Raw genomic sequence first — 230,686 nt, 5'->3', positions numbered from 1 at the left:
GAAGGCGTCGGCGGTCGGCCCAGACCTGTGCTCCCGGCTCGATCCGGTTGTCGATCAGCACCTGGTGGCGGGTGGCCATGGGCTCGAGCATGGCGATGCACTGCTGCACCACGTCGGCCAGCGAGACGGCCTCATGCGCCACGGTGATGGCGCCCGCCTCGATCTGCTGCAGGTCGAGCACATCATTGACCAGTTCGCTCAGCAGCTCGGTGCTCAGCAGGATCTGGCGAAGGTAATCGGCGCTGTCCGGCGAGCTCGCGGCCAGTTCCCGGCGCTGCACCAGCAGTTGCGCAAAGCCCCGGATGGCGTTGAGGGGCGTGCGGACCTCGTGGCTCATGCGGGACAGGAACTCGCTCTTGGCCCGGTTGGCGGCCTCGGCGATCTGCTTGTCGCGCAGAGCGCGCTCGGCCTGCTTGAGCGTGCTGATGTCTGAGTGGGTGCCCACGATGCGGGTGGGCCGCCCGCCATCGGCGTGGTGCACGACCTTGCCGCGCGACAGGATCCAGATGTAGTGCCCGGCCTTGTGCCGCATGCGGAACTCGGCCTGGAAGATGCCCTGGCCGCTGTGGCAGTAGTCGATGAAGCTGGAGAACACGCGCCGACGGTCTTCGGGGTGGACGCGATCGACCCATTCGCCGGGCACATTGCTGACCTCGGTGTCTTCGAAGCCCAGCATGGATTTCCAGCGAGGCGCGAAGAACACCTCGGCACGGCCGATCTCCCAGTCCCACACCCCATCGCCCGCACCTTCGAGCGCGAACTTCCAGCGTTCTTCGCTCAGGGCCAGGGCTTCTTTTTGCGCCCGCAGGGTTTTCTGGTCGTGGTACGAGCGGGTGATGTCGGTCGAGAAATAGACCACGCTGCCATCGGGCAGGCGCACATCGCGGCACATGGCCACGGTATCGCCCACGTGGATCACGGCCGGGTCGGTGCGGTTGACCACGTTCATGCGCCACTGGAAGAAATCGTCTTCTCGGCCCACGCCATCGCGGTAGTGGCCTTCATCGATGCGCTGGCGCAGCAGGGCCGGCCAGGGTGGGGCGGTGCTGATGTCAGCGACCCCCACGCGGGCTCGCCAATGCTGGTTGGCATAGACGATGCGTCCTTGCGGGTTGGTGATCATCACGCCGGCATGGAAGGCATCGAAGGCCTGGCGGAGCAGCAGTTCGTCGTGGCGGGCCTGGGTGTCGAGCGCCAGCTGCTTGGTGACGTTGCGGCTGGCGCCCCGGTAGCCCTTGAACTCGCCCCGGCTGTCGAACACGGGCGTGCCGCTGATGCTGACGGCGATCCGCCCTCGGGGCGTGTCGCGCTCTGCGATCGCGTCGCTGAAGGGCTCGCGGCGCTGGCGAGCCAGCTGATAGCGTTCCCAGGAGGCGCGGGTGTCGTCCTGGCGGGGCGTGTAGAGATCACGGGCCACCAGGCCCACCTCGCTCATCGGGTCCAGGCCGGTGTGGCGGATGAGGCCCGAGGACACCCATTGGATGCGACCGTCCTTGTCGGTTTCCCAAAGCCAATCGGTGCCGGCCATGCTGGCGGTGCGCACGCGCGCCTCCTGGCGGCGAAAACGCAGTGAAGTCAGTTCGGCCTGGATGAGCGCCGATGCCGTGAGGGCGGCATCGCGCAGGGCGGCGCGTGCTTCCCGGTCGAGCTCTCTGGGTTCACGGTCCATCACGCAGACCGTGCCCAGCGGCATGCCTTCCACCACCACCGGCATGCCGGCGTAGAAGCGCCAGACGACATCGGGCTTGCCATCTGGCTCAGTGGCCACGTAGACATCGGAGTGCACCAGCGCGCGGTCACAGAAAGAGCCTTCACGGCCCAGATGCCGCTGCGCCAGCCCATGCCGGGCCAGGCTGAACAGGCGGTGGCTGTCGACCAGGTTGATGGCCGCCACGGGGCAGCCCGTCTGGCGGGCGGCCATGCGAGCCAGGGCGGTGAAGGCTGGCGATCCTTCGCTGTCGAGCAGGTGCGTGGCCTGCAGCAGCGCGAGCCGATCAGCTTCTGTGTGAGGGGGCGCGGCGGTGGACATGGACTGCAGCGTCGCGTCTAAAAAACTGACTCTAGCGCACAGAGATCAGCGGCCTTCGCGGGGTTTACCACTGGGGCATGGTGTCTGAAAAGCTCAGCACATCGAAGTGGATGCGCGTGGCCGTGGTGTCGTGGGGCGGCGAGCCCAGCGTGATGATGCCGCTGCCATGCAGGGTGCAGGTGCTGCGGCGCAGGGCCAGCACTTCCTGATCGTGGTCGAACTGGACGTAGGAGCCGTTGTAGCTGAGGTCGGTCAGGTAGAAGTGGCCGCTGTGGCCTTCGATGCGGGCATGCGAGCGCGATACGCGCGAATCACCGACGCAGAACGAGGCCTGCGGGCTGCGCCCCAGCACCACCGGCATGTTGGGGGATGCAAAAACGCGTTCCTGCTGCTGCCAGGTCAGACGGATGCCGTCGGGCAGATCGGTGCCCGGGGCCGACATCTCCAGCGTGGAGACGGTGTCGCCGAAGCGCACGCTTTCCATGCGCAGCACAGCCACCGGGTCGGCGCGGCCGCGCAGGTGCATGCGGTCCAGGCTGCGAAAGCGCTCCTGGTGGTCGGGCGTGAGCCGGGCGGTCAGCGGGCCGGTGGCCAGGGTCTCGTTGTCTCCGGCCAGGTCGAGCACGCGGGCGGCCACGTTGACGGCATCGCCAAAGCAATCGCCATCGACCTCGACGATCTCGCCCCAGGCCATGGCCACCTTCAGCTTGAGGGCAGGGGCCTTGGAGGGCAGGCCATCGGGCACGGGCGCGATGCGGTCCAGGGAGTCGTGCAGGCCGGCGGCCGCCTCGACGGCCCGTTCGGGATCGTCGAACACGGCCATCAGGCCATCGCCCAGGCTTTTGACGACCGAACCACCGCCTTTGGCGATGATCTGACCCAGCATGGCCACGCTGTGCGTGACCACGGTGGCGGCCTCGGTGTTGCCCAAGCGAAGGTAGAGCGCCGTGCTGCCGCGCAGGTCCGCGAACAGGACGACACGTTCTTTGGTGGTGCCCATGTGCCTATCTTCGCCTCAAGCGGGGCTCTTTGGCGTGAAAAAATACACGGGTTTGGGGGCTTAATGCGGGCACTGAAGGCCCCACCCGGGCTTGTGGCAAAGCTGGATCAGGCGGCGGACAGGCGCTCGGCGATGCGGATCATCTGCGGGCGCACGTGGTCCATCAAATGCTCCTTGGAGACGATGAAGGCCGGGCCACCGCAGTTCAGCGACATCAGCATGCGCGATTCGCGGGCATAGAAGGCCACGGCGATGGCGTTGACATCAGGCTGCCAGTCGCCGAAGGAGCAGCACACACCCAGGGTGCGGTGCTCTTCCATGGCGCGGTCGATGCCACGGCGCACATTGGGCCAGGCGTATTCGTCGTACTCGCGGGCGCGCTCCATGATCTCGTGGCGCTCGGCCTCGCCGCAGCGGGCCAGGTAGGCCCTGCCCATGGCCGTGGTGGCCAGCGGGATGCGCGAGCCCACATCCAGGCTCAAGGTCAGGGCGGCATCGCTGCGGCAGTTCTCGACATAGATCATGCTCAGGCGATCTCTCGACCCCAGGGACACCATGGTCTGCGACGAGTCGGCCAACTGCTGCATCAGCGGGCGGGCGATCTGGCGCACATCCATGCGCGAGAGCATCACACTGCCCAGCGACAGCGTGGCCGAGCCCAGGCGGTAGCGGCCCAGTTCCGGGTCGTGCTCCAGGTAGCCCAGCTTGGTCAGCGTGTAGGTCAGGCGCGAGATGGTGGATTTGGGCAGCCCGCAGCGCCGCGCCAGCTCCTGGTTGCCCAGCAGCTTGTCGCGCGAGCGGAAGCAGCTCAGCACCTCCAGCCCGCGCGCCAGCGCGGTCACGAAGTGGCGGTCTTCCTTGGTGTTGCTGGCACTGTCGGAATGGCCCGAGGACGATTCGGTCTCGTCGTCCAGCGCTTCTGCCAGGGCGATGGACTCAGGCGCTTGTGCGGTCATGGCGGTGTCGTTCATTGGATGCTCCCTGTATGGTGCCACGCGTGCGGGGCGCCGCCGGGCCGATCGTGGCCCTTGGCGGCCCCTGTTCAGGCGGGTTGGCCGCTGGATTCCGGCTCTTCCCGGGTGTCGCGCGCAAAGTACAAGTCGTGCAGCTTGGCCAGGTCCACCTGGTCGGCTGCCTGCTCGAAGATCACCTTGCCGCCGCGCATCAAGTACACACGGTCGGCCACCGAGAGGGCCATGCGCGTGTTCTGCTCCACCAGCAGCATGGTCACGCCCTGCTGCTTGAGCGACTTGATGATGGCGAAGATCTCCTGTGTCATCACCGGCGACAGGCCCAGCGAGGGCTCGTCGATCAGCAGCACGCGAGGCTCGGCCATCAGGCCGCGGCCCATGGCCAGCATCTGCGCCTCGCCGCCAGACAGGGCGCCGGCCATCTGGCGGCGGCGCTCCTTGAGCCTGGGGAACAGGCCGTAGATGCGTTCCATGTTGCTGGCCAGGCGCGGGCGGCGCGAGCCGGGAAAGGCACCCATGGCCAGGTTCTCTTCCACCGTCATGTCCTTGAAGATCATGCGGCCCTCGGGGATCATGGCCAGTCCCTGTTCCGGCAGGGACCAGGTGGGCTGGCGGGCGATGGACTGGCCGCCCAGGCGGATGTCGCCGCCGGTCACGGGCAGCAGGCCCATCACGGCGCGCAGCAGGGTGGTCTTGCCGGCGCCGTTGGGGCCTACGACCACGGTCAGGCTGCCGGGCTGCACCTTAAGCGACAGATCCCACAGCACGTTGATGGCGCCATAGCCGGTGCGCACGTTGTCGATGTCAAGCATGGGTGGTTTCTCCGGTGTAGCTGGCGATCACGTCGGGGTGGTCGAAGACCTCGCGCGGGGTGCCGTCGGCCAGCAGTGCGCCGAAGTTCAGCACCACCACGCGCTGGCACAGCGACGAGATGGTCTCGATGTCATGCTCCACGATCACGATGCCGATCTTGAACTGCTGGTGCAGATCGCGCAGCTTGCTCATGAACAGGCGCTTGCCGCTGGTTTCCAGGCCGGCCAGCACCTCGTCGAGCAGCAGCATCTTGGGTTCGGTGGCCAGGGCCTTGGCCACTTCCAGGCGCTTGAGCTCCTGCAGGGCCAGGTCGGTGGCGGCGTGGCGCTCGGCGGCATGGCCCAGTTCCAGGAAATCCAGGATCTCATCCACCCGGCGTTCGTTCACCTTGCCGGCGCCGAAGCGCTGGGCCACGATCAGGTTCTCGCGCACCGTCAGCTCGTGCATGGGCTGCGGGATCTGGAAGGTGCGGCCCAGGCCGATGCGGGCGCGGCGGTACAGCGGCTGGCGCACTATGTCCTCGCCGTTGAAGAGCACGCGGCCGCTGGTGGGACGCACCAGGCCCGAGATCACGTTGAACAGCGTGGTCTTGCCGGCGCCGTTGGGGCCGACCAGGCCGACGATCTGCTGGCCCTCGATGTTCAGGCTGACGTCGTTGACGGCGGTGAGCCCGCCGAAGCGGACGGTGACATGGTCAAGCTGCAGCATGCGCGGCTCCCTTTTGCTTGCGGCGCAGAGCGGGCAGCAGGCCGTCCGGTGCGAAGAGGATCATGGCGCCGAGCAGCACGCCCAGCACGATGTGGTGCCCGGTGGGCAGCCAGTTCTTGAACAGCAGTTGATCGACCATGTAGATGGCGATGGCGCCCAGGGCCGGGCCCCACACGGTGCGGTAGCCACCGAAGATGGCGGCCACGATGGGCAGCACGCTCCAGGAGCCGCTGAAGGCGTAGTCGGGCTCCAGGAAGTTGATGGTGTGCGCGTTGAAGGCGCCCATCACGCCGGTCATGAAGGCCGACACCAGCAGCATCAGCGACTTGAGCCCCGTGCTGTTGACACCGACCACGCGGGTGGCGTCTTCGCTGTCGTGCATGGCCCGCAGGGCGGTGCCATAGTGGCTGCGGCGGATGGCCGCGTACACGGCGACGAAGGCCAGCACCAGCAGCACCACCACGGCGTACTGGCCGATGCGGGCCGACAGGTCGATGCCGAAGATCGTGGGCAGCACCGGGATGGACGAGACGCCGCCGGCGCCGCCGGTGAAGTCCTTCCACTCGGTCACGATGATCTTGAAGATGTGGGCATAGGCCAGGATGGCCAGGGCGAAGTAGGGCCCCGACAGCCGCAGCGCCGGCATCATCAGCACGGCCGAGAGCATGCTGACCAGGCCCGCGATCGGCATCGCCACCAGCACGGGCAGGCCCGCCTTCATCGTCAGCAGAGCGGAGGCATAAGCGCCCACACCGAAGAAGGCGGCGTGCCCGAAACTCACCATGCCCCCCAGGTTGCCCAGCAGGGCCCAGGCCACGGCGATGCCGGACACGACCAGGCCGGCCACGATCAGGCTCATCACATAGTTGTTGCCGCCCCAGACCATGGGCACGACGACCAGCAGGGCGGCCAGCGCCGCCATCCAGACTTGGTTCTTCTTCATCGGATCAACCTCTGCGCTTGCTTGCGCCGAACAGCCCGTTGGGCATCACGAACAGCACCAGCAGGAACAACACCATGCCGGCCAGCTCCTGCAGGGCCGAGCTCAGCAGCGTCACGGTCAAAGCTTCGGTGAGGCCCAGCAGCAGGGCCGCCACCAGCACGCCGGGTACCGAGCCCACACCGGCCAGCACCGTGATGATGAAAGCCTTGATGGTGAGCGTGTGGCCCAGCGAAGGCTGGACCACGCTGCTGCAGTAGATGGCCACGCCCGCGAAGGCGGCCAGCGCGGCGGCCACCAGGAAGGACGTCAGCTCGGTGCGCATCGGTGAGATGCCCATCAGCTTGGCCGCATCGCGGTTGGACGACACGGCGCGCACGGCACGCCCGTACCAGCTGCGTGACAGCCACAAGCCCAGCACGATCACCAGCGCCAGGCTGATGACGAAGGCCCCGGTCTCGCTGACCATGCTGAACACCGGGCCGATCTGCACGGCATCCTGCAAGGAGGCGTTGGCGGTGGAGCGCACATCGCTGGACCAGATCAGCAGCACGGCATTGGTGAGGATGGTGCCGATGGCGAAGGTGAGCATCAGCGAGTTCAGCTCACGGTTGCGCTTGATGCGCCCCACCAGGAAGTACACCGCCGTGGCCACCGCACCCACCACCACCAGGGCGATGGGGATGGACCACAGCGGGTTGAGCTCGGTGCGGCTTTCGAAGGCATAGGCCACATAGGCACCCAGCAGCACCAGCTCGCCGTGGGCGAGGTTGATGATGCGCATCGTGCCGAAGGTGAGCGCCAGCCCGAGGCCGATCAGGGCATACACCCCGCCGACCAGCAGGCCCGAGTAGAGCGCTTGCAGAATCAGTTCCAGCATGGAGGACGTCCTAACTGCTTGTCAGCGGCTTACCAGGGCACGCCGGGGTAGACGATGTTGCCGGTGGCCTGGGCCTTGGGCGACACGATCACGACCTTGCCGTTCTGGTGCTGGCCCATGCGGTGCGTGAAGTTCAGGTTATCGCCATTGGCGTCGAAGGTGACGCGGCCGATCAGGGTGTCGCGGTTCGTCTTGCGAACCTCGTCGGCGATGCCACCCTTCTTGAGCGTGCCGGCATCGGCGGCGCGGGCGATGGCTTCGAACAGGATCTGGGCCTTCACGAAACCGAACTGCGACAGGTAGTCCACTTCCTTGTTGTACTTCTTCTGGTAGGTCTCGGCGAAGGCCTTGCCTTCAGCCGAGGTGTAGGCCACGGGGAAAGGCAGCATCGAGGTGCCGATCACGTTGGGCATCAGATCCGGGAAGTCCTTCCACATCTTGGAGGTGGCCAGCGACCACACGCCCACCACGGCCTTGACCTGGGGCTTGAGCACCTTGGCGGCGCGCAGGATGCCGATGTAGTCGTTCTCATAGCCGGACATGAACAGGATCTCTGGCTTGTCGCGCAGCTTGATCTTGTTGATGATGGGCTTGAAGTCGGTGATGGCCGGATCGAAGGCGTGCTCGGTCACCTTCACGCCTTTGGCGGACAGGGCCTTGTTCAGGTTGTGCGCCAGGTCGGTCGTGGCCTCCTTGGTGGAGTACACGATGGAGATGGACTTGACCTTGAGCTCGTCGGCCAGGGCCAGCACGGCCTTTTCGTAGCCGGCGGTGTTGTTGATGCGGAAGAAGGTCTTGAGGCCACGGCGCGACAGGCCGTCGTCCACGCCACCGGCCGTCACGTACACCAGGTTCTGCTTGGCAGCGGCCTCGGAGGCCGGGCCGATCAGGTTGGAGCCGAAGCCGCCCACGATGGCCACGGCGCCGTCGGACGCCAGCTTCTCCACGGCCGACACGGCCTTGGCGGGGTTGGACTCGTCGTCCACGGTGACCAGCTTGATCTTGTGCTTGCCGTTGCTCTTGTTGAAGATCTCCGCGGCGGTCTGGATGCCTTCGGTGAAGGCGGTGCCGGAGCGGGCCATCGCGCCCGTCATGGGCATCTGCAGGCCCACGGTGAATTCTTCGGCGCGGGCGCTTGTGCTGGCCGCGAACGTGCCAATGGTCAGTGAGGCCAGGGCGGCCAGGGCGCGCAGGTTCAGTGTCTTCATGGGATCAGTCTCCAGGGGTGGTAGGAGTGGGAGATTCAGCGGGAGTGCTTGAGCCGCTCGGCGGCCATGTCACGCATCGTCTTCTTGGCCAGCTTGCCGGTGGGCAAGGCAGGCAAGGGGGACATGACCACGATCTCGCTGGGCAGCTTGTACGGCGAGAGGTGTTCACGGAGATAGGCGGCGATCGCGTCGACATCGAGCGTGCGGCCGGGCACGGGCTCGACGAAGGCCACGACCTCCTCGTTGCCGGGCACAGTGCGACCGACCACGGCAGAGTGGGTGATGTCGGGGTGGGCGTTGAGCACCTGCTCGACCTCGACGGGGTAGACGTTGAAGCCGGAGCGGATGATCAGCTCCTTGGAGCGGCCCACGATGAACAGGCCGCCCTCATCGGCGAGGCGGGCCATGTCGCCGGTGTTGAGCCAGCCTTCGGGCGTGAGCACCTCGGCGGTCTGGGCCTTGGCCTTGTAGTAGCCCTTCATCACATTGGGCCCCTTGATCCACAGCTCACCCACCTCGCCAGCGGGCACGGGCTGGCCGGTGGCGGTGTCGAGCAGCTTGACCTCGATGCCCGGGATGGGCGGGCCGGCGGAGCAGTCCTTGCGGGGCGCATCCAGGCGGGTCTGCGCGATCGAGGGCGAGGCCTCGGTCATGCCGTAGCCGTTGTTCAAGGTCAGCTTGAAGGTGGCCTCGAAGCGGTCCTTGAGGGCCTGGTCCAGCGGGGCGCCGCCCGATTGCGCCACGCGCAGCGTGGGGGCCATGGGTATGCGGCCCGGTTCATGGCTCCAGTCCAGCAGCTTGGCGTACATGGCCGGCACGCCGTGCATCACGGTGATGCCGCCTTGGGCCAGTGCGTGCGCCAGGTGCTCCACGTCGAATCGTGGGGTGAGCACCAGCGAGGCACCCGAGCGCAGCGTGGCCAGCAGCACGGCCGTGAGTCCGTACACATGCGACAGCGGCAGCACGCCGTAGACCTTGTCGCTGGCGCGCAGGTGGCGCATCTGGCAGCTGTTGCGCGCGATGAAGAGCAGGTTGGCATGCGTGAGCATCACGCCCTTGGGGGCGCCAGACGTGCCCGAGGTGTAGATCAGCGCGGCCACCTGGTCTGCTGGATCCGTGGCGAGGCGCTCGGGCAGGGCCTGGATGTTCACGGGCGTCATGGCCACGGTGCCGAGGCGCCCGAGGTCACGTGAGGTGGCGTTCAGGCGCTCGGCATGCTGGGCTGCGCCGCTGGACGAAGCCGGGAACAGCACCACCAGGCGCGCCCCCGAGTGGTCGATCATGGTGTCGATCTCGCGGGCGGACAGGCGGGCGTTGACCATGCAGAACCAGGCGTCGAGCGCACTGCAGGCCAGGGCGAACACGGCGGTGGCCACATGGTTCTCGGCCACGAGCAGCACGCGGTCGCCGCCGCGCACACCGGTGTCGGCCAGCAGGTGGCGCACACGCTCGATCTCGCGCTCAAGCTCGCCATAGCTCAGGCTGAGGCGCTCATCGGCCAAGGCCGGTGCCTGGGGTGTGAGGGCGGCCCAGTGGCTGGCCAGTTGATGGACGCGGGCCGGGTTGGGCTGCGTGGCGAGTTCGGCGGGCGCTTGTGGCGCTGTGCCTTTGCGGTCTTGGTGTTCCATTAAGCAGAACTGAATATCAATCAGCAGAACAATTGGCCGGGATCATGTCATGCGATCTCTGGTGATTCAACCCTGAATTCCTAGGTGAAAACACTAGGAACTTGGGGGTGAAATGGCACTCGCATTCGGGTTGAATACCCACTCAGCCCGAACTCAGAATAATGTTCTGCCCAACAGAATAAGAACGTGGTGCATAGTTGCACCTTCCTTGACCTTTAAAGCATCTCAGACGGCTCCCGGAGCTTTTCATGCCTTCAGATACCACCGCTGTTTCCCAGCTCGCCGCTTCTGCCCCTGCCGCTTCCGGCTTCACCCGCATGGGTGTGGTCGGTACCGGCGTCATGGGCAAGGGCATCGCCCAGATTGCCGCGCAGGCGGGCCTGGAAGTCTTGTTGTTCGATGCCCGGCCCCAGGCTGCGCAGGATGCCGTGGCCGATCTCGGCCGCACGCTGGCGCGCCTAGCCGAGAAGGGCAAGCTCGGCCCTGAAGCCCTGGCGAAGGCGCAGGCCAAGCTGAAGGCCGTCGACACCGTTGAAGGGCTGGCCGCTTGCGACCTGGTTGTCGAGGCCATCGCTGAAAGCCTGGACGCCAAGCGCCAGCTGTTCACCCAGCTCGAGGGCCTGCTGTCCGACCAGGCCGTCCTGGCCACCAACACCTCATCCTTGTCGGTGACCTCCATCGCCGCGGGCCTGCGCCTGCCGCAGCGCGTGGCGGGTTTCCACTTCTTCAATCCCGTGCCCTTGATGAAGATCGTCGAGGTGATCGACGGTCTGCTGACCGAGCGCGCCGTGTCCGAGCGCCTGCTGGCCCTGGGCCGGGAGATGGGCCACACCGCGGTGCGTGCCCAGGACACCCCGGGCTTCATCGTCAACCACGCGGGCCGCGGCTATGGCACCGAAGCTCTGCGCCTGCTGGCCGAGGGTGTGGGCAGCATCGAGGACATCGACCGTGTGCTGCGCGAGACCGCGGGCTTTCGCCTGGGGCCGTTCGAGCTGATGGACCTGACCGGCCTGGACGTGTCGCATCCCGTGATGGAGTCGATCTACCACCAGTACTACGAAGAGCCGCGCTTCCGCCCGCAGCCGCTCACGCGCCAGATGCTCAGCGCCGGCGTGCTGGGCCGCAAGACCAGCCGCGGCTTCTACCGCTACGACGAAGGCCAGCAGGCCCGGTCGTCCGAAGCCCCCACGGGCGATGCACGCCCCGCCCGCGTGTGGGTGAGCCGAAAGCACCCTGAAGGACATGCGCGGGCGGTGGCCCTGCTGGAGCAGTTGGGCGCGACGATGGATGCGGCTGAGCGCCCCTACGCCGACAGCCTGTGCATCGTCACCCCGCTGGGTGAGGATGCCACCAGCCTGGCCGTGGCCGAGGGCCTGGACTCGGCGCGCACGGTCGCCCTGGACACCTTGTTCGACACCAGCCGCCGCCGCGTGCTGGCCGCCACACCGGTGACCGCCCTGGACGTGCGTGAGCAGGCTCGGGGCCTGTTCGGTGCCGATGGCGTGCCCGTGACCTTTCTGCTGGACAGCGCCGGCCTGGTGGCCGCCCGCGTGGTGGCCACCATCGTCAACATCGCCAGCGAGATGGCGCAGCACGGCGTGGCCGCCCCGGCCGACATTGACCGTGCCGTGCAACTGGGCCTGGGCTACCCCTGGGGCCCCTTGGCCTGGGGCGATCGCCTGGGCGCCAGCACCGTGCTGACCGTGCTGGAGCACCTGCAAGCCTCCACCGGCGACCCCCGCTACCGTCCCAGCCCCTGGCTGCGCCGCCGCGCCCAGCTTGGCTTGAGCCTGCTGACGCAGGATCTGTCGCGAGGCTGATCCAGCCACCTCGCAAGGCGCAGACGGAGCAAGACGCTCGGCCGTCGCACATGGAAGAGGGCGGCGAAGCCGCCCCTGTCGGCATGCAGCCAATGGTGGTGCGAAGCCACAGAGGGCAGGCCCTGAGGGCGCCTCTGTGGCGCCGAGGAGCGGAGCGCCGGCCTGGTGCCCGCCTTCGGCGGGCCGGGCTCGCTTGTTTGAGCCCGAAGGGCGAGTTTGCGAACCCGAAGGCTGGCGTGAGCACCGCAGGGGAGCCATCGCCAAAGGCGATGGCCGCCACAATTGAAGCCCTCGGGGCCTGCCCTCTGTGGCTTTGCTTGCGCCCACCTTCGCAAATAAAGACCACCCAAAACAAAAACGCCCGGCAAGCGCCAGGCGTTTTCAAGAGGGGTCAGAACCCGATCACAGGTTGTCCAGATACGTGCGCAATTTGTCCGAACGCGAAGGATGCTTCAGCTTGCGGATCGCCTTGGCTTCGATCTGACGGATCCGCTCACGCGTCACGTCGAACTGCTTGCCCACTTCTTCCAGCGTGTGGTCGGTGGACATCTCGATGCCGAAACGCATGCGCAGCACCTTGGCCTCGCGCGGTGTCAGCGAATCCAGGATGTCCTTGACCACGTCACGCAGGCCAGCCTGCATGGCCGCTTCGATGGGCGCCGTGTTGTTCGTGTCTTCGATGAAGTCGCCCAGGTGCGAATCGTCGTCGTCGCCGATGGGTGTTTCCATCGAGATCGGCTCCTTGGCGATCTTCATGATCTTGCGGATCTTGTCCTCCGGCATCTCCATCTTGGCGGCCAGCGTGGGAGCGTCCGGCTCGAAGCCGAACTCCTGCAAGTGCTGGCGCGAGATGCGGTTCATCTTGTTGATCGTCTCGATCATGTGAACCGGGATGCGGATGGTGCGGGCCTGGTCGGCGATCGAGCGCGTGATGGCCTGGCGGATCCACCAAGTAGCGTAGGTCGAGAACTTGTAGCCGCGACGGTATTCGAACTTGTCCACCGCCTTCATCAGGCCGATGTTGCCTTCCTGGATCAGGTCCAGGAACTGCAGGCCGCGGTTGGTGTACTTCTTCGCGATCGAGATCACCAGACGCAGGTTGGCCTCGATCATTTCCTTCTTGGCATCGCGCGAGGCCTTTTCACCCTCGTTCATGCGCTTGTTGATGCCCTTCAGATCATCGATGGGCACCACGGCCTTGGCCTGCAGGTCGATCAGCTTCTGCTGCAGTTCCTGGATGGCGGGCAGGCTGCGGGTCATCACGGCGCTGTAAGGCTTGCCGGCAGCGGCTTCCTTCTCCGACCACTTCAGGTTCAACACGTTGGGCGGGAAGGTCTTGATGAACTGGTCCTGCGGCATGCCGCACTTGTCCACCACGATCTTGCGCAGCTCGCGCTCGTAACGGCGCACGTCATCGACCTGCGAGCGCAGCACGTCGCACAGGCGCTCGATGGTCTTGACCGTGAAGCGGATGGTCATCAGGTCGTCGCTGATGCCTTGCTGGGCCTTGTTGTAAGAGGCCGACTTGTAGCCGTCCTTCTCGAAGGACTTGGCCATCTTCTCGAAATGCCCGCGCAGCGAGTCGAACTTGTCGAGCGCCACGTTCTTGAGCTCTTCGAGCTTCTTGGTCAGGGCCTTGGAGCCGCCCTGGCCATCGTCGTCGTCTTCTTCGTCGAACTCGTCGAAGTCTTCTTCGGCCACATAGTCGTCGGCTTCGCTTTCGGACACGAAACCATCGACCACCTCGGAGATGGTCATCTCACCGGCGCGGATCTTGTCGGCCAGCGACAGGATCTCGGCGATGGTGGTGGGCGAGGCCGAGATGGCCAGCATCATGGCCTGCAGGCCACCTTCGATGCGCTTGGCGATCTCGATTTCGCCTTCGCGGGTCAGCAGCTCGACCGAGCCCATTTCGCGCATGTACATGCGCACGGGGTCGGTGGTGCGGCCGAATTCGGAATCCACCGTGGACAGGGCCGCTTCGGCTTCTTCTTCCGCCTCTTCTTCCGTCGCGGTGCTGGTGGCCTGGTTGGTCAGCAGCAGCGTGGCGGCATCGGGGGCCTGCTCGTACACGGCCACGCCCATGTCGTTCAACATGGAGATGATGGCCTCGAGGATTTCGGCCTCGACGAGCTTTTCAGGCAAGTGGTCGTTGATCTCCTGGTGGGTCAGGAAACCACGGGTCTTGCCCATCTTGATGAGGGTCTTGAGCTCCTGGCGGCGCTTGTTGACTTCCTCTTCGGACAGGGCGGTGTCGTCGATGCCGAACTCGCGCATCAGCGCGCGCTCCTTGGCGCGCGACACCTTCATGCGCAAGGGCTTGGCCTTGGGCTTGTCTTCGGTGCTGCTGCCGCTGTCGTCGGCCTCGACCTCGATGGCTTCCACGTCGCCCTCGAGATCCGCCTCGACTTCGAGGTCTTCCTCGAACTTGGCCTTCTTGGCGTCCTTGGCAGGCGCGGCCACGGCGGCTTCCTTGGGCTTGCGGCCGCGCTTCTTGGGTTCGGCCGCGGTGTCGGCGGCTTTGGTGCTGGACGCGGCGGCCTTGCTGGCGGCCTTGACGGCAACCTTCTTGTTGTTCTCGGCGCTCACGTCAGCATCGTCCAAGGCAGTCTTCGCGGTCTTCTTCGCGGTCATGCAGATCCTTCGAAAGGGGTGGCAGTCTCTATGGGAACCCTCCATTATCCGTCAAGCGGCGAAGGGCGTCAAAAAAAGGCTTGGGGACAGTCGGGAACTACCCCGAAATGGGGCGCAAACGGCTGATCTCAAGCTTCAGTGCATTGGCTCGGCGAACCAGGTCCACCTTGCGGGTCTCGGCCGCTTCCGACAGCTCGCCGGATTGCAGCAGCAGGTCGAGCTCGTCGTTGAGCGCCTGCAGTTGAAGGGGCCTGATCAAGGCGATCAGCTCCTCCGCGGTTTCCTGTCCTTCTCCCACATCATGGAAATTCTCCAGCCGTTGGGCCAGCGCCGCCAGGGCGTCGTCGGCCGCTGGAGGGCTCCATGGGGCATCTGGCGCAGAGGGTGTGTCGCCAGAACCGTGTGCTTGGATCCGCAGCTGGGCAAGAAGTTCCGTGGCGTTCACGGGGCCCTGGTCGGCCACCAGGCGGTCCAGCCAGCTGAAGAAGGGGCCCAGGGGCACGGGCTGGTCGCACAGCAGGTCGTGCATTTCGGCTGGCAGTTGCTCCCACAGGTCGCTGCGGTGGGAGAGCAGCCAGGCGGCACGCTCCAGCGGGCGGGCGGCTTGAGGGGGCGGGCGCATGGCCGGGCGGCCCTGGCGTTCCCAGCCGTTGCCGTCTCGGCGCCAACGGCCCTTGCCGCCTTTACCGCCCTGGCCACCGCTTCGCCAGTCACCACCGCCGCTGCGTTGGCCGCGCGGGCGGCTGTCGTACGGCGGCTGGTAGTCGTCGTAGGACGAGCCCCCGCCTGCGTACGATGCGTAGTCTGATTCGTCGGGACCAGGAGGGGCATCGCCCTGGCCCTGGGCTGCATGGGAGGCGGTGCCGGCAGGGCGCCTGGCGCCTCGCGGGCCGTCGTCCTGGCCGTGCTGCGCCAGCCGGCGGCGCAGGTCGTCCGCGCTGGCGCGGGCATGGGTGGCCAGTTCGTCAACGATCTGGTCGCGCAGCCCGCCTTCGGGCAACTGCGCCAGCAGCGGGATCGCCTGGGCCAGCAGGCGCACGCGGCCCTCGGCGCTTTCCAGGTCGCAATCCTGTGCGGCGTGCAGGATCAGCTGGCGAGATAGGGGCACCGCCTGCTTCACGCAGGCCTCGAACGCTTCGGGCCCGTGCTCGCGGATGTAGCTGTCCGGGTCGTGCTCGGCGGGCAGGAACAGGAAGCTGATGCGGCGCGTGTCCGTGGCGTGGGGCAGCGAGGCCTCCAGCGCACGGCCCGCGGCGCGGCGCCCGGCAGCATCGCCGTCGAAGCTGAACACCACCTGCTCGGTGAAGCGGAACATCTTGTGCACGTGATCGGCCGTGCAGGCCGTGCCCAGCGTGGCCACGGCATTGGCAAAGCCCCATTGCGCCAGGGCCACCACGTCCATGTAGCCCTCGGTCACCAGCACGTAGCCCTTGTTGCGCAGGGCGGTGCGCGCCTCGTACAGGCCGTAAAGCTCGCGCCCCTTGATGAAGACAGGCGTTTCGGGCGAGTTCAGGTACTTGGGCTCACCCTTGTCCAGCACGCGCCCGCCGAAGCCGATCACCTCGCCCTGGACGGAGCGGATCGGGAACATGATTCGGTCGCGGAAGCGGTCGTAGCGGCGCGCCTCGGCCGCGTCGGCCACGTTCTGGTCCTCCGGCACGATCACCAGGCCGCTTTCCACCAGCAACGGGTCGTCATAGCGTGGGAAGACGCTGGCCAAGCCGCGCCAGCCATCGGGCGCGTACCCCAGGGCGAAGCGTGCGGCGATCTCGCCGGTCAGGCCGCGGCCCTTGAGGTAGCTCACGGCACGGGGGCTGGCCTTGAGCTGTTGGCGCCAGTGCTGCGTGGCCTTGCCCATCACGTCGGTCAGCGACTGCTGCTTCTCCTTCTGCTGCTTGGCCTTTTCGCGGTCTTCCGGGCGGGCGTCGTCCTCCGGCACGGGCATGCCCTGCATCTGGGCCAGGTCCTTCACCGCCTCGACGAAGCCCAGGCCGGCGTGCTCCATCAGGAAGCCGACGGCATTGCCGTGCACGCCGCAGCCGAAGCAGTGGTAGGTCTGCCGGCTGGGGCTGACGATGAAGCTGGGGGATTTCTCGCCGTGGAAGGGGCACAGGCCCTTGTAGTTGATCCCGGCCTTTTTGAGCGTGACATGGCGGCCGACGAGGTCGACGATGTCAGTGCGGGCCAGCAGGTCCTGGATGAACGACGAGGGGATCACGGGTGCAGCATACAAACAAAACAGCCCCGGGGGGCAGGCCGGGGCTGCTGGCGCGGCGACCCGTGTGGGTGGCCGCTGGGGTGGCGCGGTTTACTTGGAAAGGGCTTCCAGCGCGCGGGTGGTGATCTCGTCGACAGAACCGATGCCGCTGATCTTGCGGCAGCGCGGCGCGGCGGCATCGCCCGAGGCGGACCAGTCGCTGTAGTACTTGACGAGCGGGCGCGTCTGCTGGTGGTAGATCTCCAGGCGCTTGCGCACGGTCTCTTCCTTGTCGTCTTCGCGCTGGATCAGCTCTTCACCGGTGGCGTCGTCCTGGCCTTCCACCTTGGGTGGATTGTACTTGACGTGGTACGTGCGGCCCGAGGCCACGTGCACGCGGCGGCCGCTCATGCGCTCGATGATGGCCTCGTCGGGCACATCGATCTCGAGCACCAGGTCGAGCTTCACGCCGGCCGCCTTCATGGCGTCGGCCTGAGGGATGGTGCGGGGGAAGCCGTCGAACAGGAAACCGTTGGCGCAATCGGGCTGGGCGATGCGCTCCTTGACCAGGCCGATGATGATGTCATCGCTGACCAGTCCGCCAGCGTCCATCACCTTCTTGGCCGCCAGGCCCATTTCGGTGCCCGCCTTGACAGCGGCACGCAGCATGTCACCCGTGGAGATCTGGGGAATGCCGTACTTCTGGCAGAGAAACGCCGCTTGCGTGCCTTTGCCGGCGCCAGGTGCGCCCAACAGGATCAGTTTCATGTAGCTCCTCGGTAACCTATGGTTCTGGTCTGGCTTTTGACCATGATCTGAACCATGACAAGCGCGTGAGGATAGCACGCGCACCCCCATGATCAGCCAGGGTTGCCCCCGGTTGGTGCACACGGACAGCCCCTGGCGGCGCGGGCAGGGCGGTTGCACGAACCGCGCCAGTGGCCTGGGCCAAGGCGCATCTTATTCGACGGGTGTCAGGTGAACAGTTGGCGGACGCGGGCCAGGTCTTCGGGCGTGTCCACGCCGGTGCCGGGCGCGTGGGGCGTGACGTGCACCGCGATGCGGTGGCCATGCCACAGCACGCGCAGTTGTTCCAGGGATTCGACGGCCTCGAGCGGGCTGGCGCTCAGTTGCGGGAACTGGCGCAGGAAGCCCGCCCTGTAGCCATACAGGCCGATGTGGCGCAAAGGCTGTCCGGCGCCCGTGGCGGGCATGGCCGGCACGGGGGCGTCGCGCCACCACGGGATGGGCGCGCGCGAGAAATACAGCGCCCGTTGCTGTGCGTCGAGCACGACCTTGACCACGTTGGGGCTGGCGAAGTCGCCAGCCTGGTCGATGGGGTGCGCGGCCGTGCTCATCACGCAGTCGGTCTGCGAGGCCAGCAGCGCGGCGCAGGCGTCCACCAGGGTCGGGTCGATGAGGGGCTCGTCACCCTGCACGTTGACCACGATGTCGTCGTCGTGCAACTGCAGCAGGGCGCAGGCTTCGGCCAGCCGGTCTGAGCCCGTGGCGTGGTCCTGGCGGGTCAGCACGGCGCGCACGCCGTGCTGTTCGCAGGCATGGACGATTGACGGGTCATCGGCCGCGACCACCACCTGGGTGGCCTGGCTCTGCGCGGCGCGGCGCGCCACGCGCACGACCATGGGTTGGCCGGCGATGTCGGCCAGGGGCTTGTTGGGCAGGCGGCTGGAGGCCAGCCGCGCGGGGATCAGCACGGTGAAGGACATGGCGGCGGGCAGCGCGTGAGAGGCGTGGGATCAGTCGGTCTGGCCGGATGGCGCGGGCGGCAGGGCAACAGCGGGGGTGTTGTCTGCCGTGTCCAGCGAGAGCGCCTCGTTTTCCAGCATCACGGGGATGCCGTCGCGGATGGGGAAGGCCAGGCGATCAGCGGGGCAGACCAGCGATTGGCCTTGATCGCCACGTTGCAGGGGGCCTTTGCACACGGGGCAGACCAGCAGTTCGATGAGTCGGGTGTCCATGGCGTGAGCGTAACAGGGAGGAAGGGGGGAAGGACGCGGCGGCACGCATTTCTCAGCGTGCGCCAGCGGGTTTCACATGGGGGCGGCACCCTGCAGGACGCTGGCCCCGCCGGCCTGGGCGTGCAGGTGATCCAGGCGCTGGTCAAGTGCCTGCCAGAAGGCCTTGTCAGGCTGGAAGTCCAGGGCGGCCACCCACACCTGGGTCTGGGGCCGTTGCTGTTTGAGCCGTTCAGGGCTGAGCTTGACCGCATCCTTCTCCGTCAGCACCACATGCCGCACGGTGTCGGGCCAGGGCAGCGGGTCCAGCCGGTCATGGTCGGGCTGTGGACAGGGCGTGAAATGCAGGCCCAGGTGCTTGAGGGGCTTGAAGAAGCGCTGAGGCTGCGCGATGCCGGCCACGGCCCACAACTGCGCCGGCGTTGTCTGGCGCAGCACCTCGGGCACGCGGGGGCCCTGCGATGGCGGCGGGCTGCCGCTCCACCAGTCTTCCCAGGTCTGGAGCGGGGCGAGGGCCCTGAGCGCCATGTGGCCGCTCTGGCGGGTGCTCGGTTTGGCGGCGTTGTACAGCACCAGGGGGGGCTGCTCGCAACCCGGGCCGGGCGCCGAATCGATCGGCTCGCGCAGCAGGCCGGCCGGCAGCAGCCAGCCGTTGCCCTGGCCACGCTCGTCGAAGACCACGATTTCCACCTGCCGCCCCAATGCCCAGTGCTGCAGGCCGTCATCGCACACCAGGATGTCGATCTCCGGGTGGGCCTTGAGGAGGACCTGGCCGGCGTCGTAGCGGCGTGAGGCGATGCCCATGGGTGCGGCCGTGTGGCGCCAGATCAGCCAGCATTCGTCGCCCACCTGGCGGGCATCGAGCCCCTCTTCGGTGTTGGCGTCGAGCACGATGGGTTGCGGGCTGCCGCCGTGCCGGCCATAACCCCGCGACAGCACGCCGGGTTGCCAGCCTTGCGCCCGCAGGTGGCGCACCAGCGCCAGCACGGTGGGGGTCTTGCCAGCGCCGCCCACCACTCGGTTGCCGACGACGATCACGGGCACGGGCAGCGTGCGGGTGACCTTCCAGCCCCGCTGGTAGGCGATGCGGCGCAGGGTCAGCAGCCCTTTCGTCAGGGCATGCAAGGGCCACAGCAGGCGGGCCACTGGCCCCCGGCGCAGCCATTGGCGGGTGAGCCAGGCAGAAGCGGACATGTCGTGGCTCAGGCCTTGAAGGCGCGTGGCCTCAAGGCTCGCTGGCAGCGGCGGCGGTGTCGCCGGTGTGCTGCCCCTGCGTGGCGAAGGTGAGCTGGTGCAGGCCCACGCGGCGGGCCGCGTCCATCACGTTGATCACGCTCTGGTGGGTGGCGGCGGCGTCGGCATTGATGATGACGATGGTGTCCTTGGCGGTGCCAGCCTGGCGCGACAGGGCCGCGGCCAGCAATTCGACGCTGCGGCCCTCCACCTGCTGCGCGTTCACCAGGTAGCGCCCGTCGGCGCTGACGATGATGTTGAGCTCCTTGGGGCGGTTCTTGGCGGCCTGGGCATTGGCCGTGGGCAGGTTGATCTTCAGCTCGGTCAGCCGCGAGTACGTGGTGGTGAGCATCAGGAAGATCAGCACGACCAGCAGCACGTCGATGAAGGGGATCAGGTTGATCTCCGGCTCTTCGCTGCGGCGGTGGCGGAAGTTCATCGGCATCGCGGCGTCCTTGGCGTCAGTCGACGTGGCGTGGGGTGCGGGCGAGGCTCAACGGCGCGGGCCGGACACGCGCAGCAAGTGGGGCACCAGCCGTTCGGCGGCCAGTTCCATCTGCAGGGCGAAGCCATCGACGCGGCCGCGGAAGTGCCGGTAGGCGATCAGCGACGGGATGGCCACGATCAGGCCGAAGGCGGTGTTGTACAGGGCGATCGAAATGCCATGCGCGAGCTCTTGCGGGTTGCCGCCACTGCCGGAGGGGCCTGCACCGCTGGCGCCGAAGATCTCGATCATGCCGATGACGGTGCCCAGCAGGCCCAGCAGCGGCGCGGCCGCGGCGATGGTGCCCAGCGCGTTGAGGTTGCGCTCGAGCTGGTACATGGCCTGGCGACCGGCAGCCTCCAGGGCGCCGCGCACATGCTCTTCGCTGGGCCGTGGATCGGTGGCGGCCTGCAGGCCGTGCGCCAGCACCATGCCCAGCGCGGAGTTGTCGGACAGCTTGGTGATGGTGTCCTGCGAGGGCAGGGCGGCGCGGGTCACCGAGATGACTTCATCGACCAGGCGGGGCGGCGCGACGCGGGCCGTGCGCAGGCTCAGGAAGCGCTCGATGATCAGGGCCAGGGCCACGACGGAGCACAACAGCAGAGGAATGATCGGCCAGCCAGCGGCCTGTAAGATCGACAGCAAACGCGCTCTCCCGGGGTCGAGGCGGGCCGGCAAGCCGGTCCGCCATGGCGTGAAAAGGCGCATTATCGCGTCGAAACCACGAGGCTTTCCCGCCACGGTGTGCAGGTTGCGGCCCCCGAGCTTTCCCGTGGTAGGCGCTGTGTGCACTGCACAAGTCATCCACCGTTCCTGTGGATAACTTTGTGGGAAACCGGGGGCGAGTGCGCTGGCGCCCTGGGAAAATCAAGCCTTTCTTTAAATTGCTTAAAAAATAGGCGGCGATTTTCTCAACAAAATCAATCACTTATGACATTGTTAAGGCTCTGTGACAGGGCGGAGTGCCCGCCAGCCTGCATTCCAGGCTGCTGTGGACACCACAGCCCAGCATTGGCGCGGCCTGCAGCCCGGTTGGCCCGGAATGCGGGCTCTTTGCGGGGGCGGCCATGAGTGGCGAGGCCGATGACTGGGGCCTGCTGAAGCCCGCCCCTGCCGCCCGTGTCTGGGGTGTGGCCGCGCTGGTGCAGGCGGTCAGCGACACGCTGGCCGCACGCTACGGCACGGTGGTCGTCAAGGGCGAGATCAGCGGGTTCACGCGTGCCGCCAGCGGCCATGGCTACTTCACGCTGAAGGACGAGTGGGGGCAGGCTGGCTTGCGTTGCGCCATGTTCCGAAGGGCCTTGTCGCAGGTCGATTTCTCGCCGTCCGAAGGGCAACTGGTCGAAGCCCGCGGGCGCCTGTCGGTGTACGAGGCGCGGGGCGAGCTGCAGATGGTGGTCGAAGGGCTGCAGCGTGCGGGCGCCGGCGCCCTGTACGAACAGTTCCTGCGGCTCAAGGCCCGGCTCGAGGCCGAAGGCCTGTTCGACGACAGCCGCAAGCGGCCCATCCCGGCGTGCCCGCGCCGCATCGCGGTGGTGACTTCATTGGCTGCTGCTGCCTTGCGGGATGTGGTCACGGCGTTGCGCCGTCGTGTGCCGCACATCGAGGCCATCGTCGTGCCTTGTGCCGTGCAGGGTGCCGAGGCGCCCGCGCAGATCGTCGATGCACTGGCCCGCGTGGCCTGGCTCGACCGCGAGGGCCGTGCCCGCGGCCCGCAGGGGCAGGGCATCGACACGATCGTGCTGTGCCGCGGCGGCGGCTCGCTCGAAGACCTGTGGTCCTTCAATGACGAGCGCGTGGTGCGCGCGGTGGCCGCGAGCCCGGTGCCCGTGATCTGCGGCGTCGGCCATGAGACCGACATCACCCTGGCCGATCTGGCCGCCGACCTGCGGGCGCCCACGCCCACCGCCGCGGCCGAACTGGTCTCGTGTCCACAGGCCCAGTCGCTCTACGAGCTGGGGGCGCTGGCCGGCCGCATGCGCTGGCGCGTTCGACAGCGGCTCGAGCAACAGGCCCAGGGGATCGACCATCTGGCCTTGCGCCTCGCGCGGCCTGCGCAACTGGTAGGGCGCTACCAGCAGCGCCTGGCATCGCTGCAGGCCCGCCTGGATGGCAGCCTGCGCGAGCGCGTCGCATCGGCGCGACACCAGGTGGCGCCGTGGCCCGCGCGGCTCGACCGGGCCATGGTGCAACGTGTGGCGTGGATGCGTCAGCACCAGGAGCACCTCGGCATGCGCCTGGCGGCCCTCGATCCGCAGCGCGTGCTCGAGCGCGGTTATGCCTGGCTCGGCACCGCTGATGGCGAGCCCGTGACCAGCACGATGCAGGTGGCTGCGGGCCAATCGCTGAGCGTGCAGATGGCCGATGGGCGTCTGGCGGTGGAGGTGCGCGAGGTGGCGCGCGAGGCGGTGAATCGCTCGGATGAAGGCGCCGCCTAAGCCCGGACCCGCGTGTGAGGAATTAGCTCATGCGCTCATGTTCGAAGGGCTCGTGCCTACAATCGGGCCGATCCGTTTTCTTCCCCAACCATCGGAACAAGCACCATGGCACAACACACGCTTCCCCCCCTGCCGTTCGCGCAGGATGCGCTGGCCCCCCACATCTCGAAGGAGACCTTCGAGTACCACTACGGCAAGCACCACCAAGCCTACGTCACGAACCTCAACAACCTGATCCCGGGCACCGAGTTCGAGAACCTGCCCCTGGAAGAGATCATCAAGAAGTCCAGCGGCGGCATCTACAACAACGCCGCCCAGGTCTGGAACCACACCTTCTTCTGGAACTCGCTGACGCCCAATGGCGGCGGCGCGCCAACCGGCAAGCTGGCTGATGCCATCAACGCCAAGTGGGGCAGCTTCGATGCCTTCAAGGAGGCCTTCACCAAGTCGGCCGTGGGCAACTTCGGTTCGGGCTGGACCTGGCTGGTCAAGAAGCCCGATGGCTCGGTCGACATCGTCAACACGGGCGCCGCCGGCACCCCGCTGACCACCGCCGACACCGCGCTGCTGACCATCGATGTGTGGGAACACGCTTACTACATCGACTACCGCAACGCCCGCCCCAAGTTCGTGGAGACCTTCCTGAACAGCCTGGCCAACTGGGACTTCGCCGCGAAGAACTTCGGCTGAGCCCGGCCCGCTGAAAGCCTCAGGGCTTTGCAGATGGAAGCCGGGCACTGCCCGGCTTTTTTCATGACCGCAGGGTGAACATGTCCCTTTCAATGTCGCTGGTCTTTCATGAATTCAACACGTGCCGCATGGCAGGCTGTACGGATCGGTGATACAGTGGCTGCGGTTTTCACGACCCTTCCCGTCGCCCTTGCTGGAGATTCTTCAGAAGTCAGCAAGGCGGGTCGCAATCCGCCAACCGGTCAAGCCGTGTCGCGGAAGGTTTCTCAACCAGCCAATGCCCTGGGGTACCCGGGAGTGAGGTGAGCGAAATGATGCAGCAGTTCAGGTCGAACTCGTACCTGTTCGGGGGCAACGCCCCCTACGTCGAAGAGTTGTATGAGGCCTACCTCGACAACCCCGGTTCGGTGCCAGACAACTGGCGCGCCTACTTCGACGCCCTTCAGAACGTCCCCGCCGCCGATGGCACCGATCACCGCGATGTGGCCCATGCGCCCGTGGTTGAATCGTTCGCCCAGCGTGCCAAGGCCAACGCCTTCATGGTCAAGACCAGCAGCGCTGATCTGGCCGTGGCGCGCAAGCAGGTCCACGTTCAGTCGCTCATCGCCGCTTACCGTTTCCTCGGCTCCCGCTGGGCGGATCTCGATCCGCTCAAGCGCCAGGAGCGCCCCAAGATTCCCCAGCTCGAGCCCACGTTCTACGACCTGACCGAGTCCGACATGGACATCACGTTCAGTGCGACGAACACGTACTTCACGAAGGCCGAGCAGATGACCCTGCGCGAGATCGTGCAGGCCCTGCGTGAAACGTACTGCGGCAGCATCGGCGCCGAGTACATGCACATCACCGACCCCGACGAAAAGAAATGGTGGCAGGAGAAGCTCGAGAGCATCCGCTCCAAGCCCACGTTCAGCGTCGAGAAGAAGACCGCCATCCTCGAGCGCCTCACGGCCGCGGAAGGCCTCGAGCGCTTCCTGCACACCAAGTACGTCGGCCAGAAGCGCTTCTCGCTCGAAGGCGGCGAAAGCTTCATCGCCTCGATGGATGAGCTCATCCAGCGTGGTGGCGAAAAGGGCGTGCAGGAGATCGTGATCGGCATGGCCCACCGTGGCCGCCTGAACGTGCTGGTCAACACCCTGGGCAAGGAGCCGAAGGACCTGTTCCAGGAGTTCGAGCACACCGCGCCCGAGAACCTGCCCTCCGGCGACGTGAAGTACCACCAGGGCTTCTCGAGCGACGTGACCACCGACGGCGGCCCCGTCCACCTGTCGCTGTCGTTCAACCCCTCGCACCTCGAGATCGTCAACCCGGTGATCGAAGGCTCGGTCAAGGCCCGCCTGGATCGCCGTGGCGACAAGGAAGGCGACCAGGTCCTGCCTGTGCAGGTGCACGGCGATGCCGCCTTCGCCGGCCAGGGCGTCGTGATGGAGACGCTGGCCCTGGCCCAGACCCGTGGTTACTACACGGGCGGTACGGTCCACATCGTCATCAACAACCAGATCGGCTTCACCACCTCCGATCCGCGCGACAGCCGCTCGACGCTGTACTGCACGGACGTGGTCAAGATGATCGAAGCGCCGGTGCTGCACGTCAACGGCGACGACGCCGAAGCCGTGGTGCTGTGCACGCAACTCGCGCTGGACTACCGCCAGGAGTTCAACAAGGACGTCGTCGTCGACATCGTCTGCTTCCGCAAGCTGGGCCACAACGAGCAGGACACGCCGTCCATGACCCAGCCGCTGATGTACAAGAAGATCGCGGCCCACCCCGGCACCCGCAAGGTGTACGCCGACCGCCTGGTGGCGGGCGGCACGCTGGCAGCGGAAGTGCCTGACCAGATGGTCAAGGACTACCGCGCCGCGATGGAAGCCGGCAAGCACACGGTCGATCCGGTGCTGACCAACTACAAGAGCAAGTACGCCGTCGACTGGACGCCCTACCTGGGCAAGAAGTGGACCGACAGCGCCGACACCGCGCTGCCGCTGGCCGAGTTCCGCCGTCTGGCCGAGCGCATCACGACCATCCCGCAGGATTTCAAGCCTCACCCGCTGGTGCAGAAGGTCGTCGATGACCGCGCCGCCATGGGCCGCGGCGACGTCAATGTCGACTGGGGCATGGGCGAGCACATGGCGTTCGCCTCGCTGGTGGCCTCGGGCTACCCGGTGCGTCTGTCCGGTGAAGACTGCGGCCGCGGCACCTTCACCCACCGCCATGCGGTGCTGCACGATCAGAACCGCGAGAAGTGGGACACCGGTACCTACATCCCGCTGCAGCACGTGGCCGACAACCAGGCACCGTTCGTCGTCATCGACTCCATCCTGTCGGAAGAGGCGGTGCTGGGCTTCGAATATGGCTATGCCAGCGCCGACCCCAACACCCTGGTGATCTGGGAAGCGCAGTTCGGCGACTTCGTCAACGGCGCCCAGGTGGTGATCGACCAGTTCATCGCTTCGGGCGAGGTGAAGTGGGGCCGCTCCAACGGCCTGACGCTGATGCTGCCGCACGGCTACGAAGGCCAGGGCCCCGAGCACAGCTCGGCCCGTCTGGAGCGCTTCATGCAGCTGGCCGCCGACAACAACATGCAGATCGTGCAGCCGACCTCGGCCAGCCAGATCTTCCATGTGCTGCGTCGCCAGATGGTGCGCATGTTCCGCAAGCCGCTGGTCATCATGACCCCCAAGTCGCTGCTGCGCAACAAGGACGCCACCTCGCCACTGAGCGAGTTCACGCGCGGTGAGTTCCGCACCGTGATCTCCGAGGTCGACGAGACCATCGACGCCTCCAAGGTGAAGCGCCTGGTGTGCTGCTCGGGCAAGGTCTACTACGACCTGGTCAAGAAGCGCGCCGAGAAGAAGGCCTTCGACACGGCCATCATCCGTGTGGAGCAGCTCTATCCGTTCCCGCACAAGGCGTTCTCGGCCGAGATCAAGAAGTACCCGAACCTGAGCGAGATGGTGTGGTGCCAGGACGAGCCCCAGAACCAGGGCGCCTGGTTCTTCGTGCAGCACTACATCCACGAGAACATGGCCGATGGCCAGAAGCTGGGCTACGCGGGGCGTCCCGCCTCTGCCTCGCCGGCCGTGGGTTACGCGCACTTGCACCAGGAGCAGCAGAAAGCCCTGCTGGACCAGGCGTTCGCCAAGCTCAAGGGCTTCGTCCTCACCAAATAACAGGTTTTGGCGATCACCGTGTGACGCCATCACCTGTCGGTCTGTGCCCGGCTCCATGACGAGCCGCCAGACCGGGTGAGGCGAGGCACGCGGAGGTCTCCCCCGGAGAACACATCATGGCAATCATCGAAGTCAAAGTCCCCCAGCTGTCCGAGTCCGTGGCGGAAGCCACCTTGCTGCAGTGGAAGAAGCGTCCCGGCGAAGCCGTGGCCGCCGATGAAATCATCATCGAGATCGAAACCGACAAGGTCGTGCTGGAGGTGCCCGCACCGGCCGCTGGCGTGATGGCCCAGCTCATCAAGAACGACGGCGACACCGTCGGCAGCGACGAAGTCATCGCCCGCATCGACACCGAAGGCCAGGAAGCTGTCAGCCCGCTGCCGGTCAAGGCCATCGAGGCCCCGACGCCCGCGCCAGCCGCCGCACCCGCACCCGCAGCGGCACCGGCCACCGGTGGCAGCAAGAGCGACGTCGCCATGCCGGCCGCCGCCAAGCTGCTGGCCGACAACAACCTGGGCACGGCCCAGGTGAGCGGCACCGGCAAGGACGGCCGCATCACCAAGGGTGACGTGCTGGCCACGCTGTCGTCTGGTGGCGCTGCGAAGCCGGCCGCTGCTGCAGCACCGGCCGCAGCCGCCATCCCCACCGGCGTGCCGACCACGTCGCTGCCTTCCGTGCAGGCCCCGCTGGGCGCGGCCAACCTGGCCGACCGCCCGGAGCAGCGCGTGCCCATGAGCCGCCTGCGCGCCCGCATCGCCGAGCGCCTGCTGCAATCGCAAGCGACCAACGCCATCCTGACCACGTTCAATGAAGTGAACATGGCCCCGGTGATGGAGATGCGCAAGAAGTTCCAGGAGAAGTTCGAGAAGGAGCACGGCGTCAAGCTGGGCTTCATGAGCTTCTTCGTGAAGGCGGCGGTGCATGCGCTCAAGAAGTTCCCGGTGATCAATGCCTCGATCGATGGCAACGACATCGTCTACCACGGCTACTTCGACATCGGCGTGGCCGTGGGCTCGCCCCGTGGCCTGGTGGTGCCGGTGCTGCGCAACGTGGACCAGATGACCTTCGCCGAGATCGAGAAGAAGATCGCCGAGTTCGGCGTGAAGGCCCGTGACGGCAAGCTGGGCCTCGAAGAGATGACCGGCGGCACCTTCTCCATCTCCAATGGCGGCGTGTTCGGCTCGATGCTGTCCACCCCGATCATCAACCCGCCTCAATCGGCCATCCTGGGCGTGCACGCCACCAAGGACCGCGCCGTGGTCGAGAACGGGCAGATCGTGATCCGCCCGATCAACTACCTGGCCATGTCCTACGACCACCGCATCATCGACGGCCGCGAAGCCGTGCTGGGCTTGGTCGCCATGAAGGAAGCGCTGGAAGACCCGGCCCGCCTGCTGTTCGACATCTGATCGGACCGCCGTACCTGTTGACCCCCGTTTGCACTGTTTTGCGGCCGGGCGGGCCTCACAAGGGCCTGCTCGGACCTGCAAAGCGGCTGCAAGCCTTTTTCTAGGAGTACGCCATGTCTCTTGCCGATGAACTCGAACGCCTGGCCGCGCTGCAAGAGCGCGGCGTGCTGAGCGCTGAAGAGTTCCAGCAGGCCAAGGCGCGCTTGATCGCCACAGCCCAGGCGCCGCACAGTGCGGCGCCCGGCGCGGTTCCGGAGCACGTGGGAGCTGCCGTGCAGCGCCTGCGCCGCTCCACGGAAGACCGCTGGCTGGGTGGCATCTGCGGCGGCATCGCGCGGCTCACGGGCATCGAGTCCTGGGTCTGGCGCCTGGCCTTCACGCTGCTGTTCCTGTTCTGGGGCGCGGGCCTCCTGATTTACGTTCTGCTGTGGATCTTCGTGCCTGAAGACGGCCAATGAGCACGCTGCTGAAGCCACGCCACCAACACTGACGCACACACCATGTCCAACCAACAATTCGACGTCATCGTCATTGGCGCGGGCCCCGGCGGCTACATCGCCGCCATCCGCGCCGCGCAACTGGGCTTCAAGGTCGCCTGCATCGACGAATGGAAGAACAGCAAGGGCGGCCCGGCCCCCGGCGGCACCTGCACCAACGTCGGCTGCATCCCGTCGAAGGCGCTGCTGCAATCGTCGGAGCATTACGACCACGCCAGCCACCACTTTGCCGAGCACGGCATCGGTGTGCAGGGTCTGAGCCTGGACATCGCCAAGATGATCGGCCGCAAGGACACGGTGGTCAAACAGAACAACGACGGCATCCTGTTTTTGTTCAAGAAGAACAAGGTGACCTTCTTCCACGGCCGTGGCGCGTTCACCAAGGCGGCCGATGGCGGTTACGAGATCGACGTGACTGGCGACAAGCCCGCCACGCTGGTCGGCAAGCACATCATCATCGCCACGGGCTCGAATGCCCGCGCGCTGCCCGGTGCGCCCTTTGATGAAAAGCAGATCCTGTCCAACGACGGCGCGCTGGCGATCGGCGAAGTGCCCAAGAAGCTGGGCGTGATCGGCTCGGGCGTGATCGGCCTGGAGATGGGCTCTGTGTGGCGCCGCCTGGGTGCCGAAGTCACCATCCTCGAAGCGCTGCCGACCTTCCTGGCCGCGGTGGACGAGCAGGTGGCCAAGGAAGCTCAGAAGGTGCTGACCAAGCAGGGCCTGAAGCTCCAGCTGGGCGTGAAGATCAGCGAGGTCAAGGCCGGCAAGAAGGGCGTGACCGTGAGCTACGCCGATGCGGCGGGCGCCGAGCAGAAGCTCGAGGTCGACAAGCTGATCATCTCGATCGGCCGGACGGCCAACACCAACGGCCTGAACGCCGAGGCCGTGGGCCTCAAGCTCGATGAACGCGGCGCCATCGTGGTGGACGACGACTGCAAGACCAACCTGTCCAATGTGTGGGCGATTGGCGATGTGGTGCGCGGCCCCATGCTGGCACACAAGGCAGAAGAAGAGGGTGTGGCGGTGGCCGAGCGCATCGCAGGCCAGCATGGCCACGTCAACTTCAACACGATTCCCTGGGTGATCTACACCAGCCCGGAGATCGCCTGGGTCGGCAAAACCGAGCAGGCGTTGAAAGCGGAGGGCCGGCCCTACAAGGCCGGTTCCTTCCCCTTCATTGCCAACGGGCGCGCACGTGCCCTGGGCGATACCACCGGCTTCGTGAAGTTCATCGCCGACGAAAAGACGGACGAGATCCTGGGGGTGCACATCATCGGCCCGATGGCCAGCGAGCTGATCTCCGAGGCCGTTGTGGCCATGGAGTTCAAGGCCAGCGCCGAAGACATCGCCCGCATCTGCCACGCCCACCCCAGCCTGAGCGAGGCCACCAAGGAAGCCGCGCTCGCGGTCGACAAGCGCACCTTAAACTTCTGATCTTCTCGCCCCGTGCTGGGCGAGCATCGCAAGGGGCGGCCTGGCTGCCCCTTTCTTTTGTGCCCTGCGTGCCGCGCCAGCCTTGACTGCCTGAACCTTCATGCCCGCCTACGACATCTCCGTCACCGAGCTCTACAAGAACAGCCTCGCGGAGCGTGGCTACAAGGCGGATGAGGCCCAGCTCAAGGGCATCGCGGCCCTGCAGCGCTGCCAGGACGAGTGGGCCGGCTACAAGGCTCAGCGCTCGAATGCGCTGACCAAGATGCTGCGCTACCCGCCCTTGCCCAAGGGCGTGTACATGTACGGCGGGGTGGGGCGCGGCAAGAGCTTCATCATGGAGTGCTTCTTCCAGGCCGTGCCGCTGGAGCGCAAGACACGCCTGCACTTCCACGAGTTCATGCGCGAGGTGCACCGCCAGCTGCATGAGCTCAAGGGCGTGGCCGATCCCCTGGAGGTGCTGGCCAAGCGCATGGCACGCCGGCACCGTCTGATCTGCTTCGACGAGTTCCACGTGGCCGACGTGACGGACGCGATGATCCTGCACCGCCTGCTGGACGCGATGTTCCGCCACCGCATGAGCATCGTCACCACCTCGAACTTCCACCCGGACGGGCTGTACCCCAACGGCCTGCACCGTGACCGCATCCTGCCGGCCATCGAGCTGCTCAAGAGCCACCTGGAGGTGGTCAACGTGGACAGTGGCACCGACTACCGCCGCCGCACGCTGGAGCTGGCCAACCTGTACCTGACGCCACTGGACGAGCACGCGCAGGCACGCATGACCGAGGTGTTCGACAAGCTGGCCGAAACCGCCGACCAGGATCCGTCCCTGAACATCGAGCACCGCGTGCTCAAGGCCCAGCGCCGTGCCGGCGGCGTGGTGTGGTTCGACTTCAACACCCTGTGTGGCGGCCCGCGCTCGCAGAACGACTACCTGGAGCTGGCCTCGCAGTTCCACACCATCCTGCTGAGCAATGTGCCGCAGATGCCGGTGCGCCTGGCCTCGGAGGCGCGGCGCTTCACCTGGCTGGTGGACGTGCTGTACGACCGGCGCTGCAAGCTGGTGATCTCGGCGGCGGTGCCACCCGAGCAGTTGTACCTGGAAGGCCCGCTGGCGCACGAGTTCCCGCGCACGGTCTCGCGCCTGAACGAGATGCAGTCCAAGGAATACCTGAGCGAAGAGCGCCGGGTGGTGGACACCTCGCTGACCTGAGCGAGCCAGCGAGATGGATCAGGCCGCGGCTTCGACCCGCACCAGCGCGACCGACAGGTTGTCGCCGCCACCCCGGGCACGGTGCCGTGCCTTGCTGACCAGCATTTCCGCGGCCTCGCGCGGCGGCAGGGTCTGCACGATGGCGCCCAGCTCGCGCGGGGTGAAGTAGTGCCACATCCCGTCGCTGCAGGCCATGAGCGTGTCGCCGATCTGCAGCTGGTCGATGTGGTGGCTGGCCAGCGGTGGATCGGCCTGGGTGCCGAGACAGCCCGTCAGCAGGTTGGACTGCGGGTGGGTGTTGGCCTCTTCCTCGGTGAGCTGGCCCTCGTTGATCAGGCGCTGGACGAAGGAATGATCCTGTGTGCGGAACACCACGTCCGAATCACGGAAGTGGTAGACCCGCGAATCGCCGGCATGCACCGTGGTGGCGCTGCGGTCGGGGTTCACGATGAAGGCGGCCAGCGTGCTGTGCGGCTCTTCCTCGAAGGCGATGGCCGTCAGCTTGATCATCAGGTGGGCCTCTTGCACCAACTGCTGCAGCAGGGACACCGAATCATCCTTGGCCGGGACGTAGCGCTCGAAAATCTGGCGAGCGGTGAGGATGACCTGATCGGCCGCCTTGCGGCCGCCGCTCTTGCCGCCCATGCCGTCGGCCACCACCCCCATGAGGCATCCGGAGACGCGGGGGTGGGGAAGAATTTCAACCTGATCTTGTTGATACAGCCGATCGCCCCGGTGCAGGCCGGTGGCCGCCACAAGACGATAGCTGGAAGCTGGGGTGCTCATGGGGAAAACTATAATGCGGTTTGGCCTTCTCTTTGCCGGCGGAGGGAGGCTGTATCCCCCTAGAGTGAGTCCCTCTGGTGGCTTCGATGGCCCTCTGGTGGTCTTTTGGCACCTCTGATGCAAGAAAACCTGCATTCTCCCCAACGTCTCCTGATCGAATTGCGCATCGAGCACGCCGATCTCAACAGCCTGATCGACCGGGCCGGTCAGCAGTTGCCGATCGACGAATTGGCCTTGCGGCGCCTCAAGAAACGGCGTTTGATGCTGCGTGACCAGATCGCCCAGCTGGAGATGATGCTCGATCCGAAAGAGCCGGCCTGAGGGCTTCTGGCATCGCCTTCTTCGGCACCTGGTGTGTCCGAAAAGTAAAGAATGCTTCCCGGATGGCTGAAAACCCTGTGTCGTTGTAATGAAGCGTCAGGCGGCCAGGGCTTCGAGCAATTCGGTTTCGAGCGCCAGCTGAACACGGTCCTGCCGCAAGGTGGGGCCGGTCAGCAAAAAGGTGTCTTCCACCCGCTCGCCCAGCGTGTCGATCTTGGCCAACTGCAGGCTGACCTGATGACGGGCCAGCACGCGCGCGATGCCGTAGAGCAACCCCGAGCGGTCGCTGGCCGACACCGACAGCAGCCAGCGCTGGCCGCGTTCATCGGGCCGCAGGCTGACGCGTGGCCGGATGGGGAAGGACTTGACCCGGCGCGACATGCGGCCCTTGATGGGCTCGTGCAGCGGCGCCTCTGAGGCCAGTGCTTCTGCCAGCTGGGTCTCGACCAGCGCGATCAGATCGCGGTAGTGCACGCCTTCGTGCCGCGCATTGGGGCCGGCGATGATCTGGAAGGTGTCGAGCGCATAACCGATGTTGGTGGTGTGCACGCGCGCGTCCTGGATGTTGAAGCCGGCGCGGTCGAAGTAGCCGCAGATGCGCGCGAACAGGTCGGCCTTGTCGGGCGAGTACACCAGCACCTGTAGGCCTTCGCCGACCGAGGACAGGCGTGCGCGCACCAGCGGCTGCGGCGTGTTCTCGTAGCGGGAGATGGAGCGTGCGTGCCAGGCGATGTCGGCCGGATCATGGCGCGCGAAGTAGCCCACGTCCAGCGTCTTCCACAGGGCCACCTCGATGCCATCGGGCAGCGAGCGCAGCGCCAGCGACCGACGGGCCTGCTGCTTGCGTGATTCGATCTCGGCGTCCATGTGCGGCCGTGCACCGCCCAGCGCGCGCAGCGTAAGCTTGTAGAGATCCTCCAGCAGCTTGCCTTTCCAGGCGTTCCAGACCTTGGGGCTGGTGCCGCGGATGTCGGCCACGGTGAGCAGGTACAGCGCGGTGAGCGTGCGCTCGTTGCCCACGCGGCGCGCGAAGGCCTGGATCACGTCGGGATCGGACAGATCCTCCTTCTGGGCCACGCGCGACATGGTCAGGTGCTCGGCCACCAGGTATTCGATCAGTTTGGCGTCATCGCCCGTGATGCCGTGGTCCTTGCAGAAGCGGCGCACTTCAACGGCGCCCAGCTCGGAGTGGTCGCCCCCGCGGCCCTTGGCCACGTCGTGGAACAGGGCGGCCACGTAGAGCAGCCAGGGCTTGTCCCACTCCGAGGCGAGCTGGGTGCAGAAGGGGTACTCGTGCGCGTGCTCGGGGATGAAGTAGCGGCGCACGTTGCGCACCACCATCAGGATGTGCTGATCCACCGTGTAGACGTGGAACAGGTCGTGCTGCATCTGGCCGACGATGCGGCGGAACACCCACAGGTAGCGGCCCAGCACGCTGGTCTGGTTCATCAGGCGCAGCACGCGGGTCTGGCCGTGCCGCTCCTTGAGGATGTCCATGAACGCGGCGTGATTGACCGGGTCATTGCGGAAGGCCGCATCCATCAGGCCGCGCGCGTTGTACAGGGCGCGCAGGGTGCGGGCCGACAGGCCCTTGACGGTGTCCTCGCGCTGCAGGACCAGGAAGGTGCGCAGGATGGCGTGGCGGTCGTTCTTGTAGACGTCGTCGCTGGCCACTTCGAGCAGGCCGCCGCGGTCGAGGAACTGCTCATCGATGGGACGCATGGGCGCATCCTGTGAGCCGTTGACGCGCTCCTCGATGTTGAGCATCAGGATCTGGTTGAGCTGCGTGACCGCCTTGGCCGCCCAGTAGTAGCGGCGCATCAGCACCTCGCTGGCGCGCAGGGCCGGCGTGTTCTGGTAGCCGAAGCTCTCGGCCACGGAGCTCTGCAGGTCGAACACCAGGCGGTCTTCGCGGCGGCCGGCGATCACGTGCAGCCGTGCCCGGATCAGTTTGAGCAGGCCTTCGTTGGCCTGCAGCTGGCGGGCCTCGAAGGCGGTGAGCAGGCCGTTGCGGGCCAGCGCCTGCCAGGTGCTGCCCAGCCCGGCGGCACGCGCCAGCCAGATCACCACCTGCAGGTCGCGCAGGCCGCCCGGGCTTTCCTTGCAGTTGGGCTCGAGCGCATAGGGTGTGTTCTCGTGCTTGTTGTGGCGCTGGCGCATCTCCAGCGTCTTGGCACGCACGAACGCGGCCACGTCCAGCTGGGCGGTCGTGGCCTTGGTCAGTTCACTGAAACGCGGGCGAGCGCCGCACAGCAGGCGGGCCTCCAGCAGGGCGGTCTGCACGGTGATGTCGCGGCCGGCTTCTTCCACGCATTCGTCCACGGTGCGCACGGACGAACCGATCTCCAGGCCGATGTCCCAGCAGGCGCTGATGAAGGTCTCGACCGCGGGGGTGATGCTGTCGTCTCCGGTGACGGAAGGCGACACGGGCATCAGCAGCAGCACGTCGATGTCGGAGTGCGGGAACAACTCGCCCCGGCCATAGCCCCCGACGGCCACCAGCGCAGCGCCCTTGGGCATGCCGCTGCCATCCCACAACTGGCCCAGGGTGCGGTCCACCAGGCGGGCCATGTGCGCGAGCAGATACCGGGCCGACGACGTGGTGGGCCGGCTCTCTGTGAACTGACGCAGCAGCTCGGCCTTGTCCGTTTTGAACTGCGATCGGATGGCGGCGATGTCCAGGGGCATGGCGTGGGCGCTGTACTGCGGGCGGGCGCGAGGCCTCGGGGCTGGTGGGTCAGGTCTTGGTGGCCGTGACGAAGTCAGGCAGCGGCGGGCTGCCGTCGGACAGGGTCAGCACCTCGTAGCCGGTTTCGGTGACCAGCACGGTGTGCTCCCATTGTGCGGACAGGGAGCGGTCCTTCGTGACGATGGTCCAGCCGTCGCCCAGGGCCTTGATGTCCTTCTTGCCGGCGTTGACCATGGGCTCGATCGTGAAGATCATGCCGGGCTTGAGTTCTTCCATGGTGCCCGGGCGGCCGTAGTGCAGCACCTGGGGCTCTTCATGGAACTTCTGGCCGATGCCGTGGCCGCAGAACTCGCGCACCACCGAAAAGCCCTGGTTCTCGACGAAGGTCTGGATGGCATGGCCGATGTCGCCCAGCCGGACGCCAGGCTTGACCTTGACGATGCCTTTCCACATGGCGTCGTAAGTGAGGGAGCACAGGCGCTTGGCCGCGATGGAGCCTTCGCCCACCACGAACATGCGGCTGGTGTCGCCGTGCCAGCCCTCCTTGATGACGGTGATGTCCAGGTTGACGATGTCGCCGCTCTTGAGGGCCCGGTCGTTGGGGATGCCGTGGCAGATCTGGTGGTTGACCGAGGCACAGATGGACTTGGGATAGGGCGTGTGGCCACCTGGCGCGTAGTTCAGGGGCGCAGGGATGGTGCCCTGCACCTGCACCATGTAGTCGTGGGCCAGCTTGTCCAGGGCCTCGGTGGTGACGCCGGGCACAACGTGGGGCGTCAGGTAGTCCAGCACCTCGGAGGCGAGGCGTCCGGCGATGCGCATGGCGTCGAGTTCGGCGCCTGTTTTGATCGTGATGCTCATGGGGGCATGATTATCCGGGTTTCGGGGGGCTCTTGCCGGGGGCTTGGGGGCTGTTTCCGGTCGGATTTCCAGGTGACCGGGAGGCTTTGTCCGCCATCGCCCGCACACGCGGGGGCCGGACAGCCACTTTCCGGCGCCCGAGCCCGGTAAAATCCCGCTTTTCCCCGACCGCCACCCCTGGCGCGTCCCGCCCCATGTCCGCACAAGGCCCACTTGCCGTGACCGACCGCACCTCCACACTGATGCACTTCGAGGGCGGCAACGCCCTGGCCCCTCACCAGGCGCAGGCGCTGCTGCCCCGGCTGCAGGCCATCAACCCCAAGATCGCCGGTGTGCACGCGCGCCACGTGCATTGGGTGCTTGCGGATCAGGCCCTGGGCCAGGCCGAGGTCGACAAGCTGGCCGCGCTGCTGACCTATGGTGATCCGTACGAAGGCGCGACCGAAGGCGAGCTGATCGTGGTGGCCCCCCGTCTGGGCACCGTGTCGCCCTGGGCTTCCAAGGCCACCGACATCGCCCACAACTGCGGCCTGCCCATCCGCCGCGTTGAACGCGTCACCGAGGTGCGCCTGACCCTCAAGGCCGGGCTGATCGGCACCTTGACCGGAGGCGCCAAGCCGCTGACCGCGCAGGAGCTGCAGGCCGCCGCCGCGCTGCTGCACGACCGCATGACCGAAAGCGTGCTGGCCAGCCGCGAAGAGGCCCGCCACCTGTTCGACGAGAAGCAGGGTGTGCCCATGGAGCGCGTGGACGTGCTGGGCCGGGGCCGCGCCGCGCTGGACGAGGCCAACATCACCTTTGGCTTGGCCTTGTCCGACGACGAGATCGAGTACCTGGTCAAGGCCTTCACGGGCCTCAAGCGCAACCCGACCGACGTCGAGCTGACGATGTTCGCGCAGGCCAACAGCGAGCACTGCCGCCACAAGATTTTCAACGCCGAGTTCACCATCGACGGCCAGCCGCAGGATCTGTCGATGTTCGGCATGATCCGCAACACCGAAAAGCTCAGCCCCCAGCACACCGTGGTGGCCTACAGCGACAACGCCTCGGTGATGGAAGGCCATGCCATCGAGCGCTGGGCGCCCACGGGCTTCACCAACGCGCCGGCCTATGGCCCGCGCGATGAAACCGCGCACGTGCTGATGAAGGTGGAGACGCACAACCACCCGACGGCGATTTCGCCCTTCCCGGGCGCATCGACCGGCTCGGGCGGTGAGATCCGCGACGAAGGCGCCACGGGCCGCGGTTCGCGCCCCAAGTCGGGCCTGACGGGCTTTTCGGTGTCCAACCTGCACCTGCCCGGTACGAGCGAGCCCTGGGAGGCCGCACCGGTCGGCAAGCCCGAGCACATCGCCAGCGCGCTGCAGATCATGATCGAAGGCCCGCTGGGCGGCGCCGCGTTCAACAACGAGTTCGGCCGCTCCAACCTGGCCGGCTACTTCCGTGTGTTCGAGCAGACGGTGGGCGAGGGCGCCGGCGCCATCCGCCGTGGCTACCACAAGCCCATCATGATCGCGGGCGGCATCGGCACCATCAGCAGCGACCAGACGCAGAAGATCAAGTTCGATGCCGGCACCTTGCTGATCCAGCTGGGCGGCCCGGGCATGCGCATCGGCATGGCTGGCGCGGCGGCCTCGTCCATGGCGGCAGGCACCAACTCGGCTGCCCTGGATTTCGATTCCGTGCAGCGCGGCAACCCCGAGATCCAGCGCCGTGCGCAGGAGGTGATCAACCACTGCTGGGGCCTGGGCCCGAACAACCCCATCCTGGCGATCCACGACGTGGGCGCCGGCGGCATCTCCAACGCCTTCCCCGAACTGGTCGATGGTGCGGGCAAGGGTGCCCGCTTCGACCTGAGCAAGGTGCCGCTGGAAGAAAGCGGCATGGCGCCCAAGGAAATCTGGTGCAACGAGAGCCAGGAGCGCTACGTGCTGGCCATCGCACCCAGCAGCCTGCCCATTTTCCAGGCCATGTGCGAGCGCGAGCGCTGCCCCTTCGGCGTGATCGGCGTGGCCACGGATGCAGCCGAGCTGATCCTGGCCGATGAGGCTCAACCGGCCGCCGACAAGCCCGTGGACATGCCCATGGACGTGCTGCTGGGCAAGCCGCCCAAGATGCACCGCGTGGTCGAGCGTGTGCAGTGGGATGGGGGCAAGGTCGACCTGACCGGCGTGCAGCTGGACAAGGTCGCCTTCGACGTGCTGCGCCACCCCACCGTGGCCAGCAAGCGCTTTCTCATCACCATCGGCGACCGCACCGTGGGTGGCCTGAACCACCGCGACCAGATGGTCGGCCCCTGGCAGGTGCCCGTGGCCGACGTGGCCGTGACCCTGGCGGACTACAAGGGCTTCGCCGGTGAGGCCATGTCCATGGGCGAGCGCACGCCGCTCGCCTCGGTCAACGCGCCGGCCTCGGGCCGCATGGCCGTGGGCGAGGCCATCACCAACCTGCTGGCCGCGCCCATCGAGCTGCCGCGCGTGAAGCTGTCGGCCAACTGGATGGCCGCCTGTGGCGAGCAGGGCGAGGACGCCGCGCTGTACGACACCGTCAAGGCCGTCGGCATGGAGCTGTGCCCGGCGCTGGGTATCTCGATCCCTGTGGGCAAGGATTCGCTGTCGATGCGCACCAAGTGGGCCGATGAGGGCGCGACCAAGCAGGTCACGGCGCCCGTGTCGCTGATCGTGACGGCCTTTGCATCCGTGGCCGATGTGCGCGGCACGCTGACACCGCAATTGGTCACCACCGAGAACGGCCAGGCACTGGACTCCACACTGATCCTGGTCGACCTGGGCGAAGGCCGAAACCGCATGGGCGGCTCGATGCTGGCCCAGGTGCTGGGCCAGTTCGGCAACGAAGTGCCCGATGTCGACAACCCCGAGGCATTGAAGTCTGCGGTGACCGCCGTGAACGCGCTGCGCGCCCAGGGCAAGCTGCTGGCCTACCATGACCGTGGTGACGGCGGCCTGTGGGCCAGCGTGGCCGAGATGGCCTTCGCGGGCCAGACCGGCGTCAGCCTGAACGTGGACATGCTGGTCACCGAAGGCGATGGCATCAGCGACAGCCGCGCCGAGATGGGCGATTCGAAGAACTGGGCCAGCCAGGTCAGCGAGCGCCGCAACGAGCTCACGCTCAAGGCGCTGTTCAATGAAGAGCTGGGCCTGGTGCTGCAGGTGCGCACCGCCGAGCGCGACAGCGTGCTGCAGACCTTGCGCGAGCACGGCCTGTCCCGCCACAGCCATGTGATCGGCAAGCCCAACACCAAGGGCGTGGTCGAGGTATGGCGCGACACCAAGGTGGTGTTCGGCGCGCCCCTGGAGCAACTGCACAAGACCTGGGACGAGGTCAGCTGGCGCATCGCGCAACTGCGCGACAACCCCGCCTGCGCCGACAGCGAGCACGAGCAGACCGGCAAGGTGGGCGACCCTGGCTTGCACCTGCACCTCACCTTCGACCCGAAGGACGACGTGTCCGCGCCCTTCATCGGCAAGGCACGGCCCAAGGTGGCCATCCTGCGTGAGCAGGGCGTCAACTCGCACATCGAGATGTCGTACGCCATGCACCTGGGTGGCTTCGAGACCTACGATGTGCACATGAGCGACCTGATAGGTGGCCGTGCGCGCCTGGACCAGTTCCAGGGCTTCATCGCCTGCGGCGGCTTCAGCTACGGCGACACGCTGGGTGCCGGCGAAGGCTGGGCCCGTTCGATCATGTTCAACCCTCAGCTGGCCGAGCAGTTCGCTGCCTTCTTCGGGCGCACGGACACCTTCGCCCTGGGCATCTGCAATGGTTGCCAGATGCTGGCGGCCTTGAGCCCCATCATCCCGGGTGCGCAGGACTGGCCCAAGTTCACGCACAACCAGAGCACGCGTTTCGAGGCGCGGCTGAGCCAGGTCGAGGTGCTGGACAGCCCGTCGATCTTCTTCCAGGGCATGGCCGGCAGCCGACTGCCGATCGCGGTGGCGCACGGCGAAGGCTTCGCCGATTTCTCTCAGCGGGGCAACGAAGGCGCCGTCAAGCGCGCGCTGCGCTTCGTGGACCACCACGGCGCCGTGACCGAGACCTATCCGTTCAACCCCAACGGCAGCCCGGACGGCCTGACGGCGGTGACCACGGCCGACGGCCGCTTCACGGCCATGATGCCGCACCCTGAGCGGGTGTTCCGCAACGTGCAGCTGAGCTGGACGAGTGGCGACAAGGCGGACCACAGCCCCTGGCTGCGCCTGTTCCGCAACGCGCGCAAGTGGGTGGGGTGATGCTTTTGGCGGGGTGAGCGCCTGCCCTGTCAGGGGGCGGCGCTCGGCTCCGTTGAAACCGGTGAGGCTGCAGGCGGCATGCCCAGCCTGAGCACGGCCGCCATGCGCTCGGCCGTCTCGCGGGATTGGGCACCTCCCTGCAGCACGGTGCCATCGTTCAGGCGGATGCGCAGTCTGCAAGCGGGGCTGCGTGCGCCCAGACGCCACTGCCCGGGCGTCTTCCCGGCCGTCAGCTCCACACTGCTCACATCGGTCCGGTGCCAGGCCCCGCGCGGCAGGGTCTGCTGCCCCTCGACACGGAAGGCCACCAGGCGGCGGTTGCTGAGCACCAGCCACAGGCCGCCTTCAGCGCCTTGCAGTTCGATGGTTTCGCGCACGTGTTCCTGCTCCAGCTGCACGGCCTGCCAGGCGGGGTTCTCATCCAGCCAGCGCAGGGCGCGCGCATTGGCAGCCTCTTCAGGTTGATGGGCAGGGCGGCTGCGCAGCAGCGTGCTGGCAAGCCCCAGCATCAACAGCAGCGAAAGTGCGCCACCTCCGGCCCATGCCCATTGCATGCGGCGCAGGCGCTCGCGGTCCTTGAAGCCCTGCTCCAGCCAGCGCTGCACCGCCATGTCGCCGAAATCGCCCAGGGCGCGGCGGTCCACATCGAAACGCAGCAGGCGCAACTCGAAGTTCTCCAGCACCAGCAGGGTTTCGCCGATCCAGGCCAGATCGCGGGGCTGGCCCTGCGGGCCGGCATCCTGGCCGATCTCCATGCCGTCGGCCCATTCGTAGGTGACCAGCCCTGTCCGGCTGCCCGGCTCCAGGCGGATCAGCGTGGCCACCGGGGCATGGATGTCGATGCCGGCGCGCGGGTGGTGCACGCCACGCACCGTGTGGCGCGTGGCGACCTTGGCCGACAGCTGGATGGTCTGTCGGGTGGCCAGGGAGCTGCCGCTCAGGCGCAGCAACTGGTGCTGGCTGGCATCGGCCACCCAGAGGTCGTCATCGTCCCACCAGACGCTGGTGGGCTGTGCCAGGGCTTTGGAGGCGCTGCGGGCCAGCAGCCTGCCCTGGGCGTCGAACAGCAGCACGGCCTGGGCGGCGGCATGGGCGAGGGCGATGCGCCCATCGGGGGCCACGGCCAGGTCAATGGCGCCGCTGTCCTGAGGCAGGTCTGAAGGCCACTGCAAGGCGATGCGCCGTTGCAGGCGGGCGGTGCTGGCGTCGAGCACGGCCACCTCCCGCGCCTTGGGCACCAGGGCATACAGCGATCGCTGGTCTGGGGCGGCGAGGCGCAGGGGCGCGGCGGACAGGCCGGTCTCGCGGATGGGCTGGCGGGATTTCAACCGGCCCTGCGCGTCCAGATGCCAGAGCTCCTGGTTGATGGCCAGCCAGACGGCACCATCGGGCAGGGCCGCGAGGGCGGTCAGGCCCGGCGCCTGGGCGCGTCGCCCATGGGTTTGCCAGGCCATCCAGGCGCACCCCAGCGCGATGGCCAGCAGGCACAGCACCCCGATGCCGCGCCAGGCGGGCCGGGCCGGCGGCGTGCTGCCTTGCGGACGGGGGGCGCGGGTCACTGAGGCTGCAGCGCCACCGTGAGTTCGGCGCCCGAGGCCAGCAGGTCGATCAGGCGGTCGATGTTGGGATGCTTGCCGGGGTGGGCGCGGGCGTCAAGCGTGTGCTCGGCGTAGATGTCCAGGCCTTCCTGGGCAGCGGCGGCATTGATGCGGCCATGGCGCTCGGCCAGCGCGGCGTACACGGCCAGCGAGCCGGCCTGGCCGGGCTTGTTTTCGATGGTGGCGACCACGGCACCTTGCGCATCGATCAGTTGCAGCGAGGCCAGGTGGGCCACGGGAGGCAGTTGCTTGAGGTTGTCTGAAAAGGCCATGAGGCAGGCATCTGAGGCTTTAAAAATCCTATTGTGCCGCAGTGCCCACCCTGGCCATCTCGGCCGCCCAGTCCAGGATCTCCAGACGGCCGTCGGCGTGTTCCACCAGGGCCGTGAGGCTCTCGACCCAATCGCCGTCATTGCAATAAAGGACGCCGCCGATGTCGCGCATCTCGGCATGGTGGATGTGCCCGCACACCACGCCCTGCGCGCCTCGCTTGCGGGTCTCCCGGGCCAGGGCTTCCTCGAAGTCGTTGACGTAGCTCACGGCGCGCTTGACCTTGAGCTTGAGGTAGCGTGAGAGCGACCAGTAGGGCAGGCCCATCCGTGCCCGCCAGGAGTTGAGGTGCCGGTTCAGGCGCAGCACGAACTCGTAGGCCGAATCACCCACATAGGCCAGCCAGCGCGCGCACTGGATCACGCCGTCGTACAGATCGCCATGCGTGACCCACAGCAGGCGGCCATCGGCGGTGGTGTGCAGCCACTCTTCGGCCACCTCGATGCCGCCGAAGTTGTGGTCCAGGTACTTGCGGCCGAACTCGTCGTGGTTGCCGGGGATGAAGATCACGCGGGTGCCCTTGCGGGCCTTGCGCAGCAGCTTCTGCACCACGTCGTTGTGCGTCTGTGGCCAGTACCAGGTGCGGCGTAGCTGCCAGCCGTCGATGATGTCGCCGACCAGGTAGAGGGTGTCGCACTCCACGTGCTTGAGGAAATCGAGCAGCGCACGGGCCTGGCAGCCGGGCGTGCCCAGGTGGACATCCGAGATCCACACCGTGCGCACCTGGCGTGCCCGTGGGGCCCCGGCATGGTCATCGTCGTGCGCTGCGCCATCGAGCGGCGGGCCAGCATGCCAGGGTGCTCCCAGGCTGGTGGGCGTGGCGGACCTGAAGGCCCGCATCAGCGGAGAGGTGGACCATGGGCGCATGCCTGCATGATGGTCGTCGCCCATGACGGAATTGCGACGCCACCATGACGTTGTGTTGACGGCTGTGCTGATCCGATGGGTGGAACTGGCGCCAGCCGCTTGCCCTGATCTCGTGAGATTCGACCGCCCGCATGCCCCTGGGGCCGCGAAACGGGCCGGTGTCCGCTACGCTCTGGGCATGCAAGCATTTTTCGGCCGGCGGTGGTCGCCGTCGGGCCTGGGCCCGGTGGGGCAGGGCGTGATGATGGCGGCCCTCGGGGCCATCGCGTTCTCGGGCAAGGCCATCGTGGCCAAGCTCATGTACAAGCTGGGCGCCGACGCGGTCTCTGCCGTGGGGCTGCGCATGGCCATGGCCTTTCCCTTGTTCCTGTGCATGGCCTGGTGGTCGGGGCGCGTGGCCGCGCCTGATGGGCGCTCTCCCAGGCCGCTGGGCGCGCGCGGATGGTGGCAGGTGGCCGGCCTGGGCTTCATGGGCTACTACCTGGCCAGCACGCTGGATTTCCTGGGCCTGCAGTACATCAGCGCCAGCCTGGAAAGGGCGATCCTCTACCTGAACCCCACCCTGGTGCTGCTCCTGTCGGCGCTGTGGTACCGCCAGCGTGTCAGCCCGGCGCAGATCCTGGCCGTGGGCCTGGCCTACGCGGGCGTGGCCGTGGTCTGGCTGCACGATTGGGATGCGGCCCAGCTGCTGTCCAGCCAGGCGGGCGCGGTGGGCGGCGCCGAGGCCATGCGGGCGGTGACGCTGGGCTCGGTGCTGGTCTTCGGCAGTGCGCTCAGCTACGCCATTTACCTGATGGGCAGCGGCCAGTTGGTGCAGACACTGGGCTCGCTGCGCCTGGTGGGGCATGCCTCCTGTGTGGCCTGTGTGCTGTGCCTGTTGCAATGGGGGCTGGTTGCATGGTGGACCGATGGCCGTCTGGGCGGGATCTCGGCGCTGCCTTGGCAGGCCTATGCGCTGTCGGTCCTGAATGCCGTGGCCTGCACGGTGCTGCCGGTGTGGCTGGTGATGCGGGGTGTGCAGTTGCTGGGTGCCTCGTTGGCTGCCCAGGTGGGCATGGTCGGGCCGTTGTCCACGATCTGGATGGCCGCCTGGTGGCTGTGTGAGCCGGTCACGGGGCGGCTGATGCTGGGCACTGCCGCCATCCTGGGCGGCATCGTGATCCTGACCAGGGCGGCCAGGGCCCCCTCAAAGGCTGATCCAACGCGGGCCACGCCCTGAGGCGCATCAAGCCGTGTCGGCACCCGCCTTCAGCAAGGCCTTGCGCAGGCAGTCAGCCTGGGCTGCGATGGACGCGGGCAAGGGCGTGTCACCCTTGAGCACCGCCTGGATGTAGGCCGCCGTGTGCGCGGCATCGCGGGATTCGGGCAAGGCGGGCAACTCGGTCAGCACGCCTTCAAGCGGTGCCCGGCTCAGGTCGGCATCGCGCTGCCCCTTGATGAAGACTTCGAAGCGCGGTTGGCGGCGGGCATCGGCCACGGGCTCGCCCTCGGTGCCCCGCATCAGCAGGGCCGTGGCGCCGGTATGGCCCAGGTAGCCCGTGAGCGAATGGGCGTATTCAGGGTGTGTGTGGTTGACCACGCGCACGCTGGGCACTTCGGCAGGCCAGGGCGCCAGCAGCTTGGCGATGGTGTGGCCGGGGTTGCGCAGGCCGATGGTCCAGCGCACCTCCAGCAGGCGGGCCAGCGAGGGGCTCAGGGTGGCGATGTCGATGAAGGCGGGGCGCCGTGCCTGCCAGGCCTGGTCCACCTCTTCGGCGGTGGACGCGAGCGGCAGGCCCAGGGCCTGGAAGACCTCCGCGGTGGTCACGCGGGTCGGGTCTTTCAACGGGCCATGCACCAGCACGGCCGTGCCGGTTCGCGCCAGCTCGCAGGCCAGCAACGCGGTCAGGTTGGGCAGCTTGCGCGCCCCGTTGTACGAGGGCAGCACGACCACCCCACCCGCTGGCGGTGTGGGCAGGGGCAGGCAGTGGGCGAGGGTGGATTGCACGAAGCCATCCAGCTCTTGCACGGTTTCACCCTTGATGCGCATGGCCAGCGCGAAGGCGCCGACCTCCAGGTCGGTCACGTGGCCGTCCAGGACCTGGTTCAGCAGGTCCCGGGCCTGGTCGGTGTCCAGGGGCCGGGCGCCGTCCTTGCCCCGACCGATCACCTTGATGTAGGCAGCGATGCTCATGCCGGCATTGTCGCAGCCCCGGCCATGGCCTGGTTCAGGCCATGGCGACGGGGTGCAGCTTGATCAGCTTGCGCAGCTCCGGCACACAGGATCCGCAGTTGGTGCCGCACTTGAGCTGGCCCTGCAACTGCGCCAGGCGTTCGTCGGCGCTGCCGGCACAGGTGCCCAGGGTCTCGACGATGGCAGGCTCGGTCACGTTGAAGCAGGTGCACACCTGGCGGCCCTTGCTCTGCACGGCCACGGGCGGCTTGGCTCCCGGCGACAGCAGGGCGCGGCCATAGGCATCGGCCACCAGTTCCTCCTGCAGCAGTGGCCTCACCCAGGCCTCGGCGCTCACGTCGCCTGCCAGCAGGAAAGCTTCCAGCTTGAGGCCTTCATCGGACCTGCGCAGGCGCATGGCGCGGTGCTGGCCCTGGTGACGGTCGTGGTAGCGCAGCACGTCCGGGCCGTCGACACTCAGCAGTTCTTCGAGTTGGCGCAGCACCGCGTCGCTGGCCGGCTCTGGGGCGGCCGCGCGGAACAGCACGCCGACCATGCCTCGCTCATGGGGTTCGCGGCCGAAGGGCACGCAACTGGCGAACGAGAAGTGGCCCATCAGCGGCTTGACGGCCTCGCGCACAGCCAGGGCGCGGTCTTCGGACATCCAGGCCACCCCCAGCAGGCGCCAGGGCAACTGCACGGCTTCGATGCCCACGGCGGCATTCTTGAGCTCGGGCTGCTTGGACTTGGGGCAGAACGCCGGCACCGTCAAGGCGTTCACGCCGGTCATCAGGCGGCCCTGGGCATCTCGGCCACTGAGGTACTCCTCACCCCAATGCATGGCGATGAAGGATTGCATCGGCGAGACCGCGTCGCTGGGCTGGGCGGGCAGCACCACGGCGCCCCGGCGGGAGGTCACACGCACCAGATCACCCGCGCCCAGGCCCAGGCGCTTCATGTCAACCGGGTTCAGGTCGATGCTGGGCTCGCTGACATGGCCGAACAGGCGGCCCAGCGTGCCGGTGCGGCTCATGCCGTGCCATTGGTCACGCAGCCGACCAGTGTTGAGCGCGAAGGGGTGGTGCTCATCGCAGGGTTCGGCCACGGCTTCGTAAGGCACGGCGGAAAAGCGCGCGCGCCCGTCGGGCGTGGGGAAGACGCCGTCTTCGTAGAGGCGCGCGCGGCCTTGCGCATGGCCTTGCGGCATCGGCCATTGCTGTGGTCCCTGGGTTTCGAGGATCTCGTAGCTCAGACCGGTGATGTCCAGGTCGCGTCCGCGTGTGGATTCACGGTGCTCGTTCCACACCGACTCGGGGCTGTCGTAGGGGAACAGCGTGTCCATGCCATGGCGCCAACCGGCCTGGCGTTCGGGCAGGCGTTGCTCCAGGCGCCGGCCCAGGTCGGCGAAGATGGACCAGTCATGCCTGGCCTGCCCCGGGGCCGGGATGGCGCTGCGAACACGGCTGATGCGCCGCTCGCTGTTGGTCACGGTGCCGTCCTTTTCGCCCCAGGTGGTGGCGGGCAGCAGGAGGTCGGCATAGGCGCAGGTGGCGGTGGTGGCGAAGGCTTCCTGCACCACCACCAGCTCGGCCGTCTCCAGCGCCTTGCGCACGGTGGCCTGGTCCGGCAGCGATTGGGCAGGGTTGGTGCAGGCGATCCACAGGGCCTTGATCTCACCGCGCGCGGCGGCCTCGAACATCTCCACCGCCGTCTTGCCAGGCTGGGCGGGCACGTCTGGCACGCCCCACAGTTTCGCCACTTCGGCACGGTGTTCGGCATTGCCGAGATCGCGGTGCGCGCTCAGCAGATTGGCCATGCCGCCCACTTCGCGGCCACCCATGGCATTGGGCTGGCCCGTCAGCGAGAAGGGGCCTGCCCCGGGCTTGCCGATCTGGCCGGTGGCCAGGTGCAGGTTGATCAGCGTGGCGTTCTTGTCGGTGCCGCGCGTGCTCTGGTTCAGCCCCTGGCAGTAGAGCGACAGCGTGGGTGTGTGCCCGCCGAACCAATGGGCCGCCTGCACCAGATCCGCCTGGGGGATGCCGCAGATGGCCGCCACGCTGGCCGGCGTGAAATCGGCCACCAGCCCGCGCAGCGCCTCGAAGCCCTGCGTGTGCTGCGCGATGTAGTCCATGTCGACCAGGCCTTCGGCCAGCATCACGTGCAGCATGCCGTGGAACAGGGCCACGTCGGTGCCCGGCCGGATCGGCAGGAACAGGTCGGCCATCTCGGCCGTCTCGGTCTTGCGTGGATCGGCCACGATCAGCTTCATCGCCGGGTTGGCCTGGCGCGCGTCTTCGATGCGGCGGAACAGAATGGGGTGGGCGTAAGCCGTGTTGGCACCGACGATGAACAGGGTCTGTGCGTGCTTGAAATCGTCGTAGCAGGCCGGTGGGGCATCCACGCCCAGCGTGGCCTTGTAGCCCGCCACGGCACTGCTCATGCACAGGCGCGAGTTGGTGTCCAGGTTGTTGGTGCCCACCAGGCCCTTCACGAGCTTGTTGAGCACATAGTAGTCCTCGGTGAGCAGCTGCCCCGAGCCATAAAAGCCGACCGCCTGCGGACCATGGCGCCGGATGATGTCGGCAAGCTGGTCTGCGGCATCGTCCAGGGCTTCGTCCCAGCCGATGGGCGCGGGCGTGTCGCCGCGCGCACGGCGTCGCTGGGGCGTCAACAGCCGCGTCTGCTCCTGCACGCTGGTGGCTGCCGTGAGGTGCAGGGTGCTGCCCTTGGTGCACAGCCGGCCGAAATTGGCCGGGTGGTCTGGGTCACCCTGGACATGGGTGATGCGTCCGGCGGTGGTTTCGATCAGCACGCCGCAGCCTGTGCCGCAGTAGGGGCAGGTGGCGCGGGTCGTCTTCGTGCCCGCTGTCACGATGGGAATGGTGGTGCTCATGGCGACCCTCAAGCCGTGGCCAGGGCCGTGGCGCCCTCGGAGGCCTCCTCGGGCTGTGCTTCGCCGAACATCAGGCGGTTGCGGCGTCCCTTGATGCAGGCGCCTTCGCGGATCAGCTGGAAGTAGTAGCTGCCATCGGCTGTGTCACCGTAGAGGCAGGCACCCACCAGCTTGTCGCCCTGGATCACCAGCTTCTTGTAGGCGCCGCCGAACGGGTCGGACAGCACGATCTCTTCGGTGCCTTCACCGCCCATGAAATTGCCGGCAGAGAACAGGTTGATGCCGGTGACCTTGAGCTTGGTCGACACCTGGGAGCCGGTGTAGCGGCCGATGCCGAACAGCGCCAGGTGGTTCGCGCAGACCTTGCCCTGCTCGAACAGGGGCGCCACCAGGCCATAGGCAATGCCGCGGTGCGCTGCGCATTCACCCACGGCATACACGCGCGGGTCGGTGACGGTTTGCATGGTGTCGCTGACCACGATGCCGCGGTTGCAATGCAGGCCGATCTGTTCGGCGAGCGTGGTGTTGGGCCGCACGCCCGCGGCCATCACGACCAGGTCGGCCAGCACCTCGGTGCCATTCTTGAACCGGACGGCCCGCACGCGCCCCTTGTCGTCGCTGACCAGCTCTTGCGTCTGCGCGCCGATGCGAAAGGCCAGGCCGCGCTCTTCGAGCGAACGCTGCAGCAGGCGCGCGGAGACTTCGTCGAGCTGGCGCTCCAGCAACCAGGGCGCGATGTGCACCACGGTGACCTTCATGCCGCGTTGTGCCAGGCCGTTGGCGGCCTCCAGGCCCAGCAGCCCGCCGCCGATCACCACCGCGTGGCGGTGGGTCTTGGCGGTCTCGATCATGTAGTTGGTGTCGGCGATGTCCCGGTAGGCGATCACGCCTTCCAGGTCCTTGCCCGGCACCGGCAGCACGAAAGGGTTGGAGCCGGTGGCCAGCAGCAGCCGGTCGTAAGTGGCCTCGGTGCCATCCTCGGCCACGACCACGCGGCGCGTGCGGTCCACGCGGACCACCTTCTTGTTGAGGTGCAGCGTGATGCCATGGTCGGCGTACCACTGCACGGGGTTCAGGATGATCTCGTCGATCGTCTGCTCGCCCGCCAGCACGGGCGAGAGCATGATCCGGTTGTAGTTGGGGTGCGGTTCGGCCCCGAAAACCGTGATCTCGTAGAGATCCGGCGCCACCTTCAACAGTTCTTCCAGCGTGCGGACGCCGGCCATGCCGTTGCCCACCATCACCAGTTTCATCTTCTTCATGCCCAGGGCTCCGTCAGCGGAATATAGAAATCGTTGTACCGCGCAAGAAGCAAGTTAGAGGCCAGCATTGCGGACACGCACCGTTTCGGGGCCAGGCACGCCCATAGAGGGAAGCGGCAGGCTTCTTGCGTCCGTGCCGGCCTGTTCATTGAGAAATGCACCCATGTTGTGCATTTCCAGCCGCTGAGGATTCGACAAGAATGAGTTTTGATCTGGACATCGGGCACGCCAGCGAGCGTGGCCCGCGCGAACGCCTGGAAGATTTCGCGGCAGTGGTGCGCCCACAGCCGGAGAACGAAGCGCAAGGCCTCATCGCGGCGCTGGCCGATGGCGTCAGCAGTGGCGGGGGTGGCCTGGAGGCCGCCCAGACCGCCGTGCTGTCCGTGACGGGCGACTACCACGCCACCCCCCGTACCTGGGACACCTCGGTGGCCCTGGACCGCCTGATCAGCACCTGCAACGGTTGGCTGGCCGACCAGAACCGCCGCCGCCAGCCTTTCAGGGATCAGCCGCTGGGCATGACGACCCTCACGGCGCTGGTGCTGCGCGGCCATGGCTACACCTTGGCCCACGTGGGTGACACGCGCGCCTGGTTGATCAGGGGCCAGGACTGCGCGCTCCTCACCCAGGACCACAGCATGGGGGGCGGCGAGTTTCAAAACGGGCTGACCCGTGCCGTCGGCATGGAGGATGCCGTGCGCGTCGACCACAGCGAGGGCGACGTGCAGATCGGCGATGTCTTCGTGCTCACGAGCGACGGCGTGCACGGGGTGCTCAAGCGTGCGCAGATCGCGGCACTGGCCAGCCAGGGCAGCGCGCAGGAGGCCAGCCAGGCGCTGGTGGCCAAGGCGCTGGCCGCAGGCACACGCGACAACGCGACCGCCCTGGTGATCCGGGTGCGCGGCCTGGCCGCCGCCCTGCTGGACGACGCGCAGCGGCGCGGTCGCCAGTTGCCTGTGCCGCAGCGACTCCACGATGGTGAGGTGCTGGACGACCTGGTGGTGTTGAACCATGTCGCCAGCAACGGAGTGCACCGCCTCTACAAGGTGCAGGACCGCCGCAACGGCGCAGTGCTGGCATTGAAGACGCTGCACGAGGGCAGGGCCGGCGACCCGGAGGAGCGGGCCATGCTGGCCCATGAGGCCTGGCTCAGTGCCCGGGTCACAGAGCGCGGCGCGCGAGGGCTGGTAAGGGCTGTGGAGAGGGATGCGCCCACGCATTTCTACGCCTTGTTCGAATGGGTGGAGGGGCAATCCCTGCACGACATGCTGCCCGCGCGGCGTTTCACCGTGGCCGAGGTGGTGGAGGGTGCCAGCGCGCTGTGCCGTGCTTTGGGGCGCCTGCACCAGCATGGGGTGATCCACCGTGATGTGAAGCCCGGCAACATCCATCTTGGTGCAGATGGGGTGTGGCGTCTGCTGGACCTCGGGGTGGCCCTGTCGGGGCAGGAGCCCAGGTCCCTGCGCGCGCTGCATGCCGGGACACCCAGCTACATCAACCCGGAGCAGTGGCTGGACGACCCGGAACTGGCGCAGGCCAATGCCCAGAGCGACCTCTTTGCGCTGGGTGTGACCTTGTACGAGTGGCTCACAGGCCGCCTGCCCTATGGTGAGATCGAACCGTACCAGACCGCCCGTTACCGGCGTGATCCGGAGGCCCCTTCGCGCCGCAGGCCGGATGTGCCGATCTGGCTCGACCACATCGTGCTCAAGGCGGTGGCCCGCGACCTTCGCCAGCGTTTTGAAACGGCCGAGGAGTTCCTGCTGGCCCTGGAGCGCGGCGCTTCCCGGCCGCTCAACAGCCTCGGCAACACACCCTTGATCGCACGCGATCCCCAGGCACTGTGGAAGGTGGCCCTGGCGGTGTCCGTGCTGCTGAACCTGTTGCTGCTGTACTGGCTGGCTTTCCTGCCCCGCTAGCGGCGGCGACGTGCCCTGGAGGAATCAGGCGCAAAAAAACCGGGCAGCCGAGGGAGCAGCCCGGTCCATCCCGCTGGTGGCGAGGATGCAGGACCGCTCTTGTGGGGCGGCCCGATTGCAACCGATGTGGGTGTTCAGTGCTCGCCGCGTGGGGCGGGCGTGATGCGGGAGCCTGTGGTTCTGCCGGCTTGGGTGGCGACGGGGGCGACACGGGCGCGCCCACCCTTCTCGGCCCATGTGCGCGTCCAGCGCAGCTGCATCACGCGCATCATCACCAGCACCGCCACGGCCAGCGCGGCGAAAGCCAGGAAGCCGTACAGATAGGAACCGAAGTACTGCTTGGACAGGCCCATGGCGTTGGGCACCAGCCCGCCGCCCAGCGCGCCGATCTCTCCAATCATCGAGCCCGCAACCGCCGTGGACGCAGGCCAGCGCAGGGGCACCAGCTGGAACAGCGCACCGTTGCCGGCCCCCAGGGCTGCAAAGCACAGCATGAACAGCAAGGTGGTGACCGCCAGGCTCGCGCTGGCGTTGCCGCAGGCCACCAGGGTGACCACCACGATCACCAGCACGCCGGTCAAGGTGTTGATGCCGCCCCACCGGTCGGATATCCACCCGCCGAAGATGCGCAGCGCCGCCCCCATGAAGGCCGCCAGCATGGTGAGCTGCCCTGCCTCGACCTTGCTCACGTGGAACTGGTCATAGTAGTAGCTGGGCAGGAAGGTGGTCAGGCCGATGAAGCCGCCGAAAGTGATGCCGTAGATCAGGCTGAAGGCCCAGCCGTCCTTCTCGAACAGACAGGCAATGTGTTCGCGGAAGCTGGCGTGCGCATCGACGTCGGGCGGCTCCTTGGCGAACACGACCATCACGATCATGGGCAGCGCGATGGCCAGCGCAGCCAGGCCATACACCGTCTGCCATCCGAAGGCTTGTGCCAGCGGCGGGGCAATCAGCACGGACACCGCCGTGCCGACGTTGCCGGCCCCGACCAGGCCCATGGCCAGGCCCTTGTGCCGCGGTGGAAACCAGCCGGATCCCAAAGAGAGCGCCACCCCGAAGCTGGCGCCTGCGATGCCCAGCAGCACGCCCATGGCCAGCAGGTCATTGAATGTCTTGACGGCAAAGTAGCCATACAGCATGGCCACGGCGATGAGCCCCATCTCGACCAGCGTGGCCTTCTTGCGGCCGATGTACTGCGCCAGCAGGCCCAGCGGGAAACGCATCAAGGCGCCGGCGAAGATGGGGATGGAGAGCATCAAGCCCTTCTGGGCCGGCGTGAGATTGAACTCTTCCGTGATGAACGGCGCCATGGCCCCGTTGAGCACCCAGATGCAGCAGGAGAAGGCGAAGTACAGGAAAGAAGCGAACAGGGTCGGGCCATGTCCTGACTTCAGGAAGGTCTTGAACGAACTCATCGTGATCCTCAGCGATCGAGGCGGTCACCCCCTTGTGGGGCGCCACCATGTTTTGTGTGCACCAAGGCATGCGAAAACCATGCCAATTCGGACGCCCCGGTTTGGGGCCGAGTCCGGGCGAGCCATCGGCCTCACATGGGTGCGGTACACCGCGCGGGATCGGGGACAATAGCGGCCTCTACAGGAGCACGCATGAGCATCAAGTCAGACCGCTGGATCCGCCGCATGGCCGAGAGCCAAGGCATGATCGAACCCTTCGAGCCCGGGCAGGTACGTCAGTCAGCCGATGGCAACAAGATCGTGAGCTACGGCACCAGCAGCTATGGCTACGACATCCGCTGCGCTGATGAATTCAAGATCTTCACGAACATCCATTCCACGGTGGTGGATCCGAAGAATTTCGACGAAAAGAGTTTTGTCGATTTCAAGGGCGATGTCTGCATCATCCCGCCCAACAGTTTCGCGCTCGCGCGCACCGTGGAATATTTCCGCATCCCGCGAAGTGTGCTGACCATCTGCCTGGGCAAGAGCACATATGCCCGCTGCGGCATCATCGTGAACGTGACGCCGTTCGAACCTGAATGGGAAGGCTACGTCACGCTGGAATTCAGCAACACCACGCCCCTGCCCGCCAAGATTTATGCCGGCGAAGGGTGCGCCCAGGTGCTGTTTTTCGAGAGTGATGAGGTCTGCGAAACCAGTTACCGCGACCGTGGCGGCAAGTACCAGGGCCAACGTGGCGTGACTTTGCCTAAAACATGAGCAGTCAACGTCGATAAACTGACAAAGGCACTCATTTCAATGATGTGAACATCCATCGAGTGCGGTAGGATTCAAGTTGGTGTTGAGTGCCTTCGGGCACGTTGATGATGTCCGGTAAATGGCAGGTTCCCGAGAGTTTTTTCGGTGCCGCAAGAACAAAAGCCAATATCCGGAATCAGACGCTGTGTGACCACACGGAAGCCGTTGCGGGCTTCAGGGAGGGGGTGGTCATGTATCAATGCTCTTGTAGTACCTTTTTTGTTGGGCCTTTCCCCCATGCGCCGACCCCTGCAATCTCCCGCGTTGATCAACGCGTTCTACGACAGCGTTCGTCCCGAACAACGCGAAACGGGCCAAGCCATCCAGAAGGCCATCCTGGCCACTGCGCCGCAGCTCCGCCCCGAAGTGAAGTGGGGCAACCTGGTCTTCACCAACGACGGCGACAACCTGCTGGCCCTGGTGCTGTTCAAGGCCAATGCCCACCTCCAGGTCTTCAATGGTGTGCTGCTGCTGGGCGATTTCCCGGAGCTGCAAGGCGCCGGCAAGGGTATGCGGCACGTCAAGTTCCGCTACCGCCAACCCATCGACGACAAGCTCGTGAGCGAGCTCACCCAGGCCAGCATCGACGCGTGGAGCCGTTCCCTGCGTTAAGGATTTGCACATTGCGGTGCACAGAACCGGGGCGGGCGTTCCTACAATAGGGCTGCTGCTTCAACCCGCATGGCCGTTCACATGTTCAACGCCGATCTCCATTGCCACTCCAGCGTGTCTGACGGCACCTTGACCCCGGAGCAGGTGGCGGAGCGCGCGCGCCGCAATGGGGTCGATCTCTGGGCCCTGACTGACCATGACGAGGTGGGTGGGCAGGCGCGCGCACGGGCTGCTGCTGCGGCCAATGGCATGGGCTACCTCACTGGCACCGAGATCTCCGTCACCTTCATCAACCAGACCGTGCACATCGTCGGGTTGGGGTTTGACGCGGACGACCTGGCGCTGGTGCAGGGCCTGGCCCACACGCGCGGTGGCCGCGAGCGCCGCGCCCGCGACATGGCGGCCGGCCTGGAGCGCGCGGGCATCGGCGGAGCCTATGAGGGAGCGCTCAAGTTCGTGGGCAACCCGGATCTGATCTCGCGCACCCACTTCGCCCGTTACCTGGTCGAGGCCGGCATCTGCAACGACACGCACGAAGTCTTCCGCCGCTACCTCACGGAGGGCAAGCCAGGCTATGTCGAGCACCGATGGGCCACGCTGTCCGATGCCTTGAGCTGGATCACAGGCGCCGGCGGCATCGCCGTCATCGCCCACCCGGGCCGTTATGCCTTCACCCCCAATGAAGAGTTCGCGCTGTTCACGGAGTTCAAGGCGCTGGGCGGGCAGGGCGTCGAGGTGGTGACGGGCAGCCACACGCCGGCCGAGTACCTGGAGTACGCGGGCATGGCGCAGGAGTTCGATCTGCTGGCATCGCGCGGGTCCGATTTCCACGATCCGGCAGAAAGCCACACAGACCTGGGCACCTTGCCCGGCCTGCCCGGCCACCTGAAGCCCGTGTGGGAAGCGCTGGAACACCGCATCCACCAGCCTTGATGCGGCAGGCCTGATACCCTCGGGCGATGGCCCAGTATTTCGAAGTCCACCCCCAGCATCCCCAGCCGCGCCTGCTCAAGCAGGCGGCGGCCATTCTGCAGCAAGGCGGCGTCGCGGCCGTGCCGACCGACTCCAGCTACGCCCTGGTCTGCCATCTCGATGACAAGACGGCGGTGGATGCCCTGCGCCGGATCCGTGCGGTCGATGAACGCCACCACCTGACCTTGCTGTGCCGCGACCTGTCCGAGTTGTCCAGCTACGCGCGCGTTGACAACCAGCAGTACCGGTTGCTCAAGATGGCCACGCCCGGCCCCTACACCTTCATCCTGGAGGCCACCAAGGAGGTGCCGCGCAGGGTGTCGCACCCCTCGCGTCGCACGATCGGCCTGCGCGTGCCCGACCACGTGGTCACCCAGGCCCTTCTGGAGCTGATGGGCCAGCCTCTGCTGGCCACCACGCTGATCCTGCCGGGGCAGACGCAAGCCCTCAACGACGCCCATGAGATCCGCGAGCAGTTGCAAAAGCAGGTGCAGGCGGTGGTGGATGCCGGCGCCTGCCCGATGGAGCCGACCTCGGTGATCGATCTGAGCGCGGGCGAGCCACGTGTGGTGCGGCAGGGGCGCGGTGATCTCGATGCCCTGGGCCTGGTGTTCGTGGCCGACGACGCGGCCTAGTTCTTCCGCCTTGCCGCGAGCGTGGTGGCCATCCAGTCGGCATCGAAGCCCAGGCGCCACTGGCCCCTTACATTCAGCAGTGGCACGCCTGGGGCGCCCTGAGCATCGAATAGGCGGCGGCAGGCGTCATGCTGCTCGATGTTGCATTCCCGCCAGGGAACGGCGTGCAGCTTGAACCAGGCGCGCGCCTTTGCGCAGTAGGGGCAGTCGGTGGTGGTGAGCATGAGGATGTCGCCAGCGCGGGCCTGTGCCTGCACGGTCTGGGTGGCCTGCGTCTGCCGCCACCAAGACCAGGTCTGGCTGCTGCCCCACACGACCGCCACGATCACCAGCAGGGACCGCCAGGACGCCTTGCGCGGGGGGCTGCGGTCCATGGCGTCAGGAGCCTCAGGCCGACGGAGGGGCCGATTTCTGGCCGATCTTGCTTTCCTGGCCTGCGATCAGCTTGCGGATGTTGGCCTCGTGGCGCCAGATCAGCAGCAGGCTCATGATCAGCACGCCCCAGGTCTGGTGCTGCCATCCGTGCAGCCAGAACTGGATGGCCGGGGCGGCCAGCGAGGCGCACAGCGCTGCCAGCGATGAATACCGGGTGATCACTGCCACACCCAGCCAGACCAGCAGCACCAGGCCGCCCAGGGCGGGATCGAAAGCCAGCAAGGCGCCTGCCGCGGTGGCCACGCCCTTGCCCCCTTCGAACCTGAAGAACACGGGCCACAGGTGGCCCAGGAAGGCACCCAGGCCCACCAGGGTGACGGTCAGGTCGTCCAGCCCCATCTGGCGGGCCACCAGCACCGGCACATAGGCCTTCAGGGCATCGAACAGCAGCGTCAGGATTGCGGCCCCTTTGTGGCCGGAGCGCAGCACATTGGTTGCCCCCGGGTTGCCCGACCCGTAGCTGCGCGGGTCGGCCAGGCCGAACAGGCGGCTCACGATCACCGCGAAAGAGAGCGAACCGATCAGGTAACCGACCACGGCGCCCAGGGAGGCGGTCAGGAGGGGGGCGTGAGCGAGCGAATCCATGGAAAGTGACGAAAGAGGCTTGCGAAGGGCAGGGCGAGGCGCAAGTGTAGGGCAAGGGCTGACAGCCCCATGCCCTCCGTGCCATGCCGCATGAACAAGATGGACGCGATCGATGGAGATGGCCAATGGCCCGGAGTTCCTCGGGTAAAGCCCGAACGTGGGCCATGGCGGGCCTGCCCGACAATACGCCGCATTGCAATGTGAGAGAGCAACGATGATTTCGTACGACCAATCGTCTGGTTCCCGCTGGGTCTGGCTCGTCGCCGGCGTGGCACTGCTGGGCTGCGCAACCGCGGCATGGTGGTGGTATGGCTCCAGCCAGTCCGCTGATCCCGCTGCGCCTTCCGAGGTGGCCAGCACGCCCGCCGCCGGCCCTGTCGTCAATCTGGCCACGCCGCCTGCAGAGGGCCCGGACGGCCGCCCGACGGATTTCACGCAGCAAGAGTGGAGCTCGCTCAAAGAGGCCGTGGGCAACAAGCCGGATGGCGCGAAGGAGCTCAAGCGCATCACGGCCTACCTGCGATACCAGCGCGGTTTCGAGCAATGGCAGGCACTGCAGGACACCTCCAAGACGGCCGAGCGCCACGCGCTGGCGCAGCAACTGCTCGACCAGTTGCCCGAGCGCCTGAGCAACATGGAGATGACCATGGGTGAATCCCTGCTGATCTGCGGGGTGTTGCTGACCGATCTGGAGCCCGACGAGAACTTGCGCACCCAGAAGATGGAAGGCTGCAAGACCAAGCTGGAGCAACTGGCCCCCAAACTCGACAGCGAGCAAGCCCTTCGCGACGCTGAGTGCCGCACGGAATTCCTGCGCCGCCAGGCGGCGATCGTGGCCGAATACCAGGCCCAGCCTGAAGCCCAGCGCAACCAGACCAAGTTCGAGCAGGACATCGAGGCCGCGCGTCGCTCCGTGTACGACAGCCCCACCTGCGGGCGTTGATCTGACGGGGCGTCGGTGGGGCAGGGCACGGGGGTCGATAGAATCGCCCCCATGCCCCTGTCACCTCAAGCGCAAACTTCCCCGTCGCCTTCGCCCTGGCCCCGTTGGCTGGGGCTGAGTGCATTGGCCCTGGCCGCCGGCCTGCTGCTGTGGTGGCACGCCCTGGTGCTGGCCCCCTTTGTGCTGAGCCTGGCATTGGCCTATGTGCTGGAGCCCGGCGTGTCTGCCCTGGCGCGCCGTGGGGTGCCCCGGGCAGCCGGGACCGCTCTGTGCTTGCTGGCCGCCATCCTCCTGGGGATGCTTCTGCTGCTGCTGCTGGTGCCCATCGTGGTCGATCTGGCGCCCATGCTCCGAGAACAATTGCCAGAAATCGCGGGCCGGCTTTGGCACGGTCTGGTGCCCTGGCTGGAGCAGATGGGCGTTCGGGTACCGCAGGAACTCAGCGATCTGCGCCCCTGGGTGGTCAAGCAGTTCAACACCAATGGCGAGCGCTGGGCCGGCACGCTGCTGAGTTCGTTGCGCATGGGCGGAGGCGTGCTGCTGACCATGTCAGGCCTGGCGGTGCTGGTGCCCGTGCTGGCCTTCTACTGGCTGGCAGACTGGCCCAACCTGATGGGCCGAGCCCGTTCCCTGGTGCCGCCCCTGTGGCGCCAGCCCATCGACGGGTTCATCGCCGAGGCCGATGAGGTGCTGGGCGGTTACCTGCGGGGGCAGATCATGGTGATGCTGATCCTGGCGGTGTACTACAGCGTGGGTCTGATGCTGTTCGGCTTCAACCTGGCCTTGCCGATCGGTGTCTTCACCGGCCTGGCGGTGTTCATTCCCTACCTGGGCTTTGGCCTGGGGCTGATCCTGGCCCTTTTCTCCGGCCTGCTGCAGTTTGCGGCCGACCCGGGCTCGGCCAGTTTGTGGTGGCCCCTGGTGGCCGTGGGCGTGGTGTACGGGCTGGGCCAGTTCATCGAGAGCTTCTTCCTCACACCGCGCCTGGTGGGCGAGCGCATCGGCCTGCACCCCGCCGGCGTGATCTTTGTGCTGATGCTGTTCGGGCAGTGGCTGGGCTTCGTCGGCATCCTGATGGCCTTGCCGGTCAGCGCCTTGCTGATGGTGGTGCTGCGCCGCCTGATGGTGCTTTACCGGCACAGCCGCCTGTTCCGCTCCGAGCCCAGCCGCGACGCCACGGAAGTGCTGCTGGAGGCCGATCCTGCCAAGCCGGGGGAGCAGCCCCTCGGGGAGCGCCCATGAGCCTGCTGGCCGAGCCGCCCGCCATGCTGTTGCCTCCTGCCTTGCCGTTGGGCCTGTCCATGCGCCAGTTGCCGCTGGACTTCGAGCCCATGGCCCCCGCCGGGCTGACGCAGTTCATTGCGCAGGGCAATGAAGAGGTGCTGGCCTGGCTGATGGCCTGGCCGGACAGTGCTCAGCCGGGCACGCCCACCTACCTCTGGGGGCCTCAGGGCTGCGGCAAGACCCACTTGTTGCGTGGCCTGGCCAGCCAGGCCCTGGGCGCGGGCTGGCATGTGCTGTGGTTGGGCCGGCAGGGTTTCCAATCCTGGGATGCTCCCCAGGAACAGGCCGGCACCCTGGTGCTGATGGACGATTGCGAATCCCTCGACGCGCCCCAGCAGCATTGGGCCTTCAATCTCTTCATTGAAAATGCCGCGGCCACGGCCCAACACGAGGCGGCTGGCGGCCAGGGCCCGTCAACCATGGCCATCGTCGCGGCAGGCCGCGTGCCCCCGGTGGACCTGCCCGTGCGCGACGACCTGCGCACCCGCTTGGGCTGGGGCCTGGTTTTTGCGTTGCAGGCGCTGGGCGAGGAGGGCGTCAAGCTCGTGCTCGAGCAGGAGTGCAAGCGCCGCGGCGTGCGCCTGGCCGAGGGCGTGCTGCCCTACCTGCTCACGCATTTCAGTCGCGATCTGGGCTTTTTGATGGATTTGCTGGAGCGGTTGGACCGCTTCGCGCTGGCGGAGCAGCGGCTCGTGACCGTGCCCTTGCTCAAACAAATGCTGGCGCAGGAGACCGAATGAACCTCTGCCTGTTTGATCTGGACCACACCCTGTTGCCACTGGACTCCGACCACGAGTTCGGCGAATTCCTCATCCGCGTCGGCCTGGCCGACCCGGTGACGCACCGGGCCCGCAATGACGCGTTCTACCAGCAGTACGTCGACGGCACGCTGGTGCTGGACGACTACATCGCCTTCACCACCAGTGTCTGGCGCGACCTGGAACCCGCCGAACAGCGGGCCCTGCAGGACCGTTTCATGGAAGAAGTGATCCGCCCGGCCCTGCAGCCGCAGGCGCTGGAACTGGTGCGCCAGCATCAGTCGCGCGGCGACCTGGTCGCCATCGTCACGGCCACCAATGAGTTCGTCACCCGGCCCATCGCCGACGCCTTCGGGGTGCCGGATCTGATCGCCGTGAAGCTGGTGCGCGACGCCCAGGGGCGTGTCACCGGCGAAATAGATGGCGTGCCGTCCTTCAGAGAAGGCAAAATCACACGGGTGGACGAATGGCTCGCGCAACGCGGCCAGTCCATTGCCGATTTCGAGCGCGTCAGCTTCTACAGCGATTCGCCCAACGACCTCCCCCTGCTGTACCGGGCCACGGATCCGGTGGCCACCAACCCGAGCCCTGCGCTGCAAGCTGAGGCACAAGCCCGTGGTTGGCGCCTGTTGTATCTTTTTTCATGATCAAAAGTCTGATTGACAAAATCCTGCGCAAGGCGCCCGCCAAGCCGCGTGCCTCGTCCGCTGGCAAGGCCGGCGCCAAACCACGCATCCCCACCGGCAAGCGCGTCGACGTCCCCCAGAGCGAGCACGGCATCGACGTGGCCCTGGTGGACGAGCGAGCCATCAAGGTCGTCAAGACACTGCAGGACGCAGGCTATGAGGCCTACATCGTCGGCGGGGCTGTGCGCGACATGCTGCTGGGCCTGCGCCCCAAGGATTTCGACGTGGCCACCAACGCCACGCCCGAGCAGGTCAAGGGCCTGTTCCGGCGCGCCTTCATCATCGGCCGGCGCTTTCGCATCGTGCACGTGGTCTACGGCCGCGGGCGCGAGCATGAGGTGATCGAGGTCTCGACCTTCCGGGCCTACCTTGACGCCATGGACGCCGAGCAGGTGGCGGGCAACGAGAAGACCTCCAAGAAGGAGCTGGCCGACAAGTCCCACGTGGTGGACGCCAGCGGCCGCGTGCTGCGCGACAACGTCTGGGGCCCGCAGGACCAGGACGCCGCGCGCCGCGACTTCACCATCAACGCCATGTACTACGACCCGAGCACGGGCGTGGTGGTGGACTACCACGGTGGCATCAAGGACGCCAAGAAGCGCCTGCTGCGCATGATCGGCGTGCCCGATGTGCGCTACCGCGAAGACCCGGTGCGCATCATCCGCGTGGTGCGCTTCGCGGCCAAGCTGGGCTTCGAGATCGAGCCCAAGACGCGCGAGCCCCTGCAGGCCATGGCCAAGCTGCTGGCCAATGTGCCGCAGTCCCGCCTGTTCGACGAGATGATCAAGCTGCTGCAGACCGGCCATGCCCGCGCCTCGCTCGACGAGCTGCGCAAGCAGGGCCTGGACCGCGGTGTCTTCCCCGTGCTGGATGCGGTGTTCGACAGCTCACGCCAGCACCACCCTGATCGTGCCCGCTTCATCGACCTGGCCCTGGCCGACACCGACCGCCGCGTGGGTGAAGACAAGCCCGTGGCGCCCAGCTTCCTGCTGGCCTGCCTGCTGTGGCACGACGTGCTGGACCAGTGGAAGCGCAACCTGGCCCAGGGCGAGCACACCTTCCCGGCGCTGCAGCAGGCCACGGACGCCGTGTTCGATGCCCGCATCGGCGACATCTCCGGCCGCGGCAAGCTGGCAGCCGACATGCGCGAGATCTGGACCATGCAGCCGCGCTTCGAGCGCCGCATCGGCAGCGCGCCGCTGTCGTTGGTCGAGCAGCCCCGTTTCCGCGCCGGATTCGACTTCCTGCGACTGCGTGCCCAGGTGGGTGAGGTCGATGCCGAGCTGGCCGACTGGTGGGAAGGCTTCTCGCTGGGTGACCACCATGAGCGCCGCCACCTGATGGAGGTGGCCCGCGAGCAGGAGATCGCCAAGCGCCAGAACCGTGGCCACGGTGGCCAGGACGGCGAACCCGGCCCCGCAGGTGGCGATGCGCCGGCCAAGAAGCGCCGACGTCGCCGCCGCAAGCCGGCGGGCGAGGGCGGCGGCAGCGCCGGTCCGTCAGACGAATGAGCGCGAGCCTGCCCAGTTTCCGGGCCTACGTGGGGCTGGGTGGCAACCTGGGCGATGTGCGGGCCACCTTCCAGGATGCGCTGGCCCGCCTGGCCGACACGCCTGGCATCGCGGTGGAGACGATGTCATCGCTGTACCGCACCCGCCCGGTGGACGCCACCGGCCCTGATTTCCTCAACGCCGTCGTGGCCTTGCAGGTTGCTCTGGGGCCGCGTGAGCTGCTGGGGGTGCTGCAGGGCATCGAGCTGGCGCACCACCGCGAGCGCCCCTACCGCAATGCCCCCCGCACCTTGGACCTGGACCTGCTGTGGTTCGGCGGCGTGGTGCTGGACCGCCCGGAACTGACCCTGCCGCACCCACGCATGCATGAGCGCGCCTTCGTGCTGGCCCCTTTGGCCGAACTCATGGCGCAACGGCCTGCCGCTGCGCTGGCCGAAGGGCAAAACCCTGTCTTGCCCGCGGCCAAGGACATCGAGGCATATTCGAAAAACCAGGGTATCGAACGTTTGAACGGATCGAATCCCTGATTGGGCTGGAATTTTCAGCAAATTCGCAGTAGAATCGCGGGCTCTATTGGTGGGGCTGCTTGATTCGAGCAATTTCGGATCATGTTTTGAGGCCATGCTTTGCAAAGAAGTCCACCAGCAGTGCTGCTTGATGCAGATCGTGCACACCCCATTGGGCAACCCGTTTCTCTCTGCTTAACCGGAGGCGGAAACCGGGAACGGGCCCGGCCCGGAGGCCTGTGCGATTGATTCTGGCGGTGTTGCTGGCGGCCATGGTCCCAGCCCCGTGAGTGCATTCATCCTGAAAGTGATTCCGTAATGACGACCATCCGTGTCAAAGAGAACGAGCCGTTCGACGTCGCCCTGCGCCGCTTCAAGCGCACCATCGAAAAGCTGGGCCTGCTGACCGAACTGCGCGCCCGCGAGTTCTACGAAAAGCCCACCGCTGAGCGCAAGCGCAAGAAGGCTGCCGCCGTCAAGCGCCACTACAAGCGCGTGCGCAGCATGCAGCTGCCCAAGAAGCTGTACTGATTCGCATCAGTCGCTTCTGCGGTCACAATGCGCCTTCACCGGCGCGCTGACTTGCCGACAAGCCCGCGCGGGGACGCCCATGCGGGCTTTTGCTTTTTCGGAAGAAGAAACACACCATGAGTCTGAAAGAACGCATCACTGAAGACATGAAGACGGCCATGCGCGCCAAGGACGCCGAGCGCCTGGGCACCATCCGCATGCTGCTGGCCGCCATGAAGCAAAAGGAAGTCGACGAGCGCGTAGAGCTGGACGACACCTTGATCGTGGCCATCGTCGACAAGCTGATCAAGCAGCGCAAGGATGCGGCCCAGCAGTACGAGGCTGGTGCCCGTCAGGATCTGGCCGACAAGGAAAAATCCGAGATCGTGGTGCTGGAGGCCTACCTGCCCAAGCGCCTGAGCGCAGAGGAAACCGCTGCGGCGGTCAAAGCCATCGTGATCGAACTGGGTGCTTCGGGCCCCGGCGACATGGGCAAGGTCATGGGCGTGGTCAAGCAGCGCCTGGCCGGTCAGGCCGACATGGGCCAGGTGTCGGCCGCCGTCAAGGCCGCATTGGCCGGTTAAGCCAGGAGCACATCGTCATGAACCAATCCGTGTCCGTGCAGCCGATCGCTGAAGACGTGTATGCCGCGCCGCAACTGTCGCCGGAGGCCATGGCCTCTGCGGCCGAGGCCGGCTTCAAGGCCGTGATCAACAACCGCCCCGATCTCGAGGGCGGCCCCGATCAGCCCAGCAGTGCCGACATCGAGGCCGCCGCCAAGGCCGCCGGCCTGCAGTACGCCTACCTGCCGGTGCAGGGCGGCTACCAGTCGCCCGAAGAGATCGCACAGTGCGCGGCGCTGCTCAAGGCGCTGCCCCGCCCGCTGCTGATGTTCTGCCGCAGCGGCGCCCGCTCGACCAGGCTCTATCAACAGGCCACCGCCCTCGACGAGTGACATGCGCGCCTACATCCGCCTGATGGATGGGGTGTCGCACTGGCTGGGCGTGCTGGCGGCCTGGGCGCTGCTGGCCGCCTGTGTGATCAGTGGTGGCAACGCCGTGATCCGCTATTGCTTCAACCTTGGCTCCAACGCCTGGCTCGAGGCGCAGTGGTACCTGTTCGCACTGGCGGTGTTCGCCGGCGCCCCCCTGCTGCTCAAGCTCAACGAGCATGTGCGCGTTGACGTGGTCTATGGTGGGCGCTCCGCACGCACCAAGGCCTGGATCGACGCGTTGGGGCTGGTGTTCGTGCTGCTGCCCGTGTGCGCTGTCGTGATCCACCTGTCCTTGCCGTTCGTGGCGGATTCGTGGCACCAGCAGGAGCATTCGCCCAGCGCGGGCGGGCTGTTGCGCTGGCCTGCCAAGGCCTTGATCCCGGCGGGTTTCGCCGTGCTGGCCCTGCAAGGCCTGTCCGAGTTCTTCAAGCGGGTGAACTACCTGCGCGGCCAGTCGGACATGAACGCGCAGTACGAAAGGCCCTTGCAGTGATCGCGCTGGAACTGATGGCGCCGCTGATGTTCGCGGGCCTGATCATCGTGATGCTGATGGGCTTCCCGGTGGCCTTCTCGCTGGCCGGACTGGGCCTGGGCTTCGGTTACTTCGCGGTGTCGCAGGGCTTCTTTCCGGAAGCCTTCATGGGCAACCTGCCGCTCAAGCTCTTCGGCATCGTCTCCAACGAGCTGCTGCTGGCCATCCCTTTCTTCACCTTCATGGGCGCGGTGCTGGAGCGCTGCGGCCTGGCCGAAGATCTGCTCGAAGGCACAGGCCAGCTGTTCGGCGGCGTGCCCGGCGGCTTGGGCTTTGCCGTGATCGTGGTGGGCGCCGTGCTGGGCGCGATCACGGGCACGGTGGCCGCCAGTGTGATCGCCATGGGCGTGATCTCGCTGCCCGTGATGATGCGCTACGGCTACGACGCGCGCTATGCCACCGGCGTGATCGCCGCCTCGGGCACCATCACTCAGTTGATCCCGCCGTCCCTGGTGCTGGTGGTGCTGGCCGACCAGCTCGGCCGCTCCGTGGGCGACATGTACCTGGGCGCCATCGGCCCTTCGCTGATGCAGACGGCCATCTTCCTGCTGTTCACGCTGGCGGTGGCCGTGTTGCGGCCGCAATGGGTGCCACCTTTGCCCCCAGAGGCGCGCACCTTGCGCGGCGCCGCGCTCATCAAGCGCGTGCTGTGGGGCATGCTGCCCTCCATCGTGCTGATCTTCCTGGTGCTGGGCACGCTGTTCACGGGCATCGCCACGCCGACGGAGGCCGGGGCCCTGGGGGCGCTGGGCGCGGTGGCGCTGGCCGGCCTGCACCGCCGCCTGAGCCTGCAACTGCTGTGGCAGGCCATGGATTCGACCGTGCGCGTCACCGCCATGGTGATCTTCATCCTGCTGGGCTCCAGCGTGTTCTCGCTGGTGTTCCAGGGCGTGGATGGCAATGTGTGGATCGAGCACCTCCTGGCCGATCTGCCGGGCGGCCCGATCGGCTTCCTGATCGCGGTGAACATCTTTGTGTTCTTCCTGGCGTTCTTCCTCGATTTCTTCGAGATCGCCTTCATCATCGTTCCGCTGCTGGCCCCGGTGGCCCAGAAGCTGGGCATCGATCTGGTGTGGTTCGGCGTGCTGCTGTGCGTGAACATGCAGACCAGCTTCATGCACCCGCCCTTCGGCTTCGCGCTGTTCTATCTGCGCGGCGTGGCCGATCAGGTGCACAAGAACGGCGCCATCACCAAGCCCGTCGCCTCACGGGACATCTACCTGGGCGCGATGCCCTGGGTGGGGATGCAACTGGTGCTGGTGGCCATCGTGATCTTCTGGCCCGAGTCGGTCACCTACTGGCTGGACAAGGAGGCGCAGGTGAACACGGACGATGTGCATATCGAGATGCAGATCGAAGACACTGGCTCGTCTGCCGAACCTGTGATGCCGGAGGTGCCTGCGCTGCCGGACACGGAAACCCCGCCGCCGGTCACGGCTCCTTGACGGGCGCGGCTTGCGGCTCGGCCGGCTCCGGCCGCGTGGCCAGGTAGACCATCAGCACCACCAGCCCCACATCGACCATCCAGGTGATGGGTTTCATGCCCGCCAGGGCGGCGGTGATGGCCGCGCTGACCCCGATGCCCAGGCAGGCGGCCCACTTGCCACGCCGGCTGATCTGCCGGTGCTCCACCCAGCGACGCAAGCCGGGGCCGAAGCGAGGGTGCGCCATCAGGCGCTGCCGCATGGCCGGATCGCCCTTGCCGTAGGCCCACACACCGATGAGCAGGAAGATGGTGGTCGGCAACAGCGGGATGAAGGCGTTGGCCACGCCGATGGCAAACGATGTCGTGCCCAGCACGCGCCACGCGCGGTTGGACAGCGAGGACGGCGTTGAAGCGCTGGGCGCCGGCTGGCAATCGGGAGGCGTCGGCTCGTCGGGGCGGCGCATGGAAAGTGGCGTGATCCTGGCGGGGGCCGCCGACGGCTGTGGCGGGCTGCCTCACATTGTGGATCAAGCAGCCGACGAGGGGTTTCGCATGAAAAAAAGGGCCCCGAAGGGCCCTGTGTGGCCTGACGAAAGGCCTTTTACAGCTTCGCGCTCTGCATGTAGCGGTCGAAGGTGGCCTCGGTGAAGCGGAACCACATGTTCTGGTCGGCGCGGAACTTGGCGAAGTCGGGGTAGACCTTCTTCCAGTTCGGGTTCTTGGTGTTGAGCTCTTCGTAGATGTCCATCGACGCCTTGAAGGCCGCATCCAGCACCGATTTCGGGAACTGCACCAGTTGCGTCTTGGCGGCCACCAGCTGTTTCAGGGCGATGGGATTGCGGGCGTCGTAGCGGGCCTGCATCTCGGTGTGGGCCAGGCCGGAGGCGGCTTCCACCATGGCCTTGTACTCGGGTGTCAGGCTGTCGTAGGCCTTCTGGTTGATGTAGAAGTCGAGCTGCGGGCCACCCTCCCACCAGCCGGGGAAGTGGTAGTAGGGCGCCACCTTGTGGAAGCCCAGCTTCTGGTCGTCGTAGGGGCCCACCCATTCGGCCGCGTCGATGGTGCCCTTTTCGAGGGCCTGGTAGATCTCGCCGCCGGGCAGGTTCTGTGGCACCGAGCCCAGGCGTTCGATCACCTTGCCCGCGAAGCCGCCGATGCGCATCTTCAGGCCCTTCATGTCGTCCAGGCTCTTGATGGGCTTGCGGTACCAGCCGCCCATCTGAGCGCCGGTGTTGCCGCCCGGGAAGTTGATGATGTCGTACTGGGCGTAGAACTCGCGCATCAGCTTCAGGCCGTTGCCCTCGTACATCCAGGCGCTCATCTGGCGCGCGTTCAGCCCGAAGGGGATGGCGCTGCCCAAGGCGAAGGTCTCGTCCTTGCCGACGAAGTAGTAGGGCGCCGTGTGCGCGATCTCGACGGTGCGGTTCTTCACGCCATCGACGACGCCGAAGGGCGGCATCAGCTCGCCGCCCGCGTGCACCGAGATCTGGAACTTGCCGCCGGACATCTCATGGATCTTCCTGGCGAAGACCTCGGCCGTGCCATAGATGGTGTCGAGCGATTTGGGAAAGCTGGAGGCCAGGCGCCAGCGCAGTGCGGTCTGCGCGTGCACGATGGCCGGCGCCGTGCCGGCGGCCAGGATGCCGGCAAGGCCAGCCTGGTGGATGAAGGAACGACGTTGCATGGCGCGGCCTCCTGAGGTCCGTGGGTGTTGTTCGAATCGACGGCGCCGCCTCGGGATGGGCGGTGCGCGTTGATTCTAGGAGGCGGCAAGGCGCTGATGCGCGCCTGCGCCCGGGGGCTTACCCCAGGCGTTGCGGCTGTGGCTTGGGATTGACAGCCCGCGCGTTCAGTGTCCGGCGATCTTCATCTTCTCGAGCAGGATCGAGCCGACCGTCTTGCTGCCGTAGGTGTAGGCATCGGCCCCCACCGCGACGATCTGCTGGAACATCTCGCCCAGGTGGCCGGCGATGGTGATCTCCTGCACCGGGAAGGCGATCTCGCCGTTCTCGACCCAGTAGCCGGCCGCGCCGCGCGAGTAGTCACCCGTCACGTAATTCACGCCCTGGCCCATCAGCTCGGTGACGAACAGGCCTGTGCCCAGCTTTTTCAGCATGGCGGGCAGGTCGTCGCCCGGGCGGGTGAGCTTGCTCTTGAGCGTGAGGTTCTGCGAGCCGCCGGCGTGGCCGGTGGTCTTCATGCCCAGCTTGCGGGCCGAGTAGCTCGACAGGAAGTAGGTCTGCGTGACGCCGCCCTTGACGATGCTGCGCTTGCGTGTGAGCACGCCTTCGTCGTCGAACGGCGCGCTGCCCTTGCCCTTGAGGATGTGCGGATCCTCGAGCACATCGATGTGCTTGGGGAAGATCGGCTTGCCCAGGCTGTCGAGCAGGAAGGTGGCCTTGCGGTAGAGCGCGCCGCCACTGGTGGCCTGCACGTAGGCGCCCAGCAGGCCGGCCGCCAGCGTATTCTCGAACAGCACCGGCACCTCGCAGGTGGCGATCTTGCGGGATTTGAGGCGCGACAGGGCACGTTCGGCGGCGTAGCGGCCCACGACCTCGGGCTTGGCCATGTCGCGGGCGTCGCGTTCGGACGTGTACCAGAAGTCGCGCTGCATGTCGTTGCCGCGCCCGGCGATGGGCGAGACGGACAGCGAATGGCGCGAACTGTCGTAGCCACCACGGAAGCCCCGCGTGTTGCCCGAGAAGAAGTGCGATTGCTGGGCCGACACGCTGGCGCCTTCAGAGTTGGTGATGCGGCGGTCCACGCTCAAGGCAGCCGCTTCGGCGCGACGGGCCAGCTCGGCCGCCTGGTCGGCATTGACCTTCCAGGGGTGGAACAGGTCCAGATCGCGGGTGGCTGCCTTGCCCAGGGCCAGGTCTTCGGCGTCCGGCAGGCCGGCCACCGGGTCTTCGGCGGTGAAGCGGGCGATGTCGTAGGCGGCGCGGACCGTCTGCTCCAGCGAGGCGGGCGAGAAGTCGGAGGTGCTGGCGTTGCCGCGGCGCTGGCCCAGGTAGACCGTGACCCCGATGGACTTGTCGCGGTTGCGCTCGACGCTCTCGAGCTTGCCCTTGCGCACCGAGACCGACAGACCGACGCCTTCGGAGACCTCAGCCCCGGCGTCCGTGGCCCCGAGCTTGCGGGCCAGGCCCAGCGTGTCTTCGATCAGTGACTGGAACTGCTCGCGGCTGTACGAAAAGCCGTTGCTGGCTTTGGAGGCGGAGGACTTGGAAGGTTTGACGGCCATGTTGTGGTGTGTCGGTGAGTGCCCCCGTATCATAGCGAGGACATGAATCCGAACCATTCCGACCCCGAAGAGGGCTTTGACCCCGAAGATGGCGCCGTCGACGACCGCCCGCCCAGCAAAAGCATGCTCAAGCGTGCCAGTCACCAGTTGCAGGACCTGGGTGAGCAGTTGCTGGCCATGCCCGACGCCCGCCTCAAGTCCATCGACATGCCTGAACGTCTGCGCGATGCGCTGGACGACTACAAGCGCACGCGCTCTTTCGAGGGCAAGCGCCGCCAGTTGCAGTACATCGGCAAGATCCTGCGTCTGATCGACGCCGAGCCCTTGCGCGAAGCCGTGGCCACGTTCCAGCTGGGGCACGCGCAGAACTCGCTGGCATTGCACCAGGCGGAACGCTGGCGCGCCGACCTCGTCAACGACGAAAAAAACACCCTGACCCAATGGGCCGAAGAGTTTCCGGGCACGGACCTGCAGCAGTTGCGTGCGCTGGTGCGCAACGCCCGCAAGGACGCCGCTGCGGCGCCTGAGCAACGCAACGGGCGCGCCTACCGCGAGCTGTTCCAGTTCATCAAGAAGGTGCTCGAGGCGAATGATTCCGCCGGCGGTCCGCCTGTGGCCGATGCCGTCGATGACGATGGCGAGGACGGTGATCGATGAGCAGCGTGCCCCCGGATCAACGCCCGCTGGAGCCCGTGCGCATCGGCGTGGTCTCGGTGAGCGACCGGGCCAGCTCGGGCGTGTACGTCGACAAGGGCCTGCCCGCGCTGCAGGATTGGCTGGGCCGGGCCGTGCGCAACCCCATCGAGTGGGTGCCACGCCTGATCCCCGATGAGCGCCCGCTGATCGGCGCCACGCTGCAGGCCCTGGTGGACGACGAGCGCTGCGACCTGGTGCTGACCACCGGCGGCACAGGCCCTGCACCGCGCGACATCACCCCTGATGCCACCCGCGACGTGGCCGACCGGGAGATGCCCGGCTTCGGCGAGCAGATGCGCCAGATCAGCCTGCGCTTCGTGCCCACGGCCATCCTGTCGCGCCAGACCGCCGTGATCCGCAAGCAGGCCTTGATCCTGAACCTGCCGGGACAGCCCAAATCCATCGCGGAAACGCTGGAGGGGCTCAAGGATGCCCAGGGGGCCTCGGTGGTGCCGGGCATTTTCGCGGCCGTGCCTTACTGCATCGACCTGCTGGGCGGGCCCTGGGTCGACACCGATCCGGCCGTGTGCGCGGCGTTCCGCCCGAAGACAGCGGTGCGCACGCGCTGAGCGCGTTACCGCGCCATCGGGACCTGCCTCAAGCCAGCCGGCTCGCCTGCGCGAGCTCGTCCTGAACCGCGTCGATCACCTGCTGGCGGAACCAGCGGTTGGTCGGGTCCGGATCCATGTTGGCGTGCCAGTACAGGTGCGCGTCCAGCTGGGGCGGAGTGAGCGGGAAGGGGTGTAGCCTGTTGTCGAATTGCTGGTTGGCGATGCGGCCGTACTGCTCGGCCATGGTCAGCAGCATGTCTGTCTGGCTGACCACGCGGCAGGCGGTGAAGAAGTGCCGGCAGCGCAGGCCGATCTGGCGGCGCAGGCCCTGGCGGCTGAGCTCGAAATCCTCCAGCCCCAGGCCCTGGCGCCGCGCCGACACCAGCACATGGGAGGCGGCCAGGTAGGTGTCCAGTTTCATCGGGGCCTGCCGCAGGGCAGGGTGGTCGGCACGGGCCACCACCACCAGCCGGTCGAGGATCAGCCGCGTGTGCATCACCTCGGTGTCCACCGGCAGGGCGATGTCCACCACCACGTCCACACGGCCCAGGCGCAGCATGTCCGCCATCTCGTGGCGCTCCACCCGCACGCTGTGCACGCTCACGCCGGGCGCCTGCTCGCGCAGTTGCGTCATCAGGCTGGGCAGGGTGAGTGATTCCAGGATGTCGGGCATCCCGATCGTGAAGATACGGTCCGAACGGGCGGGCTGAAAGGCCTGTGGCGATGCGCTGAGCCCGCCCTGCAGGGTGGCCAGCGCCTGTTGCACCGAGGGCGCCAGCGCGCGGGCGTAGGGCGTGGGCAGCATCCGCCCACCCTGGCGGGTGAACAGCGGGTCGCCCAGGTGCTCGCGCAGCCGGGCCAGCGCATGGCTCACGGCCGGCTGGCTCAGGTTGAGCGTGCGCGCTGCGGCGGTGAGCGATGCCTCCTGGTGGATGGCATCGAACACCAGGAAGAGGTTCAGGTCCAGTTTCGCAAGATTCACATCATGAATATAGATGAATTCAAAAAATTCATTTGATTCATCTCAAGGCGATTCCTAAACTCCGCCAACCACACCACCCCTTGAAGAACACCATGGACTTTGGCCATTCGCCCCGGGCGCAGGAATACATCGAGCGCGTCAGCACCTTCATGCGCGACCACGTGCTGCCAGCGGAAGACGCCTACCATGCGCAACTGACCGGCCTGGCCGACTGGCGTCAGTGGCGCCAACCGGCGATCATGGAAGACCTCAAGGCCAAGGCGCGGGCCGCCGGCCTGTGGAACCTGTTCTTGCCCGATCCCCACCACGGCGCGGGCCTGAGGGTGGTGGAGTACGCCGCCCTGGCCGAGCTGATGGGCCACTCCACCATGGCCGCCGAGGTGTTCAACTGCAATGCCCCCGATACCGGCAACATGGAAGTGCTGCACATGTACGGCTCGCCCGCACAGCAGGATCGGTGGCTCACGCCCTTGCTCAAAGGCGAGATCCGTTCAGCCTTCTGCATGACCGAGCCCGAGGTCGCCTCCAGCGACGCCACCAACATGCAGGCGACGGCCGTGCCCGAAGGCGACGACATCGTCATCAACGGCCGCAAGTGGTTCAGCTCGGGTATTGGTCACCCGCATTGCCAGATCCTGATCTTCATGGGACTGACCGCTCCCGATGCAGACCGCCACCAGCGCCATTCGATGATCCTGGTGCCGTTGAACACCCCGGGCGTGAAAATCGAGCGCATGCTGCCTGCCTTCGGCGTGTATGACGAACCCTTCGGCCATGGCGAGGTCGTGTTCGACAACGTGCGCGTGCCCCGCGAGAACATCATCGCCGGCCTGGGGCGCGGCTTCGAGATCGCCCAGGGCCGCCTGGGCCCGGGCCGCATCCACCACTGCATGCGCAACATCGGTGCCGCCGAGCGCGCCCTGGCCATGATGTGCGAGCGTGGCGACACCCGCGTGGCCTTCGGCAAGCCCTTGAATCAGCTGGGCGGCAATGTGGACGTCATCGCCAACGCGCGCATGGGCATCGAGCAGGCCCGCCTGCTCACCCTCAAGGCCGCCTGGATGATGGACACGGTGGGTGTGAAGGCCGCGATGAGCGAGATCTCGCAGATCAAGGTGGTGGCGCCCATCATGGCCCAGCAGGTGCTAGATGCCGCCATCCAGATGCATGGCGCGCTGGGCGTGACCATGGACACGCCCTTGACCGCACTGGCCTCGTATGTGCGTACCATCCGTCTAGCGGACGGGCCCGATGAAGTGCACCGCAAGGTGGTGGCCCGCTTCGAGCTGGCGCGCCAGCGGGCGGCCCGCGGCGCGGCCTGACCCTTCGTCGAGACACAGACAAGCACAGAGCGAGACACCATGAGCAAAGCACCCATCGACGATGCCGGCAGCGTGCGCGCGGGCGAAGAGGTCGATCTCGAGCGCGTCGGCGCCTTTTTGAAGGGCGCCGGCCTGCAGCTGCAAGGCACGCCCACGCTGAAGCAGTTCCCTGGCGGCGCCTCGAACCTGACCTACCTGATCCACTACGACAACCGCGACCTGATCCTGCGTCGCCCGCCTTTCGGCCACATCGCCAAGTCGGCCCACGACATGGTGCGCGAGGCCCGCATCATGCAGGCCCTGCGCCCGGTGTACCCCACCGTGCCCGAGATCCTCGCCATTTGTGAAGACACCGAGGTCATCGGCGTGCCCTTCTACGTGATGGAGCGCCTGGTGGGCGTCATCCCGCGCCAGAACCTGCCGCGCGAACTGGCGCTTGATGCCGCGCAGACCCGCCAGCTGTGCCTGAACGTGATCGACCGGCTGGTCGAGCTGCACAAGCTCGATCCCAAGGCCACGGGCCTGGACAGCTTTGGCAAGGGCGAAGGCTATGTGGCCCGCCAGGTGGAGGGCTGGAGCAAGCGCTACCGTGCAGCGATCACCGACGACGTGGGCGGTTTCGAATCGGTGATGCAGTGGCTGGCCGACAAGCAGCCCAAGCAGGAAGTGGCCATCTGCCTGATTCACAACGATTTCCGCTTCGACAACGTCGTGCTCGATCCGCAAGACCCGATGAAGGTGATCGGCGTGCTGGATTGGGAAATGGCCACCCTGGGTGATCCGATGATGGACCTGGGCAGTGCGCTGGCCTATTGGGTGCAGGCCGACGACGATCCCTTCATGCAGGGCTCGCGCCGCCAGCCCACCAACGCGCCGGGCATGCTCACGCGCGACGAGGTGGTTGCCTATTACGGTGAGCGCACCGGCTGGAACGTGGACAACTTCGATTTCTACACGGTCTACGGCCTGTTCAGGCTGATGGGCATCGTGCAGCAGATCTACAAGCGCTTCAAGGAAGGCAGCACCACCAACCCGGCGTTCGCCAACTTCGGGCCTTTCGTGAACTACCTGGGCCAGCGCTGCGAGCGGATCATCGCGGCATCGAAGCTCTGAGCCATTTCACAGAAACACACGCATGAGCACCACCCCTAACACCTTCGACCTGAGCGGCAAGGTCGCCCTGGTCACCGGCGCCAGCCGGGGCATCGGCGAGGCCATCGCGCGGCTGCTGGCCGCGCATGGCGCGCACGTGATCGTGTCCAGCCGCAAGGCCGAATCCTGCGAGGCCGTGGCCCAATCCATCCGCGATGCGGGCGGCCAGGCCTCCGTGCTGGCCTGCCACGTGGGCGAGATGGCCCAGATCGACGCGGCCTTCGCGGCCGTGCGCGAGCAGTTCGGCCGGCTGGACATCCTGGTCAACAACGCAGCCACCAATCCCTACTTCGGCCACATCACCGACACCGACCTGGGCGCCTTCCAGAAGACGGTGGACGTGAACATCCGTGGGTATTTCTTCATGTGCTCGCAGGGCGCCAAGCTGATGGCGGCCAACGGTGGCGGCTCGATCATCAACATCGCCTCCGTCAACGGCGTGATCCCGGGCATGGCCCAGGGCATCTACTCCATCACCAAGGCGGCCGTGATTTCGATGACGCACGCCTTCGCCAAGGAATGCGCGCCGATGAAGGTGCGGGTCAACGCCATCCTGCCCGGCGCCACGGACACCAAGTTCGCCTCGGCCCTGGTCAAGAACGATGCGATCCTGTCCAAGGTGATGGAGCACACGCCGATCAACCGTGTGGCCGAGCCTTCGGAGATGGCCGGTGCCGCGCTGTACCTGGCCAGCGATGCGGCCAGCTACACCACAGGTGCTGCGCTCAACGTGGACGGTGGTTACCTGCTGGGCTGACCTGCCTTGTCGCCTCGGGCGGGCAGGCACCGCCGAGGCGATTCACCGGCTCACTTGACCAGCCGGTTCAAGCCTTCCGCATCGAAATGCTCGGTCTTCTGGGCATCGCAGGGCAGGCAATCGCGTCCGGCCTCGGTGCGGGCCTCGCCGGCCAGCTTCTCGATCGCCCGCCACAGCAGCGCGATCTGGTGCTCATGCCCCGAGGCATGGTCGATCAGGCCTTTCAGCGCCTGCGACAGCGGATCGTCGCCCTCGGTCACGCCGTAAGCCGAGAAGCCCATGCGGGCCGCCAGCGCTTCGCGCTTGGCCTGGTCCTCGTCCAGCACCTGCACCTTGGCCACGATGATGCGGGCCGGGTTGCCCACTGCCGTGGCGTTCTCGGGCACGGGCTTGGTGACCACGGCGTTCGAGCCCACGCGGGCGCCGTCGCCGACGGTGAAGCCGCCGAGCACCTGAGCATTGGCGCCGATGATCACGCCCTTGCCCAGCGTGGGATGCCGCTTGGCGCCCTTGCTCAGCGAGGTGCCGCCCAGGGTCACGCCCTGGTAGATGGTGCAGCCGTCGCCCACCTCGGCCGTCTCGCCGATCACGACACCCATGCCGTGGTCAATGAACACACGTCGGCCCATGCGGGCGCCCGGGTGGATCTCGATGCCCGTGAAGAATCGGGCCCAGTGCGACAGCCAGCGGCCCAGCCACTTCAGACCGTTCACCCAGCACCAGTGCGCCAGGCGGTGCATGGCCAGGGCGTGCAGACCGGGGTAACAGGTCAGCACCTCCCAGGCGGAGCGGGCCGCAGGGTCGCGTTCAAGGATGCAGGCGATGTCTTCTCGCAGGCGGGCAAAGAGCATGGGGCGCTTATGCGTTTTTGGTATGCAGGTCGGCAAGTTTACCGGTCGGGTAAAGAACTTGCCCTGCCATGGGATGGTTGCGGGGCGGCCGTTCAGGCGCGCCTGGCACCCTTCAGGAGGGCGTCTGGCCGCGACATCGGTCGCTCAAGGCCTTGGCGATGCCCCGCAGGATGTGGATCTCTTCCTGGCGCAACTGGGCACGGTTGAGCAACTGGTTCAGGCGTGGCATCAGCTTCTTGGGGGCGGCCGGGTCCAGGAAGCCGATGTCGACCAGGGCCTTCTGCCAGTGCGCCAGTGCTCCCTGCACCGCTTGGCCGCTGGCCAGTTCGGGATCCGGCGTGCGCGATTCGACCGCGAAGCCGCCCTGGGCCTGCCGCCATTCATAGGCCAGCACCTGCAGCGCCTGGGCCAGGTTCAGCGAGCCGTAGGAGGGGTTGGTCGGGATGCTCATCACCGCGTGGCAGCGGTAGACATCGTCATTGGCCATGCCATAGCGCTCGCTGCCGAACACAAAGGCCACCTTGTGCGCCGCTTCCGAGCGGGCCAGCGCGGCCAGGCCCTCGCGCGGCGTGATCGTGGCCGGCCCGAAATCGCGCGGCGTCATGGCCGTGGCGATGGCATAGGTGACGTCGTCCAGCGCGTCGGCCAGCGTGTCCACCACCCGGGCGCGGACCAGGATGTCGGCTGCGCCGCTGGCCATGGCCACCGTCTCCTCCTGCACCAGCACATCCTCGAAGCGCGGGCGCACCAGCACCAGCTCCGAAAAGCCCATCACCTTCATGGCCCGGGCCGCAGCGCCTACATTGCCAGGGTGGCTGGTGCCGATCAGGATGAACCGCGTCGGGTCCGGCTTCACTTCAGAAATCACGCTCAAGCCCTTGAAAAGACACAGGCGCCACTCGGAAAGGGGTGGCAAAAACTGGGGGAAACGCTAGAATCGTCATTCTCCCTCGTTCTTTGTCCACTGTTGCGCCCCGTTGTTGACCTTGGCCTGGCTTTGCCGGCGGGGGTCGCCGTGTCCCTTGTACGTGTCTGTGTGCGTGTGCCCATGAGAGCACCGCCTGCAGATCGTTCAACCGTTCGACCCCATTTGCTGCCCCAGACATGTCACAAGCCGCCCTGCATCCCATGCTCAACATCGCCATCAAGGCGGCCCGCGCGGCCGGGGCGATCATCAACCGGGCGTCGCTCGATGTGGACCGCCTCACCGTCAGCTCCAAGTCGCACAACGACTTCGTGACCGAGGTGGACCAGGCGGCCGAAGAAGCCATCATCGACATCATCCTGGCGGCCTACCCCAGCCACGGCATCCTGGCCGAAGAATCCGGCCAGTCGCGGGGCAACAAGAGCAGCGAGTTCGTCTGGATCATCGATCCGCTCGACGGCACCACCAACTTCATCCACGGCTTCCCGGTCTACGCGGTGTCCATCGCGCTGGCGTGGCGCGGCCAGGTGCAGCAGGCCGTGGTCTACGACCCGTCCCGCAACGACCTGTTCTACGCCTCGCGCGGCAAGGGCGCCTTCATGAACGACCGGCGCCTGCGCGTCTCCAAGCGCACGCGCATGCTCGACAGCCTGATCGGCACGGGCTTTCCCTTCCGCAAGGGCGACAACTTCCAGCGCTACCTCAAGATGTTCGAAGAGGTGATGGTGCAGTGCGCCGGCGTGCGCCGCCCGGGCGCCGCCGCGCTTGACCTGTGCTACGTCGCCGCCGGCTTCTATGACGGTTTCTTTGAAACCGGCCTGAGCCCTTGGGACATCGCCGCAGGCTCGCTGATGATCACCGAGGCCGGTGGCCTGGTGGGCAACTTCACAGGCGAGGCCGATTTCCTGTTCCAGCGCGAAGTGGTGGCGGGCAACCCGCGCATCTACGGCCAGCTGGTGCAGATCCTGTCGCCCTACACCCGCGTGATCAAGGACGATCCCAAGGACGCGTCGGGCCTGGGCGCCAGCGCCTCGGGCATCGGCTCGTATGGGGACGATGCTGAAGCTGAAGAGGACGACGCCACGCTGCAAGCCCTCAAGGACGCCGAAGAAGCCCAGCAGGCAGAGCCCAAGCCCGTGGTGCGCAAGCGCATCACCGCCGCCGCCAAGGCGGCCGAAGTGGCGGCCGAGCAGGCCGATCAGCCCCCCCGCCGCCGCTCGCCGCCTTCGGGCGACGCGCCGTTCTGACGGGGGCACGCTGAATGCGCACGCACCGTCTCTCCATGCCCCTGTGCCTGAAGGCCTCGTCCACCCTCGCCATCGTGATCGCCACCATGGCCATGCCCGCCGTGGCGCAAACCCAGGTCAGCCTGTATGGCCTGCTGGACGTGTCTGCAGAGCGCATTTCAGGCGACGGCTTCTCGCTGTCCCGGGTGTCGTCGAGCAACCTGAGCACCTCGCGCCTGGGCCTGCGTGCAGACGAGGACCTGGGTGGGGGCCTGAAGGTGCGTGCCACGCTGGAAACCGCCGTGGCGGCCGACACCGGCGCCAACAGCGGTGGCAACTCGCGCTTCTTTGACCGCCATGCCCACGTCGCCTTGATCGGCTCATGGGGCGAGCTGCGCCTGGGTCGCACGGACACGCCTTTGGGCCTGGCCGCCGACATGGCGGGTACCCAGGCCTTCGACGACCTCACCATCGTGGGCGCGCGTGGCGCCACGCGCTACCGCCGCACCGACAACAGCATCACCTACCTGCTGCCCACGGTCATCACCGGCTTGAGCGGGCAGGTGCAGTACTCCCTGGGCTCGTCCGGCTTCGGTGGCAGCGGCCTGTCCGACAACCGCGTGACGGGCGATGAAGCCACCGGTGGCAAGACCTGGGGCTTCAACCTGGTCTATGCGGCCGGCCCTTTCCAGGCTGGCCTGGGCTACCTGAAAGCGCGTGACGAGAACATCGCCGTGGCCGGAGACCAGGGCGCCAACGCCACCATGGTGCTGGCCAGCTACGACTTCGGCCCGGTCAAGATCACCGCCTACGCCAACGACGAAACCAACACCTCGGTCATTTCCGGCGCCGACCACCTGCGCACCCTCGGTGCCAAGCTGGCCGTGCCGGTCGGCCAAGACCTGTTGCTCACCGCGGGCGCTTCGCGCACACGCGGCACCACCGATGCCCGCGGTGATGAAGACCGCGTGACCATCTTCTCGCTCAAGGGCGTCTACACGCTCTCACGCCGTACATCGCTGTACGGCTGGCTGGTCAGCGTCGACAACGAAGACGCCGCCAACAAGGGCGTGATCGCCCCCGGGGCCGGTCAATCGGGCCGGGGGCTGGCCTTCGGGGTGCGGCACCTGTTCTGAGGCGCCGCATCCCCGCTCATGCGCGACGACGTCTGGCGGCTCCCACCACGAGGGCGCCCGCCACGAGCAATGCCCAGCTTTCAGGCTCGGGCACGGCCGTGACCTGGATCGCGATGTTCTGGGATCCGAATGAGCCATCGCCGGAATAGGTGTCACCTCCGTCGTCGTAGAAGAATGTCCAGCTCTAGCAGCTCAACTCATTCGTGCCGCCCGGATCGTTGTTGATGCAATCCCGGTAGGCGCTCTCATTGCTGTGGTAGGTCTCGATGCTGTGGCTCCAGCCCCCGCTGAGTGCGATATCGAAGGTCCCTTCGGTGGGAAACAGGATCGAGAAAGTCCAGGTGCCTGAATAGCTGCCGCCTGCGGGCACGCTGGGATAGGCGTTGTAGGTCTGTCCACCGGCTTCCAGCCATACGGATGTCAGCGTTTCGTTCTCGTAGTTGTACCAGTTCACCTGCCAGCTCTGGTAGCCCTCGGCGGGTTCGGGCTCGGGGTTGCTGCCCCCGTTGGTGACCGCGTTCGTGCTCACGCCGAAATCGACGAAAAAGTCGACCACGGTGCCTGCCACGACCGAGTTGGCGCTGGCGCCGAAATTGTTGATCTGCCCGAAGGCGGCGTGGCTGGCGGAGGGCGCTGCGGCGAGCAAGGTGCCCAGCAGGGCGGCGGGAAGCAGGGTTTTCAGCATGATGTGTCCCCAGTTTGACGTTCAGAGGGGCCATGTCAGAAACATGGCCTGTTGGATCGCCATGGCGGCATACCGCTGAGCCGGCAGAGCGAGGCGAGCGTAGCCAGCGCGTGGCCCGCCTGCAATCCACGTTTGACGCGCCAGCGCGGTTCGCGCCGGAAGGCCCCCAACAACCTGCGAAAATACGCGGATGCCTTCCCAGCCATTGATGGACAACGCCGTACCCAGCGGATCGGTCAACCCGCGCCCCACGGGGCCAGATCTGAGCGCCCACACCCCCATGATGCAGCAGTACCTGCGCATCAAGGCCGAGCACCCGGACACCCTGGTGTTCTACCGCATGGGTGATTTCTACGAGCTGTTCTTCGACGACGCCCGCAAGGCCAACCGCCTGATCGACATCACCCTCACGGTGCGCGGCCAGTCCGCCGGGCAGCCCGTGGTGATGGCCGGCGTGCCGGTGCATGCGCTGGACACCTACCTTGGCAAGCTGATCAAGCTGGGGGAATCCGTCGCCATCTGCGAACAGGTGGGCGAGGTGGGCGCCTCCAAAGGCCCGGTCGAGCGCAAGGTGGTGCGCGTGGTCACACCGGGCACGCTCACCGATGCGGAGCTGCTGTCCGAACGCTCAGATGCCTTGCTGGTGTCGGTGGTGGTGCAGGCCACGCGCGCCAATTCCACCCGCTCGCCCGACAGCACACCCTGCGCGCTGGCCTGGCTGGGCATGGCCAGCGGCACCCTGGGCATCACCGAATGCACGCAGCGCGACCTGGGCAGCTGGCTGGCTCGCCTGCAGCCGGCAGAGGTGATCTACGACCGCGAACGGGTGCCGCCAGCCTTGCTGGCCCTGATGTCGCAACCCCGGGGCACGGCCTTCACCGCACGCCCCAGCTGGCAGTTCGACGCCGGCCTGGGCGAACGCAAGCTGTGCGAGCAGCTCAAGGTGGCCAGCCTGAAGGCCTTCCAGGCCGAAACGCTGTCGCTGGCGCACAGCGCCGCCTCGGCCTTGCTGAGTTACGCCGAGCACACGCAGGGCAGGGCGCTGGCCCACGTGGCCACGCTCAGCGTGCCGCGCAGCAGCGACTTGCTGGACCTGCCGCCCGCCACCCTGCGCAACCTGGAGCTGACACAGACCCTGCGCGGCGAGGATGCGCCCACCTTGCTGTCGCTGCTGGACACCTGCCGCACGGGCATGGGCAGCCGCGCCCTGCGCCACTGGATCACGCACCCCTCGCGCGATAAGCGGGTGGCGCAGGAGCGCCACGCGGCCATCGACCTGCTGCTCAACCCGCCCCAGCTCCACCAGGGCCAGGAGAGCCTGCGCGAAGCCCTGCGCCAGCTCAGCGATGCCGAGCGCATCACCTCTCGCATCGCCTTGCGCCAGGTGCGCCCGCGCGAGCTGGCCGGCCTGCGCGACACCCTGCTGGCCCTGCCTGATCTGCGCCAGCGCGTGCCCGAAGGCAGCCGCCTGCTCGATGACGTCCACGCCAGCCTGCAGCCTGATCCGGCCATCGCCGAGCGCCTGCTGCGGACCATCGCCGAAACCCCGGCCGTGCTGCTGCGCGATGGCGGCGTGATCGCCAGCGGCTTCGATCCGGATCTCGATGAGCTGCGCGCCATCTCTCAGAACTGCGATGCCTTCCTGCTCGACCTGGAAGTGCGCGAGCGTGCCCGCACCGGCATCGGCAACCTGCGCGTGCAGTTCAACAAGGTGCATGGCTTCTACATCGAGGTCACGCAGAGCCACGCCGACAAGGTGCCGCTGGACTACCAGCGCCGCCAGACACTCAAGAACGCCGAGCGCTACATCACGCCCGAGCTCAAGACCTTCGAGGACAAGGCCCTGTCGGCGCAAGACCGCGCCCTGGCCCGCGAGAAGTTCCTGTACGAGCAACTGCTCGATGAGCTGCAGCGCCACCTGGGCACGCTGGGCTCGCTGGCCCGTGCCCTGGCCAGCCTGGATGCGCTGGCGGCCCTGGCCGAGCGCGCGTCCACCCAGGGCTGGTGCCAGCCCGAGTTCGTCAGCATGCCCTGCATCGAGATCGACAAGGGCCGCCACCCTGTGGTCGAAGCCCGCCTGCTCGAATCCACCGGCACCGCCTTCATCCCGAACGACTGCCGGCTGGATGCCAACCGACGCATGCTGATCGTCACCGGCCCCAACATGGGCGGTAAATCGACCTTCATGCGCCAGGTGGCACTGATCGCGCTGATGGCCTACATGGGCAGCTACGTGCCGGCCAGCGCCTGCCGCCTGGGCCCCATCGACGCCATCCACACCCGCATCGGCGCGGCCGACGACCTGGCCAACGCCCAGTCCACCTTCATGCTGGAGATGACCGAGGCCGCCGCCATCGTGCACACCGCCACCGAGCACTCGCTGGTGCTGATGGACGAGATCGGGCGGGGCACCTCCACCTTCGACGGCCTGGCGCTGGCCGGCGCCATCGCCAGCCACCTGCATGACCGCAACAAGGCCTTCACCTTGTTCGCCACGCACTATTTCGAACTGACCACGCTGCCTGAAAAACACCCGCGTGCCGCCAACGTGCACGTGGAGGTGGCCGAGGCCGGCGACAACATCGTGTTCCTGCACGAACTGCAGCACGGCCCGGCCAGCCGAAGCTATGGTGTGCAGGTGGCGCGCCTGGCCGGCATGCCCCCCAGCCTGATCCGCCAGGCCCGTGCCGCGCTCGACACCCTGGAGACCCAGCAGAAACAGAGCGACGACCAGATCGACCTGTTCGCCGACATGGGGGCTTCCACCAGCCAGGGCGCTGGCCTGCCCGATGTCGACGTGCTGCTGGAGCAGGTCTCGGCCACCCCTGCTGGCAATATGCACACCACGAGCCCGGCAGAATCGGCCACACTGACACTGCTGGCCAGCATCGACCCGGACCAGCTCACCCCACGCGAAGCGCTGGACGCGCTCTACAAACTCAAATCGGTGATCACGTCATGACCTACTGCGTCGCCATGCGGCTCAACGCCGGCCTCGTTTTCCTGTCGGATTCGCGCACCAACGCGGGCATGGACCAGATCAGCACCTTCCGCAAGATGACGGTGTACGAAAACGCTGGCGAGCGCGTGCTGGTGTTGTTGTCGGCAGGCAACCTGGCCATCACCCAGGCCGTCAAGCAGCTGCTGGGCAACGAGATCATCGAAGGCCCCGATGGCGATCCGATCACCATCTGGACAGCCAAGAGCCTGTTCGATGTGGCCCGCATCGTGGGCAGCGCGGTGCGCAAGGTCTACGCCCGCGATGCCGAGGCACTGAAGAAGCACGGCATCGATTTCAACTGCAGCCTGATCGTCGGCGGGCAGATCCGGGGTGAGCCCATGCGCCTGTTCAGCGTCTACGCGGCAGGCAACTTCGTCGAGGCCGGCATCGACGGCGTGTGCTATTTCCAGATCGGCGAATCGAAATACGGCAAGCCCGTGATCGACCGCGTGGTCACGCCGCACACGCCGCTGGAGGAGGCCGCCAAGTGCGCGCTGATCTCAATGGATTCCACCCTCAAGTCGAACCTGTCGGTGGGCCTGCCACTGGACCTGCTGGTCTACGAGACCGATTCGCTCAAGGTCGACAAGCTGATCAACATCGACGAGACCAACGCCTACTTTCGCATGATCCGCAGCAGCTGGGGCCAGCGCCTGCGCCAGGTGTTCGACTCCATCCCCGATCCGACCTGGAACGGGGACCAGCCCGACCTGCACGCCGGCAACGGCCATGCGCAGCCCCAGGCCATGAACCCGCTCAGCAAGATCGCGGCGCCGAACGGGTGATCCCCACGGTCAGGGAACGATCACCAGCCCCTTGACGTCGATCTCGGGGCTGGACATGAACTCCTTCTCGACTTCACCGGTGATCTGGACCTTGGTCTTGTCGCTGATGGGCGTGGCCGGCAGGTACTTGGCATCCACTTCCACGCGGATTTCGGCGCTGCCGTCCGAGAAGATGTACTTCTCCTTGCCGACCTTGCGCAGCAGGTGTCCGCTCAGCACGACGACGGTGTCATCCACCGGGTCCTTCAGGATCTCTGCCACGTTCTTGTAGTTGGTGGTGGTCGATGGCCCGACATACTGGGCCTGCGCCACGGAAGCGCCCAGGCACAAGGCGCCGATGGCGGCCACGGCGGTGATCGATTGGCGGATGGATGTCATGTTTCTGCCTTTGCGTTGAGGTGTCAGGGGTGCCCCTTGGGACAGCCCGCACCCCCCATTGGTTCCGCATGATCGCCAACTTGTCCGCTTGTCCTCGTGATGTGTCCGCCGCGGCGCCGCATCACACCACCCCTGATTGCGCGGCAGGTCTGACGTTGTGCCTACAATGGGCCAGATCTTATGGAGCCCCTGATGAGCACGAATCCCCGGACACGCCGCACCGCATCATCGACCGAGGGCGCTCCCGAGGCGGCCGGGGAAGGCGGCGCACCACCGCCTGGTGTGCGTGCCATCAAGAAGTACCCCAACCGGCGCCTGTACGACACCCAGACCAGCAGCTACATCACGCTGGCCGATGTCAAGGACATGGTGATGGCGGTGGAGCACTTCATCGTGCTCGACGCCAAGACGGGCGAAGACCTCACGCGCAGCATCCTGCTGCAGATCATCCTGGAAGAAGAAACCGGCGGCGTGCCCATGTTCTCCACCCAGGCCCTGGCGCAGATCATCCGTTTCTACGGGCACACCATGCAGGGCGTGATGGGCAACTACCTGGAAAAGAACATCCAGAGCTTCATCGACATGCAGGCGCGCCTGACGGAGAACGCCGTGGTCAAGCTGCCCAACCCGGTGCAGAGCTTCATGACCAGCTACATGGAGCAGTCCAGCCAGATCTTCACGCAGATGCAAGAGCAGATGGCCAAGCAGGCCGAGACCCTGATCGGCGCCATCCAGCCCATCCCGCCCAAGAAGTGAGGCCTGCCCGCCCTTGAAAGGGCAGCGGCCACTGCGTGCTCACAGCAAAGGCGACAGCGCCGGCCAGACGTTGTCCAGCATCACCGGGTGAGCCTTGGCCAGCGGGTGGATGCCATCTGCCTGGAACCAATCACGCGCATCGGCCCGGTCGGCCACGCCCTTCAGGAAGAAGGGCACCACCGGCACCGAACGGGCCGAGGCCACCGCCGGAAAGATCGCCGCGAAATCTTCCGCATAGCGCCGCCCGAAGTTGGGCGGCATCATCATGCCCACCAGCACGACCTTGGCGCCGGTTGCCTGACTGCTGCGCACCATGCCGTCCAGTGTGTCACGCGTGGCCTTCAGCGGCAGGCCGCGCAACGCATCGTTGGCGCCGAGCTCAATGATCACATGGGTGGGCTTGTGGGCCTTGAGCAGGGCAGGCAGGCGTGCCGCGCCGCCCGAGGTGGTGTCGCCGCTGATGCTGGCATTGACCACCTTGGCCTTCCCACCCGGGCGCGAGGCCAGGCGCTTTTCCAGCAAGGCCACCCAACCGCTGCCCCGCGCGAGCCCGTACTCGGCCGACAGGCTGTCGCCCACGATCAGGATGGTGGCCGGACCCGACGCCTTGGACCTGGCCTTGCTGTCTGGGGCAGCCAGGCTGGGCAAGGGCAGGGCCAGCCATCCTGCCATCCCCAGCGCTGCGCCGGCCAGCCATTGGCGCCGGGACAGGCCCGAGGCATGAGCCCCATCGCCCACGGATGCCCGCCATCCTTTAGAGTGTTCACCATGGCGCGCCGTGCGCCGCTTCAACATCCAACTGTTCATCTGCATGACCGTGGTTCGCAACAACATCTCTAGGGCAGAGCCCACCGCCATCCTGAAAGTTCAGGGCCTGGACAAAACCGTGCAGGACAGCAGCGGGGCACTCACCATTCTGCAGGAGGTGAACTTCGAATTGGCCTCGGGGCAATCCTTGGCGGTCGTGGGGGCATCGGGGTCGGGCAAGAGCACCCTGCTGTCCTTGCTGGCGGGGCTGGACACGCCGTCTCACGGCGGCGTGCAGTTGTCGGGGCAGGATCTGTTCTCGATGAACGAAGACCAGCGCGCCGCTCATCGGGCCGCCCACGTCGGCTTCGTGTTCCAGAACTTCCAGCTGATCGGACACCTCACGGCGCTTGAAAACGTGATGCTGCCGCTGGAGCTGCGCGGTGACCGTCAGGCGCGCCAGCTGGCCGCAGACATGCTGGCCCGTGTCGGCCTGTCCCAACGCCTGGAGCACAAGCCCGCCGTGCTCTCCGGCGGCGAGCAGCAGCGCGTGGCCCTGGCGCGCGCCTTCGTCATGAAGCCCGACATCCTGATGGCCGACGAGCCCACGGGCAGCCTGGACCACGCCACGGGCCAGTCCATCATCGAGCTGATGTTCGAGCTCAACCGCGAGGCCGGCACCGCGCTCGTGCTGGTCACGCATGACATGGCCCTGGCCCAGCGCTGCGAACGGGTCGTTCGCATTGAGGCCGGCAAGCTCAGCGAGATCGTGGCGGCGGTGGCCTGAGCCCATGATCACCATGGTCACCATGCCCATTGAGCAGCTCTACATCGACCAGTTGCTGCATTTGCTGGGCGCGGTGCTGGCTGGCGGACTGATCGGACTGGAGCGCAGCTTCCACGGGCGCCCGGCCGGCTTTCGCACGCACACCCTGGTCTGCATGGCCTCCAGCCTGCTGATGCTGGTGTCCGTCTACCAGCACCAATGGTTTCCCTCGGGCACGGGCGATGTCGTGCGCATCGACCCCACCCGCATGGCCCAAGGGATCATGACGGGCATCGGCTTCCTGGGGGCCGGCGTGATCTTCAAGGAAGGCCTGTCCGTGCGCGGGCTGACCACCGCGGCCTCGATCTGGATCACGGCGGCCATCGGTGTGCTGATCGGCATCGGGCTTTACTTCGCAGCGGGCCTGGCCACGCTGCTCACGCTCGGCGTCCTCGGTCTGTTCCGCCGCATCGAAATGCGCATGCCCACCAACCGCTTCGCGCAGTTGGTGATCCGCTTTCCCCGCAGCACGGTGGTCGAAGAGCCCGCCTTGCGGGCGCTGCTGGCCGAACATGGCTTCAGCATGGCCAACCTGGCCTACCGGCTCGATGCCGATGACCAGGCCTTCGAATACCGCATGATGCTGCGCACGCTCAAGACCGAGAACCTGAGCCGCCTGGCCAAAAGCCTGCGCGGGCGGCCCGATGTGCTTGAATTCCGCATCTCGCCCACGGGCGATTGACCTGAGTTGACCTTTCCGGCGCGACCACGCGTGTAGGATGCCGCCCCATGAGTCTGAAACTGCTGTTCGGCTTCCATGCCGTGTCCGTGCGCCTGAAGGTCGCCCCCAAGTCCATCCGCGAACTGTACGTGGATGCCACCCGGCGTGACCAGCGCATGCGCCAGTTCCTGGCCAAGGCGACCGAAGCCGGCCTGGAAGTGATCGAGGTCGACGACGACCGCCTGCAAAAGCTCTGCGGCACGCACCGCCACCAGGGCGTGGCCGCGCGCGTCGAAGCCTTGAGTCAGGCCCGCTCCATCGACGACCTGCTTGATGAGCTGGGCGAGCAACCGCCCCTGCTGCTGGTGCTCGATGGCGTCACCGATCCGCACAACCTGGGGGCCTGCCTGCGCGTGGCCGATGGGGCCGGTGCCCATGCCGTGATCGCGCCCAAGGACCACGCCGTGGGCGTGAACGCCACCGTGTCCAAGGTGGCCAGCGGCGCCGCCGAGACGGTGCCTTACTTCATGGTCACCAACCTGGCCCGCACCCTGAATGAACTCAAGGAACGCGACATCTGGGTGGTGGGCACGGCTGACGACGCCCCGGGCACCCTTTACCAGGCCGATTTCAAGCGGCCCACCGCCCTGGTGCTGGGCGCTGAAGGCAGCGGCATGCGTCAGCTCACCCGCAAGCATTGCGACGAGCTGGTCAGCATCCCGATGCTGGGCGCTGTGGAAAGCCTGAATGTGTCGGTGGCCAGCGCCGTGGGCCTGTACGAGGCCCGCCGCCAGCGCGGCTTCTGACAAGCCCTGGCATGCCGCACGAAGCGGCGTGCAGGCCTGCCGTCAGTCCGCGGCTGCCATGGCCCGGGCATCGCGCTTGATCTGTTCTCGTTGAGCCCAGCGGCTCAGGCCCCAGGCCACCAGCATCCAGACCAGGCCCAGCCAGTGCAGGTTGGCGTAGCCGCCGCCGTGCTCCAGCACCCAGCCGCCGCCGGAGGCCCCCACCGCGTGACCGATGTAGATGGCCGAGGTGTTCAGCGCCATCAGGGCAGGGGCCAACCGTGGCGACAGCCCGCCCAGCCGCGCCTGCTGGCCCGAGTTGGTCGCGAAGCCGCTGATCGCCCATGGCAGGAACACCAGCGCCAGCGTGGGCAGGGTGGTGGCGAAGGGCCAGATCAGCAGGCTCAGGGTCATGAGGCCGAGCGTGAGCGTCACGGCGCGCGCCGCGCCAAAACCATCAACCACCCGGTTGAGCAGCAGGTTGCCTGTCAGTGCCAGCGCCCCGAAATACGCGAACATCAGGCTGATTTGCTCCGGACTGGCACCGAAACCATGCTTGAAATACGGGGCGGCAAAAGCCAGCACCGTGAACTGCCCCGAGCTCTGGAACGCCGTCACCAGTACCACCGCCATCAGCAAGGGCGATTGCAGCACCTTGCGCCAGGCCCGCCATGACAAGGCCGGTGGCCGGATGCCTTTGGGCATGCTGCGGTACACCAGCGCCGCAGCGAACAGGGCGCCCACGGCCACCAGGCCCATGGCGATGCGCCACCCCATCCTCTCGCCCACCCAGGCCGCCAAAGGCATGCCTGCCACCGACGCCACCGACCAGCCCATGAACACGAAGGTGATGGCCCGCCCGCGGTGCGCCGGCGTGCTCATGAAACCCATGGCAGCCGCTGCCTGCGGTGTGAACACGGCGGCAGACAGCACCGTCAGCGCACGCACGGGCCACAGCCACTCGTAGTTGGGGGCCAGCGCGCACAGCGCATGGCCCAGGGCGTACCACAGCATCGCCAGCGTCAGCAGCTTGCGCCGGTCGATACCGGAGACGATGGTGGCCAGCACAGGGGCGCCCACGCCCATCATCACCGCCGCGATGGCGATCAGGTGGCCGCCCTCCGTCACCGATATCTGCAGCGACCGGGTGAGGTCGTTGAGCGTGCCGCCCACCACCATCACGCCGCAACCGATGACGAAATTGCCCAGCAGCAGCGCCCATTGCGCCGCCCTCAATTGCTGCCGGGGCAGCGAGCGCTCAGCTTCCATGGCCTGGGGCGCTCAGTGCTGAACGCGCAAGGCCTCGGGGTTGACGATATTGCTCGGGTTGCCGGCAATGAAGTTCACAAGGTTGTCGAAGGCCACGCTGAAGTACTGCTCATAGCTGTCAAGTTCGACGAAACCGATGTGCGGTGTGCACACGGCGTTTTCCAGGCGCAGCAGGGGGTGTCCCTGCAGGATGGGTTCGCTCTCGAACACATCCACCGCGGCCATGCCTGGGCGGCCTCGGTTGAGCGCCGTCACCAGCGCGTTGTCTTCCAGAAGCTCGGCGCGGGATGTGTTGACCAGCAAGGCCGTCGGCTTCATGCGGGTCAGGTCGTCCAGCTTGATCAGCCCACGCGTCTCGTCGTTCAGGCGCAGGTGCAGGCTGAGCACGTCGCAGGCCTCGAAGAAGGCTTCGCGGCTGGGGGCGGGCACACAGCCGTCGGCCTGGGCCTTCTGGCGCGAAGCCTCGCCGCCCCACACCGTCACATGCATGCCGAAGGCCTTGCCGTAACCCGCCACGATCTGCCCGATGTTGCCGTAGCCCCAGATGCCCAGCGTCTTGCCCTTGAGCTGCATGCCCAGGCTGAAGTTGGTCGGCATGGAGGCCGCCTTGAGGCCGGCCTGCTGCCAGGCGCCGTGCTTGAGGTTGCCGATGTACTGCGGCAGGCGCCGCATGGCGGCCATCACCAGGGCCCAGGTCAGCTCAGCCGGCGCGATGGGAGAGCCAACGCCTTCGGCCACGGCGATGCCGAGGCGGGTGCAGGCTTCTACATCGATGTGACTGCCGACACGCCCTGTCTGGCAGATCAGGCGCAACTTGGGCAGCTTTTCCAGCAGGGCTTTTGGGAAGTGCGTGCGTTCGCGGATCAGCACCAGCGCTTCGGCGTCACGAAGCCGCACGGACAGCTGTCCGGTGCCCTTCACGGTGTTGGTATAGACCTTGGCGTTGAGGCCGTCGAGCTTGCTGGCGCATTTGAGCTTGCGCACTGCGTCCTGGTAGTCGTCCAGAATGATGATGTTCATGGGTCTGCTGCGTAACAGACGCCATTGTGCAACGGTCTGGCGCACCTTCGCCCGCCTGAGGGCGGGCACAACTGGGAACAATGTGGCCGGATGTGACCGATCAGTCTGTTGCGGCCGCACTCACCACGGCGAAACCTTGCCCATGGGCACGGGCGCCTGGTCGCACGCGGAGGTGATGCGCACGGGGAAGTGGCGGTTCAGGCTCTCCATGCGGCGGTAGGCCTCGGCCTGGCCGCGGTGCACCGCGATCACGCGGAAAACGTCGGCGCGCAGGTGCCACAGCTCCCGGAGCGAACGGGCCTGGGTGATGGATTCGCGGGCGCGAGTGGCCGTGTACGACTGCAGATCCCACACGACGGACATGAATTCGGTCTTGACCTGGTTGAGGCCCTGCAGCACGCGCGGGTGGTCTTCCAGATCCTGCTCATCCCACAGCCAGTGCCAGGCGGTGGTCACCCAGCGGCGCCATTGCGGCTGCGAGCGGGCGAACAGGGCAGGGGGGCGGACCTCTTTGCGAAAGCTGGACGATGGCGCCCATTCCGGCGCCGGGGCATCCTGGCGCAGGGCGGCGCTGCTGGCCGAAGGCTCACGGACAGGTGTGGCTGCGCGGGCGGCAGCCTTGCGGCCTGCACGTGCAGGGTGATCGTCCAGAAAGAAGAAAGAGGCCATGTCGCTCCCCGTCAGGCACGGCATCCCGCAAAAGGCGCGGAATCCTGTGAGAGGTTTCGACAGAAGGCGGAGTGACTTGAGGCGGAACTGCGGGCGGAAAGCGCGCCAGTTCGTGAGAAATACCCGGCGACAGTTGTGCCCCTTCTAGGGGCCACCTGATGGAGCCGAGGAGGCCCTCTCAGGCCATCGAGAGCGAGCCCACCATCACGATGGGGCGCTCAATCATCGTATTGCCTTGCGCCTGGTCGAACACTTCGCGGGCGCATGTTTCGCAGCAGCCGCAGCAGGTGGACACACCGGTCTCGAACTGCAAAGCCTCGAACGACGAACAGCCATCACGCACTTGGCGCTTGATGTCGCGGTCAGAGACTTTGTGACAGACGCAAACGATCATGGGGTGAAAGTTGAAGCAGGGAACGTAGCGCCATTCTAAATGTGAATGATTCGCAAACAACCCCCTCTTCGGGTGCCCCTTCATCCCAAAGGGGCAAAAGCGGTCGCAGTTGGCGAAACCGCTTGGCGCCGGAGCGCTTACTCCAGTTCGCCCATCTGCGATTGCAGATAGTTCTGCAGACCCACCTGGTCGATCAGGTCCAGCTGGGTTTCCAGGAAATCGATGTGCTCTTCGGTGTCGTCCAGGATGGCCTGCAGCAGGTCACGCGAGACGTAATCACGCACGGATTCGCAGTATTCGATGCCATCCTTGATGGTGCCCTGGGCGCCGGACTCGAGCTTCAAGTCACAGGCCAGCAGTTCCGGCACGTCTTCGCCGATCAGCAGCTTGCCCAGGTCCTGCAGGTTGGGCAGACCGTCGAGCATGAAGATGCGCGCCATCAGCTTGTCGGCGTGCTTCATCTCGCCGATCGATTCTTCGTACTCCTTCTTGGCCAGCTTGTCGAAACCCCAGTGCTTGAGCATGCGGTAGTGCAGGAAGTACTGGTTGGTGGCCGTCAGTTCGTTCTTCAACTGAGCATTGAGGTGCTCGATGACTTTGGGGTCGCCTTTCATGGGGACTTCCTTATGGTTGGAGTGGAAACACGGGTGTCGGAGATGGGCAAGGACACCCAGGATGGGTTATACTCTACAGGTTTACCCGCAACCATCCCCGCCTAGCGAAACCCGACTCGTTTCCTCCACCGAACTTGACCTGCGCGCTGCTTTGCGCACCCCCACCGACATGGTTCGCGCCGTCGGTTTCGGGGCGAAGCGTTGATTCAAAGCGGATGGCGGGCAGGGCAGAGCTGGGCGCGCACAACAACGGAGAAAAACCCCGTGCTGCCCGTACTGCCCCAAGCTCTTCTGGCCCTCGCAGACGGCACGGTCTTTCAAGGTGTCTCGATCGGCGCCGCCGGTCACACGGTCGGCGAAGTCGTGTTCAACACCTCGCTGACCGGCTATCAGGAAATCCTCACCGACCCGAGCTACTGCCAGCAGATCGTCACCCTGACGTATCCGCACATCGGCAACTATGGCGTCAACGCTGAGGACACCGAAGCCGCGAAAGTCCATGCCGCAGGTCTGATCATCAAGGATCTGCCGATCCTCGCTTCCAACTTCCGCCAGAACCAGACGCTGTCGCAATACCTGCAGGCCCAGGGCACCGTGGCCATCGCCGGCATCGACACCCGCCAGTTGACGCGCCTGCTGCGCTCCAAGGGCGCCCAGAACGGCGTGATCGTCGGTCTGGCTGCTGGTCAAGCCATCACCGACGCCGTGATCGCCGATGCCGTCGCCAAGGCCAAGGCCGCGCCCAGCATGGCAGGCCTCGATCTGGCCCAGGTGGTCAGCCGCAGCGACGCCCTCGAGTGGACGCAGACCGAATGGCGCCTGGCCAACACGCAGCTCGACGGCCGCCCCGGCTTCGGCACCTTGACGGATGCCCGCTTCCACGTGGTCGCCTACGACTTCGGCGTCAAGTTCAACATCCTGCGCATGCTGGCCCAACGCGGCTGCAAGGTCACCCTGGTGCCGGCCAAGACCCCCGCTGCCGAGGTGCTCAAGTACAAGCCCGATGGCATCTTCCTGTCCAACGGCCCTGGGGACCCGGAGCCTTGTGACTACGCCATCGCCGCCGCGAAAGAGCTGATCGAGACCGGCATCCCCACCTTCGGCATCTGCCTGGGGCACCAGATCATGGCCCTGGCCTCCGGCGCCAAGACCTACAAGATGCCCTTCGGCCACCACGGCGGCAACCACCCTGTGAAAGACCTGGACAACGGCCGTGTGAGCATCACCAGCCAGAACCACGGTTTCGCGGTGGACATCAAGACGCTCCCCGCGAACCTGCGCACCACGCACGTGTCGCTGTTCGACGGCACCTTGCAGGGCCTGGCCCGCACCGACAAACCCGCCTTCTGCTTCCAGGGCCACCCCGAGGCCTCACCCGGACCGCATGACATCGCCTACCTGTTCGACCGTTTCGTCGCGCTGATGGAGAAGAACAATGCCTAAGCGCACCGACATCAAGAGCATCCTCATCATCGGCGCCGGCCCGATCATCATCGGCCAGGCCTGTGAGTTCGACTATTCCGGCGCCCAGGCCTGCAAGGCCCTGCGCGAAGAAGGCTACAAGGTCATCCTGGTCAACAGCAACCCGGCGACCATCATGACGGACCCGAACACGGCGGACGTCACCTACATCGAGCCCATCACCTGGCAGGTGGTCGAGCGCATCATCGCCAAAGAGCGCCCCGACGCGATCCTGCCCACCATGGGTGGCCAGACCGCGCTGAACTGCGCCCTGGATCTGCACAAGCACGGCGTGCTCGACAAGTACAAGGTCGAGATGATCGGTGCCAACGAGCACGCGATCGAGAAGGCCGAAGACCGCCTGAAGTTCAAGGACGCGATGACCTCCATCGGCCTGGGCTCGGCCAAGTCGGGCATTGCCCATTCGCTGGAAGAGGCCTGGGCGGTGCAGAAGAGCATCCAGGCCGACATCGGCGGGTCGGGCTTCCCGATGGTGATCCGCCCCAGCTTCACGCTGGGCGGCACCGGCGGCGGCATCGCCTACAACCCCGAAGAGTTCGAAGAGATCTGCAAGCGCGGCATCGACCTGTCGCCCACCAACGAACTGCTGATCGAAGAATCGCTCATCGGCTGGAAGGAATACGAGATGGAAGTGGTCCGCGACAAGGCGGACAACTGCATCATCGTGTGCTCGATCGAGAACCTGGATCCGATGGGCATCCACACGGGCGATTCGATCACCGTGGCACCGGCCCAGACCCTGACCGACCGCGAGTACCAGCTGCTGCGCAACGCGTCGATTGCCATCCTGCGCGAGATCGGCGTCGAGACCGGCGGCTCCAACGTTCAGTTCTCGATTAACCCGGCCGATGGCCGCATGGTCGTGATCGAAATGAACCCGCGCGTGTCGCGTTCGTCGGCCCTGGCCTCCAAGGCCACGGGTTTCCCGATCGCCAAGATCGCGGCCAAGCTGTCGGTTGGCTACACGCTCGATGAGCTCAAGAACGACATCACCGGCGGCGCCACACCTGCGTCCTTCGAGCCTTCGATCGACTACGTGGTCACCAAGATCCCGCGTTTCGCCTTCGAGAAGTTCCCGGCTGCTGATTCACGCCTGACCACGCAGATGAAATCCGTGGGCGAGGTGATGGCCATGGGCCGCACCTTCCAGGAATCGTTCCAGAAGGCCCTGCGCGGCCTGGAGACCGGCATCGACGGCCTGAGCGAGATCTCCACCGACCGTGAAGAGATCGTCCAGGAGATCGGCGAGCCCGGCCCGGAGCGCATCCTGTACCTGGGCGATGCCTTCCGCCTCGGCATGAGCCTGGAAGAGGTCTTCGAAGAAACGAAGATCGATCCTTGGTTCCTGGCCCAGATTCAGCAGATCGTGCAGATCGAAGCCGATGTGCGTGCCCGCAAGCTGGACACGCTCACCGCTGCCGAGCTGCGCTACCTGAAGCAGAAGGGCTTCTCGGACCGCCGCCTGGCCAAGCTGCTGGCAACCAACCAGCACGACGTGCGCAAGGCCCGCCACGCACTGAACGTGCGCCCGGTCTACAAGCGCGTGGACACCTGCGCGGCCGAATTCGCGACGCAGACGGCCTACATGTACTCGTGCTACGAGGCCGAAGGCAGCGAGTGCGAGGCCGAGCCCACCGACAAGAAGAAGATCATGGTGCTGGGCGGTGGCCCGAACCGCATCGGCCAGGGCATCGAGTTCGATTACTGCTGCGTCCACGCCGCCCTCGCCATGCGCGAAGACGGCTACGAGACCATCATGGTCAACTGCAACCCCGAGACTGTCTCCACCGACTACGACACTTCCGACCGCCTGTACTTCGAGCCCGTCACGCTCGAAGATGTGCTCGAGATCGTGGCCAAGGAAAAGCCAGTCGGCGTGATCGTGCAGTACGGCGGCCAGACGCCCTTGAAGCTCGCGCTTGATCTGGAAGCCAACGGCGTGCCCATCATCGGCACCACGCCCGACAGCATCGACATCGCCGAAGACCGCGAGCGCTTCCAGGCCCTGCTGCACACGCTGGGCCTCAAGCAGCCGCCCAACCGCACCGCACGCACCGAAGAGGCTGCGCTGCAACTGGCGCAAGAGATCGGCTACCCGCTGGTCGTGCGCCCCAGCTACGTGCTGGGTGGCCGCGCGATGGAAATCGTGCACGGCGACAAGGACCTCGAGCGCTACATGCGCGAAGCCGTGCGCGTCTCCGAGAAGTCGCCCGTGCTACTGGACCGCTTCCTCAACGACGCGGTCGAGGTCGATGTCGACTGCATCTCCGATGGCGTCGACACGATGATCGGCGGCATCATGGAGCACATCGAGCAAGCTGGCGTGCACTCCGGTGACTCGGCCTGTTCGCTGCCGCCGTACACCCTCAGCGCGGAGCTGCAGGATGAACTGCGCCGCCAGACCTCGCTGATGGCCAAGGCCCTGAACGTGGTCGGCCTGATGAACGTGCAGTTCGCCATCCAGGGCGACGTGACCAAGGGGCTCGATGCCGCCACGGTCTACGTGCTGGAAGTGAACCCGCGTGCCTCGCGCACCGTGCCCTACGTGTCGAAGGCGACGGGCCAGCCCCTGGCCAAGATCGCCGCGCGCTGCATGGCCGGCCAGAAGCTCGCCACGCAGAAATCGCCCGATGGCAAGGCCCCTCGCGAAGTGGTGCCGCCTTACTTCACCGTCAAGGAAGCCGTCTTCCCGTTCAACAAGTTCCCGGGTGTGGACCCTGTCCTCGGCCCTGAGATGCGTTCGACCGGCGAGGTCATGGGCGTGGGCGAGACCTTCGGCGAAGCCATGCTGAAGTCTCAACTGGGCGCCGGTTCGCGCCTGCCCTCCAAGGGCACGGTCTGCATCTCCGTCAAGGATGGCGACAAGGCACGTGCCGTGGATGTGGCCAGGGAACTGGTCGGCCTGGGCTTCACCGTCGTGGCCACCAAGGGCACCGCCGCGGCCATCTCGGCTGCGGGCGTGCCGGTCAAGCCGGTCAACAAGGTCAAGGATGGTCGCCCGCACATCGCGGACGCCATCAAGGCCGGTGAGATCCAGCTGGTGTTCACCACGGTGGACGAAACCCGCACGGCGATCGCCGATTCGCGCAGCATCCGTCAGGCCGCCCTGGCCAACCGGATCACGTACTACACCACCATGGCCGGCTGCGAAGCCGCCGTCGAGGCGCTCAAGCACCAGGACGATCTGGTGGTGTACTCGCTGCAGGAACTGCACGCCAAACTGCACTAAACTGACCACGCCCGGGCCAGCCCCGGGCACTTGAGACGACGTGGGCCGCGCCCGGCACCCATCACTGCGATGGGGACAGGGCAGCGGCTCCGTTCCTTTTGAGCCATCCAATTTCGAGAGACGAGCCTTATGTCGACCATTCCCATCACTCGGCGCGGCGCAGAAATGCTGAAAGAAGAACTGCAACGCCTCAAGCATGTGGAGCGCCCGGCCGTGGTGCTGGCCATCGCCGAGGCCCGCGCCCAGGGCGACCTGTCGGAAAACGCCGAGTACGACGCTGCCAAGGACAAGCAGGGCTTCATCGAAGGCCGCATCCAGGAAATCGAAGGCAAGCTGTCGGCCGCCCAGATCATCGACCCCGCCACGCTGGATGCGGGCGGCCGCGTGGTCTTCGGCGCCACGGTGGATCTGGAAGAAGAAGAGTCCGGCGAGCCGGTCACCTACCAGGTGGTGGGCGACGACGAGGCGGACATCAAGCAAGGCCGTATCTCGATCAGCTCGCCCATCGCCCGTGCGCTGATCGGCAAGGAATCCGGCGATGTGGCCGCCGTGCAGGCCCCGGGTGGCGTGCGCCACTACGAGGTCATCAAGGTCCGTTACGTCTGAGGCCTCATGAACAGCCGCACTGTGCGTTTTCAAGCCTGGCTGGCCGGGCTGTGGGCCGGCATGATCGTGGGCGTGGGGGCTTTGTCCGCGCCCAGCCTGTTCGCGGTGCTTGACCGGCCCCAGGCCGGCACCGGGGCCGGCCGCATCTTCGCGGCCGAAGCCATGGCCAGCCTGCTGATCGCCGTGGTACTGTTCGCGCTCGAGCGCAACCGGGTGCGCGCCCGCATCGAGCAGGGCGACAAGCTCTCGGAAATGTCGGGCCCGCTGCTGCTGGTCCTCGGGGCCTTGTTCCTGACGGTGTTTGGCCACTACGCGCTGACGCCGATGATCCAGGCGGCCAAGGCCGGTCAGCCGACGGCACTGTCGTTCGGCGCGCTGCACGGCATCTCGGCGGCACTGTTCTGGCTCAAGGGGCTGCTGGTGATGGTGCTGGCGTGGCGCCTTCAGGGGCTGTTGATGACGGCGCCTGCCAAGGCATGAAAAAAGCGGCCCCAGGGGGCCGCCGTCGTCTTGTAAGGTGTCGCTGGTATCCGCGCCAGGGCGTTTGAAGCGCCGCAGCTTGTGTCAGCCAGGCTTCTTGCTGGCCACGCGCTTCTTGGCGCGCTTGATCAGGCCGCCGGCCGTGACGCGTTCGTTGCCCAGCACCTTCATCTTCTTGATCTCCGGGCGGCCGGAACCGTTCTTGGAGAACTTGAAGATCTTGATCTCGCGGATGCCGGGGCCCTTGCGATCCTCGGCGTCGTCGGATGCTTTTTCAGGGATCGGCCGCCACAGCACCAGCAGCTTGCCGATGTGCTGGATGGGCGCGGCGCTGAGCTGGTCGCACAGCTGGGCGTAGATTTCTTCGCGGGCGGCGCGGTCGTCGCCCAGCACGCGCACCTTGATCAGGCCATGGGCCTTCAGTGCGTTATCGGCTTCCTTGACCACGGCGGGGGTCAGACCGTCGCCCCCGATCATGACGACGGGGTCGAGGTGGTGCGCATCGGCCCGATGGGCTTTGCGTTCGGCAGTGGTGAGTTCAATCGCAGGCATCCCTCTATTATCGAGCCATGAAAGTCAAAAGCAAAAGCAAAAAGATCAACAAGGCCTGGTTGAACGACCATGTCAACGATCCCTATGTGCGCCAGGCGCAAAAAGAAGGCTTTCGTTCGCGTGCGGCCTACAAGCTCAAGGAGATCGACGAAACGCTGCGCCTGATCCACCCGGGGCAGGTGGTGGTGGACCTGGGCGCCGCGCCCGGCGCCTGGAGCCAGTACGTGCGCCGTAAGTTCGCGCCCAAGGATGTCGGCGCGGGCGGCGCCGCCGTGGGCGAACTCAACGGCGCCATCATCGCGCTGGACCTGCTGGAGTTCGAGCCCATCGAAGGGGTGGTCTTCATCCAGGGCGATTTCCGTGAAGAAGCGGTACTGGCCCAGCTGCAGCATGCCGTGGGGGATCGATTGGTCGATGTGGTGATTTCCGACATGGCCCCCAACCTGAGCGGCATCGAATCGTCCGATGCGGCTCGCATCGAGCACTTGGTCGAGCTGGCGGTGGATTTCTGCCAACACCACCTCAAGCCGCAAGGTGCGCTGGTGTGCAAGGTGTTCCATGGCAGCGGCTACAGCCAGCTGGCGGAACTGTTCAAATCGTCTTTTCGTGTGGTGAAACCCATCAAACCCAAGGCATCGCGCGACAAATCTGCCGAAACCTTTCTGGTCGGCATGGGTCTCAAGTCACGCTGATCCGCCATTGAAACGGGCTGCCAAAGCGCCGAATTCGATGAATTTTCTCGATCGCCGCCATAACCCCGGCGTTTTTGCCCTTGTTCACGAGCTTGTAACACCATGCGAAACCCGCCAAGGGGTCTTGACTGTTCTAGAATGATCCTCACATACCGCGAAGGCCGGCACGTCCAAGTTCTGGAAGTGCGGCCTGATTCAACCAGGGCAATGGTCGCCCGGGTGGTGGTTATGAAGGAGCCGCGGTGAACAACAATCAATGGTTTTCGAAGATCGCTGTCTGGCTGGTGGTGGCCCTTGTGCTGTTCACCGTGTTCAAGCAGTTCGATCGCAGCACGTCCGGCGGCACCCAGGTCGGCTATTCCGACTTCCTTGAAGAGGTCCGCGCCAAACGCATCAAGAGCGTGACCATCCAGGAAGGCGTGGGCGGCTCTGAGATCGTGGCCGTCACCACCGACGACAAGCGCCTGCGCAGCACTGCCACCGCGATGGACCGCGGCCTGGTCGGCGACCTGATCAATAACGGCATCAAGTTCGACGTCAAGCCGCGCGAAGAGCCTTCGCTGCTGATGAGCCTGCTGTGGTCCTGGGGCCCCATGCTGCTGCTGATCGGCGTGTGGATCTACTTCATGCGCCAGATGCAGGGCGGCGGCAAGGGCGGGGCGTTCAGCTTCGGCAAGAGCCGCGCGCGCATGCTCGACGAGAACAACAACAACATCACTTTCGCCGACGTCGCAGGCTGCGACGAAGCCAAGGAAGAGGTGAAGGAACTGGTCGATTTCCTGCGTGATCCGCAGAAGTTCCAGAAGCTGGGCGGCCGCATCCCCCGCGGCGTGCTGCTTGTCGGCCCCCCCGGTACCGGTAAGACGCTGCTGGCCAAGTCCATCGCGGGCGAAGCCAAGGTGCCGTTCTTCACCATCTCGGGCTCCGACTTCGTTGAAATGTTCGTCGGCGTGGGCGCGGCCCGCGTGCGCGACATGTTCGAGCAGGCCAAGAAGAACGCCCCCTGCATCATCTTCGTCGACGAAATCGACGCCGTGGGCCGCCACCGTGGCGCGGGCCTGGGCGGCGGCAACGACGAACGCGAGCAGACCCTCAACCAGATGCTGGTCGAGATGGACGGCTTCGAGACCAACCTGGGTGTGATCGTGGTGGCCGCCACCAACCGCCCGGACATCCTCGACCCGGCCCTGCTGCGCCCTGGCCGTTTCGACCGCCAGGTCTATGTCACGCTGCCTGATGTGCGTGGCCGCGAGCAGATCCTGAACGTGCACATCCGCAAGGTGCCCGTGGGCCAGGACGTGCGCGCCGACATCCTGGCGCGTGGCACCCCGGGCTTCTCAGGTGCCGATCTGGCCAACCTGGTCAACGAGGCCGCGCTGTTCGCCGCCCGCCGCAATGCGCGCGTCGTCGACATGCAGGACTTCGAGAAGGCCAAGGACAAGATCATGATGGGTCCCGAGCGCAAGTCCATGATCATGCCCGAGGAAGAGCGCAAGAACACCGCCTACCACGAGGCCGGTCACGCCCTGGTGGCGCGTCTGCTGCCCAAGACCGATCCGGTGCACAAGGTCACCATCATCCCGCGTGGCCGTGCGCTGGGCGTGACGATGCAGTTGCCTGAAGGCGATCGCTACAGCATGGACAAGATCCGCATGCTCGACACGATCTCCGTGCTGTTCGGTGGCCGCATCGCTGAAGAAGTCTTCATGGACCAGATGACGACGGGTGCCAGCAACGACTTCGAGCGCGCCACCGCCATCGCCCGCGACATGGTCACCCGCTACGGCATGACCGACGAGCTGGGCCCCATGGTCTATGCCGACAACGAAGGCGAGGTCTTCCTGGGCCGGTCGATCACCAAGACGACCAACATGTCCGAAGAGACCATGCAGAAGGTCGATCAGCAGATCCGCAAGATCATCGACGAGCAATACGCCATTGCGCGCAAGCTCATCGAGGACAACCAGGACAAGATGCACGCGATGGCCAAGGCCCTGCTCGAATGGGAAACCATCGATGCAGAGCAGATTGAGGACATCATGTCCGGCCGCGAGCCCCGCCCCCCCAAGGACTGGACGCAGCCGTCCAACCGTCCCAGCGGTGGCCCCAAGCCCCCGATGAGCGCGGACGGCGCACCTGCGGCAGTCTGACCGCTGACCAAGCCGGTTCCATCCGGCTCACCAGGAACGGGGCGCAAGCCCCGTTTTTCATTCCCATGCTCTGGCAAACCACCCGATTCGCCATCGACCTGAGCCGCCCGCGTGTGATGGGCATCGTCAATGTCACGCCCGATTCCTTCTCGGATGGCGGCCAGCATGCGGATGCCCGGGCGGCCCTCGCACAATGCGAGCGCCTGGTGCAGGAGGGCGTGGACATTCTGGACATCGGCGGTGAGTCGACCCGGCCGGGCGCCGCCATCCTGGCCCCTGATGACGAGTGGCAGCGCCTGGCACCTGTGCTGGCCGAAGCGGTGAAGCTCGGCGTGCCGATCTCGGTGGACACCTGCAAGACCGAGGTCATGCAGCGTGCGCTGGAGCTGGGGGTGGACATCATCAACGATGTCCGCGCCTTGGCGGCCCCTGGGGCGGAGCAGGTGGTGGCCGCGCACCCATCGTGCGGCCTGTGCCTGATGCACATGCGCGGTGACCCGGCCACGATGCAGTCGCAGACCGAGTACGAGGATGTGGTGGCAGAGGTGCGTGATTTTCTGCAGGCTCGCCTGGCACGCATGAGGGCCCTGGGCGTGGCCGCCCAGCGCATCACGCTGGACCCAGGCATCGGCTTCGGCAAGACTCCGGCACAGAACCTGGCCCTGCTGCAGCGCCAGGCAGAGTTGCTGCCACTGGGCCAGCCCTTGTTGGTGGGCTGGTCGCGCAAATCCACGCTGGGGGCCGTGACCGGCCGTGCCGTCGGTGAACGCCTGCCGGCCAGTCTGGCGGCAGCGCTGGCCTCGGTGGCCCAAGGGGCGCGGGTGGTGCGTGTGCACGACGTGGCGCCCATGGTTGATGCCCTGGCGGTGTGGCAGGCGGCGGGCGGTGCCCTCGGGCCGGCGCGATAATCCGTCCTTCTCCTTTCGGGCCACGAGGCCCGCATCACAACGAACGCACCATGAGCAGACAGTATTTCGGCACGGACGGCATCCGCGGCACCGTGGGCCAGGCCCCCATCACGCCAGACTTCATGCTGCGGCTGGGCCATGCGGTGGGTCAGGTGTTGAGGCGCACCGAAAAGCGCCCCACGGTGCTCATCGGCAAGGACACGCGCATTTCCGGCTACATGCTGGAATCCGCGCTTGAAGCCGGCTTTGCCTCGGCCGGGGTTGATGTGCTGCTGACCGGGCCGCTGCCCACGCCGGGCGTGGCCTACCTGACACGTGCCTTGCGGCTCAACCTGGGCGTGGTGATCAGCGCCTCGCACAACCCGTTCGCGGACAACGGCATCAAGTTCTTCTCTGCCCGCGGCGAAAAGCTGCCCGACGAGTGGGAGCTGGACGTCGAGGCGGCGCTGGAGCAGCCACCCACCTGGGTGGCATCGAGAGAACTGGGCAAGGCCAAGCGCCTGGACGACGCACGCGGCCGCTATGTCGAGTTCTGCAAGAGCACCTTCGATTCGGCGCTCTCGCTCAAGGGGCTGAAGCTGGTGGTCGATGGCGCCAATGGCGCCGCTTATCACGTGGCCAAGCATGTGTTCCACGAATTGGGCGCCGAAGTGCATGCCATCGGCTGTTCGCCCGACGGCCTGAACATCAACGAGGGTGTAGGGGCCACACACCCCGAGGCCCTGATCCGGGCCGTCAAGGCCAACCATGCCGACTATGGCATCGCGCTTGACGGCGATGCAGACCGGCTGCAACTGGTCGACAAGCAGGGACGCCTCTACAACGGCGACGAAGTGCTTTACATGATGGTGGCCGATCGCCTCGACCGGGGCGAGGCCGTGCCGGGCGCCGTGGGCACCTTGATGACCAACATGGCGGTGGAGCTGGCCCTGAAGGCCCGCGAGGTGCCATTCGTGCGGGCCAAGGTCGGTGACCGCTATGTGCTCGAAGAGCTCATCAGCCGTGGCTGGCAATTGGGAGGGGAGGGCTCAGGCCACTTGATTGCCCTGGACCGCCACACGACGGGCGATGGCATCGTCAGTGCGCTGCAGGTGCTGCAGGCCGTGGTGCGCAGTGGGCGCTCGATGTCGCAGTGGCTGGAGGATGTGACGCTGTTCCCGCAGCGCCTGATCAACGTGCGCCTGCAGCCCGGGCAAGATTGGAAGTCGAGCGAGTCGCTCAAGGCCGCCCAGGTGGCGGTGGAGCAGGAGCTGGCCGGGCAGGGGCGGGTGTTGATCCGGCCGTCCGGTACCGAACCGCTGCTGCGCCTGATGGTGGAAGCGAGAGAGCCTGGGCTGGCCGATCGCTGCTGCGAACGCCTGGCACAGGCTCTCAGGGGGTGATGCTCCGCATGGCCCACGGCGGCGACCGCCGATGGGCCTGTTGAGCCTTACTTCTTCGGCGGGGTCAGCACGCGGTCGATCACGTGCACCACGCTGTCGCCAGCGGCCACATCGGCCTTGGTGACCATCGCATCGTCCACCGTGACGAAATCACCGGCGCGCGACAGGGCCAGCTTGGCACCGTTGACGGTGGCCGGGGTGCTGTTCTCGCCGATGGCGGCCGAGGTGGTCTTGCCCGACAGCACGTGGTAGGTCAGCAGGGCCTTGAGCTGCTCCGGATCCTTGGCCAGCGTGTCGAGCTTGTCGGCGGGCACGGCCTTGAAGGCTTCGTCGCTGGGCGCGAACACGGTGAAAGCGCCGCTGTTCAACGTGCTTTCCAGGCCGGCCTGTTTCACCAGGCGGGAAAACGTCGACAGGTCAGCCGTCTGGGCGGCCACCGACACGGCGGTGTCGGCAGCATGGGCCAGACCAGAGGTGGACAGGGTCGCCAAGGCCAGGCAGGCCGCGGCCAGAGGGTGGCGCAAGGACAGGTTCATGGAAGGACTTCCTTTGGGAGGTTGTTCAAGCCGCCTTGTTGGCGGACTGCCAAGCACCTTAGACTTGTCACATGACAGTTCCATGTCTGAAACATGACAGCCGCTGTCATCCTGAATCAGGGTCGAATGCACAGGTGGCTTTTTCGCATATGACAACGATTCCGGCGCATGTCATGAGTTGGTCACAATTGATGCCTACAGTCCGCAGCGTTCAACTTTGTTGTCACTCGACCCCTGAAAGGCGAAGAATGAAATTCCACATGATCCGTACCGCTGTGGCTGCTGCTCTCACCCTGGCTGCCACCGCTGCCATGGCCCAAGACGTGACCGGCGCGGGCGCTACCTTCCCCGCTCCCGTGTACTCCAAGTGGGCTGACGCCTACAACAAGGCCACGGGCGTGCGCATCAACTACCAGTCGGTCGGCTCCGGCGCAGGCCTCAAGCAGATCAAGGCCAAGACGGTGGACTTCGGTGCTTCCGACATGCCCTTGAAGGACGAAGACCTGGCCAAGGACGGCCTGGTGCAGTTCCCCACCGTGATCGGTGGCGTGGTGCCCGTGATCAACGTCAAGGGCATCACCCCGGGCCAGCTCAAGCTGACCGGCGAAGTGCTGGGCGACATCTACCTGGGCAAGATCAAGAAGTGGAACGACGCGGCCATCACCGGCCTGAACCCCGGCGTGCCCCTGCCTGATGCCGCCATCGCCGTGGTCCGCCGCGCCGACGGCTCCGGCACCAGCTTCATCTTCACGAACTACCTGTCCAAGGTGAACGCCGAGTGGAAGTCCAAGGTCGGTGAAGGCACCGCCGTGAACTGGCCCACGGGTGCCGGTGGTAAGGGCAACGAAGGCGTGTCGGCCTTCGTGCAGCGCCTGCCCAACTCGATCGGCTACGTGGAATACGCCTACGCCAAGCAGAACAAGATGTCGCACGTGGCCTTGCGCAACGCGGCCGGCACCTACGTTCAGCCCAACGACGACGCCTTCAAGGCCTCTGCCGCCAGCGCCGACTGGACCAAGAGCTTCTACCAGATCCTGACCAACCAGGCTGGCAAGGACGCATGGCCTGTCAGCGGCGCCACCTTCATCCTGGTGCACAAGTCGCAGGACAAGCCTGCCCAGGGCGCGGCCACGCTGAAGTTCTTCGAATGGGCCTACAACAACGGCGACAAGACCGCTGTCGATCTCGAATACGTTCCTCTGCCCACGTCCGTGAAGGACCTGGTTCGCAAGCAGTGGGCCACCGTGGTGGACACCGCAGGCAAGCCTGTTTCCTACAAGTAAATCTGGTCTCACAGACCATTGCCGGGGTCCTGGCCACAGGGCTCCGGCCTTTTGCTGACACGAACAATGCCTTCAAAGGCCTGGACGGAGGTTGACCATGAGTGCCACCTTGCCGGCGGATGCCGATGATTTCGGATCTGCCTCTCGACAAAAACGATCCTCACCCATGAGCAATCCCCCTTCGCGCCGCGGTCCTTCCCCCTGGGCCGACACCGTGTTCGCGCTATTGGCCCGCTCTGCGGCCATCCTGACGCTGTCCTTGCTGGCCGGCATCATCATTTCGCTGATCGTGGGCGCCTGGCCCGCCATCGAAAAATACGGACTGGGCTTCCTGACCAGCACCGAGTGGGACCCCGTGCAGGAGTCCTACGGCGGCCTGGTCATGATCTACGGCACCTTGATGACCTCGTTCATCGCGCTGCTGATCGCCGTGCCCGTGAGCTTCGGCATCGCCATGTTCCTGACCGAGCTGTCGCCCGCCTGGCTCAAGCGCCCGCTGGGCATCGCGGTGGAACTGCTGGCGGCCGTGCCCTCCATCGTGTACGGCATGTGGGGCCTGCTGGTGTTCGGCCCCATCCTGGCCACCTACGTTCAGCAGCCGCTGCAGAACCTGACGGTGGGCGTGCCCCTGCTGGAGGCCTTCTTCTCCGGCCCGCCGGTCGGCATCGGCATCCTGTCGGCCGGCATCATCCTGGCGATCATGATCATCCCGTTCATCGCGTCGGTGATGCGTGACGTGTTCGAGGTGACGCCTCCGCTGCTCAAGGAATCGGCCTACGGCCTGGGTTCGACCACCTGGGAAGTGGTGAGCAAGGTCGTTCTGCCCTACACCAAGACCGGTGTGGTCGGCGGCATCATGCTGGGCCTGGGCCGTGCCCTGGGCGAGACCATGGCCGTGACCTTCGTCATCGGCAACATGAACCAGCTCAACTCCCTGTCGGTGTTCGAGGCTGCCAACAGCATCACCTCGGCCCTGGCCAACGAGTTCGCCGAAGCCGGCGAGGGCCTGCACCAGGCCTCGCTGATCTACCTCGGCCTGGTCCTGTTCTTCATCACCTTTGTCGTGCTGGCCTTCTCCAAGGTGCTGCTGGCCCGTCTCAAGAAGTCCGAAGGAGCCCGTTCGTGAGCACCTCTGCCACCCTGCAGGCCACGCGCCTGAAGAAACACGCCGCCCGCAAGCGCATCAACGCGATCGCCTTGACGCTGTCGCTGGGGGCCATGGCCTTTGGCCTGGTCTGGCTGATCTGGATCCTGATCGAGACCGTTCGGCTGGGCATGGACGGTCTGGCGATCGCCACCTTCACCCAGATGACGCCGCCGCCGATGGACGCGGGCGGCCTGGCCAACGCCATCATGGGCTCGTTCATCATGGTCGGTCTGGCCACGCTGATCGGCACGCCGGTGGGCGTGATGGCCGGCATCTACCTGGCCGAGTATGGCCAGAAGGGCTGGCTGGGCAGCGTCACCCGTTTCATCAACGACATCCTGCTGTCGGCACCGTCCATCGTGGTGGGCCTGTTCATCTACAGCGTCGTGGTGGCCAGGATGAAGTCCTTCTCCGGCTTCGCCGGCGTGCTGGCCCTGGCGCTGATCGTGGTGCCGGTGGTGATCCGCACCACGGAGAACATGCTCGTGCTGGTGCCCGCCGCGCTGCGTGAAGCCGCCTACGCCCTCGGCACGCCGAAGTGGCGCGTGATCGGCACCATCACCCTGCGCTCGGCCCGTGCCGGCGTGATCACCGGCATCCTGCTGGCGGTGGCCCGCATCTCGGGCGAGACGGCACCGCTGCTGTTCACCGCGCTGTCCAACCAGTTCTGGACGACGGACCTGAGCCAACCGATGGCGAGCCTGCCGGTCACCATCTTCAAGTTCGCCATGAGCCCGTACGAGAACTGGCAGAAGCTGGCCTGGGCCGGTGTCTTCCTGATCACGGTCGGCGTGCTGGCACTGAACGTCATTGCCCGCACCATGTTCCGCCAACGCTGAACATCCACCGCATACAACGCATTCGCATTCCTTAGAAAGCCCCATCATCATGGACGCCAAGGTGCAACACTCGACCCCGGCCAAGGCCAAGCTGGCCGTGCGCAACATGAACTTCTACTACGGTAAGTTCCATGCGCTCAAGAACATCAACATGGAGCTGCCCGAGAAGAAGGTCACCGCCTTCATCGGTCCTTCGGGCTGCGGCAAGTCCACGCTGCTGCGCACCTTCAACCGCATGTTCGAGCTCTACCCCGAACAGCGCGCCGAAGGCGAGATCCTGCTGGACGGCCAGAACATCCTGAAGTCCAAGGAGGATGTCTCCCTGATCCGTGCCAAGGTCGGCATGGTGTTCCAGAAGCCCACGCCGTTCCCGATGTCGATCTACGACAACATCGCCTTCGGTGTGCGCCTGTTCGAGAACCTCTCGCGCGCGGAGATGGACGAACGTGTCGAATGGGCCCTCAAGAAGGCCGCGCTGTGGAACGAGGTCAAGGACAAGCTCAACCAGAGCGGTTCGGGCCTGTCGGGTGGTCAGCAGCAGCGTCTGTGCATCGCCCGCGGCATCGCCATCAAGCCCGAGGTGCTGCTGCTGGACGAGCCCTGCTCGGCGCTGGACCCGATCTCCACCGGCAAGATCGAAGAGCTGATCCATGAGCTCAAGGACGACTACACCGTGCTGATCGTGACCCACAACATGCAGCAGGCTGCACGTTGCTCGGACTTCACCGCCTACATGTACCTGGGCGAGCTGATTGAGTTCGGACCCACGTCCGACCTGTTCATGAAGCCCAAGAAGAAAGAGACCGAAGACTACATCACGGGCCGCTTCGGCTGAACAACACAGGAGCCAACAACATGGTCGAAAAACATCTGTCCAGCCAGTTCGATGTCGAGCTCAGCGGCATCTCCACACGCGTGCTCGAAATGGGCGGCCTGGTCGAATCCCAGGTGGCCCAGGCCATCTACGCCCTGACCAACTTCGGTGGCGATGTGGCCACGCAAGTGCTGCAGCAGGAAGAGAAGGTCAACCAGATGGAAATGGAGATCGATGCCGATCTGTCCACCATCATCGCCCGCCGTCAGCCGACGGCACGCGACCTGCGCCTGCTGATCGCCATCTCCAAGACCATCGGCAACCTGGAGCGCGTGGGCGACGAAGCCGCCCGCATCGCGCGCACGGTGCAGCGCCTGATCAACACGGGGGTGTCCAGCCGCCTGCGCCTGCCGGTGAGCGACGTGTCCTTCGAGGCCAACCTGGCCACGGCCTCGCTGCGCAAGGCCCTGGACGCCTTTGCCCGCCTGGACGTGGGCGTGGCGCTGGACGTGATCAAGAACGACAATGAGATCGACGCCGAGTTCGACGGCCTGATGCGCAAGCTGATCACCTACATGATGGAAGATCCGCGCACCATCTCCGCCTCCATCGACCTGGTGTTCGTGGCCAAGGCCATCGAGCGCGTGGGCGACCACGCCAAGAACCTGGCCGAGCAGGTGATCTACATCGTCAAGGGTACGGACGTGCGTCACAACACGCCCGAAGCCGTGGCCGACATCATCAAATGACCGTGAGGACCGCCCTATGAGCCGAGTGCTGGTGGTTGAAGACGAAGCCGCGATCGCCGAACTGATCACCTTGAACCTGCGTCACGCGGGCTTCGAGGTGGTGGTGGCGCCCGATGGCGAGGTCGCGCAGAACGAGGTGGACCGCGTGCTGCCCGACCTGGTGTTGCTGGACTGGATGCTTCCAGGTGCCTCCGGCCTGAGCCTGGCCAAGCGCTGGCGCGGCCAGCAGCGCACCAAGGACCTGCCGGTGATCATGCTCACGGCCCGGGCCGAAGAGACCGACAAGGTGGCCGGCCTGGACGCTGGTGCCGACGACTACCTGACCAAGCCCTTCTCCACGCAGGAGCTGATGGCCCGCGTGCGTGCCGTGCTGCGCCGCAAGGCGCCGCAGGCGCTCGATTCGGCAGTAGAGATCGCCGGCCTGCGGCTGGATCCGGCCACGCGCCGCGTGTCCTGCGAAGAGCAGGACGTGAAGATCGGCCCGACCGAGTTCAAGCTGCTGCATTTCTTCATGACGCACCCGGAGCGTGTTCACAGCCGTGCGCAGTTGCTGGACCGCGTCTGGGGCGACCACGTCTTCATCGAAGAGCGCACGGTCGATGTGCATGTGAAGCGCCTGCGCGAAGCCCTCTCGGGTGTGCAGCGCTCGCAGATGATCGAGACGGTGCGTGGCGCGGGCTACCGCCTCACGCAGCAACTGGCCAACGCGGCCTGAGCGGCGGCACACCTCCGACACTCGCACAACAGCGGTTCCGTTCGTGATCGATACAAGCAATTCGTGGCTGCTGTCGCGTGTCAGCACACGCGTGCTCACCGGGGCCCTGGGCGCCAGCGTGGGCTGGTGGATCGGCCACCACCTGGGCTACCCGGCCCGCATGGCCATCGGCGGCGCGGCCCTGGCCGTGGTCGGCCTGTCCGTGCTGGACACCCTCAAGGGCTACCGCCTGCTGGACTGGCTTCGCAACCCCGAGGCCGATCCGCCAGCGCTGCCCGGCCTGTGGGGAGAGGTGTCGCACCGCGTGCACCGCGTGCTGCGCCAACGTGAGCGCGAGACCGCCAACGAACGCGAACGGCTGTCGCAGTTCCTGTCCGGCATCGACGCTTCGCCCAATGGCGTGATGCTGCTGGACGCGTCCGAGCACATCACCTGGATCAGCCGCACGGCGGCATCGCACTTCGGGTTGGACCCTGTGCGAGACCTGGCGCAGCGTGTGACCAACCTGGTGCGCGTGCCTGCATTCGTCCAGTACCTGGCCAGCGAGGAGCAGACTGAGCCGGTGAAGTTCCTGATGCCGCGGGGCGGGCAGGGCACCTTGTCCGTCGTGGTGCGCAACTATGGCGATGGCCTGCGCATCGTGCTGTCGCAGGACGTGACCGAGCGCGAGCGCTCAGAGGCCATGCGCCGCGACTTCGTGGCCAATGTGTCGCACGAGATCCGCACCCCGCTGACGGTGCTCAACGGCTTCATCGAGACCATGGCCAACCTGCCTTTGACCGAGGTCGAGCGCAGGCGTGTGCTGACCTTGATGGGCCAGCAATCCGAGCGCATGCAGACTTTGGTTTCTGACCTGCTGATGCTGGCGCAGATCGAAGGCAGCCCGCGCCCGACGGCCGACCACTGGTGCCGCATGAGCGATGTGCTGCAGCGCATCGAGAACGATGCCAAGGGCCTGTCGCAGGGGCGGCACGAGTTCACCAGCACCATCTCGCCCGCCCACACGGTGGTCGAGATCGCCGGTGTGGAAAGCGAATGGCTCAGCGCCATGGGCAACCTGGTGTCCAACGCCATCCGCTACACGCCGGAGGGCGGGCACATCGGCGTGGCGTGGCGTACCTTGCCAGATGGCAGCGGAGAGTTCTCGGTCAAGGACAGCGGCATCGGCATTGACGCCGAGCACATCCCGCGCCTGACGGAACGCTTCTACCGCGTCGACGGCAGCCGTTCACGCGACACCGGCGGCACTGGGCTGGGGCTGTCGATCGTCAAGCACGTGGTGCAGCGCCACGGTGGCGAACTGCGCATCACCAGCGAGAAGGGCAAGGGCTCGATCTTCACGCTCACCGTGCCCGTGGCGCGGGTGCGCCTCAAGCCGCTCTGATCCCGTGCCATTGGCTGCTCGGGAATCAGGGGTGGCGCCGGTAAATCGCCACTGACTCCGAGTTCTGCGTCCGCTGACGCTCGCGGGAGACGAACGTCCAGCCGGGCGGCGAAGGCTCGTCCTGGCGTGCGCTGAGGCTGATCATCAGCCACTGGCAGCCCGCGGGTGGGTAGCGTTCGACACCTGTCTGACCGTACACCGTGTGCTTGCCAAAATATTCCAGCGCAGTCAGCAGCCCCACCGACGCATTGGGTGCCAGCACGCACTGGCCCGGCTGCACGTGGGTGGCCACGCGGTCTAGCAGCAGGCGGTAGCTTCTGGCCTGATCCAGCACGGGCAGCAGCAGCGACATCAGCAGCAGCCACACCAGGGCCACGCCGCCCGCGGGCAGCACCAGGCTTTTCCACAAGGCCGCGCGGTGGCGTGCGGTGCGCCAGCGCACCAGCAGCAGCCAGGCCAGCGTGCCCAGCATCGCGAAGCCCAGCGCCACCCAGGACACCTCGGCCGTGTAGCCCGGCACCAGCTTGGCCACGTTGGCAGCCGTCTTGGCGGGCCAGCCCGTGTGCATGGCCGCATACACCAGCCAGATGGCCAGGGCGGCGATGGTGAAGAAGAACACCGAGAACCAGTCGATGGCGCCACTCAAGCCACGCTTGAGCGCCGGTAGCGCGAAGGCGGCCAGCACGGCCAGCGGTGGCAGAGAGTGGAGCAGGGCGCGGTCACTGCTGCTCATCGCGATACAGGCAGCGATCCCGACCAAGGCCGAGCACAGCGGCACGGCGATGTGCCGCCGCAGCCACTGGCGCCGCCACTTCCATACCGTGAGTGCGGCCAGCGGCAGGGCAGGCCAGGTGAACCAGATGATCAGCTTGACCAACTGGCCGGGTTCGATCTCATGTCCCACTTTCCAGTTCCAGCCGGACAACTGGGCCAGTGTGAGAACGGTGGCCAGGGCGGCGGCGATCACGCCGGCGCCAATCACCCACAGGCCGTAGCGGCGCATCCCCTCTTCTTGCGACTGCCAGCACACCAGCACGCCCACGCCGGCCAGCATCATGGCGACCGTCGGGCTGCCGCTGGTGGCCAGCAGCGCCAGGCTGCCCACGGTCGCCAGACGTGCCTTGAGATGGCGCAACGGGGCAGCAGCCAGCCCGTACATGAACAGCGCGCTGCCGGTCAACTGCAGCAGTTCGGGCGTGGTTTCGTGCCCCATCTGCAGCAGGCCCAGCGTGGCCACCAGGGCGAGCAGGGCGCCGTCGGCCAGCGCGCGGGCGTAATCGGCCGCCGGTGCTTCGCCACCGAAGGCCAGGGGCAGCGGCTGAGCCGCGTCGGTGCGGGCCAGGTGGTAGGTGGTGTACCAGGTCAGGGCGAGCACAGCACCCAGCAGCAGGGCAAAGGGCACACGGGCGGCGAATGCCGGATCCATGATGGGACTGAGCACCGCAATGAAGCCGCCGCCCAGCCAGTAAGGCAGGATGCCGCCACTGCCCGGGGACACGCCGCCGACATGGGGTGCCCACCACGAGGCCTGGCCCAGGGCCAGGCTCCACATCTGGCCGAAAGAGGCGATGTCGGCGTTCTTCCAGGGGTCGCGGCCGAACAGGCCAGGCAGCACATAGGCGGCGCAGAAGGCCCACAGCGCCCAGCGCGGCAGGCGGCGAACGGCTTTTTCTGTCACCAGCGCAGGGGTGACGTGGGCTTGGTTGTCGGCTTGCATTCGGCGGCGATCTTACTCGGCAATCGGCGGCCAGGCGCGGTGACGCCGGCAAAGAGGCAGCGGAAGTGGAGCGCAAACAAAAAGGGCAGCCTGAGCTGCCCTTTTGATCATCCGCACGGAGCGGACATGCATCACTTCTTGAGGTGAGCGAACTTGTTGCGGAACTTCTCGACGCGACCGCCCAGGGTGTCCACGCTCTTTTGCTGACCCGTGTAGAACGGGTGCGATTCGGACGACGTTTCCAGCTTGAACAGCGGCAGTTCACGACCGTCGTCGGTCTTGCCGGTTTCCTTCGTGGGCACGCACGAACGCGTCACGAACTTGAAGCCGTTGGACAGGTCCACGAACAGAACGTCGCGGTAACCAGGGTGAATGCCTTCTTTCATAGGAACCTCATGCTGTTTGCATCATCGGCAGCCACGCAGGCACCATGCCTGCGCACTTTCCGACAGCCGGAAAACCTTGGATTATAGCCCGATTTGGGCCATGAAATACCCGGCCAAGCAAAAAGCAGCCCGCAGGCTGCTTTTTGCAATGCGCTGAACAGGTCAGCCACCGCGACGCATCATGTCGAAGAAGTCGTGGTTGTTCTTGGTCGAGCGCATCTTGTCGAGCACGAACTCCATCGCGTCGATCTCGTCCATCGGGTAGAGCAGCTTGCGCAGGATCCAGCTCTTTTGCAGGATCTCCGGCTTGAGCAGCAACTCTTCGCGGCGGGTGCCCGACTTGTTGATCAGGATCGAGGGGTACACGCGCTTTTCGGCCATGCGGCGATCCAGGTGGATTTCGCAGTTGCCGGTGCCCTTGAACTCTTCGTAGATCACTTCGTCCATGCGGCTGCCGGTGTCGACCAGCGCGGTGCCGATGATGGTGAGCGAGCCGCCTTCTTCGATGTTGCGGGCCGCGCCGAAAAAGCGCTTGGGGCGCTGCAGGGCGTTGGAATCCACACCGCCGGACAGCACCTTGCCGGAGCTGGGCAGCACGTTGTTGTAAGCGCGCGCCAGTCGGGTGATGGAGTCCAGCAGGATGACCACGTCCTGCTTGAGTTCGACCAGGCGCTTGGCGCGTTCGATGACCATTTCGGCGACCTGCACATGGCGCTGGGCCGGCTCGTCGAAGGTGGAGCTGATGACCTCGCCGCGCACGGTGCGCTGCATTTCGGTCACTTCTTCCGGGCGCTCGTCGACCAGCAGCACGATCAGGTGCACGTCAGGGTGGTTGGCCACCAGCGCATGCGCCAGGTTCTTCATCATCACCGTCTTGCCGCTCTTGGGCGGGGCCACCAGCAGGGCGCGCTGGCCTTTGCCGATGGGGGCGATCAGGTCGATGATGCGGCTGGTGACGTTGTCGTCGCTCTTGATCTTGTCGCTCTCGAGCTTGAACTGCTCGGTCGGGAACAGGGGCGTGAGGTTCTCGAACAGGATCTTGTTCTTGTTGACCTCGGGCGACATGCCGTTGACGCGGTCCACCTTGACCAGGGCAAAGTAGCGCTCGCCATCCTTGGGCACGCGCACTTCGCCTTCGATCATGTCGCCGGTGTGCAGATTGAAGCGGCGCACCTGGCTGGGCGACAGGTAGATGTCGTCGGTGCTGGCCAGGAAGCTGGCGTCTAGCGCACGCAGGAAGCCGAAGCCGTCAGGCAGCACTTCGAGGACGCCGTCGCCGAAGACCTGCTCGCCAGCCTTGGCGCGCTTCTTCATGATCGCGAACATCAGCTCTTGCTTGCGCATGCGGGCGACGTTTTCGATCTCCAAGGACTCGGCCATGTCGACCAGAGTCGAAATGTGCAGCGCCTTCAGTTCGGAAAGATGCATGGATCTGTACCCTGTACAAAACCGTTCTCGGAGCAGGTGTGCTTGCGCAAAGGGCCTGTCGAACCGATGTGTGGCGGATTGGAACGGTGTGGGGGAGTGGTGCATCCGATGAACGGATGCCGTGCTTGCCGGGCGGTCGCTAGGAAAAGGATGACCGGCGATGCGAGCCCGGGTTCAAGACCTTGGCTCTTGCTGCCGGCCGGTGAGACGTATCACCGATCCGGCGGCATGGGCACAGTATAAGGGCAGTGAGGCCCTTTTTCAGATCACAGGTTGGCGTCGATGAACGCGGTCAGCTGGGCCTTGGACAAGGCGCCGACCTTGGTTGCGGCCAATTGACCGGACTTGAAGATCATCAGGGTGGGAATACCGCGGATGCCGAACTGGGCGGGCACGGCACGGTTTTCGTCCACGTTCATCTTGGCGATGGTGACCCGTCCGTCATAGGTGTCGGCCACCTCGTCCAGGATCGGGGCGATCATCTTGCAGGGGCCGCACCATTCGGCCCAGTAATCCACCAGCACGGGGGTGGCGGCCTGAAGCACGTCGGCGTCGAACGACGCGTCGCTCACATGTTTGATCAATTCGTTGCTCATGAGACTGTCCTTGAAGCGGAACCCTTTGTGGGGTAGCTGGGATAAATTTTGACACACAACCCTGCAGCCTTATCTGACGTGGGTGCATGATTTATCAATGGCGAACATAGCCTGCCTTGGCATGCTGGCGTTCGGAGAGTGAAAAATGCCCGGTGTTCTTAGGGTCTGATCATCGGTTCAGTTGTCCGGATTTGCGTTTAAATGTATCTGTGTCGTGCGTCTGCAAATTTATTCTTGTTTTGATGATGGATGGGTTGGTTGTCAATGGACTCGGCTGATGTGATGCCTCCCAGTGCGTCGCCGGCTCGGCGTTTCGGGCGCTTCGAGCTGCGTCAGCTATTGGGCAAGAGTTCCGTGTCGTACGCCTGGTTGGCGCATGACACGGCCAGCCAGGCCGAGGTGCTGCTGTGTGTGCCCAGGGCCCAGCCCAAGTCCGAGCAGGACAAGGATGCCTGGAGCCAGGAAGTGCTGCTGGCCTCGCGGCTGAAACATCCCCGCCTGGCACAGGTGCTGGACATCGGTATCCATGAAGGCTGGCCCTACGCGGTGTATGAGCGCGGCGGCGCCCTCAGCCTGCACGAGCGCATGCAGCCCAGCCACCCGTTGCCCACGGTGGTGGACATCGTCAACTGGACGATCGAATTGCTCGAGGCCCTGGCCTACGCCCATGAGGCCGGCACGGCCCACAAGGATCTGGAACTGGCCAACGTGATGCTCGACAGCGCTGGCCACATCAAGGTGGCGGGCCTGGCGGTAGGGCTCGCCCTGCCACGCCCCGGCGGCCTGGGTGCAGGGGCGCCCACGGCCCCAGGCACAGGTTCAAGGCAGGAGCAGCGCGTGGCAGCCGAGCGCGATGTGCTGATGGCCGGCTTGCTGCTGCACCGCCTGCTGGCCGGGCACCCTGCGCTGGATGACCCGGACCTGGCCAGCGCATCGCTGCGCGTGGGACCGGAGATCGTGCGGCTGCCGTGGAGCACGCCGCAACCTGTGGCGGAAACGCTGCGCTCCATCGTGAACCGGGCGACCGACCGGCAGTCCCGGCAGCGCTACCTGAACGCCCGCACGTTGATCAGCGCGCTGCAGAACTGGATCAAGACCAACAGCCAGGAAGACTCCGGGCCCTTGGCGCTCATCATGGACCGCCTCGAATCGGTGGGGCACCTGCCCAGCCGGGCGCGGGACATGGGCGGCATCCTCAAGGTGTTCACGCGTGAGGAGCTCCGCGTGGACGACATGGTCAGCCAGATCGTGCTGGACCCGGCCCTGGCCTGGGAACTGCTGCGCGCCGTGAACACGGCCCGCTACCAGATGGGCGGCAACGAGGACCCCTCCTGCAGCCTGGGGCGCGCCATCGTGCTGCTGGGGCAGCAGGGCCTGCGAAAGGTGTGCGGCACGCTGCGCACCTGGCCGGGCGTGCTGCAGGCATCGAGTTCGCTGCAGGGCGCCCAGGCCGGTGAAGCCGCCGTGACGGCACTGGAAACCGAGCTCAAGGTGGCGTGCGTGGCCGCGCTGGCGGCCCGCTGGTTGCGCCCCTTCAACATCGGCGATGAAGAGGCCATGATGGCGGCCATGTCCCAGCGCCTGGGCCGTCTGCTGATCCTCTACCACTTCCCTGAAGAATCGGCCCAGATCAACCGGCTGACCATGCCCGGGCCGCCCACGGAGGCAGAAGGCAAGCCCACGCCCGGGATGACGATGGACGCGGCCACGGGCGCGGTGCTGGGCATCCATCCGGATGAACTGACGGCGGCGGTGCTGCGCTACTGGGGCTTCCCGGAGTACTTCATCCAGGCGGCCCGCCCCTTGAGCGTGAACGTGTCACCGCGTCGACCCGAAAGCCCCGGCGATTGGCTGCGCCTCACCGCCAGCCTGGCCAACGAGTTGTGCGAGCTGATCGAACAACCCTCGGTGCGCCAGAACCTGATGCTGACGAAGCTGATGTCGCGCTATGCGCGGCCCGCGCTGACCAGCCAGAAGGAGTTGCTGGAATCCTTGCAGCGCGCCGTGCGTGCGGTGGACGCGGGCCTGTACCGCCGCACCTTTGCCAGCGCGCCCGAGCCTGGCCTGGCGGCCGCGGCTGCGTCGCAAGGCCAGCGTTGATCAGGCCTTGAGTGCCCGCGCGCAGTCGTTGACCAGCCCCGGGCCTTCGTAGATCAGGCCCGAATAGATCTGCACCAGGTCGGCGCCGGCTTCGCGCTTGGCGCGGGCATCAGCCCCGCTGAACACGCCACCCACCCCGATGATGGGAAAGCGCGGGCCGAGGGCTGCGCGCAACTGGCGGATCACCTGGTTGCTGGCCTCGAACACCGGGCGCCCGCTCAGACCGCCGGTTTCTTCACCATGTTGCAGGCCCTTCACGGCATCGCGCGACAGGGTGGTGTTGGTGGCGATCACGCCATCCAGTCCGTTCTTCTGAAGCGTGGCGGCGATCACGCCCACCTGGGTTTCATCCAGATCGGGTGCGATCTTCACGAACATGGGCACGGTGCGGCCGTGGCGCTGGATCAGTGTCTGGCGGTGTTCCTGCAGGCGGCCGAGCAGGGCATCGAGCGCTTCGTCGCTCTGCAGGGTGCGCAGATTCTTGGTGTTGGGCGACGAGATGTTGACCACCACGTAGTCGGCATGCGGGTAGACGCCATCCAGGCACAGGATGTAGTCGTCCACCGCGTTCTCGATGGGCGTGGCGGCGTTCTTGCCGATGTTCAGGCCCAGCAGGCCGCCGCTCTGGCGGTAGCGGGCCTTTTTCACATTGGCCACGAAGGCGTCCAGCCCCTCGTTGTTGAACCCCAGGCGGTTGATCAGGGCCTGGGCCTCGGGCAGGCGGAAGATGCGCGGGCGCGGATTGCCTGCCTGCCCTTTCGGCGTGACGGTGCCTACCTCGACGAAGCCGAAGCCCATGGCGCCCAGGCCGTCGATCACGCGGCCGTTCTTGTCCAGCCCGGCGGCCATGCCGATGCGGTTGGGAAAGCGCAGGCCGGCCAGCTCGACCGGATCGTCCACGCGGGTGTTGCCCCACAGGCAGGCCAGCGGCGTGTTCTGGAAGGCGGCCAGCGAGTTCATGATGAGCTCGTGCGCATCCTCCGGGTCCATCTTGAAGAGCACGGATTTGGAGAGGGCGTAAGGGATCAGGGCCATGGTGAAAGCTGGGAAATCGGGCGCGGAACAAACCTCGTATTGTCGCCGATGCCGGGGCGGAACTCGCGGGACGCACTGTGGCAAACTGCGCCCCCTCTCGACCTGCTTCACGAGGCCTTCCCTTGGACAAGATCCTGATGCAACTGGCGGCCGAACTCAAGGTTCGCCCCGCGCAAGTCAAAGCCGCCATCGACCTGCTGGACGGCGGGGCCACCGTGCCCTTCATCGCCCGTTACCGCAAGGAAGCCACCGACGGCCTGGACGACACCCAGTTGCGTGACCTGGAGGCCCGCCTGGGCTACCTGCGTGAGCTGGAAGACCGCCGCGCCGCCGTGCTCAAGAGCATCGACGAGCAGGGCAAGCTCACCCCTGAACTGCGTGCCGCCATCGAGACCGTGCCCACGAAGCAGGAACTCGAAGACCTGTACCTGCCCTACAAGCCCAAGCGCCGCACCAAGGGCATGATCGCCCGCGAAGCCGGCCTGGAGCCCCTGGCCGACAAGCTGTTCGCCGATCCGTCGCTCGATCCGGCCGCCGAGGCTGCTGCCTTCATCAACGCCGAGGGCGGTTTCGCCGATGCCTTGGCCGTGCTCGATGGCGTGCGCGACCTGCTGTCCGAACGCTGGGCCGAAGACGCCACGCTGATCGGCAAGATGCGCGACTGGCTGTGGCAGGAGGGCCTGTTCAAGTCGAAGCTGATGGACGGCAAGGACGAGAACAACCCCGATGTGGCCAAGTTCCGTGATTACTTCGACTACGACGAACCCATCCGCACCGTGCCTTCGCACCGCGCGCTGGCCGTGTTCCGCGGCCGCACGCAGGAGTTCCTCGATGCCAAGCTGGTGCTCGATGAAGAAACCGTACCCGGCAAGCCGACCATGGCCGAGGGCCGTATCGCCATCCACCTGGGCTGGAGCCACAGCAAGCGCCCGGCAGATGACCTGATCCGCAAGACCGTCGCCTGGACCTGGAAGGTCAAGCTCTCGCTCAGCCTGGAGCGCGATCTCTTCTCCCGCCTGCGCGAATCCGCCGAGGCCACGGCCATCAAGGTGTTCGCCGAGAACCTGCGCGATCTGTTGCTGGCCGCTCCCGCCGGCAAGCGCGTGGTGATGGGGCTGGACCCGGGCATCCGCACCGGCGTGAAGGTGGCCGTGGTGAGCGACACCGGCCGCGTGCTGGACACCTCGACCGTGTACCCGCACGAGCCCCGCAAGGATTGGGAAGGCTCGATCCACACGCTGGGCCGGTTGTGCGCCACGCATGGCGTCAACCTGATCGCCATCGGCAACGGCACCGCCAGCCGCGAGACCGACAAGCTGGCCGCCGACCTGATCAAGCGCATCCAGCAACTGGCCCCTGGCACCCACATCGAGAAGGTGGTGGTGAGCGAGGCGGGCGCGTCGGTGTACTCGGCCTCCGAGTTCGCGAGCAAGGAACTGCCCGAGCTGGACGTGAGCCTGCGCGGCGCCGTGTCCATCGCGCGCCGCCTGCAGGATCCGCTGGCCGAGCTGGTCAAGATCGATCCCAAGAGCATCGGCGTGGGTCAGTACCAGCACGATGTCAACCAGAGTGAACTGGCCCGCACGCTGGACACCGTGGTCGAAGACTGCGTGAACTCCGTGGGGGTGGACCTGAACACGGCGTCGGCACCCTTGTTGTCGCGCGTGTCGGGCCTGAGCTCGGCCGTGGCCAACAGCATCGTGCGCTGGCGCGATGCCAACGGTGCCTTCAAGAACCGCAAGCAGTTGATGGACGTGGCCGGGCTGGGCGCCAAGACCTTCGAGCAGGCGGCGGGCTTCCTGCGCATCCGCGATGGCGACAACCCGCTGGACATCTCGGGCGTGCACCCCGAGACCTACCCGGTGGTGCAGAAGATGCTGGCCCAGACGGGCAAAGCCATCGGTGATCTGATCGGCAAGAGCGACGTGCTGCGCACGCTCAAGCCCGAGCTGTTCGCCGACGACAAGTTCGGCGTCATCACCGTCAAGGACATCCTGGGCGAGCTGGAAAAGCCGGGCCGCGACCCGCGCCCCGACTTCAAGGTGGCGCGCTTCAACGATGGCGTGGAAGACCTCAAGGACCTGCAGGAGGGCATGGTGCTCGAGGGCACCGTGAGCAACGTGGCCCAGTTCGGCGCCTTCGTCGACCTGGGTGTGCACCAGGACGGCCTGGTGCACGTGAGCCAGCTGTCCAACAAGTTCGTCACCGATGCGCGCGAGGTGGTCAAGACCGGCGACATCGTCAAGGTGAAGGTGCTGGAGGTCGACCTGGCCCGCAAGCGCATCTCGCTGACCATGAAACTGGACGCGGCGCCGGGCGCGCGAAGCGGCGGTGGCGCCCGCGACAACGGCTTCAAGCCGGCGGCGCGCAACGAGCGCGTGGGCGGCGGGGCAGGGCGGGGCGCTCCGCAGCCACAGGGCGAGTCGGCGATGGCCGCAGCCTTCGCCAAGCTGCAGACCAAGCGCTGAGCCGGGCAACGCTCATATTTGCGCGGATCTACCCATTCGCGGGGGGCGCTTCCCGCATCGTGGGGGCCGACAAGCGGGGGGCTTGCGGGTATGCTGACCGTTCCTTCCCCTTGTCGTTCGAAGTACCCCATGGAGCCGGTGGGCCTGACCCTTTTCACGTTCGCGATGTCGCACTACAGCGAGAAGATCCGCTGGGTGCTGCAAGCCAGCAGCCTGCCTTTTCGCGAAGTGATCATGACGCCGGCCTTCCACATGCTGCCGGCGCTGCGCATGGGCGGCCAAGGCCAGACGACGCTGCCCATCCTGCGAGAGCAGCGCCTCAACGGCCGCCAGGTTCATGTGCAGGACAGCACCCGCATCCTGCTGTGGCTCGATGAGCGCCATGGTCCCCTGGGCCTGCTGCCGCAAGGGGTCGAGCTGCGCGAAGAGTGCCTGGCCATCGAAGACCGCTTCGACAACATCGGCCGCGACATCGCCCGCTTCCTCTACCTCGATGCCTTCCGGCACGACGACAAAATCCTGGCCCTGTGGACCGACCACGCCCAAGGCTGGAAGCACCGGCTGGTCCGGCTGGGCTACCCGCTGATCAAGCAGGTCTTCAAGTTCCGGCTCAACATCACGCCCAGTGCGGCCAAGCGATCGGAAGAGCGCATCCTGCAGGCGCTGGCCTGGCTGGAAGGCCGCCTGAGCGATGGGCGCCTGTACCTGGTGGGCTCGCGCCTGTCGGTGGCCGACATCACCGCGGCCTCGCTGCTGGCGCCGCTGGCGTGCCCGTCGCAACACCCCGTGTACTCCACGCCCGATTACGTCGGGCTGCTGCGTCCCCGATCGATTTCCTTGGACATGAACCGGCCGGCCCTGGTCTGGGTTCGAAAGCTGTACGATCTGCACAGAGGCGACATGCCGCAACTGCGGCAAGCCGCCTGACGCATCCTCCGTTACACGATCGACACCATGCAGGCCTTGCACATCCATGCAGGGCCACGGGCGTTGGCGCATCTTCGGCAGCAGGGCTTGACGCCCGCCGATGTGCGCCTGGTGCCCGCGGCCGCCGGCGGGCCCAAAGGGCTCATCCTCACCCACCTTGACCGCCACCTCTTCGGGAAGTGGCTGCCACAGGCCGATGCGAACCACCGGCTCGACCTGGTGGGGGCGTCCATCGGCGCCTGGCGCATGGCCGCTGCCTTGCTGCCCAACCCGGCCGAGGCTTTCGAGCGCCTGGCCAGCGTCTACATCTCACAGCGTTACGACCCGGAGCCCGGGCGCAAGATGCCTTCGCCGCAGCGCGTGAGCAGTGATTTCGCCAAGGCGCTGGACAGCTTCTTCAGCGCCTCGCTGCAAGGCATGCTGGCGCATCCGCGCTGGCGCCTGCACATGGTCACCTCACGTGGGCTGGGCCTGCTGCAACGGCCTGGTCGCCTGGGTACGCTGGCGGGGTTCGCAGGCCTTGCTTTGGGCAACGCGGTGTCGCGCCGCACGGTGGGCCGCTGGCTGGAGCGCACGGTGTTTTCAGTGGCGGGCCAGGCACCACTCCAACTTGATGACCAGCCCACCCGCGTCGTGCCGCTGAGCGAGCAGAACTTCCTGCCTGCCCTGCAGGCCTCGTGCAGCATCCCCTTCGTGCTGGATCCGGTGCACGACATCCCCGGCTGCCCCGCTGGCGCGCACTGGGATGGCGGCATCGTGGACTACCACTTCCACTGGCCTTTCTCCGGCATGGCGCAGGGGGTGGTGCTCTACCCGCATTTCCAGCAGCAGGTGATCCCGGGCTGGCTGGACAAGGGCCTCAAGCGCCGACACCGCGCCACGCCGGCGCTGGACAACATGATCCTGCTGGCCCCCAACCCGGCCTGGGTGGCCACCTTGCCCGGCGGCAAGTTGCCCGACCGAACCGATTTCAAGACCCTGGACAACGACACCCGCATCGACCACTGGCGGCGCGCCGTGGTCGAGTGCGAGCGCCTGGCCGACGAATGGCAGGCCTGGCTGGACCAGGGCTGCCCGACAGACCGCGTACAGCCGCTGTGAGCCAGACCTTGGCGGCACGTGCGCCCAGGGCAATGGCTACACTGGCGTCATGGAAACCACCGAAAGCCTGCTGCTCATTGCCCTGCTGATCGGCCTGAGCGCCTTGTTCTCGATGGCTGAACTCTCGGTTGCAGCGTCGCGCCGCCTGCGCCTGCGCCAGTTGCTCGACCAGGGCGACCGCCGTGCCCAGGCCGTCATGAACGTGCAGGACGAGCCGGGCGACTACTTCACCGTCATCCAGATCGGGCAGAACACCGTGGCCATCCTGGCGGGCCTGGTGGGCGAGGGCGCTTTTTCACCCGCCATGGGATCCTTGCTCAACCTGCTGGGTGTCGACCCGCTGGCGTCGGAGCGCTGGGGCTGGGTGCTGTCCTTCCTGCTGGTCACCAGCCTGTTCATCCTGGTGGCCGACCTGCTGCCCAAGCGCCTGGGCATGGCCGCGCCGGAGCGCGTGGCGGTCAACGTGGTCATGCCCATGCAGTACTTCGCCACCGTGTTCAAGCCGGTGGTGTGGTTCTTCAAGCGGCTGACCGATCTGCTGTCGCACCTGCTCGGGCTGCCGGAGCGCCGCGACGACAAGGTCACGCCCGACGACATCCTGGCCATGGCCCAGGCCGGCGCCGAAGCCGGTGTGCTGGCCGGGGCGGAACACCAGGTCATCGAGAACGTGATCGAGCTGGACACGCGCCTGGTGACCACCTCGATGACCGGGCGCGAGCGCATCGTGCATTTCCTGCTGGACGACAGCGAGGTGCTGATCCGTGCCCGCATCGCGCAGTACCCGCACTCCACCTACCTGGTCTGTGATGGTGGCATTGACCAGGTGCTGGGCTATGTGGATTCGAAGCACCTGCTCAACCGCGTGCTCAATGCCCAACCCATCTCGCTCAAGGCCGAGGGCCTGATCAACAAGGTGCTGATCGTGCCCGACCGGCTCACCCTGTCGGAGATGCTGAGCCAGTTCCGCCATGCGCACGAAGACTTCGCCGTCATCGTCAACGAGTACAGCCTGGTGGTCGGCATCATCACCATCAACGACGTGATGAACACGGTGATGGGCGAGCTGGTGGCGCCGCTGGATGAAGAGCAGATCGTGCGCCGCGACGAGAACTCGTGGCTGATCGACGGCACCACGGCCATCCCCGACGTGATGCGCGCGCTCGACCTGTGGGCCCTGCCGCACCAGGAGGAGTACGACACCCTGGCCGGCTTCCTGATGGTGATGCTGCGCCGCATCCCTCGCAAGACGGACGCGGTGGAGTGGAGTGGTTTCCGCTTCGAGGTGATGGACGTCGACAACTTCAAGATCGACCAGGTGCTGGTCAGCCGGATCGACCCGGCTGCGTCGCCTCAGTCTCAGCCTGTGGCTTGAGCCGGGCGGTGCGCCGCGGTCGCCGAGGGGATGTCCCTGGCGTTGAACAGCGGGATCTGGTCCCGCAGCACCACCTCGAAGCCCTGGCCTTTGCCCAGCGGGCGGCATTCGACGAATGACCAGCTCAGGTCCCCGATGGCCCATCGATCGGGGTTGGACACCAGCGGGCCCAGTGTGGCGCGCGCGATCAGCCCATAGGCGTAGTACTTGAACGTGGGCAGCCTGGCGTAGGCCATGCCGAAGCACAGGTCCCCCAGCGAATACGCGGCCAGCCGCTGCAGCCCGTCCGCCCCGCGCTGCACGGTGATGGGTTGGGGCGTGTGGCTGTGGTGGCCCACCACGGCGTCGAAGCGTGTCAGCCACGCGTCCATCTGCGCGACCAGGTCCTGCCGGGGGTAGACCTCCAGTTCGTAGCCCCAGTGGGGATAGAGCAGATTGAATGCACCTGGGCGCACGAACTGCACCGGATCCCGCAACCAGGCCAGGTGGCGGCCTTCGCGGTTGCTCCAGCGCGTGCCCGTGGCCACGCGCAGGCGCTCATGCAGGTCGATGAAGGGGCTCTCGGTCAGGCCGAAGGCGGTGAAGCCTTCGGCCTGCAGCAGGGTCAGGCTGCGACGGCACTCGTCCTCGCCGAAATCGCCGGTGTGGTTGTTGGCCAGCGACAGCACCAGCTTGTCGCGAGATGCCAGCCCGTCCAGCGCCCCCAGGATCGGGCGCGTGTGCTTCTGGTCGGGCGAGATCTGCCGCTGCTCGGTGATCACGCCCTCGAAGTTCAGCAGCACCTTGTCGCAGGGACTGAAGAAGCTGGCCACCTCCGGCGCGAAACGCAAGGCCTTGCCGAACATGGACATCACGTCGCCGCCCAGGCCCAGGGTCAGCTGCGGCTGAATCTCGTTGAGCCGCGTATGGCGTGGTGTGAATCGCAGGGCATGCGGGTTGCGAAAGCTCGCGCCTGCCAGGTTGCGCCAGACCAGCCCGAAGGCCTCGCGAGGCGGGTAGGGCTTGGCGGTGAAGGCTCGGATCCAGTCCACGGTAGATGCTCGGCGGCAAAAAGCGAGACTCTAGCGCCCGCCCCCCGGGTGGGCAGGCAGGGGAAGACCCCAGCAAAGCGGCCGGACCACCCGTTTAGAGGGTGGGGTCTAAAAACTGTGTCGCGCGGCCCAGGCTCTTCGCTTAGGATACGCCCCGAAACATGAAACGAACGTTTGAAACGTTTGTAGGTTCCCGGTCCAACGTATGCCGTCAGCCACCACCAAACTGTCGCCCCAGGCCACCAAGTCGCGCATCCTCGATGCGGCGGAAGAACTGTTCATCTCGGGCGGGTTCGATTCCCTGTCGATGCGGCAGATCACCAGCGCCGCCGGCGTCAACCTGGCTGCGGTGAACTACCACTTCGGCAGCAAGGACGCACTGATCCAATCGGTGCTGGCGCGCAAGCTAGATCCGCTCAATGAGCAGCGGATCGCCATGCTCGACACCTTCGAAAAGCAGTTCGGTGACCAGCTCACCTGCGAGCATGTGCTGGCGGCGATGTTCCTGCCTGCCGTTCGCCTGTTCCGTGATGACAGCGGCCCGCATGCCGGCAGCTTCCTGCAGTTCCTGGGGCGCGCCTACACCGAGCCTTCCGCCGTGGTGCGCGACTTCATCAACACCCACTACATCCAGACGCTGGGCCGCTTCTTCGGCGCGTTCCAGCGCACCCTGCCTGACCTCAGCCGCCATGACCTGGGTTTTCGCCTGAACTTCGCCATGGGCGCCCTGTCGGGCATCCTGGCCGGCGGCAACACGCAGCGCCTGATCAAGGATTTCACGCAGGGGCAGGGCGACGAGGTGCTGCTGCTGTCCCGCTTGTCCGCATTGATGGTGGCCGCCTTGCGCGCACCCTTGCCCGAGGCGGGTCAGAACACGCTGTTCAGCGACATCGCGCTGGCGGCGCAGGCCGTGGAAGCCCCGGCTGAAACCATCGCCTGATATCCACTTTTTTCCTGGCGGGGCACCGTTGAGGTGCTCCGGTTTTGCAAACCAGGCCTGTTCCCGGCTGTACACGCCCCAGGCCTTCATCACTGTGTAGAGATCGCATGAAAGACGGTTACCTCGACTTTGCCAACTCCCCCATGGGTGCCAAGCTGGTGAATGCGCTGGGGCTGCCCAAGCCCTTGCCGCTGGAGCGCTACAAGCCTGGCCAACCCGTCGTTCAAGGCACCGTCCTGATCGGTGGCAGCGCCGATTCGCAGATCCTCGAAGCCCTGGCCACGGTGATGAAGTCCATCGGCGCCCAGACCCTGGCCCATGAGCGCGTGCCGCAGTGGATCGCAACGGCCAACAAGGTGGGCCTGACCACCGGCCGCTGGGGCACCCAGGGCCAGGCTGGCGAGAAGGTCAAGGCGCTGGTGTTCGACGCCACCGGCCTGTCCGACAGCACCCAGAGCGATGCCCTGTACTGGTTCTTCCACGACACGGCCCGCTCGGTGCTGCCGTCTGGTCGCGTGGTCATCATCGGCCGCCCGCCTGAAGAGTGCAGCTCGCCCCGCAAGGCCACCGTGCAGCGCTCGCTCGAGGGCCTGAGCCGCTCGTTGGGCAAAGAACTGAAGAAGGGCGCCACCGCCCAGCTGGTCTACGTGTCCGAAGGCGCCGAGGCCAACCTGGAATCGACCCTGCGCTTCCTGCTGTCGGCCCGCTCCACCTACGTGTCGGCCCAGGTCGTTCGCGTGGGCAAGCCCGTGAGCGATGTGGTCGCCCCGGCCGACTGGGCCAAGCCCCTGGCCGGCAAGAAGGTGCTGGTCACCGGCGCCTCGCGCGGCATCGGTGCCGCCATCGCCGAGGTGATGGCCCGTGACGGTGCCGACGTGATCGCGCTGGACGTGCCCCAGGCGCAAGAGGGCCTGAATGAGGTCGCCAAGAAGCTGGGTGGCAAGGCCATCGCGCTGGACATCGGCGCGGCCGATGCCCCTCAGAAGCTGGTCGATGCGGCCCGTGCCGATGGCGGCTGGGATGTCATCGTGCACAACGCCGGCATCACCCGCGACAAGACCATCGCCAACATGAAGGAACACCTCTGGCAACTGGTGGTCAATGTGAACCTGTCGACGCAAGAGCGCATCAACGACGCGCTGGTCGAATCCGGCGCGCTCAAGGCCGGTGGCCGCATCGTCTGCGTGTCGTCCATCTCCGGCCTGGCCGGCAACATGGGCCAGACCAACTACGCCGTCTCCAAGGCGGGCGTGGTCGGCATGGTCCAGTTCAATGCGCCCATCTACGCGCAAAAGGGCATCACCATCAACGCCGTGGCCCCGGGCTTCATCGAAACCGCGATGACAGCGGCGATCCCCTTCGCCATCCGCGAAGCCGGCCGCCGCATGAACTCCATGAGCCAGGGCGGCCAGCCGGTCGACGTGGCCGAGGCCATCGGCTGGTTCGCCAGCCCGGCCTCCAGCGGCCTGACGGGCAACACCATCCGCGTCTGCGGCCAGAGCCTGATCGGCGCCTGACGCGAACGCGGGGACGCCCACATGAAGTTCATCGAAGTCAACAAGCTGCCCAGCGCGCTGTCGCTCAACATCGGTGCGCTGCGCTCGAGCAGCAAGCGCCCCGGCGTGGTCGAGGCATTGCCCCAGGTCACCTACGTGCGGCCCAAGGTGGTGGTCGACGGGCGCGACGTGATCAAGTACGCCAAGGTGTGCGGGTTCACGAAGGCGCATGGTGTGCCCATGCTGTACCCGCACCTGCACGCCTTTCCGCTGGCCATGATGCTGTTCGGCTCGCGGCGCTTCCCGTGGCCCGCCATGGGCCTGGTGCACCTGGCCAACAGCATCAAGCTGCTCAAGCGCATCAACGTGGGCGACGAGCTGCGCATCGAGATGACCACCGGCGAGCTGTACGCCCATGACAAGGGCCAGGTCTTCACGCTGCATGCCCGTGCCCTGCGTGCGGGCGAGGTGGTGTGGGAAAGCACCTGGACCCTCCTGCGCATGGGTGTGCGCAACCCTAAAGGCGAGCCCTTCACCAGCGCACTGGTCGATGAGACCCCCATCTCCCACCAGGCCGACTTCTTTGCGCCGGCCGGCATCGGCCGCCGCTACGGGCTGGTCTCAGGCGACGTCAACCCGATCCACATGTCGGCGCTCACGGCCAAGTTCCTGGGCTTTCGCAAGGCCATCGCCCACGGCATGTGGACCAAGGCCCGCGCCCTGGCCATGCTGATGCCCCGCGAAGCCGTGGACCAGGCCGAAGTGATCGTCGAGTTCAAGACGCCGCTGTTCCTGCCGGCCAAGGCCTCGCTGTGGGCCGCCCGCCAGGAGTCGGGCTCCTTGTTCGAGGTTCGCAATTCCAAGGGCGACAAGCCCCACCTGCGCGGTCGGGTCACCTACTGATTCCGCCTGCCGCCCTCACCATCGTTCCATCTTCTTCAGATTCCAGGATTTCACACATGAGCAGCACCGTCCGTCGCGTCGCCATCATCGGTGGCAACCGCATTCCCTTTGCCCGTTCGAACACCGTCTACTCGCACGAGTCCAACCAAGAAATGCTCACAGCCACGCTGCAGGGCCTGGTGGACCGCTTCAACCTGCATGGTGAACGCCTGGGCGATGTCGCCGCCGGCGCCGTGATGAAGCACTCGCGTGATTTCAACCTGGTGCGCGAATCCGTGCTGTCGACCACGCTGTCGCCCCAGACCCCGGCCTATGACCTGCAGCAGGCCTGCGGCACCGGCCTGGAAGCCATCATGCTGGTGGCCAACAAGATCGCCCTGGGCCACATCGAATGCGGCATCGGCGGCGGGGTGGACACCACCTCCGACGCGCCCATCGGCGTCAACGAGAAGATGCGCAAGATCCTGCTGGAAGCCAACCGTGGCAAGACCACCGGCGCCCAGATCAAGACGCTGTCCAAGATCCGCCCCTCGATGCTGGTCAAGCCCAACATCCCCAAGAACGGCGAGCCGCGCACCGGCTTCTCCATGGGCGAGCACGCCGAGCTGATGGCGCGCGAATGGGGCATCCCGCGTGAAGAGCAGGATCAGCTGGCCGTGGCCTCGCACACCAACCTGGCCCGTGCCTACAAGGAAGGCTTCTTCGCCGACCTGATGACCCCGTACAAGGGCGTCACCAAGGACAACAACCTGCGCGAAGGCATCACCATCGAGAAGCTGCGCACCTTGAAGCCCTGTTTCGACAAGAAGGTCGCGCCGGGGCAGGGCACGCTGACACCCGCCAACTCCACGCCCCTGACCGACGGCGCCTCCGCCGTGCTGCTGGCCAGCGAAGAATGGGCCGCAGCGCGCAACCTGCCCGTGCTGGCCTACATCACCTTCAGTGAAGTGGCTGCCGTGGACTTCTTCGGCCCGCAGAAGGAAGGCCTGCTGATGGCCCCGGCCTACGCCGTGCCGCGCATGCTGGCCCGCGCCGGCATCTCGCTGCAGGATTTCGATTTCTACGAGATCCACGAAGCCTTCGCCGCACAGGTGCTGTGCACGCTCAAGGCCTGGGAAGACGCCAAGTACTGCAAGGAAAAGCTGGGCCTGGACGCTCCCCTGGGCTCGATCGACCGCAGCAAGTTGAACATCAACGGTTCGTCGCTGGCCGCCGGCCACCCCTTCGCTGCCACGGGCGGGCGCATCGTGGCCACGCTGGCCAAAATGCTGAACCAGCGCGGCTCGGGCCGCGGCCTGATCTCCATCTGCGCCGCGGGCGGCCAGGGCGTCGTCGCCATCCTGGAGCGCTGAGCGCCGTCGCATCTGGTACCCCAGGGTTCCACCTAGATGGAAACCCGAGGGTATTGTCATAAATTTGCCTCTTTTGCAGATTGTTGCGAGACGTTTTCGATTTGTGAGGATCGAACGCTCAGCAACAGCCGACCACGGCGATAACAACGGGCCACCAGGTACCGAGGAGATTTCAGATGAGTCAAGCAGTCGCGGCCGTCGAGCCCCAGCCCCAATCCATCGTCAATCCGGATGGCAGCACCAACCGGATCTGGTTGTCGTCCTATGTGAAGGGGGTGGCGCACGACATCGACCTGGACAAGTACCAGTCGCTGAACGACTACTTCGACGAGTGCATCAACAAGTTCCGCGACCGCCCGGGCTTCGTCAGCATCGGCACGGAGATGTCGAACGACCTGTTCGAGCGCCGCGTCAAGGCCTTCGCGGGCTACCTGCAGAGCCTGGGCATCAAGAAGGGCGACCGCGTCGCCATCATGCTGCCCAACACGCTGCAGTACCCCGTCACGCTGTTCGCCGTGCTGCGCCTGGGCGCCGTGGTGGTGAACGTTAACCCGCTGTACACGGCGCGCGAACTGAACCACACGCTGAACGATTCCGGGGCCGAGGTCATCATCGTGATGGAGACCTTCGCCAAGACACTGGAAGAAGCCAAGAAGGGCACCAAGCTCAAGCACGTGGTGCTCACGCAGATCGGTGACCTGCTGGCCGAAGGCTGGTTCAACCCCAAGGGCTGGGCCCTGAACTTCGTGCTGCGCAATGTGCAGAAGATGGTGCCGGCCTACAGCCTGCCTGGTGCCACCTGGTACCGCGATGCACTGAAGGCCGGCGCACAGGTCACGGTCAAGCCCGTGAAGGTGGTGCCCGACGACTTGGCCTTCCTGCAGTACACCGGCGGCACCACCGGCGTGGCCAAGGGCGCGATGCTCACGCACCGCAACATCCTGGCCAACTGCCAGCAGGCCCTGGCCTTCGCTGAAGGCCAGCTGACGGGTGAAACCGAGACCGTGGTCACGCTCATCCCGATGTACCACATCTTCTCGCTGACGGTGAACGGCCTGATCTTCATGGCCCTGGGTGGCCGCAACATCCTGGTGGCCAATCCGCGCGACACCAAGCGCGTGATGATGATCCTCAAGAACGAGAAGTTCTCGGGCATCACTGGCGTGAACACGCTGTTCGCCTCCTTCCTGGACGACCCGGCTTTCGCCAAGCTGGATTTCTCCAAGCTCAAGCTGTCGATCGCGGGCGGCATGGCGCTGCAGCGCGGTGTGGCCGAGCGCTGGAAGGAGGTCACCCGCACTTCCATCGTCGAAGGCTACGGCCTGACCGAGTGCTCGCCCATCGTGTCGCAGGCCCCGGTGGACCTGTCCGTCGAGGCGCCCACCTTCACCGGCTCCATCGGCGTGCCGGTGCCTTCCACCGAAGTGCGGTGCCGCCGTGAGGACGGCACCTGGGCCAACATCGGTGAGCCGGGCGAGCTGTGCGTGCGCGGCCCGCAGGTGATGAAGGGCTACTGGCAGCGCCCTGATGCCACCGCCGAGGTGCTGGACCAGGACGGCTGGCTGGCCACGGGCGACATCGCCGTGATGGACGAGCGCGGCTTCCTGAAGATCGTGGACCGCAAGAAGGACATGATCCTGGTTTCGGGCTTCAACGTGTACCCCAACGAGATCGAAGACGTGGTCGCCATGCACCCGGACGTCAAGGAAGTGGCCGCCATCGGCGTGCCCGATTCCGTGGCCGGCGAGCGTGTGAAGGTCATCATCGTGCCGCGCAACGCCAGCCTGACCAAGGAAAGCGTGATCGAGCACTGCCGCAAGAACCTGACCGGCTACAAGATCCCCCGCATCGTCGAGTTCCGCAGCACCGAGCTGCCGAAGTCGCCCGTGGGCAAGATCCTGCGCCGCGAACTGCGCGACGGCAAATGATGCATCCGTGACAGGGCAGCGCTTGTAGGCGCTGTCCGGTTGCGCCAAGGCAACCCGCCACACCTTCACAGGTTGGCGGGTTCTTTCTTGGGGTTTGGCCACACAATCAGGCCATGGCCCAACGAGAAGACTTTCCTTTCATCCACCGTCTGCGCGTGCGCTGGCAAGAGGTCGATGCCCAGCAGGTGGTGTTCAACGGACACTACCTGACCTACCTCGACGTGGCGGTGTCGGAGTACTGGCGGGCCGTGGGCCTGCCTTACCCGGATGGCTTCCAGCAGCACGGTGGCGACATGTACGCGCGCCAGCACACGCTGGCCTACCACGCGCCCGCTGTGCTCGACGACTGGCTGGACGTGGGCGTGCGCAGTGATCACATCGGCAACTCATCGATGAAGATCGGCTGGGCGGTCTGGTCCGATCACCGCCTGCTGGTCACCGGTGAAGCCATCTACGTGCACACCTCGCTGGAAACCCGCCGCCCTGCGCCCGTGCCACAGGCCGTGCGCCGGCAGATCGAACTGCAGGCCCGTGGGGAGGCCGTGACGCAGCTGCGCCTGGGCCCCTGGGCTGACCTTCAGGGTGATGCCCGGGCCGTGCGCGAGAAGGTGTTCATCGTCGAGCAGAACATCCCGCCCCATGAAGAGTGGGATGCGGCCGATGAGCAGGCGCTGCATGCGGTCGTGCTCAATGGCGCGGGCCTGCCGCTGGCCACCGGCCGGCTGATCACGGATGGGCAACCCGAGGGCCAGGCCCGCATCGGACGCATGGCGGTGCTGCGGGCCATGCGCGGCAGCGGCGTGGGCGGGCAGGTGCTGCAGGCACTGGCCGAGGCGGCGCGTGAGCGTGGCGTCCACAGCATCGTGCTGCACGCCCAGACATCGGCGCGGCGCTTCTATGAACGCCAGGGATTCACAGCCGAAGGCGAAGCCTTCGACGAGGTCGACATCCCCCACATCGCGATGCGGCGAACCTTCTGAGGCGGGCAACAGGCCGCCCGAGGTCGTTCAGTCAGGCCGGCGTGTGCGGGCGCTCTTGATCAGGCTGCGCGCCCGCGTCTTGCGCTGCACAGGCTCGGCCAGCGCATGGTTGTCTTCCTCATGCACATCGCTGCTCTCGAAGCGCTCGTCGGTGCGCAAGGCTGCGGGCGTGAGTGTCTGCTCCAGCTTGGCCAGTTGCTCGGCCTGCATGGTGTGGCGCGGCGGCCAGTTCTTGAGCGTGACGCGGCGCAGCAAGGCCATCTTGGCGCCCGCGGTGTAGGTGCGCTCCAGCACGTGGGTCACCAGCCGCTTGTTGACACGCTCGGTGATCACCAGCGTGGAGCAACGCGTGCCGTAGTTGCCATCGGGCGTGCGGATGAAGGCCGAGGACAGCACCCGCTCCCATTCCAGCGAGATGCCGGTGTGGGGCAGTTCGTCGTCAGGCGCCACCGTCGGGTCGGCCAGGGCCTCGAACAGCAGGTTGGCCAGATCGTCCACCGAATCTGCTTCGGCCAGGGCCGCCTTGGTGCGTGCCTTGAGCTGGTTCACCTTGGGCCAGGGCGAGTTGAGGTGCCCGTTGGACACGCCGTAAACGCCCTTTTCAAGCCGTTGCGGGTAGCGCGCGGTGTTGGACACCCAGAAGCACTCGCCCTGCGCAAAATCCAGTGCCACCAGGTTGAAGCCGTTGTAGCCGCTCATGGCCAGTTGCGGCCACAGGCGCTCCATCGAATGGTCGCCGCGCAGCCACAGCGGCACGACGCTGCCGCGAGACGGGGCATCGCGGTCTTCCTTGGCCGGGTTGCGGACGTTGGTGACAAAAGCCAGGCGTCCTTGGGCATTGAGCCCCATCCAGGTGCCACCGGCCTGCAGGTCTCGCCCACCAAGGATCGCAGGCTGTCCGGGCGTGTCCTCCCACCAACCCAGGCGGGCGGCCGGGCGGGCCATGAACTCGTCACGGTTGCCCGCCAGCACAAAGGGAAAGCGGCTGTTGAGGTCCAGGGCGATGCTGGCCAGACACATGGTTATTCCTTGCGGGTGGGCAACACACCGGCCACAGCGGCCAGAGGGCTGAAGCATTCGGTCTGGCGCGGGCCCTCGATGCCTACGGGCAGCGTGGGCAGTTCCCGCTCAAGAGCCGCCTCGAAAGCCGCCCAGGCACGGTGGTCCGCATGCCCGTTGAAATGGTAGGTTTCCATCCACGTCGGCTGCGGCGTGCGGCTGGGCTGGCCCGTGGCCAGATCGGTGCGCTGCTGCAGGGACGCGGCCAGGCCAGGCATGGCTCCGCGCAGGCGGGCCTGCATCTGGTGGATGGCGGCGGCCAGCACTTGCTCGCATCCAGGCTGGACGCGGTAGTAGATGTACAAAGCGCTCATGGGCGGCATCTTGCGCCAGGATGTGCGTGCCGCAGGCATGGAGCGTTGCGGCGGCGCAGCATCACGTGGCAGAGTGCGCGAAAACGAATCGGCAGTTCTGAGGGATCACCCGATCAGATGTCCTGCACGACAGCATAGGGCAGTTCGCCAACCTGCAGCGCGGGGCCGTCCGATGCGCCCAGTGCCAGAGCATCTTGCGCATGCTGGATCTTCAGTTCCGCCAGCAGGGAACTGGCACCAGCCACGCCAGGCACCGGCGCAGCGTTGACCACCATGCCGGCGGGCTGGCCCGGATCGGCCTGCGCAAAGATTTCCTGGCCGGGCTGCGCAGGCGCAGCCGTGTGCAGCAGGTACAGGCGGCGCTTGATCGTGCCACGGTACTGGCTGCGCGCCACGATCTCCTGGCCGGGGTAGCAGCCCTTCTTGAAGTTCACGCCGCCCACCAGCTCGAAGTTCACCATCTGCGGCACGAACTGGTCGACCGTGGCCTGTTCGATGCGGGGCACGCCGCTGGCCACTTCCAGCCAGCGCCAGGCGTCGTGGGGCAGGGCATCGCCATGGCTGGCCGTCGGCGCCTGAGCGGCGGGGCCGAGCCACAGGGCGCGTGCCACGCCCTGTACCCTGGGCAGCCGCACCACCCAGGCGTTGGCGCCCGGGCCGCCATGGGGTACCACGGCGCCATCATGAGGGGCTGCGCCCGTGAGAGCGTGCTCGGCCGTCTCGCCCAGCAGGCCCATCGGCACCACCTCGGGCCCCGCTGCGGATAGCTTGGCCTTGGCCCGCAGCACGAACATCGACAGGCGCTTGAGAACCGCCGGTGCCACATCGGCGCTCAGCACCAGCAGGATGTGTTCGGGCGTCGGGCGCAGCACCAGCGCGTCGCCCAGCATGCGGCCCTTGGCGGAGCAGTAGGCGGCCAGGCGGGCATCGGCATCGCCCAGGCCTTCGATGTCCTGGCTCAACTGGCCATGTAGGAAACTGGCGGCGTCCGGGCCATCGGCTCGCAGGCAAGTGAGGTGCGGCAGCGCAACCACGCCAGACCAGGTTGGCGCGTGGGGCAGGGTGATCTTGTCCATGGGGTGATTATGATCACCGTCGTGAACTTCCCTGACTTTGCACGGGCTTTCATGCCCCAGACACCCTCTCCCGCCTCTTTGGGGCGCCGCCGCCAGCAGGGCGGGGCCTTCGTCCGGCTGCTGCTCACGCTGGCGGTGCTGGCTGGCCTCTCTGTGGCAGGCGCCTTCGGCGGCCTGTGGTGGTGGGCCCATCAACCCATCCCGCTGTCCGCGCCCACGGTGGAATGGTCGGTCGAGCAGGGCGTCACGCCGCGCGGGGTGGCACAGGGCTGGGTCTCCGCTGGCGCCGAGACCTCGCCCTGGCTGCTGTACCAGTGGTTCCGCTGGTCGGGGCAGGCGCGCCAGATCCGCGCTGGCAGCTACGAGATATCGCAAGGCACCACCCCCGAGCGCCTGCTGAACATGATGGTGCAGGGCGATGAATCCCTGTCCACCGCCAAGCTGATCGAAGGCTGGACCTTCAAGCGCTGGCGCCAGGAACTGGCCCAGGCCGACGGGCTGCAGCCCCAGACCCGTGGCTGGAGCGACCAGCAGATCATGGCGGCGCTGGGCGTGCCCGACCTGCCGGCCGAAGGGCAGTTCTTCCCGGACACCTACGCCTACGCCAAGGGCAGCAGCGACCTGGCCGTGATGCGACGGGCCCAGCGGGCCATGCACCGCCACCTGACCGAAGCCTGGGCCCAGCGCGCTGCGGCCAGCCCGCTCAAGACACCTCAGGAGGCGCTGATCATGGCCTCCATCGTCGAGAAGGAAACCGGTCACGGCGAAGACCGGGGCCTGGTGTCCGGCGTGTTCAACAACCGCCTGCGCATCGGCATGCCCCTGCAAACCGACCCCACGGTGATCTATGGCCTGGGCGATGCTTTCGACGGCAACCTGCGCAAGGTCCACCTGCAGACCGACAACCCCTTCAACACCTACGTGCGCGGCGGCCTGCCGCCCACGCCGATCGCCATGCCCGGCAAGGCCGCGCTGTTGGCCGCCGTGCGGCCCGATGCCACGCGTGCCCTGTACTTCGTGGCCAGCGGCGATGGGCGCAGTGTCTTCAGCGAGACACTGGCCGACCATAATCGGGCCGTCAACCGCTACCAGCGCAAACGCCCATGACCCAGTCCTCGGGGATCTCCCACGTGTCCACCGGCCACTTCATCACCTTCGAAGGCATCGACGGCGCCGGCAAGACCAGCCACCTCGACGAGCTGGAGCGGCGTTGGCGCGAGGCCGGTCGCGATGTGGTGCGCACGCGCGAGCCCGGCGGCACGCCGCTGGCCGAATCCCTGCGCGAACTGGTGCTGCACCGCCCGATGGACGCCCTCACCGAAACCCTGCTGGTGTTCGCCGCACGGCGCGACCACCTGCTCACCGTGATCGAGCCTGCCTTGGCCCGCGGCGCCTGGGTGCTGTGCGATCGGTTCACCGACGCCACGTTCGCGTACCAGGGCGCGGGCCGGGGATTCGATCTTGCCCCCCTGCACACGCTCGAGGCCTGGGTACAGGCCGGCCGCCAGCCCGACCTGACGCTGGTGTTCGATGTGGAGCCGGCTATCGCGGCGCAGCGGCTGAGCGCAGCCCGCAGTCCCGACCGCTTCGAATCCGAAGATGTCGACTTCTTCCAGAAGGTGCGCCAGGGCTACCGCCAGCGCATCGATGCCACCCCGGCGCGCTACGCCGTGATCGACGCGGCCCAGCCGCCGGCCGGCGTCGCCGGGCAGGTGCAGGCCGTGCTGGCCCAGCGGGGGTGGTGGTGAGCCTGTTGCGATTGCTGCCCTGGCAGGACGGCGTGCTGCGCGAAGCCCTGGGCCGCCTGACATCGTCTGCGGTGCTGGTGCACGGCCAGCCTGGTTCCGGACAGCTGGAACTGGCGCTGGCCGTGGCCAAGGCCTGGCTGTGCGAATCACCCGCGTCCGTGGCCGCCAGCGGGGCGGTGCCGGCCTGCGGCCATTGCCCGGCCTGCCATCTGGTGGACACCGGCTACCACCCGGACCTGAAGGTGCTCGTGCCCGAGGCGATGCAGGCCAGCCTGGGCTGGGATTTCGGGGCCGATGAGGCCGATGCCGACAAGGGCGAGGCCAAGAAGCGCAAGCCCAGCCAGGAGATCAAGGTCGATGCCATCCGCCAGGCGGTGACCTTCTGCCAGTCCACCGTCTCGCGTGACCGGGCCAAGGTGGTCCTGATTCACCCCGCCGACCGCATGAACACCGTGTCGGCCAACACCTTGCTCAAGACGCTGGAAGAGCCGCCAGGGCGCGTTCGTTTCCTGCTGAGCTGCGGCTCCATCGATGACATCCTGCCCACCGTGCGCAGCCGTTGCCAGGCCTGGCACCTGCCACTGCCCGAAGGTGGTGCCGTGCTGGATTGGTTGTGCACCGCCCACCCTGGGCTGTCGGCGTCCGATGCCCGCGTGCTGCTGGCCGCGGCGGGCGGCAGCCCCCAAGGCGCGGCCGAGCTGCTGCGCCTGGGCTGGACGGCCGCCGCCTGGCAGCGCCTGCCCAAGGACGTGGCCGGAGGCGTCGCGGGCGCCTGGGCCGGCTGGCCGCTGCCCTTGTTGGTCGATGCCCTGCAGAAGCTTTGCCACGATCTGGCGCGCGCCAACGCAGGTGGCACGGCGCGTTTCTTTCCGGCCGAAGCCGTGCCGGCGGACACCAGCCTGCCGCGCCTGACCGCCTGGGCCGCTGAGCTGAGGCAGGCCCGCCGCCATGCCGACCACCCCTGGAACGCGGGTTTGAAGGTCGAGTCTCTGCTGTTCCAGGCGCGCCGCGCCGTGCAGCCGGCTCCCCCCGTGCTCGGGGGTAAACGTGCGTGAATTCACGCCCCGTGTCAGAGGGCGAACGTTACACTGAGCGACGATGAGCGATTACCAGTCCACCACCGCCCCCTCGACCTTCGCCGGCACGGGCCCTGGACGCCTGCCCGTGGTGGCCGGTGTCGGTGCACCGGGCGTGGCCACGCCCAGCCGCCCCAGCGTGATCCAGCTGGTGTTCCGGGAAAAGGGTGCGCTGTACGCCGCCTACATCCCGTCCTTCGTGGATGGCGGCCTGTTCGTGCCCACCACCCGCGAATACACCCTGGGCGACGACATCTACCTGCTGCTGTCCCTGCCCGATGACGCCCAGCGCCATCCGGTGGCCGGCAAGATCGCCTGGATCACCCCGTCCAACGCCTCGGGTGGCCGCACCCAGGGCGTGGGCGTGAAGTTCCCGAACGACGAGAAAACCCGTTTGCTGCGCGTCAAGATCGAGCAGATCCTGGGCACCGCGCTGTCGTCGTCCAAGCCCACGCAAACGCTCTGAAAGACCCCCGGGCCGGCTTTCGGCCACAATGATGGGCGGCCCGCGAGGCCGCCTTTTTCATTGCCCCTGTCATCACCGCAACGGTCCCTGCCATGTTCGTCGATTCGCACTGCCACCTCAACTTCCCCGACTACGCCGACAAGATGGCGTCGGTGCTGGCGGACATGGCCCAGGCCCAGGTCGACCGGGCCCTGTGCATCAGCACCACGCTGGAAGACTTCCCGCAGGTGCACAAGCTGGCGGTGACGTATCCCAATCTGTGGGCCACCGTGGGCGTGCACCCCGACAACGAAGGCATCCAGGAGCCCACGCTCGAAGACCTGCTTGAGCGTGCCACCTTGCCCCGCATCGTCGGCATCGGCGAGACCGGGCTGGATTACTACCGCCTGGGGGAGCGCACCCTGGCCGACATGGAGTGGCAGCGTGAGCGCTTCCGCGTGCACATCCGCGCCGCCCGCCAGACCACGCTGCCGCTGGTGATCCACACGCGCCAGGCCAGCGACGACACGCTCAGCATCCTGCGCGACGAAGGACAGGGCGCCGTGGGCGGCGTGTTCCATTGCTTCACCGAGAGCGAGGCCGTGGCGCGCGCCGCGCTCGACCTGGGCTTCTACATCTCGTTCTCGGGCATCCTGACCTTCAAGAATGCGGCCGACCTGCGCGAGGTGGCCCGCTTCGTGCCGCTCGACCGCTGCCTGATCGAAACCGACAGCCCCTACCTGGCACCGATGCCCTACCGGGGCAAGACCAACACACCCGCCTACGTCCCCTATGTGGCGAAGCAACTGGCCGATCTCAAGGGCGTGCCGGTCGACGACGTGGCGCATGTAACCACCCGCAATTTCGAGACTTTGTTCTCGGGCGTGGTGCTGCCGTAAAGGGTTTGCCTCCGAGGGGCGTGGAGACCCTTGTCAGACAATTTCTGACAAGAGGTATGGCGATGCGGTGACTGGTTGATCCCGCGTTCAATGCCTACAGTGTGACTCATCACATCGGCTCACGTTTCTTCACCGGAGGCACCATGCAGAACCAAGGCATCTACGCAAACCCTTTTGCACTGATGATGGATCCCCAGGCTGTGTTTGACGCCATGGCGCGTTCGGAACGCCTGAACCGTTTGCAAAGCCGCGTGTGCCGTCCCCTGGACAAGCCCCTGATCCCCCTCGTCGGCGACGCCGAGATCGATGCAGAGGCCGATGTGGAAGCGGCCCTGGCCTGAGTTTTCTTTTTGCCCAGCTTCAACGCTGGGCACGGAGCATGAGCTCCAAGTTTTTTGCGGCAGAAGTGTGTGTTGATTCGCAGCCCCGTCCTCGTGACGGGGCTTTTTTTTTGCCTCACTGCCGGTAACCCAGCGCGGGATAGTGCTGCTCCAATCGGCGCCCCAGCGCCGAGACGCCCAGGCACATCAGGGCGTACACCAGCGCGATCACCAGGTAGGCCTCCAGGAAGAACGGGCGCCATTCGGGGTCTCCATTGAGGCTCACCGACATGGCGCCGGTCAGCTCCTGCAGGCTCACGATCATCACCAGCGAGGTGTCCTTGAGCACGCCGATGCTGTGGTTGGCCAGCGAGGGCAGCGCGGTGCGGAAGGCCTGAGGCAGGATCACCAGGCGCTGCGAAGCCCACCAGCCCGCACCCAGCACATGGGCCGCTTCGGCCTGCTCCCCCGCAACAACACGCAGGCTGCCGCGCAGTGTTTCAGCCGCGTAGGCTGCCGAGAACACCACCGTCACCATCAGCACGCGGCCGACAGGCCCCACGCCCCACGACGCTGGCAGCACCGCGGGCAGCAAAAAGGCGGCCATGAACAGCCACATCACCAAAGGCGCGCCGCGCACCACCTCGATCAGCGCCGCTGCTGGCCACGACAGCCATGGGCGTCGCGACAACCTTGCCCAGGCCAACACCACCGCCAGGGGCATGCTCAACCCCAGGCTGACCACTGTGAGCAGCACGGTGAGCGGCAGGCCGCCCCACAGCCGGGATTCGACCGGCGCCAGGCCTGCCCAGCCGCCGCCCAGCAGGGCCAGACCCAGCAGCCACAACGGCAGCGATGCCGCCACGCTGCGGCGTCCACCCGGGGTGCCCAGCCGGCCATGCCATGCCGGCGCGATGAGCAAGGCCAGTGCGCCGGCCCACAGCAGCAGCGTCAGTGCCGGGCGCCAATGGGCCTCTGCGGGATAGCGCCCAAACAACCACCAACGCCATTTCTCGGTCACCACGCCCCAGCAGGCACCGTGGTGCTCCAGGGCGCGGCAAGCCTCTACATCGGGGCGAAACACCGCCTTGAGCAGGCCCCAATCCAGCACGTGCCAGCCCAGCCACAACAGCAGCACCAGCAGCGGGGCCTGCCACAGCCAGGCTCGCACATCACGATGCGACTTTGCCTTTGCCACGCGCGCTTGCCCGTTCATGCGCGCTCCTGCCCGCCGATGCGCCGGTCAGACCAGCCCATCAGCAACGCCACCGTCCAGGACAGCAGCAGGTAGATGGCCATCATCAGCAGGATGCACTCGAACACGCGGCCGGTCTGGTTGAGCGTCGTGTTGCCCACGGACACCAGATCCGGATAGCCCACCGCCACGGCCAGCGGCGAGTTCTTGATCAGGTTGAGCAACTGGTTGGTCAGCGGCGGGCGGATCGCGCGCAGCGCCTGAGGCAGCAGCACCTTCCAGCGGATCTGGGCGGACGAGGCGCCCAGCGTTTCAGCGGCTTCCAGCAGGCTGCGCGGCACGGACAACACGCCAGCGCGCACCACCTCGGCGATGAAGGCCGCCGTGTAGAAGCCCAGGGCCAGCAGCACCGCCAGGTACTCGGGCGTCACCGCGGCGCCACCCTGCACATTGAAGGTTTCTTGAACCGGAATGCTCCAGCCGCCCTGTGCGGCATCCCACCAGGGAAATGCCAGCCCGCCCTTGCTCAGCAGCACGCCGGGCAGCAGGTGCAGGGCCTCCATGGGCTCGGGCAGCCACTCCACCATCAGGAAGTACCACATCAGCAACTGCACCAGCAAAGGCACGTTGCGCACGGCTTCCACCACCAGCGTGGCCAGGCGCCGCGGCAAGGGCAGGGCAGACAAACGCCCCAGGCCCAGCACCGTGCCCAACGTCACCGCCAGCACGATGGCGGGCAGGCTCACGCGCAGCGTGTTGCTCAGGCCCACCCCGAAGGCCTGCCACAGCGGTTGCTCTGCACTGAACAGCCAGGGGCCGGTCTCTCCGATGTCAAAGCCAGCGGGCTGGCCGAGGAACTCGAACATCCGGGTGCGCGATCAGCGGAAAGGCGGCGGGTACATCAGGCCACCCTGATTCCACAGCCTGTTCTGGCCGCGCGGCAGCTTCAGCGTCGAACCCTGGCCCACGTTGCGTTCATAGACCTCACCGTAGTTGCCCACGGCCTTCACGGCGCGCAAAGCCCAGTCCTTGTCCAGGCCCAGCAGCTTGCCCATGTGTTCACCGCGGCCCACGAAGCGCTGGATGGCCGGGTCCGCCTCGGTCTGGCGCTTGTCGATGTTGGCCTGGGTCAGGCCCAGCTCTTCGGCCTCCAGCAGGGCGTAGACCGTCCAGCGGACCACCGCCAGCCACTCATCGTCACCGCGCCTGATCATCGGCCCCAAGGGCTCCTTGGAAATCAGCTCGGGCAGGATCAGGTAGTCGTCAGGCTTGGGCGCTTCCTTGTTGCGCACGCTGGCCAGGCCGGAGACATCCGTGGTGTAGGCCTGGCACCGTCCGGAGAAAAAGGCCTTGAAGGCCGCTTCGAAGGTCTCATAGACCACGGGCTTGAGGTTGAGCTGGTAGCGGCGCGAATAATCGGCCACGTTCTTTTCGGTGGTGGTGCCGGCCTGCACGCACACCTGTGCGCCCTTGAGCTGCCTGGCACTGGTCACCTTGAGCTTCTTGGGGATCAGAAAACCCTGTCCATCGAAGTAGGTCACGGCCACGAAATGGAAGCCCAGCGAGGCATCCCGAGTGAGCGTCCAGGAGGTGTTGCGCGACAGCAGGTCGACCTGGCCCGATTGCAGGGCGGCAAAGCGCTGCTGCGAATTCAGCGGCGTGTAGTTCACCTTCTCGGGCTTGCCCAGCACGGCGGCGGCGATGGCCTTGCAGACATCCACGTCCAGGCCCTTCCAGCGGCTGCCGGATTCCGGCGCGGAAAACCCCACCACGCCGGTGCTGACGCCACAGCGCAGTTCGCCGCGCTGCTTGATGCCATCGAGCACCTTGCCTGCGTGGGCAAGGCTGGCGGACAGCCCCAAGGTCAACACCAGGGTCAACACCAGGATGCTTTTGGCGAGACCGCGTGAAGGAATTGCGCTATCCGGACAATCGGTCATGGCAATAGGGAAACCGTGCAGTAAGACACAGCCCGCAGCATAAGCCATGGCTGGTATGTTGTCGCCGATGGGACGGGTGTGAAATGGACACGTCGAAATTGGTGACGGATACCCTGGCCAGGGGCTGTGCCTGGCTGGTGTTTCCCGCGCCCCTGGAGCAGCGATTCCTCCGGGATGGCGCAGCCCAGCGCCTGCTGTTGCTGCAGGTGGCGGGCCTGGGTTCCGCGGTGTTCTTCGCGGGCATGGTGCTGGCCGACTATTTCATGATCCCGGATCAGCTGTCCCTGGCCGTGATCCTGCGTGCCTGTGTGTACGGCCCCATATGCCTTCTGGGTGTGTGGTTCTTCACCCGTTACCACTGGCCCAGGCTGATCGAATGGGCCGTGGCGGGGGCCGGCCTGCTCGCGGCGGGCATTTCCATCGTGCTCAGCCTGAGCAGCGGCAGCCCGCTGGCCGTGGCACATCTGGTGATCCTGAGCGTGGTGGTGGTCTACGCCACCTTGATCGGGCGCTTCTGGCCCATGCTGGTGATGTGCGTGCTGATCGCCGCTGGGCACGCCTATGCCGTGCATCAACACGGCCAGTGGCTCAATGGGCTGGGGCTGGCCACCACCTTGCTGCTGCTGTCGTCCATGGTGTTCGCGCTGTATGGCAACTACACGCTGGAACACTCCGACCGGCAGGTCTACCTGCTCGATCTGCAGGAAAGCAGCCTGCAGGCCGAGCTGACAGCTGCCAACGACGCCTTGGCGCTGTCCGCCCGCACCGACCCATTGACCGGCCTGGCCAACCGGCGCCACTTCGATGATTTCCTGGCGCAGGTGTGGGCGCACTCCCAGGCGCAGCGCAGCTCACTGGCCGTGCTGCTGATCGACATCGACCACTTCAAGCGCTACAACGACCAGCATGGCCACCAGGCGGGCGACCGCTGCCTGTGTGAGGTGGCACAGGCGCTGGCGGGCACGGTGCGCAAGACCGGAGACCTCGTCGCGCGCTGGGGTGGTGAGGAATTCGCCGTGGTCATGAGCCATGCCTCGCGCGAAATGGCTCAGGTCATGGCCCAACGCGTGGTGGATGCGGTGCGCCAGTGCGCCGCGCCGCACGGGGGCCTGGCAACGACCGCGCCACCCGTGACCGTGAGCATCGGCGTGGCCGCCTTGACGCCCTGGCACGGCGAAACCGCGCAAGCGCTGGTCCAGGCGGCAGACACGGCCCTCTATGAGGCCAAGGCGCGCGGCCGCGACCAGGTCGTCTGCACGCCCCGTGAAGGGCTGCTTCAGGCCCGGATCAAGGTGCGCGCATGATCCCATCGAGCATGAGCCGCAGCCTGCCCAGGCTGCATTTCGAGTCGGCTGAAGACGAGCACCAGTTCGATCGCGATTCGCAAGCGCCCCGCCTGCGGCACTTCATGCTCAGCGGGTGGGTGTCGCTGCTGACCTACAACGGCTTCCTGGTGGTGGACTGGCTGGTCAATCCGGATGTGTTCGCCATGGGCGCAGCCCTGCGGCTGGCCATCTTCACATCCTTCGGGCTGGCCACCTTGCTGCTGGCCACGGTGTTCCGCAAAGTGTTCCTGGCCCTGCCTTCTGCGGTGACGGAAACCTCCGTCATGGCCACAGGCCTCCTGGCGGCCTTGAGCATTGCGGTGGTGCTGACCAGCCCCGCCATGGGGCACGGGCCCTGGTCCGTCTTCTATCACGGCGGTTTCGTGCCCGTGATCATGTACGGCACGGTGGTGCAGCGCCTGCGTTTCAACATGGCCGCCGGATTCACGGCCAGCATCCTGGTGATCCACTGGGTCTGCATGGCTTTGGCCTACCGCGACGCCACGGCACCGGTTGTTCCCATGCTGCTGTTCGTGTCGTCGATGGCTGTCTATACGCTGATCATCAACTACCGGCTCGAGTACGAAGAGCGCCAGCGTTTCCTGCGTCAGCAGCGGGCGCGGATGCTGCGCCAGCAGCTGGACCGCTCTCGCATCGAGCTGGAAAAGGCAGCGGGCAGCGACCCCCTCACGGGGGCGGCCAACCGCCGAGCCTTCGACGAGGCCATGCAGACCTCATGGGCCCAGGCCACGGCCCACCAGTCGGCCCTGTCCGTCCTGCTGGTGGATGTGGACCACTTCAAGGCCTACAACGACTTCTATGGCCACCCGGCAGGCGACCAATGCCTGCGGCATGTGGCCCAGGCACTTCAAGGCCTGATCAATGCTGAAGGTGGGCTGGTGGCGCGCTGGGGCGGCGAAGAGTTCGCCGTGGTGCTGCCGGCGCACACCTTGCCGCGGGCATTGGATGTGGCCAACAGAGCCCGTTTGGCGGTCCAGGCCGCGAACCTGCGGCATGAGCGGTCCAGCACCTGCGCCAGCGTGACCGTCAGCATCGGTGTGGCCAGCACCATTCCCGCGCAGGGCGAGGCCTGGGCCGACCTGCTCGCACAAGCCGATGCCGCCTTGTACGAAGCGAAGCGGGCAGGGCGCAACCGGGCCAGTGCGGCGGGGCCGCGTCAGCCTGTGACACCAGCCTGATACCGGCTCGACCTCACATGCGCAGCTTGCCAGTGAGTGATTGCCACAGCATCACCCAGTCACCCATGAAGCTGTAGAGCGGGTACTCGAAGGTGGCGGGCTTGTTCTTCTCGAACACGAAATGCCCCACCCATGCAAAGCCGTAGCCCACCAGCGGTGCCAGCACCAGCAACAGCCAGTTGGCTGTCAACAGGGCCACCGCGATGACGGCCAGCACCAGCAAAGAGCCCACCAGGTGCAGGCGCCGGCAGGTGAGATCTTCGTGCTGCGACAGGTAGAAGGGGTAGAACTCGCGGAACGACTGATAGCGGTTCATGGGGTACTCCTCAACAATGGGCCGTGACGGCCTCTGTGGACCATGGTGATCCGTTTCATCCACCTGCGCAGCTTGCAGGGTCATGTGCATAAAATCAAATAAAGCACGAACCCAAAACCCATAAGCGCAAGGAATGCAGATGCTGGGCCCCGATGTCAGCTATTTCATGGCCGCCGCCACGGCCGGCAGCCTGGGCCGCGCCGCCGAGCAACTGGGCATGACGCAACCGGCGCTGACCAAGGCCATCCAGCGCCTGGAGGCGCGCCTCGGGGTGGGCCTGTTCCACCGGACACCCCGGGGCCTGGAACTGACAGACGCAGGGCAGGGCTTCCTCAAGCGCTGCCAGGTGGCCAGCGGCATGATGGAGGACGCCGTGCAGGAGGCCCGCGACATCGGTGGCGGCCATGCCGGGCTGCTGCGCCTGGGCATGAGCCCGGCCAGTGCGCACTTCGTGCTCAAGGCCTTGTTCCCCCAGCTACGGCAGGAGCGGCCGGCGGCGGTGCTTCAGCTGCACACCGCCTTTGGCGACACCTTGCTCGATGGCCTGCTGCGCCGCGAGCTGCACATGGCGGTGTGCCCGTTGCCTGGCGATCTGCCGCCCGAACTGGAGGCAGAGCCCCTCTACAACGACGCCTTCAGCCTGGTCTGTCACCACAGCCATCCCCTGGCCGCGCAGAGCGGGCCCCTGGACCTGGCCGCCGTGTTGCAGTACGACTTTGCCGCCTCGGGCAAGCATGAGTTCGCCCGTCAGATGATCGAAGGCGTGCTGGCCCACGCCGGCATGCCGCTGCCCAGGGTGGTGGTGGAAGCCAACACGCTGGAGGCGCTGGTCATCATCGTGGCCACGGGTGGCCTGGTCACCGTGCTGCCGCGGCGGGCCCTGCCACCCGAATCGATCCCGGCGTCGCTGGTGTGGCGCCCCGTCGAGCTGCCTGGTGTGCAGCGCCAGATCGGCGTGATCCGCCCTCGGCACACGCCATCGCCCATGGCACAGCGGGCCACCGAGTTGCTGAGGCAGGCCGCCTCGCTCGACCACTGACGGCTGCCGTTTATCGGCGTTGGGTGCATGCCGCACCGCCAACGTACCTTGGGCAACCGCCTGACGGTGCAAGCCCCTGGGCGAAGGTGGATACCCGCATTGACGTTAACCCTAGGGCGGAACAGCATCGCTCATCTGGCCCCTGAGGCCGCCAAGCAATGAGGACTGACCATGAACCGCCCCCTGATGAGCGTGGTGACGCCGGCCGGCACCGGCACCCTGGATGCAGACCTGCAACTGATGCAGCAGGTGTTCGAGTCACAGCAGGCCACGGCGCTGGCATGGCGCAGGTCCACCGTGCAGGAGCGCATCGAACGCATCAAGCGCCTGCGCGACGGCATGCTGGAGCAGCGCGACGCCCTGTATGAGGCCTTCATGCAGGATTTTCACAAGCCCCGCATGGAGGTCGATGGCACCGAGATCATCCCGACGCTGGACGAGGCCAAGCACACCATCAGCCACCTGCGCAAATGGATGAAGCCCACCCGCGTCAGCCCCACGCAGCTGACACTGGGCAACACCGGCTCGATCCAGTACCAGCCGCGGGGCCGCTGCCTGATCATCGCGCCCTGGAACTACCCGCTGTACCTGATGTTCGGGCCACTGATCTCGGCCCTGGCCGCCGGCAACCCCGTGATCTTGAAGCCCTCGGAGCTGGCACCCCGCGTGTCGGCGGTGATGGCGCGCATCATCGCCAAGGTGTTCCGTCCTGAAGAGGTGGCCCTCTTCGAAGGCGCGCTGCAGACATCGCAGGAGCTGCTGGCCAAGCCCTTCGACCACATCTTCTTCACCGGCTCGCCGGCCGTGGGCAAGATCGTGATGGCGGCTGCCGCCAGGCACCTCGCGAGCGTCACGCTGGAACTGGGCGGCAAGTCGCCCACCATCGTGGATGAAACCGCTGATCTGACCAAAGCCGCGCAGACCATCATGTGGGGCAAGTTCCTCAACAGCGGGCAGACCTGCGTGGCACCTGATCATCTGTACGTGCATGAGTCCGTCAAGGACCGCTTCGTGGCCGAATGCAAGGCCGTGCTGGCCGAGCGCTATGGCAGCACGGCCGAGCAGCAGCGGTCCAGCCAGGATTTCACCCATGTGATCAACCAGCGGCATACCCAGCGCGTGAGCGGCCTGCTGGCCGATGCCGTGCAGCGCGGCGCCCGCGTGCTGGCGGGCGGCGAGGTGGACCAGGCCCAGTGCTACATCGCCCCCACGCTGATCGACCAGGTGCCCGCGCAGGCCAGCATCATGGGTGAAGAGATCTTCGGGCCGGTGCTGCCCATCATGGGCTTCACCAGCATCGACCAGGTCATCGCCGAGATCAACAGCCAGCCCAAGCCCCTGGCCCTGTACGTGTGGAGCCGCGATGAGCCCACCATCGACAAGGTGCTGACCAACACCAGCTCGGGCGGCGTGTGCGTGAACCACTGCATGGTGCACGTGGCCCACGGCAACCTGCCGTTCGGCGGCGTGAACAACTCGGGCATCGGCAATGCCCACGGCATCTTCGGGTTCAAGGCCTTCTCGCATGAGCGCGGGGTGCTGCGCAGCACGTGGCTGAACACGATCAAGATGTTCTTTCCGCCGTACACGGAAGGCCGTCAGAAGGTGGTGACCTTCCTGTCGGGGTGGCTGGCCCGCTGAGCAGCCACTCTCCATCACGCCGATGGATGCTTCATCCATCGGCGGTACTTCCAGCTCTTGATCACCGTCTCGACCTGCTGCTCCACGAAGGCGAACGCTGGCGTGACGTTCTGGTTGGGGCGCCTGCCCTTGCTCACCCTGCGCAACTGGTGCTTGACCATGGCCATGTAGGCCAGAGAGGCCAGCACCTTGCTCTTCCACGTGATCGGGCGCAGCACGGGTGCACTGGCCTGGCCGGCTTTCCACTCGCGCGGCAGGTCGGGGTTCAAAGCCAGCGCCGTGCCGATGCCCGCCATGTCGATGCCGCTGCCCAGCACCTGCTCGGCCACAGGCAGGCGCCGAATGCCCCCGGTCACCATGATCGGCATGCGCGCCACTGACGCGATGTCCTTGGCGAACTCCAGGAAGTAGGCCTCGCGCGCCAGCGTGCGCCCATCCCGCGCCTGGCCGTGCATGGCCGGCGCCTCGTAACTGCCGCCTGACAGCTCGATGAGGTCCACCCCCAGCGGGTTCAGCATGGCGACCACCTGCTTGGCATCTTCCGGGCTGAAGCCGCCGCGCTGGAAATCAGCCGAGTTGAGCTTGACCGCCACGGCGAATTCGGCGCCCACGGCGGCACGCACCTCCTGGACCACGTCCACCAGGATGCGCGCGCGGTTCTCGATCGATCCGCCCCAGCGGTCCTGGCGCTTGTTCGTGATCGGCGACAGGAACTGGCTGAACAGGTAGCCATGGGCGGCATGGATCTGCACGCCGTTGAAGCCGAACTTCTCGGCCAGCACGGCGGCATGGACGAAGCGGTGCTTGACTTCGGCGATGTCCGCCTCGTTCATCTCCTTCGGTGGCGTGAACTGCTTGGAGAAGTTGCCAAGGTCCATCGCCACGGCGGATGGGGCGATGGTGGTCTGGCCCAGCGCGGCGGGCATCTGGCGCCCGGGATGGTTGATCTGCATCCAGACCTGCGCTCCGCGGGCGCGGGCGGCCTTCGACCATTGTTCGAAGCGGGCCCGGTGCTGCTCGGATTCGAGCACGACGCCGCCCGGACCTGTCATCGCGCGGCGGTCGATCATCACGTTGCCGGTGATCATCAGGCCGACTTCACCTTCGGCCCACGCGCCATAGAGACGGATCAGCTCGTCGGAGGGGGCGTGGTCTGCATCCGCAAGGTTCTCTTCCATGGCGGCCTTGGCCAGGCGATTGGGGATCAGGGTGCCGTTGGGCAAGGTCAGCGGGGTGAAGGGTGTCATCACAGGGTTCCTCGGTTTCGACACCCGTGACCATAAGTTTGAAGTCAACTTGAATGTCAAGGGCGGCCGTGCTGAAAGTCAGCAGTTCGGTGGCGGTAGCGTGCAAAAACCGCAGATCTGGGGGCTGGGGCTTCGCTCATGGCGCCGTGCTCCGATCCACCGCTGTTAAAGTTAAGTGGAAGCATTCATCGAAGAGGCCCCCATGAAGATTGGCGAACTTGCCAGGCGCACCGGCCTGACGGCCTCCACGATCCGGTTCTATGAATCGAAGGGGCTGCTGAACGCCGTGGACCGGCAATCGAACGGCTACCGCGAGTACCCGACCGAGGCTGTCGCGGTGTTGTCGATCATCATCAATGCCCAGCAGACAGGCTTCACCCTCGATGAGATCAAACAGGTGCTGCCGGTGGATTTCAGCACCTGGCGGCACGAAGACCTGGTCGCTGCGCTCCGCAAGAAGATCGGCGACATCGAAGCGATGGAAGTCCGGCTGGCACAGAACAAGGCCAACCTCATCACGCTCATGCAGCTGATTGATGCGAAGCCCGAGGGCATGGAATGCAAGGACAATGCCTTGAGAGTCATGGACACCATGGGCATCACCGTGGGCAAGAAGGCCGCCTGATGTCCCGCCGGAATTCGCACACCGGTACTTGACCTTTAAGTCAGGTTGAATCTTAGGATGCTCCGGCGCCTCCGAAAGGAGTGGCCTCAACCAGAGCATCAAAGGTGCGAAAACCATGAACATCAGCCACATCGCAGCGACGACTGCGTTGCTGCTTTCCGTCATTGCAGGCCCATCCAGGGCTGCCGACCATGCAGGCCAAAGCAGGCAGGGGGGCGACAAGGTGATCGACATCGCCGGCCAGCCGGTTCCCATCGTGGCCGGCGGCTTGTATGACCGCTACCGCTCCAACCCTCCCTTGTCCGTCATCCAATCCGAGGCGCCAGGGCTTGACCTCAGCTGGTTCAAGGAACTCAGGAAGGTCAAGGTCGACATGGGTTTCGAATCCTATTCACCGAACTTCTATTACAAGAACCGCAGCGTGACGGCGGTGTTCACGGCAGACCTGGCGCGGTTGCGTGCACTGATGCCCGCCGAGGTGTTGGCGCAGGTCCAACCGCTGCAGGTCTGGCCAGGCCGGGGCCTGGTGGCGCTGACCGCCTATGCCTACGAGTACTGCGACAACGACAGCTACAACGAGGTGTCGCTGTCGATCGTGACGAACAAGCCGGGCAGCTCCAACCTGGGCCCGTTCACGCTGATCGGACAGTCGATGTCCAGGGATTTCTGGGGCTACGTGCTCAAGCTGCCGGTGAACACGGAACTGGCCAAAGTGCGGGGCGTGGTCGGGTACAACCTGCCCAAGTGGCTTGCCGGCATCGCCCTCAAGGAGAGCAAGGATTCCATCATCTTCGAGATCAGTGACCACGGCACCGGCAAGACCGACGTGGTGCTTGAAGCCAAGAAGCTGGAAGACCTGTCGAACAAGATCGAGATGGTGACCAACAACTTCACCAACCTGGATCACCAGGGACGCCTGGTCCATGGCTACGCGGTGTCACGCCAGTTGAGCCATGCATCCAGCTCAAGCGCGGATTCGGTCAAGCTGACGCTCGGCGAAGGAGGCCTGTCCACGTACATCAAGTCGCTCAAGCTGGGCAAGATGCTGAAGTACGAGTACGTGCCGGAGTTTCAGAGTGCGCTGTATTCGCCGGAGCCGTTGAAGACGGTGATTCAAGGCAACTGAGTCACTCAGCCAGCAACGAACCCACCCGCGTTCTCAGATCACCCATGTCGAAGGGCTTGACGATGAGCCCCATGCCGGGCTTGATCGTGCCGGTGGGCATTCCAGCCCCCTCGGCATAGCCTGTCATGAAGAGCACCTTGATCTGAGGCAGCCGCTGACGCGCGATCTCGGCCACCTGGCGTCCATTGAGGCCGGGCAAGCCGACGTCGGTCACCAGCAACTCGAAACGCACGCCCGTGTCCAGCAGGGTCAGGGCCTGCTCGCTGTTCGCGGCCTGCATGACTTCCAGGCCCAGTTCGCCCAGGGCCTCCACCACCAGTTCACGCACGAAATCTTCGTCTTCCACGACAAGCACGGTGCTGCGACGGAACGATGTGGGCTCGTCAGGTGAGGGCGCATCCGCGGTCGGTATGGTGTTCGCCTCCTGCAAGGCAGGGTCGTACCTGGGCAGGTACAGATGCACCTTGGTGCCCCGGTCGACTTCGCTTTCTATCTCGCATGCGCCACCTGACTGCTGCGCGAAGCCATAGATCATGGACAGGCCCAAACCCGTGCCTTGTCCCAGAGGTTTGGTCGTGAAGAAGGGCTCGAACACCCTTTTGATGACATCGGGCGTCATGCCGCACCCGGTGTCGATGACGTCGATCCGCAGGCAATCGACCCGCTTCCTGGTCAGGGCATCCGGTATCGCATGGTCCTGAACGTTGCTGGTGACGATGCTGATGGTGCCTCCGTCCGGCATGGCCGCGCGTGCGTTGATCACCAGGTTCAACAAGGCGTTTTCGAGCTGGTTCTCATCACAATGGGCCTGCCACGCATCAGGGGCCAGCTTCATCTCGAGCCTGATGTTTTCTCCCACCGTGCGGCGCAGAAGCTCCTCGACCGACAGGATCAACGCATTGCAATCAAGGGGCTTGGGATCGAGCGGTTGCCGCCGTGAAAATGCCAGCAGCCGGTGTGTCAGGTTGCCTGCCTTGAAAGCCGACCGTTCGGCGATCTCGATCACGCGCGGCAACCTCTCGTAGCTCTGCGTCTGCAGCGAATTCTTGGCCACAGCCAAGGCGCTGATGATGCCCTGGAGCATGTTGTTGAAGTCATGGGCGATCCCGCCGGTCAACTGCCCCACAGCCTCCATCTTCTGGGCCTGGCGCAAGCGCTCCTCGGTCTCCTGCAGGGTCAGCTGCTGTGCCCGCTGTTCGGTGATGTCCCGCGCCACGGCGTAGATCTTGCCGTCCAGCGCCACGGCGCGCCATTCCAGCAGCTTGTACTGGCCATCCGCCGCCCTGAAGCGATTCTCGTAGGCATGGGTCACTCTGCCTGCGGCCAGGCCTGATATCTCTGCCCTTGTGGCCACGCGGTCATCGGGGTGCTCCAGCCACTCTGACGACCGCCCGATGATCTCTTCGGGCTCCCAGCCGAGCACAAGGCGCCAGGCGGGGTTGACGCTCAGCCACACGCCATCGATGTCTGCCACCCCCAGCAGATCGCGGCTGACCTGCCAGATGCGGTCGCGTTCCTGCGTCTGCACCGCCACCTCGCGGGCCATGTCTTCGCGGGAGCGCGCCAGAACCTCGCGGGCATCCACGATGTCCTGGATGTCCGTGCAGGTGCCAAACCAGCGAACGATGCGCCCGCTTTCGTCATGCACCGCCTGGGCCCGCCCCAACACCCACCGGTACTGGCCGCTGTGGTGGCGCAGGCGGTATTCGATCCGATAGGGCTTGCCCGTTTCCAGGCTGTGGCGCCAGATGGCCCAGGCTCGGGGCTGGTCTTCCGGATGGAAGACACCGTTCCATGCTTCGCCATCGGTGCTGCCGGACGGCACCCCTGTGTAGGCATACCAGCGCTCGTTGTAGTAGTCGTGATGGCCATCGGGCCTGGTTGACCAGACCATCTGATCGATGGAGTCGATCATTCCCCTGAATCGGGCCTCGCTGGCTGCCAGTGCCTGTCCGGCCTCGACGCGCTCCATGGCATCCCACGTGAGCCGGGCCACTTCCTCGACCAGCGAGACATCTTCATCCGACCACTGGCGCTCGGTCATCTGATGCACATAGACACCGGCGCACCAACGGTGCTCAACCATGAAGGGCACCCCGATGACGGACACGACGCCCATCTCCCTCAACACAGTGCCGCTCAACACGTCGTGCCCGGAGGCCCTGCCCACCAGTACATTGCGTCCCTGGGAGAGCAGGTCGGTCATGTTCTTGCCAACATCTGCCACCGCCATGGAGCCTGTCAGCGGCTGCCACGGCGGCGCTGCATGAGAAGGGCCGAAGGTCAGTGTCTGAGCGTCAGCGCTCAATGTGTAGAAGCCCGCGCGGTCCACCCCCATGTACTGAGCCAACGCGGTCACCGTGGCAGACATGATCGCCTCAGGTGACTTCGCGGCACGTTGGCTCTCGGCGATGCGGAAGATCAGTTCACGCCGCAGGGCCGCGGTGCGTTCTGCCGCCTGGCTGGCCAGCAACTGGGCCTCGCGCTCGGCCAGCTTTTCGAACTGATCGCGCACCTGGAACTGCCGTTGCCGCATGGTCAGGGCCCAATGCACGGCGCTGGCCAATGACTCGCTGCTCAAGGGCCTTTCCAGCACCATCACATTGGTCATGCCCGAAGGCCAGCTTCTGCGCAAGCGTGCGGACTCGGTGGACAGGCCCGTCTGTTTGGGGGTCAGGTAGACGAAGGGCGGGTCGGACCAGGCGGGCTGTGCCTTCAGGGCCTTGGCGAGCCGTTCCACCCCTGGGCCATGCAGGGCTTCGCTGGTGATGAGCACCGCGCCGGCCTGTTCGTCCAGCATGCTGGACAAGGCATCCAGCGTTGGCGCGATCACCGGCGAAAACCCGTGCCTTGACAGCACCAAGTGCGCGTTCTCCGCATCTCGCCCGGTCGGTGCCAGGATCAGCACCCGCCGGACGATGAGCTCCTGGCTATGGAGCATCAGAACGCTGCTCCATCAATGCCTCTGTAGACCCCACATACTTCGGCACACCTGTCAGAACGCCTCTGAAGGCGGTCAATGCCTCGCCGATGCGCAAGCCCTGGGCATCAATCCTCAGTTCGCGGATCGTTTCTTCATGAGAGCCGCCGCGGTTCTTGATCACCGACAAGGCCTTGCGGATGCGGCCCTCCGCTTCAAAGAAGCGCAGAAGCAGGACCACATCGCTCAAGTAGCTGACGTTGATGCCCGCCGTCGCCATCGTGCCGACCAGGCTTTGCTGGGCATTGATCAACAGGGAAAGCACGCCTTGCTGGTTCAGGTACGACAGCAATTCGTGCATCTGAAGAACCAGCTGATTCTCCTGCGGCATGGCGCTGAGGTAGCCGCTCAGGCTATCGAGCACCACCATCTTCACCTGCTGTTGCTCGACTTCCTCCTGGATCATCGATGCGAATTCACCTGGGGATATCTCTGCGGGATCGACCTGCCGGATGTTCAGGAAGCCCGCGTCAATGCAGGCCTGCAGATCCAGTCCCATCAGCTTGGCACGCTGGAGGAGGGTGCCGATGCGTTCGTCGAACTGGTAGATGGCCACGCGTTCGCCACGCGCACAGGCGGCCGCGGCAAACTTGAGCGCGATGTTGGTCTTGCCAGAGCCGGCGGGTCCCGAGATCAATGTGGATGTGCCACGGCGCGGCCCGCCATGCAGCAATGCATCGAGCTCCGGGCTGCCGCTGGACACGGGCTCGCCGATGAAGGGGGTTCGGTGCTGCGACGCGATCAGGCGAGGGAACACGACCATGCCACCACGCCTCAGGACGAAGTCGTGGTAACCCTCCACGAAGTTCACGCCACGCAGCTTCTGCACCTGAACACGCCTGCGGGAGCCGCCGAAATCCAGCGTCTGACGCTCCAGGGTGATGACACCGTGGCTCAGGCTGTGCAGGTGCGCGTCGCGCTCGCCCGCGTTGTCGGTCATGTCATCGATCAGCAGGGTGGTGATGTGGCGCTCTGCAAAGTACTGCTTGAGTGCCAGCACCTGGCGCCGGTAGCGCAAGGAATCCTGGGCCAGCAGGCGCATCTCCGACAGGCTGTCGAACACCACGCGCCTGGCCTTGAGCGCCTCGACGCGTGCCGTGATCAATTGCACCGTGGCGGTGAGCTCCACCTCCCAGGTGTGCAACAGGGTCTGGTCCGTGCCTGCTCCCAGGGCATCGCTGGCCTGGGCCAGTTCGAACAGCTCAATGCCCTCCAGCGACCACCCGTGCGAGTTCGCCACGGACACCAGCTCTTCACTGGTCTCTGACAAGGTGATGTACAGCGTAGGCTCACCGGCCTTGACGCCTTCCAGCAGAAACTGAAGGGCTGCCGTGGTCTTGCCTGCGCCCGGCTTGCCCTCCAGCAGGTAAAGGCGGCCCGTTGGAAGCCCACCCCGCAAAACCTTGTCCAGGCCAGGGATGCCTGTGGAAGCGACGGCTGGGTTTTCTGAAGAAGAGGGCACTGTAGACATGGGCTCCAAGCAATGTGGCAGCTTGTGGCCAAAGCCCCATTCGCCGCCTTCCGAATAATCTTACTCCGGCAGAAAGCAAGACGTTCAGGGCAGGGCGAATGGAGGGTCTACGCCAGGGTGAACCGGTCCACCGCCTCGCGCAGACGCGTGGCCTGATCGTTCAGGCTCGACGCCGCCGCGCTGGACTCTTCCACCAGGGCGGCGTTCTGCTGGGTGGTCTGGTCCAGTTGAGTCACAGCCTGGTTCACCTGCGCAATGCCCAGGTACTGCTGCTCGCTGCTCATGGCGATGTCGCCCATCATCTGGCTGACCTGCTTGACCTGCTGCACCAGGCGCTCGATGGAGTGGCCTGTCTCTGCCGCGAGGTCGTAGCCCTCATCCACGTTCTGCACGCTGTCGCTGATCAAGGTTTTGATCTCGCGCGCGGCCTGGGCCGAGCGCTGCGCCAGCGTGCGGACCTCGCCCGCCACCACCGCGAAGCCGCGGCCCTGTTCGCCCGCACGTGCTGCCTCCACAGCGGCATTGAGCGCCAGGATGTTGGTCTGGAAGGCGATCGCGTCGATCACGGCGTTGATCTCGGCAATCTTCTGGCTGGACTGTTTGATGGTCTCCATCTTGGACACCACGCGTGCAAAGGTCTCTCCGCTGCGCGAGGCCTCCGCCGATGCCTCACCGGCCAAGCCGTTGGCCGTCTTGGCGATGGTGGCGTTGCTGCCCACCGTGGCCGACATCTGCTCCATGGACGAGGCTGTTTCCTGCAGCGATGCGGCCTGGTTCTCGGTGCGGGCGCTCAGGTCCTCGTTGCCCTGGGCGATCTGTGTGGCCGCCGTGGCCACCGACTCGCTGGCAGCCTTGATGCCATTCAAGGTCTGGCGGAACTGCACCACGGTGCGTCCCAGCGTCTGCACCATCTGGCCAACCTCATCGCGCTGATCGGTGTGCAGTTCGCCACGCAGGTCACCCCGGGCCAGGGCCTCGGTGGCACGCACGGCCATCTGCACCGTGCGGGTGGTCTGGCGCACGATGAGCATGCTCACCCACACGGCCACCGCGGCTGCCGCCAGCATCGAGCCCACCAACAAGGTCAGTTGCCGGTACTCATGCGCCAGGCGGTTGTCAAACATGCGGGTCAACTGCGTGATGACCGCATCGCCCGCGGCGAACTGGGCCTTGATCGTGGTGGTCATGTCATCGAAGAAGGGGCCGGAAGCCTGGTTGGATGCCACCGCAGGGTCGAGCAGCGGCGCCATCAGGACTTGCGCCTGTTGATAGGCCTGGCGTGAAGCCTCGAATGCCTGCTTGACCTCTGCCGTCAAACCATCCCCGGAGTGGTCCGCGATCTCCATGTCCCGCACAGCGTCCTGGGCGTGCACCTGCGCCGCCTGCACGATGGTGTTCATCATGATCACGTCCTTGACCTCCGAGCTGTGCTGCGCCAGCATGCCCGTTCCTTTGCCCCGGGCGAGCGCCAGCTTCTCGGTCATGCGCGGCAGGTCGCGCAGCGAAGCCATGATCAGGTAATAGCTTTGCACATCGGCATCCAGGGCCATGCCGCTGACGGACATTTCATCCTCCAGCAGCAAGAGCAGCTGAGCCACAAGCTGGGTATGGCGCTGCAGACTCTCTGCAGGCTTGAGCCCGCCGCCGGTCACGTCCTTTTGCAGAGCCTGCCAGGCACTGCGCGCTTTTTCTACCGTGGGTTGAAGTCTGCCTGCCTGGCCCACGGCGGACAGTTGCTGGGCCAGCAGATCGTAAGTCTGGTCCACGGCCTGCTGGCGGGCTTGACGGGCTTCCTGCTTGCTGGGGTCTCCGCCCAGCACCGCAGCAGACAGGCCTCGGTGCTCCTGCGTCAGGCGGATGAGCTCAAGCATGGTCCGAGAGGGCTGCAGCCCGTCTTGTTCCGCTTGAAGCACCTTCACGTTGGCGATCACGTCGTGCAGCACCATGCCTGACGGGACGGCCGCCATGGTCAAGGCGACCAAGCCCAACACACCGAACTTGCCGCGCAGCGACAGATTGGCAATCCAGCTCGAGATGCTTGACATGTCTTCGATATCCGAAAAAAAGATCGGGTGGCCGCACCAATATGGCGCGGCCACCCTGTGGTCTGTAGTGATTGGGAACGTTGCCCGGGATGGTTCGGTATCGGCTTGAGGCGGCCAGACTTGACCCTGTGCAACGGGCGTTACTTCTTGGGTGCCCCCTGTTGGTCTCTATGTCGTATTGCCTACAATGTATATTATGTAAACTTACAGAAAGCAGTGAAGCTTGACTACCTCATCAGGTCCAGCGAGCTTCAGTCGAGCCTCAAGAGCGCTGGAATCGAACGCCGGGGCTCCTACCATCCGAACACTTGGGAACCGTTCGACACGGTCAAGTCCGCAAAGGACAACGCGGGCCCCGCATCCGTAGGCGTCATGACGCCCTATTGGTACGTGGCCATCATCAAACGCCTGGCGCCCCCGCCCACCGGCGAGCTGACCTCCCAGAACGCCGCCCATCCGCGAGTTCCGAAGGGAATCAGCCGCTGAATGGTCGTGATGTCATAGGGGAAAGTCGGCCGAGTCGCAAAAACCGCAGGGGTGGCTGCCGTGCTCCATGCGCCATCAACTCTTGTGCTTACATGGACTTCGAAGTCACCGCTGCCGGTTCTGGCAAATGAAAGAACTCCCGGCTCACCTTGAGCATTGAAGGCAACGCTCACCCGGGGGTAGGCACTTCCATCGGTGGCGTCAACCAGTTCGGAAGCCCCCCAAGACTCTGTTGCTTCCTTGTAGACAACAGCCCTGAGCCTCGATGGGCTGGCGATAAGGGTCGTCCTGTAAACCACGATTGAATTACCGCTACCGTCAACGCTTGGGTAGATGTCCGAAAGGACCTCGCCTGCTGGCATCGCGGCCACCAGGCGAGCGCCGCCCCAGCCACCATCCACACGACGGACGCTTGCATACAGCCGCCCCGTGTCGTCGCGCCATGCGACGAGCGCCCTTCCGCTGGCATTAGCGGCAACCTCGTACGTCTCTCCTACAGTCGCCGGAGTCGGGAGCTGATTGACGCACTGAGCGCCAGACCAAGCCCCTGCTGCGAACCGACGAACTGCAAGGCACACAGCTGACACCGACGCCTGACGCGCCACTGTTGTTACCGCCGTAGAGCTTTCCGCGGCGGCCTTGCGAGTTGAGACAGAGAAGCCAAGAGCCGGGTCATCCAGGCGTACTTCGGCACCAAGGCCATTCACGGCATCGACGTGCCGAACGAACTGGTCTTGGGTGGCGTAGGGGCCTATGTAGGAGTAGAACAGCCACCCTTGGCCATCAGCGCCTGCGGCAACGGCATCGGCATACAAGGACATGCCTGGTTCGAGGCCATCGTCCACCCAAGTGGTCCCCGTGAAGTGTCCCGTACGCGTCACCACGGTGTTCGGGCCGGTGTTGTCGGGCCAGTACAGGCGTGCCACACCACTTGCGTCTACGGCAGCCCAACCAATCGAATTTGCTACCGTCGAAACAGGCACGAAGCCTGAGGACACGCCGTTCGGTCCATCAAAACGGGCGTAAAGCGTCCCGCCGAGGATTGCGCGAAAGACTGTCCATGCACCGGCTTTGGACACATGGAACGGCGTGTAAGCCAAACCAGTCGGCAGGCCGGTCATGCTGGATGTGGGAGCGACTTGCCAAGAGCCAGCGCTGTAGCTCGCGCTCTGAGCGTCCAGCAGGTTGGTCCCAGAGTTGAAGCCGAGCCAATCGACCGTTGGAGCGCTTGGAGTATCCAGCCCATAGCCACCGCCGGGAACCAACGCCACCGAAGCCTCGGCAAGGCTGGTCATCTGCCATTGCATGGCTGTGGGTCGCTCTGGAGCCGGAGGTGGGGTCGTATCTGGAGGCTTACTACTACCGCCGCCACATGCGACAAGTGCCATTGCTGCGCTTAACGCAAGCGCGTACCTCCACCTTTGATTCGTTCTCATCTGCCTGCCCTGCAAACAACTGCTTAGTGTTTAGAAGTGTAAAGAATAGGGCTGGCTTTTTGCACTTGCTGAGTCCCGCATACGAGGGGTACCTTCAATGTCGTTAGCTGGAGGTCTTCTTACCGTGTACGTAAAGTCCTTGATTTTTTGGGCTGTTGGCAAACTTGGCCTGGGCCAACACTATTCGTACTCTGCAATGATTTCCTTGAGGAGCTGCACAGAAGCATCTACATCTTTCTCGAACTGCTTGATGGCATTCATCGTGGGCTCGAATGGGACCTGGAAGGCCGTGACGAGCGCGTTGATTTCAGTTGGAAGCTGCGGAAGTAACCGCAGCCACCGTTTCATCGCCACGATAAGACGCCGTGCTGCATTGCGCAGGTCAATCAGCTCCTCAAGAATCACTTTGAGGATTCCAAGCTTTCGTTGATTCATCAGCCCGTCATCCATGTCGAGCAGCGTGCCAACGCTGTCCCTGTGGCTGGCGTATTCAAGCCTTGCCTGGCGAAGGAACAGCGCAATGGCCTGTATCAGTTGCCCTATCGTCATTTTTTCTCCTCGAGAAGTTCGTCTAAGGCGCAGGTCAAGCTATACCTTGAGCTTGGCCAGTTCCTTCTTCTTCTTGACGCCAGAGGCAGCCTTGGCGAAGGGCTTCTCGAGCTTAGACAGCAACGCGACGCTCTTGCCGATGCGCTTGAAGGCTGCAGTGAGCTTGTCTGCATGAACCTTGGAGATCTTTTTCTCTGATGCCATGGTGACTTCCTCCGTGAGGACAGGCCAAGAGCACAAGCGAACCAGAGTTGCTTGGGCACGCGACTTCAGTCGTTCAGTAACAGTGCTTCTGCCAGTTCTGTCAACCAGCGCACCTGCATCCCTCTTTATTGATGGGATTCAATCTATGCCACAGGCGCAGCAGTGTCAATCCTTCTCGTGATTGGGGCTCCGCGCATGGGCTAAGATCCGCCCATGCGCCGTTTTGTCGCCATCCTCCTGCTGATGCTGCTCCCGCTGCAATCCATCTGGGTTGCAGCCGCGCCGTATTGCCAGCATGAGGAATCGGCCGGAGTCGGCCATGTCGGGCACCACAGTCACGAGCACCACAGCCATGACACAGCCGACAGCGCCCATGCATCCGCCATGGACAAGGGCTCTACGCCCGATCAGCCGCCTGGGCTGGAACACGCCGACTGCCATGTTTTCCACGCGGGCAGTTCGCCCCTGAGCGAACAGGCGTTCAACTTCCACCTTCGTCTGTCGGCCGACAGGTTGGGGCTGGAACCCGTGGCAGCACTGCCCTCCCCCTTGCCCGCCCGCCCCGAACGCCCCAAGTGGGCCAGCCTCGCCTGAACGGCGAGGCGGCTGCTGGCAAGCCCTCTTTCTGACATCACGCGCGCCTTGCGCGCGCCCCGGTACTTTCACCCGCCGGGCCCGATGTGCCTCGCCGATTCCGCTCATGGTTCACCACCGAGAAGAATCGCATGCGAATTCCATTGCTCCACAGGCAGCTTCTGGCACGCTGGCCAGGCGTTGGCGCTGTCTTGCGCCAGGCACTGCTGTTGTTGATCGCGCTGAATAGCGCCCCCGCGGCTCGCGCGGAGTCTGCTTCGTCATCACCCACCATGACGCTGAGCCAGGCCTTCGAGCAGGCCTGGCAGCGCCATCCAGCTTTCCGAGCGCTGGCGGACCGGCGCGCCGCCGGGGAGGCATCGCGCCAGGCAGCGCACGCCTGGACGGCGCAGCCGCTGTCCCTGGACCTGCGCACGCAAGACGATCGTGTCGGCTCGGACCGTGGCGCACGCGAAGTGGAAGCCGGCGTGGTCTTGCCGCTGTGGCTGCCAGGCCAACGCCATCAGGCCCAGCAACTGGCCGAGGGCGAATCCCAGGCGCTGGAAGCCCGCATCGGCGAAGCCCGGCTGGTACTGGCCGGCCTTGTCCGCGATGCCTGGTGGGCCTGGCATCGCGCCAATGTCGAGTTGCAGCTGGCACAAGCCCGCATGGACCACGCGCAAGCCTTGCTGGCCGACGTGCGGCGTCGTGTGCAGGCCGGGGATCTGGCCAGATCGGACCAGCACCAGGCCGAAGGCGCCCTGGCGTCGGCCGAAGCCAGCCGCGCCCAGGCTGAATCGCAGCGTTCGCAATCCTGGCAGGCGCTGGCGGTCTGGCTTGCCGTGCAAGGGGTGGACGAACCGGGCCCCCTGGCACCCCAGGCCGAAGCCGTCGACTCACTGACGGAGGGCTCCGCGCCCAGCACCGAGGCCCATCCTACGGTGCTCGCCCTGGGCACCCAGGCCATGGCTTCACGCCGGGCGGCCGAGTTGGCCGCCACACAGGTGCGCGCCAACCCGGAGCTGTCACTGGGTACCGTGCAAAGCCGTGACGTGCGAGGCGAGGGTTACCAGCGCGCCCTGATGCTGGGCCTGAAAGTGCCCCTGGGTTCATCGCCCGCGCAAGCCGCGCAGGCCGCCCGGGCCAGGGCCGATGCCAGCGAGATCGAGGCCCAGCTGGAGTTGGCGCGCCTTCAAGTTGCGCGGGGGCTTTCGGGGGCACAGACGCGGCTGCGGCTCGCCAGGCAACAGCAGGACGCCACCCGGAAACGCGCCCACCTGGCGCAAGAAAACCTTGCGTTCTTCGACAAATCTTTTCGGCTGGGAGAAACCGATCTGCCCACGCGATTGCGCATGGCCCTGGAAGCACAAGAGGCCGAACGGCAGGACGCGCTCGCACGCGTTGATGTTTCTGCGGCCACGTCGGCACTGCGGCAGGCCGCAGGCCTGTTGCCTGAATGACGTTCGCCCAGCGCCCACTACCCCCATTTGATTGAAGGCTCATCCATGATTGCCCACACCACTTCATGGCCCCACGGTCAGGGCAGGCTCCCTGCCCTCGCGTTGGCCATGCTCATCCTGCTGGCCTTCTGGCTGGCACCCGCCAACGCCGATGAAGGCCACGACCACGGCGATGCACCAGCCACTGCCCCTGCAACAGAAGTCCTGCCCCGCTTCACAGCAGTCTCAGAAGATTTCGAACTGGTGGGCATGCTCACTGGCCAGCAACTGACGCTGTACCTCGATCGCACAGCAACCAATGAACCGGTCCGCGAGGCGTCCATCGAACTCGACATCGGCGGGCGTGTCGTGCGGGCCAGCCCCACGCCTGAGGGGGCCTTCCTGGTGGCCTTGCCCCAGGCCCTGCCTGAAGGCAGCACGCCCATCACCGCCACGGTGATCGTGGGCGGCACCTCGGATCTGCTGGCAGGAGACATCGACATCAACGACAGCCATGAAGACGAGGACGGCTTGCCCCATGCCCATCGGCGACTCATCGCCGGTTGGGGTCTGGGTGCCTTGGTTTTGTTGGGTGTCCTGGCGCTGCTGTGGCGCAGGCGCTCCAGGGGCGCGTCGCGCACCGGAGGTGCTGCATGAAACAGCTTGTCCAACACCTTTCGCTGATCGCTGCAGCCTTGCTGCTGGGCACTGCAGCGATGGCCGGCCCAGGCCATGATCACGGTGACGCCCCTGCTGCTGCCACAGGCAACAGCCCCAAGCGGCAATCCGATGGCAGCGTGTTCCTGCCCAAGCCGTCGCAGCGCCAGATTGACGTGCGCACCCAGGTGATGGCCGAAGCGCAGTGGCCACGCGCCCTGCCCTTGTCGGGCAGGGTCGTGATGGATCCCAATGCCGGTGGCCGCGTGCAGGCCGCCATCTCCGGCCGCATAGAGGCTGCCGCGGGTGGCTTGCCTTCCCTGGGGCAACAGGTTCGGCAGGGCCAGGTCCTGGCCCATGTGGTGCCCACGGCCGGCGCCATCGAGCTGTCCAACCAGCAGGCGCAACAAGCTGAGTTGCGCGCGTCCAAGACCTTGGCCGAGCGCCGGCTTGAACGCCTGCAGGCGCTGTCAGACACGGTCGCGCGCAAGGACATCGAAGCCGCAGCGGCCGAAGTATCCAGCCTGCGTGAACGACTGCAAGCGGTCAGCAATGGCCTGTCGCGGCGCGACGCGCTGGTGGCGCCGGTGGCGGGCGTGATCGCCTCGGCCCATGCTGTGGCGGGCCAGGTGGTGCAGCCCGGTGATCTGGTCTTCGAGGTGGTGGACCCGACCCGCCTGCGCATCGAGGCCCTGGCCTATGAGCCCGAACAGGCGCAACAGATCGGCTCGGCCACCCTGGTCGTGGGCGAGACCCGCGTGCCGCTTCGTTTCATCGGGGCGGCGCGCAGCCTGCGTGATCAGGCCCTGCCCCTGATGTTCACGGGCGATGCTGCCGCCTTGAGCGGCCTGGCCCTGGGGCAGACCGTGCAGGTGGTGGCGCAGACCAGTGGCACGCAGCCCGGCATCGCCGTGCCCGCTGCATCGCTGATGAAGAACCCGTCGAACCAGGACATCGTGTGGATCAAGGTGGCGCCCGAGCGCTTCGAGCCCCGCGTGGTCACGCATGCGCCCATCGATGGCGTGCAACTGCGCTTGACCTCGGGTGTGAAGGCCGGTGAACGGGTGGTGACCCGTGGCGCCAGCCTGATCAACCAGATCCGTTGAGGAGCGCCGCGATGTTCAAGTGGCTGCTCGACACCTCACTGGCCAACCGGCTGCTGGTCTTGCTGACCGCGGCCGTGCTGATGGCCTATGGCGCCTTCACCCTGTCTCGCACACCGGTGGATGTCTTCCCTGATCTCAACAAGCCCACGGTCACGATCATGACGGAGGCCGGTGGCATGGCCTCTGAAGAGGTGGAGCAACTCATCACCTTTCCGCTGGAGACCACCATGAACGGCCTGCCTGGCGTGGAGTCGGTGCGTTCCACCTCCAGCTCGGGCCTGTCCTTCATCTACGTGACCTTCAACTGGGGCACCGACATCTTCCGCGCAAGGCAGATGGTGTCCGAGCGTCTGGCCTCGATGGAAGAAGGCCTTCCCGCTGGCGTCGTGCCCCGCATGGGACCGATCAGCTCCATCATGGGCGAGATCATGCAGATCGCCATCCCCATCGACACAGCCAAGGTGTCGCCAATGGCCGTGCGTGAATATGCCGACTGGGTGCTGCGCCCGCGCCTGATGGCCATCCCGGGCGTGGCCCAGGTGATCCCCATCGGCGGCGAGGTACGGCAGTTCCAGGTGCAGCCCGACACGGCCCGCATGGCCGCGATGGGCATCACGCTGGAGCAGATCGAATCGGCCCTGCGCGGCTTTTCTTCCAACAGTTCGGGCGGCTTCCTGGAACTCAACGGCCGCGAGTACCTGATCCGTCATCTGGGCCGCACGTCCAGGCTCGAGCACCTGCAGAACCTGGCCCTGACCGCCCGTGATGGCCAGGCCGTGCTGCTGAGTCAGGTGGCCAACGTGGCGTTCGCACCGGCCACCAAGCGTGGCGATGCGGGCTTCGGCGGCAAGCCCGCCGTGATCCTGGGGATCCAGAAGCAACCGACGGCCGACACCATCGGCCTCTCCCGAACCATCGAGGCCGCGCTGACCGACCTGGAGAAGGCCCTGCCCGCTGGCATGGAAACGCCACGCGTCACATTCCGCCAGGCCAGCTTCATCGAGGCTTCAGTCACCACGTTGCAGGGCAAGCTCATCGGCGCATCGGTGTTCGTCGCGGTGATCCTGTTCGTCTTCCTGGGCACGGTGCGGCCCACGGTGATCGCGCTCACGGCCATCCCCGTGTCCATCTTCATCACGGCGCTGGTGTTCAGGTACTTCGGCTTGTCGATCAACACGATGACGCTGGGCGGGCTGGCCATCGCCATCGGCGGGCTGGTGGACGATGCCGTGGTGGACGTGGAGAACATCCTGCGGCGACTCAAGATGGAGCGCGGCAAGCCGGAGGCAGAGCGCTTGGCCACGCTGGCTGTGGTCAAGGCAGCTTCGATGGAGGTGCGTTCGGGCATCCTCTACGCCACCGCGATCATCGTGCTGGTGTTCCTGCCCTTGTTCGCCTTGCCGGGCATCGAAGGCCGCCTGTTCGTGCCGCTGGGCATTGCCTTCATCGTGTCGACGCTGGCTTCGCTGTTGGTCTCGGTCACGGTCACTCCGGTGCTGTCGTCCTTCCTGCTGCCACGCATGCAGCTGGACCATGGCGACACCAAGGCGCTGGCCTGGCTCAAAGAGCGCTACCGCAACGGCCTGAGCACCACCCTGGCCCATCCGCGCAGGGCGCTGGCGGCGGGGGCCGTGGCGGTACTGTGCGCCGCCGTGGCTGTGCCCTTCTTCCCCACCACCTTCCTGCCGCCCTTCAACGAAGGCACGCTGCTGATCGGCCTGCGTTTGAACCCCGGCGTGACACTGGCCGAATCTTCGGCCCTGGCCAGCCAGGCAGAGCAGCTGGTGCGGCAGGTGCCCGAGGTGACGCACGTTGGGCGGCGCAGCGGCCGTGCCGAGCTGGACGAACACGCAGAAGGCGTGCACGTGAGTGAGTTGGATGTGGGCCTGAAGCCTGCCAGCGAACTCACGCGCAGCATGGCCGACATCCAGGCAGACATCCGATCACACCTGGTCAACCTGCCTGTGGCCATCGCCATCGGCCAGCCCATCTCGCACCGGATCGACCACATGCTCTCGGGGGTTCGTTCTCAAATCGCGATCAAGCTGTTCGGTGAAGACCTGGACACCCTGCGCGGACAGGCCGAAGCCCTGCGCGCCAGGCTGGCCACCGTGCGCGGCCTGGCCGATCTGGAAGTGGAAAAGCAGGTGCTCGCGCCGCAGATCAAGGTGCGCATCGACCATGAGGCCGCCGCGCGCCTGGGCATCCCGGTGCCGCACATCCTGTCGGCGCTGCAGAGCCTGGTCGAAGGCGAGAAGATCACGCAGGTGACGGAGGGCACACGGCGCTTCGACCTGGTGCTGCGCCTGCCCGAACAGGCCCGATCGCTCGACGGTCTGGGCCGCATCCTGCTGGAATCGCCGTCCGGGCGCGTGCCCCTGTCACGCGTGGCCAGCATCGAAGACAGCGATGGCCCCAACCAGATCAGCCGCGACGATGGCAAGCGCCGCATCGTGCTGTCGGGCAATGCGCAGGGCCGGCCCTTGTCCGACGTGGTGGCCGACATCCGTCAGGTGGTGGCAGGCAGCACGCTGCCAGAAGGCTACTTCGTGAGCCTGGGCGGTCAGTTCCAGGCGCAGGAAGAAGCCAGCCGCTTGGTCGGCCTGCTGTCCATCGTCTCATTGGTGCTGATGTTCGCTGTGCTGCACACGCGCTACCGCTCTGCCCGGCTGGCCGCGTTGATCATGGCCAACATCCCGCTGGCCCTGGTGGGCGCGGTGCTGGGGCTGTGGGTGTCGGGGCAGCCACTCTCGGTGGCCGCGCTGATCGGCTTCATCACCCTGGCGGGCATCTCGGTGCGCAATGGCATCCTCAAGGTCAGCCACTACCTGAACCTGATGCGCCTGGAGGGCGAGCGGTTCGACCAGGCCATGATCCTGCGTGGCTCGCTGGAGCGGCTCAGCCCGGTGCTGATGACGGCGCTGGTCACGGCCTTCGCGCTGGCCCCGCTGCTGTTCGAAGCAGAGCAGCCGGGCACCGAGATCCTCAACCCCGTGGCGGTGGTGATCTTCTCGGGCCTGATCAGCTCGACCCTGCTCGACACCTTCCTGACCCCTGCGATGTTCTGGCTGTTCGGACGGCGTGATGCCGAGCGATTGCTTCACGAACACGGCCAGGGCGATGAGGCCTTCTGATCCCCCTTCAAGCACACAAGGAAACACCATGCGACGTCATCACATTGCCTTCTCGATAGCACTGGGGCTGAGCTTCAGCGCCCATGCCGGCAGCGGCCACTCTCATGGCGATGCCCACGCCGTCAAGGCCCTGCACGGCGGCGTCGTCAGTGAAGCAAAACACCTGACCTTCGAACTGGTGCCTCACACAGACAACGTCACGCTGCATGTGCGGGACCACGGCCAGCCCGTCAGGGCCGAAGGTGGTTCGGCCAGGCTGACGCTGCTGTCGGGCGCAGCAAAGAGTTCTCTGGATCTGCGGCCGTCCGGCGTCGGCCAACTGTCCGCCCCCTTGCAGCAACCGATCGCGGCCGGCAGCAAGGTCGTGGCGCTGGTCAAGCTGCCGGGCAAAAGCCCGACGCAGGTGCGCTTTGCCATCAAGTGACAGCCGGGCTGGCGGCTTGGATCAAGTCTGATCAGCCGCCTGCTGGAGCGAAACCAGAAGATCCTGCAGAGGGTATGGCTTCTTGAGCAGCTTCGCTTCGGACTGAGGTGCCTGGGCGCTGTAGCCTGTTGCCAGGACCACCGGCAGCCCCTGAACGGACTCTTCACACCACTTGGCCAGATCGAACCCTGTCATCGTTCCCGGCATGACGACGTCGCTGAACAGCACGTCGAACTGGCGCTCACCCAGCTGCAGCAGGGCCTTGGCATCGTCGGCCGTCAGGCAATGCGTCACCGAATGCCCTGCCCCTTCAATGGCAGGCACCACCACAGACGCCACCAGGGGATCATCTTCCACCATCAGTACACGCAGCGCACGCCCCGGCGCCGAGCTTCCGGCAGCACTCTCCTGTGATGCGGCAGGTTGCTCGGCTGTGACGGGCAAAAGCAGGCGAACGGTGGTTCCGTTACCCAAAGCACTCGTGATCCGTGCATCGCCGCCCGACTGGCGTGCGAATGCCAGCACCTGAGCCAGGCCCAAGCCCGAGCCGGCGCCCACAGGCTTGGTCGTGAAGTAAGGCTCGAACGCCTTGTGCAAGGTTTCCGGTGTCATGCCCGGGCCGTCGTCGCAGACATCCAACTGTACATACTGCGGCGCCGTTGTTTCGGGCAGACCGGTCTGGGCCGCATCGACCAGCGCTGCGCGGATGTCGATGTGACCACCGCCCTCCATGGCATCGCGGGCATTGAAGATCACGTTCAGCAGCGCAAGCTCAAACTGTGTCGGGTCCACAAAGACCGGCGCCACCCCAGGCTCGACATGAGCGCGCAGAGACACGTTCGCGCCAGCCGCCTTGCTGGTCAGCTCGCTGATCTTGAGCAGGAAGTCATTGATGTCCACGGGTTCAGGCTCGAGCGTCTGTGCTCGTCCGAACGAGAGCATCTGCTTCACCAGGCTGGTGGCCTTGCCAGTGGCACGCGAAGCCGCCTCCAGGATTCTGCGGGGCGGCCCCTCCGGCACATTGGGCTGAAGAAGATGATGCGCGGCACTGATGGTTTGCAGGAGGTTGTTGAAATCATGCGCCACACCACCCGCCAGCCTGCCCACCGCTTCGCGTTTCTGGGCTTCGGCCAGACGCGCTTGAACCTCGGCGGTCCGCGCCACGGCTTCGCCAACGCGGGCCTCTAGAACCTCCGCAGACTCTTTGGCGTGCAAGCCTGCGTTGTGAAGCGCCTTCGACACCTCGTCGGCTTCGAAGAGGCCCGTGCTGGTGGCAGGCGGCACGCGCTTTTGCACCAGCGCATCCGCAGCATCCTTCAACGCGAGGATTGGCTCACCGATGCTGCGGGCCACATACAAAGCAAACAGCAGGCTCAGTCCCAGCAAGATGCCCGCCAGGCTCACCGCATCAATCGCAGCCTTGCGTGCCTGCGCATTGAGCGATTCAGTGGGCAAGGCGATCACCGCATACCATCCGTACCGGTTAGGCTGGCCCAGGTAGGTCAGCGATGGGACGTTGTCGAGTGTGACGCTGGGTTCGAAGCCAGACTTTCCTGCCAGCGCCCGCTCCCTCAAAGGACCTGTCGCATCGCGGCCCAGCCACCTCTCGGGGTTCTTGCTGCGCGCCATCACCCGCAGGTTCTTGTCCATCACGGCAACCACGGCATAGCGCGGGGCCGCCTTCTCCCTGACGAGCGCCTGGAGCACACCTGGATCAAACGCAACCGCAACGCCATAACGCTGTGGTGATGCCGATTTGGCGGGTACTGCCACCACGCCCAGCACCGGCTTCTTAACGACCGGCCCGTTCATCGAGAAGAAAATGTTCTCTCCTGCCGGCAACCAGGGGCTGCCTTCGGCAATCGGTACGGAAAAGCCCGGGTCGTAAGGGCGGATGGTGTTGAGCACTTGGTGCGTGCGCGTGAGCAACAGTACCCAGCTTGCAGTGCCATGGGAGGCGCGGAGCGCTTCGCTGTAGAACTGCTCCAGCTGCCCCGCTTGCAGCGAACTGGATGAGCTGAGGGTCTTCGCCATGACAAAGCGCTTGTCCAGCTCGCGCTCCACGATGCTCCCCAGGCTGTCGGCCGCCTTCCGAACGTCGGCCAGCACCGCGTTCTTTTGATCGACATAGGCGGCGCGCGCAACGACGGCGATGGCCAACGCGGACGGCAGCCAGGCCACAAACACAAGCCATAGAAGTCGACTGCGGATTTTCACGATCAGGGATGTTGTTGCAGCATGGTTGCCAGATTAGCACCCCCTGACAAACAACAACGGTGCACCCGATGTCCCCATCAAGTGCACCGTCAAGGCGGGGCAGCACAGCGGCCGCCTCTACCTGGTGATTCAGCGCTTGTCGTCGGCGCTGTTGGGCACAGAGTCAAAGGCGGGAGGCAGGTTCATGCCGTCGCTGCTTTGCACGCCTTGATTGCGGCGCTCGTCCACATTGGCCAGCGAGTCAGGGGGCACGGCATCGCTCACGACGCCGCTGGACTGCTGCTCATTGAGGCGCTGCGAGGTGTTCCAGTCCGAGCTGTAGGTAGCGCCGGAGGTGCTGGAAGCTGGTTCCGCGATGCCGGGCACGCCATCAGGGGCGACATTGGGCGCCGAAGGGCTCGACAGCTCTGCAGGAGGCGCGGAGGTCGACTCCTGGATGATGGCGCCGCTGGCCGGGCTGACCTGGGCCGGCTGGGCTGGTGACGGTGTGGATTGCGCTTGGGCGACGCCCATGGTGGCGGCGATGGCGGAGGCGATGCCGAGGTGCCAGAACTTGGTAGTCATGGTGCTTCTCCTTCGAAGTCGTGTGGTTAAGGCCCTTTCGGGGCACGACCTGAATGGGCAAGCGGTGTGCCCGCCGTCAGACCGAATACCGGTACCGCTGTTCCCTCGGTGAGGGCATGGGCATGGAGCCTGCGGGCTCTGCTGGAGTCGGGTGAGGCACGCCTTGCGGAACCATGTAGGGCTGAGACGGGCGCCTGGCGGGCTGGCTGGTGATGCCGTAGAAGATCGCAAACACACAAGCAAACACCAGCAACCAGGCGGCAAAACGAACGAGAAAACCACCCCAGTCGGAAGCGTGCCTTGAATTGCGTGCTTGAAGATCTGGTCTCATGCGCACGATGTTACCTGCGTCGACCGCGCCGTACCATCACTTGCTGAACTGCCGCCGGTAGGTTGAAGGTGAGACATTCAAGGCCTTGGCAAAGTGCTGGCGCATTGAAACTGATGAGCCGAACCCTGACAGGACGGCCACATTCTCGATCGAGCGGCCTGGCTCTTCCAGCAGCCGTTGTGCCAGCGCGATCCGCTGGTGGATCACCCACTGCTGAACCGTCGTGCCCGTGGCCTGCTTGAACCGCCTTGTGAAATTGCGCCTGCTCATGAATGCCCTCTCGGACAGATCAGTCAGTGAATGTGACTGGTGAAGATTGCGCTGGATCCACTCCAGCAACGCTGCCAACCTGTCGTCGTCAGGCATGGGCACAGGCTGCTCGACATACTGTGCCTGGCCACCTTGCCGATGAGCGGCCACGACCATGCGACGGGCGGCCCGGTTGGCAGCGTCGGCCCCAAAGTCGCGTCTCAGCAGGTGGATGCAGCAGTCCAGCGCCGCCGCAGTGCCAGCCGAGGTCACCGCATCGCCTTCATCTACATAGAGCACGCCGGGACGCAACTCGACCAGGGGAAAGTGGCGCTTGAAGTCTTCGGCCGCGAGCCAGTGGGTGGTGGCCGCCTTGCCATCCAGCAAGCCCGCCTGGGCCAGCACGAAAGCCCCCAGGCACAGCCCGACCAAGGTGGCGCCACGGGCATGGGCATGCCGCAGCGCGCGCAGCAGTTCGGAAGAGGCCGGTGGCAGGTCGTTGCGCCATGACGGAATGATGACGATGTCTGCTGATTTCAGGACAGGCAGTCCCCTCTTGATCTCAAGGGAAAATCCGGCATTGGTGCGCAGATGCCCTCGCTGCTCGGCACAGACATCGAGTCTGTACAGGCCTTGGCCAAGGGCATCCTTCTCCTCGCCAAACACCAGGCACGGGACTGACAGATGGAAAGGGCTGATGCCGTCGAATGCCAGCACGGCGACGTGTTTCGTGTGCGCGGTCATGATGGCCCGATTCTATCGATCAAGGGCCTACGGGCCACTTCTGCGCCGTGCCGCGCCAACCCACAATGGCGAAACACGCCACAGGACGGAGTTCCCATGACTCAGGCAGCCAACGCCATTCGCCGCGCGCTGATCGTGATCGATGTGCAACAGGAGTATTTCTCTGGCGCGCTTCCCATCACGCACCCCCCGGTATCCACGTCGATGCCCAACATTGCCCGGGCCATGGACGCGGCGCATGCCTCAGGCATTCCCGTGATCGTGGTCCAGCACAGTCTGCCAGCAGGGGCGCCCGCCTTTGCGCCCGGCAGTGAGTCATGGGCATTGCACCCCGAGGTGGCACAACGTCCTGCAGACCTCCGGTTCGAGAAGAACTTGCCCAGCGCCTTCGCCGGCACTTCGCTGGACGCATGGCTGCGCGATCACCAGATCAACACCCTCGTCGTCGCCGGCTACATGACCCACAACTGCAATGCATCCACCGTGTTCGAGGCGTTCCACACCGGGTACTCGGTCGAGGTGCTGTCCGATGCGACAGGGGCGCTGGCCTACATGAACGCTGCGGGCAGCGCTTCTGCCGAAGAGATCCACCGGGTGTTCAGCGTGGTGTTCCACAGTAACTTTGCCGCGGTGGCCAGCACGGCTCAGTGGCTTGATGCCGTGGCTGCCGGGCTGCCCTTGCAGAAGGACAATGTGCCGGCGTCCAACCAACGGGCCAGGGCGGTCCGGCCATGCAGCATCACTTCTTGAGCTTGTGCAGCGCCGCGGTTTCCAGCACCTTCATGTCGCTCGCATCCAGGGCCTTGCCCTTCTTCTTGAGAATTGCCTCCATCTGAGCACGGCTTGGTCGAATGTCTTCTTGCTGGCTCCACAACTGCCATCCTACTTGGCAGCAGCATTCGCCTACCTCAACACCAGATCACTGCAACTGGCTTGGCGGTGGCGCCAGTTCCATGTGCAGGGCTTGCTGCACATGGGCCAGCACGTCGTCCCAGCGTCCCCACTGGCCCTGGCGCAGAAGACGAACGCTGCCGTACCAGGGAGTGTCCGCCCGGTTCATCAGCCAGCGCCAATCGGGCATATGGCTCAGCAATATCCACGTGGGTTTACCCAAGGCTCCGGCCAAATGCGCCACCGAGGTATCGACAGATATCACCAGGTCCATATGGTGGATCAGCGCCGCGGTGTCGTCCATGTCGCCCAGGCGAGCGGACATGTCGATCACTCCCCGTGCCTGAAGGGCTGGAAGATCGCTGTCGCGGATATCCTTCTGAAGGCTGTAGAGCTCGATGCCGGGCGGAATGGCTTGCAGCAGGGCCGCGGCAGACATGGAGCGCAGGCGGTCATTGCGGTGGGCCGCATTGCCAGACCACACCAGCCCGACCCGAGGCGCCTTGCGCGGGCCCAGGCGATCTGCCCAGGCGTCACATTGCACCGCAGAGGCCTGCAGGTAGGCGCCGGGCGAAGGTACCGTGCTGGGCCTGGTCTTCAAGGCCAGAGGCAGGCTCATCAAGGGACAGTGAAGATCGAATGGGGGCAGGAAGCCCTCTCCTCTGACCAGCACCTGGCTCACGCCGGACAAGGAGCCCATCAGCTGCCTGAGCGGGGCCTGCACCTCCAGCAGCACTCGGGCACCCATGCCGTGCAATCGCGTTGCATAACGACTGAATTGGATGGTGTCGCCCAAACCCTGTTCGGCGTGCAGCAGGATGGTGCGGCCATTCAGGTCGTCCTGGCCTAACCACAAGGGTTTGGAGAACTGCCGCGCCGTTGATGTGAAGCCCGGCTTCTTCCAGCGCCATTCAAGCTGGGGCAGGCCGCGGTCCCAGTCTCCGGCCAGCAGGTCGCACCACCCTTGAGCCCATTGGGCATCGGCATCATCGGGCTGCAGTGAAACCACCTTGGCAAAGGCCTCCCGTGCCGACGACAGATTGGCCTGGTCAAGCAAGACATTGCCCTTGTTCATGTGGGCTCCGGCGTGAGATGGCTCTATCGCCAAGGCCTGCTCGCACCGGGTCCAGGCTTCATCCCAGCGCTCGGCCTCACGCAGAGCCCCCGCCAGGTTGGACAGTGCCGTGGCATGGCTGGGCTTCAGCCCCAGCCCCTGCTCGAAGCTGGTGATGGCCTCAGGTGCACGTCCGAGCTTGAGTAAGGCATTCCCACGGTTGATCAACGGCGCGAACTGACCAGGCTGGATGGCCAGAGCCCGGTCATAGCTGGCCAGTGCTTCAGCGTGCGCGTTGATCGCCATGCAGGCATCACCGAGCACCACGAATGCAGAGGCTCGATTTGGTTGCAAGGCATTGGCCTGCTTGCAGTTCCTGATGGCTTCTTCGTGGCGCTTCAGGGCCAGGCAGGCATGCGCCCGGTTGAGCAAGGCCCCCACGTGCGTTGCTTGCAGGGCCAGGGCCCGGTCGTAGCAGGCGATGGCCTCTTCGTGGCGGGCGAGTTCATTGAAGGCGTTGCCGCGATTGAAATGCGCCTCGACGTTGGCAGGATCCTGCGCAAGCGCCTGTCCCAGGTATGTGGCGGCGGCATCCCATTGCTTGAGCGCCAGCAACGACACGCCCAGGCCCAATGCCGCACCAGGCTCTTGCGGATCAAGCGCTAAAGCTTGTTCGAAAGCCGGCCTGGCTTTGTCAGGGTGACCAGACTCCATCCAGGCCACCCCCAGGTTCACATGCGCCATCGCCACGTCGGGATCGATGTCGATCGCACGCCTCAGGAGGTCAATGGCCCGTGGGAAATCGCGCTGCTGCAAGGCCATCACAGCGAGCAGGTTCCAGGCGTCGAACTGTTGCCCATCTGCCGCCAGCACATTGTCCAGGCATTGGCGGGATCTGTCCGGGTCACCCCGGTTCAGTGCATCCACGGCCTCGTCGATCAGTGCATCGATTTGTTCGGTCGTTGGACGGACCAAGGTTTGAGAAATACTGCCCTGTACTACCTCAGTGCGGTTGTGCATGGTCTCTCCTGCCTGCTTGAAGGCGCATGACGCGCATCAAAATGCTTGTCCGGAAAGATAGGGTAAGTTCAGGCAGTGCACCGACTGGGATTTTCCCCAGGGCTTATGTGCATGTTGTTGCCATAAGTATGTGACCTCTTGCCGCAGATTTTTGCATTTGTACGAACTTCGCTGCCGTGTCGACACAAAGGGCGGCCTTAACATCAGAACGAACAAGCCCAACGGTAGCTGACCACGACAGCCCATGCTTGACGCCATGAAGTCTATTTCTGCAGCCGTCGTGGAAACGGAGGCGCTGCCCAATGCATTTCCTGACCAGGATTTGAGTGTGCTCGTCGATGCGACTCTGACCGACGGGTTCGCCTGGCTGCGCTTTCCGAAGGCACTTGAAGCCCGGTTTCTGGCTGACACGGCCAGCAGCCGTCTGCACACCCTGCTGATCGCCGGCACCCTGGTGGCGTTCGTGATGAATCTCTTCCTCATCTCGGACAAGGCGATGCTGCCTGACGTCTTCGACCGGGCGGTGCTGCTCCGCACGTGGGTGCTGACGCCGATTTGCGTGGTCGGCATGTGGGTGATGAGCAGGTTGCCCAACCTGTTCTTGCGTGAGCTGATGGCGATCTCGGCCGGCCTGATGGCCTGTGCAATGCACGTTTACCTGTCTGCCATCAGCCAGAGCCCGCACAGTGCCGCCTACCTCACGGGTTTGGCCATGGTCATCCTCTACAACAACGTGTTCGTGCGTTGCCGGTTCTGGCTGGCTCTGCCCTCGACCGTGTCGGTGCTGCTGTTCTACGTCGCCTCGTTCTGGTGGGTTCCCAGCCACTCTCCTGAACTGTCCATCTCGGTGGGACTGGTGTTGCTCTCCACCAGCCTGTTCACGCTGTACAACCTTTACACACTGGAATATGAAGAGCGTCACAACTACCTGATGGCCTTGCGGCAACGGTTGCTGCAGCGCGAGTTGAGCCAGGCAAACAACGCGCTGGAGCGGGTGGCCAGGTACGACGGGCTCACTCAGGTGGCCAACCGTCGCCATTTCGACGAATTCCTGGCGCACCTGTGGGAGCGGGCGAGCCTCGTACACGGGCAGGAACTCTCCATCATCATGATCGACGTCGATCATTTCAAGGCCTACAACGATCACTACGGCCATCCCGCCGGAGACGCCTGCTTGGTGAAAGTGGCTGACGCGGTGCAGCGTTGCCTGCGTCGCCCTGGCGATCTTGTGGCCCGTTATGGTGGGGAAGAATTCATCGCGGTGCTCAACCGGGCCCCACATGCCCAGGTGCTCGCCGCGGCCGAGCGTGTGAAGGATGCCGTGGCAGCCCTGCACTTGCCACATGAAGGTTCGGCCACCCATGGCCAGGTCACGGTGAGCATCGGCGTGGCCACGGTGCGGCCTGCCGCGCGACATGCCAGCGTCGAACGGCTGATCTCCGCGGCAGACGAGGCACTTTATCAAGCGAAGAACCGGGGCCGCAACCGAGTGTGGCCAGCGGCCGAACATGCGCTGAGCGGCGAGGCTTCATGCTGAGCCTGGCAAATCCCTCGCCCTCGGATCGCTCATCCGCAGTGGCGGACGTCCGCGGCCTGATCGAGCGAGGACTGAAATCCTCGTTTTGGCGATTGAGCCTGCCCGACGGGCTGGAGCAACGCTATCTGCACGATGCCATCGAGGCTCGTGTGCTGCACACGCAGCACGCGGGCTGGTTTGCACTGCTGGTGTTCAACAGCTTCCTGCTGGTGGATTGGCTGATGGTCCGCGATGTGTTTTGGAACAGCGTCCTGATCCGGGTCGGGCTGTTCACGCCAGCTGGAGTGCTCACTTTGCTGGCAGGACGTCAGTTGGCCAAGCTGTCGCGCGACAAAGGCTGGGTGAACATGGCCGACTGGATGAGCATGATCAGCGGGTGGCTTGCCGCCTTGTCGCTGGCAGCCATCCTGCTGCAAAGCCACAGCCCATGGGCGCACTACTACCACGCCGGCTTTCTGGTGATCATCATCTACGGCAACCTCGTGCAGCAGCTGCGATTTCCTTTCGCGGTGGCGTTCTCAGTGCTGGTGCTGGCTCTGCATGGCGCAGGGATGCTGATCGCAGAGAGTTTCCCGCCAGGGGTGCGCACGGGCACGATGCTGATGCTGTGCGTGGCCACGGCCTTCACCCTGGTCGCCAACTACCTGATGGAGAAGGCCACACGCCGCCGCTACCTCCTGGCACGCCGTGACGAACAGATGGTTGATGAACTCAGCGCGGTGAACGCTCGCTTGCAGGCCCTGTCTCGTTCGGATGTGCTGACCGGCGTGGCCAACCGGCGGCATTTCCAGGGGCAACTGGGACTGGCCTTCGAGCGCGCCCGGGCCGACGGCGCGCCGCTGTCACTGCTGATGCTGGATGTGGATCATTTCAAGGCCTACAACGATCGTTATGGCCACCCCGCCGGCGACGAATGCCTGCGTCAGGTCGCCAGGGCCCTGCAGGAAGGGCTGCGCCACCCGAGCGATCTGGTGGCCCGCTTCGGCGGGGAGGAGTTCGTGATCGTCATGCAGCTGGCAGACCAGGCGGCGGCCGTGGCGGCCGCTGAAAGAGTCCGCGCGGCGATCGAGTCGCTGGGCCTGCGGCATGAGGGCTCGACCACCAGTGCGGTGGTCACCGCCAGCGTCGGCACGGCCACACTGGCGCCCTTCGGCGACATCACCTCTTCCGACAAGTTGGTGTCCTGCGCTGACCAGGCGCTGTACGAGGCCAAGCGCGCTGGCCGCAATCGCGTGCAGACCTACCGAGAGATGCCCGGCTGAGGCTCAGGTCAAACCGTCCTGCGGCCTGGTTGCCACCGGCACCGGATCCAGGTGGGTCATCAGGTCCAGCACTGGCAGATCCTGGGTCACGCGCTCGCGGGCCAGCACGGCGATCTCATGTCCTTGCCGTACGGTGAGTCGCTCATCCACATCCAGGTGTGCATCGACCAGGATCATGTCGCCCATCTTGCGGGTGCGCAGGCCGTGGACGCCCAGAACTCCGGGCGTGTCCTCAAGCACGCGGCGTATCTCGGCGATCTGCTCTTCGGAAGCAGCCCGGTCCATCAGGTCATTGAGCGCGTCCCACCCGAAGCGCAACCCCACACGCCCGACCATCAGGCCAACGATGAGGGCTGCCACCGGATCGAGGAATGGCAGCCCTGCCAGGTTGCCGGCGATGCCCAGCGCCACCACCAGGGAAGAGGCCGCGTCAGAGCGAGCATGCCAGGCGTTGGCCACCAGCATGCTGGAGCGCACGCGCTGCGCCACGGCCAGCATGTAGCGGAACAGCGCCTCCTTGCTGAGCAGCGTGATCACCGCCACAACCAGGGCAGCCACGTGCACCGGGGCAGCCAGTTCGGCCTCGCTCACCTTCAGCACAGCCTGCCATAGCAGCGCGCCGCCCACAATGGTGAGCAGCAAGCCCAGTGCGAGCGACGCTGCGGTCTCAAAGCGTCGATGCCCATACTGGTGGTCGGCATCGGCATCCTTATGGCTGTGCCGGTTGGCCAGCAGCACGACGAAATCCGACAGCAGATCCGACAGCGAGTGCAGGCCATCGGCCACCAAGGCCTGCGAGCCAGCCCACAGGCCTGTCAGCACCTGTACGATCGTGAGCAAGACATTGACGAGCACGCTGACCCACGTGCTGCGGTGGGCGGCCTGCTGGCGTTCGGCGGCCTGCATGGCCTGGCCATCGGCCCCTTGCGGGCCGGGATTCCCGGTGATCAAAACGATGTCCTCAATGGCGTCCGTGGGTGCGTCCGATGTGATGGCCTGCCGCGGGGCGCGGCGGCACGGCTTCCAGCGTCTGCGTGGCGGCCTGACTCAAGCCCTCCAGGATGCCGCAGGCACCGGCCTCTTGCGAGGCGTGGCATTGTGCCCTCAAGCCCTTGAGCTGTTTTTCCAGGGCTTTCAGTTCGCGGATGCGATGGGCCACATGCCCGATGTGCTCGTCGAGAACGCGATTGACTTCGCCGCAATCGCTTTGCGGGGCATCCTTGAAGCGCAGCAGCACCCGCACTTCGTCCAGGGCCATGTCCAGCGACCTGCAATGGCGGATGAAAGCCAGCCGGGCCACGTGGTCATCACCATAGATGCGGTAATTGCCGCTGCTGCGCCGCGGCACGGGCAGCAGGCCTTCCCGCTCATAGAAGCGGATGGTTTCCACCGGGGTGCCGGTGGCAGCGGAAAGTTCTCCGATTTTCATGGCTTGACTCTACACCTGCTACAGGGTTTTCAATAGACGCATGACCGATACCACCCTGCCTTCTCGCGCCGCGCTGCGAACATTTCACATCCCCACCATGGACTGCCCGGTGGAGGAAGGCGAAATCCGGCGCGCCCTGGAAGAGGTGCCGGGCATCCAGTCCCTTCGGTTCCAGTTGCGGGCACGCACACTGGGCATTGCGGCACCGGACGACACGCTTGCTCAGGCGCTGGATGTCATCCGCAAGGCGGGATTTGAACCTCGGCCTGTGCAGGCCAACCCCAAGGCCCACACCGCGCCTGCGAGCCAGCAAGCGGAAAGCTGTTGCTCGGGGCATGAAACCTGTGCGCCGAAACCGTCCCCACATTCTCACGACCACGACCACGACCACGACCACGGGGACTCTCCGGCCCATGGCGACAGTCTTCATGCACACACCCCGCTGCAGGGCTGGGGCCTGGGCCGCCTGGTGCTGGCCCTGGTGCTGGCCTTCGTCGCGGAAAGCATCGGCTATTTCGCGCCTGACACCACCCTGTTCAAGGGCTTGGGCCTGGGCGTTGCGGCCCTGGCCATCGCCCTGTCTGGCATAGAGACCTATACCAAGGGCTTGCAGGCCCTGCGCCACGGCAAGCTCAACATCAACGCTCTGATGACCGTGGCAGTGACCGGCGCTTTCGCCATCGGCCACTGGCCGGAGGCGGCCATGGTGATGGCCCTGTACGCCATCGCCGAGCTGATCGAGGCACGCTCGGTGGACCGCGCACGCAACGCCATCCAGGGACTGCTGGCCTTGGCCCCCGCGCAAGCTTTGGTGCACCAGCCCGATGGCGCCTGGTCAGTGCAACCGGCCAGCGACGTGCCCTTGCAGGCCGTGGTGCGCGTGAAGCCCGGCGAGCGCCTGCCGTTGGATGGCATCGTGACCGAGGGGCGCAGCGCCGTGGACCAATCGCCCGTGACAGGCGAAAGCCTGCCGGTGGACAAGCAGGCCGGCGACACCGTGTTCGCCGGCACGGTCAACCAGACGGGCGAGCTCACCCTGCGTGTGACGGCCCTGGCGCAGGACACGACCCTGGCCCGCATCATCGAAGCCGTGGAGCAGGCCCAGGCCTCGGGCGCACCCACGCAGCGTTTCGTGGACCAGTTCGCGAGTGTCTACACACCGGCGGTGTTCTTCATCGCGCTTACCGTGGCGGTGCTCGGGCCCTGGCTGGGCGGCTGGACCGCGCTGGAGGCCATCTACAAGGCTCTGGTGTTGCTGGTGATCGCCTGCCCGTGTGCCCTGGTGATCTCCACCCCCGTGACCGTGGTCAGTGCACTGGCCAATGCCGCGCGACAAGGGGTGCTGATCAAGGGAGGCGTGCACCTGGAGAACGCACGCCGCATCCGCGTGGTGGCCTTGGACAAGACTGGCACGGTGACCCAGGGCAAGCCCCGGCTGGTCGATTGGTCTGCCTGGCACGGCCAGCAAGGGGCCCTGGACCACGATGGCTCGGTGGCACGGCGCGCCTTGGCACTGGCCCGACGCTCCGACCACCCGGTGTCGCGGGCCATTGCCGGTGCACTGGATAGCATCGCGCAGGACCAGGCCACAGCGCCGATCGTGGCGGAACTGCAGGCCCTGCCAGGGCAAGGCGTGATGGCCCATTTGGACGGCACCCCACACTGGCTGGGCAACCACCGGCTGGCGCATGGGCGCGGGCAGTGCACACCTGCCCTGGAGGCCGAACTGTCCCGGCATGAGCAGGCGGGCCGGACGGTGACGCTGTTGATGGACGCCCAGGGCGTGCGCGGCCTGTTCGCCGTGGCGGACACGATCAAGGACACATCGGCGCAGGCCGTGGCCGATCTGAAGGCTCTGGGCGTGCACACCGCCATGCTCAGTGGCGACAACCAGGCCACGGCACGGGTGGTGGCGGCGCAGGCTGGCATTGATGAGGTGCAAGGGGGCCTCATGCCCGAAGACAAGCTGAAGGCGCTGGACCAGCTTCGGGCCCGCCACGGCATGGTGGCCATGGCCGGAGACGGCATCAACGACGCACCCGCGTTGGCCCAGTCCGATCTGGGCATTGCGATGGGTGTGGCCGGCACCGACACGGCCATGGAGGCGGCGGACATGGTGATCATGAACGACGACCTGCGCCGAATTCCGGCGGCCATCCGCCTGTCGCGCAAGACCTATGCGGTGCTCTGGCAGAACATCTCACTGGCCCTGGGCATCAAGGCGGTCTTCCTGGTCATGGCCCTGGTGGGCAGTGCCACCATGTGGATGGCTGTGTTCGCCGACATGGGCGCGAGCCTGCTGGTGGTGGCCAACGGCCTGCGGCTGCTGCGCACCCGCGCATGAGCCACGCAAAACGGCGCTCAGCTCAGCGACCGCCCCAGCAGCTTGGGCTTGAGCGACGGATCCGCCGGGCTTTCGCCCAGCCAGATGCTGAGCAGGGCCTTGTAAAAGGCCAGTCCGGGCATGGGCGCAACCAGTGGCTTGCCATTGATCTGCACCACCGTGCCGGTTTCAGGCACCCAATCCATGGTCAGGGTATCGCCTTCGCGCAGCCCATCAGGTCGCCGCGCGATGGCCTTGACCAGCGCGGCCATCTGTGATCGCACCGTGACGTGATCGTGCTGCTGCGTGCCACGGCTGACGTGGTCGGCCACGGCGTTCTGAAAATCGTCACTGCTGATGTCCCGCAGCACGGCGATGGCGATGCGGCGCGGTCCGTCGGTGGCCAGGATCTCTTCGGCCGACACCTTGCGGTCCATCAGGTACAGCCCGATCGCATAGATGCGAAAGACGAGTTGCCGGCTGACGCCCGCACCGTTGAGCACCAGGCTCTTGCCGGCGACGCGGGCGGAATCGTCAAGACGGACGCTGTCGAGGTCCACCGCCCTGGCGTGCTGGCCAGTGGCCAGGGCGCAGACGGCGGGCACGAGCACAGCCCGGACCATGCGTTGATAAGGCTTCATGGCATTCTCCCGAGAATGCAGGGATGGCGGGGCTCACCAGACCGTCAGGGTGTTGGTGAGGATGCGCTGCAGCCAGGTGCGTGAGACGCTTTCGGCCACATCGCCCTTGCCCCCCACCTCGAACCTTGCATCGACGATGTCTGCCGATGCGACCACATTGTTCGATTTGATGTCACGCGGGTTGACCACCCCGGAGAACCTCAGCGTGTTCATGCTGCCGTTGAGCAGGATGCTTCGCTCGCCGGCCACCACCAGATTGCCATTGGGCAGCACGTTGATCACCGAGGCCGCCAGTTGCGCCTCGAATTTGCTGCTGTTGCTGGTGACCCCGCTGCCCTTGTAGGCGTCACTGCCGGAGGCCTTGGCGTTCAGGTTCATCAGGCGGTCGACGAAGCTGCTGCCCGAACCCGAGCCCCCAGGGCCGTTGGATGCGACCTCGTTCTCGCGGCTGGTCTTGGTGTCCAGTGTGCTGTTGGCACTCAGGGTCTCGGAGATGTCGATCTTCAGTGTGTCGCCCACGTTGCGTGGTCGGCGGTCGGTGGTAAACAGAGAGCCGGTGGCCATGCCCGCCTGGAAGATCGCGCCATTGTTGATGCGCTCCACATAGCCTGGCGGAATGTTGGGTGGCGCGCTCATGGGCGCTTGCACGATGCTCTGTGGCGCACCTGCGCAACCCGCCAGCAGCAGCACGGTGCTTGCGGCGATCCATGGGCCCGCAGGCCGTGAGATGGTCGGTTTCATGGGTCGTTCCTTTCAGTTCACTATTCGATGCCAGTCATCAAGGCCTTGACCACCGGGGATATCTTGTCGCGGGTGGACGTCCATTTCGCAACGCTGAACGCGTCGTTGGTCTGATAACTGCTAGTGGCCAATACCCGGCCGTCATCCGCCTGCAATGTCAGGGTAGCGGCCGTCATATATGATTTGTAGTTTTCAGATAATGGCGGCCTGGCCCACTGCATATAGGCGCTGTAGCGTAGCCAAACCGTACAAGAATCCATGACGACGCCGGATTCATATACCCTGCTTTGCACCTGGCGGGAATTGAGTTCTGCTTGCAGCGCGGGTATGAAATCGGATACCTGCGTATCACGGTTGAATTCAATGCACACCTTGTTGACCGGCTCGTGGGGCTGGTAGATCGTGTTGGTGGCCTTGCTCACACCCAGGCTGGTGCTGGCCGCCATGCCAGCCACCTTGGCCACCTCCCACAGTGGGGCAGAACTGAAGATAGAGCAGCCGCCCAAGCCTGCAATGGCGAGCAGGCTGATGCTCAGACGGAGCATGCTTGCGTGGCCCATGGCTCGGCCCTCCCGATCAGACCAGGTCAGAGAACTTGGAGGCTGCGGCGCCCACCCCGAGTGCCGCGCAGCCCGCCACCGTGGCGGCCGCTGTGCCCACCTCCTTGGCGACGGTAGTCACGGCGTCAGACACCACGTCGGTGGCCTTGTTGGCCACCGTCAGACCGGCGTTGAGGGTCTTGCTGACGTTCGTGGCCATCTGCTCGACGGACTCGTAGGCGTTCTCGACCTGCTTGATGCCCTTGCTGGCCAGGGAGACCACATCGTGAGCCACGCTCTCGACCCCATCTTCTACCGCATCGACGGCCTTGCCGACGGTGTTCACGGCGTCCTTGGCCACGTCATAGGCTTCGCTCGGCAGCTTGGCCAACTCCTGCAGGCTCTTGTCGCTGAAACGGTAGACCGCGCTGGCCACGTCACCAACCGTGTCGGCCACTGAAATGGCGGTGGCGACGGTGGGGCCATACTGCTTGCTATTGATTTCGAACTTGCCCAATGGTTTGGCAACGCCCGATGCAGCCTGGGCTGTGCTGACATGGGTTTTAGATACTGAATTGATGCTGCTCATGGCCATCTCCATCGGATGAGTTGAGGGTGACCAATACTAGATATTCAGAATCGCGACTTGAATTCAATAACTGGGCGTATTTTCCGTCTGTTCATGCATGGTTATTCAATATCATCATCCGCACAGATTTCGTCAAATTCAATTGAATTCAATCACCATGGATCACAATGACTGCTCCGATGTCATCAAAGGTGACGTCAGAAAATAAAACCGCTCCATATTCCACGCATCAATATTGAGCTTCAATATGTGAAAGGCAGATTGAATCAATTCGGGTATTGGACGCGCAAAAGCAAAGCGCCTCGCTGGGCGAGGCGCTCGAAGCTGAAGACGCGGTGCGAGGCGGCTGGCGCCCCAGGGGATCAATTGACCAGGGCAGCGCCCCCGGCCTGTTCTGCGGGGGCATGCTCCACAGGCCAAGTCTCGTGATCTTGCGGCACGAACATGTAGCCATGGCCTCGCACCGTCTGGATGTAGCGGGGGAATGCCGGCTCGGGCTCAACCACCTTGCGCAAACGCATGATGGACGCATCGATGGTGCGCAGCATCACGGCGTCCTTGCGGGTGTGCGAAGCGGCGAGCAACTGCTCACGCGTGATGGCCACCCCGGGATTGGACGTGAGCTCCGTCAGCAGGGCGTACTCCACCGACGAGAGGACACGAACCGATGCGCCGCGGCGCAAAACACGTGAGGCCACCACGAAGTTGTAGTCGCCGATCCTCACCTGGCGATGCGTGTCCATGGGCGTGCCCGGCACGAACGAGGCCTGACGAAGCACGTCCTGCACGCATGAGAACAAATCGCGCACGGAGAATGGCTTGCACAAGCAATCGTCGGCCCCCGTCTCTTCTTTCAACTGCTGGGCACTCTGCTCCGATGAGGTCATCAGGACCACCGGCACACGGAAGCCCTCGGCCTGCAGACGCTCCCAGGCTTGTGCGCCACGCAGCCCGGACAGGCCTGCGTCCAGCACGATCAGGTCGGGGCGCAGCTGCCGGGTGCGGTGCAGCAGATCGTCGATCGAGCCCGTCGAGGTGACCATGAAGCCCTGCTTCTCAAGGTAGTTCGACAACATGTCCCGCAGGATCGGGTCTTCGTCGGCGATGTAGAGATGAAAAGGTCGGTCGGCATCCATCACGGGCTCTGCTTGTTAGGGTCGTCTTGAGGTGTTGTCCACCGCCTGCCACCAGTGCTGCAGGCGTCGTTCGATTTTGTGCAATCGAGTCACAGAGGGCAACGCGCTTCGCATTTTTTTACCCATCCATGCCCCTCGTCTTCATGAATTGGGTGGCCTTCGAGGTGCTTATGAAGCCACCTCTGAACGCTGAATCTGCACCCCCATGTTCGCTTGCGCATGCCAAAAATGAACACGGCCAGCATGATGCTGGCCGTTGGGCGCCTTGCTCATCGTGCAAGGAAAATCCGGACGCGCTGCCGTGTCAGCGCTTGCGCACCGGCATCAAGTCCGTGCAGGTGCCATGCGCCGCTTCCGCAGCCAGGCCCACACTTTCGGTCAAGGTCGGGTGCGGATGGATGGTCTTGCCGATGTCGATTTCGTCGGCGCCCATCTCGATCGCCAGGGCCACTTCACCGATCAGGTCGCCAGCGTGCGTACCCACGATGCCGCCCCCGACGATGCGGTGGGTCTCGGCATCGAAGAGCAGCTTGGTGAAGCCCTCAGACCGGCCATTGGCCAGCGCGCGGCCCGAAGCAGCCCATGGGAACAGGCCCTTCTTGATCGCCCTGCCCTGCGCCTTGGCCTGCTCTTCCGTGAGCCCGGCCCAGGCGATCTCCGGATCCGTGTAGGCCACGCTGGGGATCACGCGCGCATCGAAGGCCGAGCGTGCCAGGGCCTCGTCGCCCAGCAGTTCGCCGGCGATCACCTCAGCGGCCACGTGGCCCTCGTGCGTGGCCTTGTGCGCCAGCATGGGCTGGCCCACGATGTCACCGATGGCGAACAGGCTGGGCACGTTGGTGCGCATCTGTTCGTCCACGGGGATGAAGCCGCGCTCGTTCACCGTGAGGCCCACCTTGTCTGCCCCGATCTTCCTGCCGTTGGGCGTTCGGCCCACGGCCTGCAGCACCAGGTCGTACACGCCGGCCTCCGGCGCCGCTTCGCCAGCCTTGGCCGATTCGAAGCTCACCCGGATGCCTTCGGCCGTGGCTTGCGCGGCGACCGTCTTGGTGCCCAGCAGGACGCGGCCGAAGCGCTTGGCGTTGAACTTCTGCCAGACCTGGACCAGATCGCGGTCTGCCCCGGGCATGAGGCCGTCGCTCATCTCGACCACATCGATGCTGGTGCCCAAAGCGCCATACACCGAGCCCATTTCCAGGCCGATGATGCCGCCGCCGATGACCAGCATGCGCTTTGGCACCTGCGGCAAGGCCAGCGCACCGGTGGAATCCACGATGCGGGGATCTTCGGGCAGGAAAGGCAGGTGCACGGCCTGCGAGCCCGCCGCGATGACGCAGCGCTTGAAGCTCACGGTGCGCGTCTCGCCGTTCTTGTCCTGGCCGGTGCCGGTGGTGCCTTCGAGCTGCAGATGGTGCGCATCAATGAACGTGCCGTAGCCGCGCAGCACCTGCACCTTGCGGGCCTTGGCCATGCCGTTGAGGCCACCGGTGAGCTTGCCCGTGACGGCATTCTTGTGGGCGCGCAGTTTGTCCAGGTCCAGCTGCGGTGCGCCATAGCTCACGCCCAGCGCATCGAAGTGGCGGACCTCGTCCATCACGGCGGCCACGTGCAGCAGAGCCTTGGATGGGATGCATCCCACGTTCAGGCAGACACCGCCCAGCTCGGCATAACGCTCCACCAGGATCACCTTCAGGCCCAGGTCGGCCGCGCGGAAGGCAGCGCTGTAACCCCCAGGGCCGGCACCCAGCACCAGCACATCGCAGTCGGTTTCAGCGGGTGCATCGACGGCCGGGCCCGGTTTGGGCTGGGCCGGCGCGGGCGATGGCGGTGTGGGCGCGGCCGTCGACGCGGGCGGGGCCGTGGGAGTTGCGGCCGAAGCCGCCACAGGCGCAGGCGGTGCTGGCGCCGTGGCAGAAGCCTCGGCCCCTTCCACGTCCAGCGTCAGGATCACCTGGCCCTGGCCCACGCGGTCGCCCAGCTTGATCCTGATCTCGCCCACCACGCCGCCTTTCGGCGAGGGCACCTCCATGGACGCCTTGTCAGACTCCAGGGTGATCAGGCTCTGCTCCGCGTTGATGCGGTCGCCGGGCTTGACGAGGATCTCGATCACCGCCGCATCGGCGATGTCGCCCAGATCGGGCACGGGAATGTCGATGAAGGCCATGTCTTACACCACCACGCGTCGGAAATCCGCCAGCAGGCTGGCCAGATAGGTGTTGAACTTGGCTGCCGAGGCCCCGTCGATGACGCGGTGGTCATAGCTCAGGCTCAGCGGCACGATCAGTCGGGGATCGAAGCCCGAGCCATTCCACACCGGCTTCATGGCTGCGCGGCACACGCCGAGGATGGCCACCTCGGGCGCGTTGATGATGGGCGTGAAGGTGGTGCCCCCGAACCCGCCCAGCGACGAGATCGAGAAGGTGCCGCCCTGCATGTCGCCCGGTGCGAGCTTGCCGTCACGTGCCTTGGCGGCCAGCGCAGCTGTTTCAGCAGCCAGTTGGGCCAGGCTCTTGGTGTCCACATCACGGATCACCGGAACGACCAGGCCGTTGGGCGTATCGGCCGCGAAGCCGATGTGCACATACTGCTTGAGCACCAGGTCATCGCCATCCAGCGAGGCGTTGAACTGCGGGAAGCGCTTGAGGGCCACCGCACAGGCCTTGAGCAGGAAGGCCAGCAGGGTGAACTTGGGGCCGTTCTTGGCGTGCTCTTCGTTGAGCTTGACGCGGAAGGCTTCCAGTTCGGTGATGTCGGCCTCGTCGTTGTTGGTGACGTGGGGAATGCGCACCCAGTTGCGGTGCAGGTTGGCACCCGACAGCTTCTTGATGCGCGACAGTGGCTGGCGCTCGATGGGGCCGTACTTGGCGAAATCCACCTTGGGCCAGGGCAGCAGGGTCATGCCGCCCAGGTCGGCAGCGCCGGCCGGGCTGGCAGTTGCTGCGGCAGGTGCCGCGCCAAGCGCCATCACCCCCTTGACGAAGTTCTGGACATCGACATGGGTGATGCGCCCCTTGGGACCGGAGCCAGGCACCTTGTCCAGCGCCACACCCAGTTCACGCGCAAAGCGGCGCACGGACGGCGAGGCATGGGGAACGCCTCCCTCAGGCGCTGGCGGCTCGGCGGAGGCCAGCGATGCCGTTGGGTGCGTGCGCTCGGCCGGCGCAGAGGTGGAAGCAGCAGCCGGCACAGGCGCAGGCCCCGCCACAGGCACGGCCGGCGCCGCGGGTGCTGCGGCAGGCGCGGCGGCCGGTGCAGGGCTGGGTGCTGCAACACCGCCCTCCACTGCCCCAGGCGCGGCCTCGGTGGCGGACACGTCGGCGGCGCCAGATTCAAGCACGGCGATGACGGAGCCCTGGCTCACCTTGTCACCCAGCTTGACGCGCAGTTCCTTGAGCACGCCTCCCTGGGACGACGGCACCTCCATCGAGGCCTTGTCGGATTCGATGGTGATCAGGCTTTGCTCGGGCTTGACGGTATCGCCGGGTTTGACGAGCAGTTCAATCACGGCCGCATCGGTCACGTCACCGATGTCGGGCACGGTCAATTCAATCAAAGGCATGACGGACGGCCTCAGGCATACAGGGGGTTGATCTTGTCGGCGTTGATGCCGTACTTCGCGATGGCTTGCGCGGCCTTGTCGATCGGCAGCACGCCGTCATCGGCCAGCGCCTTGAGCGCGGCCACGACGATGTAGTGGCGGTTGATCTCGAAGTGCTCACGCAGGCGGTAGCGGAAGTCGCTGCGGCCAAAACCGTCGGTGCCCAGCACCTTGTAGCTGCGCCCCTTGGGGATGTAGGCGCGGATCTGCTCCGGAAGGGCCTTCACGTAGTCGGTGGAGGCCACCACGGGGCCCTGATGCGCGCCCAGTTGCTTGGTCACGAAGGCTTCCTGCGCCGTCTGGCCGGGGTGCAGCAGGTTCCAGCGCTCGGCGGCCTGGCCGTCGCGGGCCAGTTCGTTGAAGCTCGGGCAGCTCCACACGTTGGCGCTCACGCCCCAGTCCTTGGCCAGCAGGTCGCGTGCGGCGATCGATTCGCGCAGGATCGAGCCCGAGCCCAGCAGGTTCACGCTGGGCGCGCCCTTCAGCTCGCCCTCCTGCAGCAGGTACATGCCCTTGATGATCTCGGCCTCGGTGCCCTGGCGCAGGCCGGGCTGGGCGTAGTTCTCGTTGAGCAGCGTCAGGTAATAGAACACGTTCTCCTGCTGCTCGACCATGCGCTTCATGCCGTTCTGGATGATCACGGCCACTTCGTGTGCGAAGCTGGGGTCATAGCTCAGGCAGTTGGGAATGGAGCCGGCCCACAGCTGGCTGTGGCCGTCTTCGTGCTGCAGGCCTTCGCCGTTGAGCGTGGTGCGCCCGGAGGTGCCGCCCAGCATGAAGCCGCGCGCCTGCATGTCGCCGGCCGCCCAGGCCAGGTCGCCAATGCGTTGCAGCCCGAACATCGAGTAGTAGATGTAGAACGGCACCATGATGCGGTTGTTCGTGGAGTACGACGTGGCCGCCGCCATCCACGAGCTCATGCCGCCCGCCTCGTTGATGCCCTCCTGCAGGATCTGGCCGGCCTTGTCCTCGCGGTAGTACATGACCTGGTCCTTGTCGACCGGGGTGTACTTCTGGCCTTCAGGGGCGTAGATGCCGATCTGGCGGAACAGGCCTTCCATGCCGAAGGTGCGGGCCTCGTCGACCAGGATGGGCACGATGCGCGGGCCCAGTTGCGCATCGCGCAGCAGCGGGGTCAGGCAGCGCACGAAGGCCTGGGTGGTGGATATCTCGCGGCCTTCGGCCGTGGGCTCGAGCACGGTCTTGAAGGCTTCGAGCTCGGGCACCTTGAACTGCTCGTCGGCCTTGGGGCGGCGCTTGGGCAGGTAGCCGCCCAGGGCCTCGCGGCGCTCGCGCAGGTAGGTCATCTCCGGCGTGTTCTCGGCCGGCTTGATGAAGGGCAGCTTGGCGATGTCTTCGTCGGCCACGGGGATGTTGAAGCGGTCGCGGAACACCTTGATGTCCTCGTCCGTCAGCTTCTTGGTCTGGTGCGCGGTGTTCTTGCCCTCGCCGCTCTTGCCCATGCCGAAGCCCTTGACCGTCTTGATCAGCAGCACGGTGGGTTGGCCCGTGTGGTTCACGGCCGCGTCGTAGGCCGCATACACCTTCTGCGGATCATGGCCGCCACGGTTCAGGCGCCAGATGTCGTCGTCGGACAGGCGGGCCACCATCTCCAGGGTGCGCGGATCGCGGCCGAAGAAGTGCTGCCGCACGAAGGCGCCATCGTTGGCCTTGCAGGCCTGGTAGTCGCCGTCAACCATCTCCATCATGATCTTGCGCAGGATGCCGTCCTTGTCGCGGGCCAGCAGCGGATCCCAGTAGCTGCCCCACAGCAGCTTGATCACGTTCCAGCCGGAGCCCCGGAACTCGCCCTCGAGCTCCTGCACGATCTTGCCGTTGCCGCGCACCGGGCCGTCCAGGCGCTGCAGGTTGCAGTTGACGACGAAGATCAGGTTGTCGAGCTTCTCGCGCGCGGCCAGGCCGATCGCACCCAGCGATTCGGGTTCGTCCATCTCGCCGTCGCCGCAGAACACCCAGACCTTGCGCTTGGAGGTGTCGGCGATGCCACGGGCATGCAGGTACTTCAGGAAACGGGCCTGGTAGATGGCCGTGATGGGCCCCAGGCCCATCGACACGGTCGGGAACTGCCAGAACTCCGGCATCAGCTTGGGATGCGGGTAGCTCGACAGGCCCTTGCCACCGACTTCCTGGCGGAAGTTGATGAGTTGTTCTTCGGTGATGCGGCCTTCCATGTAGGCGCGGGCGTAGATGCCGGGCGCCGAGTGGCCCTGGATGTACAGCAGATCACCGCCATGGCCTTCATGGTCGCCATGCCAGAAATGGTTGAAGCCGATGCCCAGCATCGTGGCCAGCGAAGCGAAGGACGAGATGTGCCCGCCCAGGTCGCCGCCGTCTTCGGGGTGGTGGCGGTTGGCCCGCACCACCATCGCCATGGCGTTCCAGCGCATGTAGCTGCGCAGGCGCTCTTCGATGTCCAGGTTGCCGGGGTGGTGGGCTTCGTCCTCGACCGCGATGGTGTTCACGTAGGCCGTGTTGGCCGAGAACGGCATGTCGATGCCGGCCTGGCGGGCGTGGTCGAGCAGGTTTTCCAGAAGATCGTGGGCGCGGGCACGGCCTTCGGTCTCGATCACGCCAGACAGCGCATCGAGCCATTCACGGGTTTCCTGGGGATCCATGTCCATGGATGCGGACGGGATCGGATCAAGAGCAGACATGGGTGAAGTCTCCTTAGTATGAAGGCCGGTACCCCAGTATGGACACCGGTCCATGTTCGCCACCATGGATAAATGGTGCAAACCACGGCGAATTTAGCCTCAATTCCGGGATTGGCGTGCGTGGGAAACCACATTGATAATTTGAGGATGGTTTTTCCTTCGACCACTCCTCATCTGCCCCCGCCCCAGCCACCCCGTCAGGCGGGCAACGCCCGGCGTCTTTTCTGGCGTTGGTGGCGCCAGCAATCGCCCAATGCACAAGACCGCTACGCCACGCTGGGCCCCCTGGTGTCCGTTATGCTGTTCCTGGCGGCCATCATCGTGGCCTTCTGGTACCTGCGCAACGAAGAGCTCGAGCGCGAGCAGGAGTCGGTCAAGCGCGACACCGAGGTCGTGCAGCAGCAGATCCGCCTGCGCCTGATCGAAAACCAGGAGCAGTTGCTTCGCCTGGCCCGGGAAATCAGCATCCGTGCCGTGAACCCCGAGCAGTTCATGAACCAGGCGGCCGATTTCGTGCGTGCCCGCCCCGAGGTGCTCAGCGTGAGCTGGGTGCAGGCCGACCAGCGCATCAAGGCCAGCCAGAGCGGCATGAACTCGCCACTGGACGCCAGCCGGGGCATGGACCTGGATTTCTACACGCCCCACACCGACAACTTCGTTCAGCCGCTGTTGCCCCAACGCGACGAACCCCGCAGCGCCTTCCGCATGGCCCGCGAGCGCAGCCAGCCGGTCTACTCTCAGGCGTATCAAAACACCAACGGCCTGCGCGTGGTACAGGTGCACGTGCCGCTGATCGACCGCAGCGGCTTCGTCGGCACGCTGGTGGCCGAGTATTCGCTCGATTCGCTGATGCGCTTTCTGGTGCCGCGCGAGATCGCCTCGCGCCATGCCATGAGCCTGATCCAGATCAACGGGCAGCGCCTGACCAGCGCCGTCAGCCCGATCAGCGACAGCCCGGCAGCGCGGCCCACCTTCGTGCACGAGGTGATCGTCACACCGGTGGGCAATGGACTGCTGCTGCGCGGCGAGGGGTTCAAGACCTCCTCCAGCCTGATCGGCAACACGCTGTTCTGGATGGTCGTGGCCCTGTCCGGCTTCACGGTGTGGACCCTGCTGGGCACCCTGCAGCACATGCGCCGACGGACCGACATCCAGAAGACCCTGGTGCAGGAGACCAACTTCCGCCGAGCGATGGAAAACTCCATGCTCACCGGCATGCGCACCATCGACCTGGAAGGCCGCATCACCTATGTGAACCCTGCTTTCTGTGCGATGACGGGCTTTTCGGAGCAGGAACTGCTGGGCTGCACCCCGCCCTACCCCTATTGGCCGAAAGACCGCCTGGACGAGTTCAACCGCATGTTCCAGCAAGAGCTGCTCGGCCGCAGCCCTACAGGCGGCCTGGAGGTGGTGGTACAGCGCCGTGATGGCAGCACCTTCGACGCCCGCATGTACGTCTCGCCCCTGATCGACGCCCAGGGTGACCAGACCGGCTGGATGACCTCCGTCACCAACATCACCGAGGCCAAGCGCGTGCGTGACCAGCTCAGTGCCGCGCACGAGCGGTTCACCACCGTGCTGGAGGGCCTGGACGCGGCCGTGTCCGTGGTGTCCGTGCAGCAGAACGAGCTGCTGTTCGCCAACCGCTCCTATCGCCTGTGGTTCGGCGGCTCGCCCGAGGCGCACATGCAGCTCACCGGTGGGGATGTGTCCGCCGACATCGCCGCGGCCGACTCCGACGATTCGGTCGACAGCTTCGGTGGCCTGCCCACCCAGCACCTCACCGATGCCGGCGGTGACGCCCGCGAGGCCTTCGTCGATTCGGTGCAGAAGTGGTTCGATGTGCGCGCCCGCTACATCCAGTGGACGGACGGCCGCCTGGCCCAGATGCTGATCGCGACCGACATCACCGAACGCCGAGAGGCCGAAGAAGCTGCCGCCCGCCAGGCCGAGAAGGCCCAGTTCACCAGCCGCCTGATCACCATGGGCGAGATGGCCTCGACCGTGGCGCACGAGCTGAACCAGCCGCTGGCGGCCATCTCCAACTACTGCAGCGGCATGATCAGCCGCATCCGCAACGGCGCCATCGACAACGACGGCCTGATCGAGGCGCTGGAGAAAACCTCTCGCCAGGCCCAGCGAGCCGGACAGGTCATCCACCGCATCCGCCAGTTCGTCAAGCGCAGCGAACCCCAGCGCCAGATGACCCGCATCAGGGAAATCACGGATGCCGTCCTCGACCTGGCCAGCTTCGAGATGAAACGCCGGCGGGTCACCCTCAATGCCGTGATCGGCCAGCGCCTGCCCAACATCAGTGTTGACCCCATCCTGATCGAGCAGGTGTTGCTGAACCTCCTCAAGAACGCGGCCGAGGCCATCGACAACGCCGAGACGCCCCAGTCGCGCCGCATCGTCGACCTGCGCGTCACCCAGAAACAGTCGGAAGACCAGGGTTCCGTGATCGAGTTCACGGTCAGCGACGGTGGGCCGGGCATGAAAGAGGAGATCCTCGACAAGCTGTTCGAGGCCTTCAGCTCGACCAAGGCCGACGGCCTGGGCATCGGCCTGAGCCTGTGCCGGTCCATCATTGAGTCTCATCATGGCCGCATCAAGGCCGAGAACATCTACAATGCTTCACTGGTGACGGGTTGCCGTTTCACGTTCACCCTCCCGGTCGACACCGCACCGGGCGGCGGCGTGGCCTGACGACGGCCTGTCATGGCCCTCCCACCTCAACGAACGATCTGCACAACCCATGAGTCTGATCCCCAAGAAAGGCACCGTCTACGTGGTCGATGACGATGAAGCCGTGCGCGACTCGCTGCAATGGCTTCTGGAGGGCAAGGACTACCGCGTGCGTTGCTTCGATTCGGCCGAGTCCTTCCTGGCTCGCTTCGATCCGCGCGAGGTCGCCTGCCTGATCACCGACATCCGCATGGACGGCATGAGCGGCCTGGAACTCCAGGACAAGCTGCTCGACCGCAAGTCGCCCCTGCCCATCGTGTTCATCACCGGCCACGGCGACGTGCCCATGGCCGTGAACACCATGAAGAAAGGCGCGATGGACTTCATCGAGAAGCCGTTCAAGGAAGACGCCCTGGTGTCCCTGGTCGAGCGCATGCTCGATGAGGCCCGCGTGGCCTTCTCGCAATCGCAAGAGGCCGCCAGCCGTGACGCGCTGCTGTCGCGCTTGACCACCCGCGAGGCCCAGGTGCTCGAACGCATCGTGGCCGGCCGCCTGAACAAGCAGATCGCCGATGACCTGGGCATCAGCATCAAGACGGTCGAGGCCCACCGTGCCAACGTGATGGAAAAGCTCAACGCCAACACCGTGGCCGATCTGCTCAAGATCGCCCTGGGTGCCAGCGGCCAGCCGGGCGCGCCCGCCCCCGCCGCCAAGCCCTGAGGCGCTCCCGCTCACCACAAGGCCGCCTGACCGCGGCCTTTTTACATTTCCGATCCCTGATTTCCTTTCGAAAGACCTTGTCATGACCGCCCAACTGATCGACGGCAACGCCTTGTCCAAGCAACTGCGCGGCGAGGTGGCCACCCGTGCCGCGGCCCTCACCGCCCAGGGCCTCAAGCCCGGTCTGGCCGTGGTGCTGGTGGGCGACAACCCCGCCAGCCAGGTCTACGTGCGCAACAAGGTCAAGGCCTGCGAGGACGCCGGCCTGCACTCCGTGCTCGAGAAGTACCCCGCCACCATGACCGAGGCCGAGCTGCTGGCCCGTGTCGAGGCGCTCAACAACGACCCGAGCATCCACGGCATCCTGGTGCAGCTGCCCCTGCCCGCCCACATCGACGACCACAAGGTGATCGAAGCCATCTCGCCGCTCAAGGATGTGGATGGTTTCCACGTGGCCAGCGCGGGCGCCCTGGTCGTGGGCCAGCCCGGCTTCAAGGCCTGCACGCCCTATGGCTGCATGAAGATGCTCGAATCCATCGGCCTGGGCAACCTCAAGGGCAAGCACGCCGTGGTGATCGGCCGCAGCAACATCGTCGGCAAGCCCATGGCGCTGATGCTGCTGCAGGCCAACGCCACCGTCACCGTGTGCCACAGCGGCACGTCTGACCTGGCCTATCACACCCGGCAAGCCGATGTGGTGGTGGCCGCCGTGGGCAAGCGCAATGTGCTCACGGCCGACATGGTCAAGCCCGGCGCCGTGGTGATCGATGTCGGCATGAACCGCGACGACGAGGGAAAGCTGTGCGGCGACGTCGACTTCAGCGGCGTGAAGGAAGTGGCCGGCTGGATCACCCCCGTGCCCGGCGGGGTCGGCCCCATGACGATTACGATGTTGCTGGTCAACACCATGGAGTCTGCCGAGCGCGCACTCCAGGCGCGTTGAGCGGCGCGTTGCGGTAATCTGGCGTCAACCCGGCGCCAGCCTCATGGCGCCACCGTTGAAATCAAGCCAAACACCTTCAGCTAGGCACCATGAGCTCCAATCCTTTGCTTGACACCGCCGGCCTGCCCCTTTTCGACCAGATCAAGCCCGAGCACGTCACGCCCGCCGTGGACGTGCTGCTGGCCGAGGCCGAGGCCGCCCTCGACAAGGTCACCGGCCCCGACGTGCCGCCCGACTACGACGCGCTGTCCCTGCTGCTGGACGTGACGACCGAGAAACTCGGCCGCGCCTGGGGTGCCGTGGGCCACCTCAATGCCGTGGCCGACACGCCAGAGTTGCGAGCGGCCTACAACGAGAACCTGCCGCGCCTGACCGAGTTCCACACGCGCCTGGGCTCTGACGAGCGCCTGTACGCCAAGTACAAGGCCCTGGTCGTCTCCCCCGAAGGCCAGCGTCTGAGCCCACCCCGCGCCCGCGCATTGGACAACGCCCTGCGCGGTTTCGTGCTGGGCGGCGCCGAGCTCAAGGGCGAGGCCAAGGCCCGCTACGCCGCCATCCAGGAAGAGCAGGCCGCCCTGTCGCAGGCCTTCTCCGAGCATGTGATGGACGCCACCGACGCCTTCAGCCACTACGCCAGCCTGGATGAGCTGGCCGGCGTGCCGCAGGACGTGATCGACGCCACCCGCGCTGCGGCCCAGGCCGAAGGCAAGGACGGGCACAAGCTGACGCTGCACATGCCGTGCTATCTGCCGGTGATGCAGTACGCCACGCACCGCCCGCTGCGTGAAACGCTCTACCGTGCCTACGCCACCCGCGCCAGCGAGTTCGGCCCGGCCGAGCGCGACAACAGCGCCCTGATGCAGAAACTGCTGGCCCTGCGCCAGGAAGAAGCGCAACTGCTGGGCTACGCCAACTTCGCCGATGTGTCGCTGGTGCCCAAGATGGCCCAGACGCCGCACCAGGTGATGGAGTTCCTGCGCGACCTGGCCAAGCGTGCCCGCCCTTATGCCCAGAAGGACATGGACGAACTGCGCACCTTCGCGAAGGATCATCTCGGCCTGCCTGATCTGCAGGCCTGGGACACGGCCTTCGCCAGCGAGAAGCTCAAGGAAGCCCGCTACGCGTTCAGTGACCAGGAGGTGAAGCAGTACTTCACCGAACCCACCGTGCTCAAGGGCCTGTTCGGCCTGATCGAGACCCTGTTCGAAGTGCAGATCAAGCCCGACACCGCGCCCGTGTGGCACGACACGGTGCGCTTCTTCCGCATCGAGCGCGCGGGCGCGCTGGTTGGCCAGTTCTACCTGGATCCCTATGCCCGTCCGGGCAAGCGCCCCGGCGCCTGGATGGACGACGTGCGCGGCCGTTGGAAGCGTCCCGACAACGGCCAGACACAGACGCCCGTCGCGCACCTGGTGTGCAACTACGCTGCAGGCGTCTGTGGCAAGCCCGCCCTGCTCACCCACGACGACGTCACCACGCTGTTCCACGAGTTCGGCCATGGCCTGCACCACATGCTGACCCAGGTCGAAGACATCGGCGTGGCCGGCATCAGCGGTGTCGAGTGGGACGCGGTCGAGCTGCCCAGCCAGTTCATGGAGAACTTCTGCTGGGAATGGGCCGTGGTGCAGCAGCTCACCCACCATGTGGACACCGGCGAATCGCTGCCGCTGGAACTCTTCGCCAAGATGATCGCGGCCAAGAATTTCCAGAGCGGCATGATGACGCTGCGCCAGATCGAGTTCTCGCTGTTCGACATGCGCCTGCATGCCGAGCCGGGCAACGACCAGCGCGTACAGCAGGTGGTCGATGAGGTGCGACTGGAAGTCGCCGTGAACATCCCGCCGGCCTTCAACCGCTTCCAGCACAGCTTCTCACACATCTTTTCTGGCGGGTATTCGGCTGGCTACTACAGCTACAAGTGGGCCGAGGTGCTGTCGGCCGACGCCTATGCCGCCTTCGAGGAGGCTGCCACGCCCGAAACCGGCGTGCTCAATGCCGAGGTCGGCCGCCGGTACCGCCAGGCCATTCTGGAAGCGGGCGGCAGCCGCAGCGCCATGGACAACTTCAAGGCCTTCCGGGGCCGCGAGCCCAGCATCGATGCGCTGCTGCGCCACCAGGGCATGGCTTGAAATAAACGTAAAACCGTTCCCGTCCGGGTCAACCCAGGGACCGGTGATGCCGTTGTGCAGGGTACAGTCCGGCCATCCGGACACCGGTTGTCGAGAGTTCAAACATGCCCCGTTTCCAGAAGATTCCAATCCACGTGCTGGCAGCTGTCCCAGCGGCGCCTGCCGCCATGGCCGCTTTGGTGCTCGGCACCGCGGCCCTGATGGTGTCGACTCCGGCATGGGCGCTCTATAAAGTGATAGGTCCAGATGGCAAAGTCACCTATACCGACCGAGCGCCGACCGACAAGCCTGCGCAAGCCTTGCGCACCAACGGCTCCGTGAGTTCGACAGCCAACCTGCCCTTTGAGCTGCGGCAGATTGCGGGCAAATACCCCGTTACGCTGTACACCACCAAGGACTGCCCTCCTTGCGACTCTGGCCGTCAGAGCCTGCGACAGCGCGGCATCCCGTTCACTGAAAAGAGCGTCGGCACCAGTGCGGACCTTCAGGCACTGCAACGCCTGGAAAACACCCAGCAACTGCCCGTGCTGCGTGTAGGCAACCAGCAGGTCAAGGGCTACTCCGAATCCGAATGGCAGAGTTACCTTGACGCAGCGGGCTACCCGAAGCAGTCGGCGCTGGCGGGCTACCAATGGGCTGATGCCACACCGCTGGCCCCTCCCGCCGCGTCTGCCCCGGCGGCCAAAGGCCCTGCCAACACCCGTGAACCAGGCGCATCCACCGGTTCCGGCAGTTCTACCCCACCGCCTCCTACCGGCTTTCGTTTCTAAAATCTCATGGCACAACACCCACGGGTCGCCATCGTCGGGGGCGGCCCGGCGGGTCTCATGGCCGCCGAAGTCCTGGCCCAGGCTGGCGCTCAGGTCGATCTGTACGACGCAATGCCCTCGGTCGGGCGCAAGTTCCTGCTGGCAGGCCGCGGCGGACTCAACCTGACCCATTCCGAACCCCTGCTTCCTTTCCTGAGCCGCTACGCTGAGCGTGAGCCCGAGCTCACACCGCTGGTTCAAGCCTTCACGCCTGAGCAACTGCGCGAATGGGCCGAAGCGCTGGGCATCGGCACCTTCATCGGCAGTTCTGGCCGCGTCTTCCCAACCGACATGAAGGCCGCCCCGCTGCTGCGTGCCTGGCTGCACCGCCTTCGCACGCTGGGTGTGCAGTTCCACATGCGCCACCGGTGGCAAGGGTGGGCCGACGACGGCCAGGCCCTGCGATTTGGGAGTCCTGCCGGCGACATCACGGTTCAGGCTGATGCCCTCGTTCTGGCCACGGGCGGCGCCAGTTGGGCCCGCCTGGGCTCCGACGGTGCCTGGGTGCCCTGGCTGCAGGCGCGTGGTGCCGAGATCGCAGAACTGCGTCCCGCCAACTGTGGCTTCGATGTCGGCCCGACCGCCCCCGGGCGCACGGGCTGGAGTGAACACCTGGCCTCTCGTTTCGCGGGCCAGCCCGTCAAGCCGGTGGCACTGAGCTTCACCAACCATGAAGGCCAGGTTCGGCGTCAGCAGGGAGAGTTCGTGATCACGGCCACGGGCATCGAGGGCAGCCTGATCTACGCCTTCTCGGCGCTTCTACGCGAAGCGGTGCTCGCTCGCGGGCAGGCCACGTTCCATCTGGATCTGCTGCCTTCGCACTCTCCCGAGCAGGTGCTGGCCGAGACACGTCGCCCCAAGGGCCCGCGCAGCCTGTCCACGCACTTGAAGAGCCGCCTGGGCATCCAGGGGCTGAAGATGGCCTTGCTGCATGAGCTGCTCACGCCCGAGCAGTTGCAGGATCCCGCCCAGTTGGCGACGGCGCTCAAGGCGCTGCCGATCACCGTGATCGCTGCGCGCCCCGTGGATGAGGCCATCAGCACGGCCGGGGGCGTGCGCTTCGAGGGCCTCACGCCCGGGCTGATGCTTCACAGCGTGCCGGGTGTGTTCTGTGCAGGCGAGATGCTGGACTGGGAAGCCCCCACCGGCGGCTATCTGCTCACCGCCTGCTTCGCCACGGGCCGCCAGGCGGCACGCGGGCTGCTGGGCTGGTGGGGCAGCCGCGCCAACTGACAGCGGGCCGCGGAGGGCCTTCAGAACGCCAGCGTCTTGACACCCTCCGGCGTGCCCAGCAGGCAGACCGAGGCCTTGTTGCGGGCGAACACGCCCACCGTGACCACACCAGGCCATTGGTTGATGTCGGCTTCGAATCGGGCCGGCGACTCGATGTTCAAGCCGCTCACATCCACGATCACATTGCCGTTGTCGGTGGTGACGCCTTCGCGCACCTTGGCCTGGCCACCCAGCTTCTCGAAGCCCCGGATCACCTGCGCAGCGGCCATCGGGATCACTTCGACCGGCAGAGGGAACTTGCCCAGCACCAGCACCAGCTTGGATTCATCGGCGATGCAGACGAACTTCTCGGCCAGATCGGCCACGATCTTCTCGCGCGTGAGGGCTGCGCCGCCACCCTTGATCATGAAGCCGGCGTGGTCGATCTCATCGGCGCCATCGATGTAGACACCCAGCGAGGTCACCGACTCGGAGGGCTGCACCTTGATGCCCAGGGCGGTGAGCCGCTCCGTGCTGCGCACCGAGCTGGACACGGCACCGCTGATGCGGCCGGGATCAGACTTGAGTGCCTCGCCCAAGGCGTCGATGAACTTGTCCACCGTCGAGCCGGTGCCCACGCCCACGATCGCGCCTTGCGGCACATAGTCCAGGGCCGCACGGCCCACCAGGGTTTTCAGCTCGTCTTGCGTCATCGTCGTCATGAGGGAGTTCTCCAGAATTGCAGCCACAGCACCAGCCCGCCGATCAGCAGCGGCTGGTGCACCATGTAGAACGTCAGGCTCCAGCGGCCCAGCAGCGCCAGGCCCTGGGCCGGCGCACCGGTGGCGCCCACCAGCCAGCGAGGGTGGCGCGCCAGCAGCCACTGCGTGGCCGCCAGTCCCCACCACATCACGCCCAGCCACGGCAGCACGGGCACGTAGTCTTCGGTGATGGGCTTGGCGGTGACCAGGCCCACCCAGTTGGTCCAGCGCGTATCGAACCATGGATGCTGCACGAATTGAGGCAAGGCCACAGCCACAGCGCCCAAAAGCCACAACCAGCGGCCCAGCGGCGCACTCAGGCGCGCGATGACCAACATCACGGCCATGCCGTGCAGCACGCCGAAATAGATGAAGCTGTCCGGGAACATGAGGGCGCTGCTGGCGCTCACGGCCAGGGCGCAGCCGGCCACCTGGGCCCAGCGTTTCCAGAAGCGGGGCCAGGTCTGCCCCTGCGCCGTGGCGATGGCCTGCCCTGCACCGGCACACAGCAGGAAGCCGGACAGGATCAGCGTGCGCTGCCAGGTCCACACCGGATCACGGTAGAAGTTGGCCTCGATCACGCCATAGTGGCTGAGATCGAAACAGAAGTGGAAGAACGCCATCCACACCAGGGCGATGCCCCGCAGGGCATCCAGCCGACCGAAACGGCTGGCGGCAGGCGCCTGCTCGGCGCGGATAGAGGGTCGGGGTGGGCGCACGGGGCTGGGGTTCACTGAATAGGCAGCCCCGATTTTCTCATCCCTGAGCCATGCAAGCCGGGCACCAGGGAAAGGTGTGACGCACTCTCTTGCGCAAGGCTCACCCAGCGTCGGCTGTTCAGTTCCTGCCTAGGCGGAATGGCTGCTCACCAGCACCAAGGTGGCACTGCACTGGGTTGTGGCCATCTGGGTCAGTTCGCGGCCAATCAACGGGCACGCTTTGACGAGTTGCCCTCCAGACCTTGCGACGCACTCGCGGTCATCGAGCGGGCTTGTGGCCGTTTGCACATGGGGCGCCCGTGAAAGGCGCTACAGTCGCAGGCAGGGTGTCATCAGTTCCCGGTATCCGGGCCATGACAACCATGAAAGGATCCCGCACGATGCCAAAGCCAAACTACCAGTTCGAAAAACGCCAGCGCGAGTTGGAAAAGAAGAAGAAGAAAGCCGAAAAGGCGCAACGCAAGGCGCACGCGGGCGAAGAGCCTGCCCAGAATCCGGACGACGCGGCAGGTGATGCGCAAGAAGCTCAGGAGCAGCAGCCATCTGAGCCCCAGGCCAGCGTCCAGCCTGCCTGAACACATTGAACAACGGGGCTGCGTGCCCCGTTTTTTGTCAGCGCTGTTGTCAGCGTTTCATGAGCCGTGACGCATGAACCCGCCTTGGATTGCTGCGCCAGACAGCACCAGACAGCACCAGACGAAAAAGCCACGCAAACGAAAAGGCCCCGGTTTCTCATGAAACCGGGGCCATTCATTTGGTAGGCGCGATTGGACTCGAACCAACGACCCCCACCATGTCAAGGTGGTGCTCTAACCAGCTGAGCTACGCGCCTGGAAGACCATGACTATAGCATGATTCTTTGGGCTTTCGCAAATTTCAGTCTTGATGTGTCATTTGCGTCGCGCCCGGATCACGCCACCGACCTGCCCCACCTTGCTGAGCACCGGGGCCAGGCGTGCGGTGTCGGTGGTCTGCACCGTCAGCGTGATGGTGACGTGGTCGCGGTGGCTCTGGCTCTGCATGGCCGACACATGCGCCTTGCCTTGCGCAAAGGCATCGCACACATCGCGCAGCAGGCCTGGCCGGTCATGCGCTTCCACCTGCACATCCACCGAATACAGCCCGCTCTTGTCGGTGGGCTGGGCGCCCCAGGCCACGGGGATCACGCGCTCGGGGTGGCGCCCTGCCATCTGGCGCAGGTTGCTGCAATCGGCGCGGTGCACGGCCACGCCCTTGCCACGTGTCACATAACCACCGATGTTGTCGCCCGGCGCGGGCTTGCAGCAGCGGGCCAGCTGCGTGAGCAGTGAATCCATGCCCACCACCAGCACACCCTTGCCCGCGGCTGGCGCAGCAGCCGTGTCGCCGCGGCTGAGCCTTTGCGCGATCAGTTGATCCGCATCAGGCGCTGGCTCGGCGGGCTTGAGCACGGCCTCGATGTTGCGCAGTGAGTACTCGTCCTTGCCCACCACCTCGAACAGGGCGTCGGCCGCGCGAAAGCCCAGTTGTGCCGCCAGATCGTCCAGCTTGAGCGCCGTCTTGCCGGCGCGCTGCAGCAGCTTTTCGACCGCATCACGTCCCTTGGCGATGGTGGCCTGCTGGGCCAGTGCATTGAACCAGGCGCGCACCTTGGCCCGGGCGCGCGGGCTGCGCACATAGCCCAGCTCGGGGTTGAGCCAGTCCATCGAGGGGCCGCCTTCCTTGGCGGCGATCACCTCAACGGTCTGGCCGCTGCTGAGCGGTGTGTTCAGCGGCACCATGGCGCCGTCCACACGGGCGCCCCGGCAGCGGTGCCCCAGGTTGGTGTGCACTGTGTACGCAAAATCCACCGGTGTCGCGCCCAGCGGCAGATCGATGATCGTGCCTTCGGGCGTGAACACATAGATGCGGTCATCAAACAGGCCGGCACCGCCCTGCTGCCCGGTCGCATCGGCTTGGGCCAGGTCGCGCTCCCAGGCCAGCAACTGGCGCAGCACGGTCTTGCGGGCCTCGGCAACGCGGCTTTCGAACTCGCCCGCAGCATGCACCCCGGCATAGCCCTTGGCACCGGCTTCCTTGTAGGCCCAGTGCGCGGCCACACCGCTTTCGGCATGTTCGTGCATGGCCTGGGTGCGCAACTGGATCTCGATGGGCCGGCCCGCGTCGTCCAGCACCACGGTGTGCAGCGACTGGTAGCCGTTGGCCTTGGGCCGCGCGATGTAGTCCGAGAACTCATCGGGCAGCGGCCGCCAGAGTTCATGCACGCGGCTCAGGGCCTCGTAGCAGGCATGCACGTCGGGCACGATCACGCGCAGGGCCTGCACGTCGAACACGCGCTCGATGGGCAGGTCCTTGCCCTGCATCTTCTTCCAGATGCTGTACAGGTGCTTGGGGCGCCCCTGCACCTGAGCATCGATGCCGGCAGCGCGCAGGGTGTCCTGCAGCCGCACGCGGGCGGCCTCGACACTGCGCTCTCGCGCCACGCGGGTCTCGTCCAGCATGCGGGCGATGCTTTTGTAGGTGTCCGGCTGCAGGAAACGGAAGGACAGATCCTCCAGCTCCCACTTGATCTGCCAGATGCCCAGGCGGTTGGCCAGCGGCGCGAACACCTGCATGGATTCACGCGCCAGTGCACGCGGGCATGGCAGCTTGCTCTCGGCGTAGTGGCGCAGGGTCTGCAGGCGCGAGGCCAGGCGCAGCAGCACCACACGCAGATCGCGCGAGAAGGCCAGCAGCATCTTGCGGATGCGCTCGACCTGCTCGGCGGGCAGCGGCCCGTCGGCCTGGTCACCCAGGGCATCCCGGGCGCTGCGCTGCACCTGCACCAGCTTGCGCGTGGCCCCGACCAGGTCGGCCACGTCCTGACCGAAGGCTCGCCCGATCACCTCTTCGGCAGGCGTCAGGTACTCGCCGGCGTAGACCAGGTAGGCCACGGCCTGCAGGGCGGGCGGCGCACCGATGCCCTTGAGGATGGCACTGACGCCATCGGCATGGCGCAGCGCGTGCTCGCCTGTGTCGAAGCGCTGGTGGCTCAGCAGGGGCTCGGCGAAGGCCCGGGCACGAACGAGCAGTTGCTCGCCGTCCAGGGTGTTGCCGGCACCGGGCGTGGGTGCCAGGTCGGCCCATTCGACAATGGCCGCAGCTTGTGGGTCGGCCGGCGTGCCGGCGGCATCATGGCCGGGGGCACTGGGCTGGAGAAAACCGGTCTTCATGCGAGCAGGAAACCCTCCACCGCCTGCACCTGGTCAGGGGCGATCAAGGTGGGTGCATGGCCCACGCCAGGGAACTCGATCAGGCGGGCGCGCGGGCCGCGTTCGGTCATCTGCCGGGCAGTGTCGGCATCGAGCAGGTCGGAGTTCTGACCGCGCAGCAGCAGCACCTCGCAGCGCAGCGCGTCATACACCTGCCACAGCATGGCCTCGCCCGAGGTCGCGCTGTCGGCCGTCAAGGTCTTGAAGGGCTCGGCGATGGCGGGGTCGTAGTGCAGGATCAGGCTGCTGTCTTCATCGGCCGTGTCCACGCGCAGCAGGGGCCGCGACAAGGCCAGCCATTGCTCTGGCGTGTGCGGGCCGAAGCCGGCAGAGATCGACCACAGGTAATCGGCAGCCTCCTGCTCGGTGGTGAAGCGCTTGGGCAGGCCCAGGTAGCTGCCGATGCGGTGCAGGGCCTCGATGCGCAGGCGCGGGCCGACATCATTGAGCACCATGCGGCGCAACTGGATGCCCGAAGCTTCGGCAGGCAGCGACGACAAGCCCAGGCCGATCAGCCCGCCCATCGAGGTGCCCACCCAGTCCACCGTCATCGGCGCGGCCAGGCCCTTGGCTTCACGCAACTGCTTGAGCATCACCGCCATGTCACTGGCGTAGGTGAACACTTGGTAACCCCGCGGGTCGGCCAGCCAGTCGGATTGACCTCGGCCGACCACGTCCGGGCAGACCACGTGGTAATGGCTGCTCAGGGCGCGCGCCAGCACATCGAAATCACGGCCCTGGCGGCTGAGCCCGTGTACGCACACCAGCACGCGCGGGTTGGCCGGGTCTCCCCAGGACCAGTAGGCCATGCGGTGGCTGTCTGGCGAGCGCAGGCTGGCGCCCGGGCAGTCCACGAAGGCCAGCTCGGGCTGGGCATCGGAGGCTGTGATGGTGGCTTGATTCATGCTGAGGATCCGTGTCGTCGGCCCATAATGGCCCGAAGTCTTGATTGTGTGCTCATGACCCGTAGGAGGCCTGCATGTTGAAAGGAAAAACCGCCCTCGTCACCGGCTCGACCAGTGGGATTGGGCTGGGCATCGCCCGGCAGTTGGCGGCGCAAGGTGCGAACATCATTCTCAACGGCTTTGGCGATGCCGATGCGCCACGGGCCGAAGTGTTGCAGGCGGGCAGCGCCCATGGCATCCGCGTGGGCTATCACGGCGCGGACATGTCCAAGCCGGCAGACATCGTCGACCTGTTCAAGTTCGCCGAGTCCGAATATGGGGTAGTGGACATCCTGGTCAACAACGCCGGCATCCAGCACGTGGCCAATGTGGAGGATTTTCCCGTCGAGAAGTGGGATGCCGTCATCGCCATCAACCTGAGCTCGGCCTTCCACACCACGCGCCTGGCGGTGCCGGGCATGCGCGCGAAGAACTGGGGCCGCATCATCAACCTGGCCTCTGCCCACGGGCTGGTGGCTTCGGCGGGCAAATCGGCCTACGTGGCAGCCAAGCACGGGCTGGTCGGCCTGACCAAATCCGTGGCGCTGGAAACAGCCACCACCGGCGTCACCTGCAACGCCATCTGCCCCGGTTGGGTGCTCACCCCACTGGTGCAGAAGCAGATCGAGGCCCGCGCTGAAAAAGGCGGCATCAGCGTCGAGCAGGCACAGAAGGAATTGCTGGGCGAGAAACAGCCCTCGCTGCAGTTCGTCACGCCCGAGCAACTGGGTGACCTGGCCGTGTTCCTGTGCTCACCTGGCGCGAGCAATGTGCGGGGCGTGGCCTGGAATGTGGATGGAGGCTGGGTGGCGCAGTAAGCAGGGCTTCGCTCTGTGCGTCCCGCAGGTTGCCAAGCATTTGATCCAGGGCTGCGAGTCAGCATGGCAGCGTACGCGGGAGCGCATTTCCGCCCTCGATAATGGCGGATGCCCTCCCGCAAGATCTCCCCAGCCATATTGGGCGATAGCCCCTCGGCACAGGCCGTCGGCGTGCCCTACTCGCCACAGTATGACGACGTCTACCACATGCCCGCCGGTGCCTGGGTGCAGGCGCAGCGCGTGTTCTTGGAGGGCAATGGACTGCCCGGGCGCTGGCAGAAGCATGATCGCTTCGTCATTTTGGAAACCGGATTCGGGCTGGGCAACAATTTCCTGGCGACATGGGCAGCTTGGCGGGCCGACCCGGCGCGATGCACACGCCTCGTTTTCATCTCCATCGAAAAGCACCCTCTCCGCACCGATGACCTGGCCCGGGTGCACGCCCACATCGATGATCAGGGATGCGACGAAGCCCATCAACTGGCAGAACGGTTGCGTCGGGCCTGGCCACCGCTGACACCCGGACTGCATACACTGGATTTCGACGAGTCGGACCTGCCGGGTGCATCAGCCCGGCATGGTGTCAGCCTGCTGCTGTGCCTGGGCGATATCGCGGACATCCTGCCGTCTCTGGTGGCCTCGGTCGATGCCTTCTACCTGGATGGATTTGCACCCGCCAAGAACCCGGAAATGTGGGGCGACGCCTTGATCAGCCGGCTCGACCGCCTCGCAGCCCCCCATGCCACTGCGGCCACCTGGAGCGCGGCACGCAGTGTGCGCGATGCACTCAGCCGCGCTGGATTCCAGGTCGAAAAGGTGCCCGGCTTCTGCGGCAAGTGGGACATGATCCGGGCCCGCTTCGTGCCGCGTCATGTGCCCAAGCCTCTCCCAGGGGGGCATTGGCCTGCTCCTTTGGCCCACCAGCGGGAGGCCTTTGTGCTTGGTGCCGGACTGGCAGGCGCTGCCGCTGCCTGGGCGTTGACCCGGGAAGGCTGGCAGGTGACCCTGCTGGACCGCCATGCCGAACCTGCCCAGGAGGCTTCCGGCAATCCCGGGGGGCTTTTCCACGGCATTCTTCATGCGCAAGACAGCCTGCACGCACGGGCGCATCGCGCTGCCGCCCTGGCCACGTCTTCGCTCGTTTCCCCATGGATGCATGAGGGCCGGATCGCAGGCGAGTGCGGCGGCCTGCTCCGCCTCGAGCCCAGGCTGGACAACGCCCAGGCCATGGCCCGCCTGGCGCATCTCGGGCTGCCCGACGAGTACGTGACCTGGCTGGATCAGGCACAAGCAAGCCGGCTGGCCCAACTGCCCCTGCCCAGTGGAGCTTGGCTGTTCCGGCAAGGCGGTTGGCTGAGCCCTGCTGACTATGTCGGCCAGTTGATCGAAATGGCATCCTCCACAGGCCTCCTGCACCGTCACCTGGGACATTCGGTGGCCCAGCTGCGACGCACGCCCCAAGGCCGGTGGCAGGCCGTGGACGCACAAGGGCGGCTGCTTGCCGAAGCGGCCCACGCGGTGCTGGCCTGCGCGACAACCCTGCCCCAGCTGCTGGACCAGCTTGGCTCCGACGTGAAGCCCGCCCCACTGCCCGTGACACCCATCCGTGGCCAGATCAGCTGGTTGCCCGGCGAACAGGCGCGGTGCCCCGATCTGCCCGTGGCAGGTGCAGGCTATGTGCTGTCCCTGCCCGATGGCCACGTGCTATGCGGTGCCACCAGCCATCACGACGATGGCGACGCCGCCGTGCGCTGGTCAGACCATCATCACAACCTTCAGCAAGCCACCCGCCTGGGCGCCTTGCCGGAAGGTCAGACGTTCGCCCCCGGTGCACTGCGAGGCCGCGTCGGTTGGCGCGCCAGCACCCCGGACCGATTGCCCCTGGTGGGCGCCCTGCCTGCAATGCCCGGGCCAATGCCGGGCGATCGCCCTTGGCCCGAGCAGGTCCGCAAGGTGCCGCGTCTGCGTGACGAGCATGGTGGCCTCTACGTGATTGGCGGGCTGGGTTCGCGAGGCATCACCTGGGCGGCATTGGCCGGGCGCTTGCTGGCCCACTGGATCACCGGCAGCCCCTGCCCCCTGGAGGTGGACCTTCGCGACGCCATGGACCCGGCTCGGTGGGCTCTGCGCCGCGCGTCACCCCCCGCTCAGCCACCCCTCTGAATCGAAGGCCTGGGCACGGCGAAGCCTTGCCGGATAATCCGCACCATGCCCTACAAGCAATCCTGTACGCCTACCACAGCGGCCGAGCGCCTGGCCTATACGCAATGCGGAGCGCTGGATCGGCTTTTTGCATCGCCGATGACCCAGGGATACATGTCCATGAGCATGGCCTGCCAGGTCAGCACCCTCGACGCTTTCCCCAGCGTACTCAACGGTGACTTCGAGCTGGACGGCCCAGTGGTGAGGGCCCTCGCCCTGCAACTGGCACAGACCAATCCTGACCAGGCAGCCTTGCTGTTGGCGTCGCGCATTCCACCGGAACAACTGGCGGCAGCCGCGAAGGATGACAAGGCCATCGATCGCCTGCTGTCCGCCACGGGTGACAGCGTGTATGGCGCCGGCAACATCGTGGGCAACGCTTCCGCGCTCAATGAGGCCGCATTGCGCGCCGCCTGGCAGCGGCAGGCCCGCAACGGCTTTCAGGCACTGATTTCCGGCGCGAAGACCGGCACCATCCGACTGAGCCCCCACATCACCATCGAACCGCGGAACATCGGCAAGGGCGGTCAGCTGCGCAAGGGCGCCCGAATGATCGTGAGAGTCCGGGGGTTGCCCATGACGGTGCTGCACTCGCTGCCCTCGCCCTTCATCTCCAAGGCAGGCGGACAGTTCAGCGCCATGCGGGTCGGTGCCCGCGACATGCAACGCATGGGACAAGCCACAGCCGCGCTGGCCGATGCCCGGGTGCAGTCCAGCCGGCTGCTGCGCGCGGCCTCCGGCAAGGTAGGGGGAGGCGTCTTGGCTTTTGGCCCCAGCGCTGTCCTGGATTTCGGAGCCAGTGCCCGTTGGGTCGACAACTCGGTCGAGGTCGACTGGAAAGGGTTTGCCGTCCGGTCCGCCAAGAGCCAGAGCGGCAACCTCGTCGGCTTCGTGGCCGGTGCTGTGGCTGTGGGTGTGGTCTCTACCGTGGGCTGGCCGGTGGTGGTCATCGGGCTTGCGGCAGGCCTGGTGGCTCAGATCGCGTGGGGCGCCACGGGCATGGACGAGATGGCCGAATCGAAGGCCCGCGAACTGCTGCGCTGACATGCTTCACCCGCCAGACGAGTTCAAGAAACTACGAGGGCTGGCATGGTCTGCGCCTGGCATGGCCATGTTCGGGTGTGGCTTCGCCTTGTGGGCACATGGCGTACGCCCAGGCGAGCTGGTGCTTGCCGTCACCGGGCTGATCATGGCTGTGCTGTTTCTGCTGGCCCAGCAAGCCATTTGGGTTTCTCCCTGGGGTAGCCGCTTCCAGCAGGTGGCCAGCTTGGCTGCATTCGTGACCATGGCGCTTCCCTGGGCCTTGATGCTTCCTCCGTTGCTGAAAACCGACGTGGTGACACCCGTCTGGCGCAGCATCCTGATCGCCGGTGCACTCACGGTCATCCTGCTGATCAGTGCCTTCGTGCATGCGCGATGTGCGGTCATCGACATGCAAGCCAAGTCACTAGACTGGCCTACTTGCCGGATCGACCTGCGCAAACACCTGATTCGACGTGCGGTGTCGCAGGAGCCTACCGGGCACTGGGCCATTGCACCGGCCATGGTGGGCGGGCTGTCGGTGGTGCTCTTCCAGTTGTTGCGCTCGCTGCTGCCGGCGCAAACCTTGGTGTTGGGGGCCTCTCTGGGCGTCCTGGCAGGCACGGCGTGGATCTGCGCCATGCCGCTGGCGCGCGCTCTGGGGCAAGGCTGGCAGCTTCAGCAGATCGAACGGCAATCGGGCTCCCGGTTCAAAAGCGACCAATGCCAACGCCTGAACACCGAGCGGATGAAATCGGCACTGGGCCGCTGGTGGTCAAGGCGGCAGCCCAATTAGCAACCTTTGACACGGCCATGAACGACAGATCAGCGCCCGCTGTGCAAGACCGTCTCCGTCTGGACAAATGGCTGTGGGCCGCCCGCTTCTACAAGACCCGCAGCCTGGCCGCCGAAGACATCGACAAGGGCCGCATCCAGGTCAACGAACAGGTGGCCAAGGCCTCGCGCGAACTGCGCCCCGGTGACCGGGTGGACATGCGCCAGGCCGGTGGGCTCGTTCGCACCGTCGTCGTGCAGGCCCTGAGCGCCGTTCGAGGCCCCGCTCCGCAAGCCCAACTGCTCTACACAGAGACCCCCGGCAGCATCCAGCGCCGCCAGCAGTACGCCGAGCAGAGACGCCAGGGGGTGGAGCCGGCCGACACCCTCCAGCAAGGCCGCCCCACCAAGCGCGACCGCCGAGACTTGGCCGACTGGCAGCGCTGGTCCGCCAGCGTGGACAAGGACCACGGCTGACCCGCATCCCGGGCGACAACATCGCCAGCCGCAAAGAGGGCAACAATGCCGTGGTGATGCGCTGGCCAGCTAGGCGCCGGTCAATTTTGTTACAAAATGGCCGGTTTTTCTTCCTGGCGTCCTCTTGAAGGGGCTTGAGCCGCCCTGATATGCGCAGGGTTTTCCAATTTTCCAAAGACACCGAGATGAGCGACACACCCGTCTACCCGGATCCGGCCGATGCTCCTGGCGCCCAAGCCAACGACGCGGCCCTGTCCCTGGAACAGCAATTCGCGGAATTGCAGGCCAAGCACGCCGAGGTCTCTGATGCCTACCTCCGCGCCAAGGCCGAGGCCGAGAACACGCGCCGCCGCTCTGAAGAAGAAGTGAGCAAGGCTCGCAAGTTCGCGGTCGAGTCCTTCGCCGACAGCCTGCTGCCCGTGAAGGACAGCCTGGAGGCCGCCATTGCCACCCACGTGAGCCAGCCCGATGCTCCCGCGGCCACGGTGCTCGAAGGCGTGCACGCCACGCTGCGCCAGTTGTCGGCCGCGCTGGAGCGCAACAAGGTGCTCGAGATCAATCCCTCCGCAGGCACCCGATTCGACCCCCACCACCACCAGGCCATCAGCATGATTCCGGCCGATCAAGAGCCCAACACCGTGGTCGGTGTGCTGCAGAAGGGCTACTTGATCGCCGATCGCATCCTGCGCCCAGCCCTGGTCACGGTGGCAGCGCCCAAATAAGCAGAAAAAGCGCCTTTTCAGGCCCTCAAAGGGCTTGAAAACCTCAAAAACACACACAAGTACAGCGACAACAGGCCAGCCACCGCGCGGCCACCCCGCTTAAGGAGATTACTGAACATGGGCAAGATCATTGGCATCGACCTCGGCACCACGAACTCGTGCGTGGCCGTGATGGAAGGCAACACCACCAAGGTGATCGAGAACAGCGAAGGTGCACGCACCACGCCGTCGATCATCGCCTACCAGGAAGACGGTGAAGTGCTGGTCGGCGCCTCGGCCAAGCGCCAGGCCGTCACCAACCCCCGCAATACGCTGTACGCGGTGAAGCGCCTGATCGGCCGCAAGTTCACCGAGAAGGAAGTGCAGAAGGACATCGACCTGATGCCCTACACCATCACGGCCGCAGACAACGGCGACGCGTGGGTGCAGGTGCGCGACAAGAAGCTGGCGCCCCCTCAGGTGTCTGCCGAGATCCTGCGCAAGATGAAGAAGACCGCCGAGGATTACCTGGGCGAGGAAGTGACCGAAGCCGTGATCACGGTGCCGGCCTACTTCAACGACGCGCAGCGCCAGGCCACCAAGGATGCCGGCCGCATCGCCGGCCTGGATGTCAAGCGCATCATCAACGAGCCCACCGCTGCAGCCCTGGCCTTCGGCCTGGACAAGCACGGTGCCGGCGACCGCAAGATCGCGGTGTATGACCTGGGTGGCGGCACGTTCGACGTGTCCATCATCGAGATCGCCGACGTCGATGGCGAGAAGCAGTTCGAGGTGCTGTCCACCAACGGCGACACTTTCCTGGGCGGTGAAGACTTCGACCAGCGCATCATCGACTACATCATCGCTGAGTTCAAGAAAGAACAAGGCGTCGACCTGGGCAAGGACGTCCTGGCACTGCAGCGCCTGAAAGAAGCCGCCGAGAAGGCCAAGATCGAGCTGTCCAACAGCACCCAGACCGACATCAACCTGCCGTACGTCACGGCCGATGCCACCGGTCCGAAGCACCTGAACATCAAGCTGACCCGCGCCAAGCTCGAGTCGCTGGTGGAAGACCTGATCGAGCGCACCATCGCGCCTTGCCGTACGGCCATCAAGGACGCTGGCGTGAACGTGGCCGACATCCAGGACATCATCCTGGTCGGCGGCATGAGCCGCATGCCCAAGGTGCAGGACAAGGTCAAGGAGTTCTTCGGCAAGGAGCCCCGCAAGGACGTCAACCCTGACGAAGCCGTGGCCGTGGGCGCCGCCGTGCAAGGCCAGGTGCTGGGTGGCGAGCGCACCGACGTGCTGCTGCTGGACGTGACCCCGTTGTCCCTGGGCATCGAGACCCTGGGCGGTGTCATGACCAAGATGATCACCAAGAACACCACCATCCCGACCAAGTTCGCACAGACCTTCTCCACGGCCGACGACAACCAGCCTGCCGTGACGATCAAGGTGTTCCAGGGTGAACGCGAGATGGCCACGGGCAACAAGATGCTGGGCGAGTTCAACCTCGAAGGCATCCCGCCGGCCCCGCGTGGCGTGCCCCAGATCGAAGTGGCCTTCGACATCGACGCCAACGGCATCCTGCACGTGAGCGCCAAGGACAAGGGCACGGGCAAGGAAAACAAGATCACCATCAAGGCGAACTCGGGCCTGTCCGAGGACGAGATCCAGAAGATGGTGAAGGACGCCGAACTCAACGCCGCCGAGGACAAGAAGAAGCTCGAACTGGTGCAGGCCAAGAACCAGGGCGATGGCCTGGTCCACAGCGTGCGCAAGTCCCTGACCGAGTACGGCGACAAGCTGGAAGCCGACGAGAAGGACAAGATCGAAGCCGCGATCAAGGACGTCGAGGAATCGCTCAAGGGCGATGACAAGGACGACATCGAGGCCAAGACCAACACCCTGATGACGGCCAGCCAGAAGCTGGGCGAGAAGATGTACGCCGACATGCAGGCTGCGCAAGGCGCTGCCGGCGGTGCGGCGGGTGCCGATGCGGCTGGCGCAGCCGGCGGTGCAGAGCAGGCCCGCCCGGCCGACGACAACGTGGTCGACGCCGAGTTCAAGGAAGTCAAGAAGGACTGATCACTTCGCAGTGATCGATCGGCACGATCGGTGCGAAGGCCGCGGCCTGAGCACCCTTCGTGCCGAGCGCGTTTCTCGGCCCTGAAACCCGTCAGACTCACCCATGCGTTCTTTCACCCAAGCGCTCCGAGCATTCCACCGCCCTGGCCCACTGGCATCCCTGCTGGCGCTGGCGGCGCTGGCATGCCCGCCTGTGCGGGCTGCCGACTTCATCACCAGCCCGGGCAGCAACTGTGCCGTGTGGGGCCCCTGGTCCCTGGGCGATGACAAGCAGCCTGTGCGCTACCAGGGCCCCTGCGTCAAGGGCAAGGCCGAAGGCCGTGGCAAGGCGGTGTGGCTCAACCCCTACCGCCTGGCCGAAGGCAAGGAGGTGCCCGACGAGACCTGGGATGGCACGTTCCGCCAAGGCGTGTTCATCGCCGACCAGGCCTTCAAGGGCACGCTGGACGCCTGGCGCAGCAACCTGGTCCTCAGCGACCGTGGCACCGTGGGCGATGCTCGTGCACTGTGGGTGCACCGCGCGCCTTCCAGGGGGCCGGTGAACCTGTGCGAGATTGAACATGTGGCGCTGGTGGTGCCTGCCGGCTTCAAGGTCGAAGACGACGAACTGGTGCAGGCCCGCATGCAGTCAGCCCAGCAGGCCTTCGTGTCCGCGTGCCCGAGCAATGCCCCGTTCCGCTCGACCGAAGTCGTGCTGTGGCGGGCACCGCTCACGCCGGATGACAAGGGGCAGGAGCCCCTGGCGCTGGCCAAGGGTGCGGTGGTGCTGGACAACGGCAAGCCCGCCCAGGTGCGGGCCTACCGCAACGATGCCTCTGCCGCCGTGCGTCAGCAACAGGCCGATGCCGAACGCAGCGCCAAGCGGGCCCAGGCACGCCAGACCTTCCACCGGCTCAGCGCCGACCATAATGTGCATGCTTGGCTGACGGCCGCACAGGCCGACAAGGACCCCTTCAAGTGGCAAGGCAAGACGGTGGCCCTGACCGTGAGGCTGGACCGCATGCTCAGTCCCACCGTGGCCTGGGTGACGGATGCCGACCGGAGCGGGTACAGCTACGCCGGGCTGCTGCTCAAGGGCGTCAACTCCGACACCTTCGGCAAACTGGACACCGCCGTGGTGCTGGGACAGCTCGATGGGCGCAGAAAGGCGTCCGATCTGGGCGTGACGGGTTCGAGCGAATCGCTGGAAGCCACCACACTGAACGTCGTGCACACCCGCCCTTGCGAGCAGCGCCTGTGCGCTGACTGGCTGGGCTGGGATGTCCGCAAGGAAATGACCTGGGGTGAGCCGTTCAAGGCCGCCCCCTGAAGGATTCAATCGCATGGCAAAACGCGACTTTTACGAAGTTCTGGGGCTCGCCAAGGGCGCGTCCGAGGACGAGATCAAGAAGGCCTACCGCAAGCTGGCCATGAAGTACCACCCAGACCGCAACCAGGGTGACAAGGCCAAGGAAGCCGAAGAGCAGTTCAAGGAGGCCAAAGAGGCCTACGAGATGCTTTCGGACCCGAAGAAGAAGGCCGCCTACGACCAATACGGCCACGCGGGCGTGGACCCGAACATGGGCGCGGGCCGTGGCGGCCCGGGTGGCGAGGGCTTCGGCGGCTTCGCCGAGGCGTTCGGGGACATCTTCGGTGACATCTTTGGCCAACAGGGCGGTGGTGGCGGTCGGCGTGGCGGCGGTGGCGGGCCCCAGGTCTACCGCGGCAATGACCTGTCCTACGCCATGGAAATTTCCCTGGAAGAAGCCGCCAACGGCAAGGACACGCAGATCCGCATTCCCTCCTGGGAAGAGTGCGCCACCTGCAACGGCAGCGGCGCCAAGCCCGGCACCCAGCCCAAGACCTGCCCCACCTGCAGCGGCGCCGGCACGGTGCACATGCGCCAGGGATTCTTCAGCGTGCAGCAGACCTGCCCGCACTGCCAGGGCACGGGCAAGATCATCCCCGAGCCCTGCGTCACCTGCTCCGGCCAGGGCCGCGTCAAGAAAACCAAGACGCTGGAAGTCAAGATCCCGGCCGGCATCAACGAAGGCATGCGCATCCGCTCCGCCGGCAACGGCGAGCCTGGCACCAACGGCGGCCCCGCAGGCGACCTCTACATCGAGATCCGCATCAAGCCGCACGACATCTTCGAACGCGACGGCGATGACCTGCACTGCTCCGTGCCCGTGCCCCTGACCAGCGCGGCCCTGGGCGGCACGATCGAGGTCCCCACGCTGGGCGGCAAGGCAGAGATCGAGATCCCAGAAGGCACGCAGCACGGCAAGACCTTCCGCCTGCGCGGCAAGGGCATCAAGGGCATCCGCTCCAGCTATCCGGGTGATCTGTACTGCCACATCGCGGTCGAGACGCCCGTCAAGCTCACCGAGCACCAGCGCAAGCTGCTCAAGGAGCTGGACGAATCCTTCAGGAAGGGGGGCGAAAAGCACTCGCCCAATTCCAAGAGCTGGACTGATCGGGTCAAGAACTTGTTCAAGTGATGGGACCAGCTTCGGTTTACCCCACTGACAAAGGCACCTTCGGGTGCCTTTTTCCATGGACCGAGACAAAATGCACTTGACAAACTTGAGCCCTGTATTTGTGCAGAACTCAAGTTGCGCTCCCGGATGCCGAAAACGCACGGTATGGGTCGGTGCATTCACAGGCCGACACGCGGCGCTTGCGCGTTCCGCCCCTTCCGAACCACGAGTGAGACGCTATGGCTATTCAGACTCGGTTCTCCGGCATCCAGGCCCTCGTCATCGACGACATGGCGGTGCAGCAGACCACGCTGAGAGGACAACTTTCCCAACTGGGCATCGCCAAGATCGATGTGGCCTCGAACGCCGAGGACGCCGCGCGCCTGATCAAGTCGCGCCGCTACGGGCTGATCCTGTGCGACTACAACCTCAACAACAAGACCGACGGCCAGCAGTTGTTCGAACACCTGCGCGACACCGGCACGCTGGGCGCCGACTGCCTGTTCTTCATGGTCACGGCCGAGAGCTCCTATGCCTCCGTGGCGGCGGCGACCGAGCACCACCCCGACGCCTACCTGCTCAAGCCCATCACGGCCAGCGACATCGAAGACCGCCTGAAAGCCCTGCTCGACAAGCGCGAGGCCCTGCTGCCCATCAACCAGCGGCTGGCCAAGGAAGACCTGGCCGGGGCCGTGCTGGAGTGCGACAAGCTGCTCACGGCGCAGAACCGTTGGTACATGGCCGTGCTGCAGATCAAGGGCCAGGCCCTGCTGCAACTGGGCCGCCACCAGGACGCCAAGGAGGTCTACCGCCACGCGCTGGAGAAGCGTCCGCAGCTGGTCTGGGCCCAACTGGGCCTGGCACGCGCCCACAAGGCCGCCGGCCAGTTCGAGGAGGCCAAGCAACTGGCCCAGCAGATCATGGGCTCGCGCGAGGGCGAGAAGAACGTGGCCGCCTACGACGTGATGGCCGAGGCGCTCGAAGCCCAGGGCGATGCTCAAGCCGCCATGTGGGTGCTGCGCGATGCCGCCGCCGTGGTGCCTTCGGCCCGCCGCCACCGCCTGGCCGGCGAGAGCGCCTACCGCAATGGCGATCTGGATTCGGCCAAGGACTACCTGCAGAAGGTGGCCAAGGCCACCAAGGGCTCTGTGATTGCACAGCCGCAGGACACCTTGCTGCTGGCCCAGACCCTGGTGGACCGGGGTGATACGGCCGAGGCCCTGAAGGTGCTGGGCGACAGCGCTGTCGCCTACAAAAATACCCCGACCTTCGAGAACGTCTCTCAGGCCCTGCAGGCCCAGGCCCACGCCAAGGCCGGCGACGGCACCGAGTCGGACAAGGCCCTCAAGCGGGCCCGCGAAACCCTGCGCAAGGGCAAGGCCGACTTCGCCACCATCGCCCTGGCCAAGGCCGAGCTGATGGCCGGGCATGAAGCAGAAGGCCTCAAGCTGATGGAAACAGCCATCAGTGCCGACCATGAGAACCCGCGCATCAAGCAGATGATCGGCAATGCGCTGCGCGACACGGGACACGACGACAAGATGGACGCCATCGTCCTGGCCGCCGCAGCGGCACTCACCACCCGCGTGCAGGATGCCCGCAAGCTGCTGGGCAACAGCCAGATCGACGAAGCCGTCCAGGCCATCGAAACCGTGATCCGCGACTATCCCGAGAACACCGGTGCCCTGCTGCAAGCCACGCAGATCAACTGCATGGCCCTGCGCCTCAAAAAAGAGTTCAACGCGGACATGGTCGAGCGCGTGCGCCAGTACCTCACGCGCCTGGAGACCCTGATGCCCTCCAATGACCGCGTCACCATGATGCGTCGATACTTCCGCGAGACACTGGCCTCGCTGGAAGCGTCGTCCGCGACGCACTGACCGGGGACGCTGGATGGAGTCGACCACACTCACCCTGATCGCACACGATCTCAAGAACGCCCTGGGATCGCTTGAGGGCGAGCTCGAAGCCTTGATCGATGAACCCGATCCGGTGCTGGCCCACACGGCCTACATCCATTGCACAGAACTGCGCCGCCAGTTCGTGCAGTTCCTGGCCGTGTATGGCTCGTCCGACGGGCTGGCCGCACACAGCGAAGATGAATCGCCCATCGAACTGCTGCAATCGCTCACGCGCATGGCGCAGATCAAGGCCATGACCCTGCCCAGCAACCCTCGCGTGCGCCTGCTGCAGGATCAGTCGGTGCCTGCGTTCTGGTACCTGGACCGCCGGTTGGTGTCCATGGCGATGGAAGCCGCCCTGCACAACGCCAGCCGTTTTGCACGCAAGGAAGTGACCTTGCGTGCCCGCCAGGACGCTGATTACCTGGTGCTGGTGGTCGAGGACGATGGCCCAGGCCTGGGCGCCGTGGACCCCAACGACCACTCGACCGGCCTGGGCACCATGCTCTGCGAGGCCGTTGCCAAGGCACACCGGTGTGGTGAACGCATTGGCCGCGCCAGCATGGACAACCGCCCCGAAGGCGGTGTGCGCTTTGAGCTCTGGCTGCCCTGAGCGCAAGCCCGGATCACCCTTTGCCGCCCGCGACGCCCACCCAACCGGCATGGCAGGCAGCGGATGAGGTTGTTGCACCTTCCGGCAACCCCTTCGCTGATCTGCCGGCCGCCATGGCCGCCCAGCCCCATCTTCAGGGCAGCCTGAAAGCGCTGCTGTGTGCCTTGCTCGAACGCACAGGTGCCCAGCGCACCGTGCTGGTGTGGTACGAGAATGGGCATGCGGCAGAAGCCTTTGAGGTCCGTGCCGCGGGCCACGGCCATCCGCCCAGTTGGCACGTGGTCCCCGTCCCTAACGCCTTGATCAAGGATGCCGTGGAAGAGGCCGTGGACCAAGGCGTGGCCTTGGCCTCACCCGGAGCCGACCGTCCCGACGGCCCCTGGATGACACGTGCACAGCAGGCCCTGGCCCGCGAGACCGTGCAGGCCGTGTGCACCCTGCCCTTGCCAGGCGGCCGCCAACCCTTGGGTGCGGTTCTGCTGGGCTGGGCAGACACCGATGCCCGCCGCCATGCCCCTCAGGAAGCTCTGCTGACCACGCTGCTGAGCTCCGTGGCTCCGCTGCTGGCCGTGCAGCGGCGTGCGGAGCGCCCGTGGCATTGGCATGCGCACCAGGCCTGGCGTCAATGGCATGCGCGCTGGAGCCGGCAGCGTTGGTGGCGCGCTGCCGCGCTGGCCACGCTCGCGCTGGCCTTGCTGCCACTGCCGGATCGCGTGGGCGGGCGCGCCCGCATTGAGGGCGTGCAGCAGCGCGTGCTGTCGGCACCCACCGATGGATTCATCAAGGCCACGCATGCGCACCCCGGCGACCGCGTGAAGGCCGGCCAGGTGCTGGCCGACCTGGCCGAGCAGGATCTCAAGCTGGAGCGTGACCGCTGGGCCAGCCAGATCGCCCAACAGGACAACGCCTACGCCGCCGCCATGACCCGGGCTGACCGTGCAGAAGCCGCCCTGAGCCTGTCTCGGCTCGAAGAGGCGCAAGCTCAGTTGGCACTGATCGACGAACAGCTCAAGCGCTCGCAGCTCAAGGCGCCCTTCGATGGCGTGCTGATCCAGGGCGACCTGAGCCAGTCCATCGGTGCGCCAGTGAAGCAGGGCGACGCGCTGATGACAGTCGCCGCCACTCAGCGCTTTCGCGTCATCATCGACATCGACGAGGCCGACATTGCCCGCGTGAAGGTGGGCCAGCATGGGCAGATGGCCCTGTCTGCCCTGCCCTGGGACACCCAGGCTCTTCAGGTGATGCGCATCACGCCGCTGGGTGTGGCGCGGGAAGGCCGCAATGTCTTTGAGGTCCAGGCCGATTTCGAGGGGGCACTGCCCGACGATCTGCGGCCGGGCCTGATGGGACAGGCCAAGGTGCACGTGGGCTGGCGGCCGCTGCTGTGGGCCTGGTTGCGGCCCCTGGCGGATCGGTTGCGGTTTCTGTGGTGGGCCTGGTGATGGTGCAGCCCGCCACGTTCAACCCGCTGGCCAGCCCGCAGTGGCACCGGGTGGCCGACTGGCGCCCACGCCTGAGTGACGACGCCACGGTGAACCGGCTGTGGCTGCGAGGGGAACGCTGGCACGTGCTGCGCGCACGTGGTGGCACGGCCTGCCGACTCAACGCGGCGGCCTACGAGGTGGCCGGCAGGCTGGATGGCCGCCGCACACTGCAACAGCTCTGGACGCTGCTCGAACACCAGGCCGTTGAGCATCGGCGTGATGATCCGCCCAGCCAGGACGACATCGTGGCCGTGGTCACGCAACTGCAGCAGCATGGCTTGCTGGCCTTCGATGCGCCGGCGGCCGACAGAAGTCCAGCGCTCACACCCCTGCAGATCGACGGTCCCTCATCACGGGCGGATACCCCGCCGCGTGCCAACAGCCTGCTGGCCTGGCGCCTGCCCTTGTGGGATCCGCATCGCTTGCTGACCGCGTGGGCCCCTTTGGGGCGGGCACTGTTCTCGCCCACCGGCGCCGTGCTGTGGGGCCTGCTGTTCATGGCCCTGCTGGCAGGCCTGGTGCTGCACGGCGCGGCGCTGAAGGCACACGCCCACACCTGGATCACCACGCCTCGCTACCTGCTGCTGGCCGCACTGGTGTACCCCCTCATCAAGGCCTGGCACGAACTGGCGCATGGCCTGGCGGTGCAGCGCTGGGGCGGCGAGGTGCGCGAGGCCGGCATCACGCTGATGCTGCTGATGCCGATCCCTTACGTGGATGCATCGGCCGCGCATTGTTTCACGAGGGCACGCCAACGCGCACTGGTCAGTGCCGCCGGCATCCTGGCCGAACTGGCCTTGGCCGCACTGGGCCTGTGGGCCTGGCGCCTGAGCCCACCGGGGCTGCTGCAGGATCTGGGCTTCGTGGTGTGGTTCACCGCAGGCGTGTCCACCCTGCTGTTCAACGCCAACCCATTGCAGCGGCTGGACGGCTACCACGTCATGACCGATGCGCTGGGGTTGCCCAACCTGGCCTTGCGCAGCCGCCAATGGTGGGGCCAGCGTCTGCGCCGGTGGCTGGCAGCACAACCTGGCTCCGTATCCGATGATCTGACGGAAACGCCTGGCGAGCCCCCGTGGCTGATCGCTTATGCACCGTTGGCGTGGATCTTCCAACTGGCATTGTGGACAGGCCTGACCTGGTGGATCGGCAGCGTCTCGGCACCACTGGGCGCCCTGGTGGGCCTGCTGGCCGCCTGGCAGTTTCTGATGGCACCCGCCTTGCGAGGCATGCGCCTGGCTTGGCACAGTGTGCTGTTTGCAGGCAGCGGCCAAGCTGCCACGCCCAGGTACCGGGCAGCGGCATTGCTTGCCCTGCCTTTGCTGGCCTTGCTGCTGCCCTGGCCGGATGCACGCGTGGCGCAAGGCGTGGTGTGGGCTCCGGACCAGGCGCTGGTGCGTCCCGAGGTAGACGGTTTTGTGCAAACCGTGCATCGCACCGATGGCTCCGAAGTACGCCAAGGCGACCTGATCATCACGCTCGACAACCCGCGCCTGCGCGCCGAACGCGAACAGGCCCAGGCGCGCCTGGCCCAGGCCGAGCAGAATCAGTTCGGGCACATGGGCCTGGACAATGCCAAGGCCGGCCAGGCCGGCGATGAGGTAGAGCGCCTGGGCGAGCGGCTGGCCCACCTGGACGAGCAACAGGCTCACCTGGAGGTGCGGGCCCAACGCGCCGGGCGCGTGGTATTGCCGCAGGCGCAGGACCTGGGCGGGCGCTACCTCAAGCGCGGCGATCTGCTGGGCCATGTCATGCCGCCTGGCGAACGCACCGTCTATCGGCTGGCCGTGCCGGAGCAGGACATGCAGGACTTGGCACAGCCGCTGCAACGCATCGCCGTGCAAAGTGCCGATCTGAGTCAGGCACCGCAGACTGCTGTGCTGCTGCGCGATGGTGGCGGTGCCGGACTGCAACTGCCCAGCCCGGCGCTGAGCCGAGAGATGGGCGGAGACATCACCACGGACCCGGCTGACACCTCCCACCTGAAGGCCTTGCGTCCTGTGGTGCTGGTCGATGTGCAATCGGTGAAGGCCTCCTCACAGGACCCACCGTTGGGTGCGCGCGTCTGGGTGCGCTTCGACCAGGGCTGGTCGCCACCTGTGGCCCAGCTGTGGCGTTGGCTGCGCCACCGCATCGGCGAGCGTTTCAGCCCGTCACGATGACGCCAGCCATGCTCGCGTCGGCGCTGACATCCCCTTGTTCACCCGTGGCACGGCCCGGTTTGCGATGGGGCGCGCATCCCCAACGCCCAGACCACACCGATGCACCGCCGCGCACCGGCACGCTGTGGCGCCCACCAGGTTGGTGGACGCATCCCCAGGGATGGCTGCGCCATCGCCTGGAGCAGGCATGGCTGGCTCGTGTCCAGCAACTGGCAGCACCGTTGCTGGCACCCGGTGTGCCAGAAGAAACCTGTCAACAGGCCATCGCCGCAGCCGCCCGTGAACTTCGCCGTCATGGCTTCCAGCCAGAGCCCTGTGCCCAGGCCATGGCCTGTGTGCAGGCGGCATTGCAGCGTGCGTTTGGCCTGCAACTGCATCCGTTGCAGATGCTGGCTTGCAGCCATCTGCTCGATCACCAGTTGGTCGAAATGGCCACGGGTGAAGGCAAGACCTTGTCCATGGCTGCCGCAGCCTGCATCGCCGCCCTGGCCGGCGTACCTGTGCATGTGGTCACGGCCAATGACTACCTGGCAGAGCGGGATGCGCAGGCCTTGTCGCCTTTGTGCACACAGTTGGGCTTGAGCGTTGGGCATGTCGGCACAGGTGCCACGCCGGCCCAAAGGCGTGGCATCTACCGGTGCGACATCGTCTTCACGACCGCCCGGGAACTGGCATTCGACCACCTGCGCGATGGCCTGGCCCTGCCCGGCAGCGGCCACGATCAGCCCGTGCTGCAGGGGCTGTGCATGGCACTGCTGGACGAGGCCGACAGCATCCTGCTGGACGAGGCCGTGGTGCCCCTGGTCATTTCTGCCAGTCTGCCCGAGCGGCCTGCGCAACAGGCGGCTCGCCGGGCACTGTGGTGGCAGGCACGCCAGGTGGCGGCCGCTCTGGTATCGCCTGCCCACTTCGTCACCCAGTCAGGCGCCCTGGCGGTCACGCTCACCCCGCAGGGCGAGGCCGATGTGCAAGCCCGCACCGAGGCGCTGGGCGGTCCCTGGCGCCGTACCGCGGTGCGGCATGAACTGGTGCGGTTGGCGCTCACCGCGCAGCACCTGCTACAGCGTGATCACCACTACCTGGTGCGCGATCAGCGCATCGAGTTGCTGGATCAACTCACCGGACGCGTAGCCACGGGGCGTGTCTGGAGCCAGGGTCTGCAGGCGCTGGTAGAACTCAAGGAAGGCTGCCCGCCCAGCGCCCCGACAGACACCCTCGCCCAGATCACTTACCAGCGCTTCTTCCAACGCTACTGGCACCTGGCCGGCCTCAGCGGCACCTTGCATGAAGCCCGCCGGGAACTGCTGGACGTTTACGGCCTGAGCCTGCGCCGCATGCCCTTGCGCCAGCCCTCCAAGCGGCATGACGGTCCCATGCGCTGTTTCTCCGACGCCGAGGCACGTTGGGGAGCCGTCGCTCAGCGAACCGCCGCCTTGCGTGCGCAGCAACGCGCGGTGCTGATCGGCACGGACACGGTGTCCGACTCGGAGCGGCTGTCCTGGCACCTGCAGCAGCACGGTGTGCGGCACGCCGTGCTCAACGCGCGCCACGACCAGCGCGAGGCCGAGATCGTGGCGCAGGCCGGGTGTGCGGGGATGGTGACCGTGGCCACCCGCATGGCCGGACGCGGCACCGACATCGCACTGGACAGCAGCGCCCTGGCCGCTGGCGGCCTGCATGTGATCCATTGCCAGCGCAACGAATCCCGGCGCATGGATCGCCAGTTGTTGGGACGCGCGGCGCGCCAAGGGCTGCCGGGAAGCACAGAAACGTGGATTTGTTCCTCCAATTTGTCCGAGCGTCACACGGTAGGTGCGCCTATGCTCGGTTCATTCGTCACAGATTTCGTTCCATGGATGACGTCATGGTGGCGGTACGCCACGATGCGCCTGTCTCAACGGATCGAGGAGCAGCGACAGTCGGCCATGCGCCGGCACCTCTTGAAGCAGGACCAGCAATGGGAAGTACACGCGCAACGAGCCCGGCGGTGAGGGCTGGTTGGGGCATGGTGGGGGCCTTGATGATGGCCTCCGCCCACACCGCGCCTCCGGCCACCAAGCCTTCGGGCTGCCTGATCGAGCCCGAACAAGTGGCCGATGTCGGCTCGCCCGTCACCGGCGTGATCGAGCGCCTGCCCGTGGCCCTGGGCGATGCCGTCGAAGCCGGTCAGACGCTGGCCATGCTGCGTGCCGATGTCGAGCGTGCGAATGCCGGCGTGGCTGCGCTGCGTTCGCAGGTGGATGCCGAGGTCAAGGCCGCCCAGGCCAACGTGGTGCTGGCCCGTCAGAAGGTGGACCGCGCCCGCCAGCTGCTGGCCCAGGACTTCGTGTCTGCCCAGGCCGTGGAACAGGCCGTGGCCGAGGCCGAGGTGGCCGTGCAGAAGCTCAAGATGGCTCAGAGCCAGCAGCGCATCTACGGACAGGAACAGGCCGTGGCCCAGGCCCAGTTGGGCTTGCGCACACTGCGCAGCCCCATCCGCGGCGTGGTGGTCGAGCGTTACAGCAACCTGGGCGAGCGCGTCGAAGACCGCCCGGTGATCCGCGTCGCCTCCATCGACCCCCTGCGCGTTTCGCTGATGGTGCCGATCGCCCAGTATGGCCAGGTGGCCGTGGGTGACACACTGAGCATCCGTCCAGAACTGCCAGGGCTGGACGCCTTGCGCGCCACCGTGCAGTACGTCGACAAGGTGGTGGACGCGGCGAGCAACACCTTCCGCGTGCGCCTGACCTTGCCCAACCCGGACCACCGTCTGCCTGGCGGCCTGCGCTGCAAGGCAGATTGGAGCAGCCGCCAGGCCGCAGCCCAGGCACTGCCTCCAGGAAACCCGAACCGCTCTCCTATCGCCGTCCCCGCCAAGGCCGCGCCTGCAGACAAGGTACAACGATCTCCCAGCCGTGCCTCGGTACGCACGGTGAGCTGGTCACCGGAACATGGCCAGCCTCGTCGCAGCCAGTCGGCGCAACCACCGGCCGATGTGCTGGTGCTGCGCCCGAGCTGGGCTTTGAGCCGCCCCATCACCCCGACGCCCGAAGCGCGGCTCGCATCAACCAACGCGCGCACGCCTCCTCTTTTGGCCCAGGCCACGCTGACCTACAGCGTCACCCTCTCCGCGCTTCGCTGAGCAGCCGCCCGCGCCGAAGTGCCCATGCGTGCCGCCAGTCCCCACCATCGCCCCATCGTCGAGGTACTGGAGCCCAAGCTCCTGTACTCAGCCGATCTGGCACCGCTGGCCATGGGCGCGGACAGCGTGGGACTGCTCGACAACCCCGTGGCCACGCAGAACGTGCAGGCACTGACACATGGCACGGCCACGCACGAGGTGGTCTTCATCGACGCCTCCGTGCCTGAACTCGGTGCATTGCAGCGGGACTTTGCAGCGCAGCAGGCTACCGGGCGCGACATCGAAGTGATCGTGATCCGCAGCGACGAGGATGGCCTGGCCCGCATCAGCGAGGTCTTGCAAGCGCAGCAGAACGTGGCAGCTGTACACCTGATCAGCCACGGCAGCGACGGCCAGGTCCAGCTCGGCAGCACCGTGCTCGACGCTCAGACCCTGCTGCAGCGTGCCAGCGACGTCGCGCAATGGGGCAGCGCATTCTCGGCTGATGGCGACCTGCTGATCTACGGCTGCGACGTGGCCCAATCGAGCGGCGGCCGGGCCCTGCTGCAGGACCTGGCCGCTCTGACCGGCGCGGACGTGGCCGCCAGCAATGACAGCACCGGCCAACAGGCCCTGGGCGGCGACTGGGTGCTGGAAGCGCATACCGGCACCATCGAAGCCGACATTGCGCTGAGCAGCACGGCACAGGACAGCTGGTCGCACACCTTGGCCCTGGGCCTGACACCTCCAGTCATCACCAGCAATGGCGGCGGCAGCACGGCCACCATCCAGGTCAACGAGAACACTACCGCCGTCACCACCGTGACGGCCATGCTGCTGGACAACGCCACGAGCACCCTCACCTACTCCATCACTGGGGGCGGCGATGCGGGCAAGTTCAAGATCGACGCCAGCAGCGGCGTGCTGAGCTTTCGCAATGCGCCCAACTACGAATCGCCCACGGACACGAATGGCGACAACGCCTACAAAGTCGTCGTCAGCGTCAGCGACGGGTACAACAGCGACTCGCAGAACATCACGGTCGATGTTCAAAACGTCAACGAGGCGCCCGTCATCACCAGCGGCGGTGGGGATGGTTACACGGTCGTCAACGTGGCCACTGGCACCACCACCATCACCCAGTCGCATGCGATCGATCCCGAAGGCGACGCGGTGACTTACGCCATCGGCACGTCTTCGGACAGCGGCTTGATGACGATCGATGCCAACACCGGTGTGCTGCGTTTCAAGAACCCTGTCGACATCAACCAAGACCAGAGCTACACCGGCAACAACGTCTACCAGGTCTTCGTCTATGCGATCGACACGAGCGGGGCTTACGACGTGCAGTGGGTGCTCATCCAGATCACCGACCCCTCGCCTGTGAACCAGACACCGGTCATCGACAGCCATGGTGGCGGTGACATGGCCACACTGACCGTGCTGGAAGGACAGACCTCCGTCACCACGCTGCATGCGACAGACAGCGACAGCACCACGCTGAGCTACAGCATCATCGGTGGTGTAGACCAGGCCCTGTTCGACATCAATACGGCCACCGGCGTGCTCACCTTCAGGGCTGCCCCCGACGCCACCGCACCACTCGATGCAGACCAGGACAACGTCTATGCCGTGATCGTCAGCGTGACCGACGGCAACTCCAGTGACAGTCAGGCGCTGAACATCCAGGTGCAGGCCTATAACCGTGCGCCAGTCAACACGCTGCCACCCAGCCTTGGCGCGCAAGAAGACACGACCAAGGCGATCACTGGCTTGTCAGTCAATGACGTGGACGCACGCAACAACGCCATCACCGTCAGCCTTGAAGTACAGCACGGCACATTGAGTGTGCGCGACGATGTGGCCGCAGGCCTGCAGGCTTCGCAGATCCAGTACGGTAGCCCGCGCCAGGTCACGCTCACCGGCACCGTGGCCGAAATCAACGCCACCCTGGCCGCCCTCGACGGCGTGCTCTACCAGGGTGATGCCGACTTCAACGGCAGTGATACCTTGATCATGGTCAGCAATGACCAGGGCCACAGCGGCCTGGCCAGCAATGGCACCCAGCCCAGCGCCCCGCTGACTGACACCGACCAGGCCACCATCACCATCGCCGCGGTGGACGACGCCCCGAGCATCACCACCAACACACTGAACATCAGCCAGGGTGGAACCGCCATTCCCGACATCCAGCTCAGCGATGTCGACAGCAGCACGGCAGCGGTCGGCGTGCGCGTGCAGAGCATCAGCGGTGGGCAATTCATCGACACTGTCACGGGCCTCACCGTCGCGCAGTTCACCTTGGGCCAACTGCAGGCCGGGACCATCGCCTTCGTGCACACCGGGGGAGCCACCGCACCGTCATACACGCTGGTGGCCTTCGATGCCAGCGGTGACTCTGCGGTGTCCAGCGCAACGGTCACCTTCAACGCCACCCCGGTCATCACCAGCGATGGCGGGGGCGCCACGGCCACGGTCAACGTGACGGAGTTCAACACCCAGGTCACCACGGTGCAGGCCTCGGACACCGACAGCGGCACGCTGAGTTACGCCATCGTGGGCGGGGTCGACCAGGCCTTCTTCAGCATAGACACAGCCACGGGCTCACTGAGCTTTGCCGTCACGCCCGATGTCGGCACCGCCCCCTTCGACACCCATGCCCGTGATTACACGGTCATCGTGGCCGCATCGGATGGCAGCACCAGCGCTCAGCAGACACTCACGGTGCACTTGAACACATTCAACCGCGCACCCAGCAACACCCTGCCCACCAGTGGCTACAGCACCGCTGAAGACACACCGCTCGTGTTGGGCGGCCTGCGCATCGACGATCTTGAAGCCGGTGGCAACGACATCACCGTCACGCTCAGCGTGCAGCACGGCACGCTGAGCGTGCGCACCGACGTGGACGGTGGCCTGGTGGCCGGCCAGTTGCAGCATGCCGCCAATGGCCGCAGTGTGGTGCTGACCGGCACCGTGGCGGCCATCAATGCCACGCTGGCCGATAGCCAGGGACTGCTCTACCGGCCCGATGCGGATGTCAACGGCATCGACACGCTCACGATGGTCAGCAGCGACCTTGGCCACAGTGGTCTGGACAGCAGCGGCACGCAAGCCAGTGGCCCCTTGACCACGACCAGCCAGACGGCCATCGCCATCGCGGCTGTCGATGACGCCCCCGTGCTCACCATCAACACCCTCGCCATCGACCAGAACGGCAGCGCCACGCCCGTGGTGCAGGTCAGCGACGTCGACACCCCCGCCAGCGCGCTGGCCCTGAGCGTTCAGAACCTCAGCGGTGGCCGCTTCGTCCATGTGGACTCGGGCGCCACCGTCACGCAGTTCTCGCTGGCCGATGCACAAGCCGGGCTGATCACTTTCGTGCACGATGGCAGCGGCGAGGCGCCCGCCTACGTGCTGGTGGTTTCCGACGGGCATGCCAGCGTCAGCAGCGCCGCCACCGTGAGCTTCACGCCGGCACCGGTGGCACCCGCGACGGGCACATCGCCCTCCACCACGTCGGGCAGCGATGCGTCCTCCAGCAGCACCGGCAACAGCAGCGAGGCGCCGGCCACATCAGAGGCTGCTGCCAGTGGCGTGGCCGCCCTGCCCGCCCAAGGCGCAGCATCGCTGCCCGTCGCTGGCCCCGCCGATGCGCCCCAGGCCTACACCCCACCGGCAGACATTCGCGTTGACGCGCCTCTGGTCAAGGTCAGCATCGATGGCGCCGAGCGGGCCACCAACATCAATGCCGCGCCCACGGCCGGCACCGAGGCCTTCCAGTACAGCTGGAGCAGCTCGCTCGCCGCCCCCGGCGCGGCCGAAGACCTGCGCCGCAACCTCGATGCCCTGCACGATCAGTTGCAGGACAGCGGCCTGGAACGCCGCCATGTCGTCGCCTCATCCATCGCGCTGAGCACAGGCCTGTCGGTGGGATATGTGATCTGGCTGATCCGCGGCGGCGCCCTGCTCGGATCCATGCTGTCGGCCATGCCGGCCTGGCAGATGATCGATCCATTGCCCGTGCTGCACCGCGGGGGTGGGCGCGGGCAGTCCATCGACCTGGGCGATGGCGACGCCACCGTCGAGAACTTGTTCGATGGCGATGCACCTCCTCCGCCCCCTCCACCGCCACCACCGCCATCTGTCATCCCACCTGTGCCGCCTCAGCCCCCGGAGGCCCGCGCATGATCAAGCGCCTGTCCACCCGCTTCTATCTGGCCATGGGCCTGTCGTCGCTGATGGTCACGCTGGTGCTGGCCGCCTCCTACCTGGGCCTGGTGCCCGACCAGGAGGCCCTCAAGCGCGACCAGCGCGCCTCCCTGGCCGAGAACCTGGCCGTGGTCAGTGCCCTGCTGCTCAACGAAGACGACCCCTCCCTGCTGGAACAGACCCTGCAGATGTCTGCCCAGCGGGAACACGATCTGCAGTCCATCGGTGTGCGCCGGCTCGACCGATCCCTGCTGCTGCACGTCGGCCCGCACGACGGCTGGCGCCTGGCCAATGACGAGCCCTCCAACGACGCACAGATCCAGGTGCCGCTCTCGCACGATGGCGAGCGCTGGGGCCAGCTCGAGCTGCGCTTCACGCCCCTGCGACACGAAGGCTGGCTGGGCTACCTGGACGACCCCACCCTGCGCCTGACCGCCTTCATGGGACTGACGGGCTTCATCGCCTTCGGCGTCTACCTGGGGCGCATGCTGCGCCACCTCGATCCTTCGCAGGCCATCCCGGCGCGAGTGCGCTCCGCGCTGGACACCCTCACCGAGGGCCTGATGGTGCTCGACGCCAAGGGCCACACCGTGCTGGCCAACCAGTCGCTGGCCAACATCATCGGCGTGGAGCCAGACGCCCTACTCGGCCGCCTGGCCACCAGCCTCCCCTGGACCGACCGCGCCGGTGAGCCCCTGGATCCTCTGGGCCTGCCTTGGCTGGAGGCCCTGCAGACCCGCGAGACACGCCGCAACGTGCTGATGTACCTCAGGAATGACCGAGGCCAGCGCTACACCTTCCGCGTCAACTGCTCGCCCATCCTGGCCGCAGAAAAGCCCCAGGGCGTGCTCATCAGCTTCCAGGACGTCACCGAACTCGAGGAGAAGGAGATCGCACTGCAGGCGGCCAAGGAAGAAGCCGACGCCGCCAACCGCGCCAAGAGCGATTTCCTGGCCAACATGAGCCACGAGATCCGCACCCCGATGAACGCCATCCTGGGTTTCACTGAACTGCTGCGCCGCCGTGGCGCGGGTGGCCACACCGCCGCTGACCAACGCCGCCACCTGGACACCATCCACTCCAGCGGCAAGCACCTGCTCGAACTGATCAACGACATCCTCGACTTGTCCAAGGTCGAATCCGGCAAGCTAGAACTGGAGCGCGTGCGCTTTGCACCCCACGCCGTGGCGCACGACGTGGTGCAGGTGATGGAGGTCAAGGCCCAGGAGAAAGGCATCGCCCTGCGCCTGGACCTGCCTGAAGCCCTGCCCGCCACCATCCTCAACGACCCCTCGCGCCTGCGGCAGATCCTCACCAACCTGGTGGGCAACGCCATCAAGTTCACCGAGCGCGGTGAGGTGCGTGTCACCGTGCGGCTGCTCACCATCGAAGGCAGCTCACGCCTGTGCCTTGATGTGCAGGACACCGGCGTCGGCATCGCCGTTGACAAGCTCGATGCCGTCTTCGAGCCCTTCACCCAGGCCGAGACCTCCACCACGAGGCGCTTCGGCGGCACGGGCCTGGGCCTGACCATCAGCCGCCGCTTTGCCCGCGCCATGGGCGGCGACATCATCGCCAGCAGCGAGCCCGGCCACGGCAGCACCTTCCATGTCTGGATCGACCCGGGCCCGCTCAAAGGCGTGCCCCTGCTGCCGCCCGCCGAGCTGCAACAGCAGGCCGAGCGCCCCGCCGCCCTGCACAGCGCACACTGGCGCTTCCCGCCCAGGCGCATCCTGGTGGTGGACGATGGGGCCGAGAACCGCGAACTGGTACGCCTGGTGCTGGAGGAAACCGGTTTGCTCGTCGGTGAGGCAGAGAACGGCCAGGTGGCACTCGA

195 protein-coding genes, 1 tRNA gene and 1 pseudogene (2 of these 197 only partly in view) are annotated in these 230,686 nt (G+C 65.9%); 112 read left to right on the top strand and 85 right to left on the bottom strand.

The annotated features are described in order from the left end of the window. The 9 genes from EIP75_RS05395 to EIP75_RS05355 all read right to left on the bottom strand — a co-directional run. On the bottom strand, positions 1–2,029 hold the 5' portion of the coding sequence (locus tag EIP75_RS05395) for a PAS domain-containing hybrid sensor histidine kinase/response regulator (RefSeq protein ID WP_125242194.1). Its footprint begins 821 nt before the window's first position; only the first 2,029 of its 2,850 coding nucleotides appear in the window; it begins with the start codon at positions 2,027–2,029; the stop codon falls past the left edge of the window. Positions 2,030–2,093: 64 nt separating this feature from the next. Next, positions 2,094–3,029: an adenylate/guanylate cyclase domain-containing protein gene (locus EIP75_RS05390; RefSeq protein WP_125242193.1), complete on the bottom strand. Its 936-nt coding sequence runs from the start codon at positions 3,027–3,029 to the stop codon at positions 2,094–2,096. A 107-nt stretch (positions 3,030–3,136) separates the two neighbouring features. Beyond that, positions 3,137–4,000, bottom strand: a complete 864-nt coding sequence (locus EIP75_RS05385) for an IclR family transcriptional regulator (protein ID WP_233584692.1) — start codon at positions 3,998–4,000, stop codon at positions 3,137–3,139. A 71-nt stretch (positions 4,001–4,071) separates the two neighbouring features. Further along, positions 4,072–4,812, bottom strand: coding sequence for an ABC transporter ATP-binding protein (locus EIP75_RS05380; RefSeq protein WP_125242192.1), 741 nt, complete (start codon positions 4,810–4,812; stop codon positions 4,072–4,074). Further along, on the bottom strand, positions 4,805–5,521 hold the full coding sequence (locus tag EIP75_RS05375; RefSeq protein WP_125242191.1) for an ABC transporter ATP-binding protein: 717 nt from the start codon (positions 5,519–5,521) through the stop codon (positions 4,805–4,807). Before EIP75_RS05375 ends, EIP75_RS05380 begins: the two co-directional genes overlap by 8 nt. Continuing rightward, entirely contained in the window at positions 5,508–6,464 is a 957-nt protein-coding gene (locus EIP75_RS05370) for a branched-chain amino acid ABC transporter permease (protein WP_125242190.1), read from the bottom strand. The genes EIP75_RS05375 and EIP75_RS05370 overlap by 14 nt, the downstream gene beginning before the upstream one ends. Before the next feature lie 4 nt (positions 6,465–6,468). Next, positions 6,469–7,341 carry a branched-chain amino acid ABC transporter permease gene (locus EIP75_RS05365; RefSeq protein ID WP_125242189.1) on the bottom strand — a complete coding sequence of 291 codons (873 nt, stop codon included), beginning with the start codon at positions 7,339–7,341 and terminating at the stop codon, positions 6,469–6,471. 29 nt (positions 7,342–7,370) lie between these two features. Further along, entirely contained in the window at positions 7,371–8,549 is a 1,179-nt protein-coding gene (locus EIP75_RS05360; protein WP_125242188.1) for an ABC transporter substrate-binding protein, read from the bottom strand. Between the two features lie 35 nt (positions 8,550–8,584). Next, positions 8,585–10,177, bottom strand: a complete 1,593-nt coding sequence (locus EIP75_RS05355) for a class I adenylate-forming enzyme family protein (protein WP_125242187.1) — start codon at positions 10,175–10,177, stop codon at positions 8,585–8,587. Between the two features lie 317 nt (positions 10,178–10,494). Here EIP75_RS05355 and EIP75_RS05350 point away from each other — a divergent pair, with 317 nt between their 5' ends. After that, a complete protein-coding gene (locus tag EIP75_RS05350; RefSeq protein ID WP_125242260.1) occupies positions 10,495–11,997 on the top strand; it encodes a 3-hydroxyacyl-CoA dehydrogenase in 1,503 nt (500 codons plus the stop codon). Positions 11,998–12,399: 402 nt separating this feature from the next. Here the strand turns inward: EIP75_RS05350 and rpoD are convergent, their stop codons facing one another. The 8 genes from rpoD to EIP75_RS05310 form a co-directional block, all read right to left on the bottom strand. Beyond that, complete coding sequence (gene rpoD / locus EIP75_RS05345; RefSeq protein WP_199758497.1) at positions 12,400–14,631, bottom strand: RNA polymerase sigma factor RpoD; 2,232 nt, start codon at positions 14,629–14,631, stop codon at positions 12,400–12,402. Between the two features lie 97 nt (positions 14,632–14,728). Then, positions 14,729–16,849, bottom strand: coding sequence for a DNA primase (dnaG, locus tag EIP75_RS05340; RefSeq protein WP_125242186.1), 2,121 nt, complete (start codon positions 16,847–16,849; stop codon positions 14,729–14,731). Positions 16,850–16,939: 90 nt separating this feature from the next. Further along, a complete protein-coding gene (gene adk, locus EIP75_RS05335; RefSeq protein ID WP_125242185.1) occupies positions 16,940–17,596 on the bottom strand; it encodes an adenylate kinase in 657 nt (218 codons plus the stop codon). Between the two features lie 206 nt (positions 17,597–17,802). Then, positions 17,803–18,555, bottom strand: a complete 753-nt coding sequence (gene kdsB, locus EIP75_RS05330; RefSeq protein WP_125242184.1) for a 3-deoxy-manno-octulosonate cytidylyltransferase — start codon at positions 18,553–18,555, stop codon at positions 17,803–17,805. A gap of 30 nt (positions 18,556–18,585) precedes the next feature. Next, the gene (locus tag EIP75_RS05325; protein ID WP_125242183.1) at positions 18,586–18,807 is read right to left on the bottom strand and encodes a Trm112 family protein; all 222 of its coding nucleotides are present in this window, start codon (positions 18,805–18,807) and stop codon (positions 18,586–18,588) included. Positions 18,808–18,879: 72 nt separating this feature from the next. Continuing rightward, positions 18,880–19,998 carry a tetraacyldisaccharide 4'-kinase gene (gene lpxK / locus EIP75_RS05320; protein WP_125242182.1) on the bottom strand — a complete coding sequence of 373 codons (1,119 nt, stop codon included), beginning with the start codon at positions 19,996–19,998 and terminating at the stop codon, positions 18,880–18,882. Positions 19,999–20,029: 31 nt separating this feature from the next. Next, complete coding sequence (locus EIP75_RS05315) at positions 20,030–20,476, bottom strand: ExbD/TolR family protein (RefSeq protein WP_125242258.1); 447 nt, start codon at positions 20,474–20,476, stop codon at positions 20,030–20,032. A 54-nt stretch (positions 20,477–20,530) separates the two neighbouring features. After that, entirely contained in the window at positions 20,531–21,166 is a 636-nt protein-coding gene (locus EIP75_RS05310; RefSeq protein WP_125242181.1) for a MotA/TolQ/ExbB proton channel family protein, read from the bottom strand. A 422-nt stretch (positions 21,167–21,588) separates the two neighbouring features. Between EIP75_RS05310 and xseA the strand changes: the two genes are divergently transcribed. The 7 genes from xseA (at position 21,589) to zapE (ending at position 31,372) form a co-directional block, all read left to right on the top strand. Continuing rightward, positions 21,589–22,959 (top strand): exodeoxyribonuclease VII large subunit, encoded by a 1,371-nt coding sequence (gene xseA / locus EIP75_RS05305; RefSeq protein WP_233584691.1) that lies wholly within the window; start codon positions 21,589–21,591, stop codon positions 22,957–22,959. A 105-nt stretch (positions 22,960–23,064) separates the two neighbouring features. After that, positions 23,065–23,649, top strand: a complete 585-nt coding sequence (gene sodB, locus EIP75_RS24415) for a superoxide dismutase (protein WP_233584690.1) — start codon at positions 23,065–23,067, stop codon at positions 23,647–23,649. A gap of 311 nt (positions 23,650–23,960) precedes the next feature. Beyond that, complete coding sequence (locus EIP75_RS05300) at positions 23,961–26,819, top strand: 2-oxoglutarate dehydrogenase E1 component (RefSeq protein WP_125242180.1); 2,859 nt, start codon at positions 23,961–23,963, stop codon at positions 26,817–26,819. A 116-nt stretch (positions 26,820–26,935) separates the two neighbouring features. Continuing rightward, a complete protein-coding gene (gene odhB / locus EIP75_RS05295) occupies positions 26,936–28,228 on the top strand; it encodes a 2-oxoglutarate dehydrogenase complex dihydrolipoyllysine-residue succinyltransferase (RefSeq protein ID WP_125242179.1) in 1,293 nt (430 codons plus the stop codon). A gap of 113 nt (positions 28,229–28,341) precedes the next feature. Further along, positions 28,342–28,686, top strand: coding sequence for a PspC domain-containing protein (locus EIP75_RS05290; protein WP_125242178.1), 345 nt, complete (start codon positions 28,342–28,344; stop codon positions 28,684–28,686). 42 nt (positions 28,687–28,728) lie between these two features. Further along, positions 28,729–30,159, top strand: a complete 1,431-nt coding sequence (gene lpdA, locus EIP75_RS05285) for a dihydrolipoyl dehydrogenase (protein WP_125242177.1) — start codon at positions 28,729–28,731, stop codon at positions 30,157–30,159. Between the two features lie 100 nt (positions 30,160–30,259). After that, entirely contained in the window at positions 30,260–31,372 is a 1,113-nt protein-coding gene (gene zapE, locus EIP75_RS05280; protein ID WP_233584689.1) for a cell division protein ZapE, read from the top strand. Positions 31,373–31,390: 18 nt separating this feature from the next. Here zapE and EIP75_RS05275 read toward each other — a convergent pair whose 3' ends face one another. Further along, positions 31,391–32,158, bottom strand: a complete 768-nt coding sequence (locus EIP75_RS05275; protein ID WP_125242176.1) for a PP2C family protein-serine/threonine phosphatase — start codon at positions 32,156–32,158, stop codon at positions 31,391–31,393. Positions 32,159–32,275: 117 nt separating this feature from the next. Here EIP75_RS05275 and EIP75_RS05270 point away from each other — a divergent pair, with 117 nt between their 5' ends. After that, positions 32,276–32,479 (top strand): HP1242/YdcH family protein, encoded by a 204-nt coding sequence (locus EIP75_RS05270; RefSeq protein ID WP_125242175.1) that lies wholly within the window; start codon positions 32,276–32,278, stop codon positions 32,477–32,479. Between the two features lie 96 nt (positions 32,480–32,575). Here the strand turns inward: EIP75_RS05270 and EIP75_RS05265 are convergent, their stop codons facing one another. Continuing rightward, positions 32,576–35,167, bottom strand: coding sequence for a [protein-PII] uridylyltransferase (locus EIP75_RS05265; protein WP_125242174.1), 2,592 nt, complete (start codon positions 35,165–35,167; stop codon positions 32,576–32,578). Positions 35,168–35,216: 49 nt separating this feature from the next. Further along, a complete protein-coding gene (gene map / locus EIP75_RS05260) occupies positions 35,217–36,029 on the bottom strand; it encodes a type I methionyl aminopeptidase (RefSeq protein WP_125242173.1) in 813 nt (270 codons plus the stop codon). Positions 36,030–36,271: 242 nt separating this feature from the next. Between map and purL the strand changes: the two genes are divergently transcribed. Further along, the gene (gene purL, locus EIP75_RS05255) at positions 36,272–40,282 is read left to right on the top strand and encodes a phosphoribosylformylglycinamidine synthase (protein ID WP_125242256.1); all 4,011 of its coding nucleotides are present in this window, start codon (positions 36,272–36,274) and stop codon (positions 40,280–40,282) included. Between the two features lie 29 nt (positions 40,283–40,311). On the opposite strand, the gene EIP75_RS05250 is transcribed toward purL, so the two are convergent. From EIP75_RS05250 to EIP75_RS05240, 3 genes are read right to left on the bottom strand one after another with little or no spacing between them, the layout of a single operon-like run. Beyond that, a complete protein-coding gene (locus EIP75_RS05250; protein ID WP_125242172.1) occupies positions 40,312–41,841 on the bottom strand; it encodes a YncE family protein in 1,530 nt (509 codons plus the stop codon). Further along, positions 41,838–42,152 (bottom strand): DUF2322 family protein, encoded by a 315-nt coding sequence (locus EIP75_RS05245; protein ID WP_125242171.1) that lies wholly within the window; start codon positions 42,150–42,152, stop codon positions 41,838–41,840. The genes EIP75_RS05250 and EIP75_RS05245 overlap by 4 nt, the downstream gene beginning before the upstream one ends. A gap of 28 nt (positions 42,153–42,180) precedes the next feature. Next, positions 42,181–43,050 (bottom strand): UDP-2,3-diacylglucosamine diphosphatase, encoded by an 870-nt coding sequence (locus tag EIP75_RS05240; RefSeq protein ID WP_125242255.1) that lies wholly within the window; start codon positions 43,048–43,050, stop codon positions 42,181–42,183. Positions 43,051–43,255: 205 nt separating this feature from the next. Here EIP75_RS05240 and EIP75_RS05235 point away from each other — a divergent pair, with 205 nt between their 5' ends. Further along, positions 43,256–44,296, top strand: coding sequence for a DMT family transporter (locus EIP75_RS05235; RefSeq protein ID WP_125242170.1), 1,041 nt, complete (start codon positions 43,256–43,258; stop codon positions 44,294–44,296). Between the two features lie 6 nt (positions 44,297–44,302). Here EIP75_RS05235 and ybiB read toward each other — a convergent pair whose 3' ends face one another. The 3 genes and pseudogenes from ybiB to EIP75_RS05220 form a co-directional block, all read right to left on the bottom strand. Beyond that, positions 44,303–45,250 (bottom strand): DNA-binding protein YbiB, encoded by a 948-nt coding sequence (gene ybiB, locus EIP75_RS05230; protein WP_125242169.1) that lies wholly within the window; start codon positions 45,248–45,250, stop codon positions 44,303–44,305. A 34-nt stretch (positions 45,251–45,284) separates the two neighbouring features. Beyond that, positions 45,285–48,122, bottom strand: coding sequence for a nitrate reductase (locus EIP75_RS05225; protein ID WP_125242168.1), 2,838 nt, complete (start codon positions 48,120–48,122; stop codon positions 45,285–45,287). Between the two features lie 56 nt (positions 48,123–48,178). Next, a pseudogene (locus tag EIP75_RS05220) lies at positions 48,179–49,384 on the bottom strand (NAD(P)/FAD-dependent oxidoreductase); the annotation flags it as partial. Between the two features lie 200 nt (positions 49,385–49,584). On the opposite strand from EIP75_RS05220, the gene EIP75_RS05215 reads away from it, so the two are divergent. Continuing rightward, on the top strand, positions 49,585–51,303 hold the full coding sequence (locus EIP75_RS05215; protein ID WP_125242166.1) for a bifunctional protein-serine/threonine kinase/phosphatase: 1,719 nt from the start codon (positions 49,585–49,587) through the stop codon (positions 51,301–51,303). 134 nt (positions 51,304–51,437) lie between these two features. On the opposite strand, the gene EIP75_RS05210 is transcribed toward EIP75_RS05215, so the two are convergent. Further along, positions 51,438–52,718, bottom strand: a complete 1,281-nt coding sequence (locus tag EIP75_RS05210) for an MFS transporter (RefSeq protein WP_125242165.1) — start codon at positions 52,716–52,718, stop codon at positions 51,438–51,440. 192 nt (positions 52,719–52,910) lie between these two features. Between EIP75_RS05210 and dcd the strand changes: the two genes are divergently transcribed. The 4 genes from dcd to EIP75_RS05190 all read left to right on the top strand — a co-directional run bounded on the left by dcd (position 52,911) and on the right by EIP75_RS05190 (position 55,738). Then, positions 52,911–53,480: a dCTP deaminase gene (gene dcd, locus EIP75_RS05205; protein WP_125242164.1), complete on the top strand. Its 570-nt coding sequence runs from the start codon at positions 52,911–52,913 to the stop codon at positions 53,478–53,480. Between the two features lie 276 nt (positions 53,481–53,756). Next, complete coding sequence (locus EIP75_RS05200; protein ID WP_125242163.1) at positions 53,757–54,131, top strand: DUF1801 domain-containing protein; 375 nt, start codon at positions 53,757–53,759, stop codon at positions 54,129–54,131. 81 nt (positions 54,132–54,212) lie between these two features. Beyond that, positions 54,213–55,064 carry a 3',5'-nucleoside bisphosphate phosphatase gene (locus tag EIP75_RS05195; protein WP_233584687.1) on the top strand — a complete coding sequence of 284 codons (852 nt, stop codon included), beginning with the start codon at positions 54,213–54,215 and terminating at the stop codon, positions 55,062–55,064. Between the two features lie 26 nt (positions 55,065–55,090). Continuing rightward, positions 55,091–55,738 carry an L-threonylcarbamoyladenylate synthase gene (locus EIP75_RS05190; RefSeq protein WP_125242161.1) on the top strand — a complete coding sequence of 216 codons (648 nt, stop codon included), beginning with the start codon at positions 55,091–55,093 and terminating at the stop codon, positions 55,736–55,738. On the opposite strand, the gene EIP75_RS05185 is transcribed toward EIP75_RS05190, so the two are convergent. Next, complete coding sequence (locus EIP75_RS05185) at positions 55,735–56,112, bottom strand: glutaredoxin family protein (protein WP_125242160.1); 378 nt, start codon at positions 56,110–56,112, stop codon at positions 55,735–55,737. The genes EIP75_RS05190 and EIP75_RS05185 overlap by 4 nt on opposite strands. Positions 56,113–56,125: 13 nt before the next feature. Further along, on the bottom strand, positions 56,126–56,731 hold the full coding sequence (gene plsY, locus EIP75_RS05180; RefSeq protein WP_125242254.1) for a glycerol-3-phosphate 1-O-acyltransferase PlsY: 606 nt from the start codon (positions 56,729–56,731) through the stop codon (positions 56,126–56,128). 241 nt (positions 56,732–56,972) lie between these two features. Between plsY and EIP75_RS05175 the strand changes: the two genes are divergently transcribed. From EIP75_RS05175 to EIP75_RS05125, 11 genes are all read left to right on the top strand, one after another. Beyond that, a complete protein-coding gene (locus tag EIP75_RS05175) occupies positions 56,973–57,701 on the top strand; it encodes a hypothetical protein (protein WP_125242159.1) in 729 nt (242 codons plus the stop codon). 51 nt (positions 57,702–57,752) lie between these two features. Beyond that, positions 57,753–58,943: an AI-2E family transporter gene (locus EIP75_RS05170; RefSeq protein WP_125242158.1), complete on the top strand. Its 1,191-nt coding sequence runs from the start codon at positions 57,753–57,755 to the stop codon at positions 58,941–58,943. Then, positions 58,940–59,725, top strand: coding sequence for an HdaA/DnaA family protein (locus EIP75_RS05165; RefSeq protein WP_233584686.1), 786 nt, complete (start codon positions 58,940–58,942; stop codon positions 59,723–59,725). Before EIP75_RS05170 ends, EIP75_RS05165 begins: the two co-directional genes overlap by 4 nt. Further along, positions 59,722–60,390 (top strand): HAD family hydrolase, encoded by a 669-nt coding sequence (locus EIP75_RS05160; RefSeq protein WP_125242157.1) that lies wholly within the window; start codon positions 59,722–59,724, stop codon positions 60,388–60,390. The genes EIP75_RS05165 and EIP75_RS05160 overlap by 4 nt, the downstream gene beginning before the upstream one ends. After that, the gene (pcnB, locus tag EIP75_RS05155) at positions 60,387–61,940 is read left to right on the top strand and encodes a polynucleotide adenylyltransferase PcnB (protein ID WP_125242156.1); all 1,554 of its coding nucleotides are present in this window, start codon (positions 60,387–60,389) and stop codon (positions 61,938–61,940) included. The genes EIP75_RS05160 and pcnB overlap by 4 nt, the downstream gene beginning before the upstream one ends. Next, the gene (gene folK / locus EIP75_RS05150; RefSeq protein WP_125242155.1) at positions 61,937–62,467 is read left to right on the top strand and encodes a 2-amino-4-hydroxy-6-hydroxymethyldihydropteridine diphosphokinase; all 531 of its coding nucleotides are present in this window, start codon (positions 61,937–61,939) and stop codon (positions 62,465–62,467) included. Before pcnB ends, folK begins: the two co-directional genes overlap by 4 nt. Before the next feature lie 297 nt (positions 62,468–62,764). After that, on the top strand, positions 62,765–62,977 hold the full coding sequence (gene rpsU, locus EIP75_RS05145) for a 30S ribosomal protein S21 (protein ID WP_012346814.1): 213 nt from the start codon (positions 62,765–62,767) through the stop codon (positions 62,975–62,977). 116 nt (positions 62,978–63,093) lie between these two features. Further along, a complete protein-coding gene (locus EIP75_RS05140; protein WP_125242154.1) occupies positions 63,094–63,540 on the top strand; it encodes a GatB/YqeY domain-containing protein in 447 nt (148 codons plus the stop codon). A 17-nt stretch (positions 63,541–63,557) separates the two neighbouring features. Beyond that, complete coding sequence (locus tag EIP75_RS05135; protein WP_125242153.1) at positions 63,558–63,911, top strand: protein tyrosine phosphatase family protein; 354 nt, start codon at positions 63,558–63,560, stop codon at positions 63,909–63,911. A 1-nt stretch (position 63,912) separates the two neighbouring features. Further along, complete coding sequence (locus EIP75_RS05130; protein ID WP_125242152.1) at positions 63,913–64,443, top strand: TRAP transporter small permease subunit; 531 nt, start codon at positions 63,913–63,915, stop codon at positions 64,441–64,443. Further along, on the top strand, positions 64,443–65,927 hold the full coding sequence (locus EIP75_RS05125; protein ID WP_199758503.1) for a TRAP transporter large permease: 1,485 nt from the start codon (positions 64,443–64,445) through the stop codon (positions 65,925–65,927). Before EIP75_RS05130 ends, EIP75_RS05125 begins: the two co-directional genes overlap by 1 nt. Here EIP75_RS05125 and EIP75_RS05120 read toward each other — a convergent pair. From EIP75_RS05120 to pmbA, 3 genes are all read right to left on the bottom strand, one after another. Next, positions 65,914–66,372 carry a YbaN family protein gene (locus tag EIP75_RS05120; RefSeq protein WP_125242151.1) on the bottom strand — a complete coding sequence of 153 codons (459 nt, stop codon included), beginning with the start codon at positions 66,370–66,372 and terminating at the stop codon, positions 65,914–65,916. The two genes, EIP75_RS05125 and EIP75_RS05120, sit on opposite strands and share 14 nt — an antisense overlap. 137 nt (positions 66,373–66,509) lie before the next feature. Then, on the bottom strand, positions 66,510–67,592 hold the full coding sequence (locus EIP75_RS05115) for a TRAP transporter substrate-binding protein (protein ID WP_125242150.1): 1,083 nt from the start codon (positions 67,590–67,592) through the stop codon (positions 66,510–66,512). 165 nt (positions 67,593–67,757) lie between these two features. After that, a complete protein-coding gene (pmbA, locus tag EIP75_RS05110; protein ID WP_199758494.1) occupies positions 67,758–69,152 on the bottom strand; it encodes a metalloprotease PmbA in 1,395 nt (464 codons plus the stop codon). A gap of 42 nt (positions 69,153–69,194) precedes the next feature. Between pmbA and yjgA the strand changes: the two genes are divergently transcribed. After that, on the top strand, positions 69,195–69,809 hold the full coding sequence (gene yjgA, locus EIP75_RS05105; protein ID WP_125242148.1) for a ribosome biogenesis factor YjgA: 615 nt from the start codon (positions 69,195–69,197) through the stop codon (positions 69,807–69,809). Beyond that, positions 69,806–70,417: a molybdopterin adenylyltransferase gene (gene mog / locus EIP75_RS05100; protein ID WP_125242147.1), complete on the top strand. Its 612-nt coding sequence runs from the start codon at positions 69,806–69,808 to the stop codon at positions 70,415–70,417. Before yjgA ends, mog begins: the two co-directional genes overlap by 4 nt. A 28-nt stretch (positions 70,418–70,445) precedes the next feature. Here the strand turns inward: mog and EIP75_RS05095 are convergent, their stop codons facing one another. Beyond that, entirely contained in the window at positions 70,446–71,381 is a 936-nt protein-coding gene (locus tag EIP75_RS05095; protein WP_125242146.1) for a LysR family transcriptional regulator, read from the bottom strand. Positions 71,382–71,473: 92 nt separating this feature from the next. Between EIP75_RS05095 and EIP75_RS05090 the strand changes: the two genes are divergently transcribed. The 3 genes from EIP75_RS05090 to EIP75_RS05080 are packed head-to-tail and all read left to right on the top strand — an operon-like array spanning position 71,474 to position 74,612. Then, on the top strand, positions 71,474–72,703 hold the full coding sequence (locus tag EIP75_RS05090) for an acyl-CoA dehydrogenase family protein (RefSeq protein ID WP_125242145.1): 1,230 nt from the start codon (positions 71,474–71,476) through the stop codon (positions 72,701–72,703). 39 nt (positions 72,704–72,742) lie between these two features. Further along, positions 72,743–73,816, top strand: coding sequence for a phosphotransferase family protein (locus tag EIP75_RS05085; RefSeq protein ID WP_125242144.1), 1,074 nt, complete (start codon positions 72,743–72,745; stop codon positions 73,814–73,816). Positions 73,817–73,838: 22 nt separating this feature from the next. Beyond that, positions 73,839–74,612, top strand: a complete 774-nt coding sequence (locus EIP75_RS05080; RefSeq protein ID WP_125242143.1) for an SDR family oxidoreductase — start codon at positions 73,839–73,841, stop codon at positions 74,610–74,612. Between the two features lie 50 nt (positions 74,613–74,662). Here the strand turns inward: EIP75_RS05080 and cysE are convergent, their stop codons facing one another. Both cysE and EIP75_RS05070 read right to left on the bottom strand, forming a co-directional pair. Further along, positions 74,663–75,463, bottom strand: coding sequence for a serine O-acetyltransferase (gene cysE / locus EIP75_RS05075; RefSeq protein ID WP_125242142.1), 801 nt, complete (start codon positions 75,461–75,463; stop codon positions 74,663–74,665). 112 nt (positions 75,464–75,575) lie between these two features. After that, the gene (locus EIP75_RS05070) at positions 75,576–76,331 is read right to left on the bottom strand and encodes an RNA methyltransferase (protein WP_233584685.1); all 756 of its coding nucleotides are present in this window, start codon (positions 76,329–76,331) and stop codon (positions 75,576–75,578) included. Between the two features lie 236 nt (positions 76,332–76,567). Between EIP75_RS05070 and EIP75_RS05065 the strand changes: the two genes are divergently transcribed. Continuing rightward, the gene (locus EIP75_RS05065) at positions 76,568–77,635 is read left to right on the top strand and encodes an inositol monophosphatase family protein (protein ID WP_125242141.1); all 1,068 of its coding nucleotides are present in this window, start codon (positions 76,568–76,570) and stop codon (positions 77,633–77,635) included. A gap of 35 nt (positions 77,636–77,670) precedes the next feature. Further along, positions 77,671–78,750, top strand: a complete 1,080-nt coding sequence (locus EIP75_RS05060; RefSeq protein WP_233584684.1) for a porin — start codon at positions 77,671–77,673, stop codon at positions 78,748–78,750. Between the two features lie 16 nt (positions 78,751–78,766). On the opposite strand, the gene EIP75_RS24275 is transcribed toward EIP75_RS05060, so the two are convergent. Both EIP75_RS24275 and EIP75_RS05055 read right to left on the bottom strand, forming a co-directional pair. After that, positions 78,767–78,844, bottom strand: a complete 78-nt coding sequence (locus EIP75_RS24275) for a PEP-CTERM sorting domain-containing protein (protein ID WP_233584696.1) — start codon at positions 78,842–78,844, stop codon at positions 78,767–78,769. Between the two features lie 90 nt (positions 78,845–78,934). Beyond that, positions 78,935–79,435: a hypothetical protein gene (locus tag EIP75_RS05055; protein ID WP_199758493.1), complete on the bottom strand. Its 501-nt coding sequence runs from the start codon at positions 79,433–79,435 to the stop codon at positions 78,935–78,937. A 208-nt stretch (positions 79,436–79,643) separates the two neighbouring features. Between EIP75_RS05055 and mutS the strand changes: the two genes are divergently transcribed. Both mutS and EIP75_RS05045 read left to right on the top strand, forming a co-directional pair. Then, the gene (gene mutS / locus EIP75_RS05050) at positions 79,644–82,397 is read left to right on the top strand and encodes a DNA mismatch repair protein MutS (RefSeq protein WP_420797145.1); all 2,754 of its coding nucleotides are present in this window, start codon (positions 79,644–79,646) and stop codon (positions 82,395–82,397) included. Beyond that, positions 82,394–83,221, top strand: a complete 828-nt coding sequence (locus EIP75_RS05045; RefSeq protein WP_233584683.1) for a proteasome-type protease — start codon at positions 82,394–82,396, stop codon at positions 83,219–83,221. Before mutS ends, EIP75_RS05045 begins: the two co-directional genes overlap by 4 nt. A 9-nt stretch (positions 83,222–83,230) precedes the next feature. On the opposite strand, the gene EIP75_RS05040 is transcribed toward EIP75_RS05045, so the two are convergent. Further along, positions 83,231–83,599, bottom strand: a complete 369-nt coding sequence (locus tag EIP75_RS05040) for a YgiW/YdeI family stress tolerance OB fold protein (protein ID WP_125242139.1) — start codon at positions 83,597–83,599, stop codon at positions 83,231–83,233. Positions 83,600–83,791: 192 nt separating this feature from the next. Between EIP75_RS05040 and phaR the strand changes: the two genes are divergently transcribed. Then, complete coding sequence (gene phaR, locus EIP75_RS05035; RefSeq protein ID WP_125242138.1) at positions 83,792–84,355, top strand: polyhydroxyalkanoate synthesis repressor PhaR; 564 nt, start codon at positions 83,792–83,794, stop codon at positions 84,353–84,355. Between the two features lie 39 nt (positions 84,356–84,394). Here phaR and EIP75_RS05030 read toward each other — a convergent pair whose 3' ends face one another. Beyond that, complete coding sequence (locus EIP75_RS05030; protein WP_125242249.1) at positions 84,395–85,027, bottom strand: arylesterase; 633 nt, start codon at positions 85,025–85,027, stop codon at positions 84,395–84,397. Between the two features lie 139 nt (positions 85,028–85,166). On the opposite strand from EIP75_RS05030, the gene EIP75_RS05025 reads away from it, so the two are divergent. Genes EIP75_RS05025 through rlmB form a run of 3 tightly spaced genes read left to right on the top strand, consistent with a single transcriptional unit; the run spans position 85,167 to position 87,395 of the window. Next, positions 85,167–85,889, top strand: a complete 723-nt coding sequence (locus EIP75_RS05025) for an ABC transporter ATP-binding protein (RefSeq protein WP_125242248.1) — start codon at positions 85,167–85,169, stop codon at positions 85,887–85,889. A 4-nt stretch (positions 85,890–85,893) separates the two neighbouring features. Then, positions 85,894–86,610 carry an MgtC/SapB family protein gene (locus EIP75_RS05020; RefSeq protein ID WP_233584682.1) on the top strand — a complete coding sequence of 239 codons (717 nt, stop codon included), beginning with the start codon at positions 85,894–85,896 and terminating at the stop codon, positions 86,608–86,610. 47 nt (positions 86,611–86,657) lie between these two features. After that, complete coding sequence (gene rlmB, locus EIP75_RS05015) at positions 86,658–87,395, top strand: 23S rRNA (guanosine(2251)-2'-O)-methyltransferase RlmB (protein ID WP_125242137.1); 738 nt, start codon at positions 86,658–86,660, stop codon at positions 87,393–87,395. Between the two features lie 42 nt (positions 87,396–87,437). Here rlmB and EIP75_RS05010 read toward each other — a convergent pair whose 3' ends face one another. The 5 genes from EIP75_RS05010 to bfr all read right to left on the bottom strand — a co-directional run bounded on the left by EIP75_RS05010 (position 87,438) and on the right by bfr (position 91,340). Then, a complete protein-coding gene (locus EIP75_RS05010; RefSeq protein WP_125242136.1) occupies positions 87,438–88,643 on the bottom strand; it encodes an MFS transporter in 1,206 nt (401 codons plus the stop codon). A 12-nt stretch (positions 88,644–88,655) separates the two neighbouring features. Further along, positions 88,656–89,663, bottom strand: coding sequence for a D-2-hydroxyacid dehydrogenase family protein (locus EIP75_RS05005; protein ID WP_125242135.1), 1,008 nt, complete (start codon positions 89,661–89,663; stop codon positions 88,656–88,658). A gap of 120 nt (positions 89,664–89,783) precedes the next feature. Next, complete coding sequence (locus EIP75_RS05000; protein WP_125242134.1) at positions 89,784–90,332, bottom strand: hypothetical protein; 549 nt, start codon at positions 90,330–90,332, stop codon at positions 89,784–89,786. A gap of 178 nt (positions 90,333–90,510) precedes the next feature. Then, positions 90,511–90,726, bottom strand: a complete 216-nt coding sequence (locus EIP75_RS04995) for a (2Fe-2S)-binding protein (RefSeq protein WP_125242246.1) — start codon at positions 90,724–90,726, stop codon at positions 90,511–90,513. Positions 90,727–90,863: 137 nt separating this feature from the next. Next, positions 90,864–91,340: a bacterioferritin gene (bfr, locus tag EIP75_RS04990; RefSeq protein ID WP_125242133.1), complete on the bottom strand. Its 477-nt coding sequence runs from the start codon at positions 91,338–91,340 to the stop codon at positions 90,864–90,866. 264 nt (positions 91,341–91,604) lie between these two features. On the opposite strand from bfr, the gene carA reads away from it, so the two are divergent. From carA to EIP75_RS04970, 4 genes are all read left to right on the top strand, one after another. Next, entirely contained in the window at positions 91,605–92,783 is a 1,179-nt protein-coding gene (gene carA, locus EIP75_RS04985) for a glutamine-hydrolyzing carbamoyl-phosphate synthase small subunit (protein ID WP_125242132.1), read from the top strand. Beyond that, positions 92,776–96,051: a carbamoyl-phosphate synthase large subunit gene (gene carB, locus EIP75_RS04980; RefSeq protein WP_125242131.1), complete on the top strand. Its 3,276-nt coding sequence runs from the start codon at positions 92,776–92,778 to the stop codon at positions 96,049–96,051. Before carA ends, carB begins: the two co-directional genes overlap by 8 nt. 129 nt (positions 96,052–96,180) lie before the next feature. Beyond that, a complete protein-coding gene (greA, locus tag EIP75_RS04975; protein ID WP_125242130.1) occupies positions 96,181–96,657 on the top strand; it encodes a transcription elongation factor GreA in 477 nt (158 codons plus the stop codon). 6 nt (positions 96,658–96,663) lie between these two features. Beyond that, positions 96,664–97,137, top strand: coding sequence for a DUF4149 domain-containing protein (locus tag EIP75_RS04970; protein ID WP_125242129.1), 474 nt, complete (start codon positions 96,664–96,666; stop codon positions 97,135–97,137). Positions 97,138–97,221: 84 nt separating this feature from the next. Here the strand turns inward: EIP75_RS04970 and EIP75_RS04965 are convergent, their stop codons facing one another. Next, positions 97,222–97,689: a YhbY family RNA-binding protein gene (locus EIP75_RS04965; protein ID WP_125242128.1), complete on the bottom strand. Its 468-nt coding sequence runs from the start codon at positions 97,687–97,689 to the stop codon at positions 97,222–97,224. A gap of 17 nt (positions 97,690–97,706) precedes the next feature. On the opposite strand from EIP75_RS04965, the gene EIP75_RS04960 reads away from it, so the two are divergent. The 4 genes from EIP75_RS04960 to glmM all read left to right on the top strand — a co-directional run bounded on the left by EIP75_RS04960 (position 97,707) and on the right by glmM (position 102,821). After that, entirely contained in the window at positions 97,707–98,381 is a 675-nt protein-coding gene (locus tag EIP75_RS04960) for an RlmE family RNA methyltransferase (protein WP_125242127.1), read from the top strand. 242 nt (positions 98,382–98,623) lie between these two features. Then, the gene (gene ftsH, locus EIP75_RS04955) at positions 98,624–100,531 is read left to right on the top strand and encodes an ATP-dependent zinc metalloprotease FtsH (RefSeq protein ID WP_125242126.1); all 1,908 of its coding nucleotides are present in this window, start codon (positions 98,624–98,626) and stop codon (positions 100,529–100,531) included. A gap of 65 nt (positions 100,532–100,596) precedes the next feature. Continuing rightward, entirely contained in the window at positions 100,597–101,439 is an 843-nt protein-coding gene (folP, locus tag EIP75_RS04950) for a dihydropteroate synthase (RefSeq protein ID WP_125242125.1), read from the top strand. 50 nt (positions 101,440–101,489) lie between these two features. Then, the gene (gene glmM / locus EIP75_RS04945; RefSeq protein ID WP_125242124.1) at positions 101,490–102,821 is read left to right on the top strand and encodes a phosphoglucosamine mutase; all 1,332 of its coding nucleotides are present in this window, start codon (positions 101,490–101,492) and stop codon (positions 102,819–102,821) included. A gap of 47 nt (positions 102,822–102,868) precedes the next feature. Here the strand turns inward: glmM and EIP75_RS04940 are convergent, their stop codons facing one another. Further along, positions 102,869–103,357 carry a fasciclin domain-containing protein gene (locus EIP75_RS04940; protein WP_125242123.1) on the bottom strand — a complete coding sequence of 163 codons (489 nt, stop codon included), beginning with the start codon at positions 103,355–103,357 and terminating at the stop codon, positions 102,869–102,871. A 248-nt stretch (positions 103,358–103,605) separates the two neighbouring features. On the opposite strand from EIP75_RS04940, the gene pstS reads away from it, so the two are divergent. From pstS to phoR, 7 genes are all read left to right on the top strand, one after another. Then, the gene (pstS, locus tag EIP75_RS04935; protein ID WP_125242122.1) at positions 103,606–104,640 is read left to right on the top strand and encodes a phosphate ABC transporter substrate-binding protein PstS; all 1,035 of its coding nucleotides are present in this window, start codon (positions 103,606–103,608) and stop codon (positions 104,638–104,640) included. A 166-nt stretch (positions 104,641–104,806) separates the two neighbouring features. Next, complete coding sequence (pstC, locus tag EIP75_RS04930; protein ID WP_233584681.1) at positions 104,807–105,766, top strand: phosphate ABC transporter permease PstC; 960 nt, start codon at positions 104,807–104,809, stop codon at positions 105,764–105,766. Next, positions 105,763–106,626, top strand: coding sequence for a phosphate ABC transporter permease PstA (gene pstA / locus EIP75_RS04925; RefSeq protein WP_125242120.1), 864 nt, complete (start codon positions 105,763–105,765; stop codon positions 106,624–106,626). Before pstC ends, pstA begins: the two co-directional genes overlap by 4 nt. Positions 106,627–106,675: 49 nt before the next feature. Beyond that, positions 106,676–107,461, top strand: a complete 786-nt coding sequence (pstB, locus tag EIP75_RS04920; protein WP_125242119.1) for a phosphate ABC transporter ATP-binding protein PstB — start codon at positions 106,676–106,678, stop codon at positions 107,459–107,461. 20 nt (positions 107,462–107,481) lie between these two features. Then, positions 107,482–108,189 (top strand): phosphate signaling complex protein PhoU, encoded by a 708-nt coding sequence (phoU, locus tag EIP75_RS04915; RefSeq protein WP_125242118.1) that lies wholly within the window; start codon positions 107,482–107,484, stop codon positions 108,187–108,189. Between the two features lie 16 nt (positions 108,190–108,205). Beyond that, positions 108,206–108,904 (top strand): phosphate regulon transcriptional regulator PhoB, encoded by a 699-nt coding sequence (gene phoB / locus EIP75_RS04910; RefSeq protein WP_125242117.1) that lies wholly within the window; start codon positions 108,206–108,208, stop codon positions 108,902–108,904. 43 nt (positions 108,905–108,947) lie between these two features. Then, the gene (gene phoR / locus EIP75_RS04905) at positions 108,948–110,288 is read left to right on the top strand and encodes a phosphate regulon sensor histidine kinase PhoR (RefSeq protein ID WP_233584680.1); all 1,341 of its coding nucleotides are present in this window, start codon (positions 108,948–108,950) and stop codon (positions 110,286–110,288) included. A 25-nt stretch (positions 110,289–110,313) separates the two neighbouring features. Here phoR and EIP75_RS04900 read toward each other — a convergent pair whose 3' ends face one another. From EIP75_RS04900 to trxA, 4 genes are all read right to left on the bottom strand, one after another. Then, positions 110,314–112,005, bottom strand: a complete 1,692-nt coding sequence (locus EIP75_RS04900) for a glycosyltransferase family protein (RefSeq protein ID WP_125242116.1) — start codon at positions 112,003–112,005, stop codon at positions 110,314–110,316. Positions 112,006–112,136: 131 nt separating this feature from the next. Further along, positions 112,137–112,391, bottom strand: coding sequence for a type B 50S ribosomal protein L31 (locus EIP75_RS04895; protein WP_125242115.1), 255 nt, complete (start codon positions 112,389–112,391; stop codon positions 112,137–112,139). Between the two features lie 162 nt (positions 112,392–112,553). After that, a complete protein-coding gene (gene rho, locus EIP75_RS04890; protein ID WP_125242114.1) occupies positions 112,554–113,819 on the bottom strand; it encodes a transcription termination factor Rho in 1,266 nt (421 codons plus the stop codon). A 266-nt stretch (positions 113,820–114,085) separates the two neighbouring features. Beyond that, entirely contained in the window at positions 114,086–114,415 is a 330-nt protein-coding gene (gene trxA, locus EIP75_RS04885) for a thioredoxin TrxA (protein ID WP_125242113.1), read from the bottom strand. A gap of 264 nt (positions 114,416–114,679) precedes the next feature. Between trxA and EIP75_RS04880 the strand changes: the two genes are divergently transcribed. Beyond that, entirely contained in the window at positions 114,680–116,515 is a 1,836-nt protein-coding gene (locus EIP75_RS04880) for an HDOD domain-containing protein (protein ID WP_158622747.1), read from the top strand. Here the strand turns inward: EIP75_RS04880 and EIP75_RS04875 are convergent, their stop codons facing one another. Continuing rightward, entirely contained in the window at positions 116,516–117,550 is a 1,035-nt protein-coding gene (locus EIP75_RS04875) for a quinone-dependent dihydroorotate dehydrogenase (protein ID WP_125242111.1), read from the bottom strand. 122 nt (positions 117,551–117,672) lie between these two features. Between EIP75_RS04875 and EIP75_RS04870 the strand changes: the two genes are divergently transcribed. The 4 genes from EIP75_RS04870 (at position 117,673) to paeA (ending at position 123,418) form a co-directional block, all read left to right on the top strand. Continuing rightward, positions 117,673–120,018, top strand: a complete 2,346-nt coding sequence (locus EIP75_RS04870; protein ID WP_125242110.1) for a Tex family protein — start codon at positions 117,673–117,675, stop codon at positions 120,016–120,018. Between the two features lie 138 nt (positions 120,019–120,156). Then, complete coding sequence (locus EIP75_RS04865) at positions 120,157–120,945, top strand: glutathione S-transferase family protein (RefSeq protein ID WP_158622746.1); 789 nt, start codon at positions 120,157–120,159, stop codon at positions 120,943–120,945. Positions 120,946–120,972: 27 nt separating this feature from the next. Beyond that, positions 120,973–122,046, top strand: coding sequence for a patatin-like phospholipase domain-containing protein (locus EIP75_RS04860; protein WP_125242108.1), 1,074 nt, complete (start codon positions 120,973–120,975; stop codon positions 122,044–122,046). 49 nt (positions 122,047–122,095) lie between these two features. Next, positions 122,096–123,418 carry a polyamine export protein PaeA gene (paeA, locus tag EIP75_RS04855; protein ID WP_125242107.1) on the top strand — a complete coding sequence of 441 codons (1,323 nt, stop codon included), beginning with the start codon at positions 122,096–122,098 and terminating at the stop codon, positions 123,416–123,418. On the opposite strand, the gene EIP75_RS04850 is transcribed toward paeA, so the two are convergent. Beyond that, entirely contained in the window at positions 123,403–124,449 is a 1,047-nt protein-coding gene (locus tag EIP75_RS04850) for a CapA family protein (RefSeq protein WP_125242106.1), read from the bottom strand. The genes paeA and EIP75_RS04850 overlap by 16 nt on opposite strands. A 205-nt stretch (positions 124,450–124,654) precedes the next feature. Here EIP75_RS04850 and EIP75_RS04845 point away from each other — a divergent pair, with 205 nt between their 5' ends. The 6 genes from EIP75_RS04845 to EIP75_RS04820 all read left to right on the top strand — a co-directional run bounded on the left by EIP75_RS04845 (position 124,655) and on the right by EIP75_RS04820 (position 132,048). Further along, positions 124,655–125,389, top strand: a complete 735-nt coding sequence (locus tag EIP75_RS04845; RefSeq protein ID WP_125242105.1) for a TetR/AcrR family transcriptional regulator — start codon at positions 124,655–124,657, stop codon at positions 125,387–125,389. Between the two features lie 107 nt (positions 125,390–125,496). After that, a complete protein-coding gene (locus EIP75_RS04840; RefSeq protein WP_125242104.1) occupies positions 125,497–126,906 on the top strand; it encodes a 3-oxoacyl-ACP reductase in 1,410 nt (469 codons plus the stop codon). A 21-nt stretch (positions 126,907–126,927) separates the two neighbouring features. Further along, positions 126,928–127,788 (top strand): MaoC/PaaZ C-terminal domain-containing protein, encoded by an 861-nt coding sequence (locus EIP75_RS04835; protein WP_125242103.1) that lies wholly within the window; start codon positions 126,928–126,930, stop codon positions 127,786–127,788. A 56-nt stretch (positions 127,789–127,844) separates the two neighbouring features. After that, entirely contained in the window at positions 127,845–129,140 is a 1,296-nt protein-coding gene (locus EIP75_RS04830; RefSeq protein ID WP_125242102.1) for an acetyl-CoA C-acetyltransferase, read from the top strand. A gap of 176 nt (positions 129,141–129,316) precedes the next feature. Beyond that, a complete protein-coding gene (locus EIP75_RS04825) occupies positions 129,317–131,068 on the top strand; it encodes an AMP-binding protein (protein ID WP_125242101.1) in 1,752 nt (583 codons plus the stop codon). Positions 131,069–131,181: 113 nt separating this feature from the next. Further along, the gene (locus EIP75_RS04820) at positions 131,182–132,048 is read left to right on the top strand and encodes a GNAT family N-acetyltransferase (RefSeq protein ID WP_125242100.1); all 867 of its coding nucleotides are present in this window, start codon (positions 131,182–131,184) and stop codon (positions 132,046–132,048) included. A gap of 27 nt (positions 132,049–132,075) precedes the next feature. Here EIP75_RS04820 and EIP75_RS04815 read toward each other — a convergent pair whose 3' ends face one another. The 3 genes from EIP75_RS04815 to ygfZ form a co-directional block, all read right to left on the bottom strand. Next, on the bottom strand, positions 132,076–133,068 hold the full coding sequence (locus EIP75_RS04815) for an NRDE family protein (protein WP_125242099.1): 993 nt from the start codon (positions 133,066–133,068) through the stop codon (positions 132,076–132,078). Between the two features lie 2 nt (positions 133,069–133,070). Then, positions 133,071–133,421 (bottom strand): DUF4936 family protein, encoded by a 351-nt coding sequence (locus EIP75_RS04810; protein ID WP_158622745.1) that lies wholly within the window; start codon positions 133,419–133,421, stop codon positions 133,071–133,073. Positions 133,422–133,534: 113 nt separating this feature from the next. Further along, positions 133,535–134,497 (bottom strand): CAF17-like 4Fe-4S cluster assembly/insertion protein YgfZ, encoded by a 963-nt coding sequence (gene ygfZ / locus EIP75_RS04805; protein WP_125242097.1) that lies wholly within the window; start codon positions 134,495–134,497, stop codon positions 133,535–133,537. A 51-nt stretch (positions 134,498–134,548) separates the two neighbouring features. Here ygfZ and mltG point away from each other — a divergent pair, with 51 nt between their 5' ends. The 6 genes from mltG to EIP75_RS04775 all read left to right on the top strand — a co-directional run bounded on the left by mltG (position 134,549) and on the right by EIP75_RS04775 (position 139,006). Next, complete coding sequence (gene mltG / locus EIP75_RS04800; RefSeq protein ID WP_125242096.1) at positions 134,549–135,604, top strand: endolytic transglycosylase MltG; 1,056 nt, start codon at positions 134,549–134,551, stop codon at positions 135,602–135,604. Positions 135,605–135,627: 23 nt separating this feature from the next. Beyond that, positions 135,628–136,245: a dTMP kinase gene (gene tmk, locus EIP75_RS04795; protein ID WP_125242244.1), complete on the top strand. Its 618-nt coding sequence runs from the start codon at positions 135,628–135,630 to the stop codon at positions 136,243–136,245. Continuing rightward, the gene (locus tag EIP75_RS04790; protein WP_158622744.1) at positions 136,242–137,300 is read left to right on the top strand and encodes a DNA polymerase III delta subunit-related protein; all 1,059 of its coding nucleotides are present in this window, start codon (positions 136,242–136,244) and stop codon (positions 137,298–137,300) included. Before tmk ends, EIP75_RS04790 begins: the two co-directional genes overlap by 4 nt. Before the next feature lie 43 nt (positions 137,301–137,343). Further along, positions 137,344–137,787, top strand: coding sequence for a PilZ domain-containing protein (locus EIP75_RS04785; RefSeq protein ID WP_125242094.1), 444 nt, complete (start codon positions 137,344–137,346; stop codon positions 137,785–137,787). 92 nt (positions 137,788–137,879) lie between these two features. Beyond that, complete coding sequence (locus EIP75_RS04780) at positions 137,880–138,665, top strand: TatD family hydrolase (RefSeq protein WP_125242093.1); 786 nt, start codon at positions 137,880–137,882, stop codon at positions 138,663–138,665. A 143-nt stretch (positions 138,666–138,808) separates the two neighbouring features. Further along, a complete protein-coding gene (locus tag EIP75_RS04775; protein WP_125242092.1) occupies positions 138,809–139,006 on the top strand; it encodes a hypothetical protein in 198 nt (65 codons plus the stop codon). A 115-nt stretch (positions 139,007–139,121) separates the two neighbouring features. Here the strand turns inward: EIP75_RS04775 and EIP75_RS04770 are convergent, their stop codons facing one another. From EIP75_RS04770 to EIP75_RS04760, 3 genes are read right to left on the bottom strand one after another with little or no spacing between them, the layout of a single operon-like run. Then, positions 139,122–140,201 carry an amino acid ABC transporter permease gene (locus tag EIP75_RS04770; protein WP_125242091.1) on the bottom strand — a complete coding sequence of 360 codons (1,080 nt, stop codon included), beginning with the start codon at positions 140,199–140,201 and terminating at the stop codon, positions 139,122–139,124. Continuing rightward, a complete protein-coding gene (locus EIP75_RS04765; protein ID WP_125242090.1) occupies positions 140,198–141,046 on the bottom strand; it encodes an ABC transporter permease subunit in 849 nt (282 codons plus the stop codon). The genes EIP75_RS04770 and EIP75_RS04765 overlap by 4 nt, the downstream gene beginning before the upstream one ends. A gap of 12 nt (positions 141,047–141,058) precedes the next feature. Further along, a complete protein-coding gene (locus tag EIP75_RS04760; protein ID WP_233584679.1) occupies positions 141,059–142,060 on the bottom strand; it encodes an amino acid ABC transporter substrate-binding protein in 1,002 nt (333 codons plus the stop codon). A 143-nt stretch (positions 142,061–142,203) separates the two neighbouring features. Here EIP75_RS04760 and EIP75_RS04755 point away from each other — a divergent pair, with 143 nt between their 5' ends. Together EIP75_RS04755 and EIP75_RS04750 are read left to right on the top strand one after the other, a co-directional pair. Then, on the top strand, positions 142,204–143,424 hold the full coding sequence (locus tag EIP75_RS04755; protein ID WP_125242088.1) for a GGDEF domain-containing protein: 1,221 nt from the start codon (positions 142,204–142,206) through the stop codon (positions 143,422–143,424). After that, on the top strand, positions 143,421–144,644 hold the full coding sequence (locus tag EIP75_RS04750; protein ID WP_125242087.1) for a GGDEF domain-containing protein: 1,224 nt from the start codon (positions 143,421–143,423) through the stop codon (positions 144,642–144,644). The genes EIP75_RS04755 and EIP75_RS04750 overlap by 4 nt, the downstream gene beginning before the upstream one ends. Before the next feature lie 13 nt (positions 144,645–144,657). On the opposite strand, the gene EIP75_RS04745 is transcribed toward EIP75_RS04750, so the two are convergent. Further along, entirely contained in the window at positions 144,658–144,960 is a 303-nt protein-coding gene (locus EIP75_RS04745; RefSeq protein ID WP_125242086.1) for an Mpo1-like protein, read from the bottom strand. A 139-nt stretch (positions 144,961–145,099) separates the two neighbouring features. Here EIP75_RS04745 and EIP75_RS04740 point away from each other — a divergent pair, with 139 nt between their 5' ends. Further along, entirely contained in the window at positions 145,100–145,999 is a 900-nt protein-coding gene (locus EIP75_RS04740; protein ID WP_158622743.1) for a LysR family transcriptional regulator, read from the top strand. A 171-nt stretch (positions 146,000–146,170) separates the two neighbouring features. Further along, positions 146,171–147,640 carry an aldehyde dehydrogenase family protein gene (locus tag EIP75_RS04735; protein WP_233584678.1) on the top strand — a complete coding sequence of 490 codons (1,470 nt, stop codon included), beginning with the start codon at positions 146,171–146,173 and terminating at the stop codon, positions 147,638–147,640. A gap of 14 nt (positions 147,641–147,654) precedes the next feature. On the opposite strand, the gene EIP75_RS04730 is transcribed toward EIP75_RS04735, so the two are convergent. Next, positions 147,655–148,887, bottom strand: a complete 1,233-nt coding sequence (locus tag EIP75_RS04730; protein WP_125242084.1) for an NADH:flavin oxidoreductase/NADH oxidase family protein — start codon at positions 148,885–148,887, stop codon at positions 147,655–147,657. Positions 148,888–149,089: 202 nt separating this feature from the next. On the opposite strand from EIP75_RS04730, the gene EIP75_RS04725 reads away from it, so the two are divergent. Together EIP75_RS04725 and EIP75_RS04720 are read left to right on the top strand one after the other, a co-directional pair. After that, positions 149,090–149,512 (top strand): MerR family transcriptional regulator, encoded by a 423-nt coding sequence (locus EIP75_RS04725; RefSeq protein WP_125242083.1) that lies wholly within the window; start codon positions 149,090–149,092, stop codon positions 149,510–149,512. A 115-nt stretch (positions 149,513–149,627) separates the two neighbouring features. After that, positions 149,628–150,638, top strand: coding sequence for an acetoacetate decarboxylase (ADC) (locus tag EIP75_RS04720; protein WP_233584677.1), 1,011 nt, complete (start codon positions 149,628–149,630; stop codon positions 150,636–150,638). Between the two features lies 1 nt (position 150,639). Here EIP75_RS04720 and EIP75_RS04715 read toward each other — a convergent pair whose 3' ends face one another. From EIP75_RS04715 to EIP75_RS24035, 6 genes are all read right to left on the bottom strand, one after another. After that, positions 150,640–153,579 carry a PAS domain-containing protein gene (locus tag EIP75_RS04715; RefSeq protein ID WP_125242082.1) on the bottom strand — a complete coding sequence of 980 codons (2,940 nt, stop codon included), beginning with the start codon at positions 153,577–153,579 and terminating at the stop codon, positions 150,640–150,642. Beyond that, positions 153,569–155,089: an ATPase domain-containing protein gene (locus EIP75_RS04710; RefSeq protein ID WP_125242081.1), complete on the bottom strand. Its 1,521-nt coding sequence runs from the start codon at positions 155,087–155,089 to the stop codon at positions 153,569–153,571. Before EIP75_RS04710 ends, EIP75_RS04715 begins: the two co-directional genes overlap by 11 nt. Positions 155,090–155,196: 107 nt before the next feature. Then, positions 155,197–157,134, bottom strand: a complete 1,938-nt coding sequence (locus EIP75_RS04705; RefSeq protein ID WP_125242080.1) for a methyl-accepting chemotaxis protein — start codon at positions 157,132–157,134, stop codon at positions 155,197–155,199. A gap of 380 nt (positions 157,135–157,514) precedes the next feature. Then, positions 157,515–158,915 carry a hypothetical protein gene (locus EIP75_RS04700; RefSeq protein ID WP_125242079.1) on the bottom strand — a complete coding sequence of 467 codons (1,401 nt, stop codon included), beginning with the start codon at positions 158,913–158,915 and terminating at the stop codon, positions 157,515–157,517. Between the two features lie 321 nt (positions 158,916–159,236). Beyond that, entirely contained in the window at positions 159,237–159,605 is a 369-nt protein-coding gene (locus tag EIP75_RS04695) for a hypothetical protein (protein WP_125242078.1), read from the bottom strand. A gap of 39 nt (positions 159,606–159,644) precedes the next feature. Beyond that, complete coding sequence (locus EIP75_RS24035) at positions 159,645–159,809, bottom strand: hypothetical protein (RefSeq protein ID WP_158622742.1); 165 nt, start codon at positions 159,807–159,809, stop codon at positions 159,645–159,647. Positions 159,810–160,022: 213 nt separating this feature from the next. Between EIP75_RS24035 and EIP75_RS04690 the strand changes: the two genes are divergently transcribed. The 6 genes from EIP75_RS04690 to EIP75_RS04665 all read left to right on the top strand — a co-directional run bounded on the left by EIP75_RS04690 (position 160,023) and on the right by EIP75_RS04665 (position 167,142). Continuing rightward, positions 160,023–160,403 carry a hypothetical protein gene (locus tag EIP75_RS04690; RefSeq protein ID WP_125242077.1) on the top strand — a complete coding sequence of 127 codons (381 nt, stop codon included), beginning with the start codon at positions 160,023–160,025 and terminating at the stop codon, positions 160,401–160,403. A gap of 272 nt (positions 160,404–160,675) precedes the next feature. Next, positions 160,676–161,842: a TolC family protein gene (locus EIP75_RS04685; protein WP_158622741.1), complete on the top strand. Its 1,167-nt coding sequence runs from the start codon at positions 160,676–160,678 to the stop codon at positions 161,840–161,842. A 108-nt stretch (positions 161,843–161,950) separates the two neighbouring features. Beyond that, positions 161,951–162,478, top strand: coding sequence for a hypothetical protein (locus EIP75_RS04680; protein WP_125242075.1), 528 nt, complete (start codon positions 161,951–161,953; stop codon positions 162,476–162,478). Next, positions 162,475–163,584: an efflux RND transporter periplasmic adaptor subunit gene (locus tag EIP75_RS04675; protein ID WP_125242074.1), complete on the top strand. Its 1,110-nt coding sequence runs from the start codon at positions 162,475–162,477 to the stop codon at positions 163,582–163,584. The genes EIP75_RS04680 and EIP75_RS04675 overlap by 4 nt, the downstream gene beginning before the upstream one ends. A gap of 11 nt (positions 163,585–163,595) precedes the next feature. Beyond that, on the top strand, positions 163,596–166,718 hold the full coding sequence (locus tag EIP75_RS04670; RefSeq protein WP_125242073.1) for an efflux RND transporter permease subunit: 3,123 nt from the start codon (positions 163,596–163,598) through the stop codon (positions 166,716–166,718). A 28-nt stretch (positions 166,719–166,746) separates the two neighbouring features. Beyond that, positions 166,747–167,142 (top strand): hypothetical protein, encoded by a 396-nt coding sequence (locus tag EIP75_RS04665; RefSeq protein ID WP_125242072.1) that lies wholly within the window; start codon positions 166,747–166,749, stop codon positions 167,140–167,142. Between the two features lie 21 nt (positions 167,143–167,163). Here EIP75_RS04665 and EIP75_RS04660 read toward each other — a convergent pair whose 3' ends face one another. The 3 genes from EIP75_RS04660 to EIP75_RS04650 form a co-directional block, all read right to left on the bottom strand. Beyond that, on the bottom strand, positions 167,164–169,359 hold the full coding sequence (locus tag EIP75_RS04660) for an ATP-binding protein (protein ID WP_125242071.1): 2,196 nt from the start codon (positions 169,357–169,359) through the stop codon (positions 167,164–167,166). Positions 169,360–169,488: 129 nt separating this feature from the next. Further along, on the bottom strand, positions 169,489–169,923 hold the full coding sequence (locus EIP75_RS04655) for a hypothetical protein (RefSeq protein ID WP_125242070.1): 435 nt from the start codon (positions 169,921–169,923) through the stop codon (positions 169,489–169,491). A 367-nt stretch (positions 169,924–170,290) separates the two neighbouring features. Then, a complete protein-coding gene (locus EIP75_RS04650; RefSeq protein ID WP_125242069.1) occupies positions 170,291–171,247 on the bottom strand; it encodes a GlxA family transcriptional regulator in 957 nt (318 codons plus the stop codon). 96 nt (positions 171,248–171,343) lie between these two features. Between EIP75_RS04650 and EIP75_RS04645 the strand changes: the two genes are divergently transcribed. Then, a complete protein-coding gene (locus tag EIP75_RS04645) occupies positions 171,344–171,997 on the top strand; it encodes a cysteine hydrolase family protein (RefSeq protein WP_125242068.1) in 654 nt (217 codons plus the stop codon). A gap of 169 nt (positions 171,998–172,166) precedes the next feature. Here EIP75_RS04645 and EIP75_RS04640 read toward each other — a convergent pair whose 3' ends face one another. Then, positions 172,167–174,212 (bottom strand): tetratricopeptide repeat protein, encoded by a 2,046-nt coding sequence (locus tag EIP75_RS04640; RefSeq protein WP_125242067.1) that lies wholly within the window; start codon positions 174,210–174,212, stop codon positions 172,167–172,169. A 244-nt stretch (positions 174,213–174,456) separates the two neighbouring features. Here EIP75_RS04640 and EIP75_RS04635 point away from each other — a divergent pair, with 244 nt between their 5' ends. Further along, positions 174,457–175,749, top strand: coding sequence for a GGDEF domain-containing protein (locus EIP75_RS04635; RefSeq protein WP_125242066.1), 1,293 nt, complete (start codon positions 174,457–174,459; stop codon positions 175,747–175,749). Continuing rightward, positions 175,743–177,011 carry a GGDEF domain-containing protein gene (locus EIP75_RS04630; protein WP_125242065.1) on the top strand — a complete coding sequence of 423 codons (1,269 nt, stop codon included), beginning with the start codon at positions 175,743–175,745 and terminating at the stop codon, positions 177,009–177,011. The genes EIP75_RS04635 and EIP75_RS04630 overlap by 7 nt, the downstream gene beginning before the upstream one ends. A 3-nt stretch (positions 177,012–177,014) precedes the next feature. Here the strand turns inward: EIP75_RS04630 and EIP75_RS04625 are convergent, their stop codons facing one another. Together EIP75_RS04625 and cadR are read right to left on the bottom strand one after the other, a co-directional pair. After that, on the bottom strand, positions 177,015–177,917 hold the full coding sequence (locus EIP75_RS04625; RefSeq protein WP_125242241.1) for a cation diffusion facilitator family transporter: 903 nt from the start codon (positions 177,915–177,917) through the stop codon (positions 177,015–177,017). 55 nt (positions 177,918–177,972) lie between these two features. Next, complete coding sequence (cadR, locus tag EIP75_RS04620) at positions 177,973–178,440, bottom strand: Cd(II)/Pb(II)-responsive transcriptional regulator (protein WP_125242064.1); 468 nt, start codon at positions 178,438–178,440, stop codon at positions 177,973–177,975. A gap of 40 nt (positions 178,441–178,480) precedes the next feature. Between cadR and EIP75_RS04615 the strand changes: the two genes are divergently transcribed. Continuing rightward, positions 178,481–180,784: a heavy metal translocating P-type ATPase gene (locus tag EIP75_RS04615; RefSeq protein ID WP_125242063.1), complete on the top strand. Its 2,304-nt coding sequence runs from the start codon at positions 178,481–178,483 to the stop codon at positions 180,782–180,784. 17 nt (positions 180,785–180,801) lie between these two features. Here the strand turns inward: EIP75_RS04615 and EIP75_RS04610 are convergent, their stop codons facing one another. The 8 genes from EIP75_RS04610 to aceE all read right to left on the bottom strand — a co-directional run bounded on the left by EIP75_RS04610 (position 180,802) and on the right by aceE (position 190,682). Then, positions 180,802–181,404 carry a chalcone isomerase family protein gene (locus EIP75_RS04610; RefSeq protein ID WP_125242062.1) on the bottom strand — a complete coding sequence of 201 codons (603 nt, stop codon included), beginning with the start codon at positions 181,402–181,404 and terminating at the stop codon, positions 180,802–180,804. 33 nt (positions 181,405–181,437) lie between these two features. Beyond that, positions 181,438–182,145, bottom strand: coding sequence for a flagellar basal body L-ring protein FlgH (locus tag EIP75_RS04605; RefSeq protein WP_125242061.1), 708 nt, complete (start codon positions 182,143–182,145; stop codon positions 181,438–181,440). A gap of 20 nt (positions 182,146–182,165) precedes the next feature. After that, entirely contained in the window at positions 182,166–182,705 is a 540-nt protein-coding gene (locus tag EIP75_RS04600; RefSeq protein WP_125242060.1) for a cell division protein FtsI, read from the bottom strand. Between the two features lie 16 nt (positions 182,706–182,721). Then, positions 182,722–183,273 (bottom strand): hypothetical protein, encoded by a 552-nt coding sequence (locus EIP75_RS04595; protein ID WP_125242059.1) that lies wholly within the window; start codon positions 183,271–183,273, stop codon positions 182,722–182,724. Positions 183,274–183,635: 362 nt separating this feature from the next. After that, positions 183,636–184,409, bottom strand: a complete 774-nt coding sequence (locus tag EIP75_RS04590) for a response regulator (protein ID WP_125242058.1) — start codon at positions 184,407–184,409, stop codon at positions 183,636–183,638. Between the two features lie 304 nt (positions 184,410–184,713). Next, complete coding sequence (gene lpdA / locus EIP75_RS04585) at positions 184,714–186,573, bottom strand: dihydrolipoyl dehydrogenase (protein WP_125242057.1); 1,860 nt, start codon at positions 186,571–186,573, stop codon at positions 184,714–184,716. A 3-nt stretch (positions 186,574–186,576) separates the two neighbouring features. Continuing rightward, positions 186,577–187,968, bottom strand: a complete 1,392-nt coding sequence (aceF, locus tag EIP75_RS04580) for a dihydrolipoyllysine-residue acetyltransferase (RefSeq protein ID WP_125242056.1) — start codon at positions 187,966–187,968, stop codon at positions 186,577–186,579. Between the two features lie 11 nt (positions 187,969–187,979). Continuing rightward, positions 187,980–190,682 (bottom strand): pyruvate dehydrogenase (acetyl-transferring), homodimeric type, encoded by a 2,703-nt coding sequence (aceE, locus tag EIP75_RS04575; protein WP_125242055.1) that lies wholly within the window; start codon positions 190,680–190,682, stop codon positions 187,980–187,982. 147 nt (positions 190,683–190,829) lie between these two features. On the opposite strand from aceE, the gene EIP75_RS04570 reads away from it, so the two are divergent. The 6 genes from EIP75_RS04570 to EIP75_RS04545 all read left to right on the top strand — a co-directional run bounded on the left by EIP75_RS04570 (position 190,830) and on the right by EIP75_RS04545 (position 199,202). Further along, positions 190,830–193,388 (top strand): PAS domain S-box protein, encoded by a 2,559-nt coding sequence (locus EIP75_RS04570; RefSeq protein WP_125242054.1) that lies wholly within the window; start codon positions 190,830–190,832, stop codon positions 193,386–193,388. Positions 193,389–193,437: 49 nt separating this feature from the next. Continuing rightward, positions 193,438–194,088, top strand: coding sequence for a response regulator transcription factor (locus tag EIP75_RS04565; protein ID WP_125242053.1), 651 nt, complete (start codon positions 193,438–193,440; stop codon positions 194,086–194,088). A gap of 82 nt (positions 194,089–194,170) precedes the next feature. Beyond that, the gene (gene folD, locus EIP75_RS04560) at positions 194,171–195,031 is read left to right on the top strand and encodes a bifunctional methylenetetrahydrofolate dehydrogenase/methenyltetrahydrofolate cyclohydrolase FolD (RefSeq protein WP_125242052.1); all 861 of its coding nucleotides are present in this window, start codon (positions 194,171–194,173) and stop codon (positions 195,029–195,031) included. Between the two features lie 89 nt (positions 195,032–195,120). After that, positions 195,121–197,160: a M3 family metallopeptidase gene (locus EIP75_RS04555; RefSeq protein ID WP_125242051.1), complete on the top strand. Its 2,040-nt coding sequence runs from the start codon at positions 195,121–195,123 to the stop codon at positions 197,158–197,160. A 167-nt stretch (positions 197,161–197,327) separates the two neighbouring features. Further along, the gene (locus EIP75_RS04550) at positions 197,328–197,930 is read left to right on the top strand and encodes a glutaredoxin family protein (RefSeq protein WP_233584676.1); all 603 of its coding nucleotides are present in this window, start codon (positions 197,328–197,330) and stop codon (positions 197,928–197,930) included. Positions 197,931–197,936: 6 nt separating this feature from the next. Continuing rightward, the gene (locus EIP75_RS04545; RefSeq protein ID WP_125242049.1) at positions 197,937–199,202 is read left to right on the top strand and encodes a TIGR03862 family flavoprotein; all 1,266 of its coding nucleotides are present in this window, start codon (positions 197,937–197,939) and stop codon (positions 199,200–199,202) included. A gap of 20 nt (positions 199,203–199,222) precedes the next feature. Here the strand turns inward: EIP75_RS04545 and rpiA are convergent, their stop codons facing one another. Both rpiA and EIP75_RS04535 read right to left on the bottom strand, forming a co-directional pair. After that, positions 199,223–199,894: a ribose-5-phosphate isomerase RpiA gene (gene rpiA / locus EIP75_RS04540; protein WP_199758498.1), complete on the bottom strand. Its 672-nt coding sequence runs from the start codon at positions 199,892–199,894 to the stop codon at positions 199,223–199,225. Between the two features lie 5 nt (positions 199,895–199,899). Beyond that, the gene (locus EIP75_RS04535; protein WP_274379798.1) at positions 199,900–200,661 is read right to left on the bottom strand and encodes an acetyltransferase domain-containing protein; all 762 of its coding nucleotides are present in this window, start codon (positions 200,659–200,661) and stop codon (positions 199,900–199,902) included. Between the two features lie 380 nt (positions 200,662–201,041). Between EIP75_RS04535 and EIP75_RS04530 the strand changes: the two genes are divergently transcribed. After that, entirely contained in the window at positions 201,042–201,236 is a 195-nt protein-coding gene (locus EIP75_RS04530) for a hypothetical protein (protein WP_125242239.1), read from the top strand. Between the two features lie 180 nt (positions 201,237–201,416). Here the strand turns inward: EIP75_RS04530 and EIP75_RS04525 are convergent. The 3 genes from EIP75_RS04525 to EIP75_RS04515 form a co-directional block, all read right to left on the bottom strand. Continuing rightward, positions 201,417–201,493: transfer RNA gene (locus tag EIP75_RS04525), tRNA-Val, on the bottom strand. Between the two features lie 58 nt (positions 201,494–201,551). Further along, entirely contained in the window at positions 201,552–203,852 is a 2,301-nt protein-coding gene (locus EIP75_RS04520; RefSeq protein ID WP_125242047.1) for a RelA/SpoT family protein, read from the bottom strand. Next, positions 203,849–204,796, bottom strand: a complete 948-nt coding sequence (locus EIP75_RS04515) for an alpha/beta fold hydrolase (RefSeq protein WP_233584675.1) — start codon at positions 204,794–204,796, stop codon at positions 203,849–203,851. Before EIP75_RS04515 ends, EIP75_RS04520 begins: the two co-directional genes overlap by 4 nt. 74 nt (positions 204,797–204,870) lie before the next feature. Here EIP75_RS04515 and EIP75_RS04510 point away from each other — a divergent pair, with 74 nt between their 5' ends. The 17 genes from EIP75_RS04510 to EIP75_RS04430 all read left to right on the top strand — a co-directional run. Further along, the gene (locus EIP75_RS04510; protein WP_125242046.1) at positions 204,871–205,653 is read left to right on the top strand and encodes a 3-hydroxybutyrate dehydrogenase; all 783 of its coding nucleotides are present in this window, start codon (positions 204,871–204,873) and stop codon (positions 205,651–205,653) included. Positions 205,654–205,824: 171 nt separating this feature from the next. Continuing rightward, on the top strand, positions 205,825–207,816 hold the full coding sequence (gene mnmC, locus EIP75_RS04505) for a bifunctional tRNA (5-methylaminomethyl-2-thiouridine)(34)-methyltransferase MnmC2/FAD-dependent 5-carboxymethylaminomethyl-2-thiouridine(34) oxidoreductase MnmC1 (RefSeq protein WP_233584674.1): 1,992 nt from the start codon (positions 205,825–205,827) through the stop codon (positions 207,814–207,816). 159 nt (positions 207,817–207,975) lie between these two features. After that, a complete protein-coding gene (locus EIP75_RS04500; protein WP_125242044.1) occupies positions 207,976–208,899 on the top strand; it encodes a hypothetical protein in 924 nt (307 codons plus the stop codon). Positions 208,900–209,020: 121 nt separating this feature from the next. Continuing rightward, positions 209,021–209,671 carry a hypothetical protein gene (locus EIP75_RS04495; protein WP_125242043.1) on the top strand — a complete coding sequence of 217 codons (651 nt, stop codon included), beginning with the start codon at positions 209,021–209,023 and terminating at the stop codon, positions 209,669–209,671. A 17-nt stretch (positions 209,672–209,688) separates the two neighbouring features. Then, complete coding sequence (locus tag EIP75_RS04490; RefSeq protein ID WP_125242042.1) at positions 209,689–210,126, top strand: RNA-binding S4 domain-containing protein; 438 nt, start codon at positions 209,689–209,691, stop codon at positions 210,124–210,126. Between the two features lie 185 nt (positions 210,127–210,311). After that, positions 210,312–210,848 carry a nucleotide exchange factor GrpE gene (gene grpE / locus EIP75_RS04485; RefSeq protein ID WP_125242041.1) on the top strand — a complete coding sequence of 179 codons (537 nt, stop codon included), beginning with the start codon at positions 210,312–210,314 and terminating at the stop codon, positions 210,846–210,848. Between the two features lie 117 nt (positions 210,849–210,965). Further along, positions 210,966–212,918 (top strand): molecular chaperone DnaK, encoded by a 1,953-nt coding sequence (gene dnaK, locus EIP75_RS04480; RefSeq protein ID WP_125242040.1) that lies wholly within the window; start codon positions 210,966–210,968, stop codon positions 212,916–212,918. Between the two features lie 103 nt (positions 212,919–213,021). Next, positions 213,022–214,227 (top strand): hypothetical protein, encoded by a 1,206-nt coding sequence (locus EIP75_RS04475; protein WP_125242039.1) that lies wholly within the window; start codon positions 213,022–213,024, stop codon positions 214,225–214,227. A gap of 13 nt (positions 214,228–214,240) precedes the next feature. Next, positions 214,241–215,398 carry a molecular chaperone DnaJ gene (gene dnaJ, locus EIP75_RS04470; protein ID WP_125242038.1) on the top strand — a complete coding sequence of 386 codons (1,158 nt, stop codon included), beginning with the start codon at positions 214,241–214,243 and terminating at the stop codon, positions 215,396–215,398. A 218-nt stretch (positions 215,399–215,616) separates the two neighbouring features. After that, positions 215,617–217,257 carry a tetratricopeptide repeat protein gene (locus tag EIP75_RS04465; RefSeq protein WP_125242037.1) on the top strand — a complete coding sequence of 547 codons (1,641 nt, stop codon included), beginning with the start codon at positions 215,617–215,619 and terminating at the stop codon, positions 217,255–217,257. Between the two features lie 13 nt (positions 217,258–217,270). Beyond that, positions 217,271–217,891 (top strand): sensor histidine kinase, encoded by a 621-nt coding sequence (locus EIP75_RS04460; RefSeq protein ID WP_125242036.1) that lies wholly within the window; start codon positions 217,271–217,273, stop codon positions 217,889–217,891. A 113-nt stretch (positions 217,892–218,004) separates the two neighbouring features. After that, positions 218,005–219,333: an efflux RND transporter periplasmic adaptor subunit gene (locus EIP75_RS04455; RefSeq protein ID WP_125242035.1), complete on the top strand. Its 1,329-nt coding sequence runs from the start codon at positions 218,005–218,007 to the stop codon at positions 219,331–219,333. Continuing rightward, the gene (locus EIP75_RS04450) at positions 219,333–221,537 is read left to right on the top strand and encodes a PqqD family peptide modification chaperone (protein WP_148100958.1); all 2,205 of its coding nucleotides are present in this window, start codon (positions 219,333–219,335) and stop codon (positions 221,535–221,537) included. Before EIP75_RS04455 ends, EIP75_RS04450 begins: the two co-directional genes overlap by 1 nt. An 8-nt stretch (positions 221,538–221,545) precedes the next feature. Then, the gene (locus EIP75_RS04445; protein WP_158622740.1) at positions 221,546–223,528 is read left to right on the top strand and encodes a preprotein translocase subunit SecA; all 1,983 of its coding nucleotides are present in this window, start codon (positions 221,546–221,548) and stop codon (positions 223,526–223,528) included. Positions 223,529–223,557: 29 nt separating this feature from the next. Then, positions 223,558–224,658, top strand: coding sequence for an efflux RND transporter periplasmic adaptor subunit (locus EIP75_RS04440; protein WP_158622739.1), 1,101 nt, complete (start codon positions 223,558–223,560; stop codon positions 224,656–224,658). A 24-nt stretch (positions 224,659–224,682) separates the two neighbouring features. Continuing rightward, a complete protein-coding gene (locus EIP75_RS04435; protein ID WP_125242031.1) occupies positions 224,683–228,828 on the top strand; it encodes a DUF4347 domain-containing protein in 4,146 nt (1,381 codons plus the stop codon). Further along, positions 228,825–230,686, top strand: the 5' portion of a protein-coding gene (locus EIP75_RS04430) for a hybrid sensor histidine kinase/response regulator (protein ID WP_125242030.1). Its footprint extends 667 nt past the window's final position; 1,862 of the gene's 2,529 nt are visible here — the first part of the coding sequence; its start codon is at positions 228,825–228,827; its stop codon lies beyond the right edge, outside the window. The genes EIP75_RS04435 and EIP75_RS04430 overlap by 4 nt, the downstream gene beginning before the upstream one ends.

The sequence above is a fragment of the Aquabacterium soli genome (genome assembly GCF_003933735.1).
Lineage (GTDB): Bacteria > Pseudomonadota > Gammaproteobacteria > Burkholderiales > Burkholderiaceae_C > Aquabacterium > Aquabacterium soli.
This window is presented reverse-complemented; position numbering and strand designations above follow the sequence as displayed.

Coding starts and splice junctions, on each gene's coding strand:
- EIP75_RS05390 (WP_125242193.1), bottom strand. CDS start 3,029: ATGGGCACCACCAAAGAACGTGTCGTCCTGTTCGCGGACCTGCGCGGC.
- EIP75_RS05385 (WP_233584692.1), bottom strand. CDS start 4,000: ATGAACGACACCGCCATGACCGCACAAGCGCCTGAGTCCATCGCCCTG.
- EIP75_RS05380 (WP_125242192.1), bottom strand. CDS start 4,812: ATGCTTGACATCGACAACGTGCGCACCGGCTATGGCGCCATCAACGTG.
- EIP75_RS05375 (WP_125242191.1), bottom strand. CDS start 5,521: ATGCTGCAGCTTGACCATGTCACCGTCCGCTTCGGCGGGCTCACCGCC.
- EIP75_RS05370 (WP_125242190.1), bottom strand. CDS start 6,464: ATGAAGAAGAACCAAGTCTGGATGGCGGCGCTGGCCGCCCTGCTGGTC.
- EIP75_RS05365 (WP_125242189.1), bottom strand. CDS start 7,341: ATGCTGGAACTGATTCTGCAAGCGCTCTACTCGGGCCTGCTGGTCGGC.
- EIP75_RS05360 (WP_125242188.1), bottom strand. CDS start 8,549: ATGAAGACACTGAACCTGCGCGCCCTGGCCGCCCTGGCCTCACTGACC.
- EIP75_RS05355 (WP_125242187.1), bottom strand. CDS start 10,177: ATGGAACACCAAGACCGCAAAGGCACAGCGCCACAAGCGCCCGCCGAA.
- EIP75_RS05350 (WP_125242260.1), top strand. CDS start 10,495: ATGGGTGTGGTCGGTACCGGCGTCATGGGCAAGGGCATCGCCCAGATT.
- rpoD (WP_199758497.1), bottom strand. CDS start 14,631: ATGACCGCGAAGAAGACCGCGAAGACTGCCTTGGACGATGCTGACGTG.
- adk (WP_125242185.1), bottom strand. CDS start 17,596: ATGAAACTGATCCTGTTGGGCGCACCTGGCGCCGGCAAAGGCACGCAA.
- kdsB (WP_125242184.1), bottom strand. CDS start 18,555: ATGTCCTTCACCGTGCTGATCCCCGCGCGGCTGGCCTCCAGCCGCCTG.
- EIP75_RS05325 (WP_125242183.1), bottom strand. CDS start 18,807: ATGGACACCCGACTCATCGAACTGCTGGTCTGCCCCGTGTGCAAAGGC.
- lpxK (WP_125242182.1), bottom strand. CDS start 19,998: ATGTCCGCTTCTGCCTGGCTCACCCGCCAATGGCTGCGCCGGGGGCCA.
- EIP75_RS05315 (WP_125242258.1), bottom strand. CDS start 20,476: ATGAACTTCCGCCACCGCCGCAGCGAAGAGCCGGAGATCAACCTGATC.
- xseA (WP_233584691.1), top strand. CDS start 21,589: ATGAGTGGCGAGGCCGATGACTGGGGCCTGCTGAAGCCCGCCCCTGCC.
- sodB (WP_233584690.1), top strand. CDS start 23,065: ATGGCACAACACACGCTTCCCCCCCTGCCGTTCGCGCAGGATGCGCTG.
- EIP75_RS05300 (WP_125242180.1), top strand. CDS start 23,961: ATGATGCAGCAGTTCAGGTCGAACTCGTACCTGTTCGGGGGCAACGCC.
- odhB (WP_125242179.1), top strand. CDS start 26,936: ATGGCAATCATCGAAGTCAAAGTCCCCCAGCTGTCCGAGTCCGTGGCG.
- EIP75_RS05290 (WP_125242178.1), top strand. CDS start 28,342: ATGTCTCTTGCCGATGAACTCGAACGCCTGGCCGCGCTGCAAGAGCGC.
- lpdA (WP_125242177.1), top strand. CDS start 28,729: ATGTCCAACCAACAATTCGACGTCATCGTCATTGGCGCGGGCCCCGGC.
- zapE (WP_233584689.1), top strand. CDS start 30,260: ATGCCCGCCTACGACATCTCCGTCACCGAGCTCTACAAGAACAGCCTC.
- EIP75_RS05275 (WP_125242176.1), bottom strand. CDS start 32,158: ATGAGCACCCCAGCTTCCAGCTATCGTCTTGTGGCGGCCACCGGCCTG.
- EIP75_RS05270 (WP_125242175.1), top strand. CDS start 32,276: ATGCAAGAAAACCTGCATTCTCCCCAACGTCTCCTGATCGAATTGCGC.
- EIP75_RS05265 (WP_125242174.1), bottom strand. CDS start 35,167: ATGCCCCTGGACATCGCCGCCATCCGATCGCAGTTCAAAACGGACAAG.
- map (WP_125242173.1), bottom strand. CDS start 36,029: ATGAGCATCACGATCAAAACAGGCGCCGAACTCGACGCCATGCGCATC.
- purL (WP_125242256.1), top strand. CDS start 36,272: ATGCACTTCGAGGGCGGCAACGCCCTGGCCCCTCACCAGGCGCAGGCG.
- EIP75_RS05245 (WP_125242171.1), bottom strand. CDS start 42,152: ATGGCCTTTTCAGACAACCTCAAGCAACTGCCTCCCGTGGCCCACCTG.
- EIP75_RS05240 (WP_125242255.1), bottom strand. CDS start 43,050: ATGCGGGCCTTCAGGTCCGCCACGCCCACCAGCCTGGGAGCACCCTGG.
- EIP75_RS05235 (WP_125242170.1), top strand. CDS start 43,256: ATGCAAGCATTTTTCGGCCGGCGGTGGTCGCCGTCGGGCCTGGGCCCG.
- ybiB (WP_125242169.1), bottom strand. CDS start 45,250: ATGAGCATCGCTGCCTACATCAAGGTGATCGGTCGGGGCAAGGACGGC.
- EIP75_RS05225 (WP_125242168.1), bottom strand. CDS start 48,122: ATGAGCACCACCATTCCCATCGTGACAGCGGGCACGAAGACGACCCGC.
- EIP75_RS05215 (WP_125242166.1), top strand. CDS start 49,585: ATGAGTTTTGATCTGGACATCGGGCACGCCAGCGAGCGTGGCCCGCGC.
- EIP75_RS05210 (WP_125242165.1), bottom strand. CDS start 52,718: ATGAGTTCGTTCAAGACCTTCCTGAAGTCAGGACATGGCCCGACCCTG.
- dcd (WP_125242164.1), top strand. CDS start 52,911: ATGAGCATCAAGTCAGACCGCTGGATCCGCCGCATGGCCGAGAGCCAA.
- EIP75_RS05200 (WP_125242163.1), top strand. CDS start 53,757: ATGCGCCGACCCCTGCAATCTCCCGCGTTGATCAACGCGTTCTACGAC.
- EIP75_RS05195 (WP_233584687.1), top strand. CDS start 54,213: ATGTTCAACGCCGATCTCCATTGCCACTCCAGCGTGTCTGACGGCACC.
- EIP75_RS05190 (WP_125242161.1), top strand. CDS start 55,091: ATGGCCCAGTATTTCGAAGTCCACCCCCAGCATCCCCAGCCGCGCCTG.
- EIP75_RS05185 (WP_125242160.1), bottom strand. CDS start 56,112: ATGGACCGCAGCCCCCCGCGCAAGGCGTCCTGGCGGTCCCTGCTGGTG.
- EIP75_RS05175 (WP_125242159.1), top strand. CDS start 56,973: ATGATTTCGTACGACCAATCGTCTGGTTCCCGCTGGGTCTGGCTCGTC.
- EIP75_RS05170 (WP_125242158.1), top strand. CDS start 57,753: ATGCCCCTGTCACCTCAAGCGCAAACTTCCCCGTCGCCTTCGCCCTGG.
- EIP75_RS05165 (WP_233584686.1), top strand. CDS start 58,940: ATGAGCCTGCTGGCCGAGCCGCCCGCCATGCTGTTGCCTCCTGCCTTG.
- EIP75_RS05160 (WP_125242157.1), top strand. CDS start 59,722: ATGAACCTCTGCCTGTTTGATCTGGACCACACCCTGTTGCCACTGGAC.
- pcnB (WP_125242156.1), top strand. CDS start 60,387: ATGATCAAAAGTCTGATTGACAAAATCCTGCGCAAGGCGCCCGCCAAG.
- folK (WP_125242155.1), top strand. CDS start 61,937: ATGAGCGCGAGCCTGCCCAGTTTCCGGGCCTACGTGGGGCTGGGTGGC.
- rpsU (WP_012346814.1), top strand. CDS start 62,765: ATGACGACCATCCGTGTCAAAGAGAACGAGCCGTTCGACGTCGCCCTG.
- EIP75_RS05140 (WP_125242154.1), top strand. CDS start 63,094: ATGAGTCTGAAAGAACGCATCACTGAAGACATGAAGACGGCCATGCGC.
- EIP75_RS05135 (WP_125242153.1), top strand. CDS start 63,558: ATGAACCAATCCGTGTCCGTGCAGCCGATCGCTGAAGACGTGTATGCC.
- EIP75_RS05130 (WP_125242152.1), top strand. CDS start 63,913: ATGCGCGCCTACATCCGCCTGATGGATGGGGTGTCGCACTGGCTGGGC.
- EIP75_RS05120 (WP_125242151.1), bottom strand. CDS start 66,372: ATGCGCCGCCCCGACGAGCCGACGCCTCCCGATTGCCAGCCGGCGCCC.
- EIP75_RS05115 (WP_125242150.1), bottom strand. CDS start 67,592: ATGCAACGTCGTTCCTTCATCCACCAGGCTGGCCTTGCCGGCATCCTG.
- pmbA (WP_199758494.1), bottom strand. CDS start 69,152: ATGGCCGTCAAACCTTCCAAGTCCTCCGCCTCCAAAGCCAGCAACGGC.
- yjgA (WP_125242148.1), top strand. CDS start 69,195: ATGAATCCGAACCATTCCGACCCCGAAGAGGGCTTTGACCCCGAAGAT.
- mog (WP_125242147.1), top strand. CDS start 69,806: ATGAGCAGCGTGCCCCCGGATCAACGCCCGCTGGAGCCCGTGCGCATC.
- EIP75_RS05090 (WP_125242145.1), top strand. CDS start 71,474: ATGGACTTTGGCCATTCGCCCCGGGCGCAGGAATACATCGAGCGCGTC.
- EIP75_RS05085 (WP_125242144.1), top strand. CDS start 72,743: ATGAGCAAAGCACCCATCGACGATGCCGGCAGCGTGCGCGCGGGCGAA.
- EIP75_RS05080 (WP_125242143.1), top strand. CDS start 73,839: ATGAGCACCACCCCTAACACCTTCGACCTGAGCGGCAAGGTCGCCCTG.
- cysE (WP_125242142.1), bottom strand. CDS start 75,463: ATGCTCTTTGCCCGCCTGCGAGAAGACATCGCCTGCATCCTTGAACGC.
- EIP75_RS05065 (WP_125242141.1), top strand. CDS start 76,568: ATGTCACAAGCCGCCCTGCATCCCATGCTCAACATCGCCATCAAGGCG.
- EIP75_RS05060 (WP_233584684.1), top strand. CDS start 77,671: ATGCCCCTGTGCCTGAAGGCCTCGTCCACCCTCGCCATCGTGATCGCC.
- EIP75_RS05055 (WP_199758493.1), bottom strand. CDS start 79,435: ATGCTGAAAACCCTGCTTCCCGCCGCCCTGCTGGGCACCTTGCTCGCC.
- mutS (WP_420797145.1), top strand. CDS start 79,644: ATGGACAACGCCGTACCCAGCGGATCGGTCAACCCGCGCCCCACGGGG.
- EIP75_RS05045 (WP_233584683.1), top strand. CDS start 82,394: ATGACCTACTGCGTCGCCATGCGGCTCAACGCCGGCCTCGTTTTCCTG.
- EIP75_RS05040 (WP_125242139.1), bottom strand. CDS start 83,599: ATGACATCCATCCGCCAATCGATCACCGCCGTGGCCGCCATCGGCGCC.
- phaR (WP_125242138.1), top strand. CDS start 83,792: ATGAGCACGAATCCCCGGACACGCCGCACCGCATCATCGACCGAGGGC.
- EIP75_RS05030 (WP_125242249.1), bottom strand. CDS start 85,027: ATGGCAGGATGGCTGGCCCTGCCCTTGCCCAGCCTGGCTGCCCCAGAC.
- EIP75_RS05025 (WP_125242248.1), top strand. CDS start 85,167: ATGACCGTGGTTCGCAACAACATCTCTAGGGCAGAGCCCACCGCCATC.
- EIP75_RS05020 (WP_233584682.1), top strand. CDS start 85,894: ATGATCACCATGGTCACCATGCCCATTGAGCAGCTCTACATCGACCAG.
- rlmB (WP_125242137.1), top strand. CDS start 86,658: ATGAGTCTGAAACTGCTGTTCGGCTTCCATGCCGTGTCCGTGCGCCTG.
- EIP75_RS05010 (WP_125242136.1), bottom strand. CDS start 88,643: ATGGAAGCTGAGCGCTCGCTGCCCCGGCAGCAATTGAGGGCGGCGCAA.
- EIP75_RS05005 (WP_125242135.1), bottom strand. CDS start 89,663: ATGAACATCATCATTCTGGACGACTACCAGGACGCAGTGCGCAAGCTC.
- EIP75_RS05000 (WP_125242134.1), bottom strand. CDS start 90,332: ATGGCCTCTTTCTTCTTTCTGGACGATCACCCTGCACGTGCAGGCCGC.
- EIP75_RS04995 (WP_125242246.1), bottom strand. CDS start 90,726: ATGATCGTTTGCGTCTGTCACAAAGTCTCTGACCGCGACATCAAGCGC.
- bfr (WP_125242133.1), bottom strand. CDS start 91,340: ATGAAAGGCGACCCCAAAGTCATCGAGCACCTCAATGCTCAGTTGAAG.
- carB (WP_125242131.1), top strand. CDS start 92,776: ATGCCTAAGCGCACCGACATCAAGAGCATCCTCATCATCGGCGCCGGC.
- greA (WP_125242130.1), top strand. CDS start 96,181: ATGTCGACCATTCCCATCACTCGGCGCGGCGCAGAAATGCTGAAAGAA.
- EIP75_RS04970 (WP_125242129.1), top strand. CDS start 96,664: ATGAACAGCCGCACTGTGCGTTTTCAAGCCTGGCTGGCCGGGCTGTGG.
- EIP75_RS04965 (WP_125242128.1), bottom strand. CDS start 97,689: ATGCCTGCGATTGAACTCACCACTGCCGAACGCAAAGCCCATCGGGCC.
- EIP75_RS04960 (WP_125242127.1), top strand. CDS start 97,707: ATGAAAGTCAAAAGCAAAAGCAAAAAGATCAACAAGGCCTGGTTGAAC.
- folP (WP_125242125.1), top strand. CDS start 100,597: ATGCTCTGGCAAACCACCCGATTCGCCATCGACCTGAGCCGCCCGCGT.
- glmM (WP_125242124.1), top strand. CDS start 101,490: ATGAGCAGACAGTATTTCGGCACGGACGGCATCCGCGGCACCGTGGGC.
- EIP75_RS04940 (WP_125242123.1), bottom strand. CDS start 103,357: ATGAACCTGTCCTTGCGCCACCCTCTGGCCGCGGCCTGCCTGGCCTTG.
- pstS (WP_125242122.1), top strand. CDS start 103,606: ATGAAATTCCACATGATCCGTACCGCTGTGGCTGCTGCTCTCACCCTG.
- pstC (WP_233584681.1), top strand. CDS start 104,807: ATGAGCAATCCCCCTTCGCGCCGCGGTCCTTCCCCCTGGGCCGACACC.
- pstB (WP_125242119.1), top strand. CDS start 106,676: ATGGACGCCAAGGTGCAACACTCGACCCCGGCCAAGGCCAAGCTGGCC.
- phoU (WP_125242118.1), top strand. CDS start 107,482: ATGGTCGAAAAACATCTGTCCAGCCAGTTCGATGTCGAGCTCAGCGGC.
- phoB (WP_125242117.1), top strand. CDS start 108,206: ATGAGCCGAGTGCTGGTGGTTGAAGACGAAGCCGCGATCGCCGAACTG.
- EIP75_RS04900 (WP_125242116.1), bottom strand. CDS start 112,005: ATGCAAGCCGACAACCAAGCCCACGTCACCCCTGCGCTGGTGACAGAA.
- EIP75_RS04895 (WP_125242115.1), bottom strand. CDS start 112,391: ATGAAAGAAGGCATTCACCCTGGTTACCGCGACGTTCTGTTCGTGGAC.
- rho (WP_125242114.1), bottom strand. CDS start 113,819: ATGCATCTTTCCGAACTGAAGGCGCTGCACATTTCGACTCTGGTCGAC.
- trxA (WP_125242113.1), bottom strand. CDS start 114,415: ATGAGCAACGAATTGATCAAACATGTGAGCGACGCGTCGTTCGACGCC.
- EIP75_RS04880 (WP_158622747.1), top strand. CDS start 114,680: ATGGACTCGGCTGATGTGATGCCTCCCAGTGCGTCGCCGGCTCGGCGT.
- EIP75_RS04875 (WP_125242111.1), bottom strand. CDS start 117,550: ATGGCCCTGATCCCTTACGCCCTCTCCAAATCCGTGCTCTTCAAGATG.
- EIP75_RS04860 (WP_125242108.1), top strand. CDS start 120,973: ATGCAGGCCTTGCACATCCATGCAGGGCCACGGGCGTTGGCGCATCTT.
- paeA (WP_125242107.1), top strand. CDS start 122,096: ATGGAAACCACCGAAAGCCTGCTGCTCATTGCCCTGCTGATCGGCCTG.
- EIP75_RS04845 (WP_125242105.1), top strand. CDS start 124,655: ATGCCGTCAGCCACCACCAAACTGTCGCCCCAGGCCACCAAGTCGCGC.
- EIP75_RS04840 (WP_125242104.1), top strand. CDS start 125,497: ATGAAAGACGGTTACCTCGACTTTGCCAACTCCCCCATGGGTGCCAAG.
- EIP75_RS04835 (WP_125242103.1), top strand. CDS start 126,928: ATGAAGTTCATCGAAGTCAACAAGCTGCCCAGCGCGCTGTCGCTCAAC.
- EIP75_RS04830 (WP_125242102.1), top strand. CDS start 127,845: ATGAGCAGCACCGTCCGTCGCGTCGCCATCATCGGTGGCAACCGCATT.
- EIP75_RS04825 (WP_125242101.1), top strand. CDS start 129,317: ATGAGTCAAGCAGTCGCGGCCGTCGAGCCCCAGCCCCAATCCATCGTC.
- EIP75_RS04820 (WP_125242100.1), top strand. CDS start 131,182: ATGGCCCAACGAGAAGACTTTCCTTTCATCCACCGTCTGCGCGTGCGC.
- EIP75_RS04815 (WP_125242099.1), bottom strand. CDS start 133,068: ATGTGTCTGGCCAGCATCGCCCTGGACCTCAACAGCCGCTTTCCCTTT.
- EIP75_RS04810 (WP_158622745.1), bottom strand. CDS start 133,421: ATGAGCGCTTTGTACATCTACTACCGCGTCCAGCCTGGATGCGAGCAA.
- ygfZ (WP_125242097.1), bottom strand. CDS start 134,497: ATGGACAAGATCACCCTGCCCCACGCGCCAACCTGGTCTGGCGTGGTT.
- mltG (WP_125242096.1), top strand. CDS start 134,549: ATGCCCCAGACACCCTCTCCCGCCTCTTTGGGGCGCCGCCGCCAGCAG.
- EIP75_RS04785 (WP_125242094.1), top strand. CDS start 137,344: ATGAGCGATTACCAGTCCACCACCGCCCCCTCGACCTTCGCCGGCACG.
- EIP75_RS04780 (WP_125242093.1), top strand. CDS start 137,880: ATGTTCGTCGATTCGCACTGCCACCTCAACTTCCCCGACTACGCCGAC.
- EIP75_RS04775 (WP_125242092.1), top strand. CDS start 138,809: ATGCAGAACCAAGGCATCTACGCAAACCCTTTTGCACTGATGATGGAT.
- EIP75_RS04770 (WP_125242091.1), bottom strand. CDS start 140,201: ATGAACGGGCAAGCGCGCGTGGCAAAGGCAAAGTCGCATCGTGATGTG.
- EIP75_RS04765 (WP_125242090.1), bottom strand. CDS start 141,046: ATGTTCGAGTTCCTCGGCCAGCCCGCTGGCTTTGACATCGGAGAGACC.
- EIP75_RS04755 (WP_125242088.1), top strand. CDS start 142,204: ATGGACACGTCGAAATTGGTGACGGATACCCTGGCCAGGGGCTGTGCC.
- EIP75_RS04750 (WP_125242087.1), top strand. CDS start 143,421: ATGATCCCATCGAGCATGAGCCGCAGCCTGCCCAGGCTGCATTTCGAG.
- EIP75_RS04745 (WP_125242086.1), bottom strand. CDS start 144,960: ATGAACCGCTATCAGTCGTTCCGCGAGTTCTACCCCTTCTACCTGTCG.
- EIP75_RS04740 (WP_158622743.1), top strand. CDS start 145,100: ATGCTGGGCCCCGATGTCAGCTATTTCATGGCCGCCGCCACGGCCGGC.
- EIP75_RS04735 (WP_233584678.1), top strand. CDS start 146,171: ATGAACCGCCCCCTGATGAGCGTGGTGACGCCGGCCGGCACCGGCACC.
- EIP75_RS04730 (WP_125242084.1), bottom strand. CDS start 148,887: ATGACACCCTTCACCCCGCTGACCTTGCCCAACGGCACCCTGATCCCC.
- EIP75_RS04725 (WP_125242083.1), top strand. CDS start 149,090: ATGAAGATTGGCGAACTTGCCAGGCGCACCGGCCTGACGGCCTCCACG.
- EIP75_RS04720 (WP_233584677.1), top strand. CDS start 149,628: ATGAACATCAGCCACATCGCAGCGACGACTGCGTTGCTGCTTTCCGTC.
- EIP75_RS04715 (WP_125242082.1), bottom strand. CDS start 153,579: ATGCTCCATAGCCAGGAGCTCATCGTCCGGCGGGTGCTGATCCTGGCA.
- EIP75_RS04710 (WP_125242081.1), bottom strand. CDS start 155,089: ATGTCTACAGTGCCCTCTTCTTCAGAAAACCCAGCCGTCGCTTCCACA.
- EIP75_RS04705 (WP_125242080.1), bottom strand. CDS start 157,134: ATGTCAAGCATCTCGAGCTGGATTGCCAATCTGTCGCTGCGCGGCAAG.
- EIP75_RS04700 (WP_125242079.1), bottom strand. CDS start 158,915: ATGACCAGCCTTGCCGAGGCTTCGGTGGCGTTGGTTCCCGGCGGTGGC.
- EIP75_RS04695 (WP_125242078.1), bottom strand. CDS start 159,605: ATGACGATAGGGCAACTGATACAGGCCATTGCGCTGTTCCTTCGCCAG.
- EIP75_RS24035 (WP_158622742.1), bottom strand. CDS start 159,809: ATGGCATCAGAGAAAAAGATCTCCAAGGTTCATGCAGACAAGCTCACT.
- EIP75_RS04690 (WP_125242077.1), top strand. CDS start 160,023: ATGCGCCGTTTTGTCGCCATCCTCCTGCTGATGCTGCTCCCGCTGCAA.
- EIP75_RS04685 (WP_158622741.1), top strand. CDS start 160,676: ATGACGCTGAGCCAGGCCTTCGAGCAGGCCTGGCAGCGCCATCCAGCT.
- EIP75_RS04680 (WP_125242075.1), top strand. CDS start 161,951: ATGCTCATCCTGCTGGCCTTCTGGCTGGCACCCGCCAACGCCGATGAA.
- EIP75_RS04675 (WP_125242074.1), top strand. CDS start 162,475: ATGAAACAGCTTGTCCAACACCTTTCGCTGATCGCTGCAGCCTTGCTG.
- EIP75_RS04670 (WP_125242073.1), top strand. CDS start 163,596: ATGTTCAAGTGGCTGCTCGACACCTCACTGGCCAACCGGCTGCTGGTC.
- EIP75_RS04665 (WP_125242072.1), top strand. CDS start 166,747: ATGCGACGTCATCACATTGCCTTCTCGATAGCACTGGGGCTGAGCTTC.
- EIP75_RS04655 (WP_125242070.1), bottom strand. CDS start 169,923: ATGACTACCAAGTTCTGGCACCTCGGCATCGCCTCCGCCATCGCCGCC.
- EIP75_RS04650 (WP_125242069.1), bottom strand. CDS start 171,247: ATGACCGCGCACACGAAACACGTCGCCGTGCTGGCATTCGACGGCATC.
- EIP75_RS04645 (WP_125242068.1), top strand. CDS start 171,344: ATGACTCAGGCAGCCAACGCCATTCGCCGCGCGCTGATCGTGATCGAT.
- EIP75_RS04640 (WP_125242067.1), bottom strand. CDS start 174,212: ATGCACAACCGCACTGAGGTAGTACAGGGCAGTATTTCTCAAACCTTG.
- EIP75_RS04635 (WP_125242066.1), top strand. CDS start 174,457: ATGCTTGACGCCATGAAGTCTATTTCTGCAGCCGTCGTGGAAACGGAG.
- EIP75_RS04630 (WP_125242065.1), top strand. CDS start 175,743: ATGCTGAGCCTGGCAAATCCCTCGCCCTCGGATCGCTCATCCGCAGTG.
- EIP75_RS04625 (WP_125242241.1), bottom strand. CDS start 177,917: ATGCAGGCCGCCGAACGCCAGCAGGCCGCCCACCGCAGCACGTGGGTC.
- cadR (WP_125242064.1), bottom strand. CDS start 178,440: ATGAAAATCGGAGAACTTTCCGCTGCCACCGGCACCCCGGTGGAAACC.
- EIP75_RS04615 (WP_125242063.1), top strand. CDS start 178,481: ATGACCGATACCACCCTGCCTTCTCGCGCCGCGCTGCGAACATTTCAC.
- EIP75_RS04610 (WP_125242062.1), bottom strand. CDS start 181,404: ATGAAGCCTTATCAACGCATGGTCCGGGCTGTGCTCGTGCCCGCCGTC.
- EIP75_RS04605 (WP_125242061.1), bottom strand. CDS start 182,145: ATGAAACCGACCATCTCACGGCCTGCGGGCCCATGGATCGCCGCAAGC.
- EIP75_RS04600 (WP_125242060.1), bottom strand. CDS start 182,705: ATGGGCCACGCAAGCATGCTCCGTCTGAGCATCAGCCTGCTCGCCATT.
- EIP75_RS04595 (WP_125242059.1), bottom strand. CDS start 183,273: ATGAGCAGCATCAATTCAGTATCTAAAACCCATGTCAGCACAGCCCAG.
- EIP75_RS04590 (WP_125242058.1), bottom strand. CDS start 184,409: ATGGATGCCGACCGACCTTTTCATCTCTACATCGCCGACGAAGACCCG.
- lpdA (WP_125242057.1), bottom strand. CDS start 186,573: ATGGCCTTCATCGACATTCCCGTGCCCGATCTGGGCGACATCGCCGAT.
- aceF (WP_125242056.1), bottom strand. CDS start 187,968: ATGCCTTTGATTGAATTGACCGTGCCCGACATCGGTGACGTGACCGAT.
- aceE (WP_125242055.1), bottom strand. CDS start 190,682: ATGTCTGCTCTTGATCCGATCCCGTCCGCATCCATGGACATGGATCCC.
- EIP75_RS04570 (WP_125242054.1), top strand. CDS start 190,830: ATGGTTTTTCCTTCGACCACTCCTCATCTGCCCCCGCCCCAGCCACCC.
- EIP75_RS04565 (WP_125242053.1), top strand. CDS start 193,438: ATGAGTCTGATCCCCAAGAAAGGCACCGTCTACGTGGTCGATGACGAT.
- folD (WP_125242052.1), top strand. CDS start 194,171: ATGACCGCCCAACTGATCGACGGCAACGCCTTGTCCAAGCAACTGCGC.
- EIP75_RS04555 (WP_125242051.1), top strand. CDS start 195,121: ATGAGCTCCAATCCTTTGCTTGACACCGCCGGCCTGCCCCTTTTCGAC.
- EIP75_RS04550 (WP_233584676.1), top strand. CDS start 197,328: ATGGCCGCTTTGGTGCTCGGCACCGCGGCCCTGATGGTGTCGACTCCG.
- EIP75_RS04545 (WP_125242049.1), top strand. CDS start 197,937: ATGGCACAACACCCACGGGTCGCCATCGTCGGGGGCGGCCCGGCGGGT.
- rpiA (WP_199758498.1), bottom strand. CDS start 199,894: ATGACGCAAGACGAGCTGAAAACCCTGGTGGGCCGTGCGGCCCTGGAC.
- EIP75_RS04530 (WP_125242239.1), top strand. CDS start 201,042: ATGCCAAAGCCAAACTACCAGTTCGAAAAACGCCAGCGCGAGTTGGAA.
- EIP75_RS04520 (WP_125242047.1), bottom strand. CDS start 203,852: ATGAAGACCGGTTTTCTCCAGCCCAGTGCCCCCGGCCATGATGCCGCC.
- EIP75_RS04515 (WP_233584675.1), bottom strand. CDS start 204,796: ATGAATCAAGCCACCATCACAGCCTCCGATGCCCAGCCCGAGCTGGCC.
- EIP75_RS04510 (WP_125242046.1), top strand. CDS start 204,871: ATGTTGAAAGGAAAAACCGCCCTCGTCACCGGCTCGACCAGTGGGATT.
- EIP75_RS04500 (WP_125242044.1), top strand. CDS start 207,976: ATGAGCATGGCCTGCCAGGTCAGCACCCTCGACGCTTTCCCCAGCGTA.
- EIP75_RS04490 (WP_125242042.1), top strand. CDS start 209,689: ATGAACGACAGATCAGCGCCCGCTGTGCAAGACCGTCTCCGTCTGGAC.
- grpE (WP_125242041.1), top strand. CDS start 210,312: ATGAGCGACACACCCGTCTACCCGGATCCGGCCGATGCTCCTGGCGCC.
- dnaK (WP_125242040.1), top strand. CDS start 210,966: ATGGGCAAGATCATTGGCATCGACCTCGGCACCACGAACTCGTGCGTG.
- EIP75_RS04475 (WP_125242039.1), top strand. CDS start 213,022: ATGCGTTCTTTCACCCAAGCGCTCCGAGCATTCCACCGCCCTGGCCCA.
- dnaJ (WP_125242038.1), top strand. CDS start 214,241: ATGGCAAAACGCGACTTTTACGAAGTTCTGGGGCTCGCCAAGGGCGCG.
- EIP75_RS04465 (WP_125242037.1), top strand. CDS start 215,617: ATGGCTATTCAGACTCGGTTCTCCGGCATCCAGGCCCTCGTCATCGAC.
- EIP75_RS04460 (WP_125242036.1), top strand. CDS start 217,271: ATGGAGTCGACCACACTCACCCTGATCGCACACGATCTCAAGAACGCC.
- EIP75_RS04455 (WP_125242035.1), top strand. CDS start 218,005: ATGGCCGCCCAGCCCCATCTTCAGGGCAGCCTGAAAGCGCTGCTGTGT.
- EIP75_RS04450 (WP_148100958.1), top strand. CDS start 219,333: ATGGTGCAGCCCGCCACGTTCAACCCGCTGGCCAGCCCGCAGTGGCAC.
- EIP75_RS04445 (WP_158622740.1), top strand. CDS start 221,546: ATGCTCGCGTCGGCGCTGACATCCCCTTGTTCACCCGTGGCACGGCCC.
- EIP75_RS04440 (WP_158622739.1), top strand. CDS start 223,558: ATGATGGCCTCCGCCCACACCGCGCCTCCGGCCACCAAGCCTTCGGGC.
- EIP75_RS04435 (WP_125242031.1), top strand. CDS start 224,683: ATGCGTGCCGCCAGTCCCCACCATCGCCCCATCGTCGAGGTACTGGAG.